Source organism: Streptomyces sp. NPDC102462 (genome assembly GCF_044765425.1).
Taxonomy (GTDB): domain Bacteria; phylum Actinomycetota; class Actinomycetes; order Streptomycetales; family Streptomycetaceae; genus Streptomyces.
This window is the reverse complement of sequence record NZ_JBIWKB010000002.1, coordinates 26,393-232,068: the sequence shown is the minus strand read 5'-3', so window position 1 is coordinate 232,068 and position 205,676 is coordinate 26,393. Positions and strand designations below refer to the sequence as shown.

Here is a 205,676-nt window from a genome sequence, read left to right as displayed (position 1 = left end):
CGCAGTTCCCCGCGCCCCTGAGGTGGGACCGGCTGGGGTCTCTCGACCGGTACCGGTTTCCGAGAGGTGGGTTGTGGTTCGTCGGCGGGTGCGGCTTGTGGGGGCTGTTCGCGCAGTTCCCCGCGCCCCTGAGGTGGGACCGGCTGGGGTCTCTCGACCGGTACCGGTTTCCGAGAGGTGGGTTGCGGTTCGTCGGCGGGTGCGGCTCGTGGGGGCTGTTCGCGCAGTTCCCCGCGCCCCTGAGGTGGGACCGGCTGGGGTCTCTCGACCGGTACCGGTTTCCGAGAGGTGGGTTGTGGTTCGTCGGCGGGTGCGGCTCGTGGGGGGTGTTCGCGCAGTTCCCCGCGCCCCTGAGGTGGGACCGGTTGAGCCCCTTCGACCGGTACCGGTTTCACCGTGTGCCGCTTCGCATATCCCTGCCTGGTAGTGAAGTTGCGGTCCCGTGGCAGCGGACGCAGCAGGGCCGTGTCTTCCTGTTTCGGGTGGACACGGCCCTTGGCTGTGGTCGGGGCGGGGACGCGGGGCGCGTCCCGGCGGGTCAGTTCTGGACGACCATCGTGCTCGCGGCCTTGTCGTGCCAGCCCTGCTGGCGGCCGGACTTGTCCCAGAACGGGGACAGGTACACGATCAGCTGGCCGATGCCGCAGACGAAGCTGCCGACCATCGGGATGATCCAGCGGATGAACGCCGAGCCGAGGCCGGGCTTCTGACCGGTGTCGGCCTTCACCACGCGCAGGCCGACGGCGAGCTTGCCGAGGGTCGCGCCCACCAGACCGGTCATCAGCCACTCGTAGAGCAGACCGGCGATGGCCAGGACGCCGATGACGGCGCCGAAGGTGGCCGCGAAGTCCGAGCCCGCGTCGTTGATGCAGCTGTTGTAGTTCGCCGCGTTCGGGTCGCAGTCCTTCACCGAGCCGAGGGAGCCGGCGACGCCGATGGCGGCGAAGACGAAGTAGATGATGAACAGGATCACGAAGTCGATCACGCGGGCGCCGAACCGGCGGCCCATCGACGCGACGCGCGGTCCCGCGCCACCGCCCGGGTAGCCGGGCTGCTGCGGGTAGCCGTAGCCCTGCTGCGGCGGGATGCCCGGGGCCTGCGGGTAGCCGTAGCCGGGCTGACCGGGCGGGCCCGGCTGCTGCGGGTAGCCGTAACCCTGCTGGGGATCCTGCGGCGAGCCATAGGGGTTTTGGGGCGAGCCGAAACTCATGGCGGGATTTCCTCCGTTGTACTGCGGGGACGACGCGGATGGCGCGGAGGAACGTCAGAGCATGAGCGGTTTGCCCCCCAACACGGACCGCGATACTGCGCCGTTCATCGTTATGGCTCGGACAAGTCCTTGTCCAGCCGCATTCGCCAGGTGTTGTGCAAGTGCAACATCGGCGATCTTGGACGAACCGGAACCCCCGGGAAGCGGGCGGCCCCGGATTGGAACCAGGGGCCGGTCATCCGGGAGGATGGGGGCCATGACCGCCCAGATTCTCGATGGCAAGGCCACCGCAGCCGAGATCAAGTCCGATCTGACCGCCCGTGTGGCGGCGCTCAAGGAGAAGGGCATCACGCCCGGCCTCGGCACGATCCTGGTAGGGGACGACCCCGGCAGCCAGAAGTACGTCGCCGGCAAGCACCGGGACTGCGCCCAGGTGGGCATCGCCTCCATCCAGCGCGAGCTGCCGGGCACGGCGACGCAGGAGGAGATCGAGGCGGTGGTCCGCGAGCTGAACGAGGACCCCGCCTGCACCGGCTACATCGTCCAGCTGCCGCTGCCCAAGGGCATCGACGAGAACCGCGTCCTGGAGCTGATGGACCCGGACAAGGACGCGGACGGACTGCACCCGATGAACCTGGGCCGTCTCGTCCTGAACGAGCCCGCCCCGCTGCCCTGCACCCCCAACGGCGTGCTGACCCTGCTGCGCCGCCACGGCGTGGAGATCAAGGGCGCCGAGGTGGTGGTCGTCGGCCGCGGCGTGACCATCGGCCGTCCGATGCCGCTGCTGCTCACCCGGCGCAGCGAGAACGCCACGGTCACCCAGTGCCACACCGGCACCCGTGATCTGTCGTCCCACCTCCGGCGCGCGGACATCATCGTCGCGGCGGCCGGTTCCGCCCATCTGATCCGTCCCGAGGACGTCAAGCCGGGCGCAGCGGTCCTGGACGTGGGCGTCTCGCGCAGCGCCGACGGCAAGATCGTCGGCGATGTCCACCCCGGTGTCGCCGAGGTCGCCGGGTGGATCTCCCCGAACCCGGGCGGTGTGGGCCCGATGACCCGCGCGCAGCTGCTCGTCAACGTGGTCGAGGCGGCGGAGCGCAGTGCCGGCTGAGAACACCCACCCGGACGCGGAGACGACGGTCCGCGACGCGATCAGCGCGCCCGATGCCGGCGGGCGCCCCAAGCGGGCCACGCGCCGCTTCCCGCTGTTCACCAGGGACACCGCGCGCCCCGAGGGCGGCGGCCGGGCCGCGTCCGGTGATCTGCCGGCGCCGGCCCGCCAGTGGCCGTTGCTCGTCGTGCTGTCCGCCGTCGCCCTTGGCCTGCTGCTGACCGCGCTCGACGTGGTCCGGTACGGGACGCTGCTGATCGGCGCCGCCCTGCTGGCCGGGGCGGTGCTGCGCTGGGTGCTGCCCGGCGTCGGCATGCTCGCCGTGCGCTCGCGTTTCACGGACATCGCCACCTATGGCGTGCTGGGGCTCGCGATCGTCCTGCTGGCAATGATGGCCCAGCCCAGGCCGTGGCTGGAGATCCCGTTCCTGAAGGACACCCTGCACTTCACGCTGAACCAGTAGGCCCGACGCTTCGGAAGGGGCAGGTCCACCGGGCCGGTGCCCTCGTGGGGAGGGCGGCCCGGCGCCTGCACGGGAGGACGGCGGCCCGTCCCCTCCCCCGAGGAGAGACGAGCCGCCGTCGCGTCTCCACCCTCCCGTGCCACGCGTGGCCTGTTCAACGCCTGTCCGGACGCTGTGGCACGGAAGTGACCGTTCCGGTACGGTGCCGGCGCCCTGCGACAAGGAGGGGCCCGCGGGTGTCTCGACGGCCCCCGTGACGTGCGAGGTCACCGGCGCGTGACCAGTGTGCCGATGTCCCGACAAGTTCGGGGATACGTCGGAAAGCACCCGCACAGCCGGGCTAACGTGGCCAATCGCGACGCTCCGGTGGACCGGGTGCCGGGCGGCGTGCAACGGTGCATGCCCAATGGGTCGATGCTCCCGTGCGCCCCCTCCCACGGAACTGCGATCCTTAGGGGACGCATCCCTGTGGGTAGCCAGAACCGGGGACTGGCGACGGGGTGCCACGCGGGGGAAGCGCGGGGGAGACGCCGGGACCACAACAGCACCGACCGGGGGGAAGAGGGGGAGACCCATGCCTCGTTGGAAAGCCTTGCCCGATGAACTCGATCCGCAGATCAAGGAGTTCGCGAGCCAGCTGCGGCGGCTCGTGGACCGCAGCGGGCTGAGCGTCGCGGCGCTGGCCGACCGCACGGGCTACAGCAAGACGTCCTGGGAGCGTTACCTCAACGGACGGCTCCTCGCGCCGAAGGGCGCGATCGTCGCGCTCGCCGAGGTCACCGGCACCAACCCCCTGCACCTGACCACCATGTGGGAGCTGGCCGAACGCGCCTGGAGCCGTTCGGAGATGCGGCACGACATGACCATGGAGGCGATACGCATCTCCCAGGCGCGCGCCGCGCTCGGTGAGTTCGGCGGGCCTCAGCCCGGCGGGAAGGGGAGTGGCCCGGCCCGCAAGGGCGGCGCGACGGCGACTCCGGGGGTGGCGGGCCCCACGGGCGTGTCCCCGACGGTTCCGCCCCAGCCGGCGGCGCCCGACGCCGACGCGCGCGAGGGGGCCGTGCGGACTTCCGGAACGGGCGTCAACTCCTGGAAGCTGGCCGGGTACCAGGGTCCTTCGCGGGCGGGCGGCCGTCCGCCGGCGTCGTCCGCACCGCCCGCTTCCGTTGCCCCCTCTCCCGGCGCGTCCCCTCACTCCGCGTCCCTTGCCGGTGCAGCCCCGAACAGTGCCGGCTGGGCCCCGGGCGCCCCGGGCCCGTACGGGCAGCCCCCGCAGGGGCCGGGCAGCGGCGCCCCCGCGCCCCGGGGAGCGGGCGGCAAGCGGCGGGCGGCCCTGTTCCTGACGGGACTCGTCGGAGTGCTCGTCGTCATCGCGGCCGTCTTCTTCCTGACCGACGGCGGCGGCGAGAAGCAGAACGAGGGCACGGACAAGTCGCCCTCCCCGTCCGCCAGCACCGCGGCCGACCTGCCGCCCGGGGTCAAGTGCGTGGGCAGCGGCTGCACGGGCAAGGACGCCGAGACCATGGGGTGCAGCGGCGACCTGGTGACCACCGCCAAGACCGCCGCCGTCGGCCCCACCACCGTCGAGGTCCGCTACAGCAAGACCTGCGGAGCGGCGTGGGGACGGATCACCGGCGCCGGGCAGGGCGACGAGGTCCGTATCGCCGCCGGCACCACCAGCCGCAGCGGCGCCGTCACCGAGACCGGTGACACCATCGCGTACACGCCGATGGTGGCCGTGCGGACCGCCGAGGAGGCCAAGGCCTGCGCGACCCTGTCCACGGGGCAGACGGGCTGCACGCCGTAGCGACGGCGAGGGCTACGAGGGCGGCGGGCCCGGGCCGCCGGGGATCCGCGGGGCCGGCGACGCACCCGCCGTGAAGAATCGCCGCCGGATGCGCATGGTCCGCGTCATCGTGGGCACGCGAACCGTACCCCCACGGGATCCGGACTCCGGACTCCCCGAGCGGCGGCCGCCCTTGTCCCAGCTCTCCCGGACGGGCGGCCGCCTCTTCCGTGCGGTCTGTGGGGCGGGCCACACGGGGCGGGCAGTCCGGGATACCGGATGCGCGATAGCCTGACCGCTGGATCTCTCTTGACGCCAAGAGATCGATCAACCGAACCGTGATCGATCATCGCGGCGGGCGCCGGTCACAAGCCGGGCGGGATCCCGTACCCCCGGGGCAGGGACGCCCCACCGCCAGCTGTCATACGGAGAACGCCATGACCCGCACTCCCGTGAACGTCACCGTCACCGGCGCGGCCGGCCAGATCGGTTACGCCCTGCTCTTCCGCATCGCCTCCGGCCAGCTGCTCGGCGCGGACGTGCCGGTCAAGCTGCGCCTCCTGGAGATCACCCCGGCGCTGAAGGCGGCCGAGGGCACGGCCATGGAGCTGGACGACTGCGCGTTCCCGCTCCTGCAGGGCATCGACATCACGGACGACCCGAACGTGGCCTTCGACGGCGCGAACGTCGCCCTCCTCGTCGGCGCCCGGCCGCGCACCAAGGGCATGGAACGCGGTGACCTCCTGGAGGCCAACGGCGGCATCTTCAAGCCGCAGGGCAAGGCCATCAACGACCACGCCGCGGACGACATCAAGATCCTCGTCGTCGGCAACCCGGCCAACACCAACGCGCTCATCGCGCAGGCCGCAGCCCCGGACGTGCCGGCCGAGCGGTTCACCGCGATGACCCGCCTCGACCACAACCGCGCGCTGACCCAGCTCGCGAAGAAGACGGGCTCGACGGTCGCCGACATCAAGCGCCTGACCATCTGGGGCAACCACTCCGCCACCCAGTACCCGGACATCTTCCACGCCACCGTCGCCGGCAAGAACGCCGCCGAGGTCGTGAACGACGAGAAGTGGCTGGCCGAGGAGTTCATCCCGACCGTCGCCAAGCGCGGCGCCGCGATCATCGAGGCCCGGGGCGCCTCCTCCGCGGCCTCCGCCGCCAACGCCGCCGTCGACCACATCCACACCTGGGTCAACGGCACCGCCGAGGGCGACTGGACCTCCATGGGCATCCCGTCGGACGGTTCCTACGGCGTCCCGCAGGGCCTGATCTCCTCCTTCCCGGTCACCGCGAAGGACGGCCGCTACGAGATCGTCCAGGGCCTGGAGATCAACGACTTCTCCCGCGCCCGCATCGACGCCTCCGTCAAGGAGCTCCAGGAGGAGCGCGAGGCGGTCCGCGCCCTCGGCCTCGTCTGACCCCGCACACCGACACCCCCGTCGGCACATCCGGGGCGCGCGTGACGGCGGCCCGTACGACCCCCTTGGGGTGGTACGGGCCGCTGCGTGTTCCGGGGTGGGGCCGGTGTCGTTGCGCGGGGCCGGTCAGGACGCGGGGGTGTTCGGCAGTCGCTTCTCGAACCAGTGGCTGGCGTAGACGTGGTCGACGTACGCCGGGATCTCCGTGTACCCGCACGCCCGGTACATCGCCTGCGCCTCGGTGAGCGAACCGTGCGTGTCCAGCCGTACGACACCCAGCCCGCGCGCCCGCGCCTCGTCCTCCAGACCGGCCAGCAGCCGCCGGGCCAGCCCGAGGCGGCGGGCGTCCGGGTGCACCCACACATGCCGGATCTCGCCCACCCCCGGCTCCAGCCGCCGCAGCGCCCCGCACCCCACCGGCCGCCGCTCCTCATAGGCCACCAGGAACGCGCCGGCCTCCCCGGACACCTCCGCGGGGCCCACCAGGTCCGACTTGTCGAAGCCCTCGGGGAAGGGCGCGTCGATGTCGTCGGCGTACGCGTCCAGGCAGGCGCGGGCGTCCGGCGCGGCGCCGTCCACGACCTCGACGGTGATCCCGGCCAGCCGCAGCAGCCGCTGGGCGGTGGCCATGGCACCGGTCAACTCGGCGCGCTGGTCCGGGGTGAGGCCCTGGAGCAGTCCGGCGGCGAGCGCGTCGGCACGCCGGTTCTGCTCCGCTATCTCGACCCGCCCGGCCGGCGTCGGTTCGACGATCCGCAGCCGGTTGTCGTGCGGCGGGACGCCGACGCGGACCATGCCCTGGGCCTCCAGCGCCCGCGCCATCCGGCTCAGATAGCCGGCGTCCAGGCCCAGCCGGGTGCGCAGTTCGCGCAGGGAGATCCCGTCGCCGATCTCGAACAGCAGACGGGCCTCGCCCAGCGGCCGGTCCTGGCCCAGGTAATGGTCGTCCAAGGCGCCGATCCGGCGCGTGAAGTAGCGATTGAACCGGCGGAGAGCCGCCACGTCGTCCACAGCCACTGGCTCCATAGTTCTTTGACTTTAGTCAAAGAACCCCGGGTCGGTCCATGCTCTGCGGCAGGCCGGGCGCCGTGACGAGTGCTTCCGCGGTGCGCCGCAGCGCCGCGTCCGCCGCGCGCCGCAGACCCCCACCGAACGTGATCCGGGTGGCCCCGAGTCCGCCCAGCTCGGCGGGCGAGGGGCCCTGCCCGTCGAGCCACGCGAGCGCATTGAGCGGTCCCTGGATCCCGGACCGCAGCAGCGGGACCATCGCCGCCGGGGCGCCGATCGGATACACGCAGTCGGCGCCCGCGGCGACATACGCCGCGGCCCGCGCGATGGCCGGCCCGGCATCCGTGACACCGTGGAGGAAGGTGTCCACGCGCGCGTTGACGAACAACTCGTCACCGGCGGCCGAACGCACCGCCGCGAGCCGGTCCGCCTGCTCCTGCGGGTCCTTGAGGACGCCCCCGGTGGAGTCCTCAAGGTTGCAGCCCACTACCCCCGCCTCCAGCAGCCGCTCCACCAGCTCCCGCGGCGCGAGCACGTACCCGTCCTCGACGTCCGCCGACACCGGGACCCGCACCGCGCGGGCGATACGGGCCACCGCCGCGAACATCTCGTCCGCCGGGGTCGACCCGTCCGCGTACCCGAGGGACGCGGCGACGGCCGCGCTGGGCGTGGCGAGCGCGGGGAAACCGGCATCCTCCAGCACCCGGGCGCTCTCCGCGTCCCACGGTCCCGGCAGGATCAGCGGTTCGCCCGGCGGGCGCCGCAGATGCAGCGCGCGGAAGATCTCTGCCTTGCTCACGGGCGATACCCCCCGGGCGGAACGCGACGGCTGACCATCACCCGGTTCCAGCTGTTGATCGCCGTGATCACGGCGATCAGATGGGCGAGTTCGGTCTCGTCGAAGTGCTCGGCGGCCCGCTCGTACACCGCGTCCGGCACGAAGCCCTCCGTGAGCACGGTCACCGCCTCGGTGAGCGCGAGAGCGGCCCGCTCCCGCTCGCCGAAGCGGTCCTCGGCCTCCTCCCAGGCGTTGAGCAACTGGATCCGGTCCTCCGACTCGCCGCCGCGCCGGGCCGCCCCGAGGTGCATGTCCAGGCAGAACGCGCAGTGGTTGAGCTGCGAGGCGCGGATCATCACCAGCTCGGCGAGGGCCGGGTCGGCCAGCCCCCGCTTGGCGGCGGCGGACAGCGCGGACAGGGCCGCGCCGACCGCCGGATCGAGCACCTGTGTACGGATCACGCGTACTGCCCCGGCTGGTAGTGGCCCGGCGTCATCCGCGTGCTCACCCCGAACCGGTTCCAGGCGTTGATCACCGTGATCGCGGCGATCAGCTGCGCCAGCTCGGCCTCCTCGAAGAGTTTGGCGGCCTTCTCGTAGACCTCGTCGGGCACGAAGCCCTCGGTGAGCACGGTGATCGCCTCGGTCAGCTCGATCGCCGCCAGCTCCTTCTCCGTGTAGAAGTGCCGCGACTCCTCCCACGCGCTCAGCTGCACGATCCGCTCGACGCTCTCGCCGGCCGCGAGGGCGTCCTTGGTGTGCATGTCGAGGCAGAACGCGCAGTGGTTGATCTGCGAGGCCCGGATCTTCACCAGCTCGTACAGCTTGGGGTCAAGCCCCTGCTTGGCCGCGGTGTCCAGCCGGATCATCGCCTTGTACACGTCCGGGGCGAGCTCGGCCATGCGCAGGCGGGGTGCGATTTCGGGTGCGTACTGAGTGCTTTCCTGTGCGGTCATGTCCTCGACTCTAGAAGCCGGGCAGCCCAGGAGTATGGTCCATTTCCATGGCGGAATCCTGGGCCACTTTGGGCATCGACCTGCATCTGGAACCGACCGGCCCGCACGGCCTGCGGCGCGGCCTCACCGACGCGCTGCGCGACGCCGTCCGCACCGGCCGCCTCGCCCCCGGCACCCGGCTGCCCTCCTCGCGCAGCCTCGCCGCCGACCTCGGCATCGCCCGCAACACCGTCGCCGACGCCTACGCCGACCTGGTCGCCGAGGGCTGGCTCACCGCCCGCCAGGGCTCGGGCACCCGGGTGGCCACGGGGATGGCGTCCCCGGCCGGCCCGGCCGGTGCTGCCGTCCCGGCGGTCGGCCGGCCGCCACGCCGCCGCGCCGTCGACCGGCCCACCCACAACCTCGCCCCCGGCACCCCCGACCTGTCCGCCTTCCCGCGCACCGCATGGCTCAAGGCCGCCCGCCGCGCCCTGGCCACCGCCCCCAACGACGCCCTCGGCTACGGCGACCCCCGCGGCCGGCCCGAACTGCGCACCGCCCTCGCCGGCTACCTCGCCCGCTCCCGCGGCGTCCGCGCCGACCCCGAGAACATCCTGGTGTGCGCCGGGTTCGCGCAAGGCCTGAAGATCCTCACCGCGGTGCTGCGCGCCCGCGGCGTCCACACGGTCGCCGTCGAGTCCTACGGCCTCTTCGTCCACTGGGACCTGCTGGCCGCCGGCCGCCTGACCACACGCCCGCTGCCGTACGACGACCTGGGCACCGATACCCGCGCCCTCGCGGACGCGGGCGCGGGCGCCGTGCTGCTCACGCCCGCCCACCAGTTCCCGATGGGCACGGCCCTGCACCCCGACCGGCGGGCCGCCGCGGTGGACTGGGCGCGGCGCACCGGCGGCCTGGTTCTGGAGGACGACTACGACGGCGAGTTCCGCTACGACCGCCAGCCCGTCGGCGCGCTCCAGGGACTGGCCCCCGACCATGTCGTCCACCTCGGCACCGCCAGCAAGTCCCTCGCCCCCGGCCTGCGGCTCGGCTGGATGGTGCTGCCGCCGTCCCTCGTCGACGAGTGCACCGCGGCCAAGGGCCACAGCGACAGCTGCGGGGTGCTGGACCAGCTCACCCTGGCCGAGTTCATCGCCTCCGGCGCCTACGACCGTCATGTGCGCGCCGCCCGGCTGCGCTACCGGCGCCGCCGCGACACCCTCGTCACCGCCCTCGCCGTCCGCGCCCCCGAGGTCCAGGTCACCGGCATCGCGGCCGGCCTGCACGCCGTCCTGCGTCTGCCGTCCGGCACCGAGCAGTCGGTGGTCCAGGCCGCCGCCTGGCAGGGACTGGCCCTGCACGGCCTGGCCACCTACCGCCACGAACACTCCGTCACCGCGCCCCTCGACGCCCTGGTCGTCGGCTACGGAACCCCACCGGACCACGCCTGGACAACAGCCCTTGAGTCCCTGTGCCGCGTCCTGCCCTGATCTGCGGCCGGTTCCCCACGGGGCGTTGCGGGGTGCGCGGGGCGTGCTGGGGGCGCGACACGGACGACCGACGGCACATCGCGGCGCATTAAGCGGAGCGCTCAGGGCGTTGCCGGGCGGGGGTCCGGAACCGGGGGCTCTCCGAAGCGGGCCAGGGTCAGGGCTCCGGCGACCGCCACCGCGAAGCCCAGCACCGCGAGCCAGGCCAGGCCCTCGCGGGTGCGATCGCCCAGCCACACCACGCCCACCGCGGCCGGGCCGATCGTCTCGCCGATCACCATCCCGGCGGTGGCCGTGGTCACCGAGCCGCGCTGGAGGGCCGAGGTCAGCAGCAGGAACGCGGCCGCCCCGCCGAACAGCAGGGCGTAGGCGGCCGGATCGGTGAACAGGGCCGCCGGCGCCAGGTCATTGATCAGCCGCACCGCCACCTCCACCACCCCGAACCCGAAACCCGCACCCAGCCCGAGCAACAGCGCCCGGCCCCGCCCCCGCAACCGCCCGCCGACCGCGCCCAGCAGCAGCACCGCCATGGCCGCCGCCGGCATCGCATACCGCAACGCCGCCGGGCCGTTCCGGCGTCCCTCCGCCCCGGAGGCCAGCCCCAGCATCGCCAGCCCGGCACACACCACCGCCACCGCGACCCACTCCGCCCGGCTCAGCCGCACCCGCAGCAGCCGCGCCGCGACCACCGCGGTCACCGCCAGACTCGACGCCAGCGCCGCGCCGACCGCATAGATCGGGATGGACCGCAGCGCCGCGATCTGCAGCAGGAACCCGAGACCGTCCAGCCCCAGACCGACCAGATACCGCCACTGCCGCAGCGCCCGCAGCAGCAGCGCCGCGTCCCCGCCCGCACCGGTGCCCGCGGCCCGGCGCGCGGCCATCGCCTGCAACACGGTCGCCGTCCCGAAACAGACCGCCGCGCCCAGGGCGCACACCATTCCGAAGAGCACGAAGCGACTGTAGGGGAGCCGGCAGACCCGGGGCCTGATCCGAGCCCGCCTCTCACCGGACTCTCGCCTCGGAAAACCGGACCGCGGACGGCCGGCGGCGCATCGCGGTCTGTCCGGCGGAGCGCTCAGCGGGCCACAACCGCCCGCAACTGATCGAGCCCCCAGTCCAGGTCCTCCTTCTCGATCACCAGGGGCGGCGCGATCCGGATCGTCGAGCCGTGCGCGTCCTTCACCAGCACGCCACGGTCCATCAGCCGCTCCGCGACCTGCCGTCCCGTCCCGAGCGCCGGCGCCACATCGACCCCCGCCCACAGCCCGCGCCCGCGCACCGCCGTCACCGCGCCGGTGCCGAGCAGCGCGCCCAGCTCACGGTGCAGATGCTCGCCCAGCTCCGCCGCGCGCGCCTGGTACTCGCCCGACCGCAGCATCGCGATCACTTCCAGCGCCACCGCGCAGGCCAGCGGGTTACCGCCGAACGTCGACCCGTGCTGCCCCGGCCGGAACACCCCCAGCACCTCCGCGCCCGACACCACCGCCGACACCGGCACGATCCCGCCGCCCAGCGCCTTCCCCAGCAGATACACATCCGGCACCACCCCCTCGTGCTCGCACGCGAAGGTCCGCCCGGTCCGGCCCAGCCCCGACTGGATCTCATCCGCGATGAACAGCACGTTCCGCTCCCGGGTCAGCTCCCGCACCGCCGGCAGATAACCGGCCGGCGGCACGATCACACCCGCCTCGCCCTGGATCGGCTCCAGCAGCACCCCGACCGTGTTCTCGGTGAGCGCCGCCCGCATCGCGGTCAGGTCCCCGTACGGCACGATCTCGAAGCCCGGCGTGTACGGCCCGAAGTCCGCCCGTGCCTCCGGTTCCGTGGAGAAGCTGATGACCGTCGTCGTACGGCCATGGAAGTTGCCCCCGGCGACCACGATCTTCGCCATCTCCGCGGGCACCCCCTTCACCCGGTAGCCCCACTTGCGGGCCGTCTTCACCGCGGTTTCCACCGCCTCCACCCCGGTGTTCATCGGCAGCACCAGCTCCATGCCGCACAGCTCGGCCAGCTCGGCGCAGAACGCGGCGAACCGGTCGTGGTGGAACGCCCGCGACGTCAGCGTCACCCGGTCCAGCTGCGCCTTGGCCGCCGCCACCAGCCGCGGGTGACCGTGCCCGAAGTTCAGCGCGGAGTAGCCGGCCAGCAGATCGAGGTAGCGCCGGTCCTCGACATCCGTCATCCAGGCCCCGTCCGCGGTGGCCACGACCACCGGCAGCGGGCGGTAGGTGTGCGCACTGTGGGCGTCGGCGGCGGCGATGAGCCGCTCCGTAGCGTTCACGGGAACTCCAGTGGGCCAGAGTGTCGGATTCGTCCCCCTCCCATCCTCGCTCCCGGGCCGCACCGGGAGCCGTCAGCAACATGCGACCACCGCCGCGCGTGCCCGTCCGATGCGCCCGGTAGGCTGACGGCGGGCCGTGACTGGCGCGCTGGGATGGGATGGACCATCGGGGAGCGGCCCAGCCACTTTGAGTGCCGTGCGCCTGGGCCGAGCCGTGAACGCTGTATGTACGCCGTCCGGAGGTCCCCATGCCAGAGCAGCCCCTGTCTCCTCTCTCCTCGTCTCTCTCTTCGTCTCTCTCCGCCGAGTCCACCGCCTTCCGTGCCGCCCTCGATGTCATCCGTGCCGTCGAACCGCGCGTGGCCGACGCCATCGGCCAGGAGGTCGCCGACCAGCGCGAGATGCTGAAGCTGATCGCCTCCGAGAACTACGCCTCCCCGGCCACCCTCCTGGCGATGGGCAACTGGCTCAGCGACAAGTACGCCGAGGGCACCATCGGCCGCCGCTTCTACGCAGGCTGCCGCAATGTCGACACCGTGGAGTCGATCGCCGCGGGGCACGCCAAGGAGCTGTTCGGCGCCCGTCACGCCTATGTCCAGCCGCACTCCGGCATCGACGCCAACCTCGTCGCCTTCTGGGCCGTTCTCGCACAGCGCGTCGAGGCACCCGCCCTGGAGAAGGCCGGCGTCCGCCAGATCAACGACCTCTCCGAGGCGGACTGGGCCGAACTCCGCCAGTCCTTCGGCAACCAGCGCATGCTCGGCATGTCCCTGGACGCCGGTGGTCACCTCACCCATGGCTTCCGCCCGAACATCTCCGGCAAGATGTTCGACCAGCGTTCCTACGGCACCGACCCGGCCACCGGCCTCATCGACTACGAGGCCCTGCGCGCCTCCGCCCGCGAGTTCAAGCCGCTGATCATCGTCGCCGGGTACTCCGCCTACCCCCGTCTCGTGAACTTCCGGATCATGCGGGAGATCGCCGACGAGGTCGGCGCCACGCTCATGGTGGACATGGCCCACTTCGCCGGTCTCGTCGCCGGCAAGGTCCTCACCGGAGACTTCGATCCGGTCCCGCACGCCCAGATCGTCACCACCACCACGCACAAGTCGCTGCGCGGGCCGCGCGGCGGCATGGTCCTGTGCGACGACTCCCTCAAGGACCAGGTCGACCGCGGCTGCCCGATGGTGCTCGGCGGCCCCCTGCCGCATGTCATGGCGGCCAAGGCCGTGGCCCTCGCCGAGGCCCGCCACCCCTCCTTCCGGGACTACGCCCAGCGGATCGTCGACAACTCCCGGGCGCTGGCGGAGGGCCTGATGAGCCGGGGCGCCACCCTGGTCACCGGCGGTAGCGACAACCATCTCAATCTGATCGACGTCGCCGCCTCCTACGGCCTCACCGGCCGCCAGGCCGAGGCCGCACTGCTGGAGTCCGGCATCGTCACCAACCGCAACGCGATCCCGGCCGACCCCAACGGCGCCTGGTACACCTCCGGAATCCGTATCGGTACCCCGGCCCTGACCACGCGTGGCCTGGGCACCGCTGAGATGGACGAGGTCGCCGGCCTCATCGACCGTGTCCTGACCACCGCCGAGCCCGGGACCACGAGCAAGGGCACCCCGTCCAAGGCCCAGCACGTCCTCGACCCGAAGATCGCGGACGAGATCTCGCACCGCGCCTCCGACCTGGTGGCCGGGTTCCCGCTGTACCCGCAGGTCGACCTCGGCTGACCTCCGCCCGAGAACCGGGCTCGGGATTCCCCATGCCCGGTCGGGAGTCGCCTGCCGCCCGGGGACCGATCAAGCTCCCTTCGTGGTTCCTCCCATGGCGGTCCGGCCCGGCGCCGGGCCGCCGGACGGCGGTATCGGGGAGCCGGCGCCGACGACCGGTCCGGGGCCGTGTCCGCGTGCGCTCTCACATGTCCCGCAGTTCCTGCCTGGGTCCCGGCTCCCGGTCACCGCGCCGCAGGGCCGGTGCCAGCCGTGGCACCAGGGACCGCAGCACCAGTGCAAGAGCGGCACCCCCCGCCGCGCCCCGTATCGCCCACCACCAGTCGGTGCCGTCCTCCCCGGTTTCGATCGAGACCGTGGTGGTCGACTCCTCGGTCCGGTCCGCCGTGCCGGGGCTCTCCGACTCCCATGGGCCCGGGAAGATACCGGTGTAGCCCGCCTGCCTGTTCTTGTTGCTCATCACGCCCAACTTCCCCAGCAAGGCGCGCAGTTGGTCGGGGTGTTCGGCGCGGTGCCAGTAGCCGTTCAGTGATTCGGACACATGGGCCGCCGTGTGGATCCAGACCGCCCCCGACTTGGAGTCCGTGGGGAAGACCCGGTCCATGCGCCAGGGCCATATGTCGTGCGCCAGCCAGGTCACATTGATCTGACGGGCGGAGTCCGGCTCTGCCTCGGGCGGCCTCTCGCGCGAACCCCGGTTCTCCGGGCCCAGCAGCCGCTGGAGTTGTCCGTATTCCTCATCCGAGAAGTACCGCGCGGCGGTTTCCCCGCTCTGGGGCGAGGTCACCAGCACACTGGTCGGACCGCCCGCCACCGCGGTCGACGCTCCCCACAACAACAGCCCGAGCAGGACGGCCACCATCCCGCTCAGCGCCGTCAGTTCACGAACCCTGCCTCTCGCCATCCGATCCCCCTACCGGTCAAAGCCCTGCGGCCCGCCCGCGAGCCGTATGTCACTTCTGGTACACCGCCCGAACCGCCGGGGTTCCCCTCCCGCACGCACTATTTCGAGGAACCCGATGCCGGCGGCGCCGAGGAGGCCGCGAAGCCCTCGGACCCGCGCGGTTCGGCCTGCCCGGCGGACAGCCCGGACAGCCCGGACATCGTGACGAGCGACCTCGCGATCCGCACCGCCCTCGCCCGCGACTCCACGCCCTCCAGACGCAGCGTCACCGCCCCGTCCCGCGCTCCGCCCGACCCGGCCCCGCTTTCGGACCCGCCGGGGCCCGTCCCGGCGTCCGCCCCCGCGTGGTGGATCCACAGCAGGGTCGGCCCCGCCGTGCGCACCTGACGCCGATAGCGGTCGCCGTCCGCGTCCACCAGCCAGAACTTCAGCAGGTGCGGCAGCGGGAACCACAGCGCGTAGTCGGGCATGTCCTGCGCCGACGAAGCCGGACGCAGATCGATCCACTCCGGTCGCTCGCGCACGGTCTTGGAGAAGCCGGCATCCAGGCTCGCCGGGAACGCGTCGAGCCGGACGACATGACCCCGCTCACGCCAGCACATGCCGAGCACCGGCCGCCGGCCCGGCCCGCCGGTCACGGTCACCGAGTCCGGCACCCCGAGCGCGCCGGGCACCAGCGGCTCGAACCCGGCCCGCTGCCTCGCCTGCCCGAGGGACAGCGAGCGGCCGCAGCCGGGCACCTCGGAACCGGGGGAGGGCACCGCCGACGGGTCGTAGCGCACCTCGACGCCACCGAAGCCGAACCAGTCGTAGACCGCCGCACGCACCGGGGGCGTGAGCGCGAGCACCGCCAGCAGACCGCACAGCGTCGCCGTCAGCGAACGCCACCGCAGCCGCGTCCAGCGCCGGACCGCGCGCAGCCGCCCCCTCGCACCCGCGGGCTCGGCCACCGGGACCGGCACCCGCTCGGCCAGTATCTGCCCGAGCACCCGCTCGGCCATCGTCTCGGAGCCGGTCGCCCCCGCGGCACCGTCGCCGCCGGGCGCGCCCAGTGACCGGCCCAGTGCCCGCAGCTCCTCCGGCAGCCGGGCGGCGGCGGACCCGCCGGACCGTCCACGGTCCCGCCCGCGTGGGCCCCGGCCGCGCAGGCCCCGGCCCCGGGCGTCCCCGAAGGCTCGCCCGCCTTCGCCGTCGTACGGCTCAGTCACGCTCCTCACCCCCTTCCCGGGGCTCGAATTCCGGCAGCAGCCGGCCCAGCTTCCGCAGGGCGCGGTTCAGCCGGGACTTCACCGTCCCCCGGGGCCAGCCGAGTGTCTGGGCGGTCTCCGGCTCGTCCATCTCCAGGAGATAGCGGTAGGTGACGACCAGGCGGTGCTCCTCGCTGAGCTGGTCCAGGGCGGCCAGGAGGGCCGCGCGGCGCTCCGTGCGGAGCGTGGCGACCGCCGGGTCCGCCGTCTCCGGTATCAGCGGCTCGGCCTCCACGAAGGCCGCCTCCCGGCCGGCGAGCGTGCGCTGCCGCGCCGCCGTCCGCACTGTGTTCCTCGTCTCATTGGCGACGATCGACAGCAGCCAGGGCCTGAACGCCGCGCCGTCCTTGAATCGGCCCAGCGCGCAGTACGCCTTGACGAACGCCTGCTGCACCACGTCCTCCGCGTCCGCACCCGCCCCGAGTGCCGCCGCCGCCCGCAGGGCGATGCCCGTGTGGGCCCGCACCAGCTCCGCGTACGCCTCCGGCTCTCCGGCGCGTACACGTGCGATCACCGCGGCCTCATCGACGATGCGGCCCCCCTCCCGCGTCCTCACGCTCTTGATACACCGCCCAGGACGAATCGGTTCCCACCCGTTTCCGATCGGTTCGGGATCGGGCCGCGACACCTGAGAGAATGGTGAACATGGCTTCAGACAGTCCCCGCGTGCTCTCCGGAATCCAGCCGACCGCAGGCTCGTTCCACCTCGGCAACTACCTCGGCGCCGTTCGTCAGTGGGTGGCCCTGCAGGAGTCCCACGACGCGTTCTACATGGTTGTCGACCTGCACGCGATCACGGTCCCGCAGGACCCGAGGGAACTGCGCGCGAACACCCGGCTCGCCACCGCCCAGCTCCTCGCGGCCGGTCTCGACCCGGAGCGCTGCACGCTCTTCGTCCAGAGCCACGTCCCCGAGCACGCCCAGCTCGCGTGGGTCATGAACTGCCTCACCGGCTTCGGCGAGGCCTCCCGCATGACCCAGTTCAAGGACAAGTCCGCCAGACACGGTGCCGACCGCGCCTCCGTCGGCCTGTTCACCTACCCGATCCTCCAGGTCGCCGACATCCTGCTCTACCAGGCCAACGAGGTCCCGGTCGGCGAGGACCAGCGCCAGCACGTCGAGCTGACCCGTGACCTCGCGACGCGTTTCAACGGCCGTTTCGGCGAGACCTTCACCGTGCCGAAGCCGTACATCCTGAAGGAGACGGCGAAGATCTACGACCTTCAGGAGCCGTCCGTCAAGATGAGCAAGTCGGCCTCCACGCCGAAGGGCCTCATCAACCTCCTCGACGATCCCAAGGCCACCGCCAAGAAGGTCAGGAGCGCGGTCACCGACACCGGCACGGTCGTCCGCTACGACGTCGAGAACAAGCCGGGCGTGAGCAACCTGCTCACGATCTACTCGACGCTCACCGGCACGGGCGTGGCCGAGCTGGAGGCGAAGTACGAGGGCAAGGGGTACGGGGCGCTCAAGACCGACCTCGCCGAGGTCATGGTGGAGTTCGTGACGCCGTTCAGGGAGCGCACCCAGCAGTACCTGGACGACCCCGAGACGCTCGACTCCATCCTCGCCAAGGGCGCGGAGAAGGCGCGCGCCGTCGCCGCGGAGACCCTGGCCCGCGCCTACGACCGGGTGGGCTTCCTGCCCGCGAAGCACTGAGGCGCACCACCGCACACGGGCCTTCGGGCAGAGCGCCGCACATCACTTCGGCTGCGCCTGCCCACGGCACAGCCGTGGCCGTACAGTCGATAGCCGGACGGCTGAGTACGAATCCGGCAACCCAGCCGAGACGACGACAGGAGACGACGTGGGGACCGTAACGATCGGCGTGTCGATCGCGGTCCCGGAGCCTCACGGCAGCCTGCTCCAGGAGCGGCGCGCGGGCTTCGGCGACGCCGCGGCTCACGGCATCCCCACGCACGTCACGCTGCTGCCGCCGACGGAGGTGGACGACTTCGCGCTGCCGTCCGTCGAGGCGCATCTGACGCGGGTCGCCGCGGCCGGCCGGCCGTTCCCGATGCGGCTGTCCGGCACGGGCACGTTCCGGCCGCTGTCGCCGGTGGTCTACGTCCAGGTCGTGCAGGGCGCGGAGTCCTGTTCCTGGCTGCAGAAACGGGTCCGCGACGGGTCGGGGCCGCTGGCCCGCGAACTCCAGTTCCCGTACCACCCGCACGTCACCGTGGCGCACGGCATCGACGACGCGGCGATGGACCGGGCGTTCCGTGAGCTGGCCGGGTTCGAGGCGGAGTGGCCGTGCACCGGGTTCGCGCTCTACGAGCAGGGGGCGGACGGTGTGTGGCGGAAGTTGCGGGAGTTCACCTTCGGGGGGACGGTGGTGCCGCCGCAGGCGGGGCATGCGGCGTGGGGGACCATCGTCCGGCGTTGAGTTTCCTTTGGCTGCGGCCGGATTGTGGCTGGGCTTGGGGGTTGTCGGTCGTGTGCGGGTCGGTGGGGGCTTGTCGCGCAGTTCCCCGCGCCCCTTTCGGGGCTTAGAGCGGTAGGCGGCGGAACAGGGGGCGGGGGGTGTGGCGTAGGGCTGTCATGATGAGGCGGAGCCGGCCCGGGACCCAGAGGGTTTCCGTGCGGCGGCGCAGGCCCAGTTCGATGGCCGTGGCCACGGCTTCCGGTGTGGTCGCCAGGGGCGCCTCGTCGAGGCCGGCCGTCATCCGCGACCGTACGAACCCGGGACGTACGACCATGACGTGCACGCCCGTGCCGTACAGCGCGTCACCGAGGCCCTGGGCGAAGGCGTCCAGGCCGGCCTTGCTGGAGCCGTAGATGAAGTTGGAGCGGCGGGCCCGCTCGCCGGCGACCGAGGAGAGGACCACCAGGGAGCCGTGGCCCTGCGTCTGGAGCGCGGCGGCCGCCACCAGGCCCGCCGAGACCGCGCCCGTGTAGTTGGTCTGCGCGACCCGGACCGCGCTCACCGGTGCCCGCTCGTCGTGCGCCTGGTCGCCGAGGATCCCGAAGGCGAGCAGCACCATGTCGACGTCGCCCTCCGCGAAGACCTTGCCGAGCACCGCCTCGTGCGACTCGGGTTCGAGCGCGTCGAAGGCGACGGTGCGGGCGTCCGCGCCCAGGCCGCGCAGTTCCTCGGCGGCCTTGTCCAGGGCGGGCGACGGACGGCCCGCGAGCCACACGGTGCGGGTGCGGCGGGCGATCAGCCGGCGCGCGGTGGCCAGCGCGATGTCCGACGTACCGCCGAGGACGAGCAGGGACTGGGGGAGGCCGAAGGCGTCCTTCACTACAGCTCCTTGGAGGTTGGGGCTTCTCAGAGGTCCAGGCGGCGGGCGAGGTCCGAGACGAACACCCCGCGCGGGTCCAGTTCCGCGCGCAGCGCCCGGAAGTCGGCGAGCCGGGGGTACATCGGGGCGAGCAGGTCCGGGCGCAGCCGAGAGTCCTTGGCGAGGTAGACGCGTCCGCCGGCGGCGGCGACCTCCTCGTCCAGCTCGTCGAGGAAGGCGCCGAGCCGGGGCAGGTTCGCCGGGATGTCCAGGGCGAGCGTCCAGCCGGGCACCGGGAAGGAGAGCCAGCCGGGGTCCGCCTCGCCGAAGCGCTTGAGTACGGCCAGGAAGGACGGGAACCGGCGCCCGGAGATGCGGCGCACGATCCGGTGCAGGGCGTCCTCGTGGCCGTGTCCGACGACGAACTGGTACTGGACGAAGCCGCCGCGGCCGTAGATCCGGTTCCAGTGGGGCACGCCGTCCAGGGGGTGGAAGAAGGCGGGGATCCGCTGGAGTTCGCCGGTACGCGCGCGTGGCGCCCTGCGGTACCAGATCTCGTTGAACAGCCCCACACCGGCCCGGCTGAGCAGGCCCTCCGGTACGCAGGCCGGGGCGGGCGGGAACTGCCGGGGGCGGAAGGACAGCGGGCGCCGCCACGCGCGCGTGCCCTCGCGCAGCGCCTCCAGGGGCGCGTGGTCGCCGCGGGTGAGCACGGCGCGGCCGGTGGCGGCGCCCCGGGCCAGCAGGTCGATCCAGGCGACCGAGTAGCGGTAGCGGTGGTCGGTGGCCGTCAGGCGGGCCATCAGGTCGTCCAGGTCGGTGGCGCGCTCGGTGTCGACCGACATGTACGAGGTCTCCACCGGCAGCAGCCGCACGGTGGCGGTCAGGATCACCCCGGTCAGGCCCATTCCGCCGGTGGTCGCGTCGAACAGGGGGGTGCCGCGGCCCACCGCGCGGATCTCGCCGTCGGCGGTGAGCAGTTCCAGCGCGAGCACATGGCGCGAGAAGGAGCCGGAGACATGGTGGTTCTTGCCGTGGATGTCGGCGCCGATCGCCCCGCCGACCGTCACCTGGCGGGTGCCGGGCGTCACCGGCACGAACCAGCCGAGCGGCAGCAGCACCTCCATCAGCCGGTGCAGGGAGACGCCCGCGTCGCACAGCACGGTGCCGCCGTCGGCGTCGATGGCGTGGATGCGGTCGAGGCCGGTCATGTCCAGCACGGCGCCGCCGGCGTTCTGCGCCGCGTCCCCGTAGGCCCGGCCAAGGCCCCGGGCGATGCCGCCGCGGGCCCCGCTGCCGCGGACGGCGGCCACGGCCTCCTCGTACGTCCGCGGACGCACCAGCCGGGCGGAGGTGGGGGCGGTGCGGCCCCACCCGGTGACGGAAACCATGGCTCCAGACATGCCGGAGACCGTATCGCCCCAATGTGAGCGATTAATTTAGAAACATCCCATCCCTCCCCGAAATGGGTGATTAATGGGATGTCGCTCAATATTGCCGTAGTTCTGGCGGCGCGGGCGTGAACAGTGAGTCCACATGGACGACATGGACCACCGGATCCTTTCTGCACTCCGCGCCCGCGGTGCCGATCCGCGCGTCGCGTCCGCCGCACGCGGCCTGTCCCTGGCCGGTGAGCACGGCGCGCTGTGGCTCGCGGCGGGTCTCGTCGGAGCCGCCGCGGACGGCGCGCGGCGCGGCTCCTGGCTGCGCGGCACGGCGCTCGTCGCGGGCGCGCACCTCACCAGTTCGGGCGTCAAACGCCTGGTGCGCCGGGGGCGCCCGGGGCACATCGAGCCCCTTGTGCGCACCGTCGGCCGGTACTCCTTCCCGAGTTCGCACGCCGCCTCGGCGACGGCCGCCGCGGTGGCGTTCGGGTCGCTGGGCGCGTACGGGCTGCCGCCGCTGGCCGCCGCCGTGTGCCTGTCCCGCCTGGTGGTGGGCGTCCACTACCCCTCCGACGTCGCCGCCGGAGCGGCCCTGGGGGCGCTCGCGGCGCGGCTCGGGGCGCGCTGGATGACAGGGGGCGGCCGTGACTGAGACCGCGCCCCTCAGGGACGGCATGCACGCCGGGGAAGCCACGCTGCCGGAGCGGCGCAAGCCTCCCGTGCCGTCCGCGCGCCCGCTCAAGGGCACCCTTCTGGGCGGCCTGCTGAGGACCACCCGGCCCAAGCAGTGGGTCAAGAACAGTCTCGTCGCCGCCGCCCCGGCCGCCGCGGGGCAGCTCTTCTCCCGGCATGCGCTGGCCCAGGTGTCGCTCGTCTTCGTCCTGTTCACCGCCTGCGCCGCCGCCGTCTACCTGATCAACGACGCCCGTGACGCCGAGGCCGACCGCGCCCACCCGACCAAGTGCCGCCGCCCGGTCGCCGCGGGACAGGTCCCCGTACCCGTCGCGTACGCCGTGGGAGCCGCCCTGGCGGTGCTCGCGCCGGCCGCCGCGGCCTGGCTGACCGCACCCCCCGTCGCGGCCCTCCTGGCGGCCTACGTCGCGATGCAACTGGCGTACTGCGTCAGCCTCAAGCACGTGCTGGTCGCCGATCTCGCCGTCGTCACCACCGGCTTCGTGATGCGCGCGATGATCGGCGGGCTCGCGCTCGGCATCCCGCTGTCCCGCTGGTTCCTGATCACCACCGGTTTCGGGGCGCTGTTCATGGTGTCGGCCAAGCGTTACTCCGAAGCCCTCCAGATGGCCGGGAAACCGGGCGCCACGCGCGCGTTGCTCACCGAGTACACCACCGGCTACCTCCGCTTCGTCTGGCAGCTGGCCGCGGGGGTCGCCGTCCTCGCGTACTGCATGTGGGCCCTGGAGGAGGGCGGCGCGCCGCACGCGGGCGTGCTGCCCTGGCGGCAGCTGTCGATGGTCGCCTTCATCCTCGCGATCCTCCGCTACGCCGTCTTCGCCGACCGCGGCACCGCGGGCGAACCCGAGGACGTCGTCCTGCGCGACCGGGCGCTGGCCCTGATCGGACTGGCCTGGCTCGCCATGTACGGGCTCGCGGTGGCGAACTGGTGAGCGTCGCCCGGCGCGAACTGCTCGGCTTCGCCGCCGCCGGACTCCTCGCCTACGCCACCGACCTGGCCGTCTTCAGCTGTCTGCGCGGCCCCGCCGGACTCGATCCGGTCACCGCGAAGACCGTGTCCTTCGTCGCGGGCTGTACGGTCGCCTACGTGGGCAACGCGCGCGGCACCTACCGCCACGCGCAGCCGCGGGGCCTGCGCCCGTACGCCGTCTTCGTCGCCGTGAACCTCGCCGGCGCGCTCGTCCAGCTCCTGTGCATCGTCGTCAGCCACTACGGCCTCGGGCTCACCTCGCAGTGCGCCGACACCGTCTCCGGTGCCGGTATCGGCATGGCCCTCGCCACGGTCCTGCGTTTCTGGGGTACCCGGACATTGGTGTTCCCCGCCGAGGGCAGAGTCGGATCATGGACTGGCTGAAGAGGCTCCCCGGAGTAGGACCGCTCGTCACGTGGCTCATGGCCACGCACGCGTGGCAGGCGTACGAGCGCCTGGACCGGGTGAAGTGGACGCGGCTGGCGGCGGCGATGACGTTCATCAGCTTCATCTCGCTGTTCCCGCTGCTGACGGTGGCCGCCGCGATCGCCGCCGCCACGCTGAGCACGGCGCAGCAACAGCAGCTCCAGAAGAAGATCGCCGAGCAGGTCCCCGGCATCTCCGCCCAGTTGGACATCAACGCCCTGGTGCAGAACGCGGGCACCGTCGGCCTCATCGCGGGCGCGGTCCTGCTGTTCACCGGCATCGGCTGGGTCGGCCAGATGCGTGACTGTCTGCGGGCGGTGTGGGAGCGGCCGGACAGCGAGGGCAACCCGATCGTGCGCAAGGCCGTCGACGCGGGCGTCCTCGTCGGCCTCGGTGGCGCGGTGCTCGCGACCATCGTCATCTCGACGGTGGCCTCCGCCCTGGTCGGCTGGATCTCCGACGAGTTGGGCCTGGGCAGGGCGAGCTGGGGCAGTGTGCTGCTGCGCGTCGTCGCGTTCGCCGTCGCCGTGCTCGCCGACTTCCTGCTGCTGCTCTACGTCCTGACCCTGCTGCCCGGGGTCGATCCGCCGCGCCGCCGCCTGGTGGTGGCCGCGCTGATCGGCGCGGTCGGCTTCGAACTCCTCAAGCTGCTGCTCAGCGGCTACATCCAGGGTGTCGCCACGAAGAGCATGTACGGGGCCTTCGGCGTGCCCGTGGCCCTGCTGCTGTGGATCAACTTCACCTCGAAACTGGTGCTGTTCTGCGCCGCCTGGACGGCGACGCAGAGCAAGGAAGCACCGGTCACGGACGGGGCGTCGTCCGACGGCGCACCAGGTCCGGCAGCGGCCAGCGGCGATTGATCAGGAACACCCCGCCGGACAGCAGCACCAGCAGCCCGCCGGTGATGGCCAGCGCGATACCCGCGCCGCCCGAACCGCCCGTGGCGGAGGCGCCGGCCGGCTTCGCCGGGGACCCGCCGTCGGCGGTGCCTCCCGCGGCGCCGCCACCGCCCGCCTCCGCGGCGGACGCCGTGGCGCCCGGCTGCCCGCCGGCCGGTACCGCGCTCTTCGGCGGCACCAGCTCGCCCACCGGCCGCACCTTGCCGGCCGCGGCGAAGCCCCAGTCGAAGAGCTTCGCGGTCTCCTTGTAGACCTCGTTGTGCTCGTTCTTCTGCGGGTTCATGACGGTGACCAGCAGCACCCTGCCGCCGCGTTCCGCGACGCCGGTGAAGGTGGCGCCCGCCTTGGTGGTGTTGCCGTTCTTCACGCCCGCGATCCCGTCGTAGACGGACATGTCGGCGTCGCCGCTCAGCAGCCGGTTGGTGTTCTGGATCTCGAAGGTGCCGCGGACCTTCTTGCCCTTGACCTTCTTGGTCTCGCCCGGGAAATCCGCCCGGACCGTGGAGCAGTACTCGCGGAAGTCCTTCTTCTGGAGTCCGGAGCGGGCGAACAGCGTCAGGTCGTACGCCGACGAGACCTGTCGCGGCGCGTCGTAGCCGTCGGGGCTGACCACCTGCGTGTCGAGGGCCTGCAACTCCTCGGCGTGCGCCTGCATGTCCTTGACGGTGTCCTTGACGCCGCCGTTCATCGCGGACAGCACGTGCACGGCGTCGTTGCCGGAGCGCAGGAAGACGCCGAGCCACAGGTCGCGGATCGTGTAGGTCTCGCCTTCGTGCACCGGGACCACGCTGGAGCCCGCGCCGACGCCCGCCAGGTCGGAGGACGCCACCTTGTGCTCGGTCGACTTGGGGAACTTCGGCAGCACGGTGTCGGCGAACAGCATCTTCAGCGTGCTCGCCGGGGGCAGGCGCCAGTGTGCGTTGTGGGCGGCGAGCACGTCGCCGGTCTCGGCGTCGGCGACGAGCCAGGAGCGCGCGGTCAGTCCCTTGGGCAGCACGGGCGCCCCGGTACCCAGGTCGACCTGGGTACCGGCCTGGCCGAGGCGGGCGCCGCCGACCGTCGACATCTGCGCCGGGGGCGTGGCCGACGGGCGTGGAGCCGCGAGGGCGACCGGCGCCGCGAGAGTAGACGCGAGGGAAAATGCCAAAAATGCGGCAGAACATACCAGAAGGGATCGTCTGGCGATCTTATAAGGTGCGGGCACGGTCGAGAACGTACCTGTCGCGGGCCGTGAAGTCCCGTCGCCCGCCCCACCCCCAACCGGGATCCGGACAGCCGACCGCGATACTGGGCGTATGAAGCTCAGCCGCCCGGTGTCCTGGTTCCTGCTCGCCTTCGGGGTGTGGAGCTGGGTCATCTGGGTCACTTTCGTCAAGAACCTCGTCAAGGACAGCAGCGGACTCGCCTTCGACGACGGGCATCCGACGGCCTATTTCTGGGTGCATCTGCTGCTGGCGGTCGTCTCCTTCGTATGGGGGACGGTCATCGGGGGCATCGAGTTGCGCGGGCTGCGCGCACTGCGCCGGACCTCATAGCCGGACGTCATAACGGAACACTCGCAACGGAAGACCGAGGACACCACACAGTGGTCATCGTCTTAGTGCTCGTCGCCCTGGCCGTGCTGGCCGTCGTGGCCGGGCTGCACTGGTACGTCTGGCGGCGCCTGGTCCGCGACACCACGGCGGCGCCGGGACGCGCCCGCCGGGCCGGTACGGCGGTGTTCGTCGCGGGCCCGGTCCTCTTGGTCGCCGCACTGGTCGCCGAGCGCTCCGGAGCGCCTTTCTGGCTCCAGCGCGCCCTGGCCTGGCCCGGCTTCCTGTGGATGGCGCTGGCGCTCTACCTGCTGCTGGCGGTGGTGGCCGGCGAGGCGGTGCGGCCCCTGCTGCGCCGTCTGACGCGTGGACGCGCACTCCGGCCCGTGCCCGTCCCGGTGGCCGTGCCGGCGGGTACGGCACCGGCCCCGCAAGCGCAGCAGCCGGCGCCGGGGCCCCGACCGGACGCAGGTCCGGAGCCCCGACCGGACACAGGCCCGGAAACCGGCCCGGAGCACGGCCCGCAGGACCCGTCGCGCCGGCTCTTCGTGTCGCGGGTCGTGGGCGGGGTGGCGGCCACGGCCGCCGTGGCGACCGTCGGCTACGGCACCTACGGCGTGCTGCGCGGACCGAGTGTGAAACATGTCACGGTCCCGCTGGCCAAACTCCCGCGTTCCGCACACGGGTTCCGCATCGCCGTCGTCAGCGACATCCACCTCGGGCCGGTCCTCGGCCGGGGCTTCGCGCAGCGGGTCGTCGACACGATCAACGCGACCCAGCCCGATCTGATCGCGGTCGTCGGCGACCTGGTGGACGGCAGCGTCCCCGACCTGGGCCCGGCGGCGGCGCCGCTCGCGCAGCTCTCGGCCCGGCACGGCGCGTACTTCGTCACCGGCAACCACGAGTACTTCTCCGGTGCCGAGCAGTGGGTCGAGGAGGTGCGCCGGCTCGGGCTGCGCCCGCTGGAGAACGCCCGCACCGAACTGCCCGGCTTCGACCTCGCCGGGGTCAACGACGTACAGGGCGAGAGCGAGGGCCAGGGCCCGGACTACGAGAGAGCACTCGCCGACCGTGACCCCGCACGCGCATGTGTGCTCCTCGCCCACCAGCCCGTGCAGATCCATCAGGCCGTACGCCATGGCGTCGACCTCCAGCTCTCCGGCCACACCCATGGCGGGCAGTTGTGGCCCGGCAGTCTGCTCGCGGCGGCGGCCAACCCGACGGTGGCGGGCCTGGAGCGCTACGGCGACACCCAGCTGTACGTCAGCCGCGGCGCGGGCGCGTGGGGGCCGCCCACCCGGGTGGGGGCGCCGTCGGACATCACGGTCGTGCAACTGGCGTCCCGGCACGCCTGAGCGCGGCTGCCGGTGCCGCCGACCCCGCGTGAACGCGGGCGAGAACAGGGAAACACGCAGGTCATGACGGTGCGGAGGAGGTGGCGGCAGCGCGCGGCCCGGGCCCTGTGGGCACCCTGTGAAACCGGGCGGTAACCGTCGTGACGTAAGTTCCGGCACATCTCGCCCGATTGCTCTTCCCCCAGGTGAAACACGTGTGATTAGGTGAGCCGCGCCACGAAGGGGATGTGGCATATATGCAACGCCAGGGGTAGGGCCGCGGAAGGCCCGGGGAGGGCACCACCATGCGATCGGTTCGCATGCGGATTCTCGTGACGCTGCTCGTACTGGCGGTCGTGGGAGTAGGCGGCTGGCAACTGCTGCCGTCGCAAGGGGACAAGAACAAGTCCATCACGGTCGGTACGACGGACGCCGTCACCTCGCTCGACCCGGCAGGCGCCTACGACGCCGGCTCCTGGGCCCTGTTCAGCAACGTCTTCCAGTCGCTGCTGACGTTCGAACCAGGCGGCGTACAGCCCGTGCCGGACGCGGCGCAGAGCTGCGCGTTCAAGGGCAGCGACCTGAAGACGTACCGGTGCACGCTGCGCGACGGGATCGTCTTCCCGAGCGGCCGGGTGCTGACGGCCGAGGACGTCAAGTACTCCTTCGACCGGGTCAAGAAGATCAACTCCGATGTCGGTCCTGCGTCGCTGTTCTCCACCCTGGGCTCGGTGAGCGCCGACAGCGCCACCACCGTCACCTTCCACCTGTCCTCGCCCGACGCCACCTTCCCGTTCAAGGTGGCCACCGGCGCCGGCGCGATCGTCGACAAGGACAAGTACCCGGCGGACAGCCTGCGCACCGGCTCCGGGGCCGACGGCACCGGCCCCTACCGGCTGACCGCGTACACAAAGGACCAGCGGGCCGTCCTCGCGCCGAACACCCACTACAAGGGCAACCTGAACGGCACCGGCAAGCCCATCGAACTGCGGTACTACGCCGACTCGCAGGCCCTCGACAAGGCGTGGCAGGGCAAACAGATCGACGTGGCCACCCGCACCCTGCCGCCGAAGGTCCTGTCCGGGCTCAACCCGAGCGACCCGAACCAGCGCGTCACCGAGTCCGACAGCGCCGAGACCCGCAACCTGTACCTCAACACCCGCGCGGGCTCACCGCTGCACGACGCGCGCGTGCGCCAGGCCATGGCCTGGCTGGTCAACCGCGAAGAACTCGCCGCCACCGTGTACGAGGGCACCGTCGACCCGCTGTACTCGCTGATCCCGACCGGACTGACCGGCCACACCACGTCGTTCTTCGACACCTACCCGAGGCAGAGCACCGCGAAGGCGAAAGAACTGCTCACCGAGGCCGGGGTGACCCTGCCGGTGCGCCTCACCTTCGGCTACGGCAAGGGCCGCGGCGCGGGCGCCGAGGAGTCCGCCGCGCTGAAGAAGCAGCTGGAGGCGGGCGGCCTGTTCAAGGTGGACGTCAAGGGGTACGAGTGGACCGACTTCCAAAAGCGCTGGGCCGCCGGGAAGATGGACGCCTGGGCGGTCGGCTGGGTCGCCGACTACCCCGACCCGGACACCTTCGGCTCCCCGCTGGTCGGCACCGGCTCCACCATGAGCACCGGCTACACCAACAAGGCGGTCGACACCCTCATCCAGGCAAGCCAGCAGTACGCCGACCGCAGCCGGGTCGCCCAGGACTTCCGTGACGTGCAGGCGCACATCGCCACCGACGTGCCGCTGATCCCGCTGTGGCAGCGCAAGGAGTACGTGGTCAGTAACGAGGACGTCGGCGGCGGACAGTACCTCTCGGACGGCACCGGCGTGTTCCGGCTCTGGCAGCTGAACTGGATCTGACCGTCACGGCGCCACGGGCGCCCGGCACGGCAGCGTGACCGTCACGGCCAGCCCCTGACCGGGGGCCGTCCGCACCGCCACCTGTCCGCCGTGCGCCCGCGCCACGCCCTGCACGATCGCCATCCCCAGCCCGCTGCCCGCCCCGCCGCCCGCGCGGAAGAACCGGTCGAAGATGCGTGTCGCGTCCTCCTCGGCCAGCCCCGGACCCTCGTCCGCGACACACAGCCGCACCAGCCCGTCCGCCCGCTCCACACCCAGCCGCACCGGCACACCGGCCGGCGTGTGCGTACGGACGTTGGCCACCAGGTTGCCCAGCACCTGGCGCAGGCCCGACTCGTCCGCGCGCACCAGCACGGAGCCGTCCGCGGCCACGGTCACCGGACGGTCCGGCTGCTGGGCCCGCAGGTCCTGTGCCGCGTCCCGCACCAGCCGGCTCACGTCCACGTTCCGCAGCCGCAGTTCGGGCCGCTGGTCGAGGCGGGCCAGGGTGAGCAGTTCGTCGACCAGCCGCCCCATCCGGTCCACCTCGCCGTTCATCCGGTCCCAGGCCCGCTTGCGCTCTTCCGGCTCGCGCAGCATGCCCCTGTCGTACAGCTGGAGGTAGCCGCGTATCGCCGACAGCGGGGTGCGCAGCTCGTGCGAGGCGTCGGCGACGAAACGGCGCAGCTGGGCCGCGCTGCGCTCGCGCGTGCGGTACGCCGACTCCACCTGGTGGAGCATGGAGTTGAGGGCGAGCCGCAACTGCTCCACCTCCAGGGTGGTCTCCCGGCTGGAGGGCACCCGGCGGGCGAGGTCGCCCTCCGCGATCGCCGAGGACGTCTCCACCATGTCCTCAAGCGGCCGCATCCGGCGCCGCACATTGAACAGGGTCAGACAGGCCAGCAGCGCCAGCAGCAGCGTGCCCATGGCCACATCGAGCCTGAGCGCCTTGGCTATGCCCTTGTGCAGGGCGTCGGTCGAGTTGGCGAGCAGGACGTAGTTGCCGTCGGCGAGCCGGACACCGATCGCCCGGTACGAGGCGTCGGCGACGGTGATCTCGCGCGGCTCGGGCAGGGCGGCGAGCGGGGCCGGGCCGCCGATCGCGTCGGCCAGCGCACGCTGGCTCTCGGTGGGCGGGAACCCGGCGAGGGGCAGCACCCCGCCCCGGGCGTCGACGACCGCGAACAGCGAGTCCGGGCGGGGCCGCTCGCTCATCGGCGGCCGCACGAACCGGTCCCGGACGATCGCCAGCGCGGCCAGCGAGTCGATCTGCCGCAGCGTCAGACGGGAATCGGCGAGCGACCGGCGGGACTTGTCCAGCTTGGCGTCGACCTGCTGGAGCAGATAGTGCCGCATGCCCATCAGGCTCACCGCGGTGGCCGCGGCGATGCCGAGGGCCAGCAGCAGGACATTGGCGAGGGTCAGCTTGCCGCGCAGGGAGCGCATGCCACGGGAGGGACGGCGCCCCCTGCCCAGCGGCCCGAGCCGGGTCCGCTGCGCTTCCCCGCTCCCCGAAGAGGCCTGGGAGAGCCCCGGCTTGCGGCTGCGCCGCGCGAGGACGGCCGGCCACGCGGCGGCCGGCCGGCGGCGCATCACGGCGCCTTCCGCGGGGCGCCCAGCCCGTATCCGACACCGCGCCGGGTGGTGATCACCGGCGGCCCCAGGGCGTCCAGCTTGCGGCGCAGATAGCTGATGTAGGTCTCGACGACGGTCGACTCGGCCGGGGTGTGCTCGTACTGCCAGACATGCCGCAGCAGTTGCTCCTTGGGCACGATCCGGCCGCCGTTGCGCACCAGGAAACGCAGCAGCGCGTACTCGGTGGGGGTCAGCTCGACCGTGCGGCCCGCGCGGCGCACCGAGTACGTCGTCTCGTCCAGCTCCAGATCGCCGTAGCGCAGCGGCGGGCGCTGCGGGATGACGTCGGCGGGCCGGGTGCGGCGCAGCACCGCGCCGATCCGGGCGACCACCTCGTCGATGTTGAACGGTTTGGTGATGTAGTCGTCGCCGAAGCCGAGGGCGCCGACGATCTCCGCGGGCGAGTCCCGTGCGGTGAGGAAGACCAGCGCCAGATCGGGCCGGCCGGCGCGCAGTTCACGGCCCAGTGCGCGGCCGTCCCCGTCGGGCAGCATGACGTCGAGCAGGGCCACGTCGGGCCGGGTGCGCCCGGCCGCGGCGAGCGCCTCCCGGACGGTGCCCGCGATCATCACCTCGAAGCCGTGGTAGCGCAGGGCGATGGCGAGGACGTCCGCGATGCTCGGCTCGTCCTCCACGACCAGCACGGTGCCTGGAGCCGTCGTCATGCCCCCAGTATCGGCGGGACCACTGACAGCCGGGCTCGTTCGCCCTTTGGAGTTCCTTGAGAGTCATGGGCGCGTCGTGTGCACGCGCGGGTGCCGGCGCCAATCCTGTTGCCCAGGACCTGGGGGACCGACCGACCGAAACAGTGAAGGAGCCTTGAACGTGGCGGCATTGGCACGGTGGTGCTTTCGGCACCGGCTGGTGGTCCTGCTGGTGTGGGTGGGGGCGCTCGGCGGGCTGGGCTTTTCGGCCTCGGCGGCGGGCACGGACTACGCGAACGTGTTCTCCCTCCCCAACACGGACTCCAAGCGCGCGTACGACCTGATGGAGCGGGCCTTCCCGGAGACGTCCGGGGACACCGACACACTGGTGTGGAAGGCCGGCACGGGCACGGTCCGGGACCAGGACGTGCGGTCCAGGATCGAGCCCGCACTGGAGAAGATCGCCGGGATGGACGGCGTCGGAGCCGTCTCCGGCCCCTACACCGGGGAGCGGGGCGCCGCGCAGATCAGCCGCGACGGACGGATCGCGTACGCGCAGATCACCTTCACCGAGCGCGCCCAGTCCGTGCCCAAGGAGCTGGTGCAGGACGTCGTCGACACCGCGCAGGGCGCGGAACGCGACGGGCTGCAGGTCGAGTTGGGCGGGCAGGCGATCCAGCGGGTGCAGGAGCCGCCGACCGGGCTCGCCGAGCTGGTCGGGATCATCGCGGCGGCCGTCGTGCTCTTCCTGGCCTTCGGCTCGCTCTTCGGGATGCTGCTGCCCATCGGCGTCGCCGTCTTCGGCGTCGGCACCGGCCTGTTCTCCACCCAGCTGCTCAGCCATGTCACCGACGTCCCCGACCTGGCCCCGCTCCTTGCGACCCTGATCGGGCTGGGCGTCGGCATCGACTACGCGCTCTTCATCGTCACCCGGCACCGGCGCGGCATCCTGCGGGGCACCGATCCCGAGGAGTCCGCGGTCACCGCCCTGAACACCTCTGGCCGCGCGGTGCTGTTCGCGGGCGGCACGGTGTGCATCGCGCTGGCCGGCATGCTGGTGACCAACCTGCGGTTCCTGGACGGCGTGGTGATCGGCACCTCGCTGACGGTCGTGCTGAGCGTGCTCGCCGCGACGACGCTGCTGCCGGCGTTCCTCGGCTTCCTCGGCCCGCGGGTGCTCAGCCGCCGCCAGCGCCGCCGCCTCGCCGAGCGCGGGCCCGAGCCGGAGCGGGCCAGCGGGCTCGCCGCCCGCTGGTCGGGCGGGGTGCAGCGGCGCCCCCGTACGGTCGCCGCGCTCGCGGTGGTCGTCATGGCCGTCCTCGCCCTGCCCGTGCTGTCGCTGCGGCTCGGCGCCACCGACCAGGGCAACGACGAGGCGTCCACGACGACCAGGAAGGCGTACGACCTGCTCGCGGAGGGCTTCGGCCCCGGCTTCAACGGGCCGCTCCAGGTGGTCGCCTCAGGCGGTGACACCAAGGCCCTGGTCGAGGGCATCGAGACGACCCCGGGGGTGGCCCGGGCGGTCGCGCTGCCGCCCGCGCGGGGCGTCACCGTCATCCAGGTCGTGCCGACCACCTCGCCGCAGTCCAAGGAGACGGACGACCTCATCGACATCCTGCGGGACCGGGTGATCCCTCAGGCGGGCGCGCAGGCCCACGTCGGCGGGGTCACCGCGGTCTCCAAGGACTTCGCGTCGGTCACCGGCGACCGGCTTCCGTACTTCGTCGCGACCATCATCGGCCTGGGCTTCCTGCTGCTGCTGATCGCCTTCCGCTCCCTGGTGGTGCCGCTGACGGCCGCGGTGATGAACCTGTTCGCGGCGGCGGCCTCCTTCGGTGTCCTGGTCGCGGTCTTCCAGTGGGGCTGGGGCCTGGACCTGCTGGGCCTCGGCAAGGAGGGCCCGATCAACGCGTTCCTGCCGGTCATCATGCTGTCCCTGCTCTTCGGCCTGTCCATGGACTACCAGGTGTTCCTGGTCAGCCGGATGCACGAGGAATGGGTGCACACCAAGGACAACGCGCGCGCGGTGCGCGTCGGCCTCGCCGAGACCAGCCGGGTGATCAACTCGGCGGCCCTGATCATGGTGTGCGTCTTCCTGGCCTTCGTGCTCAGCGGCGACTCGGGGGCGGCGATGGCGGGCGTGGGGCTCGCCGCCGCGGTCGCCCTGGACGCGTTCATCCTGCGCACGGCCCTGGTACCGGCGGTGATGCATCTGCTGGGCCGGTCGAACTGGTGGCTGCCGCGGTGGCTGGACAAGCGGCTGCCGCACCTGGCGGTGGAGCCGGCCGACGCCGGGCCGCCCGCCGACGAACCGCCCGCGGCCGACGGTCCGGCGTCGGTCGTGCACGGCTTCATCCGCTCCGTCGACGGCGACCCGGTGCGGGGCGCGACCGTGACGCTGATGTCCAAGGGCGGCCGCCAGCTCGACCGTGTCGACTCCCTGGCCGACGGCTCGTACATCGTGGCGGTCCCCGGTCCCGGCACCTATCTCCTCGCGGCGACCTCCGCCTCGCACGGCACCCGCGCACGGCATGTCGTCGTCGACGGTGGCCCGCTCGTGTACGACCTGGAACTGGCGGACGACGAGGTGGACGCGGTCAGCTGACCACCGGCTGCCGCCCGGCCCCGCGCGCGGAGTCCGGACCCCGAGTCCGCTCCCCTCGCGGGGCCGACCACGGCCCTGGTCATGCCGGGCAGGAAGCCGCCGGACTCCTCAGGGTCCGTCGCGCGAGTTCCGGCCGCTTCGAGTAGTCCGTGAACCCGAGGACGTTCCCCCACGGGTCGGCGAACTCCACGGTCCAGCCGGTGGCCACGGCGAACGGCTCGTCGAGCGTCCCGATCCCGGCGTCGGAGAGCGCGCGCGCCGCCACGCGCGCGTTCGGCACCTCCAGCCAGATCCGTGGCGAGGGCCACGGCGGCGGCCGGTGACCGAACCCGTCCTCGGCGCGCAGCAGGATGCCCGGCGTCTCGGCGCCGACGTTCAGCAGCGCGATCCCGCCCTCGTCGAACCGGAACCCGACGGCGAACCCGGCCCGCTCGTAGAACCCGACGGCCTCACCGAGATCCCCGACGGGCACCAGCACGTTGTCAAAACCAAGCAGCTCGTACGACTCTTCGTCTGACATGTCGTCAGATTAGTGCTGCCGCATCGGACCCTAACAGGGACCGGCCCGGGAGACCGCATCGTGATCACTCGATGAGGCGAGGCGGCCGGTATTCCTCCTGGGTACGCTGAACAGACAGGCGAGACTCCGTCGCATGGGAGCAATCATGAGCGCCGCATCCGATCACGAGATCGACGCCGGGCCGGGAAGCCGTTGGCCGATCCCGCCCGCCGAGGGCTGGACCGCGGATGACCTCGACCGGATTCCGGACCTCCCGCCGCACACTGAGTTGATCGACGGGAGTCTCGTCTTCATGAGTCCGCAGACCGCTTTCCACGCACGCTGCATGCGTCTGCTGGAGAACCGTCTCTTGGAGCAGGCCCCGGCCCGGCTCGACGTCCTGCGGGAGATGACGATCAAACTGGACCAGAAGAACCGCCCGGAGCCGGACATCGTGGTGTTCCCGATCGAGGCGAACACCGGCCCCGGTCAGACCTGGTACGACCCGGCGGACATCATCCTCGCCGTCGAAGTCGTCTCCCCCGACTCCCGGGAACGCGATCGCGAGGTCAAGCCGCGTAAGTACGCGCAGGCCGGAGTCCGGCACTTCTGGCGGGTCGAGCAGGACGACGACAAGGGGTTCCCCGTCGTCTACGTCTACGAACTCGACCCCGCCACCAACTCCTACGCCCTCAGCGGGATCTACCACGACCGCCTCAAGCTCACCGTGCCCTTCGACATCGAGATCGATCTGACGGCGATCGATCGGCGCCCCGGCGAGTGACACGGCGCTCGGTGAGCGGGTGTAGCCGACCTGGGCCCTGACCCGCCGCGAAGGCGTCAGGGCCGTACGCCGGGAGCAGCCGAAGACCCCGCTCCCAAGGGGAACGGGGTCTTCGGCGGTGCGGGTGCGGAACGTCAGAAGCGGCGTGTGATCAGGGCTCGCTTTACCTCCTGGATCGCCTTTGTCACCTCGATGCCGCGGGGGCAGGCGTCCGTGCAGTTGAAGGTGGTGCGGCAGCGCCAGACGCCGTCGCGGTCGTTCAGGATCTCCAGCCGCTGCTCGCCGGCCTCGTCACGCGAGTCGAAGATGAAGCGGTGCGCGTTGACGATCGCCGCCGGGCCGAAGTACTGGCCGTCGTTCCAGAACACCGGGCAGGAGGACGTGCACGCGGCGCACAGGATGCACTTCGTGGTGTCGTCGAAGCGGGCGCGGTCCTCGGCGGACTGCAGCCGCTCGCGCGTCGGCTCGTTGGTGTCCTTCGTCACGAGGAAGGGCATCACGTCCCGGTACGCCTGGAAGAACGGCTCCATGTCCACGACCAGGTCCTTGAGGACCGTGAGGCCCTTGATGGGCTCGACCGTGATCGGCTTCTCGGGGTTGATGTCCTTGATCAGCGTCTTGCAGGCGAGGCGGTTCTTGCCGTTGATCCGCATCGCGTCCGAGCCGCAGATGCCGTGCGCGCAGGAGCGGCGGAACGTGAGCGTGCCGTCCACGTCCCACTTGATCTTGTGCAGGCCGTCGAGGACCCGCTCCTTCGGGTCGATCTCCAGCTGGAAGTCCTCCCACGTGGACTCCGCCGAGACCTCCGGGTTGAAGCGGCGGATGCGGAAGGTGACCGTGATGTAGGGAGAGGACGCGGCCTCCGCCTCCACCTTGTCCAGAACAGGGGTTGCCATCAGTACTTACGCTCCATCGGCTGGTAGCGGGTCTGGACGACCGGCTTGTAGTCGAGACGGACGGACTCGGTGCCGTCGTCGCCCACCTCGCGGTACGCCATGGTGTGGCGCATGAAGTTGACGTCGTCGCGGTTCGGGTAGTCCTCGCGGTAGTGACCGCCGCGGGACTCCTTGCGGGCCAGTGCGGACACCGCCATGACCTCGGCGAGATCCAGCAGGTTGCCCAGCTCGACGGCCTCCAGCAGATCCGTGTTGAACCGCTTGCCCTTGTCCTGGATCGCCACGTTCTTGTAGCGCTCGCGCAGCTCCGCGATCTTCTCGACCGCCGTCTTGATGGTCTGCTCGGTGCGGAACACCATGACGTTGGCGTCCATGGTCTCCTGCAGCTCGCGGCGCAGGGTCGCCACCCGCTCGGTGCCCGTGGACGTGCGCAGCCGCTCGATCTGCTCGATGACCAGGGACTCCGGGTTCTCCGGCAGCTCGACGAAGTCGGCCTTCTGGCTGTACTCCGCCGCCGCGATGCCCGCCCGGCGGCCGAACACATTGATGTCCAGCAGAGAGTTGGTGCCCAGGCGGTTGGCGCCGTGCACGGACACACAGGCCACCTCGCCGGCCGCGTACAGACCCGGCACGACGGTGGTGTTGTCCGCCAGGACCTCGCCTTCGACGTTCGTCGGGATGCCGCCCATCGCGTAGTGCGCGGTCGGCTGGATCGGGATCGGGTCGGTGTACGGCTCGATGCCCAGGTAGGTGCGGGCGAACTCCGTGATGTCGGGCAGCTTGGCGTCCAGCTGCTCCGGCGGCAGGTGCGTCAGGTCCAGGTAGACGTGGTCGCCCTCGGGACCGCAGCCGCGGCCCTCGCGGATCTCCGTGTAGATGGAGCGGGAGACGACGTCACGGGAGGCCAGGTCCTTCATCACCGGCGCGTACTTCTCCATGAAGCGCTCGCCGTCCTTGTTGCGCAGGATGCCGCCCTCACCGCGGGCACCCTCGGTGAGCAGGATGCCCATGCGCCAGATGCCGGTCGGGTGGAACTGGAAGAACTCCATGTCCTCCAGCGGCAGACCGCGCCGGTAGACCGCCGCCTGGCCGTCACCGGTCAGGGTGTGCGCGTTCGACGTCACCTTGAAGAACTTGCCGCAGCCGCCGGACGCGTAGATCACGGCCTTCGCCTGGAAGATGTGGAGCTCGCCGGTCGCCAGCTCGTACGCGACCACGCCGGCCGACCTCTTGACGCCGTCGACCTCGGTCATCAACTGGTCGAGGACATAGAACTCGTTGAAGAACTCCACGCCCTCCTTGACGCAGTTCTGGTACAGCGTCTGGAGGATCATGTGGCCGGTACGGTCGGCCGCGTAGCAGGACCGCCGGACCGGGGCCTCGCCGTGGTTGCGGGAGTGGCCGCCGAAGCGGCGCTGGTCGATGGTGCCGTTCGGGGTGCGGTTGAACGGCAGGCCCATCTTCTCCAGGTCGAGGACGGAGTCGATGGCCTCCTTCGCCAGGATCTCCGCGGCGTCCTGGTCGACGAGGTAGTCACCGCCCTTGACCGTGTCGAACGTGTGCCACTCCCAGTTGTCCTCCTCCACGTTGGCGAGCGCGGCGGCCATGCCGCCCTGCGCGGCGCCCGTGTGGGAGCGGGTGGGGTAGAGCTTGGTCAGGACCGCGGTGCGGCTGCGCTTCGTCGCCTCGATGGCCGCGCGCATACCGGCGCCACCGGCGCCGACGATGACGGTGTCGTACTTGTGGATCTTCATCAGTGGAATACCTCGGTCCCGGGCCTAGCGGATGTTCGGGTCGAAGGTGAAGATCACCAGCGTGCCCAGCAGGATGGTGAACACCGTGGCGGTGTAGAGCAGGCCCTTGAGCCACAGCCGGGTGTTCGCGCGTTCCGCGTAGTCGTTGATGATCGTGCGCAGACCGTTCGCACCGTGCAGCATCGCGAGCCACAGCATGGCGAGGTCCCAGACCTGCCAGAACGGGTTGGCCCAGCGGCCGGCCACGAAGGCGAAGCCGATCTTGGAGACGCCGCCGTCCAGGAACAGCTGGATCAGCAGGTGGCCGAGGACCAGGACGACCAGCACGATGCCGGACAGGCGCATGAACAGCCAGGCGGCCATCTCGAAGTTGCCCCGGGTGCTGCGCGGGGTCTTCTTCGTGCGCAGGCGCGGCGCCTCGATGAGCGGCGCGGGGTTGTCGACGCCGTACAGGGTCTCGCCCTCGACGGGGCCGATCCCGGAAGCGGTGGTTTCAGTGGTGGCCATCGGCGTCAGCTCCCGAACAGGACACGAGCGGCGTGGCCGAGGACCGGGTAGACCGAGCCGGCCATCAGGACGACCCAGACGCCGACGACGGTCCACAGCATCTGCTTCTGGTAGCGCGGGCCCTTCGACCAGAAGTCGACGGCGATGACGCGCAGGCCGTTGAGCGCGTGGAAGAGGATGGCGGCGACGAGGCCGTACTCCAGCAGCGCGACGATCGGCGTCTTGTACGTGGCTACGACCTTGTCGTAGTCCTCGGGGGAGACACGCACGAGAGCGGTGTCCAGCACGTGAACGAACAGGAAGAAGAAGATGAGGACGCCGGTGACTCGGTGAGCCACCCAGGACCACATTCCTTCCCGGCCGCGGTACAGCGTTCCAGCCGGCACGGAAGAACCCTCCGGGAGCGGGGACTGAGGGCCGCGCCGGCTTCGGTGTCGGTCGGGCCCGGCCGGGTACGGTCCACCGGCCCCCAGCATCGTAGCGGGGTGCCTGCGGCGCTCAGCGGGGGGTCTTGGCTGTGTGATCAAACTGGCACCGGACGGATGAGGTGGGGTGGGGCGGCCAGGGGGGTGGGGGGTTCTCGCTGGTGCCGGGTGCGGGTGCGTCGTGGCTGGTCGCGCAGTTCCCCGCGCCCCTTCGGGGCGCAGCCGGGGTTTCGAGGATCGGTGGGCGGTCAGCGGGGTGGGGGTTCGGGTGTGGTGCCGGGTGCGGGTTCGTTGTGGCTGGTCGCGCAGTTCCCCGCGCCCCTTTGGGGGCGCCGCCAGGTCAGTTGCTCAGGTGGGTTGTCAGGCGGGCTCTTGCCAGGTGGCGGAGTTGGTCCGCGGTTACCGCGCGTTCCTCGTCGGGGTCGTTCGCCAGGCGGGAGCGGATGCCTTCGAGGGTGCGGTCCAGGGCCTCTTCCGGCGGGGTGCCGCCGAGATGGATGACGAACACGTGTCCGAAGCGGGCCTCGTAGGCGGCGTGCGCTGCGCTGAGGGCCGTGTGGGCCGCGGAGTACGTGTCCTCCGGCAGGGGCGGCAGGGTCTCGCCGGCCAGGGCCTCGGCCAACTCGGTCGGGGTCAGGTCGTACGCCGCCTCGTCCGCCGCGGCCAGCAGGGCGTCCAGGTCGGGATAGGGGCGGTGGGCGGCGACGCGCTGGGCCCAGCGCGGGCTGCGCAGACAGGCGAGAAGTGCCTCGCGGGCCTCGTCGGCGGTCGCGGCGTTGAGTCCCGCCAGTCCACCGGAGGCGGGCGGGACGCGGGTCTGCTCGGGGAGCGCCGGTATGGTCACTCGGTCCAGGGACCCGGACGGGTACGGGAGACGGTGCGCAGGCAGCGTGGGTCCTCGCGTCACATATGGGGCGGCAACGGATGCTGTGAGAGATGTGCGGTCACGTTATCGAGAGTGGTCATGGCGTGTCCGACGGATGCCCGAATTTCACCCGGACGGCAGAGTTTCGGAACCGTTCGTGGACGCACCGCTTCGGCATTGGCCTTAGCTTGGCGGTGTGAGTCAGCACAGGCGCCGCACGCCGGCGCAGCAGGTCAGGCGGCGCGCGACGGTCGTCGGCGCGTTCGTCGGCACCGTCGCCCTCGGTGTCGGACTGGGCGTCTGGGCCGCCGAGGACGGCGGTGGCGCGGCGCGGCCCACCACGACCGCGCGGCAGTCCGCGGGCGACACCGCGGTGGGCACGGCCCCCGGTTCGGCCGGCCCGAGCCGGCCGAGCCCGTCACCCAGCCGTTCCTACCCGCTGTCCCAGGCGCCCCGCACCATTCCCGCCGTGCGCTCGCACACCCTCGAGCGCGGCCCCGGCTGGCAGCCGGCCGGCGGCGAGCGGGTCGTGGTGGGCGCCCCGGCCCTGGCCGACGAGGGCCGCCTGATAGCCGGTGAGCTGGGCCTGACCTACGCGGGCGAGCAGCGCGACCGGCGCGCCGGTGATCTGCGGCTCGAGCTGAACGGCGACAAGGCCGCGAACCCGGAGTCGTACACCATGACCGTGCGCGGCGGCGCCGTGACCATCAGCGGGCCCGCCGACACCGGCGTCTTCTACGGCACCCGCACCCTCAAGCAGGAGGTCCACGGCGGCGGCACCGCCCCGGAGGGCGTCGTGCGCGACGAGCCCGCCAAGCCGCGGCGCGGCTTCATGCTGGACATCGCGCGCAAGCCGTACAGCGAGCAATGGATAGAGGACCGGATCCGCGAGCTGGCGGACCTGAAGTTCAACGAGCTGGGCCTGCACTTCTCCGACGACCAGGGGTTCCGGATCGAGTCCAGGACCCACCCCGAGATCGTCTCCGCGGACCATCTCACCCAGGCGCAGGTCAAGCGGATCGTCGACCTCGCGGCCGGCCGGCACATCGCCGTCGTCCCCGAGATCGACTCGCCAGGACACCTCGGCGCGGTCATCGCCGCCCACCCCGATCTCCAGCTGCGCAACGCGCAGGGCGTCGCCGCGCGCGGTGCCGTCGACATCTCCAAGCCCGCGGCGGCCCGCATCGTCGACGACCTGCTGGGCGAGTTCACCGGTGTGTTCCCGGGCTCGTACTGGCATCTGGGCGGCGACGAGTACCGCGCGCTCGCGGTCTCCGATCCGGCCGGCTCCTACCCGCAGCTGGCCGCCGCCGCCCGGAAGGCGTACGGCTCCGGCGGCACCGTCGCCGACCTGGCGACCGGCTGGCTCAACGCACGCGCCGACACCGTCCGCGCCCACGCCCGCACGATGCGGGCCTGGAACGACGGCTTCTACCGGGGGACCTCCGTGCAGCCCGCCAAGGACCTGGAGGTCGCCTACTGGACGGGCAAGGAGATCGGCGCCCGGCCGCCGGCCGACTACCTGGGCGCGGGACGCAAGGTCGTCAACTACAACGACGAGTTCCTGTACTACGTCCTCGGCCAGCCGCAGACCTTCGTCTACCCCACCGGGCAGCGGATCTACGAACAGTGGAACCCGCGGGTGCTGCGCGGCACCACGGCCGTGCCCGCCCGCTACGACGGGCAGATCCTCGGCGGCTCCTTCGCCGTCTGGGGCGACCTGCCGAACGCGCAGACCCAGGACCAGGTGGCGGCCGGGATCCGGATGCCGCTGCGGGCCACCGCGCAGAAACTGTGGGACCCGAACCCGCCCGCCCTGCCCTGGGCCGGCTTCGAGAAGCTGGCCGACCGGCTGGGCTGACCCGCGCCCCGGGCGTCCGTTTGCGGATACGGCTGCGAACTCCCGTGTGGCTGTGGTGTATTCACCCGGAGCCGAGCCGAACAGCCAGAGCCGAACAGCCAGGGGGGACGGACATGGGCTACTGGGGGTACTTCGTCGTGGGCCGGGCCGCGCGGCCGCTCGCCGAACTCGACGCGCTGGCCGGTGCCGAGGGCCTGACCCGGCGGGCGGCCGGACCCGAGGGCTGGCAGGTGTGGGAGTACCCGGGCCCCGAGGGTGAGATCGGGAGCATGAACGCCCTCGCCGAGCAGACCGGGGCGCCCGCGCTGTTCGGCTACGTGATGGACAGCGCCTGCGTGGTCGTCGAGGCGGCGGCGCCGGACAGCGGCGGCTGGACCACATGTCTGGCCCGCACCGCGATGGCCGCCCGGCTCGGTGCCGACCGGCAGGGCCTCACCCTGGAGGACTACTTCCTCGACCCCCGCGACGCCGCCGAACGCGCGGTCGCCTGGGCCGCCGAGGCCGGGCACACGGTCACCGCGGACGCGGTGTTCGACGTGCTGACCGCCGACCCCGACGGCGTGGCCGAAAAGCTCCTCTTCCGCCTGCTCGACCTGCTGGGCGCGCCACTGCTGTGACACTCCGACGCCCTCCCACGACAAGGTGCTGCGTCCGCTGTGGGGCAGCCTCGTGGACGGCGGCGACTGGGGTGTGCGCCTGGAGCGGGCGCGCGCCGCGCTCGGCCCGCCGGACCCGGCCGCGGACGAGGCCGCGGCGCTCGCCCGCCGGATGCGCGACGCGGCCCCGGCCGAGCGCACCGGAGCCGCCGTACGCGTGTGGGCCGACGCCTGCTCGGTCGCCGCGCTGCGCGTCCACCGGCTGGTCGCCGCCGGACTGCGGCGCCGGGTCGGCGTCCTGGAACTGCTCGCCGAGCACGGGGCGGGCGGGCTGCGGCGGGCGCTGGAGGTGACGACCGAGGGGCGCCGGGTGCTGGGCGCGGTGGTCTCGCGCTGGGCCCGCGGCCGGGCCTGAGCCCGCTCGGCGTCGGGAGCCGGCGGACCGTGCCGCCGGGCCGGTGCTGTGACCGTCGTGCGGGGGAGGTGGGGCGGTCCTGCGCCGGTTGCGGCTGCGGCCCGGATCGGGGTGACGAAAGCCACGCCCGTCTCGCTCTTGAGTATGTGACAGCGCAGCAGGTGACAGCACAGCAGCAGACCAGGCCGCAGGCCGCGGCCAAGCCCGTGCGATGGGCGGCTGACGTCGTGGCGACGATGCGCGAGGGCGCGCGGGTACGGCTCGACTACTCGGCGCAGAGCCTGTGGCGGGTGGACCGGATGATCGACGACATACGCCGCGAAGATGCGCCGTACGCCGCGGTGCAGGACGTACTGCGCGGCTTCGGTGCCTACGCCGGCGAGGTGATCGTCCGGCAGACCGGCGCCGAGTGGTGGGCGAGCGGCGGCGACCACTGGATACGCACGCCCGACGGCCGGCTGTGGGATCCCGTCGACGAGGCGCGGCGCTGCTTCACCGGGCACGGCTCGCTGCGGCTGCTGTGCCGGGACGCGACGCTGTCCGTGCCCTGACCGCGCCCCCGGCGCGGCCGGTGCGGCCCGCGCGGACGCCCGGCGGGGCGCCCGCCGCGGCCGGGCGCGGCCGTGCCCTGTGACACATCTGTGCACCGCGGCGCTGATCATCGTGGGGATGCGGGTCGCCGTGTCACACGATGCCGGCGCGCTGCGCGGACGAGCAGCGGCACGAGCACGGGCACGGCTCGTACGGACGAGGACGGTTCTTGGGCCAGGGAGGGGAACGTCGCCGCCTTGAGGCGTACGACGGCGAGCTGGGCGCGGCCGTCGCGCGGGCCCAGGACGGCGACGAGACCGCCTTCGCCGCGGCCTACCGGATGGTGCAGCCGGGCCTGCTCGGCTATCTCCGCGGCCTCGTCGGCGACGACGCGGAGGACGTGGCCTCCGACGCCTGGCTGGAGATCGCCCGGGACCTGGGCCGGTTCAAGGGCGACGGCGCCGGGTTCCGCGGCTGGACCGCGACCATCGCCCGGCACCGGGCCCTCGACCATCTGCGCAGACAGCGGGTGCGGCCCCGGGCCACCGGACTGGAACAGGACGTACTGGAACTGCCAGGACCGCACAGCACGCACGAGCAGGCGCTGGAGTCCATCTCCACCGAACGCGCCCTCGCCCTGGTCCGGAATCTGCCGCGCGACCAGGCCGAGGCCGTGCTGCTGCGGGTCGTCGTCGGGCTCGACGGCCCGGCCGCCGCGCGCGTCCTCGGCAAGCGTCCCGGCGCCGTGCGCACGGCCGCGTACCGCGGGCTGAAGCGTCTCGCCCGGCAACTGGGCGGCGGGCCGCCGGCGGACGGCGGCGCGCACGACGGTGTGACGGAAGAGGGCCCCGGCACGCTGGGGGATGCGACATGAACCGCGGCCGGGCGCGGCACGTACGGAGTCGGTGGGGCCGGTGGACCGGGCGGGGCCCGGCGGGCCCGCGGCGTGACGGAGCGGACGGCTCCGGTGGAGCGGGCGGACCGGGCGGACCGGGCTAGGACGGGGAACGGACATGGGTGAACGGCACAGCGACGACGGGCCGCCCGGCCGTCGGCGCGCGCGCCCCGGCGGCGCCGTGCCCGGCCCGCGGCCGGCCGATCCGGACCCGGCGCTTCAGGCGCGGTTCGGCACGGCGCTCCGGCCGGACGGCGCCGGCCTCGACCCGGAGGCCGAACGGCGGGCCGTGGCCGCGTTCCGCGCCGCGCGGGACACCGGGGCGCACCGGGCGCGTACCCGGTGCAGGGACGACTGGCGGGCGGGCGGGACACGGCGCGCCCGGTTCTCGGTGAAGGCAACGCTGTCCGTGTTCCTCGCGAGCGTCGCGCTGGGCGGCCTTGCCGTCGCGGCGATCGCCTCGGCCGGTTCCCCGGCGCACCATGGCGACCCCGGCCGCAGCACCCCGCCCCCGACGACGCAGACCCGGGAACGGCCGGGCTCCGGACCGGCCCCGTCCGCGCCCCGGCCCGCCACGAGCCCCGGCGTCACGGGGCCCGCGCCCGCGAGCCCCGCGCCCGCGAGCCCCGCGCCCACGACCCGCACGCCCGCGAGCCCGGCGCCCGCGGACCCGGCGGACACCGGGTCCGCGGCGGCCCGCACCCGCCCGGGCCGCCCGGCCGCGGCCAAGGACACCCTCGCCAACTGCCGTGCGTACGAGCAGGTCACCGACCGGGGCAAGGCGCTGGACGCGACGGCCTGGCAGCGGCTCGTCACGGCCGCGGGCGGAGCGGACAAGGTGGCCGCGTACTGCGCAGCCCACCCCTCCACGGCACCGACGCCGACCGAGGACCCCGCCCCGCACAAGTGACGCGCTACAGGAGGAGCCGCCGCAGAACCTCAAGGAGTGGGTCGACCACCACTCGGTGCCGGACGCGCCGCACATCATGCATGAGCTGGACCCGCCGCGGCACGCACAGCTCCTCCGCCGGGTGTCCAGGCTGCCGGTCAGCTGACCCTCAGTGCCCGTACCTTCCCAGTTCACAGCGGTAGGTGCCGGTGAGACGGCCGGGGCCGCCACCCCCCACAGGAGAGGCCCCGGCCGTCGCGCGGCACGGGCCGCGCGGCGGCCCGTACTTCCTTCAGCGCCATGGGTGCGTTTTCTGTCACACCCGTCCGCGTCACGAGGAGGTTGCATCGTGTACGGACGTGGACGGGAGCGGATTCAGGCCGTAACGTGCCTTTCGCGCCGAGGCGCGGGGGACGCACGACCATCGCAACCACCTGTGACCTCGAACACCGCAACCATCAATTGAGGAACCACGACGGCGAGGACCACGTCCGCGAGAGCGGCGCCGGTTGAGGCGCGAAGTAGGGACACCACGGGTGCTGGGGGACGACGCGGAGTTGACCGCCGCGGTGCGCGCGGCACAGGACGGGGACGAGACCGCGTTCCGGACCGTCTACCGCGCGGTGCATCCGCGGCTGCTGGGATACGTACGGACACTGGTCGGCGATCCGGACGCCGAGGACGTCGCGTCCGAGGCGTGGCTGCAGATAGCCCGCGACCTGGAACGCTTCAGCGGTGACGCGGACCGCTTCCGCGGCTGGGCCGCCCGTATCGCCCGCAACCGCGCCCTCGACCACATACGCATGCGCGGCCGGCGCCCCGTGATCGGCGGCGACGAGACCGAACTGACCGCCCGGGCCGCCGAGTCGGACACCGCGGGCGAGGCCATCGAGGCCCTGGCCACCAACAGCGCCCTGTCCCTGATCGCGCGGCTGCCGCAGGACCAGGCCGAGGCGGTCGTCCTGCGCGTGGTCGTCGGCCTCGACGCCAAGACCGCCGCCGAGACGCTCGGCAAACGCGCGGGCGCCGTCCGCACCGCCGCGCACCGCGGTCTGAAACGGCTCGCCGAACTGCTCGCCGAGGATCCGGAATCAGCGGGCCGGCTCGACGCCCTGCCGAACCAGCGAGAACCGCGCGGCCGCGCGGTGACGTCCGCCACTGTGACGCATATGCGTTCGCGGACGCAGAAGGACATGTGATGGCCGACGAGCAGTACAAGTGGCTGAACCGGGAAACGGCGGAACGTCTGCTGCGCGGTGAACCACTCGAAGCCGTCGACGCGTCCGCCCGCGGACAGGCCGAACGACTCGCCGGGGCACTGGGCGCACTGGCCGTCGAGGCCACCCCGGCCGGGGTCGAACTCCCCGGTGAGGAGGGTGCGCTCGCGGCCTTCCGGAAGGCCCGCGAGGCCGCCGCCGATCAGGCCGCCGCGGCGCACGGCGAGGGTTCGCAGGCGCGACGCACCGGCGCGGCGGCCCGGCCGTCCGACGACGCGGGTCTCATCCGCATCGGCACACGCACGGGCCCCGCCCGCGGCCGTACCCGCCGGGCCCGCCCCGTGCGTCTGGCGCTGGCCGCCGCGCTGGCCGTGGGCACCGTCGGCGGGGTCGCGGTGGCCGCCGGAGCCGGAGTCCTGCCGGTGCCCTTCGGCGGCGACGATCCCGGGCCCGCCGCCTCCGTCACCGCCGCCGGTACGCCCGGACAACCGCTCGCCTCGCCGTCCGCGCAGGCCGCACAGGGCGGTACGTCGGGCCCGCCGGCGCCGAGCGCCCGCGCGGACGGCGCCCCCGCCACCGGCTCCGCGCGCGAGAGCCCCGGCACCGATCCGGACCGGGGCGGCGCCACCGGGTCCGCCGACCCCGCCGGGCGGGCCCCCGGGCCGTGGAAGGGCGCGACCGCGGCCTGCCGCGACCTCCGCGACGGCAAGGAACTCGGTCCCGGCCGCGAGCGCCGCCTGGAGCAGACGGCGGGCGGCCACGCGCGGGTGTGGACGTACTGCAAGGGCGTCCTGGCGAGCACCGAGGGCAGCCAGGGAAATCAGGGCAGCCAGGGCAGCCAGGGTGAGGCGCACGGGAAGTCCGACGACGGCAAGGACGAGCAGTCAGGCCAGGGCGATCAGGACGACCAGGGCGACCGGGCCGGTCGACGCGGCCACGGCGGCCGGGACGACCGCGGCCGTGCCAACGGCGGCAACGGCCGCGCCTCGCACGAGGACCGCGGCAACGACCACCGCCAGGACGGCGGGACCACGTCCGTCCCCTCCGCTTTCGCCCCGCAGCGGCCCGACAGCCCCGCGCAGTCCCCGGACCCCGTGCAGTCCCCGGACCCCGCGCCGAGCCCGACGTACACCGCGCTCTGACGCTGCGAGGCTGTGACCTGCGTCTTCACGGCGCGGCAGCGGTCGCGCGGGCCCGGTGTGACGTTTTCGGCGGCGGTGACGCAGTACAGAGTGGGCCGACTGGTCATCGGCCGTCGCACCGAGCCGGGGTTCCCCCCGTACCCAGGGCTCGTGCACCTTGGCGCGGGCGGGATCCGTTCCCCCGGTCCCGCCCGCGCCCCGTCTCCGGCGAGCGGAACGCCCCGGCGGGCGGCGCCTCACCAGGAGACGACGACCTTGTCGCCCGTCCGCACCTGCGCGAACAGCGCCGCGATCGCCGCCTCGTCGCGCACGTTGACACAGCCGTGCGAGCCGCCCGCGTAACCCCGCGCCGCGAAGTCGTACGAGTAGTGCACCGCTTGACCACCGCTGAAGAACAGGGCGTACGGCATCGGGGAGTCGTAGAGCGTCGACACATGGTGCCGTGACTTCCAGTAGATGCGGAACACACCCTCACGGGTCGGGGTGTACTGCGAGCCGAACCGCACCGCCATCGTCGACACCGTGCGTCCGTCGATCATCCAGCGCAGCGTCCGGCTGGTCTTGTCGATGCACAGCACCCGGCCCGTCAGACAGCGTGGGTCGGGCGCGGCGGCCGGCTGACCGCCCATCAGATACAGGTCCCACCTGCCCGGCCGGTGCGTCATGCCGAGCAGCCGCTGCCAGGTGACCGTGTCCATGCGCCCGGTGCGCGGCAGCCCGCGCTTGCCCTGGAATCCCCTGACCGCCTCCTGAGTCAGGTCGTCGTACGTGCCCGTCGGCCCGTCGGACAGCCAGGCGACCTGACGCAGCCGGGCCTGCAGCGCGCGCACGCCCATGCCGGTGTCGCCGCGGGACCACAGGACGCGGGGCGGCGCGGGCGCCGGCCGGGCCGTCGTCGGACCGCCGCCGGGAGCGGGCCGGTCCGGCGGCCGGGTGTCCGGCAGCCGGATGTGCACCGGCGAGCGGTTCTTCCCGTCCGCGTCCGCGGGCTGCACGGTGCACCCGCAGAGCACGGTGAGCGCGGCGGCCGAGGCGAGCGCGGCGGGCCGCCCGGCGATCCGTTCGATCCACCTGAACCCCATGCCGGGATGTTTCCCCGGGTGACCGCCGCCGAACTAGGAGGCATGGTGGGGAGTAGTCGACGTACCGCGGAGGCACCCCATGACGCGTGAGTCGGAGTCCGGACTGCCCGTCGAGCCGGTGTACGGGCCCGCCGCGTTGGCGGGCTGGGACCCGGCCGAGCGGCTGGGCGAGCCCGGCGCGTACCCCTTCACCCGGGGCGTGTACCCGACGATGTACACCGGGCGTCCCTGGACGATGCGCCAGTACGCGGGCTTCGGCACGGCCGCCGAGTCCAACGCCCGCTACCGGCAGCTGATCGCCCACGGCACCACGGGCCTGTCCGTCGCCTTCGACCTGCCCACCCAGATGGGCCACGACTCCGACGCGCCGATCGCGCACGGCGAGGTCGGCCGGGTCGGCGTGGCGATCGACTCGATCGAGGACATGCGGGTCCTGTTCGGCGGGATCCCGCTCGGCGAGGTGTCCACCTCCATGACGATCAACGCCCCCGCCGCGCCGCTGTTGCTGCTGTACCAGCTGGTCGCCGAGGAACAGGGCGTCCCGGCCGCCCGGCTGGCCGGCACCGTCCAGAACGACGTCCTCAAGGAGTACATCGCGCGGGGCACCTACATCTTCCCGCCGCGGCCGTCGCTGCGGCTGACCGCGGACATCTTCCGCTACTGCCGCGCCGAGCTGCCGCGCTGGAACACCATCTCGGTCTCCGGCTACCACATGGCCGAGGCCGGCGCCTCCCCCGTGCAGGAGATCGCCTTCACACTGGCCGACGCCGTCGCCTACGTACGGGCCGCAGTGGCGGCCGGCATGGACGTCGACGACTTCGCGCCCCGCCTGTCGTTCTTCTTCGTCGCCCGGACCACCCTGCTGGAGGAGGTCGCCAAGTTCCGTGCCGCGCGCCGGATCTGGGCGTGGGTGATGCGGCAGGAGTTCGGGGCGCGCGACCCGCGGTCCATGATGCTGCGGTTCCACACCCAGACCGCGGGGGTGCAGCTGACGGCGCAGCAGCCGGAGGTGAACCTGGTCCGGGTCGCCGTCCAGGCGCTTGCCGCGGTGCTGGGCGGCACCCAGTCGCTGCACACCAACGCCTTCGACGAGGCGATCGCGCTGCCCACGGACACCTCCGCGCGGTTGGCGCTGCGTACCCAGCAGGTACTCGCCCACGAGACGGATGTGACCGCGACCGTGGACCCCTTCGCCGGCTCGTACGCCATCGAGCGCATGACCGACGACCTGGAAGCGGCCGCCGTGGAGCTGATGCGCAAGGTCGAGGACCTGGGTGGCGCGGTCGCGGCGATCGAAGCCGGGTTCCAGAAGCGCGAGATCGAACGCAACGCCTACCGCATCGCCCAGGAGACCGACACCGGCACCCGGACCGTCGTCGGCGTCAACCGGTTCCGGCTCGACGAGGAACAACCCTACGAACCCCTCCGCGTCGACCCCGCGATCGAGACGCGGCAGGCCGAGCGGCTTGCGGCGCTGCGGGCCGGGCGGGACCGGGGCGCGGTGGACTCGGCGCTGGCCGCGCTGCGGAAGGCGGCCGTGGGTGAGGACAACGTCCTGTACCCGATGAAGGAGGCGCTGCGGGCCCGGGCGACGGTCGGCGAGGTGTGCGACGCGCTGCGGGAGGTGTGGGGCACGTACGTCCCGTCGGACGCCTGGTGAGACCCGCCTGATCGGGGGCCGACAAGGGGTCGGGCGGGGATGTAGTACCCCCGTGCGAGACTCCTTTCCATGTTCGGTGTCATCGATCTCCCCACCTATCTGGCAGGGCTCGTCCTGATCGTCCTGCTGCCCGGCCCCAACTCCCTGTACGTGCTCTCGGTGGCCGCCCGCCGCGGGGTCCGGGCGGGGTACACCGCCGCGGCCGGGGTCTGGTGCGGGGACACCGTGCTGATGACGCTGTCCGCCGCGGGCGTCGCCTCGCTGCTGAAGGCGAACGCCGTGCTCTTCGGCATCGTGAAGTACGCGGGCGCCGGCTATCTGACCTGGCTGGCCATGGGGATGCTGCGGGCCGCGTGGGGCATGTGGCGGACCCGGCGGGAACAGACCGCGCCGGAGGCGGCACCGGCTCCGGCCGCCGGGGAGCGGCCGTTCCGCCGCGCCCTGGTCGTCAGCCTCTTCAACCCGAAGGCGATCCTGTTCTTCGTCGCCTTCTTCGTGCAGTTCGTCGACCCGGGCTACGCCTATCCGGCCCTGTCCTTCGTCGTCCTCGGCGCCTTCGCCCAGCTGGCCAGCGTGCTCTACCTCAGCGCGCTGATATTCGGCGGCACGAAGCTGTCGGCCGCCTTCCGCCGCCGCAGACGCCTGTCGGCCACGGCCACCTCAGCAGCGGGCGCCCTGTTCCTTGGCTTCGCAGCAAAACTCTCCCTGGCAACCAACTGAGCGCTCCGCGCGTGGGCCCGTTGCCGCGGGTGGCCCAGCCGTGTGGCTGGCCTCGGGCTACGGTGTCGACCCGGTCCGTGCAGGCGTCGGGGTCTCGCCGGGTCACCCGTCCCGTCGTAGCGGTCGGAGCGGACGGGATGAGCACCGTCGCCCGCCGTGAAGCCGTCCCCGGCAAGCAACTGCTGGCCCCCGCGAGAGTCTTGGCTCGGGCAGGGGGCCCCGTCGCCACGGAAGGTGGTGCCGCCCGCGCCGCACGCCGACGGTCCTGTGGCTGCCCGGGGCCAGGACGCCACCCGCGCACGCTCGGGCCATCGCCCGGGTCGACCGGGCGGGCGAGGCGGACACCGGTGTCGTAGCCGGGTAGGCCGGGGGAGCGGTGGCGGTGGAGCGTCTGCGTTCGCCGTGCGCAGCGTCCAGTGTGGCCCGCGGTTCGCAGCGCCGAGCTTTACGCCGCCCCCGGCCCCGGCGCATGCCCCCGGCCCCGGCGCATGCCCCCGGCCTCGGCGCATGCCCCCGGCCTCGGCGCATGCCCCCGGCCTCGGCGCATGCCCCCGGCCTCGGCGCGTGCCCCCGGCTCCGGCGTGCGCCCCGGCCTCGGCGCGTGCCCTCGGCTCCGGCGTGCGCCCCGGCCTCGGCGTGCGCCCCGGCCCCGGCGCGTGCCCACGGTTGTCGGACCGCGGGTCGTCGGACGGCGTGCGCTGCACTTCTAGGAGGGGGAGGGGGTGGGGATCGTGGGGGCGTTTCGGGGGGTGCTCGCTTTCTTGAGGTGGGGGGCGAGGGGGCGCTCCACGTAGCGGTGGATCAGCCAGGCGAGCCCCAGCATGCCGAGCACCGTGACCGTGAGCGTCGGCCACGGCGGCAGGCCGAGGCCGCGGTGCAGCACCCGGATGACGCACCAGCCCAGGTGCTCATGGACCAGGTAGAAGGGGTACGTCAGCACGCCTGCCGTGGTCAGCCAGGGCCACGAGGCCCACCGTGTCCAGCCCAGCGCGACGGCCGCGACCGCGGCGAAGCCGAGCGTCACCAGCAGCAGGATCACGTACGGGCTGCGGTGGAAGTCGCCGGCGGCGCCCGGACGCCACAGCCCGGTCGTCACGGTCTCCTGGCCGAGCAGCCAGGAGACGCCCACGATGCCCCACAGGGTCGGGTTCCCGCCGCACCGGTGGATCAGATACAGCGCGAGCCCGCCGACGAAGAACGGCGCATGCTCGGGCATCACCAGCTGGGCGGCCAGCGGGTTGCCGGCGCCCTTGCAGATCACCGCGGCCAGCGTCCACACGCAGCAGAACAGCACCACCCGCCGGTAGGTGACGCCCCGCAGCACCACGCACACCGCGAACAGGGCGTAGAAGCGGACCTCGGCCCACAGCGTCCAGCACACGCCCAGCACCCGGGGCACGCCCGTCGGCATCTGGAACATGGTCAGGTTGACCAGGACCTGGTCGAGGCGCAGCGGATGCAGCGCGGCGGGCACGACGAAGGCGGCGCCGGTGACCAGGAGCACGGCCGCCCAGTACGCCGGGTAGAGCCGGGCGATGCGGGACCGGAAGAAGTCGCCCGGGCCGCGGCCCCAGCTGCTCATGCAGATCACGAAGCCGCTGATGACGAAGAAGAACTGCACGCCGAGACAGCCGTACACGGCCGCCGTGGCGAGGTCGGGGAAGACCCGGGCCGGCGACTGCCCCCAGGAGCGGGAGATATCGCCGCCGCGTCCGGCGAAGTGGTACAGGCAGACCATCAGCGCGGCCAGCAGGCGCAGCCCGTCCAGGGCCGGCAGCCGCTCCCGCCGGCCGGCGGGGCCGGGAGCGGGAGCCGGACCCGCGCAGGGGGCGGGGGGAGAGGGAACGGAGGCGAGGGTGGAGGATGTAGCTGCCACGTGCGGCACGCCTACCCTGTGCCGGGGGTCCGTCGCGGGTTCGCGTACGGATGTCCCCAGGACGAAGGAGCGGTCCCCCCGGCAGCTGGGGGAATCACAGAATCACTGCGGTCCGCCGCCCAACGATTCTTCCGCAGTCCCCAGTGCGTTAACCCGCACGTCGTTTTTACTTCCTAGTTTCTCCATCCACCCCCACGCGTCGGCAAACGCGCGGCATGCGGCGGTAAATTCAGTCTTTGCTTGGCAAAACAGGAGAATTATGACGAGGGTCCAGAACAGGCGGGCACCAGCACGCGGAGGGGAGCTGGACGACTGCCTGCGCGCCTGTGCGGTGCACAGCGGCAAACTCGTCGGCAGCCTCGACCGTCGCCGCGCGGAGCTGGCCGAGCAGCTGCGCAAGCTGCTCGTGGTCAACACCACGGTCGGCACGGCCGCCCCCGCACCCGCCCCGGCGGGCGGCGCCACCGCCCTGCTCAAGCGCGCCGTCAAGGGCGCCGCCGCCCCCGCGGGCGGGATCGGCAACGAGCTGCTGGACGCCCTGCTGGCCGTGGCCAACAAGGCGCTCGAATGCGGCTACGACGACGAGCTGAACCTCGCCCTGGTGATCAGCGAGACCGTCCTCGCCCAGCGGAAGAACTCCCGCGCCGGCTGGCGGCTGCGCGCCCGCACCCTGGAGGCGGCCGGCGAGGAGCGCGAGGCCATCGAGGCCTACGAGCGCTACCTGGAGCTGACCACCGAGGACGGGTTCGGCGTGGCGGCCCGGATCGCCGGGATGCGCCGGGCCGGGGAGCGCGAGCGCGCACTGCTCGACCTGCTGAAGCGGCAGTGCCCGCGCGCCACCGAGTACACCCGCGTCCCCGCCACCGACATCTGGGCCGAGGGCCTGGCCCTGCACGCCCTCGGCGACTGGGCCGAGGCCGAGCCCCGGCTGGTCGGCGCCCTGCTCGTGCTCGCCGCCGACGAGGCCCCGGTCGCCGACCGGCAGGAACTGCTCAGCCAGTACCTCGACCTGCGTACCGGCCTGGCCGGCGCCGACCCGACCGCGCTCGGCGAGGCCGTCGCGCTCTACGCCGAGCAGCGCCGCATCCGGATGCGCGGTCCGGTCGCCGATCCGACGATCGGCGGCGTGCAGTGGATCACCCTCGGCGAGTTCCGCAACCTGATCGCCGGCAAGTCCATCTGCCTGATCGCCAACTCCGGCAGGGTCGGCGCCAGTTCGCTGGGCAAGGAGATCGACGACTACGACCTGGTGGTGCGCTTCAACTCGTACAAGATCGACCCGAAGCACACCGGCACCCGGACCGACATCCACGCCACCATCCACAAGCACGGTTTCAACTGGGACAAGCCGGTGACCACCCGGCTGGTCTTCGGCGGCATCTCCGGTGACTGGAAGCACTCCCTGCGCAACCGTCTGGTGCCCGGCGCCCAGCAGTACCTCGGCGACGAGTCGCTGCGCTGGCCGCTGCGCAACATCGGGCACCTCGGCGCCGACGCCTGGTCGGGCATCCCGACCACCGGCTTCAACATGCTGTGGCTGCTGGACTTCCTGGACGTCAGCCCCACTCTCGACCTGATCGGCTTCGACTTCTACGAGAGCGGCGCCTACCGCGTCCAGGAGGCCATGAAGCTCGCGATCACGTCCGTGCACGAGTACACCAGCGAGAAGGCATGGGTCATGCAGCGGGCCCAGAGCGTGACCGACATGAGGATATCCCTGCGATGACCACGACCTCCCCCACCGGCGCCGCCACCGTCAGCCCGGCGGCCTCGGCGTCCGCCCACGCCCTCACCGGCAAGCGGCGCATCGCCTTCGCGAGCTACGTCGACGAGAACTACCTGCCCGGATTCCTCGTCCTGCTGCGCAGCCTCGCCCTGTCCAACCCGGGTGTGTGCGAGGACTTCGTCGTCCTCTACGACGATCTGCGCCCCTCCTCCATCGCCCGGATCCGCGCCCTGCACCCGCGTATCGTGCTGCGCCGGGTCGAGGACGAGCGCTACGACTCCTACGTCAAGGGCGACCAGGACAACTACCTGGTGCGCAAGGCGTACTTCATCCTCGACATCTTCCGGCTGCGCGACTACGACACGGTCATCACCCTGGACACCGACATGGTCGTCCTCGGTGACCTCGGTGAACTGCTCAAGCTGCGCGAGGGCCTGGCCGCCGTACCGCAGTTCTTCTACGGGCAGCACAAGCTCAACTCCGGGCTGCTGGTCATCCAGCGCGAGTACCTGTCCGACGAGTTCTGCGCGAAGATCGACCAGACCGGGCGCAGCGGCGACTACGAGCTGGACAAGCACGACCAGGGCATCCTGAACGCCGTACTCGACGGCGACTTCGTCCGCCTCGACGCCCGCTACAACTTCGTCAAGCGGCGGCTGTCCGGCGATCTGCCGGTGCCCGAGGACACCGCGATCCTGCACTTCACCGGCCGCCACAAGCCGTGGCAGGGCGGCGAGTCCGGGTACGCGCTCGCGGAGGAGCGCTGGCGCGAGTTCGAGATGAGCGACGCGGAGTTCCACGCCGCGTACGTGGCGCTCGGCGGCGCCCACCACGACCTGCTCGTGCACTTCGGCACCCCGCACGTGCGGCGCACCGGCGACGTGGAGATCGCCCGCAAGGTGGCCGCCACCCATATCGCGGCCGGCGAGTACCAGGAGGCCGTGGACATCCTGTCCTCGGTGCGGATACCGCTGGACGCGGCCTGGCCGCACGAGGTGCTGGGCCACGCCCTGATGAGCGTGTCCCGCTACCCGGAGGCGAAGACCCAGCTGCTGATGGCCACGGCCGCCCCCAACCGGGCCGCCACCGCCTACGCCCGGCTCGCCCAGATGGCCTGGGTGCACGGCGACAACACCGAGGCGCTGCGGTACGCCACCGCCGGCCTGTCCGTCGACCCCACCCACCGCTCCAGCCGGCTGTGGGCGCAGCGCGCCGCCGCCGTGCCCCCGCAGGAGCAGGGCGCGCCCGACGACCAGCTCGCGCACGTCGCCTTCTACATGGACCGGCAGGGCAACGCCGGTGACAAGCTGCTGCCGGAGACCGTCCGGCTCGGCTTCGGCCCCGACACCACTTCGCGCCGCTGGCACTCCGTGCACGCCCACCGGCTGTTCGACGCCGCCGCCCTGGAGCGGGTCAACGCCCGGCGCGGACTGGTCATCGGCGGTGGCGGGCTGTTCATCCCGGACACCATGCCCAACGGCAACAGCGCCTGGCAGTGGAACGTCCCGGACGAGCACCTGCGCGCCATCGACGTACCGATCATGGTCTACGCGGTGGGCTTCAACGCCTTCGACGGCCAGTCCTACCGGGCCACCCGGTTCAACGAGAGCCTGCGCCTCCTGGTGGAGAAGGCCGCCTTCTTCGGGCTGCGCAACCACGGCTCCATCGCGAAGGTCCGCGCGCTGCTCCCGCCGGAGCTGCACGACAAGGTGGTCTTCCAGCCCTGTCCGACCACGGTCAGCCGGCAGCTGATCGCCGGCTGGAGCGACCCGCTGTACCGCGACGACACCGTGATGCTGAACGCCGCCTACGACCGGGCCGGGCTGCGTTTCGGACACGACTACGGGCACTTCCTCGGCCAGATGGCGGAGGCGGTCCGGAAGATCGGCGCGCACACCGAGGTCAAGTGCGTCGCGCACTCCCTCGACGACGAGCGGATCGCCTTCGACCTGCGCCGCGAGCACGGGATCTCGCTGCCGGTGATCCCGATGTACGACTTCTCCAACGACGAGATCCGCGAGACCTACGCCAAGGCCCGGCTGGTCATCGGGATGCGCGGGCACGCCGGGATGATCCCCTTCGGGGTCGGCACGCCCATCGTCAGCCTGATCTCGCACCCGAAGATGGCGTACTTCCTCAATGACATCGAGCGCCCCGAGTGGGGTGTCTCGGTGCACGAGCGGGACCTGGGCGCGGTGCTCACCGAGCGCGCCCTGCACATGCTGGACAACCACAGCCGGACCGTCGCCGATGTGCACGACCGGCAGGAACTGCTGTGGAAGGTCACGCAGGAGAACGCGGCCCGGATCCAGCAGATCCTGGCCCGCTGACCCGAAAGGTGTGGGGCGGGGCCCGTCACGGACCCCGCCCCACACCCGAAGAACCCCCACGCGCGGCGCGGGCCGGCCTGATCAGCGGCGTACCACTCGGCGCAGGTTGCGGGCCTTGCGGGCCACGCGGCGCACGGTCGCGTTGCGTGGGATGAACGACAGCTGCGCCGGTACGCCGCCGGGCAGGGCCAGCGAGGTCAGCCGCTTGCGCTTGAAGTAGCGCAGCGTGTGCGGGTTCAGATGCTTCGTCAGATACTCCTCGGCCGCGCCGCGCAGCTCCGGGTAGATCTTCGGCTGCATGGTGAAGCCGACCGCCCGGACGAGTTCGCCGAGCGCCGTCACGTCCATGCCGGGCCGCTGCGCGGTGACCGCGGCCCGGTCCGTCAGATCGGGCAGCAGCGCGTCGACGAGGGTGACCGGGACCCGGTTGCTGTTCTCGAACGGGGACAGCCGGTCCAGCAGGGTGTCCGTGCCCACCCGGGCGGTAGGCAGGCCGTACAGCGCGGACGCGGTCAGCAGCGCCGTGGAGAAGCAGCCGACGACCAGCGCCGGGCGCATCCGCTGGTACAGCACCTCCGCGAGGATCGGCGTGTCCAGGACCGTGAGGTCGGCGCCGAGCCGTTCGGCCTCCCGCTCCAGCGTGCTGGTGAAGCGTGCCGGGGCCGACGGGTGCGGCTTGAACACGACCCGCTGGTGGCCGAGTTCGACCGCGCCCTTCAGCATCCGCACATGAAGGTCCTCCTCCTGCTCCGCGCTGAGGATGCCGAGCGCCGACAGGTACTGGCCGAGCAGCAGCGCGGGCTCCTCGATGTCCGGCAGCCCCTCGCCGCCGCCGGCGAGTTCGGCCAGCACCTTGGTGAACGCGGCCGTCGGCACGATCTGGGCCGGCACGTCGAACTCGGTGAGCAGCAGCGGCCTGAGCCCCGGCACCAGGTCGAGGTGGAGCAGCCGGTCCACCCGGGTGCCGACCAGCGGGTCGATCTTGTTGCGGGTGGGGCCGTAGCTCATCAGGCCGTCCGCGTAGACCGTCACGGGCGCGCCGGTGAACATCTGCGCGAGGCTGAGCGACGGGTTGACCTGGATCGACTCGACGGCGAGTTCGACGTCGTCGTCACCGAGGTCCCAGGCGAGCCGCAGATGGCGTTCCCACAGCGGCAGGTCCTCCGGCCGAGGGGCCCAGCCGCCCGGGTGGAACGGGAAGATCGTCTCGTTGTACGAGATCACGTCGTCGAACCGCTCCCGCAGCCGCTCGAAGCCCGGCATCCGGTCCGGGCCCGGCGTCGTCTCGGGTGTCGCGGCGTTGTTGCAGACCAGCAGGGTGCGCCGGTCGGCGGGGCGGAAGGCGCCGGAGTCCAGGGCGGCGGCCAGCGTGGCGGTGCCGTACAGCGTCGACACCTGGAAGATCTGCGTGGTCACGCGGCGGCCCCCGAGGCGGCGGGGCGGCGGCGCAGCCGGCGCAGCTTCGTGGCGCGCTCCAGGTCCATGGAGTCCAGGGCGTCGTCCAGGACGTCCTGCGGCATGCGCCGCAACGCGGCGGCGCTCAGTGTCTTCAGCTTCTTCGCCACCGCGGGCTCGAACCTTTCGATGGATCCCAGATGATGGGAAATGATGGCGCAGTAGGTGCGAACGGCCTTCGGCAGCAGGGCGTCCGCCTCCGGGTCCCGGGCGGTCTCCTCGATGACCTGATCGAAGGCGCGAATGAAGTCGAGCTGCCGTACGTCACCGATCTGAGTGAGGGAGGAGGCCACCCCGCGCCGGTAGAAGACACCGAGCAGGTTCACCGCGGCGAACGACTCCGCCTCCCGGTGCAGCTTCCAGATCCACGGCCGGTCCTCGGCCGTGCGCAGCCCGTCGGTGAAGTGCAGCAGCCCGCGGTCCACCAGCCGACGGTGGTAGATCCCGGCCCAGGCGTAGGCGTAGTCGACGGACGTGGTCCGGTGGGTGGGCAGGATGGCGTCGCGGGGGCGCATCACCACGCTGCGCCGGCCGTGCGGCACCAGGTGCACCGTACGCGTCCGCCCCGTGCACTGCACATGGTCGGTGCGCAGGAAGTCGCAGCCCAGGTCATCCATGGCGGCGACGAGCCGGGGGTAGTAGCCGGGGGCGAGCCAGTCGTCGCCGTCCAGGAACGTCAGGTACTCGCCGCGGGCCCGGTCGATGCCGGTGTTGCGCGCGGTCGCCAGCCCCCCGTTCTTCTCGTGTCTGACATGTACCGCCCCTGGCAGCTCGCGCTCCGCGCGCGCAAGGATCTCTGGCGTCCCGTCGTTCGAGCAGTCGTCGACGAGAATGAATTCGAAGTCCTCACGGGCGTTCGCACGCAGGCTTCTGAGCGTGTCTGGCGCGTATTGCTGCACGTTGTAGAACGGCACGATGACGGAGAGCTTGACCACACAGTGGACGTTAGGGCGGGGCCCGTCATTCGTCTTGACCGCCACCTTGATATCAGGTGAACGACGTGTGGCGAAGCCGTGAACCGGGGCCTTTTCCCGCTGGTTCCCGGGCTGATTCGCCATCCGTCGATGTGCTGTTAACCGTTTGTTGTATTCGGGTTGGGCGGAACCTAGGAATGCCTTCCTAGCGTCTTCGGCGTGCCAATCAGTGCAACGAAGTCGCTGCGGGTCGCCGTGCTCGCGGATTCCGACACACGGTGGAAGTGGGGCGCCCTCACCGCGAGCCGCATCGCGGGCGGCGGCCTGGCCGAGCCCGTCGAGTCGGGCATCCGGCTCGACGGCTATCTGCTGCGGGGCCGCGCCACCCCCACCGCCCGCCAGCTGCGTGAGGTCGGCGTGCACGCCGACTCGCTGCGCGAGGTGACAGCCGTCGAGTTCCTGCGCGCCATGAACGACGAGTCGTACGACGTCCTCGTCCTCGCCCTCGTGGGCGGCGGCGTCCAGGCCATGCTGCACGGCCTGAAGCGGGTCTGGGAGGACCGCACCGAGCGGCCCGTCGTCGTCACCGGCTACGTCGGCGTCGTCTACGAGAAGCTTGCCGACGGCCTGCTGCTGCGGCACGGCGCGGACCTCGTCCTCGCCAACTCCCGCCAGGACGCGGACCGTTTCCGCGCCGTCTACGAGGGCGTGGGCGCCGACGCCTCCGGCGTGACCGAGGTGGCGCTGCCGTTCCTCGGCGGCGCGCCCTACACCGGCGAGCCCGCGCCCGCCACACAGCCGGAGGGCAGGCCCTACACGGTCGTGTTCGCGGCCCAGCCCTCGGTCCCGGAGAGCCGCAAGGACCGTACGTATCTGCTGGATCGGCTGATCCGGCACGCGCAGGCGTTCCCCGACCGCGAGGTGCTGCTGAAGCTGCGCTCCCGGCCGGGCGAGCACACCACGCACATCGAGGAACTGCCCTACCAGAAGCTGGCGCAGAGCCGCGAGCTGCCCGCCAACCTCCGCCTGGTGTACGGGCACATGGGCGAGGTCCTGGACCGCACCGACCTGCTGGTCACCATCAGCTCGACGGCCGCCCTCGAATCGCTGCACCGCCGCATCCCCACGGTCGTCCTGACCGACCTCGGGGTCCGCGAGGTGCTGGGCAACCACCACTTCGTCGGCTCCGGCTGCCTCGCCTCCTGGGACCAGCTCGACGCCGGTCACCGCCCCGAGCCCGAGCCCGAGTGGGTGGCCCGGCAGGGCGTCGCCGCCGACGGCACGTACGGCACGGCCTTCGACGCCGCACGGCACCGCATCACCCGGCTGCTGGGCCGGCCCGGCGGGCTGCCGCCCCTGAACCCCTACTACACGACCGAGACCGCGCCCGGCTATCTGCCGGGGATCCTCGCCCGCCACCACCTCGGCCCGGACGGCTCCCCGCTGCCCGGCGCGCCCGCCGCCGACAAGGCGCCGGGCCCGGTCCGCCAGATCGTGCGCAGGGCGGCGCGCGGCGCCTACCGCCACGGCGTCCAGCGGGTGGCACCTGTGATCCGACGAATGGGAGAGCTGTGAGCGACCGGATCCCGCGTCAAGGAGGAGAGCCCATGTCCGACACCCGGGCGGGCCAGGGCACTTCGGTGCGCCGGGTGCTCGCCGTGATCCCCGCGCGCGGCGGCTCCAAGGGCGTGCCCGCCAAGAACCTCGCCCCCGTCGGCGGGGTGCCGCTGGTGGCCCGCGCGGTGCACGAGTGCCGGGCCTCCCGGCTGGTCACCGACGTCGTCGTGTCCACCGACGACCAGGCCATCGCGGCGGCCGCCCGGCAGGCCGGCGCCGAGGTCGTGCTGCGGCCCGCCGCCATCGCCGGTGACACCGCCACCTCCGAGGCCGCCGTGCTGCACGCCATGGACGCCCACGAGGCGCTGCACGGCGCCACCGTGGACGTCGTCCTGCTCGTGCAGTGCACCAGCCCGTTCCTGATCCGCGAGGACGTGGACGGGGTCGCGGCGGCCGTCGTCGAGAACGGCGCCGACACCGCGGTCACGGTGGCCCCCTTCCACGGCTTCATCTGGCGGGACGCGGGCGACGACCCGGTCGCGGTGGAACCCACCCGCGAACAGACCGCAGGCGGCGCCACCCGCGTCGCCAACTCCACGGCCACCCAAGGCGGTTACGGCGTCAACCACGACAAGTCGTTCCGCCCGCGCCGCCAGGACCGCCCCCAGGACCTGCTGGAGACCGGCGCCGCCTACGCCATGGCCGCCGCCGGGTTCCGCGAGCACCGGCACCGCTTCTTCGGCCACACCGAGCTGGTCCGCACCGACCCGGCCCGGGTGCTGGAGGTCGACGACCCGCACGACCTCGCCCGCGCCCGGGCCCTGGCCCCGCTGTTCGACGCGGACCGGCCCGGGGCCCTGCCGGCCAAGGAAGACATCGACGCGGTCGTCCTCGACTTCGACGGCACCCAGACCGACGACCGGGTGCTGATCGACGCCGACGGACGGGAGTTCGTCTCCGTGCACCGCGGGGACGGACTCGGCATCGCCGCACTGCGCAAGAGCGGCCTGAAGATGCTGATCCTGTCCACGGAGCAGAACCCGGTCGTCGCCGCCCGGGCCCGGAAGCTGCGGATTCCGGTGCTGCACGGCATCGACCGGAAGGACCTCGCCCTCAAGCAGTGGTGCGAGGAGCAGGGCATCGCGCCCGAGCGCGTGCTCTACGTCGGCAACGACGTCAACGACCTCCCGTGCTTCGCCCTCGTGGGCTGGCCCGTGGCGGTCGCGAGCGCCCACGACGTCGTGCGCGGCGCCGCACGCGCGGTCACCACCGTCCCCGGCGGCGACGGCGCCGTCCGAGAGATCGCCAGCTGGATCCTCGGCCCCTCTCTCGATTCCCTCACCAAGTAAGGACATCCCCTGATGAGCACCAACTCCCGCATCCGCGCCTTCGGTTCGCGTGAGGCCGGCCCCGGCCGCCCCGTCTACATCACCGGCGAGATCGGCATCAACCACAACGGTGACCTCGACAACGCCTTCAAGCTGATCGACGTCGCCGCCGAGGCCGGCTGCGACGCCGTCAAGTTCCAGAAGCGCACCCCGGAGATCTGCACCCCGCGCGACCAGTGGGACATCGAGCGGGACACGCCCTGGGGCCGGATGACCTACATCAACTACCGCCACCGCGTGGAGTTCGGCGAGGACGACTACCGCAAGATCGACGAGTACTGCAAGGAAAAGGGCATCGACTGGTTCGCGTCCCCGTGGGACACCGAGGCCGTCGCCTTCCTCGAGAAGTTCGACGTCCCGGCCCACAAGGTCGCCTCCGCCTCCCTCACGGACGACGAGCTGCTGCGTGCCCTGCGCGCCACCGGCCGCACGGTCATCCTCTCCACCGGCATGTCGACCCCGAAGCAGATCCGGCACGCCGTCGAGGTCCTTGGCAGCGACAACATCCTGCTCTGCCACGCCACCTCCACCTACCCGGCCAAGGCCGAGGAGCTGAACCTGCGCGTGATCAACACGCTGCAGCAGGAGTACCCGAACGTCCCGATCGGCTACTCCGGCCACGAGACCGGCCTGCAGACCACGCTGGCCGCCGTCGCCCTCGGCGCCACGTTCGTCGAGCGCCACATCACCCTGGACCGCGCGATGTGGGGTTCGGACCAGGCCGCCTCGGTGGAGCCGCAGGGCCTGACGCGCCTGGTGCGCGACATCCGGATCATCGAGGCGTCGCTCGGCGACGGCGTCAAGAAGGTCTACGACTCCGAGCTGGGCCCCATGAAGAAGCTGCGCCGGGTCGCCGGCGCCGTGGCCGAGGCGGAGATCGCCGCGGCGGCGGGCGAGCCGGTCACCGTCTGACCCTGCCCGAGCCCGCCTTGGTCCCCTGCCGAACGCCTCACGGGACGGTCGTACGACGATGAACCGACGCGCCGGGAACGCCGGCCCCAGCCTTCGCACCCTCGCCTTCGTGGAGAGCCCGGTACAGCTGCTGAACGTACTGGAGTGGGCGCACACCCATGCCCTGCGCGGAGCGGCCGGGGCGCGGGCGTCCGGCGCGCCGGCGCCGGCGTCCTTCCCGTCCGTACCGCCGCAGGTACGACGCACTCCGCACGGCGACGCGCCGCCGACCGGGTCGGAGCGGACCGGTGTGGTGCCGCCCGGGTCGGAGCCGGTCGGTGTTGTGCCGTCCGGTGTGGTGCCGACCGGGGTGATGCCGTCCGGGTCGGAGTCGATCGGCGCGCTGTCCTCCGGTGTCGTGCCGTCTGGGCCGGTGCCGACTGGTGTGCTGCCGTCCGGGGCGGAGCTGACCCTTGTCGTGCTGTCCCCGACCGACCCGATGACCCGCGGGCAGCTGCGGCGCATGGCGGACCTGGCCCGGGACGAGGGGTACGAGGTGCGCTGGGAGGAGGCGCGGGGCGGTACGACCGCGCCCTTCCAGACCATCGGCGGCCTCGCCGGTGCGCTGCGCCGGGCGGACCGGATCGTCATGGGCGACCCGTTCTCCCGCTACGTACAGCTGCTGCTGACCATCACCAGGGCGCGCGACCTGGTCGTGGTCGACGACGGCACGGCGACGATGGAGTTCGTCGCCCAGCTCGCGCGCGGCGAGCGGCTGGTCCGCTGGCACCGCAAGGGCGGCCGGCCGGGGCCGCGCGACCTGCTGTTCGCCCCGGTCTCCTCCTCGGCCCGGCGCCGGCTGACACCGAGGGCCGGGCGCCGGGTGGAGGTGTTCTCGTCCATGCCGGTCGAGGAGACCCCGGACGGCGTCACGATCACCGCCAACGACTTCGGCTGGACCCGGTCCCGGTTCGGCCCGCCCCGCATCACCAAGGGCGCCGACATGGTCGGGACGTCGCTGGTGGAGACCGGCGTCGTGGACGCCGACCGCTATGTGGAGGCCGTCCGCGGTCTCGCCAAGGCGCACGGCGCCGCCCGCTACTTCGCGCACCGCCGTGAGAGCACGGAGAAGCTGCACCGGCTCGCGACCGAGACCGGCCTGGAGATCGTCCGCCCCGACCTCCCGTTGGAGCTGATCGCCCGCCGCGGTCCGATCGGCCGCACGGTCCTGAGCTTCCCGTCCACGGTCGTCCACACCCTGCCGCTGGCCCTGGCCGGCACCGGCGTCCGCGTCGCCGTCTGCGACATCGACCCGACCTGGCTCACCGACCACGCCTCGCCCCGCGCCCAGGGCTTCCTTTCCGGGGTGACAGACACAGCAAAAGACATCCACCGCCTGTCGACGGTGGCCCTGGCCTAGCCCTTCTGTTCCGGGTCACTCCACGGGCGTGCGATAGGTTGCCCGCCATGGCTGACCTCGGACCCGTTGCCTGGCCACCCGCCCCGATCAGGACCGAGCGGCTGGTGCTCCGCGCGTCCGAGGCCCGGGACCGTGCGGCGTTCATCGAGTTGTTCGCCTCACCGGAGGTGGGTGCCTACATCGGTGGCCCTCGACCGCGTGACGAGCTTGAGCGCGCGGTGCCCGAGGTGCCCGGGCGGCGCCCCGGCCTCTTCGTAACCGAACTCGACGGAGCGATGATCGGCATGATCACGCTCGACCGGCGCGACGCGGAGCGCCCGGGTCACGTCCGTCCGGACGCCGCAGAGGCCGAACTCGGCTACATGTTCCTGCCCACGGCATGGGGACGCGGCTACGCCGCCGAGGCGTGCGCGGCGGCACTCGACTGGTGCGCCCACGTGCTCCCCGGCGAACCGGTGGTGCTCTGCACCCAAACCGCCAACGCCCGCGCGATGCGCCTCGCGGCGAACCTGGGCTTCACCGAGGTGGAACGCTTCGAGGAGTTCAACGCCGAACAGTGGTTCGCAGTGCGGTCCCCACACGGCCGCACTGCTGCGCTCGGCGCCCCGATCGGCGGGCCGAGAGACAACGACCCGGATGCCCCGGCGGCACGCCGATGACACGGCGACCGCCTGTAACGTGTCTGCTGCGACGAAACGGTCGTTGACCGACCGCCCACGCAAGGGCACTGGGCCTGCAACAGCCGTATGCCGCGGGCGTCTTGCGCCACCATCACTCTTTTCGGGGTATTGGGGGAATCCGGACATGTCCAACGGGGATCTCGTCCTGAGTCTGGCCGGGCTGGACACCTTGGCGGCCCAACTGCGGTCGATCAAGAAGCGTATGGACGACACCGGCCAGGTCGACCGCAAGCTGGGTCACGGAGAGCTGGGCTCCAGTGCGGCGTTCGACGCCATGGACGATTTCATGCGCGGCTGGAAGGACGGCCGCAAGGAGATCGACGCCGGCCTCGACGGTGTGGCGAAGATGGCGCAGGAGATCGTCGACAAGATGACCGAGCTGGACGTCGAGCTCAGGAAAGCCCTCCGCAACCACGAAAAGGAGGGCAACCGTGGAAAGTGAGGACTTGGCCGCCGGTCCGTTCGCGGGGCCGGCCCTGGGGACGTCATCGGCATCAACCTCCAGGTCCCCAGTACGTGGTACGAGTTCGATGTCCACCCGGCGACGGTGAACCGTTCGATCCACGAGGCGGTCGCGGCGCGGGTCAGGGAGAAACCGGAGCTGGCCGGGTACCAGGCCGATCTGGTCAGGACCTTGAAGAAGGTGGCCCGCGAAGCCAGGAACAACAACGTCGTCTACTCCGGGTCCATGTGCGAGATCGTCGACGACGAGCCGATGGTGGCCGGCCTCACGGTCAGCGTCAACGAGGCCGTGAACGCGACCACGGGGGAGACCACACCCACCGGTCTCGACACGCTCATGGGTGTGCTGACGCCGATCGCCCCCGGCCGACGGCCCACGGATCCGTGGCGTCGTGTGCGCGAGGTGGATCTGCCTGGGGCGGGCAAGGCGGTACGCACCGAAGGCATCGAGGACATCGAAGTTCCGGACGACAACCGCAGCCATCGCGCGGTGATGATGCAGACCTTCGTACCCTTCCCGAACGGCGGCCCAAAGGTCGCCGTCATCAGCGCCAGCACACCCCAACTCGGCCTTGCCGAGCCGATGCTGGAGCTGTTCGCCCTCATCACCGGCACCTTCCGCTTCGTCTCTCGCGCGGACCTCGACACGGAGGACTGAACTCGATGGCGCGTCCCACCGACTGGTACCACCTCGACCTGCACGACGACCCGACACCCGGGGATCCGCACGAGGTCACACTCCAGGGCCGGCGGTACAAGACCTTCGTCGAGGACGTTTCCACGGTGCTGAAGGGCCTGCGCTCGGCCTCGAAGGACTCCGTCCTCCAGGATGCGGCCGGCAAGGCCATGGACGAGTTCAAGGACCGGATCGGCAGGCTGCCCGGCCAGTTGCAGAAGCTGTACGACTCGTACGACATGGTCGCGGACGCCCTGCTCACCTACGCGGGGAAGCTGGAGCACGCCCAGACGACGGCCGACCACGCGCTCGCCAACGCCCGGACGCTGCGCGGTGACCTCTCCCGGGCACGGTCCCGACTGGCCGGCGCCACCGCGGCGGCGAACCGCGCCAAGTCCGCGCAGGACAAGCTGAGGAATCCCGCGGGCGACGCGCCACCACCGGATGCGGAACAGGTCCGTAAGGCGGCACGCGACGCCCGTCACGCGAACGAGACCCGGGAGGCCACGCAGGGTCAGGTGGACATCCTGAACGCCCAGTTGGCCGAGCTGAAGACGAAGGCGGAGGGCGCCGGCAAGGACCAGGACGAGGCTGCCGAGGAACTGGTCAAGGAGATCCATGCGGCGTCCGACGCCGGGATCCACAACAAGAAGTGGTACGAGAAGGCCGGCGACTGGATCGGGGACGCCTGGACGGTGATCGTGGTCGCCGCCAAGATCTTCGTGGCCGTCGCCGGAATCGTGCTGCTGTTCGTCGGGGGGCCGCTGGTGTGGTTCGTACTGGCGGCGGCCCTGATCGTGCTGGCGGACACCATCGCCGAGTTCGCACGGGGCAAGGCAGGCTGGGGCGATCTGCTCTTCGCCGCGCTGGACTGCATCCCGGTGGTCGGCAAGTTGGCCATGCTGGCGAAGGCAGGCAAGATCATGGCCGGGTTCAAGATGGCGCTGAGGGTCAGGAAGGCGGAGGTCGCCTTTGCCCGCCTGATCAAGGTGTGGCGGATGGGCGAGGACTTCAAGGGCCTTGGCAAGGTCGCCTTCGCGTTCGCCAAGAGCGAGTTGAAGACAACGCTCAAGGACGCCCTGAACGGCGGCTGGGCAGAGATGCGGAGAAACGCGCTGGGCAACCTGACCGGCAATGTCATCGGCGCGGGTGCCGGCTCGCTGGTGAGCAAGGGGCTCGGCAAGCTGCCCAAGCTGATCAACGACAGCAGCCTGACCAACTTGACGCGCAGGCAGTACGCGAACCTCGCCATGACCCTGTCCGGCAAGAACCTGCTGGGCAAGGGGATCATCGGCGGCACCCAGGGCCTCGTGACCAGCGTCACCAGGGCCACCGTCAACACCGCCTTGTTCGGGCAGGAGTTCGACACGACCGGGGCACTGCTGGACACGGTCGGCGGCTACGGCAGCAGCGGCGTCGGGTACCAGCCGGGTATCGCACCCGCCAAGGCCGCCTTCAGCGGCTGAGCTGTCGACGCGCCTCCTCGAACCGGGACATCGCGTTCCTCACCTGCACCCGGAAGTCGATGGCCCCGATGCTGCCGTCCTCCAGAATGTCGATGTGCCCGCTGGGTTCGGTGACGCGCCCGAGATGGGTACGCGCCAATTCCTGCGCGGCCGACCAGAGCGCGTCCGCGACGGCCTCCGGCGTCGACTCGTCGATCTGCGACCAACGATGGCTGGTCGTCAACACCCCGTTCTTCGACTTGAACTTCATGGGCAGCCCGATGTCGGAGGACTTGAACGTGCCGCGGCCCTCCCGCAGCAGCGTTCCCACGCCGTCGAGCAGTTCGTCGAGGGCCGCGAAGAGCACGATTCCCATGCCGCCGCCCGCCTGGCGGGAACTTCTCGTGGTGGCTTTCCCGGAGCTGCCGCTGACATCGAGGTGTCCCAGGAAGGTGCCGTCGCTGACCTCGTCCTGGTCGGTGAGCGGGGTGAACGTGAACTCAGGCATAGGAACCTCGCTTCTGCACGCGGGCCACCTCCCTCGACACCTCAGCCTCAACCGCCCGGGTCGCGATTGCGGCCGCGGACGAGGGGTGGGCCGTCTCCGCAGCGTCCGACGCTACCAGTGCGGCCTGAAGACACTCTCGGCGAGGAGCGAGTGATGCGAGGTTGGGGGTGCGGCCGGGGCGGTCACACGGGGGTGTGGCCCTCCAGGTAGGTGCGTACTGCCTGGGGGAGTGGGGTGTTGGTGGTTTCTGTGAACGGGGTCCAGCGGATGTCTTCCGGTGCGAGGCGGGCGCCGTCCGACGGGGACTCGGTCAGCAGTTGGCACACCACGGCGGACACCGGGTCCTGCGGCTCCAGAGTCTGGGAGCCGTCCACGAGGTAGCCGGTCAGTTCGTAGACGACGCGGGCCGCGGTGGCCTCGGCCGTCTCGGCCGGTTCGGGGGTGCCCGAGGGCAGTCCCCAGCCGTCCGGCCGTCGCACCAGCAGCAGCCGGCCGTCGTAGCCGACGACCGCCTCCACCGTGCCCGCGGCAGCCCGCTCCAGCGTCATGGCTCGACCGTCCCTTCCCCCGGCGCCGTCCCGGCCGCCCGCGGCCGGCGAGAGCCGTACGACCGGGTGCTGCACGCCTACCCGGGCCCACCCGGAGAAACGCATGCGCGGCCGCCCGAAAATAGTAGCCATGGATATAGTAGCCATGTACTCTATCGAGCCATGAGCAAGGGTTCACCGGGCCCCACGCCCGGATTCCTGGTGTGGCGGCTCGCCAACAAGTGGCGCGTCGCGGTCGATCGCGCGGTGGCTCCGCTGGGCCTCACCCACGCCCAGTACTCACTGGTCGCCTCGCTGTACGGCATGCAGCGCGCCGGGGAACGGCCCAGTCAGCGCCGGCTCGCCGACCACACCGGCCTGGAGGCGCTGTACGTCTCGAAGCTCGCGCGCGCCCTGGAATCGGCCGGCCTGATCGAGCGCACCCGCGATCCCCGCGACCCGCGCGCCGTACAACTCGCCCTCACCGAACGGGGCCTGACCGTCACACGGCAGGCCATCGAGGTGGTCCAGGAACTGCTACAGCAGTTGCTCGAACCGCTCGGCGGCCTCGACGCCCCGCGGACACGCGCGTTCACCGACGAGCTGAGGACCCTGCTCGACGCACCTCTCGCCCCACCCGTACCGAACGACGAGAGCAGTCAGGGGACACCACCATGACCACGCCCACCTCCAGCACCGCACCGGCCGCCGACCCCCGGGCCCTCGCCCTGGCCCACTACGCGGCCCGCGGCGTCCTGGAGCACGTCCTGGCCCGGCACGGCATCACCTTCCAGCAGCAGATCGCGCTGCGCGCCGCCGTCACCGCCGACGCGCCGCAGACTCCGGACGCCCTCGTCACCCAGGTCCGGGACCTGCTCAAGGCCGACCCGGACGACATCCGGGCCACCCTGGACGAACTGGTGACCAAGGGGCTGCTCGTCGCGGACGGCGCGCACCTTCGCCCCACGGCCGCGGGGCGCGAGCTGATCCCCGCGGTCAGCGCGGAGACCGCCCCCATCACCGCCCGCATCTGGGGCGGCATCCCCGCCGAGGACCTGACCGCGGCCGGCCGCGTCCTCGCCCTCGTCAAGGACCGCGCCAACACGGAACTGGCGGCGCTGACAGCTTCCGGGTGATGTGCGGTAGCCCGCGAGGGTCAGTGATGAGCTCGGGCGGGGGCGAAGAGAGTGAGCCAAGTCGGGGTGAAAGTTCTCCTGCGGACCGAACCTTCCGCGGGTATTGCGCATCTTCCGGTGCGTAGGCGCGCACTGACCTCGCGCGCCGATTCGTATGCGAGGGGAACCCGAAACTTCATGAACAGCAAGCTGACCGCCGTGGCCCTTGCGGCCGTCGTCGTCGCCGGCACTGCCGCTGCCGCCGTTCCGGCCTCGGCCGCCGCCAAGGCCCAGCCGACCCGCTGCCACACCGCCGACCTGAAGGCCGGCTTTGCCCTGGGGGATGACGCGAAGCCGGAGATGGATCAGACCACCAAGCAGACCCAGGCGTACATCTGGTTCACGAACCAGAGCAAGCGCACCTGCACCCTGTCCGGCTTCGCCGGTGTCGACATGGTCGGTGCTCAGAAGACCGACGGCACGTGGTCGCTGGCGCGCTCCTCCAAGAAGCCCGTGAAGATGACCCTGAAGCAGGGGGACACGGTGGACTTCAGCATCACCCTGCTCCCGGTGGCCAAGTCGACGCCGCAGAAGGAGAAGTTCGTTCCGGCCAAGTTCCTGGTCACCCCGCCGAACGAGACGAAGCACTTCACCCTGAAGTGGCCGTTCGGCGGCCAGATCCTCAAGCAGGACGCCGCCACCCACCCGGCCACCTACCTCAACCCGGTCGGCCTGTAGCAACTGGGCAGCCTCTGAGCCTTCCTTCAGCGCCGCAGGTGGCCACCGCAGGACTCCCGGAAGTCTGCTCCAGGCGGCCCGCGGCGTCCAGGAGCACGTCAGTGCGGCATGCCCACCGAGCCCGCCAACATGGACTCGCGGCGCTGACCACTCTCCGTGATGTGTGCTTGCTCGCGTGGGTCAGTGGCGGGACTGGTCCTTCAAACCCTCAACGAAGGCGGCGAAGGCGGGGGCGGGGAAGGTGAGTACGGCTCTGGTGGGGGTCTTCGAGTCGCGGACGGCTATGTGGGTGTGGCCGTTGAAGACCTCCACACAGGCGTCGCCTTGGCCGCCGCCGGAGTGGGACGACTTCTTCCACGAGGTTAGGGTGCTCATGCCGGTCCTCACAGTGCTCGCGGAGATCAGCGGTGGGGATGTTCCTTCAGGCCCTCGATGAATACCGTGAAGGCGCGGGTGGGGAAGGTGAGGGCGGCTCTGTTGGGGGTCTTGGAGTCGCGCACCGAGGTGTTGAAGGGTGACTGGGCTATCTCCACACAGGCGTTGCCGTCGCCGCCACCGGAGTAGGACGACTTGCGCCAGTGGTCGCGGTTGGTCATGTGTGCCTCACAGTTCCTTCGCCAGTCTGTGGATGAAGTCACGCGACCGGTCGGGGTCGAGTGACACTGGCTCCACTCTACGGAAATGCCTTCGGGTCTCTGCGGCAATGCCACCGCTCGTGAAATCCCGCTGATCTCAACGGAGTTGATCCCGCATGCCCGAGACCTGGGACTACACCCTCTACATCCCCAACGACCTCAGAGCCGTCACGGTGTGCCGCCGTACTCTCCGCCTGATCTTCACCCTGCACGGGCTGATCGGCCTCGTGGACACCGCGGAGCTGCTGGCCGCAGAGCTGGTCTCCAATGCCGTACGGCATACGAAGGGGCCCGCCGCGCTCCGGGTGCGCCGCTCCCCGGAGGGCGTGGTGTGGATCGGCGCCTGGGACACGGACCCCGAGCCGCCACCTCCACCGCAATTGCTCGGCCGCGCCACCGAGTTGGAGCAGGGGCGAGGGCTCCCCCTGGTGACGGCCTGCGCCGACTACTGGGGCTGGCGGCCCTCGGCCCGATTCGGGGAGCGGGGGAAATATGTGTGGTGCGAACTTGCGGTGGCCTGAGCTGGCACAGGGTGAGCACACCGGGCTGGTGGATCCGGGCCCGGTCGGTGTGGCCTGCGTGCAGGCGGAAGCCGTACGAATGCGGGCCCGCCGTACCGGCGGGCGGTGATCGTCGACATGTGTCGTGTCTGCGAGGAGACGAACGCCGGCCTGGGCGCCACCGTCTACCTCGGTCATGAGGAGGCCGCCAGCGGGCCGGGCTGGGCGTACTGGGCGCATCCCGACTGCGCCGAGCTGGTGCCTGCGGGCTTCGCCTCCGTCGCCGTGGCCTGTGCCCGGGCGAGGGCCGTGTACATGCAGTCCCGGATGCAGAAGTCACGGTGAACGCTGCCGTGAACCGCCCTGGTGGGATCGATGTCTGGGGGACGGATCCGGAACCGCCGCCTCGAACCCCAAGCGCGGCCCGTCCAAACGGAGTTGTCCGCGAAATCCCCCGGAAGTGTCCGTGGTCGGTAACAGACGCATCCCCCGGCCGCCGTCCGTCGTCCTGTCATGTGGTCGGAAGGCGGCCAACGGCCGGCGAGTAACTGCGGGAAGGCGGGGCGGGCATGACACGGCACGGCGCGAAGCGGGGCTGGTACGGCAAGGTGCTCGGGGCGGCGCTCGGGGTGACGGTGCTGGCCGCCGGCGCCTCGGTATGGACCGCGCAGGCCGGTGCCGTCGGCAGCCCGTCGCCGCGTGCCACCGCATCGGCCACACCGGGCGGTGACGTCACGCCGGTGGAGGTGAGCATCGCGCACGCCTCGGACAAGGGGGAGCGGGGCGTCAACATCACCATCGACGACGGCCCCGACCCGGTGTGGACCCCTCAAGTGCTCGACCTGCTGCGGGAGTACGGGGTGAAGGCCACGTTCTGCATGGTGGGGACGCAGGCGCAGGCCCACCCGGACCTGGTGAAGAAGGTGGTGGCCGACGGTCACCGGCTGTGCGACCACACGGTGTCGCACGACACCACCATGGACACCAAGTCCCAGGCGTACCAGTCGCAGCAGATCCTCGACGCCGAACGCATGATCACCGAGGCGTCCGGGGGCGTCCGGCCGGTGTACTACCGGGCGCCCGGCGGGGCCTTCACCCCCTACAGCCGCAAACTGGCCGCCTCCCGGGGCATGCGCCCGCTGGGCTGGAACGTGGACACCGAGGACTTCGAGTTGCCGGGCACGGACGCCATCGTCGCCACCGTCGAGCGGGAACTGCCCAACGGGCCGACGCTCCTCTTCCACGACGCGGGCGGCGACCGCTCCCAGACCGTCGAGGCCCTGCGCCGCATCCTCCCCTGGCTCAAGAACCAGGGCCGCACCTTCGGCTTCCCAGTACGCTGAGCCCCAACCCCACGAGCTACGTCCCCCGGTCTGGGGGCTACGTCCCCGGTCTTGGGGCGGGCCCTGCGGGCTACGTCCCCCGGGCCCCGCCGACTGCGCCTCCCGGCGTGGCCGGCAACGCCACCCCCCGGTGTGCGGGCTGCGCCTCCGGGCCTCGCCGGCTACGCCACCCCCGGTGTGCGGGCTGGCCCTCCGGGCCTCGCGGGCTGCGCCCCCGGCCTCGCCGACTGCGCCTCCGGGCCCCGCGGGGCTACGTCCCCGGTCTTGGGGGCTACAACTCCCGGCCTCGCGGGCTACGCTCCCTGGCCCCGCCTGCTACGCCACCCCCAGGCTTGCGGGCTGCGCCCCCGGCCTCGGGGGCTGCGCCCCCCGGCTCCGCCGACTGCGCCTCTCGGTCTCGCGGGCTACGCTCCCCGGCCTCGCCGACTGCGCCTCCCGGCCCCGCCGGCTACGCCCCCTGGTGTGCGGGCTGCGCCTCCCGGCCCTGCGGGCTGCGCCCCCCAGCCCTGCGGACCACGTCCCCCGGCCCCGTCGGCTGCGCCGCCCGGCTACGCCACCCCCGGTTTGCGGGCCAGGATGAAGGCTCGGGGGAGTTTCTGGTCGGCCTCGGGCTCGCGCAGGACGCGGGCGTGGGGCTCCAGTCCCGCCGCCGTGAGCAGACCGCAGACGGTCTCCGGCGTACGCCAGTGACAGTCGAGCGAGATCTCGTGGCCGAAGCGCTCGCTCAGGTGCGTACGGGAGTCGGCGTCGCCGGACTGGAAGCCCAGCAGCACCTGGCCGCCCGGCACCAGCGTGCGGTGGATCTCAGCGAACGCGGTCGGCAGGTGGTCGTCGGGCACATGGATCGTGGAGTAGAGCGCGAGCGCGCCGCCGAGGGTCCCGTCCGGCAGGTCGAGGCGGGTCATGGAGCCGACGTGGAAGCGGAGGCCGGGATGTGCCTCACGGGCCAGCGCGACCATGCGCGGGGAGATGTCGATCCCGAACACCGGCACGCCCAGCGCGTGCAGCCGGGCGGTGACGTGTCCGGGGCCGCTGCCGAGGTCGGCGACCGGGGCGGGGCCGTTCGCCCGCACCAGTTCGGCGAAGGCGGTGAGCAGCGCCACGTCCAGCGGGCTCTCCGAGAGCCCGTCGGGGACGCGGGCCGTGTAGTCCCGGGCGATGGTGTCGTAGGCGGAACGGGTGGCCTGGAGGAAATCCGGGGTGGGATCGGTCACGTCGGCGCAGGCTACCGGCGCCGGCACCCGCCGCGCGGAGGTTTCGGTGGGTGGACGCCCCGACCCCGGGGAGGCCGGACATGGTATCCGTGGAGGGAGCAACCGTTGGGTTCATGATCGACACGGTCGGCGGACGGGCGAGTTTACCCACCTTTGTCGACGGCTATGCGGCCAGTGGTCAGATTTTCTTCGCCTAACGGGCTGAAGTTTTGTTGATCGAGGGGTAGTTGACCGGCCGGTCGGCATACCCTTCAGAGGGTGAACCAACTGATGTCCACAGAGTCCGAGGCCGATCTTCCCGAGGATGCCGTGCTCCCCGGCACGCTGAGCGAGGCGCTCTACGCCGAGCTGGTGGCGTTCCGGCGCGACCTGCACATGCACCCCGAACTCGGCAACCAGGAGTTCCGTACGACCGCGGCGATCAAGGCCCGGCTCGAACAGGTCGGGCTCGAACCCCGCGTCCTGCCCCTCGGAACCGGTCTCGTCTGTGACATCGGCGTGCCGGAGGCAGCCGCCCCCGCCCCCACTCTTGGCTCCGGGCACACCCCCGGCTCCCTCCTCGCCCTGCGCGCCGACATCGACGCCCTGCCCATCCCGGACACCAAGAGCGAGTGCGCCTACCGGTCCACCGTGCCGGACCGCGCCCACGCCTGCGGGCACGACGTGCACACCACCGTGGTGCTGGGCACCGGCCTGGTCCTCGCCGAGCTGCACCGGCAGGGCCTGCTGCCGCGGCCCGTCCGGCTGATCTTCCAGCCCGCCGAGGAGGTGCTGCCCGGCGGCGCCGCCGACGCCGTCGAGTCCGGCGTGCTCGACGGGGTGGGGCGGATCATCGCCGTGCACTGCGACCCGCGGGTGGACGCCGGCCGGATCGGGCTGCGCCAGGGCGCGATCACCAGCGCCTGCGACCGGCTGGAAGTGGCCCTCGACGGGCCCGGTGGACACACCGCCCGGCCGCATCTCACCACCGACCTGGTGACCGCCGCGGCCCGGGTCGCCGTCGACGTGCCCGCGCTGGTGGCCCGGCGGGTGGACAGCCGCGGCGGGCTCGCCGTGACCTGGGGGCGGATCGAGTCGGGGCACGCGCCGAACGTGATCCCGCAGCACGCCGAGCTGTCGGGCACCGTGCGCTGCCTGGACCTCGCGGCCTGGCGGTCGGCCCCGGACGTGGTGCACGCCGCCATCGACGAGGTCGCCACCCTGCACCGGGCGAAGTCGGAGATCACCTATGTGCGCGGGGTGCCGCCCGTCGTCAACGACCCGGCGGTGACCGAACTGCTGCGGGACGCCATGATCGCGCGGCGCGGCGCGGAGTCCGTCGAGGGCACCGAGCAGAGCCTGGGCGGCGAGGACTTCTCCTGGTACCTGGAGCACGTGCCGGGCGCCATGGCCCGGCTCGGTGTGCGGCCGCCCGGGGAGCGCCAGGTGCGCGATCTGCACCAGGGCGACTTCGACGTGGACGAGTACGCCATCGCGGTGGGCGTGGAGCTGTTCACCGCCGCCGCCCTGCTCGACGCGGGACGGTAGCGCCGCGGACCGAAGGGGTGCCGGATCGGTGCCCCTTCGTCCCCTTGTGTCACCCGGGCGTAACCGGTGAAGCGTGGTGGTAACCCGGGGGCGGCACGAATCGATAACGGCCGGGTGCAATCCCGTTCCCCTCCCCTTCTACGCGCGTTACTGTGCGCCGACATCGCCACCAGAGGCGGCACATTGGGGAAGAAGCGGACCGGTGACGGTGCCGTGGGGACAAAGGGGTGCTTGCTGTGCGTCTGATCTCTCGGAGGACGAGGTTCTCCCACGTTGCGGCCACCGTCGCGGTCGTCGCCCTCGCGGCCGCCGGTTGCGGCAAGTCCAGCAGCGATTCCGCCGGCTCGTCCGACGACGGCACGTACTCGGGCAAGGGCATCGGCCTCGCGTACGACATCGGCGGCAAGGGCGACCAGTCGTTCAACGACGCCGCCTACGCCGGTTTCCAGAAGGCGGAGAAGGAATTCAAGATCGGCGGGCGGGACATCGAGCCGCAGGACGGCGAGTCCGACGCGGACAAGGTGCAGCGCCTGGAGACCCTGGCCAAGCAGGGCTACAACCCGATCATCGGCGTCGGCTACTCCTACGCGCCCGCCGTCAAGGAGGTCGCCGCGAAGTACCCGAAGGTCACCTTCGGCATCATCGACGACGAGACCATCAAGGCGAGGAACGTCGCCGACATGGTCTTCCACGAGGAACAGGCGTCGTACCTGGCGGGTGTCGCCGCGGCCAAGACCACCAAGAAGAACCACATCGGTTTCGTCGGCGGCGTGGACATCCCGCTGATCCACAAGTTCGAGGCCGGCTTCATCCAGGGCGCCCAGTCCATCAACCCGAAGATCAAGATCGAGAAGCAGTATCTGACCCAGACCGCGCAGGAGGGCGGCTTCTCCAGCCCCGACAAGGGCAAGGACGCGGCCAACGGCCAGGTCGAGGCCGGCGCGGACGTCATCTACCACGCGGCAGGACTCTCCGGCCAGGGCGTCATCCAGGCCGCCGCCGAGCACAAGGTGTGGGCGATCGGCGTCGACTCCGACCAGTACGGGCAGAGCGCGCTGGCCAAGTACAAGGACTACATCCTCGGATCGGCCCTGAAGAACGTCGGCGGTGCCGTGTACGACCTCGCCAAGTCCGTCGTCGACGGCAAGCCGCTCAGCGGCGAGGTGCGCGGCGACCTCAAGTCGGGCGGGGTGGGCTTCGCGGACAGCAACCCGAAGTACCAGGCGATGAAGGACGTCGTCGCCGCCGTGGACAAGGCCGAGCAGGACATCGTCGACGGCAAGGTGACCGTCAACACCCAGTGATCCGGCGGCGCTGACGCGGCCGGCCCGGCCGCGCGGACATCGCCGCAGCGTGCGCGCCCCTTGCCATCCGCAAGGGGCGCGCCGCTGTGTGTCATTACGGCCCCGGCTGCGGCCACAGCTCGGTAACGGACCGGACAGAAGGGGTTTTCCGTCTGGTCTACGCGCGTTACGCTGCGGCGGAATCAGCGCCTGGTATGGGCGCTTGCACGAAGGAGTCTCGTTCCATGCGCCGGGTGTCCCGTATAGCGGTTGCAGGCGTTGCAACCGCAGCCCTCGCTGTCACCGTTTCCGCCTGCGGCAGCTCGTCCACCTCGTCCAAGGACGGTGGGGAGTCCAAGGGTATCGGTCTGGCGTACGACGTCGGCGGCAAGGGCGACCAGTCGTTCAACGACGCCGCCTACGCCGGCCTGCAGAAGGCCGAGAAGGAGTTCGGCGTCGGCGGGCGGGACATCGAGCCGCAGGACGGCGAGTCCGACGCGGACAAGGTGCAGCGCCTGGAGACGCTGGCCAAGCAGGGTTACAACCCGATCATCGGGGTCGGCTACTCCTACGCGCCTGCCGTGAAGGAGGTCGCCGCGAAGTACCCGAAGGTCACCTTCGGCATCGTCGACGACGAGACCATCAAGGCGAAGAACGTCGCCGACATGGTCTTCCACGAGGAGCAGGCGTCGTACCTGGCGGGCGTGGCCGCGGCCAAGACCACCAAGAAGAACCACATCGGCTTCGTCGGCGGCGTGGACATCCCGCTGATCCACAAGTTCGAGGCCGGGTTCATCCAGGGCGCGCAGTCGGTCAACCCGAAGATCAAGATCGAGAAGCAGTATCTGACGGAGACCGCCCAGGAGGGCGGCTTCTCCAGCCCGGACAAGGGCGAGAACGCCGCGAACGGTCAGATCGACGCCGGTGCCGACGTCGTCTACCACGCGGCGGGGCTGTCCGGCCAGGGCGTCATCAAGGCCGCCGCCGAGCACAAGGTGTGGGCGATCGGCGTCGACTCCGACCAGTACGAGCAGTCCGCGCTCGCCAAGTACAAGGACTACATCCTGACCTCGGCGCTGAAGAACGTCGAGGGTGCGGTGTACGACCTCGCGCAGTCCGTGATCAAGGACAAGAAGCCGCTTACGGGCGAGATCCGCGGCTCCCTGGACAACGGCGGCGTCGGTCTCGCGGACACCAACCCGACCTTCAAGGGCAACGCCGACCTCCAGGCCGCGCTCAAGAAGGCCGAGGACGGCATCAAGAACGGCAGCATCAAGGTCAAGACCTCCTGACCGAGGGTCCCGGCGTTGTCCGGGGCATGGTCAAAAGAGCGCTGTAATGGCAGCGTTACGGCCACGGAACGGGGTGCGGGGAGGATGACCTCTCCGTGCCCCGTTCGCACGGCAGAATGCTCGGAACGGATCGAGTGCAAAAAAGGTCGATCGGTTCCGAGCACTATGTGAAGTAGGGGCGCTACGCGCGTAGAGAGGCCCCTTTCCCGAGGAGAGTGCGCCATCGACGCGTCCAGCAGCCCTCCGCCCACCGCTTCGACGACAGCCGCGGTGCAGCTCGCGGGCATCACGAAACGATTCCCGGGTGTCGTCGCCAACCACGACATCCACCTGACCGTCCGCAAGGGCACCGTGCACGCCCTCGTCGGCGAGAACGGCGCCGGCAAGTCGACCCTGATGAAGATCCTCTACGGCATGCAGAAGCCGGACGAGGGCATCATCTCCGTCGACGGCGAGCAGGTCGCCTTCGGCAGCCCCGCCGACGCCATCGCCCGCGGCATCGGCATGGTCCACCAGCACTTCATGCTGGCGGACAACCTGACCGTCCTGGAGAACGTGGCGCTCGGCAGCGAGAAGCTGTACGGCATCGGCGGCGCCGCCCGCCGGAAGATCAAGGAGATCTCCGACCGGTACGGCCTGGGCGTTCGCCCGGACACGCTGGTGGAGGACCTGGGCGTCGCCGACCGGCAGCGAGTGGAGATCCTCAAGGTCCTCTACCGCGGCGCCAGGACCCTGATCCTCGACGAGCCGACCGCCGTCCTCGTACCGCAGGAGGTCGACGCGCTCTTCGACAACCTGCGGGAACTCAAGGCCGAGGGCCTGTCCGTCATCTTCATCTCGCACAAGCTCGGCGAGGTGCTGTCCGTCGCGGACGACATCACCGTCATCCGGCGCGGTACGACGGTCGGCACCGCGATCCCCGCCGAGACCACCTCGCGCCGGCTCGCCGAGATGATGGTCGGCAGCGAACTGCCCACCCCGGAGACCGCCGAGTCCACCGTCACCGACCGGGTCGTGCTGGAGGTGAAGAACCTCACCGTCTACGCCGCCGGCGCCTCCCTCGGCGCGGAGGCCGAACCCGCAGGCGACGGGCTCACCGCCTTCACGGGCACGGGCGAGGCCAAACGCGTCCTCGACGACGTCTCCTTCACCATCCGCGCCGGCGAGGTCATGGGCATCGCCGGCGTCGAGGGCAACGGGCAGACCGAACTGATCGACGCGCTGATCGGCACCAAGAACGCCGACTCCGGCCAGATCCGCTTCCTGGGCGAGGACATCACCCCCTGGCCCACCCGCAGGCGCCGCGAGTCCGGCGTCGGCTACATCCCCGAGGACCGCCACCGCCAGGGCCTGCTGCTGGAATCCCCGCTGTGGGAGAACCGCATCCTCGGCCATGTCACCGAGAAGCCGAATGCCAAGGGCTTCTGGCTCGACCCCAAGGGCGCCCAGGCCGACACCCGCCGGATCGTCGAGGCGTACGACGTCCGCACCCCCGGCATCGACGTCACCGCGGCCTCGCTGTCCGGCGGCAACCAGCAGAAGCTGATCGTCGGCCGCGAGATGAGCCACGACCCGAAGTTCCTGATCGCCGCCCACCCCACCCGCGGCGTGGACGTCGGCGCCCAGGCGCAGATCTGGGACCGCATCCGCGAGGCCCGCCGCGAGGGCCTGGCCGTGCTGCTGATCTCCGCCGACCTGGACGAGCTGATCGGCCTGTCGGACACCCTGCGGGTGATCTACGACGGCAGGCTGGTCGCGGACGCCGACCCGGCCACCATCACCCCGGAGGACCTGGGCTCGGCCATGACGGGTGCCGCCTCCGGCCACCTCGAACACGCAAGCGCCGGTCCGGAGGACGAGGCCCGATGAAGAAGTTCGACAAGGAGCGGGTGCTCCTCGCGGTGGCCGGACCGGTCATCGCGCTCGTCCTCGCGATCGCGCTCACCTCGATCGTGCTGCTCGCCTCGGGGAAGAACCCGTTCGAGCCGTACCGGCTGATGCTGGAGCAGCTGCCGTACTCGGACATCCAGGTCCTGATCGTCAACCAGGCGTCCCTGTACTACATCGCCGCCCTCGCGGTCGCCCTCGGCTTCCGGATGAACCTGTTCAACATCGGCGTCGACGGCCAGTACCGGCTCGCCGCGGTGATGACCGCCGTCGTCGGCGCGAACATCGCCCTGCCGGGCTTCCTGCAGATACCGCTGCTTCTGCTGGTCGCCATGTGCACCGGCGCCTTCTGGGCCGGCATCGCGGGCGTCCTGAAGGTCACCCGGGGCGTCAGCGAGGTCGTCGCCACGATCATGCTGAACTCCATCGCGACCTCCCTCATCGGCTATGTCACCCTCGCCGACGTCTGGGGTGTCCAGGTCGGCAACAACATGACGACCGGAGTCATGGAGAAGTCCGGCTGGTTCCCGGGCATCGACCTGGGCTCCGACGTCGGCGAGATCTACGGCCTGGTCTTCCTCGCCGTGCTGCTCGGCGTCCTGTACTGGATCGTCCTCAACCGCACCCGGTTCGGCTTCGACCTGCGCGCCACCGGCGCCTCCGAGACCGCCGCCGCGGCCTCCGGCGTCAACGCCAAGCGGATGGTGCTGACCTCCATGCTGATCTCCGGCGCGGTCGCGGGCCTGTCCGGCCTGCCGCTGCTGCTCGGCGACACCCACACCTACAGCCTGAGCTTCCCGGCGGGCCTCGGCTTCACCGCCATCGGCATCGCCCTGCTCGGCCGCAACCACCCCGGAGGCATCGCCCTCGCCGCCCTGCTGTGGGCCTTCCTCGACAAGGCATCGCCCGCCCTCGACTACGCGACCCCGGTGGCGTACGAGAAGGAGATCGCCACGATCATGCAGGGCCTGATCGTCTTCGCGGTCGTCATCTCGTACGAGGCCGTACGCCAGTGGGGCCTGCGCCGCCAGCAGCGCCAGGTCGGCGCCGAACTGGCCGCCGCCGCCCTCAACGTCAAGAAGGAAGAGGTGGCGGCCTGATGAGCACCGCGACCGTCGCGAAGCCGAAGGCGAAGCAGCCCAGCAGAGGCAGCCGCCGCCTGTCGCTCCCGGTACTCCTGCTGGTCATCGCGGGCGTCCTGGTGCTGACCTCGATCGTCCGCCTCATCACCGGCGCGGACGGCATCACCTCGACCGGCCAGATGTCCACCGCCCTGCGCCTCGCCGTGCCGATCGGCCTCGCGGGCCTCGGCGGCCTGTGGGCCGAGCGCTCCGGCGTCGTCAACATCGGCCTCGAAGGCATGATGATCCTCGGCACCTGGTTCGGCGCCTGGGCCGGCTACCAGTGGGGCCCGTGGACCGGTGTGCTCTTCGGCGTGATCGGCGGCGCCCTCGGCGCCGTACTGCACGCCATCGCCACCGTCACCTTCAACGTCAACCACATCGTCTCCGGTGTGGCCCTCAACATCCTCGCCCTCGGCACCACCCGCTATCTGTCGAAGTTCACCTTCGCCGACGCACCGCAGGGCTCCGCCAAGCAGTCCCCGCCGATCAGCTCCCTGGGCAACTTCGACATCCCCGGCCTGTCCGGCTGGCTGGACACCCTCAACCAGAAGCACTGGTTCCTCGTCTCGGACATCGCGGGACTGCTCGGCGGGCTGGTCACCGACCTGTCGCCGCTCACCGTCATCGCGGTGGCGCTGGTGCCGCTCAGCTGGTGGGTGCTGTGGCGCACGGCCTTCGGACTGCGGCTGCGCTCCTGCGGCGAGAACCCGGTGGCCGCCGAATCCCTCGGCGTCAACGTCTACAAGTACAAGTACATCGCGGTGATCATCTCGGGCGGCTTCGCGGGCCTCGGCGGCGCGTTCCTGTCCATCGTCGCCTCGAACGTCTACCTCGACGGCCAGACCGCCGGCCGCGGCTACATCGGCCTCGCCGCGATGATCTTCGGCAACTGGATGCCGGGCGGTCTCGCGCTGGGCGCCGGCCTGTTCGGCTACACCGACAGCCTCAACCTGCGCGGCGGCACGGTGAACGTGCACGCGCTGATCCTGCTCATCGCCGTCCTGCTGGTGTTCGGCGCGGCCTACCTCGCCTGGAAGAAGAGGTACGTACCGGCCGTCGTCACCGCCGTGGTCGCCGCCCTGATGTTCGTCTGGTACGCCACCACCAACGAGGTGCCGCGCCAGCTCGTCACCGCCACCCCCTACCTCGTCACCCTGCTCGTGCTGTCGCTGTCCGCGCAGTCCCTGCGGATGCCGAAGGCGGACGGCCTGCCGTACCGGAAGGGACAGGGCAAGTGACCGGGCCCGCCGCCGTCGACTGGGAGGCCCTGCGCGCCGAGGCGCGGGAGGCCATGACCCACGCGTACGCCCCCTACTCGGGCTACCCCGTCGGGGCGGCGGCCCTGGTCGACGACGGGCGCACGGTCTCCGGCTGCAACGTCGAGAACGCCTCCTACGGTCTCGGCCTGTGCGCCGAGTGCGGCCTTGTCTCCGCACTGCGGCGCACCGGAGGCGGCCGGCTCACGCACTTCACCTGCGTGGACCGCACCGGGGCGCTGCTCGTGCCGTGCGGCCGCTGCCGCCAGCTGCTGTACGAGTTCGGCGGATCCGACCTGCTCCTCGACACCCCCGAGGGCGTCCTGCCGCTGTCCCGGATGCTGCCCCAGGCCTTCGGTCCCGACCACCTCACCAAGTAACTCCCGTGCGGCCCCCTGAGCGAGGTCGAGGGGGCCGCACCCCTGCGCAACTCCGGAAGGAAGGCCATGGCCATGGACGCCGTCTCCGTCATCCGCACCAAGCGGGACCGCGGAGAGCTGACCGACGAGCAGATCGACTGGGTCATCGACGCCTACACCCACGGGGAGGTCGCCGACGAGCAGATGTCCGCGCTCGCCATGGCCATCCTGCTCAACGGCATGAACCGGCGGGAGATCGCCCGCTGGACCGCCGCGATGATCGCCTCCGGTGAGCGCATGGACTTCTCCTCGCTGTCCCGCCCGACCGCCGACAAGCACTCCACCGGCGGCGTCGGCGACAAGATCACGCTGCCGCTCGCGCCCCTGGTGGCGGCCTGCGGGGCCGCCGTGCCGCAGCTGTCAGGGCGCGGCCTCGGCCACACCGGCGGCACCCTCGACAAGCTGGAGTCCATCCCCGGCTGGCGGGCGCTGCTGACCAACGAGGAGATGCTGGACGTCCTCGACACCACCGGCGCCGTGATCTGCGCGGCGGGCGACGGCCTGGCCCCCGCCGACAAGAAGCTGTACGCGCTGCGCGACGTCACCGGCACGGTCGAGGCGATCCCCCTGATCGCCTCCTCGATCATGTCGAAGAAGATCGCCGAGGGCACCGGCTCGCTCGTGCTGGACGTCAAGGTGGGCACCGGCGCCTTCATGAAGACCGTCGAGGACGCCCGCGAGCTGGCCTCGACCATGGTCGGCCTCGGCACCGACCACGGAGTGCGGACCATCGCGCTCCTCACGGACATGGCGACCCCGCTCGGCCGCACGGCCGGCAACGCCCTGGAGGTCCGCGAGTCCGTCGAGGTACTGGCCGGCGGCGGCCCCGCGGACGTGGTGGAGCTGACCCTCGCCCTGGCCCGGGAGATGCTGGCCGCGGCGGGCATCACGGACGCCGACCCGGCCAAGGCCCTGGCCGACGGCTCCGCCATGGACGTCTGGCGCCGGATGATCGCGGCGCAGGGCGGCGACCCCGACGCCCCGCTGCCCACCTCGCGCGAACAGCACGTCGTCACCGCCCCGGCCGGCGGTGTCCTCACCCGCCTCGACGCCTACGACATCGGCGTCGCCGCATGGCGCCTCGGCGCGGGCCGCGCCCGCAAGGAGGACCCGGTGCAGGCGGCGGCGGGCGTCGAACTGCACGCCAAGCCGGGCGACGAGGTGACCGCGGGCCAGCCCCTGCTGACCCTGCACACGGACACCCCGGAGCGGTTCGCGTACGCGCTCCAGGCGGTGGAGGGTTCCTACGACATCGCGGCGCCGGGCACGGCCTTCACGGCGTCCCCCGTAGTGCTGGAACGTATCGCCTGACCTGCGTTTTCCCCATTCGGGTGAACGGGATCGGTGGACCGACACCGCTCCCGTTCACTGTGCTGGGATCGGTGCCGTACCGAGCTGACGCACGACAGGAGATCGCCATGGGGGAACCCGTCGCCAAGCACGATCCGGGTTATGGCTGGGACGACCTGGTGCGGTTGTGGGCGGAAATGGAATGGCCCGAGGGCAGCAAGGTGGAGATCATCGAGGGGATCGTCACCGTGCAGCCTCGTCCCGCGAACCAGCACTGCCTGATCGCGTCACTCATCCAGCGCCGCCTGTACTCCGTGATCCCCGAAGACTGGGGTCTCTTCCAGCGACTGCCCCTTGCCGTACCCGCGCGCACGGGAATGCTCCTCCCGGACATCGTCGTCATCCCGGAGAGGGAGTGCCTGAAAACGGACACCCACGTTCCCGCCGCCCTCGCTGAACTCGTTGGGGAGATCACCGCCACCTCCGACGCCCGCCATGACCGAGTTGCCAAACCCGCCGCCTACGCCACCGCGGGCATCCCTCTCTATCTGCTCGTCGACCGTTGGGCCCCCGGCGGTCCCACCGTGACGCTCTACGGCGAGCCGAAGGACGGGGTCTACCGGGTGCTGAGGGGCCTGAAGTTCGGTGATCCCGTCACGCTGCCGGAGCCGTTCGGCGTCACGATCGACACCGGAGAGTTCCCCGTCGCGCAGTAGCGTCCCTTGGGCGCCGATGAGTTGGGGGTGTTCCGGCGGTCTGACAGTACGTGGATGCCAGGACACCGGCCGTGCTCGTGCTGACCGGCCCCGTCGCCCGGGACGAGGTGACGGGGCTCTGCGACGACCTGCGAGGGCTGTTGGCGGTCACCGGGCCGAGGGTCGTCATCGTGGATGTGGGCGGGCTCGGACCGCCGGGGCTCTGGGCGGTGGAGCTGCTGGCCCGGCTGGAGCTGACCGCCCGCAGGGCCGGCGCGCGGATCCGGCTGCGGGACGCCGGCCCCGCGCTACGCGCCCTCCTCGATCTCGTCGGCCTCCGCTTCCAGCTGGAGCGGCAGCCCGAACAGGGGGAACCAGCGGGCGGTGTCGAGGAAACAGTGCAGACCGGTGATCCGGCCCTCTGACACCTCCAGCACCTGCACCGCCCAGGGGGCGAAACCGCCCTTGTCCGGGTCCGGCTTGTACTGCGCGAAGGCCGGCAGGCCGTTGGCCTCGACCGGCAGCAGGCGGGAACCCGCGCAGGCGGCGCCGAGGGTGGTCATGAAACCGGTCATGTCGGCCGGGCCGGTCAGCCACAGGTCGAACGGCGGCATCGTCATGACGGCGTCCTCGTGCAGCAGGGCGGTGAGCGCCGCCATGTCGTACCCCTCGAACGCCTTCACATAGCGTTCCAGAAGTCTTCGCTGCTCCTCGTCGAGCGGGTCGGAGACGGCCGCGTCCGCGCCCTCGCCCGCCCGCTCGGCGAGCGTCGCGCGGGCCCGCTGCAACGCGCTGTTCACGGACGCCACCGTGGTGCCGAGCAGTTCGGCGACCTCGCTCGCCTTCCAGGCCAGCACCTCGCGCAGGATCAGCACCGCCCGCTGCTTGGGCGGCAGCTGCTGCAGGGCGGCCATGAACGCCAGCCGGACCGATTCCTTGGCGACGGCGGCCTCCGCCGGGTCGTCGACGGTGGGCAGTACACGGGCGTCCGGCATCGGCTCCAGCCAGGTGTTGTCCGGGCGAGGGGTGAGGGCCGCCTGGGCGAGCGGCGAAGCATCGGTCAGGTCCATGGGCCGCGCCCGCTTGTTGCCCGCCGTCAGCATGTCCAGGCAGACGTTCGTCGCGATCCGGTACAGCCAGGAGCGGAGGCTGGAGCGGCCCTCGAACTTCGCGTAGCTCCGCCAGGCGCGGACCAGGGTGTCCTGTACGGCGTCCTCGGCCTCGAAGGAGGATCCGAGCATGCGGTAGCAGTAACCGGTCAGCTCGACCCGGTGCTTCTCCAGTGCGACGTCGAGATCCGTCGTCGCGGTGCTGTCGCTCATCGTCCACCCACCCCTGTGGCCGTTCCTGTTCGCGCGCCGTTGCGCCCCAGCACTTCGGAAGCTACAGCAGCCCACTGACAACGGCCCCCCGAGCCCACAAACGCCCAGCCCAGACCGATTCCCTTCGAAAACCCCGCCCTACTGACAGCCCCCGGGGACCCGGCAACGGGTCGGCAGGGGCAGGGGCAGGGCAACGCGCCGGGAGCCCCCCACACGGCCGGGGCCACCCGCCGGGGCGACAGCCCACTCTCACGCGTGGGGGCTGCCGACTCTCCTGCGGGAGCCCCCGGTGCCGCTGGGCAGCGATGGCCGTGTGGGGCGGCGACCACCGGACGCCCGGGGACCGGCGACCCTCACGTGCCGGGGCCGTTGGTGGTCCGGGGTGAACGGGGCGGGGGTGGGCTCAGCGGGTGGTCGGGAGGGGATTGGGGTGGGGGGTGGTGCGGCGGGCCGCGCGGGAGCCGAAGGCTGTGATGGTCACGACGCCTGCGACCGCGAGCACCCCGACCCCGACCGTCCCGGCCCAGCCGTTCGCGTGGAAGGCGACCGCGCCCACCGTGCTGCCCGCGCTGGAGCCGATGTAGTACGCCGACTGGTACAGCGCCGCGGCCTGCGCCCGGCCGTGCGTCGCCGTCTTGCTGACCGCGGAGGACGCCACCGCGTGCCCCGCGAAGAAGCCCGCCGTGATCAGCACGAGGCCCAGCAGGACCAGGGGGAGCGAGGGCGCCAGGGACAGCAGCAGGCCCGCCGCGGTCGTGCCGCCCGCCAGGTACAGGGCGCCCCGCCGGCCGAGGCGCATGACCAGCCGGCCCGCCGTCGACGCCGACACGGTGCCGACCAGGTACACCAGGAAGATCGAGCCGACGATGCCCTGCGGCAGCCCGAACGGCTCCTCCGTCAGCCGGTAGCCGATCACCGTGTACACGCCGCCGAACACCGTCATGAACAGCGCGCCGATCGCGTACAGACGGCGCAGGAGCGGGTCCGCCAGATGGTCGCGGACCGCACGGGCGAGGACCCGCGGCCGCAGCGAGCCGGGCTTGAAGTGCCGCGGCGTCGGCAGCAGCATCCGGAACGCCACCGCGCAGCCCACCGCGATCACACCGATCACGCCGACCGCGACCCGCCAGCCCCACTCCTGGGCGACCCAGCCGGTGATGACCCGGCCGCTCATCCCGCCGACGCTGTTGCCCGCGACGAACAGCCCGATCGCCGTGACCAGCGCCCGCGGCCGGACCTCCTCGGCCAGGTACGCCGTCGCCGAGGCGGGCAGCCCCGCCAGCGCCGCACCCTGCACCGCCCGCAGCGCCACCAGCACGCCCAGCGAGGGGGCGAACGGGACGAGCACGCCGACCGACACCGCCACCGCCAGCGACGCCGTCATCACCGTACGGCGGCCGAACCGTTCCGACAGGGCGCTCATCGGCAGCACGAACAGCGCCAGGCCGCCGGTCGCGGCGGCCACCGTCCAGCTCGCCTCGCTCGCCGCCACCCCGAACTCGCCGGAGATGAGCGGCAGCAGGGCCTGCGTGGAGTAGAGGAGAGCGAAGGTCGCGACACCGGCGAGGAAGAGGGCGAGGCTCATCCGGCGGTAGCCGGGGCCGCCCGGGGTGAGACGGGAGTCGGAGTCGTCGGCGGCGGGAGCGGGGGAGGACACGGCGGCGGAAGCGGTCGGGACGGCGTCCACGTCGGTGGACGCCCCGGTACTGGCGGGAGACATGCCTCGAAGCTACGGAGCCCGCCGCTGATCCGTCCAATGCATGGAATCGGCATAATCGTTCCCATGGTGCATCAGCAAAGGTCACAGCCTCGTCTGTCACCGTCCAGTGACACAGAAGACATGACCGACATGACGCGGCTGCTCACCCCGCGGCTCGCCTACTTCGCCGCGGTCGCCCGTACCGAGCATGTGACGCGGGCCGCGCTGGAGGCGCAGGTCCCGCAGTCCACCCTGTCCCGGGCCATGGTCCGCCTCGAACAGGACCTCGGCGTCGACCTGTTCGCCCGCCGCGGCCGCACCCTCTCGCTCACCCCGGCCGGCCGCACCTTCCTCGCCTCCGTCGAACGCGCCCTGGCCGAGATCGGGCGGGCCGCCGACGAGGTGCGCGCCGACGCCGACCCGGCCTCCGGCAAGGTCGCCTTCGGCTTTCTGCACACCCTGGGCGCCGAGACGGTCCCCGGGCTCATCCACGCGTTCCGCGCCGACCATCCGCGCGTGCGCTTCAGCCTGGTGCAGAACTACGGCGAGGCCATGCTGGAGGGGTTGCGCGCGGGCGACCTCGACCTCTGTCTGACCTCGCCGGTCCCCGACGCCCCGGACCTGGTGGCGCGCCGCCTGGACGAGCAGAAGCTCCGCCTGGTGGTGCCCGCCGACCACCGTCTCGCGGGACGGCGCCGGATCCGGCTCGCGGAGGCCGCCGACGAGGTCTTCGTCACCCTGGAGCCCGGCTACGGCCTGCGCCGTATCACCGACGCCGTGTGCAAGGAGGCGGGCTTCAAGCCCCGGATCGCCTTCGAGGGGGAGGAGGCGGAGACCCTTCGGGGACTGGTGGCGGCCGGGCTCGGGGTGGCGCTCCTGCCACCGCCCGCGGTCCCGCGCCCGGGCGTGGTGGAACTGACGGTGACGGCCCCGCGCGCGGTACGGGAGATCGGCGTGGCCTGGCTGGACGGCCACCCGGACACCCCACCGGTGGCCGCGTTCAAGAAGTTCCTCCTTTCCAAACGCGGCAACCTACTGCCCTGATCCCACCCACCGTCCCCGGCCGGGACACGTATCGACCGGCGAGCGCATCCACGCCGGCGGCGGCTCACTGCGAGACAGGAGAGGGGAGTCGGCCGGGGTGGGTCAGGGGTGGCGGAGGGAGCGGCCGAAGCCGGTGGCGAGGGGCATGCGGAGGCCGATGGGCGGGGGCGCGGCCAGGGCGTCCTCCACGGGGCGGGACAGCGCGTGCCCGAACAGCGCGCCCATCGCGAAGTCCGCGGTGAGCGCCAGCACTTCGTCCCGGTGCTGGTGCAGCCCGTGCCCGTCGGAGTGCACCTCGAACCGGCACACCTCCCGGTTCGCCTTCTTCGCCCGGGCGGCCAGCCGGAACGACAGCTCCGGGTCGGTCCGCTCGTCGTTCGTGCCGTGCACGATCAGCACCCGCCGCCCCACCAGCTGCCGCACCGGCTCCGGCGGCGCCGCCACGTCGTCCTCGGGCAGCCAAGGAGCGATGGCCGCCACGGAGTTGACCGCATCGTGGCCGCCCGCGCGCAGCGCCGCCCGGCCGCCCATACCGACCCCGACCAGGCACACCGGCACATCGCCGTAGCGGCGTACGACCTCGTCGACCGCCCAGGACGCGTCACCCGCGAGATGCGCCTCGCTGCCGTTCCAGCCGCGGTAGCGGTAGTGCACGGCATGGGTCGCCAGTCCCTCGCCGCGGCCCGCCCGGGCGAGCGTCCGGCCGAGCGCGCGGACGAACGCCGTCGCCCATAAGGGCGACGGTCTGCGGGCGGAGACCTCCTCCCCGCCGGGCAGGACCAGCACCGCCCCGCTCACCGCCGTCGGCTCCCGGCCGACTGCCCTTCCCAGCCTGGCCGTTCGCATCGGCGTCAGTTGCTGTGCCATGGCAGAACAGTGTCAGAAGCAGCGGTGTACGCGACCCTTCCGTGCGGTCACCGTTGCGTATCGACAGCGGCCCGCGACCCGCGATCTACGCGCGTAGGAGTTAGAGTGCGGAAATGACGAGCCAGACTGCACCGACCGGGACCGTCCCGACGCCGGACCAGATCCGCCGGGCCCCCAAGGTCCTGCTGCACGACCACCTCGACGGCGGCCTGCGCCCCGGCACCGTCGTCGACCTCGCCCGGGACACCGGCTACTCCCAACTTCCCGAGACCGACCCCGACAAACTCGGCATCTGGTTCCGTGAGGCCGCCGACTCCGGCTCCCTGGAACGGTATCTGGAGACCTTCTCGCACACCGTGGGCGTGATGCAGACCCGCGACGCGCTGATCCGCGTCGCCCGCGAGTGCGCCGAGGACCTTGCCGTCGACGGCGTCGTCTACGCCGAGGTGCGCTACGCCCCCGAGCAGCACCTGGAGGGCGGGCTGAGCCTGGAAGAGGTGGTCGAGGCCGTCAACGAGGGCTTCCGGCAGGGCGAGGCGCTGGCCCGGGAGAGCGGCCACCGCATCCGGGTCGGCGCCCTGCTCACCGCCATGCGGCACGCCGCCCGCGCCCTGGAGATCGCCGAACTCGCCAACCGCTACCGGGACCTGGGCGTCGTCGGCTTCGACATCGCGGGCGCCGAGGCCGGCTACCCGCCTACCCGGCACCTCGACGCGTTCGAGTACCTCAAGCGCGAGAACAACCACTTCACCATCCACGCCGGCGAGGCATTCGGGCTGCCGTCCATCTGGCAGGCCCTCCAGTGGTGCGGCGCCGACCGGCTCGGACACGGGGTGCGGATCATCGACGACATCGAGGTCGACGAGGACGGCTCGGTGCGGCTCGGACGGCTCGCCTCGTACGTGCGGGACAAGCGCATCCCGCTGGAACTGTGCCCCAGCTCCAACCTGCAGACCGGGGCCGCCGCCTCCTATGCCGAGCACCCGATCGGGCTGCTGCGCCGACTGCACTTCCGGGCCACCGTGAACACGGACAACCGGCTGATGTCGCACACCAGCATGAGCCGGGAATTCGAGCACCTTGTCGAGGCATTCGGTTACACGCTCGACGACATGCAGTGGTTCTCCGTCAATGCGATGAAATCAGCGTTCATTCCTTTCGATGAACGACTGGCCATGATCAATGACGTGGTCAAGCCCGGATACGCGGAGCTGAAATCCGAATGGCTGTTCCGGCAGACCGCTTCCACCAGCGGTTCTGCCGCTCGGGAGGGCTGAATACACCCGCGAGGCGGCACACGGAACACGGGCGGGCTTCACCATCCGTCCGCATTTCGATGTTTGCGGCGGGCAGTGCGCCGTGTTTACGGTCGGGACCGCTGAACCCCGTCATCGCATGCAAGGACGCATTCCCCATGAAGCAGTCTGCTGTCAAGACCCTCGGTGTCGCCGCCCTCGGTGCCGCCTTCGCCGCGGCCGGCGCGGGCGCCGCCGACGCGGCCCCGGCCGTCCCGGACGCCACCCAGGCGCTCGACGGCATCACCCGGACGCTGCCGGCCGAGAACGTCGCCACGGCGCTGCCGGGTGCGGGTGCGGCGCTCGCCCAGGGGCAGTCCGCCGTCGGCGCCGGACTGGCCGCCGCCCAGCCCACCGCCGAGAAGGTGCTCGCCCAGGGCCCGACCGCTCCTGTCGGCGGTCTGCTCGGCGGACTGCCGGTGCAGGGCCTGCCCACGCACGGCCTGCCGGTGAACGGGATCCCGCTCGGCTGAGCCGTACACCACGACGCGCCGTCGGGGCACACCCCCTCCTCCCGGGGTGCGCTCCGACGGCGTTCTTGCGCGCCGACCGCGTCGGGCGGCTACCAGGCGGCCGACCTGGACTTCTCCTCCGAGGGCAGCAGGATCCACAGGGCGAGGTAGAGCAGGAACTGCGGGCCCGGCAGCAGGCAGGAGACCAGGAAGATCACCCGCATCGTCGTCGCGGAGGTGCCGAAGCGCCGTGCCAGCGCTGCGCACACTCCGCCGAGCACGCGGCCATGGGTGGGGCGGGCGAGGGCAGTCATGTCACCACTCCTTCTCTACGTGACACCGGTGGTGTGTGGGCTCGGCTGCCCATCTGACTGCAACCGTACGGAGCGGCGGGCGGCGGGGCGTCGCTCTACGGTGCGATGCCGACCCTGGGAATCGTCGGGGTCCGTCCCTGAGCCGCTTCCTCCTGGTGGAGGGGCGCGCGCCGTACGCGCTCACCCCTGCGGCGGAGCCAGGAGCGGCCCGCGGGAACCACGGCGAGGTGCGCCAGCGCCACACCCACCGTGTTCAGCAGCAGTGAGTCCACGTCCACGACCCGGCCCGGCACCCCGGTCTGCAACAGGGCGATGCCCAGCGACAGCAGGGCGCCCGCCGCCGCCGTACGGATCAGGGAGGCGAGCGGGGAGACGGTGAGCCGGCCGTGCGCCATCGGCAGCAGCACGCCCAGCGGCGCGAGCAGGGTGACCCCCTCGCCGATCCGCCGGGCCGCCTCGGGCCAGCCCAGTGCCAGATCGGCCCGGATACCGGCGAGCGGGTGCAGGTTGGCGGGCATCACCCAGGGGACGTTCAGCGGGCGCAGCATCAGCCAGGCGACGAGCGTGAGATGTGCGACGAGGAGGACACCCCCTGTCACCCGGATGCGGATCGCGGCGCTGCCGCCGATGGAGCCTTGACGCTGCACGCCCCCCTAGACGCGCCCCCGCGCACGATCGGTTCCGGATAGCCCCCGCACGGGCCCGTGAGGCGTGCGACACATCGACGGGACCGATGCCGCATCCCTTGGGCCGGTCGCCCCCCCCGGTGGCCCGTCGGGTGTGTGATACGCCCATGGGGGTCTGTGGGCCCGCCTGGGCGGTGGGCCTGTGGTGGTTCGTCGGGTGTGTGACAAGTCCACGGATCTGGGCGTATCCCTGGGCCGGTGGGCGTGCGGTGGCCATTGGGGTGTGTGACACGCCCACGGGGTCTTTGGGCAGGCCCGGGCTGTGGGCCCGTGGGGTGTGTGACACGCCCAGGCCATGCGCCCGTGGTGGCCCGTCAGGTGTGTGGTCCGCCTATGGGATCTGGCAAGCCCACTGCCCCGGGCCCTACTCCCGCCCCGGCCCTGCCCTGGCAGGGGCCGTCAGCCGTTTGTGACCGTGGTGGACGGCGGCCGGGCGGTGCCCGGGCGGGAACGGACGTCGTCGCCGCACTCGTAGCGGCGCGGAGGCTCGCCGCCCGGCCCGCCCAGCACCACCGAGCCGTCGCCCTCGGCCGCCGTCGAGTCGGAGAACGTGCAGACGATCTGGGCGAGCGCGTACGACGTGAGCTGTTCCGGGGCCGTGCTCAGCCGCAGCGTGTCCTCGGGGTCCTTGGGCCGCGGCCCGCTCACGCTCATGCCGCCGCGCACGTACGTCGCATAGCCCGCGTTCCGCTCGCTGCCGGAGGGCGTGCGGGCGAGCTGGTCCAGCAGCCCCTGCGCCACGTGCACCCGCCGCCGGGCGTCCGCCGTGCCGTCCGGGACGTGCACCGTCCGGTCCACGGTCACCAGCGACGAACCGCACAGCAGGAACACCTGCACGGGCACGCCGCCCTGCGTGGCCAGCGTCGACCGGTCCGCCTCGGACAGCGAACACGGCACCCGCGAGGGCGCGCCGCCGAAGTCCGTCGGCACCTCCGTGGCCCGGATCCCGCAGCCGGCGAGCAGCGCGGCGAGCACGGGGACGGCCAGCAGCCGCCGTACGGTCATCACGCCTCCCCCTTGTCGTCGCCCCGGCCGCCGCTGCCGTCGCCTTCACCGGCGTCGGCGGCAGGACCGGTCTCGTCGGCCGGCTCCGTCAGCTTGGCGGCGTCCCGGGGCAGCCGCAGCGTGAACACCGCGCCGCCCTCGGCCGAGTTGGCGGCGGTGATCTCGCCGCCGTGGATGTGCGCGTTCTCCAGGGCGATGGACAGGCCGAGGCCGCTGCCGTCGGAGCGCGGGCGGGAGGCGCTGGCCTTGTAGAAGCGGTCGAAGACGTGCGGCAGGACGTCCTCGGGAATGCCGGGCCCGTGGTCGCGGACGGCGATGACGATCTGCGAACCCTCTTCGCCGGCCACCCGCACCGAGACCCGCACCGGCGAGCCGCCGTGCTTGAGCGCGTTGCCGATCAGGTTGGCGAGGATCACGTCGAGGCGGCGCGGGTCGAGACGGGCGTGGATGCCGCGCTCGGCATCCAGCTCCACCGCGTCCAGCCAGGCACGGGCGTCGATACAGGCGGTGATCTGGTCGGCGAGGTCCACGTCGTCCAGGACCAGCCGGGCGGTGCCCGCGTCGAAGCGTGTGACCTCCATCAGGTTCTCGACCAGGTCGTTCAGCCGCCGTGTCTCGCTCACCACCAGCCGCACCGCGGGCTCGATCATCGGGTCCATGCTCCCGGCATCCGAGTCCAGCTCCTCCTCCAGCACCTCGGTCACGGCGGTGATGGCGGTCAGCGGCGTGCGCAGCTCGTGGCTCATGTCCGCGACGAAGCGCCGGGACGCCTCGTCGCGGGCGGCCATGTCGGCGACCCGTTTCTCCAGCGCCTCGGCCGCGTTGTTGAACGTCCGGGAGAGATCGGCGAGTTCGTCGGTGCCGGACACCCGCAGCCGGGTGTCGAGCCTGCCCTCGCCGAGCCGCCGGGCGGCCACGCCCAGCCGGTGCACCGGCTTCAGCACGGTCGTCGCGGCGGCCTGCGCGAGCAGCGCGGAGCCGATCAGCGCGAGACCCGTGGCGATGCCCAGCGACCAGGCGAGGGAGTTGAGGTCCTTCGCCTCGGGTTCCAGCGACTTGAGCATGTAACCGGTCGGGCCGCCGCCGATCACCTTCGTGCCGGCCACCAGATACGGGTTGCCGTGCTCGACGACCCGCTGCCAGTACAGGTGGTACGCGGACTTGTTGCCGTCGCCCACCGGCTGCCGTTTGTCCACGGCGGCCCGCAGCGACCGGGGGACGTCCTCCAGCGCGAACCCGCTGAGCCCGCCCGAGGTGCCGTACACCGTACGGCCGCCCGCGTCCTGGCCGACCAGCAGCACGCTGAAGCGCTGGCTGCTGCCCGCCATCTGCCCCGCCGTGCGCTGGAGTTCGTCCTGGGTGGGATGCACGGGCAGCGCGCTCGCCCGGTTCTGCATCTCCTGCTTGAAGTCGCGCAGCGCCGCGTCCTGGGCCCGGGTGAGCACGGCCTCCCGGTTGAGCCAGTAGGCGATGCCCGAGGCGGACACCGCGGCCGTCAGCGCGACCAGCCCGAACACCACCACGAGCCGCAGCCGCAGACTGGTGAAGCGCAGCCGTGACAGGACTCCCTTGCGACCCGCGGCCCAGCCGCGGAACCCCCCTTGCGCCTTCGTCACTGAGGAGCGTCCAGGCGGTAGCCGACACCACGGACGGTTCGGATCAGCGTCGGCGACGACGGTACGTCCTCGACCTTGGCGCGCAGCCGCTGGACGCACGCGTCCACCAGCCGTGAGTCACCGAGGTAGTCGTGTTCCCAGACCAGCCGCAGCAACTGCTGCCGGGACAGCGCCTGACCGGGCCGCCGGCTCAGCTCCAGCAGCAGCCGCAGCTCGGTCGGGGTGAGCTGAAGGTCCTCGCCGTTCTTGGTCACGGTCATCGCCGAGCGGTCGATGACGAGGCTCCCGAACGTCGCCGAGTCGCTGGCCTCCCGCTCCCCGCGACGCAGCACGGCACGGATCCGGGCGTCCAGGACGCGGCCCTGCACCGGCTTGACGACATAGTCGTCGGCGCCCGACTCGAGGCCGACCACCACGTCGATGTCGTCGCTGCGCGCGGTCAGCAGAATGATCGGCAACTGGTCCGTGCGCCGGATGCGCCGGCACACCTCGAACCCGTCGATGCCGGGCAGCATCACATCCAGCACGATCAGGTCCGGTCGCTGTTCGCGCAGCAGCTTCAGACCGTCCTCGCCGGTGGCAGCGGTGGCCACCCGGTGTCCCTGGCGCGTCAGTGAGAGCTCCAGGGCCGTACGGATGGCGTCGTCGTCCTCGATCAGCAACAGGGAAGGCACGGGGCTCATTCTGGCCCATGGAGGGGGTGCCGGACGACCAGTGGGGCCCGCCGGCGCCCGGAAACCCCAAGACCGCCACAGTCTGTGCACGGCCGGTCACGCAACTGTGCCGGGCCCCTGTGACAGGTCTGTGACAGTCGGCGGACACGGCCATGAAGTCACCCGGGCAAGATTTTCGGCACAGGCAAGGAAGCAGGACCGAACACCGAAGTCCACGACAGGGGGCGCGAGATGAACACGCTGCACGGCATGAGCACCAGCGCGGTCGTCACGCGTCTGCACGACGTGAACCGAGGTTCCGAGAAGTCCGGTGCGGAGGGGAGTCCCTCCCACGCGAGCGTGTTCGAGCGTGGGGGAGGCCGGGGGTGCGCCCGCGGCACCGGGCGTCAGCACACCGCGTACATGTCGGTGGTTGACGCGCGTACGGGGGGAAGCGCGACGGGGGCCCACGGGGGAACCGCGTACAGGGAGGACTCGGGGGAGCGCCGCTCGACGACGGAGGCTGCGGACGCCGAAGCGGCGTTCACCGCCTACGTCCAGGAGCGCCGCGCCTCCCTGTACGCAACCGCCTACCACCTGACCGGCGACCGCTTCGAGGCCGAGGACCTGCTGCAGAGCGCGCTGTTCTCGACGTACCGGGCGTGGGACCGGATCAGTGACAAGGCGGCGGTCGGCGGATATCTGCGCCGCACCATGACCAATCTGCACATCAGCGCCTGGCGGCGCCGCAAGCTCAACGAGTACCCGACCGAGGAACTGCCGGAGACGCCCGGCGACACGGACGCGATGCGCGGCACCGAACTGCGCGCCGTGCTGTGGCAGGCGCTGGCCCGGCTGCCCGAACTCCAGCGCACCATGCTGGTCCTGCGCTACTACGAGGGCCGTACGGACCCGGAGATCGCGGACATCCTCGGCATCAGTGTCGGCACGGTCAAGTCCAGCATCTGGCGCTCGCTGCGCCGGCTGCGCGACGACGAGGTCCTCAGCGTCGGCCGTGACGAGGAGAACGCCTTCGGCGAACTGGTCGCCTGAAGGCCGGGGGGAACGGGGAAACACGGGGGCCCGTGAGTCCGGGGGGACCCACGGGTAGCAGGGGGGACAGCGGGGGAACGGCGGGACTGGAGGGCCGGGGGGTCCATCCAGTCCCGCTTCTCCTGTTTCTTCGGCGTGCGGTGACTACGCAGGTGTCTGGGTCTGCGCCGGGGGTGTGTGGTCCTGCGGCGGTGCGGCCGGCCGTACCCGGCGTACGGCCGCGGCGGCCATCCGGACCAGCGCCTCGTCCCGGTCGCAGGCGTGCGCGCCCAGCGACACCTGGCGGGCGACGATCGACCGCTCCGCGCGCATCAGCCGCACCCCGCGGCGCAGCAGGAACGGCACCGACTTGCGGCCCTCCGAGAGGTCCCGCAGAAAGCGCCGCCTGAAGGTGGTGAGCGCACCGCGGCTCAGGCACAACGCGTCTGCCAGCAGGCCCAGTTCACGGCAGCGCGGCACGATCTCCGCCGCGAAGATGCCCTCCGCCACGAACAGCGGGGCACGCCCGATGTGCAGCGCCTCCTCGCCGGTACGGGCGCTCTTCGCGATGTCGTACACCGGTACGGTCGTCGACCCCGTGGCGCACAGCCGGGCGATGGCGTCGACGGCGACGTCCGCGTCCCAGGACCCCGGGTGGTCCCAGTCGATGTCCGAACTCCCCGCCACCAGCGGCAGCGTCGGGTCGTCACCCTCCTTGTAGAAGTCGTCGAGGCGCAGCACGGGCAGCCCGGAACGTGCGGCGACGAGGGACTTGCCGGAACCCGAGGGGCCGCACAGCAGCACCACACGGGCGGAAGACGGGGGATGAATGCTCACGGAACACCAGTTTGACGCATGGCGCCGCCCCTGCCGACCCCGCGGGTCGGCTTTGGAACACACGTCACGCCTCAACTACCCTTCGTGTCGACATGATTACCCCGCGCACCAGAAGGCGGCACCCATGACGGCCCGACACAGCTCCTCCCGGCACCGCACCGCGCAGCGCGCGCTGATCGCCCTCGCGACCGCCTCGGCGGCCCTGGGCGCGGGCGCCGCGACGGCGTCCGCGGCCACCGAACCGGTCGCGGAGGTGCCCCTCCGGCCGACCTCGCTCGGCCACGTCGACCCGCAGACGGGACTGGCGGCCCTCACCGGCTCGGTCGGCTACGTCACCGGCCCGATCGCCGATCTCAAGCCCAACCCGCTGGCGGGCACCGGCGTCGACCCCCTCGACAACGGCGTCGGCACCCAGCTCGCCGACTTCAAGCCGGTGACCTCCAGGGCGCTGACCGCCCCGATCGCCGAGGCGGAGTCGCTGGGCAGCCTGCCCATGGCCGGGCAACTCCTCGGAGCGCTGAGCCGCTGAGGCGCCCGCGGAAGTCCCTGTGGGGAACCGCGTGACCGGCCACGGACGCCCCGCGGCCGGCGAACCACGGCAGTTCCCCGCCGGGACCCCGTCAATGACCGGGATCCGGTGGGCAACCCGCTGGACCTCGTCAGCAACCCCGTCGGGGCCGCGTCAGTACGACGAACCGGCCGCGCCCAGCGCACCCGTCGGGTGCCACACCGTCTTCGTCTCCAAGAACGCCGTCAGCCGCTCGGTTCCCGGCGTCTCGAAGTAATCCACAGGCTGTGGACGAAGGACGCGCTTCAGATTGTCGGCCGCCGCGATCTCCAGTTCCTTCGCCAGCGCCTCGTCCGCGCCCGCGAGGTCGATCGCGTTGACGTCCTGGTGCGCGGCCAGCGGCGCGGCGATCTCCGCCGTACGGCCGGAGAGCACGTTGACGACACCGCCCGGTACGTCCGAGGTGGCCAGCACCTCGGCGAGGGAGAGCGCCGGGAGAGGGGACCTCTCGGAGGCCACCACCACGGCCGTGTTGCCGGTCGCGATCACCGGGGCGAGCACCGACACCAGGCCCAGGAAGGACGACTCCTGCGGGGCCACGACGGCGACCACGCCCGTCGGCTCGGGGGAGGACAGGTTGAAGAACGGGCCCGCGACCGGATTGCCGCCGCCCACCACCTGGGCGATCTTGTCGGTCCAGCCCGCGTACCACACCCAGCGGTCGACGGCCGCGTCCACCACGGCGCTCGCCCTGGCCTTCGACAGGCCCTCGGCGTCGGCGACCTCGCGCACGAACTGCCCTCGCCGGCCCTCCAGCATCTCCGCGACCCGGTAGAGGACCTGGCCCCGGTTGTACGCCGTCGCGCCCGACCAGCCGCCGAACGCCTTGCGGGCGGCGACCACCGCGTCCCTGGCGTCCTTGCGGGAGGAAAGGGGCGCGTTCGCCAGCCACTTGCCCTTCGAGTCGGTCACCTCGTACACCCGGCCGCTCTCGGAACGCGGGAACTTGCCGCCCACGTACAGCTTGTAGGTCTTGAAGACGGACAGTCGTTCGTCAGACATCGAGGTACGCCTCCAGGCCGTGGCGGCCGCCCTCGCGGCCGAAGCCCGACTCCTTGTAGCCGCCGAACGGCGAGGTCGGGTCGAACTTGTTGAACGTGTTGGACCACACGACACCCGCCCGGAGCCGGTTCGCGACCGCCAGGATCCGCGAACCCTTCTCCGTCCAGATGCCCGCCGACAGGCCGTACGGCGTGTTGTTGGCCTTGGCGACGGCCTCCTCCGGGGTGCGGAAGGTGAGGACCGACAGCACCGGGCCGAAGATCTCCTCGCGCGCGATGGTGTGCGCCTGGGTGACGTTCGTGAAGAGCGTCGGGGCGAACCAGTAGCCCGACGAGGGGAGTTCGCAGGCCGGGGACCAGCGCTCGGCGCCCTCCGCCTCGCCCCGCTCGGCCAGCGCGGTGATCCGGGCCAATTGCTCGGCGGAGTTGATCGCGCCGATGTCGGTGTTCTTGTCGAGCGGGTCGCCGAGACGCAGCGTCGACAGGCGGCGCTTCAGGGACTCCAGCAGCTCGTCGTGGATCGACTCCTGCACCAGCAGCCGGCTGCCCGCGCAGCAGACCTGGCCCTGGTTGAAGAAGATACCGGTGACGATGCCCTCGACCGCCTGGTCGACGGGGGCGTCGTCGAAGACGATGTTCGCGCCCTTGCCGCCGAGTTCGAGGGTGAGCTTCTTACGGGTGCCCGCGACCGTGCGGGCGATCTCCTTGCCGACGGACGTGGAGCCGGTGAAGGCCACCTTGTCGACGCCGGGGTGCGCGACGAGGGCCGCGCCGGTGCGGCCGTCGCCGGTGACGATGTTCACGACACCCGCGGGCAGGCCCGCCTGACGGCAGATGTCCGCGAAGAACAGCGCGGACAGCGGGGTCGTCTCGGCGGGCTTGAGCACCACGGTGTTGCCGGTGGCGAGCGCCGGGGCGATCTTCCACGCCAGCATCAGCAGCGGGAAGTTCCAGGGGATGACCTGCCCTGCCACGCCCAGCGGCCTCGGCGACGGACCGAAACCGGCGTGGTCCAGCTTGTCCGCCCAGCCCGCGTAGTAGAAGAAGTGCGCGGCGACCAGGGGGAGGTCCGCGTCGCGCGTCTCCTTGATGGGCTTGCCGTTGTCCAGCGTCTCCAGGACCGCCAGCTCGCGGCTGCGTTCCTGGATGATGCGCGCGATGCGGAAGAGGTACTTGGCGCGCTCGGCACCGGGCAGCGCCGACCACTTCTCGAACGCCTTGCGGGCGGCCCGCACCGCCCGGTCGACGTCCTCGGCGGTGGCCTGGGTGTACTCGCTGAGCACTTCCTCGGTGGAGGGGGAGACCGTCTTGGCGAGGTCCCCGCCCGCGCTCTCGGTGAACTCGCCGTCGATGAAGAGGCCGTACGACGGGGCGATGTCGACGATCGCGCGCGACTCGGGCGCGGGAGCGTACTCGAATGCCATGGGTCAGTCCACCGTTACGTAGTCGGGGCCGGAGTAGCGGCCGGTGGCCAGCTTCTGACGCTGCATCAGCAGATCGTTCAGGAGCGAGGACGCGCCGAAGCGGAACCAGTGGTTGTCCAGCCAGTCGGCACCGGCGGTCTCGTTGACCAGGACGAGGAACTTGATCGCGTCCTTGCTGGTGCGGATGCCGCCGGCGGGCTTCACGCCGACCTGCACACCGGTCTGGGCCCGGAAGTCGCGCACCGCCTCCAGCATCAGCAGGGTGTTGGCCGGGGTCGCGTTCACCGCGACCTTGCCCGTCGACGTCTTGATGAAGTCGGCCCCGGCCAGCATGCCGAGCCAGCTCGCCCGCCGGATGTTGTCGTACGTCGACAACTCGCCCGTCTCGAAGATGACCTTCAGCCGGGCGGACGTCCCGCAGGCCGCCTTCACCGCGACGATCTCGTCGTACACCTTCAGGTACTTCCCGGCGAGGAACGCCCCCCGGTCGATGACCATGTCGATCTCGTCGGCGCCCGCGGTGACGGCCTCGCGGACGTCGGCCAGCTTGACGTCGAGCGCCGCACGGCCGGCCGGGAAGGCGGTGGCGACCGAGGCGACCTTGACGCCGGAGCCGGCGACGGCCTCCTTGGCCACGGCCACCATGTCGGGGTAGACGCAGACGGCCGCGGTCGTCGGGACCGTACGGTCCGTCGGGTCCGGGTGGACCGCCTTGGCGCCGAGCGCCCGGACCTTGCCCGGGGTGTCCGCGCCTTCCAGCGTCGTCAGGTCGACCATCGAGATGGCGAGGTCGATGGCGTACGCCTTCGCGGTGGTCTTGATGGAACGGGTGCCGAGCGAGGCGGCGCGCGCCTCCAGGCCGACCGCGTCGACGCCGGGCAGCCCGTGCAGGAAGCGGCGCAGCGTGCTGTCGGACGCGGTCACGTCGGCGAGAGCCTGCGCTGTGGGAGCAGAGGTGGGCATGGTCACCAGACGAGCATATCTACGCGCGTAGCGGCTGTACAGCCCCCGGAACCGGCCCGCACCCGGGCCGTGGCCCCGCCTCCGCCCCGGTACCGCGGATGAGCGACGCCGGCGGCGTCGGGCAGAATCGGTGCCATGACGACCCCGGACCACCAGCCATCCGAGCCGCAGCCGACGGTGCCCACCGCCAAGGACCGGGTGCACCGGTCGTCCGCGGCGATCGGCGGCGGGGTGGTGATGCTCGCCATCATCCTGTGGCTCGGCTTCGACGCGCTGTTCAACGGGCATGGCCGGACCCCCTGGCTGGCCCTCGCCACCATGATCCTCGTGGTGCCGCTGGTGGTCGCCTTCACCCTGCGCCCGGCCGTGTACGCGGGCGAGGACCGGCTGCGGGTGCGCAACCCGTTCCGGGTGATCACCCTGCCCTGGGGCGAGATCGCCGAGCTGCGCTCCGGCTACTCGAACGAGGTCGTCGCGAAGTCCGGCACCAAGTACCAGCTGTGGGCCGTCCCGGTCTCGCTGCGGGCCCGCAAGAGGGCCGCCCGGCGGCAGGCCCGGTCCGAGGCCGCGACGCGCGACGGCGGTGGCCGGTCCGGCGGGCCGGGCACGGGGGCCTCCGTTGTGGGGCGGGCTGAGGGGGATCAGGTCGTGGAGGATCTGCGGGAGGTGCTGGAGCGGCGGGGGCCGGCGGAGGCTGCGCAGGGTGACGTCGTGGTGCGGTGGGCGTATGAGGTTGTGGTGCCGGCGGTGGCCGGTGCGGTGCTGCTGGTGATCCTGCTCGCGGTGGGGTGACGGCGCTGGCGGCGCGCTTTGCCGTGTGTGGCGGGCTGTGCGGTCGGTGGTGTCGTGGCTGGGCGCGCTCGCGCGGCGGAGCCGCATGTCGATACAGCCCCGGCCTTTTGGGGGCGCGGGCTGCCGTCGGTTGGCTGCGGCTTCGTCGTGGCTGGTCGCGCAGTTCCCCGCGCCCCTTTGGGGCGGGACCCGTCGTGGGTTGGCTGCGGCTTCGTTGTGGTTGGGCGCGCTCGCTCGGCGGAGCCGCATGTTGATACAGCCCGCGCCCCTTTGGGGGGCGGCCCGTCGTGGGTTGGCTGCGGCTTCGTTGTGGTTGGGCGCGCTCGCGCGGCGGAGCCGCATGTTGATACGGCCCCGCGCCCCTTTGGGGGCGCTGTCGAACCGTAGGGGGCCTCTGCGGGTCTGCTTGGGGCAGGGTGCCGGCCGCCCGTGGGGGTGGCCGGCACCGGTGGTGCCGAGAGGTCAGCGGACGTCGACGAATTCGGCCTTGGAGACGGCGGGTGCGGTGTCGGGGGTGCCGGCGTAGGACCAGCGGTAGTCGCCGTCGGCGAACGCGCGGACGGTGGCGGACACCGTGCCGTCGGCGGCGGTGTTGACGGTCTTGAGGGTGGTGTACGTGGTGCAGCCCTTGAGGCGGAACTGCAGCTGCACGGGCCGGCCGGCCGCCGCGGCGGCGTAGGTGCCGGTCGCCCAGTCCGCGTTCTGCACGCCGCCGGTGACCGTGAGGGTCCTGCCCCACTTGACCCGGTCCGGGGCGTCGACGCCGACGTGGGTGTCGCGCCGCAGGTCGAAGCCGGCGGCCTTCTCCAGGAACTCGGCGTCGCCGTCGGCGGCGATCGCGTAGGCGCTGACGCTCCAGGCGCCCGCCAGGGAGCCGTCGGCCGGTGCGCTGCCCGGGGTGAGGGTGAAGGTGAGGGTGCAGGTGCTGGTCGCGGCAGTGGTCGGACCGCAGGCCGCGGTCGCCGGAACCGTGCTGTCCTGGCTGGTGTACGAGCCGTGGTAGAGCGTGGCGTTGATCTGCTCGAAGCCGGACGGGTCGGTCGCGGTGACCTTCACGGTGACGGTTCTCGCGCTCGTGCCGAGGACGACGGGGTCACCGCTGTTGACGACGACGCCGGTGATGTCGGTGTCGCCGAACGTCTCGTCAGCGTGCGCGGCCGGAACGGCGAGGGCGGACAGGGCCACGACGCCGCAGGCGGCGAGGGCGGCAGAGTAAATGCGCATGCGAATTCCTCAAGTCGTACGCCAAGGACCGCCAATTTCCGGTCGGCGGGCCTGAATTGACGCCTGCAGCGTACTGACTTTGTGGAGATTCAGGAACGTTTTTGGCGGCGGAGTGAAGGACATCGCCATTTTTCCGCCGAAGAAGTGCGGGCGAATATCGGGTGCGCCGATTCCATGGAAAACCGAAGGGGAAATTCGACTGGAATTTCAGCGGACCTGGCGACCACCTACGCGTACCGGGCCCCGGCCGCCGCCGCGGCGGAGCCGTCGCCCACGGCTCACGGTCGCCGTACGGCAGCCATGTGAACGAGGGGCAACTTTCCGATGAAGCATGCCGGGTACGGTAAAGACAGGGCAATCGTTGTCAATCGCGTCTCACTACTCTGCGGATGCCGCACGAATGACGATCCGTCGTCGCACCGTGCGGCCTTCCTGACGTCGGGAACCGCAGGGGTGGGGATGGATGGCGGCAAGACAGGGGGGCGCGGCCGTACCCGGCACGCGCTGTCAGATAGACATATCCGCAGACGGAAGTTACCTGTGGCGGCTCACGGCCACGAACGGGCGGGTGATCGCCGTGGCGGCCCTGACGTACCGCAGTTACGAGGAGTGCCGGGCGGCGTTCGAGCAGATGTGCGCCACCGTGGCGGGATTAGCCGGGGGTGTGCACCACACCTCTGAGGGGAACGGCTGGGTCTGGCGGCTGCGGGACCCGGCCGGCGGCGCCCTGGCCGTGTCGTCGCGTGCCTACGAGCGGCACTCGACCTGCCAGGCCGCCTACGAACGCTTCCGGGCGCTCCTGGCCGACCTGGGCTCGGCCGGGATGATCGCGTGGGAGGACGCGCACTGACCCGACCGGCCGTCGGCTTCACAGTTCACCAGCGCACGAGGGAGTCCGGACCCGCCGCACCGGCGGGTCCGGACTCCTTCGTGTCTTCACATCGCCGCGTTCACGTCAAACCCGGAAGTTGCCTGTTAGGGATGCCTCGTTCACCTTTGTGTGCGCAGAAGTCCACTGGGCCTCAGGAGCGTCGGCACATGTGACGACGCGACTGTATGAGCGACCTGTGGCCCCGGCGGACGACCCTCCCAGACGCCTGTACGCCGATCCCGGGGTGGCCGACCGTCTGTTCCGGGGTGTGCTGCGCGGGGGCGGCACCCTGGTGCTCGCCATCATGCTGCTCGTCGGCGGCTTTCTGACGTACCGGGCCTGGCAGGCGCTCTCGGTCGCGAAGTGGGGCTTCATCACCACCGAGACCTGGGAGCCCGAAGGCGGCAACTTCGGCATCGCCGCCGTGCTCGTCGGCACGATCCTCGTCGCGCTCGTCGCCATCGCGTTCGCGGTCCCGATGGCGCTCGGCACCGCGCTGTACATCTCCGAGTACGCCCCGCCGAGAATCCGGCAGACCCTCATCAGCATCGTGGACCTGATGGCCGCCGTGCCCTCGGTGGTCTACGGACTGTGGGGGCTGTTCTTCTTCCAGGGCCATGTCGTCAGCCTGTCCCGCTGGCTCGCCACGTACTTCGGCTGGATCCCCCTCTTCGAGGTCGACGGCGCCGACCCGCGCGACCCGCTCGCCACCGCCACCGTCTACACCTCCTCCACCTTCATCGCCGGCATGGTCGTGTCCCTGATGGTCGCGCCGATCATCTGCTCGGTGATGCGGGAGGTGTTCTCGCAGGCCCCGGTCGGCGAGCGGGAGGGCGCGTACGCGCTCGGCGCGAACCGCTGGGGCATGATCCGCAGCGTCGTCCTGCCCTTCGGCAAGGGCGGCATGATCGGCGGCACCATGCTGGGCCTTGGCCGGGCGCTCGGCGAGACCATCGCCGTCTACCTGATCATCTCGCCGGTGTTCGTGATCCAGCCGCACATCCTGCAGAACGGCACGAGCACGGTCTCCTCGCTGATCGCCCTGCGCTACGGCGAGGCAAGCCCCATCGGCATGTCGGCGCTGATGGCCGCGGGCCTCGCGCTCTTCCTGCTGACCCTCGTCGTCAACTTCGCCGCGTCGTCGATCGTCGCCCGCAGCCGTTCCGGCGCGGCGAGCGACTCCTGAGGAGACCGAGCCCGATGACCGTCACCACCGCACAGAGCCCGCCCGGCGACCAGGGGCCGCAGCCGAACCCGGCGGGGCCGCCCGAGCCGCCGACGGCGGGCACCACCCTGCCCGCGCGCCGCAGGACGCTCACCGAGTCACGCCGCAACCTGTCCACGCTGCGCGCCACCGACGAGTACGCCATGCTCGGCGCCGGCGCCGCGTCCCTCTGCGTCACCTGGCTGATGTTCGACCGGCTGCTGCCCTTCAACGGCGTCCTGGGCTTCATCGTCGTCGCCTACCTGCTCTTCATCGGCCTGTACGCGCTGCTGGTCTCCTTCGACGAGGACGGGCCCGCGGTGCGCGACCGGGTGGCCGCCGCCGTCGTGCAGAGCCTCGGCGTGGTGATGCTCGCCGTGCTGGCGTTCGTGGTCGTCTACACCCTCTACGAAGGCCGCGACGCGCTGCCGCACCTGAACTTCTACACCGAGTCGATGGCCGACGCGGGCCCGATCGAACCGCTCGACGTCGGCGGCATCCTGCACGCGATCGTCGGCACGCTCTGGCAGATCTCCATCGCCCTGCTGATCTGCATCCCGGCCGGGCTGGTGTGCGCGGTCTTCCTGAACGAGGTCCCGGGGACCTTCAGCCGCTTCGTGCGCACCATGGTCGAGGCGATGACGGCCCTGCCGTCCATCGTCGCCGGCCTGTTCATCTACGCGACCTTCATCCTGGCGCTGGGCTTCGACCGCTCCGGCCTCGCCGCCGCGCTGGCGATCTGCGTGATGATGCTGCCGATCGTCATCCGCGCGTCGGACGTGGTGATCCGGCTGGTCCCGGGCACGCTGCGGGAGGCGTCGTACGCCCTCGGCACCTCGCGCTGGCGCACGGTGTGGCACGTCGTGCTGCCCACCTCCCGGTCCGGACTGACCACGGCGATCATCCTGGGCACGGCCCGTGGCGTGGGCGAGACCTCGCCGGTCCTGCTGACCGCCGGTTACACCGCGGAGCTGAACGCCGACCCGCTGCACGGCCCGATGGTGTCGCTGCCGCTCGCGACCTTCGAACTCGTCAAGTCCCCTGAACCCACCTACATCGCCCGCGGCTTCGGCACCGCGGCGGTGCTCCTGGTGCTGGTGCTCGTCCTGTTCGTCATCGCCCGCATCATCGGCGGACGCGGACCGGGCCGGCTGACCCGTCGTCAGGAGCACCGCCGCGTCAGGGCCTCCCGCCGGGACGCGAAGCGCTTCACGGCGTACGGCCCCGCCGACCAGCCGTCAGACAGACCCGCACCGACGAGGAGCACTCCGTGATACCCGCACTTGTCCGTCGTCGTCCGCGCGCTACGCGCGTGTACCAGGCGCTGGCGCTGCTCGTCGCCATGGTCTGCGCGCTGATCGCCGCCCATCCGCCGAACGCCTTCGCGGACACCTACACCAAGATCAGCGGCTCCGGTTCGACCTGGAGCTCCAACGCGATCGAGCAGTGGCGCCGCAACGTCCGCCAGCAGGGCATGACGGTGAACTACTCGGCGGTCGGCTCGTCGGTCGGCCGTCAGCAGTTCAAGAACGGCACCTCCGACTTCGGTGTGTCCGAGATCCCCTACGGTCTCAACGACCTCGGCCAGTCGGACCCGCCGCCCACGCGCAAGTACGCCTACATGCCGATCGTGGCCGGTGGTACGTCGTTCATGTACAACCTGAAGATCGGCGGCCGGCAGGTCACCAACCTCCGGCTGTCGGGCGAGGTTCTGACCAAGATCTTCACCGGCAGGCTGACGATGTGGAACGCGCCGGAGATCAAGGCGGACAACCCCCGGCTGAACCTGCCGGCCCGCCGGATCGTCCCGGTGGTCCGCTCCGACGGCTCCGGTACGACCGCGCAGTTCACGCTGTGGATGTCCAAGGAGTACGGCTCCCTGTGGAACGACTACTGCCGCCGGGCGGGCAAGTCGACGCCGTGCGGTCTGACGTCGTATTTCCCGGTGATCCCCGGCTCCGGCTTCGTCGCCCAGTCCCAGTCGCTCGGCGTGGCGGGCTACGTCAAGCAGTCCCAGGCCGAGGGCGCCATCACCTACGTCGAGTACTCGTACGCCAGGAACGCGGGATTCCCGGTCACCAAGGTCCTCAACCACTCCGGCTACTACGTCGAACCGACCGCCTCCAGCGTGGCGGTCGCCCTGACCAAGGCCGAGATCAACAATGACCCGCGCTCCGCGAACTACCTGACCCAGAAGCTCGACAACGTCTACACCTTCGGGGACAAGCGCACCTACCCGCTCTCCAGCTACAGCTACATGATCATCCCGACCAAGGAGGAGAGCGGCTTCACCAAGGCCAAGGGGAAGACGCTCAGCGCCTTCAACAACTACTTCCTCTGCGAAGGCCAGCAACAGGCCGACCGGCTCGGTTACTCGCCGCTGCCGAAGAACCTGGTGGAAGCCGCCATGGACCAGACGCGGAAGATCCCGGGTGCCGTGCGCGAGAGCATCGACATCAACAAGTGCAACAACCCGACCTTCTCCGGCGGCAAGAACCTCCTGATCCAGAACGCCCCCTACCCGCAGGCGTGTGACAAGAAGGGCTCGGACCAGTGCGCCACCGGAACCGGTGGCGCCAAGACCCCCACGCCGGTCAGCAACGGCGGTTCCGGCGGGTCCGGCTCGGGCGGCGGCTCCGGCTCGGGCGGTTCCGGCTCGACAGGCGGCTCGGGAGGCTCGACGGGCGGCTCAGACGGCTCGGGCGGTACGGGCCCGGGAGGCTCGACGGGCGGCTCCTCCGGCGGCGGTACGGCGGGCAGCACCGGTGGCACGGGCGGCACGGGCGGCGGCACGGCCGTCGACCCCGACACCGGTCAGGTCCTCGGCGACGGCCAGTCCACCGGCGACGCCTCCGTCGCCGCCAGCCCGGTCTCGCTGGGCGCGGACGACGCCCTCGGCCTGCGTACGGCGCTGATGGCGCTGTCGGCCGCGCTGCTCGTCGGCGTCGTCGTCGGGCCACCGGTCGTCGCGCGGGCGATGGCCAACCGGGCGCGCCGCAAGGGCGGTGCGGCATGACCGAGCTGCTGACGGGGCGGCCCCGGCCGCGCATCCTCGTGGCCGTGGGCTGTCTGCTGGCCGGACTCGTGGTGGCGTTGCTGCCGGTGCCGCCGGCGACGACGCCCGCCGTGGCGGCGGACAACGAGAACTCCGCGGTGACGAAGCCGGGGACGAAGGGCAAGTACGACGACTTCTCCGACCTGAAGGTGACCGTCCACCAGACGAAGAACCTGCACTCCCAGAGCGTGCGGGTGAGCTGGAAGGGCGGGGCACCCACGGAGACGGAGGGTTCGTTCAACCGCAACTACCTGCAGATCATGCAGTGCTGGGGCGACGATCCGTCCGGTCCCGACCGGGAGCAGTGCGTCTTCGGCGCGGGCACCACGGTGGGGGCGGGGAGCGGCCGGATCGTGCGCCATGGGACCGGGACAGCCTCGGGCAGCGAGGACGACCCCGAGGAGGACGAGAAGTACACGGGCTCGTTCCCCTTCGTCCCCTTCCGCCCGGCCAACGGCGAGCCGCCCACCACGTCGTCCCACGACTACACCTACTTCGGCCTGCTGGACAGCAACGAGCAGAAGGCCGTACGGACCTTCGCCAACGGCACCGGCGAGACGGAGTTCGAGGTGCAGGACGGGGTGCAGGCGGACTACCTCGGCTGCGGCGTGAACACGGCGCCCTCCGGCAGTACTCCCGCCCCGCGCCCCTGCTGGCTGGTGGTCGTGCCGCGGGGCACCCACGAGCCGAGCGGCAATGTGGTCACCGGCAGTGACAAGCTCGTCTCCTCGCCGCTGTCCGCGACGAACTGGGCGCAGCGGATCGTCTTCCGGCTGGACTTCCAGCCGGTCGACGAGTTCTGCCCGGAGGGCCAGGCCGAGCGGGCCGTACCCGGCTCCGAACTCGCGGACGACGCCGTCTCGTCCTGGGCCCCCAAGCTGTGCACCGCCACGGGGAGCACCTTCACCTTCAACCGCGGGCCCGAGGACGCCGCCAGGAACGAGGTGCTGGGCGCGACCGAGGACGCGCCCGCCATGGGTGTCACCGTCGATCCGGTGCCCCGGACGGGAGAGGGAGCGCGTGTCGTCCATGCGCCGGTCGCGGTGTCCGGGCTCGTGATCGCGTTCTTCGTCGAAGGCCCGTCCGGGATGATGCAGGAAATGAAGCTGACTCCTCGGCTCGTGGCCAAGATGCTCACTCATTCGTATGTGCGTGACGTCCCTTATGCGACCAACTGCAATCCTCAGCCCTGCCCGCCCGGTGAGCCGGCCCCGCCCGAGTACCTCAAAAACAATCCGCTGAACTACACCAAGGACCCAGAATTCCTGGACCTCAATCCGGACTACGCCGACCTGGATTCCCAGACAGAGCCGCTGAGTCTCATGGTTCCGCAGGGCGACTCCGACACCACGCGGGTCATCTGGGACTGGCTCAAGTCGGACAAGGAGGCCAGGGAATTCCTCGCCGGGAAGGCGGACCCCTGGGGCATGGTGGTGAATCGCCACTACAAGGAGCTGGACCTCGCGAGCAACGCGTCCCCGGCCGACTATCCCAAGTCGGATCCGACCGTGGCGACCGCCATCGGCAATGACTTCAACGACTCCGTGGAGTACACGATCCTGGACCTGGACCCCTACACGCTCGACCTGCACGACGGAGCCGTCAAAACCCGACGAGGCAACAACGGCCGCACCATCAACTACGTGGCCAGGAACGGTGAGGTGCCGGCCAAGCTGGCCAACCAGGCCCCGGTGCCGGGCAGGCAATGTGCCATAGCGATCGTCGATGCCGCTTCGGCCGCGCGGTACGGGTTGCAGACCGCGGCGCTGCGCAACGCGGACGGGACATTCGTGAAGCCGTCGGCCGGCACGCTGCAGGCGGGCGTCGGCGCCATGCGGCCGTCGCCGGACAACTCCAGCGTGCTCACGCCGGATCCGGCACGGGCCAAGGGCCAGGCGTATCCGCTGACCGCCGTGACCTACGCCGCGGCCTCGGTGGACCAGGGCGCCAAGGACCGCAAGGCGTACGCCGACTTCATCCGGTACGCCGCCGGACCGGGCCAGACGCAGGGCCGGGCGGTCGGCCAACTTCCCCCCGGCTACGCGCCGTTGTCGGCCAAGCTGCGCAAGCAGGCCGAGACCGCCGCCGACGACCTGGAGCGCGGTGACCCCGGAAGCGGTACCTCGACCGACGAACCGAACGCGAACGGTTCAGGGGGACTCACCGGCGGGGCCGGCAGCGGAGGGACCGACTCCGGCGTGGCCGGCGGCGGGAGCGGCGCGGGCGGGACCGGGTCCGGCGACACCGGCGGGCCGTCGTCCGGGGCAGCCGCCGCGAACGGCTCGGCGCCCCCTTCGTCAGGGCCGCAACAGAATATCGGCCAAGCCAAACCAGGAATAACACCGGGCGACATCCTCGGTGTTATCCGCTGGGTACTTCTGGCCGTGCTCTTTTTGGGTGGAGCATCAGGTCTTGCAGGCCCTGTAATGCTTCGCTATGCGCAACGGCGGACTCCCTAGGAGACACCTAGGAAGCCTTCCCGTAACCTTTCCCTCGTTGGGAATTTGTTGGTCACGGCGCGACATTCTGGAAATGTATGCGGTGGCCGGCCGACGGGTCGGCAGCACGAAAATCCGGATTCAGCTTGAACGTCCAGTCTTCGGAAATCCAGAAACCAAGGGGTTCAGAAGTGAACGTCAAGTCTTACGCCAAGGTCGGTGCCGCCGTCGGTACCGCGGTCCTCGGTCTCGGCATCCTCGCCGCCCCGGCTTCGGCGGACCCGTCCTCGTCGACCGACTACCGCACCCTGGCCGCGGTCGGCTCGGACACCACGCAGTACGTCGTGAACGGCCTCGCCAACGGCACCGCTGTCGTGGACTCCACCGGCGCGAAGATCATCGCGTCCTGGGACGCCGTCACGCCGACCGGTGGCACCGACCCGTACAAGACCAAGGCGGCGGCGGACTGCCAGTACACCCGCGCCCAGACCAACGGCTCCAGCAACGGCATCGCCCGGCTGTCCGAGGACATCACCAACGGCGGCTCCACCTGCATCGACATCGCCCGCTCCTCGCGCGGTCCGAAGGCCAGCGTGCCCGGCACCGACCTCACCTACGTCCCGTTCGCCCGTGACGCGGTCACCTACGCCACGGACCTCGGCAGCACCGTGCCGTCCGACCTGACGGTGGCGCAGCTGAAGAGCATCTACACCAACTGCACCTACACGGACGCGACGGGCGTGCACACGGTGGCGCCGCTGCTGCCGCAGGCCGGCTCGGGCACCCGTCAGTACTGGCTGGACTCCATCGGTGTCACCACTCCGGGTGCCTGCGTCAACGGCAGCGTCCAGGAGCACGACGGCACGGCGATCACCGCCGCCAACCAGCTCATGCCGTACTCGGTCGCGCAGTGGATCGCCCAGGGCAAGGGCCTGTCGGACGTCCCGAACCGTCGTGGCGAGTCGCGTCTGCGGAACATCGCGGGCCAGTCCCCGACCACCGGCTCGGGCTCCTCGATCGCGCTCAACACCAGCTTCATCTTCTCCCGTGACGTCTACAACGTCGTCCAGACGTCCCGGCTGAACGAGCCCGCGATCTCCAGCGCGCTCTCCAAGATCTGCGCCGCGGGCACCGTCATCCAGAACTACGGCTTCGGCACCATCTCCAACTGCAACGCGCGCACCGTCACGGGTGGCCTGAACTCGTGATCGTCGTCTGAACCTCGCGTGACGGCCGGGCACCCTCCAGGTGCCCGGCCCCACGTGCTGTCCCGGTATCCATCAACCGACCGTCCCCCGGGGGGCCATCGCCATGACCTTGCTCCACCCGTTCCGAAGAGCGGCGGCCATCGCGGCCGCCTGTGCCGTGCTCGCCCTGGGCGTTGTGGCCCTGGTGGCGTCCCAGTCCCAGCCCGCCCGGGCGGCGTCCGTGGGCGAGTTCACCATGACGCCCGGCACCGGCAAGCTGAGCGACGCTCAGGGCGTCGGCGGCTCCATCGAGATCCCCGGTGCGTGCCCCGACTTCACGCTCGAAGACCTCAACTTCACCAGCTACCTGAGCCTCTACGTGGTGAAGGCGGACGGCAGTGAGGCGACGGTGCTGAGGGGGATCAGCAACCAGGCCCCCTACGACGGGGCGACCTCCGGCGTTTCGCTGGCCGCCGCGGACAACCCCGGGAGCGTCGTCAACAGCCTGTCGAGCGTCATCACGGGCGACGGCACCTACGAACTGCGCGTACGGTGCGTCGACAACTACGACCAGTCGCCCCCGTCGGACGCGTGGGTGCCCGGCGACCCCTACTGGTCCCAGAAGGTCACCGTGACCGGTGACGACTGGGTGGTCGGCGAAGGGGCTAAGGCCACCAGCGTCGCGCTGATCAGTGATCCCGTCTCCGCCGAGCCCAAGCAGGAGGTGACGTTCACCGCGACGGTCACGCCGGCGGACGCGCCCGGCACCGTGACCTTCCTGGAAGGCGAGAAGTCGCTGGGCGAGGCCACGGTCGCCGATGGGAAGGCCGAGTTCAGGACGGAAGACCTGGACCTGGGGACCCACAACGTCGTCGCCCGGTTCACCCCGGCGGACGCCACCAAGTTCGGGGCCTCCGAATCCACGCCCGCACGGGTGGACGTGCAGCCGGCGAGGGCCGAGATGCTGGACGCCGCATCGGGCGAACGGCTCGCGGGCAATCCCGAACTGAAGCGCGGTCAGACGGTGAAGCTCATCGTCCGCAGGTGCCAGCCGAACACCACCTTCGCCATGGCCATGGAGCGGAACGACACCGGGTTCCCCAGCGCGAAGTCCGACGCGAACGGAGAGGTGACCTGGGCGGAACTCACCGTCCCTGACGACGCGGTGGAAGGCAACAGCGGGTGGAAGCTGAGCCCGACGTGTCAAACCGAAGAAGGTTCGGTCATCTCCGTACCGTTCACCGTGCCCGCCCCCACCGACGAGTCCCCGAGCGGCGACCCGTCGGACGACCCCACCGATGAGCCGACGGACGAGCCGTCCGACGGGCCCACGGGCGACACGGCCGGTACCACCGGCGGCGGCAGCACCACCGGCGGCGACTCCGCTTCCGGCGGCGGCTCCACCTCCGGCGGCACCTCGCCCTCCGGCGGCCTCGCCTCCACCGGCAGCCAGATCGCCCTGTTCTCCGGCGTCGGCGCCGTCGTCCTCACCGCGGCCGGCATCGCCTTCGTACGGTACGGCCGTCGCAACGGGCTGCTGACCTTCGGCGAGCCCCGCTCGTAACGGCAGGCGGACGTACGGGCGGCGGGCCCCCACCCCGCCGCCCGCACCGCCGTTTCTCCCCTCGACACCTCTTCACAGGAGCGCTTCCCGTGACCGTGCTGTCCCCGCCCCCGCCGGCCGAGGCGCCGCCGGCGCCGGCGCCCTCACCCGAGCCCGAGACCGGCTCCGGGCCGCCGCGGGCAGAACGCGCCGGCTTCGCCTTCGCCGGGGCCGCGCTGTGCGTGCTCGCCGCCCTGCTGCTCGGCTTCGCCGCCAACCTCACGATCGTGGGACACCTCCAGCACGCCCGCGACCAGCAGACCGCGTACGACGAGTACCGCCGCCAACTCGCCCTCGGAGTCGCACCGGTGGGCCAGCAGGCGTACGACGGCAAGATGCTCACACCCGGTGCGCCCGTCGCGCTGCTGCGCATCCCGGCCCTGGGCCTGAAGGAAGTGGTCGGGGAGGGCACCACCTCGGGCGTGCTGATGTCGGGCCCCGGCCACCGCCGGGACACCCCGCTGCCGGGACAGGCCGGCACCAGCGTGATCATGGGCCGCCAGTGGGGGTACGGCAGCCCGTTCAACGACCTGCACCGACTGCCCGCGGGCAGCGAGATCGAGGTGACGACGGGCCAGGGCAAGGCCACCTACCGGGTCACGGGCATCCGCCGGGAGGGCGACCCGCTGCCGCCGGTACTCCAGCAGAACGAGGGCCGACTCACGCTCATCACCGCCGAGGGCAGTCCGTACACCCCGTCTGGCACGATCCGCGTCGACGCGACGCTGACGAGCGGCGTCCAGGCCAGCCCGCCGCGCCCGCTGGCCCCCGGCTGGATCGACGACTCCGAGCAGGCCCTCGGCAGCGAGGACGCCGCCTGGCTGCCGGTCTTCCTCTGGTCCCAGGGGCTGCTCCTGGCCGCCCTGCTCACCATGGCCGCCCACCGCGCGTGGGGCCGCTGGCAGACCTGGATCGTCGGCATCCCCGTACTGGCCGCGTTCGGTCTCGCCGTCTCCGGCGCCGCCACCCGCCTGCTGCCCAACCTGCTCTGAACGACGAGGAGTCCAACCATCATGTCCGACATCACGGAGACGACCGACACCCTCGTCGACGCGATCCTCGACCCGACGAAGCGGATGACGGCCGTCAAGGCGCCAAGGCGCGGCGCGGCCACCGCCCAGAGCGACCCGGCCACCCTGGAGGCCGACGCCATCTCGGCCTGGTTCGGCAGCCACAAGGTGCTGGAGCAGGTCTCGCTCACCATGCCCGCCCGCAAGGTCACCGCGCTCATCGGCCCGTCCGGCTGCGGCAAGTCCACGTTCCTGCGGATCCTCAACCGCATGCACGAACTGGTCGGCTCGGCCTCCCTCTCGGGCCGGGTGCTCCTGGACGGCGACGACATCTACGACCGGGGCCGCCGCATCACCCACGCCCGCCGACAGATCGGCATGGTCTTCCAGAAGCCCAACCCGTTCCCGGCGATGTCCATCTACGACAACGTCACCGCCGGCCTGAAGCTGGCCGGCGTCAAGGCGGGCCGCGAGGACAAGGACCGGCTCGTCGAGGAGTGCCTGACCAAGGCCGGCCTGTGGAAGGAGGTCCGCGACCGCCTCCGCCAGCCCGGCGGCGCGCTCTCCGGCGGCCAGCAGCAGCGCCTGTGCATCGCGCGCTCGCTGGCGGTCCGGCCCCGCGTCCTGCTGATGGACGAGCCGTGCTCCGCCCTTGACCCGACCTCGACGCGCCGCATCGAGGAGACGATCCACGAACTGTCCGACGAGGTCACCATCGTGATCGTCACCCACAACATGCAGCAGGCGGCCCGCGTCTCCGACCAGTGCGCCTTCTTCCTCGCCGAACAGGGCACCCCCGGCGTGATCGTCGAACACGGCCCCACGGACGCGATGTTCCACAGCCCCCAGGACCCGCGCACCACGGACTACGTCAACGGCCGCTTCGGGTGAGGCGGAGGCGGTCGCAGCATGGAGGAGTTCTGACATGGACGTCACCCGTCGCGCCCGCCCGGGTGCCGTCGCGGGCCGTGCCGTCGCCGTGGCCGCGGTCGCGTCCTTCGCCCTGGCGGGGTGTGCCGTCTCCGGTGCCGAGGGCAGGCCGTCGGCGGTGGCGCCCGTGAGTGCCCCGGCCACCGCCGCGGTCACCGACCGGGTGCCCACGGCTCCGGCCGAGCCGGCGGCTTCCGGTACGCACACCCGGGCCGCCCCGCCGGGCCCCGCCCGCACACCGGACACCACCGCTCCCGCGGCCCCTCCCGCACCGTCCCCGAGCAGGTCCCCCGCGGTTGCCAAGAGCGTGCTGCCGGACCTGTCCGGCACGGCGCCCGCGTCCGCCTCCGCGCGCCCCGGCGGCGACCCTGCCCCGCCGTCACCGACACCCCCGCCCGAAGCCGGCACCCTCGGCGAGCGCAGCCGGGACGGCTCGACCACGCTGCGGATCGGTTCCTGGTCCGCCGAGGTCGTGCGGGGCGGCCAGGGCGCCGTGGACGCATGTCAGGACGCCGTGCAGTGGACGGGGCCCGACATCGGCACCGAGGACGGCTACGCGCTGCGCACCGCCGTCGTCGTGGGCCACGACTACTGCGGCTTCTCGCGGTTCGCCAGGCTGCCCGTGGGCACGACGGTCACGGCCACCACACCGCGCGGCACCTTCACCTACCGCGTGTACGCCACCTACGTCTCGCCCGGCCGCGGCACCCCCGCCCACGGCCTGTACTGGGGCGACCTCACGCTCCAGTCCTGCGTGGGCGACGACACGGGCTTCAGCTATCTCGTGCGGGTCGAGCCGTAGCCGCCGTCCATGGACCCGGGACCGGTGGCCCCGGCACGGGGACCCGGCACCTCTTGCGTCAGGGTGCGCTCGGCCACACGAGCAGCATGTACGCGCCGCAGTACGCCGAGCCCGCCACCGCCACCGCCAGCACCAGCGTCCGGTACCGGCGCGAGGCCCGGGACAGATGCACCGCGAGCGGCAGCAGCAGCGGGAAGCCGGGCAGCAGGAAACGGGCGCGCGGGAAGTAGACGCCGCCGCTGCACAGGACGATCACCAGCAGCACTCCGGTGAACACCAGCAACGGCACCGGCTGCCGGTCCCACACCGACAGCGCGAACAGCACCACCGAGACCAGCATCGTCAGGCTGACCACGACCAGGAACAGCTCCGGCCGGTGCTGCTGCCCGAACAACTGGCGCAGCCGGTGCAGGGTCTCGTGGCCGCCGTCCAGTTCGTTGTGCCACATCCGCTGCACGGCGAAGTAGCCGTCCCAGCGGCCCAGCCGCAGCCCCACCCAGCCGAGGTACCCGCACCAGCCCAACGGGGCGAGCAGCGCGGCGGCCAGGACCCGGCCCGAGAAGCGGCGGCGCAGCGACAGCAGGGCGGCGACGGAGACCGCCGCCGCCACCGCGATCCCGGTCGGCCGGGTCAGCCCGGCCAGACACGCACCCGCACCGGCCCACAGCCAGCGCTCGTCCAGCACGGCGTACAGGGCCCAGGCGGCGAACACCGTGAACAGCGACTCGGTGTACCCCATCCACTGCACGAGGCCGACCGGCAGCGCTGCCCACAGCGTGGCTAGCAGGATGCCCGCCCGCCGCCCGGCCAGCCGCTCACCGACGGCGTACACGCCCCACGCCGCGACCAGCGAGGCCACCACGGCGATCCCCAGCCCGGCGCTGGCCCGGCTGCCCGGCGTGACCACGGCGACGGCCCGCACCAGCAGCGGATACAGCGGAAAGAACGCCAGGTTGTTGTGGTCGAAGGCGACGCCCAGCTCGTGCGCGTACCCGTGGTCGGCGATCCCCAGGTACCAGCGCGAGTCCCACTCCTTCGCCAGCATCGGCCAGAGCCCGTGCCCGCGCCGGTGCGCCCACACGGCCAGGAACAGCAGCCCCACGACGTGCACGGTGAGGAAGGCGGCCAGCGCGGGCGCCGCGCGCCGCAGCCCGTGCAGCAGCGCGCGGGAGGGGACACCGGCCGGTACGGGCGGCCGCCGGGTACCCGGGATGTGTCCGCTGGGGGCGGTGTCGGGGGCGGTCGAGGACACGCGGCGGCTCCAGTACTCGGCGGGCGGTACCGGTTCACCGTTCCCGCAGAGTGCGCCGGAGTGCGGCGGGTGCGTCAGCCGTGCCCGCGAAATCACCCTTTGGGGTGCACCCGTTCGTCCCGGGCGCACCCCGGAGGCGACCGCAGGCGCCTCAGATGCCGGCGGCCGCGGCCAGGTCCCGCTTGAGGGCGTCGAGTAGGCCGGCCGCGCGGGTGCGGGCGGCCGGCAGCCCGGCGTGCCCGGCGACCGGGACGACGGCCTCCAGATAGCACTTCAGCTTGGGCTCCGTGCCGCTGGGCCGGACCACGACCCGGGCGCCGTCGAGGGTGTAACGCAGCCCGTCGGTGGGCGGCAGCCGGTCCGAGCCGTCGGCCAGGTCCTCGGCCCGGATGACGGCGAGACCGGCCAGTTCGGCCGGCGGATGAGCGCGCAGCCGCCGCATGGCGTCCGAGATGACCGACAGGTCCACCCGTACCGAGAGCTGGTCGGTGGCGTGCAGTCCGTGCTGCACGGCCAGGTCGTCGAGGAGGTCCGGCAGGGTCCGCCCCCGCTCCTTCAGCTCGGAGGCCAGCTCCGTGACGAGCAGCGCGGCGGTGATGCCGTCCTTGTCCCGCACGCCCTGCGGGTCGACGCAGTAGCCGAGGGCCTCCTCGTAGCCGTAGCGCAGCCCCTCCACACGGGCGATCCACTTGAAACCGGTCAGTGTCTCCTCGTACGGCAGCCCGGCCCGCGCGGCGATCCGGCCGAGCAGCGAGGAGGACACGATGGACTCGGCGAAGGTGCCGGTGGCGCCGCGCCGGACCAGGTGCGCGGCGAGCAGCGCGCCGACCTCGTCGCCGCGCAGCATGCGCCACGCCCCGCCGTCCCGTACGGCGACGGCGAGCCGGTCCGCGTCCGGGTCGTTGGCGATGACCAGGTCCGGTTCGCTCGCGCGGGCCTGCGCGAAGGCCAGGTCCATCGCGCCGGGCTCCTCCGGATTGGGGAAGGCGACGGTCGGGAAGTCCGGGTCGGGCTCCGCCTGTTCGGCGACCAGGACCGGTTCCGGGAACCCGGCGCGGGCGAAGGCGGCCAGCAGGACGTCCTTGCCGACCCCGTGCAGGGCCGTGTAGACGGTGCGCGCGGTACGCGGCGAGCCGTCGGCCAGCACGGCGTCGGTACGGGCGAGATAGGCGTCCAGGACGGAGTCGTCGAGGGTGTCCCAGCCCCCGTCCGGACGCGGTACGTCGTCGAGCGAGGCGATCGCGTCGATCTCGGCGGCGATCTCGTGGTCGGCGGGCGGCACGATCTGCGTGCCCTCGCCGAGGTAGACCTTGTAGCCGTTGTCCCGGGGCGGGTTGTGACTCGCGGTGACCTCCACGCCGGCGACGGCACCCAGGTGCCGGATCGCGAAGGCGAGGACCGGGGTGGGCAGGGGCCGCGGCAGCACGGCCGCGCGCAGCCCGGCGCCGGTCAGCACGGCCGCGGTGTCCCGGGCGAAGTCGGCGGACTTGTGCCGGGCGTCGTAGCCGATGACGACGAGCCCGCCGGCCTGCCCCTGCTTCCTGAGGTACGCGGCGAGCCCGGCGGCGGCACGGATGACGACCGCGCGGTTCATCCGCAGCGGCCCGGCGCCCAGTTCGCCGCGCAGCCCGGCGGTGCCGAACCGGAGGGTGCCGCTGAAACGGGCCGCCAGCTCCGCGTGGTCCCCGGCGTCGATGAGCTTGCCGAGTTCCTCGCGGGTGTCCGGGTCGGGGTCCTCGGCCAGCCACGCCCGGGCCCGCGCGAGGAGTTCGTCGTGCACGATCGGTCAACCTCCGTTGTTCTGTGTCCGGTTGATGCTCTCAGCGGGTCGAGCGAAGCCGCAGCCGAACGACAGCACAGCACGGCCCGCCCAGCGCGGCGCCACGGCCTACAGCCGTCCCAGCACCTGGGCCAGCAGCGACCCCATCCGCGTCGCGCTGTCGCGGCCCGCCTGCAGGACCTCCTCGTGGTTGAGGGGTTCACCGGTCATGCCCGCCGCGAGGTTCGTCACCAGCGAGATGCCCAGCACCTCAGCGCCCGCCTCGCGCGCCGCGATGGCCTCCAGCACCGTGGACATCCCCACCAGGTCAGCGCCGATCACCCGGGCCATCCGGATCTCGGCCGGTGTCTCGTAGTGGGGGCCGGGGAACTGCGCGTACACGCCCTCCTCCAGCGTCGGGTCGATCTCCTTGCACAGGGCCCGCAGCCGCGGCGAGTACAGATCGGTCAGGTCGACGAAGTTCGCCCCGACGATCGGGGAGGTCGCCGTCAGGTTGATGTGGTCGCTGATCAGCACCGGCTGCCCGGGCCGCATGCCCTCGCGCAGCCCGCCGCACCCGTTGGTCAGCACCACGGTCTTGCAGCCGGCGGCCACGGCCGTGCGCACCCCGTGCGCCACGGCGGCCACGCCCCGGCCCTCGTAGTAGTGCGTGCGCCCGAGGAAGACCAGCGCGCGCCGGTCCCCGATGGCGTACGAGCGGACCGTGCCGCCGTGTCCCTCGACCGCCGGCGCCGGGAAGCCGGGCAGCTCGGTGACCTGGAACTCGGCGTCGGGGGCGCCCAGGGCGTCGACGGCGGGTGCCCAGCCGGAGCCCATCACGAGGACGACATCGTGGGTCTCGGCGCGGGTGAGAGCGCGCAGGCGCGCGGCGGCCGCGTCGGCGGCGGCGTAGGGGTCGCCGTGGACGTCGTCCGGAAGAAGAGATGCGTTCACGCGGACGAGCGTAGCCGGTTTGGGCCTACGCGCGTAGATGATGGAGGTGACGGGAATGCGATCGTTGTCTTGTCGTTGTGGCTGGTCGCGCCCGCGCGGCGGAGCCGCACATTGATACAGCCCCGCGCCCCTTTGGGGTGCTGTGGGGTTAGCAGGGGCGTTTGCGTAGTTCCATTACGTAGTCGTGGGGGGCGCCTGCTGATTCTGCCGCGTCGGCGATCTCGCCCAGGTAGCGGGCCGACGGCAGGCCGCCCTCGTAGGCGTTGAGCACGTACGTCCAGGCCGGCTCCTCGCCGTCCAGGGTGTGCACCCGGACCCGTAGCCGCCGGTAGATGTCGAGCCCCACGCCCTCCCACCGGTCCATGGACTGCTCGTCCATGGGGGCGATGTCGTACAGGCCGACGAAGACCTGGCACAGCGGGTCCTCGACGATCGTCGCCAGTGCGCCCTCCCAGCCCAGCTGCTCGCCGCCGAAGGTCAGCCGCCAGCCGTTCAGCCAGCCGGTGGCGCGCAGCGGCGAGTGCGGGGCGCGGCGGGACATCAGCCGGGCGTCGAGATTGCCGGCGTATGCGGCATAGAGCGACATGGGTCGAGGGTACGGCAGCCGAAACTTCCGTCTCCCAAGTCCCTGGCACAACCTCCGTGCCGCCCGTTCGCCCCACCGGCCCCACAGATAACGGAACGCACACCACCGTCGCCCCGGGGCAGTACCACCTTGAGGGGTGCGGGACAATGGGGTACGTGACTCGGATCGTGATCATCGGTGGCGGACCCGGCGGATACGAAGCGGCGCTGGTGGCCGCGCAGCTCGGCGCGGAGGTGACCGTCGTCGACTGCGACGGCCTCGGCGGTGCGTCGGTGCTGACCGACTGCGTGCCGTCGAAGACCCTTATCGCCACGGCCGAGGTGATGACCACCTTCGACTCCTCCTACGAGGAGCTGGGGATCATCGTCGCCGACGACACGCCACCCGCGGAGCAGGCCGCCCGCGTGGTCGGCGTCGACCTCGGCAAGGTCAACCGCCGGGTCAAGCGGCTCGCGCTCGCCCAGTCCCACGACATCACCGCCTCCGTCACCCGGGCCGGCGCCCGGGTCATGCGCGGCCGGGGCCGTCTGGAGGGCATGCAGGCGCTGGACGGCTCCCGCAAGATCGTCGTCACGGCCGCCGACGGCAGCGAGGAGACGCTGACCGCCGACGCCGTGCTCATCGCGACCGGCGGTCACCCGCGCGAGCTGCCCGACGCCCGGCCCGACGGCGAACGCATCCTCAACTGGACCCAGGTCTACGACCTCACCGAGCTGCCGGAAGAGCTGATCGTGGTCGGCTCGGGCGTCACCGGCGCCGAGTTCGCCGGCGCCTACCAGGCCCTCGGCTCCAAGGTCACCCTCGTCTCCTCCCGTGACCGCGTGCTGCCCGGCGAGGACCCGGACGCCGCCGCCGTCCTGGAGGACGTCTTCCGCCGCCGCGGCATGAACGTCATGGCCCGCTCCCGCGCCGCCGCCGCCAAGCGGGTCGGCGACGCCGTCGAGGTCACCCTCGCCGACGGGCGGGTCATCACCGGCTCCCACTGTCTGATGGCCGTCGGCGCCATCCCGAACAGCGCCGGACTCGGCCTGGAGGAGGCGGGCGTCAAGCTGCGCGAGTCCGGGCACATCTGGACCGACAAGGTGTCCCGCACCACCGCGCCCGGCGTGTACGCCGCCGGTGACGTCACGGGTGTCTTCGCCCTGGCGTCCGTCGCCGCCATGCAGGGGCGCATCGCCATGTACCACTTCCTCGGCGACGCGGTGGCCCCGCTGAACCTGAAGACGGTCTCCTCCAACGTCTTCACCGACCCGGAGATCGCCACCGTCGGCTACAGCCAGGCCGATGTCGACGCCGGCAAGATCGACGCCCGGGTGGTGAAGCTGCCGCTGCTGCGCAACCCGCGCGCCAAGATGCAGGGCATCCGCGACGGCTTCGTCAAGATCTTCTGCCGCCCCGGCACCGGGATCGTGGTGGGCGGTGTCGTGGTGGCGCCGCGCGCCTCGGAACTGATCCACCCCATCTCGATCGCCGTCGACAACAATCTGACGGTCGAACAGATCGCGAACGCGTTCACCGTGTACCCGTCCCTGTCGGGCTCGATCGCCGAGGTGGCCCGCCAGCTCCACACCCGCAAGGAGACCGGCGAGGGCTGACGCCGCCGGGCCCGACTCCCCGCTGGTCACGGGGAGTTGCCGCGCATGCGCACGGCATAGTCCGGGCGGATTGGCCTTATACCACTCCCGACCCTGCCGTGCGAACAACTTCTGTTATTCGGCGCAAACTGCTGAAAGCAGACGGTCGTTGGGGTTACTGTCAGTTTCGTGTTCGCTGCAGAACGTCGCCAATTGATCCTCGAAATGGTGCGAGCGAACGGAGCCGTGTCGCTCCGTGAACTCGCCCGCGTCGTCCAGACCTCAGAAGTGACCGTACGGCGGGACGTGCGCGCACTGGAGGCAGAAGGACTCCTCGACCGCCGGCACGGCGGTGCGGTACTACCGGGCGGATTCACGCGCGAGTCCGGTTTTCCGCAGAAGTCACACCTCGCGACCGCCGAGAAGACGGCCATCGCCGACCTCGCCGCGGGACTCGTCGAAGAAGGCGAGGCCATCGTCGTCGGCGCCGGGACCACCACGCAGGAGCTGGCCCGCCGGCTCGCCCGGGTGCCCGGACTGACCGTCGTCACCAACTCGCTGCTGGTGGCCCAGGCCCTGGCGCACGCCAACCGCGTGGAGGTCGTGATGACCGGCGGCACCCTGCGCGGCTCCAACTACGCCCTCGTCGGCTCCGGCGCCGAACAGTCGCTCCAAGGGCTCCGGGTGTCCAAGGCATTCCTCTCCGGCAGCGGTCTGACCGCCGAACGGGGGCTGTCCACGTCCAACATGCTCTCCGCGTCCGTCGACCGCGCGCTGGTGCAGGCCGCCGCGGAGGTCGTGGTCCTGGCCGACCACACCAAGCTGGGCACGGACACCATGTTCCAGACGGTGCCGACCGACCTCATCACCCGCCTGGTCACCGACGAGCCCCCGGTCCACGACGACCGCGCCGCCACCGAACTCCAGGCCCTCGCCGACCAAGGGGTGCAGATCGCCGTGGCCGGGGCTGCGGGCAGCCCGGGGGGTGAGCAGATCCCGGCGCGCCAGCAGCGCCGGGACGTGCCACTGCCCGGTCAGCGGCGCGGCCAGGTTCCGGGGCCGGGGCTGCGTACGGCTGCGGTGCTCGGAGCGGATCAGCCTGCGGCGGCTGAGCGGGGGCGTGTGGCGGACTTGCGTAGACGGTGAGTTGCGCTCCGCTGGGTTTGGCCGCGATGTGCCGTGGGTCGTCTGCGGGTTTGTTGTGGCTGGGCTCCGTCGGCTGGTGCGTGATGCGCCGTCTTCCGGCTGCGGCTTTGTTGTGGCTGGGTTGCGTCGGTGGGGCCGGGATGCGCCGTCTTCTGGCTGCGGGTGCGTCGTGGCTGGTCGCGCCCGCGCGGCGGAGCCGCAAATTGATACAGCCCCGCGCCCCTATCGGGGCGTTGTTGGCGGGGCCTTCTAGTGGGTTAGGCCGCGTAGGGTCAGGTGGAGTAGGCGGTCTGCCAGGGTTGGGTCGGTGGGGGACTCTGCTGCTGCCAGGCCGATTGCGTGGGTGAGCTGGAGCAGGTCGCCGATGGTGACATCCGCGCGTACGGCGCCCGACTCCCTGGCCCGGGCGAGCAGCGCGCCGCCCGCCTCACGGATCGGCGTGCCGCAACGGGCCAGCGCCGAACCGGAGTCGGCGGAGTCGGACGACACCGACATCAGCGCCAGCGCCAGACCGCGGTACGCCCCGGCGTGCGCGACCACCTCGCGCAGCCATGTCACCAGCGCCGAGCAGGGCTCCGGGGCGTGCAGCAGTTCGCGTGCGCGGGCGACGAGTTCGCCCACCGCGTCCTCGAAGACGGCGCTCAGCAGGGCGTGCCGATTCGGGAAGTGCCGGTAGAGCGTGCCGATCCCGACCCCGGCGCGCCGGGCCACATCCTCCAGCGAGGCGTCCGTGCCGTGCTCGGCGAACGCCGCGCGGGCCTGCGTCAGCAGCCGCTCGTAGTTGCGGCGGGCGTCGGCCCGCATGGCACGCGGGGCCCCGGCAGTCTCCTGTGCGAACACGCCCGCCATGCCCTCCACCCGCCCTCTTTCCTCACCCCGGACTGCCTCCAGGATGCCATTGCGGAGGGAACAAGGGGCCGGGCCGCCCGCCCGTCACCGACCGCACGGCACCCCACGGGGCACACACCGTGCCCGTGGGGCGTGCGTACGGGGCGGTCGTCAGTCCTTGATCTCGCAGATCAGCGCGCCGGAGGTGAGGGACGCGCCGACCTCCGCGTTCAGGCCCTTGATGGTGCCCGTCTTGTGGGCGTTCAGCGGCTGCTCCATCTTCATGGCTTCGAGGACCACCACCAGGTCGCCCTCCTTGACCTCCTGGCCCTCCTCGACCGCGACCTTCACGATGGTGCCCTGCATCGGGGAGGCGAGGCTGTCGCCGGAGGCCATCGGCCCGGACTTCTTGGCCGCCCGGCGCTTCGGCTTGGCGCCCGCCGCCAGACCCGTACGGGCCAGGCTCATGCCGAGCGAGGCGGGCAGCGACACCTCAAGGCGCTTGCCGCCGACCTCGACGACGACGGTCTCGCGGCCCCCGTCCTCCTCCGCCTCGGTGTCGGCGGGCGTCGCGAACGGTTTGATCTCGTTGACGAACTCGGTCTCGATCCACCGGGTGTGGACCGTGAACGGGTCCGTGTCGCCGGTCAGCTCGGGCGCGAACGCCGGGTCCCTGACCACCACGCGGTGGAACGGGATCGCCGTCGCCATGCCCTCCACCTGGAACTCGTCCAGCGCGCGGGCGGCCCGCTGCAGCGCCTCCCCGCGGGTGCGGCCGGTGACGATCAGCTTGGCGAGCAGCGAGTCCCAGGCGGGGCCGATGACCGAGCCCGCCTCGACACCCGCGTCCAGGCGGACACCGGGGCCGGCCGGCGGGTCGAAGCGGGTGACCGTGCCGGGCGCGGGCAGGAAGCCGCGGCCCGGGTCCTCGCCGTTGATGCGGAACTCGAAGGAGTGGCCGCGCAGCTCCGGGTCGCCGTAGCCCAGTTCCTCGCCGTCGGCGATGCGGAACATCTCCCGTACCAGGTCGATGCCGGCGACCTCCTCGGTGACCGGGTGCTCGACCTGGAGACGGGTGTTGACCTCGAGGAAGGAGATCGTGCCGTCCGCGCCGACCAGGAACTCCACGGTGCCCGCGCCGACATAGCCGGCCTCCTTGAGGATGGCCTTGGAGGCCCGGTACAGCTCGGCGACCTGCGTGTCCGACAGGAAGGGCGCGGGGGCCTCCTCCACCAGCTTCTGGTGCCGGCGCTGCAGCGAGCAGTCACGGGTGGAGACGACGACCACGTTGCCGTGCTGGTCGGCCAGGCACTGCGTCTCCACATGCCGCGGCTTGTCCAGATAGCGCTCGACGAAGCACTCGCCGCGGCCGAAGGAGGCGACCGCCTCGCGCACCGCGGAGTCGTACAGCTCGGGTACCTCGTCCAGGGTCCGGGCGACCTTCAGACCACGCCCGCCGCCACCGAACGCGGCCTTGATCGCGATCGGCAGGCCGTGCTCCTCGGCGAAGGCGACGACCTCGTCGGCGCCGTTCACCGGATCGGGCGTGCCGGCCACCAGCGGGGCGCCCGCACGCTGCGCGATGTGCCGGGCCGCCACCTTGTCGCCCAGGTCACGGATGGCCTGCGGCGGCGGGCCGATCCAGATCAGGCCCGCGTCCAGCACCGCCTGGGCGAACTCGGCGTTCTCGGAGAGGAAGCCGTAACCGGGGTGGACGGCGTCCGCGCCGGACTCGCGCGCCGCGTTCAGGACCTTCTCGATGTCCAGGTAGCTGCCGGCCGGGGTGTCACCGCCCAGGGCGAACGCCTCATCCGCGGCGCGGACATGCAGAGCGTCCCGGTCCGGGTCCGCGTAGACGGCCACGCTCGCGATCCCCGCGTCCCGGCAGGCCCGGGCCACACGGACAGCGATTTCGCCACGGTTGGCGATGAGCACCTTGCGCACGATTGAGGCTCCCTCCTTGAAACAAGCCGAGTTTAGGGACTGCCGACACGGCACTTCGACCCGTCCCCACTGGTGAGCTTGCCCACACGGAGCGTGATACGAGGCCCGCTCGACCCGCGAAAGCCCTTGTCGCACCGCGGTGCGCAGGACTCCACCGGAAAACCCTAGTCCTGTCATGTGGTCAAGGTCTCTGTGAGAGCGTGCTGCGGCGCACTTCGTTTCTTTGTGGAGTCCCTACGAATGGCCCAACGGTTCACTGGCGGCGGCAGAACCCTTGTCCCTTGGTTTACCCGTTAGTAGCGTTCGCGGTGGCCCGAACGTACTTCGGGTAACGGCAGATTTGCTCGGGCGGGTCGAAAGTGGGTGGGCCGGTGGTGCGCAGGCCGGTGGCATGGGTCGTGGCGGTCGTCCTCTTCGGCGAGGCGCTGTCCGTCGCCGCGCTGAACTGGTTCCTGGGGGTGGTCGTCGACCGTCAGGACATGTCCCTGGCCGGCCTCGACCCGGGCACCATGGCGACGTCCTCGAAGATCGGCGGAGTGGTCTTCGGTCTCTACTTCGCGCTGTGCGGCCTGGTCGCCCTGCTCGTCGCGCTGCGCAACCGGGCCCCGTCCGCCCTCGGCCGCGCCCTGCTGATCAGCGTCGCCGTGGTGCACGGGCTGCTGGGGGCCTTCGCCTGGGGGCTGGTGGGCCACAGCGCGTTCCTGCTCATGGTCGTCGTGCTCGCGCTGGTCGTCCTGCTCCTGATGACGTACGACGCCCGGCCCGGTACGGACCCGTCGGTGGGCGGTGACGCGCCGGGTGCCGGCGGGGCCCCGGAAGCCGCGGACGGCCCGGAGGCGGGCGCCGAGGAACGGGGTGCCGGCTCCGGTACTCGGCGGTCCCGCGGAAAGGCGGTGGAGCCGCGGGACGACGTACCCGCGGAGGCCGCGCCGGGCGTCACTCCGACGGTGTCCACAACTCCGTGATGCCGACACCCAGTTCGGCCAGCAGCCTGCGCACCAGGGGCAGGCTGATGCCGATCACGTTGCCGTGGTCGCCGTCGATCCCCTCGATGAACGGGGCCGAGCGGCCGTCGAGGGTGAACGCACCGGCGACGTAGAGGGGTTCGCCCGAGGCGACGTACGCGGCGATCTCGTCGTCCGTCGGCTCGCCGAACCGCACCACGGTGGAGGCGGTCGCCGACACGTACCGCTTGCTCGTCGTGTCCCAGACGCAGTGCCCCGTCTGCAGGGTCCCGGCCCGCCCGCGCATCGACTTCCAGCGGGCGGTGGCCTCCTCGGCATCCGCGGGCTTGCCCAGCGCCCGGCCGTCCAGCTCCAGCACCGAGTCGCAGCCGATCACCAGCGCGCCCTGCGTCTCCGGCCGGGCCGCCACCACGGACGCCTTCGCCTCGGCCAGGGCGAGGGCCAGCTCGGCGGGGGTGGGCGCGGTGACCGCGTCCTCGTCGACGCCGCTGACGATCACCTCGGGGTCAAGACCGGCCTGCCTGAGCAGCCCGAGCCGGGCGGGGGACTGGGAGGCGAGCACGAGCCGACGGCGGGGATGGTCTGTCATGCGATCAGCGTAACGGCGGGTCCGCTCCGCTCGGGTCCGGCCGGGGTCATCTCAGTCCGGCGACGATCATTGCGAGCACCATGCCCAGCGCCATGAGGAGGCCGAGCCGCCGCAACATGGCCTGCGCCTCGCGCAGTTCCTCGGGCGGCTCGTCCTCGGGGTCCGACCACAGCATGCCACTAGCGTGGGGCTGGGGCGGGGTGGGGGGCCTGAGTACGGGTACTCAAGTTGGTGGGCGGTGTCTGTGGCGCCGTGCGCGGTTCCTCGCGCCCCTAGGAGCCTAGGGGAGCGCGGTGTCGTTGGTGCTGTGCGTGGTTCCTCGCGTCCCTTTGGTGTTGGCGGCTTGGGGTAGGTCCTGAAGGGGCGCGGGGAACTGCGCGAGCGGCCACGATGGTGCCGCAGACGACCGACGGCACATCGCGGCCTTCCCAGCGGAGCGCCTAGCTGGGCCAGTAGGTGCGGGGCCAGGTGGCTGGGCCTGGGTGGGGGACGTGGGTGGTGGCGATGCGGGCCGGGTCGGACCACGCGTCCCCGGGGGCCCGCGCGCCGGACGCCGCGGCGGCCGCCGCCGCGGCGCGGACGCGGACCACCGCCAGCGCGGCGGCCAGCTCCTCCGGGGTCGGATTCCCCCGTACGACCTTGATGTTCATGCCGCCTCCCGACGGTTCTAGAGAGGGATGTTGCCGTGCTTCTTCGGAGGCAGGGATTCCCGCTTCGTGCGCAGCTGACGCAGCCCGCGCACGATGTGGCGACGGGTGTCGGACGGCAGGACCACCGCGTCGATGTACCCCCGCTCGGCCGCGACGTACGGGTTGAGCAGGGTGTCCTCGTACTCCTGGATCAGCCGTCCCCGGGTCGCCTCGGCGTTCTCCGCCTCGGCGATGGTGCGGCGGTGCAGGATGTTGACGGCGCCCTGCGCGCCCATGACCGCGATCTGCGCGGTGGGCCAGGCCAGGTTGAGGTCGGCACCGAGGTGCTTGGAGCCCATGACGTCGTAGGCCCCGCCGAACGCCTTGCGGGTGATCACCGTGATCAGCGGAACCGTCGCCTCCGCGTACGCGAAGATCAGCTTGGCGCCGCGCCGGATGATGCCGGTGTGCTCCTGGTCCACGCCGGGAAGGAACCCCGGCACGTCGACGAAGGTGATCACCGGCACGTTGAAGGCGTCGCAGGTGCGCACGAACCGCGCGGCCTTCTCACTGGCGTCGATGTCGAGACAGCCGGCGAACTGCATCGGCTGGTTGGCGACGATCCCGACCGGCCGCCCCTCCACCCGGCCGAACCCGGTGAGGACGTTCGGCGCGAACAGCGGCTGGGTCTCGAAGAACTCGGCGTCGTCCAGGATGTGCTCGATCACCGTGTGCATGTCGTACGGCTGGTTCGCGCTGTCCGGCACCAGTGTGTCCAGCTCGCGGTCCTCGTCCGTGACGGAGAGGTCCGCCTCCTCCGGGTAGGCCGGGGGCTCGCTGAGGTTGTTGGACGGCAGGTACGACAGCAGCTGCTTGACGTACTCGATCGCGTCCTTCTCGTCCCCGGCCATGTGATGGGCGACGCCGGAGGCGGTGTTGTGGGTGCGGGCCCCGCCCAGCTCCTCGAAGCCGACGTCCTCACCGGTGACGGTCTTGATCACGTCCGGGCCGGTGATGAACATGTGCGAGGTCTGGTCGACCATGATCGTGAAGTCGGTGATCGCGGGCGAGTAGACGGCACCGCCGGCGCACGGGCCGAGGACCAGGCTGATCTGCGGGATCACGCCCGAGGCGTGCGTGTTGCGGCGGAAGATCTCACCGTACGCGCCGAGCGAGGCGACCCCCTCCTGGATCCGTGCGCCCCCGGAGTCGTTGATCCCGATGACCGGGCAGCCGGTCTTCAGGGCGAAGTCCATCACCTTGACGATCTTCTGTCCGTAGACCTCGCCCAGCGCGCCGCCGAAGACGGTGAAGTCCTGGGAGAACACGGCGACGGGCCGGCCGTCCACCGTTCCGTACCCGGTGACCACGCCGTCCCCGTACGGCCGGTTCTGTTCGAGGCCGAAGTTCGTGGACCGGTGCCGGGCGAACTCGTCCAGCTCGACGAACGACCCCTCGTCGAGCAGCAGCCGGATCCGCTCACGCGCCGTCAGCTTCCCCTTGGCGTGCTGCTTCTCCACGGCGCGTGCGGAGCCGGCGTGCGTCGCCTCCTGGATACGGCGCCGGAGGTCCGCCAGCTTCCCGGCGGTCGTGTGGATGTCGATCTCGTGACGCTCTTCCGGCTCGGACATCGGGATGCGGCTCCCTGCCTGCTCAAAAAAGGGGGGACGGTTGCTGATCCGCAGCGTAGTGGCGGCCCTATCGGTCGACAGTGCGGTGTTTACCACACCTAGGGTGGCTTGCATGACGCCGCGAGATCCAGCAGACGCGAACGACAACCGGTGGTCCGACCTGGACCGCCCGCCCCTCAACGGCACGGCGCTGCGGCGCGGGCTGGTGCGCGAGGGCGGCCTGTGGACGGAGGTGGAGGTGGTGCGGCGCACCGGCTCCACCAACAACGACCTGGTCGCCCGGGCCGCGGCGGGCGACGTGGCGGAGGGTGCGGTGCTCGTCGCCGAGGAGCAGACGCAGGGGCGGGGCCGGCTGGACCGCCGCTGGACGGCGCCGGCCCGCTCCGGGCTGTTCTTCTCTGTGCTGCTGCGCCCCGCCGAGGTGCCGGTGTCCCGCTGGGGCTGGCTGCCGCTGCTCACGGGCGTCGCGGTGGCCACCGGGCTGGCCCGGGCCGCGGGCGTCGACACGGCGTTGAAGTGGCCCAACGACCTGCTGGTGACCGTGGGCGGCGAGGAGCGCAAGGCCGGCGGGATCCTCGCGGAGCGGGCTGGGGACGACGGCGTGGTCGTGGGCGTCGGCGTCAACGTCACTCTGCGCGAAGCGGAACTCCCGGTGCCGCAGGCCGGGTCGCTGGCGCTGGCCGGGGCCGTGAGCACGGACCGTGACCCGCTGCTGCGGGCGATGCTGCGTGCGCTGGAGGACTGGTACGGACGCTGGCGCTCGGCCGGCGGCGACCCCTCCGTCAGCGGACTGCAGGAGACCTACGCGGCGGGCTGCGCGACCCTCGGCCGCACCGTGCGGGCGGAGCTGCCGGGCGACCGGGCCGTGGTGGGCGAGGCCGTGGCGGTGGACGGCGACGGCCGCCTGGTGATCGCAACCCCGGAAGGCATCCAGGAACCGGTGTCCGCAGCAGACATCATCCACCTACGCCCCACCTGACCCACCGCTCGCCGGTTGCGCCCCGTAAGGGGCGCGGGGAACTGCGCGACCGGCCACGACGGTGCCGCGGACGGCAGACGGCCGATGTCTCCGAAGGGGGGCGCGGGGAACTGCGCGACCGGCCACGACGGTGCCGCGGACGGCAGACGGCCGATGTCCCCGAAGGGGGGCGCGGGGAACTGCGCGACCAGCCACGACGTGCCCGCGGCTGCGTACGGCGCCCAAGACCCCCAGACTGGTTGCGGGGGCAGGGGGGCTGCAAGCCCCCGGTGGGCCCCCGCCACAACCAGGGCCAACCGCACCGACACCGAGCACATCACCCCCGGCCGAACCTAACGGAGTGAGCTGGCGCACACCTGCCGTAGAGTTGAGGCCGGTCGATACGTGACCGCGGCAGATCGGAAGGGCAGCAGGCGTGACCGTCGACGACACGGGCTCCGGCGCGGACGCGGACGGCCGGGTGAACCCTCCCCCAGCGCCGTACGACCAGGGGGACCCCCAAGCCGCCGACCCTGGCGAGGATCCGCTCACCCTGCGCCTGGAAACCCTCATCCTGGGCGCCGAGCGGCGCTACACCCCCTTTCAGGCGGCCCGCAGCGCAGGCGTCTCCATGGAGTTGGCGTCGCGCTTCTGGCGGGCCATGGGCTTCGCCGACATCGGCCAGGCCAAGGCCCTCACGGAGGCCGACGTGCTCGCGCTGCGCCGCCTCGCCGGCCTCGTCGAGGCGGGCCTGCTGAGCGAGGCCATGGCCGTGCAGGTGGCCCGCTCCACCGGGCAGACCACCGCCCGGCTGGCCGAGTGGCAGATCGACTCGTTCCTGGAGGGGCTGACCGAGCCGCCCGAGCCGGGCATGACCCGCACGGAGGTCACGTATCCGCTGGTCGAACTGCTCCTGCCCGAGCTGGAGGAGTTCCTGGTCTACGTCTGGCGGCGCCAGTTGGCCGCGGCCACCGGCCGGGTCGTACAGGCCGGCGACGACGAGGAGATGGTGGACCGGCGGCTGGCGGTCGCCTTCGCCGACCTCGTCGGGTTCACCCGGCTGACCCGTCGGATGGAGGAGGAGGAGCTGGGCGAGCTGGTCGAGGCCTTCGAGACGACCGCCGCCGACCTGGTCGCCGCCCGCGGCGGCCGGCTCATCAAGACCCTCGGCGACGAGGTGCTGTACGCCGCCGACGACGCCGGCACCGCCGCCGAGATCGCGCTGCGCCTCATCGAGACGATGGCGAACGACGAGACGATGCCGGAACTGCGCGTCGGGATGGCGTTCGGCACGGTGACCACCCGGATGGGCGATGTCTTCGGTACGACCGTGAATCTCGCCTCGCGGCTGACGTCGATAGCGCCGCGTGACGCCGTGCTCGTGGACAGCGCGTTCGCCGAGGAGCTGATCCGCACCGGGGAGGCGCCCGCATCGGAGGCGGAGGCGGCCGAGGCCGCGGCGGCCGCCGAGAAGGAGGGCGAGGAGCCGCCGGCGTACCGCTTCGCGCTGCAGCCGATGTGGCAGCGTCCGGTCCGCGGACTCGGGGTGGTCGAGCCCTGGCTGCTCACCCGGCGTGACGGCGCGTCCTGACGGGAACGGCCGGTCACGAACCGCCGGCCAGCGACAGGCCGATGCACAGGTTGAGGATCGGCACGCATACGCCGCCTCCCGGCCGGTCCTGCGTCGGGGACGGAGACGGGGCGGGTGCCGGTGCGGCGGAGGTCCGGCCGGGTGCGGGGGTGGGTGCGGGCGGTGGCGCTGCGCTCGCGGTGGCCGTCGGCGGCGGGGTGGCGCCGGGCACCGCCGGGTCGGCCGTGGCGCCGGGCGCGTCCGCGCGCGGGGGCGTGACGGTGGAGGGTGAGTGTCCCGGAGCCGGTGTGGCGGAGGGGTCCGAGGTGGCCGTGCCCGGGGCGTCGGTGCCGTCCTGTTCGGGGGTCGCCTGGGGCCGGCCGGTCGGGGTGGTGCCGACCGTGGCGGCCGTACGCGTCGACCGGTCGGCGGTGGCGGCCTGACCCGGCCTGGGTTCCGCCTCGGCGGTGCCGGGTCCGCCGACCTGTGACTCGGGGGAGACCCTGACGAGGCTCAGCACACCGACGGCCAGTACGAGACCGACGGCGGCCAGTGCCCTGCGCGGGCGACGCCTACGATGCCGTCCCCGCCGCGCACGAGCCCCCGCCCCACCCTCGCCCCCCACCACCCCAGAGCCTGCCGCCCCCTTGACCGCCGGTACGTCCGCCGAGCCTGGTGTCGTTTCGGCCGCTGGTACGCCTGCCGAGCCTGGTGTCGTTTCGGCCGCCGGTACGCCTGCCGAGCCTGGTGTCGCCTCTGCCGCCGGTGCGTCTGCCGAGCCCGGTGTCGCCTCCGCCGCCGGTTCGTCCCCCGGACCGGCCGGCCCCGGCCCCGGTCTCGCCGAGTCGGCCGCGCCCGCTGCGTCCGCCGGCCCCACGGGATCAGGTACGCCCGCGGCTCCTGTCGGCGCGGACGTGTCGCTGGAGCCCGACGCAGCCGCCGCCCCCGGCGCCTCTGGCGGGCTGCTTGGCTTGCTGGAGTGATCGGAGCCCGGTGCGTCGCTTGGGCGTGCCTGTTCGGCCGGGTCCGTCGAGCCGGGGGTACCCGACGCCGCCGACGCACCCGCCGAGCCCACCGCCGCGGAACCTGGGGGGTCCGCCGAGCCGGGTGGCCCGGCCGCCCCGGTCGGCCCGGATGAGCCCGCCGGCCTCGATGGGCCTGCCGTATCCGGCGGACCTGCCGTTCCCGGCGACCCTGCTGTACCCGATGCCCTTGCTGTTCCCGGCGACCCTGCCGCATCAGATGCGCCCGCCGGGACCGCCGGTCCAGACGAGCCCGCCGTTCCCGATGGGCCTGCTGTTCCCGCCGGACCTGCCGCAGCAGATGTGTCTGCGGGGGCCGCCGGGCCCGAGCCCGACGAGCCCGCCGAACCGGATGCGTCCGCCGTCCCGGGGGCGCCTGCCGGGCCCGCCGACCCTGATGTCCCCGCCGGGCCCGCCGCCCCGGAGGGGACCGCTGAAGTGTGCGTTGTGTCTTGCGCGTCCGGTGTGTTCGGGTGCGCGCCCCTGTGCGTCTGCGTCATCGCGATTCCTCCCCGCTCGCGCCCCCCGATGCGCCATGGCGCAGCGCACGTTATGCGTTCGCTCGGGTGCTCGACGGGGAGTCCGGGGATTGTCACTCGAACGTGGACCTCCGGGTCACCTCTTTCCCCGGCGGGGCCCGGCTGCGATGATCGGGGCGTCAGTGAGTTAACCCGCGTTAACCGGAGGGTGTCATGAGCGAGGAGCGGTTCGGGGAGTTCGTACTGGTGCGGCGGCACGGTCACGTCGCGGAACTGGTACTGGACCGGCCCAAGGCCATGAACGCCGTCTCCACGGACATGGCCCGCTCCATCGCGGCGGCCTGTGCCGCGCTCGCCGCCGACCGGGACGCGCGGGTGGTGGTGCTGACCTCGTCGCACGAGCGCGCGTTCTGCGTGGGGGCCGACCTCAAGGAGCGGAACTCCTTCAGTGACGCGGACCTGGTGCGGCAGCGCCCCGTCGCGCGGGGCGCCTACACCGGCGTACTGGAGCTGCCCATGCCGACGATCGCCGCCGTGCACGGCTACGCGCTGGGCGGCGGCTTCGAACTGGCGTTGTCCTGCGATCTGATCGTGGCCGACGGCACGGCCGTGGTGGGGTTGCCCGAGGTGTCCGTGGGGGTTATCCCGGGCGGGGGCGGCACCCAGCTGCTGCCCCGCCGGGTCGGTGCGGCGCGGGCGGCCGAGCTGATCTTCTCGGCGCGGCGGGTGGCGGCGGCCGAGGCGCGTGAGCTGGGGCTGGTGGACCAGGTGGTGGACGAGGGCCGGGACCGCGAGGAGGCGCTGGCCCTGGCGGGCCGAATCGCCGGCCACTCGCCGGTCGGCCTGCGCGCGGCCAAGCGGGCGCTGCGGCTCGGGCACGGGCTGGATCTGCGGGCCGGGCTGGAGGTCGAGGACGCGGCCTGGCGCTCGGTGGCGTTCTCCGGGGACCGGGCGGAGGGGGTTTCGGCGTTCAACGAAAAGCGCACGCCCCAATGGCCGGGCGAGTAACCCGAGGAAACCCCCGACCGTCGGCCCGCCCCTTCCCCGACTGCCCTGCCGTCCCGGAAGGCACCCACCGCTCCCGCAAAGCCCCCACCGCTCCCGCAAAGCCCCCACCGCTCCCGGAAGGTACCCGTCGCCCCCAGGAGGTATCCGTCGCCTTTCCGGGGCACCTGTTCGGCATAACAATGTCCCCGTTCATACCAAACGTCCCTAACCTGGAGTGATGGGTGAGGACAAGCGGCTGGCGGCCGTCGTGGCGTTGGCCCAGGGGATGGCGGCGGCCCACGCGCCGGCGGAGTCCTGGCAGGCGGCGGCGAGCGGTGCCTGCCGGGCGCTGGACGGCAGCTTCGCCGCGCTGTCGGTGTGGGAGCGCGACCGGGGCCGGCTGCGGGTCCTCGTGAACGTGGGGGAGCGGGCCCCGGACGAGGAGGAGTTCCCGGAGAACGAGACCTACCCGGTGCACCAGTTCCCCGAGATCACCGAGTTCCTGCACGAGCGGTGGGCGCTCGGCGGCGGCCCGCACGCCTGGGTGGAGACCGCCGAGGGGACCGCGGCCGGACGCCCCGGCTACTTCCACCGGCGGGTCACCGCGCTGCGCCGCCGCGGGCGCGGCTGTTGCGTGGTCGCGCCGATCGTGCTGCACGGCCGCGCCTGGGGCGAGCTGTATGTGGCCCGGGGCACGGGGGCGCCGGTCTTCGACCGGGCCGACGCCGGCTTCGCCACCGTGCTGGCGGCGGTCGTCGCCGCCGGGATCGCGCAGACCGAGCGGCTGGAGGAGGCCCGGCGGCTCGCGTTCACCGACGCGCTCACCGGGCTCGCCAACCGCCGGGCCGTCGACATGCGGCTCGACGAGGCCGTCGAGCGGCACCGCGCGGAGGGTGTGGTGGTGAGCCTCGTGGTGTGCGATCTCAATGGGCTCAAGCGGGTCAACGACACCCGTGGGCACGCCGTCGGCGACCGCCTCCTAGAACGCTTCGGCTCGGTGCTCTCGTTGTGCGGGGCGATGGTGCCGGGCGCCCTGGTGGCCCGTCTGGGCGGCGACGAGTTCTGTCTGCTCGCGGTCGGGCCGCCCGCCGACGACGTGGTGAAGGCCGCGGACGAACTGTGCCGTCGTGCCGCGGACTTGGAGCTGGGGGAGGGGGTGGCGTGCGGGGTCGCCTCGACCGCGGACGCGATCGGTCCGGTGCGTTCCGCGCGCCGGCTGTTCCGGCTCGCGGACGCGGCCCAGTACCGGGCCAAGGCGGAGCGCGCCGAGCGGCCGGTCGTCGCGGGGCGGGAGGGTCCGGACGATCCGGTCGTGCGGCTGGCCGACGAGCCGTCGCCCGCGCGGGCCGAGCGGCGCCGCTTCCGCGGGCGCCAGCCGTGAGGCGGCGGCCGTGAGGCGGTGGCGCCGACGGCTCCTCCCGGGCACCCCTCGCGGGCCCTCCTCGGTAAGGGGCGAACCCGGTCCCCACTAGTGACAGTGTGACATTCAATGCGTACGCTCCTGAATATGGATATGCATACTGTGGTGGTGGGGACGTCCGGCGTCACCGCGTCCGACGTCCTCGCCGTGGCACGGGGCGACGCCCGGGTCGAGCTCGCGCCCGAGGCGGTGACGGCCCTCGCGGCGGCCCGGGAGATCGTGGACGCGCTGGCGGCCGAGCCGGATCCGGTCTACGGCGTCAGCACCGGCTTCGGCGCCCTGGCGACCCGGCACATCGGCCCGGAACTCCGCGCCCGACTGCAGCGCAACATCGTCCGCTCGCACGCCGCCGGCATGGGCCCGCGGGTGGAGCGGGAGGTCGTACGGGCCCTGATGTTCCTGCGGCTGCGGACCCTGTGCTCGGGGCACACGGGCGTGCGGCCGGAGGTCGCGCAGACCGTGGCCGACGTGCTGAACGCGCGGATCACCCCGGTCGTCCACGAGTACGGCTCGCTCGGCTGCTCCGGCGACCTGGCCCCGCTCTCGCACTGCGCGCTGACCCTCATGGGCGAGGGCGACGCCGAGGGACCCGACGGGACCGTACGGCCCGCGGGCGACCTGCTCGCCGAGCACGGCATCCGGCCCGTGGAACTGCGCGAGAAGGAGGGGCTGGCCCTCCTCAACGGCACCGACGGCATGCTCGGCATGCTGATCATGGCCCTCGCCGACCTCGACACCCTCTACAAGTCCGCCGACGTCACCGCGGCCCTGTCGCTTGAGGCCCTGCTCGGCACGGACAAGGTGCTCGCGCCCGAACTGCACGCCATCCGGCCGCACCCCGGCCAGGCCGCGAGCGCCGCCAACATGCTCGCCGTGCTCAAGGGCTCCCAGCTGACCGGCCTGCCCCGGGTGGCCGGCGCAGCCCGCAGCGGGGCGGCCGCCATCCCGTACGAGGAGCCGCGCGTCCAGGACGCCTACTCCGTACGCTGCGCCCCGCAGGTCGCGGGCGCCGGGCGGGACACCGTCGCGCACGCGCGTCTCGTCGCCGAGCGGGAACTCGCGGCGGCCGTCGACAATCCGGTGGTCCTGCCCGACGGGCGCGTTGAGTCCAACGGCAACTTCCACGGCGCCCCGGTCGGCTACGTCCTCGACTTCCTCGCCATCGCCGCCGCCGACCTCGCGTCGATCGCCGAGCGCCGTACCGACCGGCTGCTCGACAAGAACCGCAGCCACGGCCTGCCGCCGTTCCTCGCGGACGACCCCGGCGTCGACTCCGGGCTCATGATCGCCCAGTACACCCAGGCGGCTCTGGTCAGCGAGATGAAGCGGCTGGCCGTGCCCGCCTCGGCGGACTCCATCCCGTCCTCCGCCATGCAGGAGGACCATGTGTCCATGGGCTGGTCGGCCGCGCGCAAGCTGCGCACCGCCGTCGACAACCTGAGCCGGGTCATCGCCGTCGAGCTGTACGCGGCGACCCGGGCCCTGGAACTGCGCGAGGGAAGGACACCGGCGCCCGCGTCGCAGGCGGCCGTCGAGGCGGTACGGGCGGCGGGGGTGAGCGGTCCCGGTCCCGACCGGTTCCTGGCGCCCGACCTGGCGGCGGCGGACACGTTCGTGCGCGGCGGGGGGCTCGTCGCCGCGGTGGAGGCGGTCACCGGGCCGCTGCGGTAGCTGCCGCGCGGGGGCCCGGCGTCCGTCCGGGCTCCTGGCGGCACCCCGCGGTGCGGCAGGCGCCGGTCAAAGAAGCGTCAAGCGTGCCTAAAAACCGAGCCGTTCGCGGCGTACGGAGTAGCCCACGAAGCCGGCGCCGAGGGCGAGGAGCACGGTGCCGCCGACGACGTACGGCGTGGTGTCGAAGCTGCCGGTGTCGGCCAACTCGACACCGTCCGCGGTGCCGTCCGCGGCCGGTGCGTCCGCCGCGTCCGTCGCCGACACAGCTCTGGCCTGCTGGGTGATCTGCGCCGCCGGGGACTGCGTTCTCGCCGGGGCGTCCGGTGTCGCGTTCGCGGACGGGACGAACCACAGGGCGCCCAGGAGGGTGCCCGCGGCGGTGGCGGTCAGCAGCGGACGGCGAGCGGATGACACGGAATATCGATCCCCTTGTGACGCTGGCGAATTGGCCGTGCGGAGCGATGTTAGTGAAAGTCGCGGGTCACAGGAAAGTCACGGGAGGTTTCGGCCGTACGCTCCCGCCATGAGCACTCCAGAGACATCACGTTTTGTGCGCCTTCGCGTGGAGCTGGTCCTCGAAGTGGGGAACGCGGACGCTGTGACCAAGGCCGCCGTGCGCCGGGTCGCCGACGATCCGGAGATGCCGGATGCGGAACGCGCCCACGCCGAGGAGGCTGTGACGGAAGACACCGCCGAGGCCCTTGCCTATCTCGTCGATCCGTTCGACCTGGTCAGCAAGGTGCCGGGGGTCGAACTCCAGCAGGCGTCCTGGTCGAGCGAGCGGACCGAGTACGACCCGGATTCGCCGGACTGGGACCTGGACGAGGATGATGTCGGGGGCGACGAAGAAGACGACGGCATCGGCTGAGCGTTCCGGGGGAATTCATGACCCCGGACGGCAACCGCCGTCCGGGGTTTCGTCGTCTCACAGGGCGCACGGACCGAAGCTCGCACCACCCCGCTCCGGCGAACGTGGTGCGCCCCACACATCCGAAGGGTGTGGAACGGGATGAAACGGTCGTAGCGTTGAAGGCTCTTAACAGGGTTCTCGGGGTATTCGCGGATCGGCAACGATGGAGAAACGTGTGATTACGGACAGTAAGCGGCGCAAGGGTCTGCTGACCGCGTCCGCTCTGCTCGGTGGTGTGCTGGTGCTCACGGGGTGCTCCGGCGGCGATGCCAAGGCCGAGGGCGGCAAGGACACCTCGCAGGCGAAGGTCGACGAGGCGGCGGCCAAGAAGACGTCCGTGGCCCAGATCACGATCACACCCAAGGACGGCTCGAACAACGCCTCCATCAACAACTCCGCCGCCGTCACGGTGGCCAAGGGCACCCTGACGAATGTGACGATGACCACGGCCGACGGCACGGACGTCCAGGGCGAGCTGTCCGCCGACCGGACGAGCTGGAAGCCCAGCGCCCAGCTGGAACGCTCCACCACCTACAAGGTGGCCGCCGAGGCGAAGGACTCCGAGGGCCGCATCGCCCACGAGAACGCGTCCTTCACCACGGTCTCCCCGGACAACAGCTTCATAGGCAGCTTCACCCCGGAGGACGGCTCCACCGTCGGCGTCGGCATGCCCGTGTCGATCAACTTCGACAAGGCGATCACCAACAAGGCCGCCGTGCAGAAGGGCATCACCGTCACCTCCAGCAGCGGCCAGGAGGTCGCCTGCCACTGGTTCAACGCCAACCGCATGGACTGCCGCCCGCAGGACTACTGGACCGAGAACTCCACCGTCACCCTGAAGCTCGCCCTCGACGGCGTCGAGGGCGCGAGCGGCGTCTACGGCGTGCAGCAGAAGACGGTCTCCTTCCACATCGGCCGCAACCAGATCTCGTACGTCGACGCGCAGACCAAGCAGATGAAGGTCACGCAGGACGGCAAGACCGTCAAGACCATCCCGATCTCCGCCGGTTCGCCCGACAACAAGACCTACGAAGGCATCATGGTGATGTCCGAGAAGTTCAAGGAGACGCGCATGAACGGCGCGACCGTGGGCTTCACCGACGACGACGGCAAGGGCGAGTACGACATCAAGGACGTGCCGCACGCCATCCGGCTCACCAATTCCGGCACCTTCGTGCACGGCAACTACTGGGGCGCGAAGTCCATCTTCGGCGCGGTCAACACCAGCCACGGCTGCGTCGGCCTGTCCGACACCAAGGGAGCCAACGACCCGAACACGGCGGGCTCGTGGTTCTACAACAACTCGATCATCGGTGACGTCGTGGTCGTCCAGAACACCGGCGACAAGACCGTCGCCCCGGACAACGGCCTCAACGGCTGGAACATGGACTGGGCCCAGTGGAAGGCGGGTTCGGCCGTCTGAGCCGCCACGCGCCGCCCCACCGCTCGACCGATGCCGTCCCCGGCCCCCGGGGGCGGCATCGCTCGTTCCCGGCCCCCCGGTCACCGGCGCCGCGGGGACCGGCACAGCCTTCTCATGCGTCTCTTATCGCGGCCTTATGCAGTCATCAGGGTCCGTCCCTAGCTTGCGGCCCATGTTCTTCACCTACCTGAGGCGCGAACTGCGCCGCCGCAGAAAGGCGGCCCTGGTCGTCGCCTCCGGACTGGCGCTGGGTATCGCGCTCGTCATCGTCGTCACCTCCGTGTCCAACGGCATGGGCAAGGCACAGGACAAGGTCCTCCAGTCGCTCTACGGCCTCGGCACGGACATGACCGTCACCAAGGCCTCGGAACCGAGCACCAGCAGCTCGCAGCGCCCGCGCTTCCAGTTCGACGCCCGCGGCAGCGACGACGACTCGACGCAGAGCAGTGACCGGGTCATGGTGCAGGGCTTCACCACGCTGGCCTCCTCGACCGTCTCCGAGGTCGCCGACCAGCAGGGCGTGTCGAGTGCCGTCGGCGGGCTCAGCCTCAATGTGTTCAAGGTCAGCGGCCAGTTCACCCGCGGCCAGTTCCAGCAGAACCAGCAGGGCGGCGGCATGCCCGGCGGCGAGCCGGGCGGCGGCAGCGGCCAGCCGCAGGGCGAGGTCCGCGGCGGCGGCGCCGACTTCGACATCAACCAGTACACGGTCTACGGCACCGACGTCACCCGGACCGGGCTCGGCCCGCTGACCTCCTCGAAGATCACCAGCGGCCGCACCTTCAAGACCACCGAGACCGACGCCAAGGTGGCGGTGGCCGACTCCGCGTACGCCAAGGAGAAGAAGTACAAGGTCGGCAGCACCGTCACCGTCAAGGGCGTCAAGTACGAGGTGATCGGCATCGCCACCGCCGACAGCGGTGACGCGGCGGCCAACCTGTACATCCCGCTCAAGCAGGCGCAGACACTGGCGGACCAGAAGGACAAGGTCACCACCATCTACGTCAAGGCGGCCGACTCGCAGCAGATCGACGCCGTCAAGAGCGCCATCCAGAAGAACGTCTCGGGCACCACCGTCACCACCTCCGCCGACCTCGCCAAGACCGTCTCCGGTTCGCTGTCCACCGCGTCCAGCCTCGCCACCAGCGTCGGCAAGTGGCTGTCGATCGCGGTGCTCGTGGCCGCGTTCCTGGTGGCCGGTCTGCTCACCTCCTCCGCCGTCTCGCGGCGGGTGCGCGAGTTCGGCACGCTCAAGGCGCTGGGCTGGAAGTCGGGCCGGGTGACCCGGCAGGTGGTCGGCGAGGCCGTCGTCAACGGACTGGTCGGCGGCGCGCTCGGCATCGCGGTCGGCCTCGTGGGCGCCTACGTCGTCACCGCGATCAGCCCGACCCTTGAGGCACAACTCGGCAGCGCCGCCGGCCAGGCGGGCGGCCCGGGCGGCGGGGCCTTCATGGGCGGTCCCGGCCGGCAGACCGCGAAGTCCCTTGAGGTCGCGCTCACCGCGCCGGTCAGCGTCACCACCATCGCCGTGGCGGTCGCCCTGGCCGTCGCCGGCGGACTGATCGCGGGCGCCTTCGGCGGATGGCGGGCGTCCCGGCTGCGTCCCGCGGACGCGCTGCGGCGGGTCGAGTAGGCGCATCGCCGGCCGGCGGTCCGGCCCACCGACCCAACCCCCACCCGTATTCCAGGAGTTGTTCCACCCATGTACGAACTCACCGGCGTCACCAAGCGCTACACGCGCGGCAAGGACACCGTCCACGCTCTCGACGGCGTCGACCTGACCATCGGGGACGGTGACCGGCTGGTCATCCAGGGCCCCACCGGCGGCGGCAAGTCGACGCTGCTGCAGATGCTCGGCGGCCTGGACCGGCCCAGTTCCGGAGAGGTGGTGCTCGACGGCGTCGACCTGGCCAAGCTGCCCGAGGCGCGGCTGACCCGGGTGCGCAGCGAGAGCATCGGCTTCGTCTTCCAGTCCTTCAACCTGATCCCGACGCTCACCGCGCAGGAGAACGTCGAAACGGCGCTCGTCCCGCTCGGCGTGAAGTCGGCGGACCGGCGCGAACGGGCCGCGCAGGCACTGAAGTCGGTCGGGCTCGGCGAGCGGCTCGGACATCTGCCGTCCGAGATGTCCGGCGGCCAGCAGCAGCGCGTCGCCATCGCCCGGGCGCTCGTCAAGCAGCCGAAGGTGCTGCTCGCCGACGAACCCACCGGCAACCTCGACGAGGGCATGCGTGACGAGATCATGGATGTGCTCGAACGCATGTGGAAAGAGCACGGGCTGACGTTCATCATGGTCACCCACGACTCCTCGATCGCCCGCAAGGCCCCGCGTCTCGCGACCCTGCGCAAGGGAAAGATCACCGTGAAGGAGAACACCGGCACCTGATCGGGCGGAGGCCGTATAGCACCGGGCCCAGGTGTTCAACCGCGCGGTTTCGTAACGGTGTTCCGTCCGCGCCGTAACACTTTCCCGGTGCGCTTCTCACCTTTCTCTCATCTCTTGAGTCCGCTGAACACCCCCCGGCATACTGCGTGTTCCGGGGGGTTGACGCGCATGCGTACGGGATGTCCCCCGGCCGGGTGAACGGGGAATTCGCCCGGTACTCCATCTCCCAGGGGGAGTTTTGCGCAGACAAGTGAAAAAAGCGGCGGCGGCCACCGTGGCCACCGCCGCTGCCGTTGCCCTCGCCGCGGGAATGACCAGCCCGGCATCGGCGAAGCCCGAGCAGCAGCGCGCGGCCGGTGCCGCCTCCTCGCTCACGGCCAAGCACCGCGTCACCCTGATCACCGGTGACCGGGTCGCCGTGGACGCCAAGGGCCGCGTCGTCGGCCTTGACCGTGCCAAGGGACGCGAGCACATACCCGTCGAGATCCGCAAGGCCGACGGGCACACCCTGGTCATACCCGCCGACGCGGCACGCCTGGTCGCCTCCGGCACGCTGGACCAGCGGCTGTTCGACGTCACCGAACTCAACAAGGCCGCCACCCGCAAGGCACAGCGCAACGGCCTGAAGGTCATCGTCGGCTACCGCGGCACGGCCACCGCGGCCAAGTCCGACGTCCGTGACGCGGGCACCCTGCGGCACAGCCTGAAGTCCCTCAACGCGGACGCGGTGCAGACCCCGGTCAAGGACACCCCGGAGCTGTGGGACGCCGTCACCAACGGCGACCGAACCGCCTCCGGCATCGCGCATGTCTGGCTGGACGGCGTCCGCAAGGCCAGCCTCGACAAGTCCGTGCCGCAGATCGGCGCCCCCACCGCGTGGGCGGCCGGCTACACCGGCAAGGGCGTCAAGATCGCCGTCCTGGACACCGGGGTCGACGCGACCCACCCGGATCTGAAGAACCAGGTCGTCGAGTCGAAGAACTTCACCCCGGCCGCCGACGCCACCGACCACTTCGGCCACGGCACGCACGTCGCCTCCATCGCGGCCGGCACCGGCGCCAAGTCGGGCGGCACCTACAAGGGCGTCGCCCCCGACGCGAAGATCCTCAACGGCAAGGTGCTGGACGACACCGGCTCCGGTGACGACTCCGGCATCCTCGCCGGCATGGAGTGGGCGGCCCAGCAGGGCGCCGACGTCATCAACCTGAGCCTCGGCGGCTACGACACCCCCGAGATCGACCCGCTTGAGGCGGAGGTCAACAAGCTCTCCGCGGACAAGGGCATCCTGTTCGCCATCGCCGCGGGCAACGAGGGCCCCGAGTCGGTCGGTTCGCCGGGCAGCGCGGACGCCGCGCTCACCGTCGGCGCCGTCGACGACAAGGACGCGCTGGCCGACTTCTCCTCCACCGGGCCGCGCAACGGCGACGGCGCCATCAAGCCCGATGTCACCGCGCCCGGCGTCGACATCACCGCCGCCGCGGCCCCCGGCAGCGTCATCGACGAGGAGGTCGGCGAGAAGCCGCCCGGCTACCTGACCATCTCGGGTACGTCGATGGCCACCCCGCACGTCGCGGGCGCCGCCGCGCTCCTCAAGCAGCAGCACCCCGACTGGGGCTACGCCGAACTGAAGGGCGCCCTGACCGGCTCGACCAAGGGCGGCAAGTACACCCCGTTCCAGCAGGGTTCGGGCCGCATCCAGGTCGACAAGGCCATCAAGCAGTCCGTCATCGCCGAACCGGTGTCGCTGAGCTTCGGCACCCAGCAGTGGCCGCACACCGACGACCAGCCGGTCACCAAGCAGCTGACGTACCGCAACCTCGGCGACAAGGACGTCACGCTCGACCTGACCGCCACCGCCACCAACCCCAAGGGCCAGGCGGCCCCTGCGGGCTTCTTCACGCTCGGCGCGACCAAGGTGACCGTCCCCGCGGGCGGCACGGCCTCCGTCGACCTGACCGCCGACACCCGGCTGGGCGGCACCCTCGACGGCGCCTACTCGGCGTATGTGACCGCCACTGGCGGCGGCCAGAGCGTGCGCACGGCCGCCGCGGTGCAGCGCGAGGTCGAGTCGTACGACGTGACGCTGAAGTTCATCGGGCGGGACGGCAAGCCGGCCCCGTACTACAGCGCCGACCTGACCGGTGTCTCCGGCCTGGCCCAAGGCAAGTGGCTCACCCCGTACGACGCCTCCGGCACGGTGAAGGTGCGCGCGCCCAAGGGCACGTACGTCCTCAACTCCGCGGTCTTCGCCGACCCGGAGGACGCCACCAAGGGGATCGACTGGATCGCGCAGCCGAAGCTGAGCGTCACCAAGAACCAGACGCTCACGCTGGACGCGCGCAAGGCCAAGCCGGTGGACATCACCGTCCCCGCCACCGCCAAGTCCGAGTTCGCCATGCCCGAGTTCGACATCCAGACGAGCGACGGCGTGTACGGCTACGGCTGGTTCCTGGACTCCTACGAGAACTTCCACAGCGCCGGTCTCGGCCCGCAGATCACCGACGGCTCGCTGTACCAGCAGTGGGACGGGCACTGGAGCAAGGGCGCCAAGGAGCAGTACGACATCACCCGCGGCGGCTCCGTCAAGCAGCTCGCCACCGGCTACACCAAGCACTACAAGGCGTCCGAACTGGCCACGGTGAAGGTCGCCATGGGCGCGGCGGCGAGCGGCAAGAAGGGCGTGATCGGCGCGTACGGCTGGCTGCCGGGCGGCACCGGCTCCTCCTCCATCGGCATCCAGCAGTCCCTCCCGGGCACCCGCACCCTGCACCTGTCCGCGCAGGGCGGCGTGCAGTGGCAGTTCGACTTCGAGCAGGACGGCGGCGTCGACCCGGAGGGCTTCCCGATCGGCGAGGCGTACTACACGCTGGGCGGGCCGCAGACCTTCAAGGCCGGCAAGAGCTACTCGAAGACCGTCAACAAGGCGGTGTTCGGGCCGCGCCTGAACACCGAGTTCGGCCTGTTCCGCGAGGGCAACCAGATCTACGGCTCGGTGCCGCTGTTCGCGGACGGCGCCAAGAACGCCGGCTCCTCGAACTTCACCTCGGTGACCACGACCCTGTACCGGGGCAGCACCAAGGTGGGCTCCAACGACGACCCGCTGTTCGGTGAGAAGGCGTTCAAGGTCCCCTCCGGTGACGCCCAGTACAAGCTGACCACCTCGGTGAAGCGGAGCGTCAAGGTCGCCGCCGCCTCCACGCGGATCGACGCGAGCTGGACCTTCCGCTCGAAGAAGCCGACCGGCAGCACGATCGCCAAGCTCCCGGCCTCCACGGTCCGCTTCAACGCCAAGACCGGCCTCGACAGCCGGGTGACGGCCGGCCAGAAGGCCACCTTCCCGGTCACCGTCGAGGGCGCCGCCGCGGGCCGCAACCTGAAGTCCCTCACGGTGTACGTGTCGTACGACTACGGCCAGACCTGGAAGAAGGTCGACGTCAAGCACGGCAAGATCACCGTGAAGAACCCGGCCAAGGGGAAGGCCATCTCCTTCCACGCCAAGATCGCCGACAAGAAGGGCAACAAGTCGACGATCTCCATCTACAACGCGTACTACGCCAAGTAGCCGCCTGGTAACCGCACCCACCAGGGGCATGACGGACCCGGTCCGTCATGCCCCTGCGTGGTGTCACGGCGACGACGGCACGCGGGCGGCGTCCCGGCCCCAACTGGCCAGCAGACGCAGCCCGTCCGCGGACGCTGAACCCGGCTCCGCGTGGTAGGCGACCACCGACTGGTCGCCGTCGCCGGTCACCTTGAACGTCTCGAAATGCAGCGACAGCTCCCCGACCAGCGGATGATGCAGCCGCTTGACGCCATGGGTCTTCTCCTGGACGTCGTGCCGCGCCCACAGCCCCCGGAACTCCGCGCTCTTCACGGACAGCTCGCCGACCAGCGCGGACAGCCGCGGATCGTCGGGATAGCAGCCCGCGTCCATACGCAGGGTGCACACGATGTCGATCGCCTTCTGCTCCCAGTCGACGAACAGATCCCGGTACTCGGGCCGCAGGAACACCAGCCGGGCCCAGTTGCGCTCGCCCGCCGGCAGCTCCGCCCAGTCGCCGAAGACCGCCGCCGCCATCCGGTTCCACGCCAGGATCTCCGAGCGCCGCCCCACCACATACGCCGGTACGCCGTCCATTGTGTCCAGCAGCTGTGTCAGCGCGGGCCGCACCTGCTGGGCCCGCCCCAGCGCCTTCTTCTTGTGCTGCTTCCCCTTGGCGAGGTGCGTCAGATGCGCCTGCTCGGCGTCGTCCAGCCGCAGCGCCCGGGCGATCGCGTCCAGCACCTCGGCCGACACGTTCCGCCCGTTGCCCTGCTCAAGCCGTGTGTAGTACGCCACCGACACCCCGGCCAGCTGGGCCAGCTCCTCGCGGCGCAGCCCGGGCACCCGGCGGTGCCGGCCGAAGTCCGGCAGCCCCACGTCCTGCGGCTTCAGCCGGGCCCTCCTGGTGCGCAGGAACTCGCTCAGCTCGGCGCGCCGGTCCAGCGGACGGCCTGCGGATTCGGGCTGTTCGTCCATGGCCCCAGTATCGGCCGTATTCCATGGTCGTACGTCCCTGTTCCTGACCCCGCCAGTAGTAGGCACGCCGGTCGTAGGCAGAAGCGTGACCTGGGCGGACGTCCACCGGTGCGGCACGCTGGACGTCGTACCCGGCCGGAAGGCAGCCGGGCACCACCCCCCTGCTAGGAGAAACAACGGCATGACCACTGTTGCTGCGTACGCCGCTCCCGCCGCGAAGGCCCCCCTGGAGCGGACCACGATCGAACGGCGCGCGGTCGGTGAGTTCGACGTCCTGATCGACGTCAAGTTCGCCGGTATCTGCCACTCCGACATCCACCAGGCCACCGAGGGCTGGGGCACCGCGATCTTCCCGATGGTGCCCGGCCACGAGATCGCCGGTGTCGTCTCCGAGGTCGGCCCCGGCGTGACCAAGTACGCCGTCGGCGACCGCGTGGGCGTCGGCTGCATGGTCGACTCGTGCCGCGCATGCGACAACTGCAAGGCCGGCCTGGAGCAGTACTGCGTCAAGGGCGCGACCTGGACGTACAACGGCGTCGGCAAGGACGGCGAGCCCACCTACGGTGGCTACTCGCAGAAGATCGTGGTCGACGAGAACTACGTCGTCCGCATCCCCGACGGCCTCGCCCTGGACGTGGCCGCGCCCCTGCTGTGCGCGGGCATCACCACCTACTCCCCGCTCAAGTACTGGAACGTCGGCCCCGGCAAGAAGGTCGCCGTCGTCGGCTTCGGCGGCCTCGGCCACATGGGCGTCAAGATCGCGCACGCGCTGGGCGCGGAGGTCACCGTCCTGTCCCAGTCCCTGCGCAAGCAGGACGACGGCCGCCGGCTGGGCGCCGACCACTACCACGCCACCGGCGACCCGGAGACCTTCCAGAAGCTGAAGGGCACCTTCGACGTCATCCTGAACACCGTCTCCGCGCCGTTCGACTTCGCCCCGTTCCTGGCCCTGCTGCGCACCGGCGGCGCCATGGTGAACGTCGGCCTGCCCGAGGAGCCCGTCGAGATCACGCTGTCCTCGCTGTTCGGCAACCGCCGCTCGGTGACCAGCTCCAACATCGGCGGCATCGCGGAGACCCAGGAGATGCTGGACTTCTGCGCCGAGCACGGCCTGGGCGCCGAGATCGAAGTGATCCGCGCCGACGAGATCAACGAGGCGTACGCGCGCGTCCTGGCCAGCGACGTCCGCTACCGGTTCGTGATCGACACCGCCACCATCTGACCGGCCCGGCCCCGGCCGTGGGGCCCGGGAGCCGGCACCCCGGCGCTGACTTAAGCAAGCCTTGCCTTGGTTTGTGCCGGGGTATGTTGGTGGTGAGGAGGTCCCTACGATGACCGTGAACCTGAACCACACCATCGTCGCAGCGCGGGACAAGCAGGCCTCGGCCAAGTTCCTCGCCGACATCCTCGGACTCCAGGTCAGCCCGGACTTCGGTCCGTTCACGCCCGTCGAGATACCCAACGGCGTGACGCTGGACTTCATGGAGACGCACGACGACACCATCGCCCGGCAGCACTACGCCTTCCTCGTCTCCGAGGAGGACTTCGACACGATATTCGCCCGCATCGAAGACGCCGGACTGACCTTCTGGGCCGACCCGGCACACCAGCGCCCCGGACAGATCAACACCAACGACGGCGGTCGCGGGACGTACTTCGAGGACCCCAGCGGCCACAACCTGGAAATCCTCACCCGGCCGTACGGCAGCGGAGGCTGAGCCGGGAAGAGCGAACCGGGAGACGAAAACCCGGAAGAAAAAGGACGGCGCTGTCACACTCCCTCGCCGGGGCGGTTCATATCGGCAGGAGGGGCCCGCAGGAGGCCCACTCGACCCGACGAGGGAGCAGCCATGACGGCGTCGTCAACGTCACCCATCCTGGTCACGGGCGGAACGGGCACCCTGGGCGGCCATGTCGTACCGCTGCTGCGGGCGGCCGGCCACGAGGTGCGGATCCTCACCCGCAGGCCCCGGCCGTCCGCGGACGGCATCACCCACCTCACCGGCGACCTGCTGGCCGACGAGGGAGTCGAGGCGGCGGTGGCGGGAGCCCGGACGGTGCTGCACCTGGCGGGCGGCCCCAAGGGCGACGACGCGGCGACCCGCGCCCTGGTGCGGGCCGCGTCGGCGGCCGGCGTACGCCACCTCGTCTACATCTCCGTCATCGGCGCCGACCGGGTCCCGCTGGCCTGGGTGCGCTCGAAGCTGGACGCGGAGCGGGCGATCGCCGAGTCCGGCATCCCGTGGACGACACTGCGGGCGGCCCAGTTCCACGACCTGGCCCTCACCATGGTCGAGAAGATGACGAAGCTGCCCGTCCTGCCGGTCCCCGGCGGGCTGCGCCTGCAACCGGTCGACTCCCGCGAGGTGGCGGCCCGGCTGGTGGACCTCACCCTCGGCGCCCCCGCCGGCCTGGTCCCGGACCTGGCGGGCCCCCGCCGCTACGACCTGGCCGCCCTGTCCCGTCCGTACCTCGACCTGCGCGGCCGGCGCCGGCGTCCGACCCTGCCGGTCCGCATCCCCGGGAAGGCGGGGCGCGCCTACCGGGCCGGCGCCAACCTCGCCCTGGAGGGCGCGCAGACCGGCAAGCGCACCTGGGAGGACTTCCTGGCGGAGCGGCTGGGATAGCGAAGTCACCGCCCGCACGGGGCGGTCGGAGCGGTGCGCCGGCGGATCGCCGCGGCCGTCACCGCGTGCGCGGTCGCGTCGCGGACGGGGCAAGCAGCACGCGGCCACGCCGTGCCCGTACCGCCGGTTCCGCGCGTTCACGGGGGCCGCTCGCCGACTGCACCGGGACCATCGCGGTTTGCGGTCCACCGCAGGACAGGACGGCAACTCCGGCCCCGGGGCGGTCAGTTCGGCAAGGACGCCGGGCTGCCGCCGTTCGCCTCGAACCCCGCCACCGCCAGCGCCCGGTACACGGCGAACTCCGCGGCCGGATCGGCGGACAGCGTCCACGGCAGCGCGCCGACATGCCCGTCCACATGCACCAGCTCGTTCATCGCCTCCGCCCAGCGCTCGGCGCGGACCAGGAAGAAGACCAGCAGGTGACGCACATGGGCCAGCATCGGGTCGTCGGGGCGGGCCGCGTGCACCGCGTACAGCGCGCCGTGCATCGCCTTCGTGACGACCTCGCTCTGATAGAAGCCGCTGACCAGGTTCACCTCGGGAAGGTGCTCGAAGACCGCGAACAGGGGCATCGCGGCCAGCAGGGAGCCCTGCGGGGCACGGGCCGCGGCGGCCTCGGCGAACGAGTACGCCAGCTCACGCGAGCCGTGCCACTTCTCGCACCAGTAGTGCAGGGCCGCGAGATGGGCGCCCATGTGGGTCGGGGCGCGGTCCAGGATCTTCAGCCACAACTGCTCGAACTCCTCCCGCGGATACGCCAGTCCGCGGGCCACCGACAGCTCGATGATGTACGGGATCGGGTCGCCGGGCGCCAGCAGGGCCGCCTGCCCGCAGGCGTCCCTGGCCTCCTCCATGATGATCCGGAAGTCGTCCGTGCCCCGCGTGGACGTACGCCACGCCTGCTGCACCAGGAACTCCGCGTGCACCGCGGCGCCGCCCGCGTCCTTGGGCTGCTCGGCCCGCCACACCCGCAGCCACTGGCCGCCCGGCGTCTCGCTGACCCCGCCGGGCCGCTGCTGCAACTCCAGCGCCGCCGCGCCCGCGAAGGCCTGCACGCGCTGCCAGCGCTGCTCGCCCGCCGCCTCGGTGCCGGCCAGCAGCTGGGAGGCCGCCCGGTAGTCCTGGGTGCGCTGCACCAGGTCGAGGACGTCCAGGAGGTCCTGGTCGGGGCCGGGCATCCGGATGTCCAGGTCCTCCTCGCGCACAAAGCCGTAGTTCGCCGGGTCCGCCGCGTCCGGGTGGTCCGGTGAGACGCGCTCGATCACCCCACGCCTGCGCCGCAGGAGCGGGAGCACCACGAAGCTCAGCAGGAGCAGCGCCATCAGGACCCAGAGAATCGCCATACCTCAAGCGAACCAGACCCCTCCGACAATTGGCCAACCCACCCCATTTGACAGCGCCCCGAAGGGGCGCGGGGCTGTATCGATTTGCGGCTCCGCCGCGCGGGCGCGACCAGCCACGACGCTGCCGCAGACAACCGACGGCACAGCGCGGCACATCCCGCGGAGCGCTCCGCGCGCCGCAGGCGATCGCTAGGGAAAACCCTCCGGTTCGGGTGGGGCCAGGCGTGGCCCGGCGGCTGAAGGCGCGGGCGCACTACGCTCGGGAGCCATGAGCGACAGGCACATCAGTCAGCACTTCGAGACCCGTGCGATCCACGCGGGCAACACCGCCGACCCCCTGACCGGCGCGGTCGTCCCGCCGATCTACCAGGTCTCGACCTACAAGCAGGACGGCGTGGGCGGGCTGCGCGGCGGCTACGAGTACAGCCGCAGCGCCAACCCCACCAGGACCGCCCTGGAGGAGAACCTCGCCGCGCTGGAGGGCGGCCGCCGCGGCCTCGCCTTCGCGTCCGGCCTGGCCGCCGAGGACGCCCTGCTGCGTACGCTGCTCACCCCCGGCGACCACGTGGTCATCCCCAACGACGCGTACGGCGGTACCTTCCGCCTCTTCGCGAAGGTCGTCGCCCGCTGGGGGGTGGAATGGTCCGTCGCCGACACCAGCGATCCGGCCGCCGTACGAGCCGCCCTCACCCCGAAGACCAAGGCCGTCTGGGCGGAGACCCCCTCCAACCCGCTGCTCGGCATCACCGACATCGCCGCCGTCGCCCAGATCGCCCACGACGCGGGCGCGCGGCTCGTCGTGGACAACACCTTCGCCACCCCCTACCTCCAGCAGCCGCTCGCGCTCGGCGCCGACGTGGTGGTGCACTCGCTCACCAAGTACATGGGCGGCCACTCGGACGTCGTCGGCGGCGCGCTGATCGTGGCCGACCAGGGACTCGGCGAGGAACTGGCGTTCCACCAGAACGCGATGGGCGCGGTCGCCGGCCCCTTCGACTCCTGGCTGGTGCTGCGCGGCACCAAGACGCTCGCGGTGCGCATGGATCGGCACAGCGAGAACGCCACGAGGATCGCCGACATGCTCGGCCGCCACGCGCGCGTGACGCGCGTCCTGTACCCCGGTCTGCCGGACCACCCCGGTCACGAGGTCGCCGCCAAGCAGATGAGGGCGTTCGGCGGCATGGTCTCCTTCCAGGTCGAGGGCGGCGAGGAGGCGGCCGTCGAGGTCTGCAACCGCGCCAAGGTGTTCACGCTCGGCGAGTCCCTGGGCGGCGTCGAGTCGCTGATCGAGCACCCCGGCCGGATGACGCACGCCTCCGCGGCCGGCTCGGCCCTGGAGGTCCCGGCCGACCTGGTACGCCTCTCCGTGGGCATCGAGAACGTCGACGACCTCCTGGAAGACCTCCAGCAGGCCCTGGGCTGACCGTTGGCCAGCGCCCCGAAGGGGCGCGGGGAACTGCGCGACCAGCCACGATGTCGCCGCAGAAGACCGACGGCACAGCGCGGCACATCCAGCGGAGCGCTCACGCGCCCACGCTCACCAGCCGGTGAGCGGTGGAGTCGTCTGGGACGGCGGCTCCACCCAGGGGCGCGTCGTCGCCGCCCAGACCGTGAAGGCGACGGCCGCCGCCAGCAGGACCAGCCACAGCAGGCGCCGGGCGGCGGTCCTGCGCCGCAGCATGCGGCTGCCCCGCCGCACGGCCTCCGTGTGCAGGTCGGGCGGCACGGTGGGCGGCGGCATCCGCTCCAGGGTCCGCCGTGCGGCGGCCTCCCGCTCGGGCCGGTTCACCCGCGCCTCCCCACGTCCGCCCGCCTCATGACGGCGCCACCTTCGCGACGGCCGCCGCCGTGCCCCTCCGCGGCGGGTGCAGCAGCGTGGTCATCGCCCGTTCGCAGATCGCGCGGACCTGCTCCGCCGACAGGCCGAGCAGGGCCGCCGCCTGTTCCTCGGCGACGCCCTCGTACAACCTCAGGACGAGGATCAGACGCTCCCGCGGGCCGAGCACGGCCACCGGACTCGCGGGATGCGGGCGGGCACGCCCGAAGCCGCCGTACCGGTGCCAGGCCGAGCGCGCGAAACGGGTGGCGAGCTGCTGGCGGGCACGGTCGTAGGGATCGTCGCCGCGCAGCCGGTCCCAGCACGCGTACGTGTGCGCCAGCGCCAGCATCAGCAGGCGCCGCGCGCGTGGATTGTCGTCGGGCGCCTCGGCGGTGAGCAGCGTCGCGGCATGCAGCAACCGCCCTGCCGCGCCCGCGACGAACGCCTCGAACTCCCGGGCCCGGCGGGCGCCCTGGGACGCCTGCCGATCTCGCACCGCGCCTCCCCCTTGGCGGGGTCCCGTCCGGCACGCCGGGATTCGGCACCCGGTCGACCGCGGGACCCCGGTCTCATATGAGGACAGCGACGGCCCAAGGTCAAGACTCCGGCATCAGGAGGTCTGGGAAGTCTCCGGAGCCGGCACGCCGGACGTCGTCATCCGTGCGGACAGCGCACCGTTGAAGCGCGTCAGGAGCGCGCAGAACGTCTCGCGCTCCTCCGGAGCCCAGTCGTGTGTCAGCTCGGCCATCAGCTGACGCCTGGACGAGCGCACCTCCTCCAGCCGGGACGCCCCGCGCGGCGACAGTTGGAGCACCACCGCCCGTCCGTCCTCGGGGTGCGAGGTCCGCTTGACGAGCCCGGTGTCGACCAGCGGAGCCACCTGCCGGGTCACCGTGGACGAGTCGATCCCCATGCTCGCGGCGAGCGCCTTGACGCCCATCGGGCCTTCCTGGTCGAGGCGGTTGAGCAGCAGATACGCGGCGCGGTCCATGGAGTTGCGCACCTGTCCGACGCCACCGAGACGGGTCTGCTCCGCACGGCGGGCGAACACCGCCACCTGGTGCTGGAGCGTGTCGAGAAGACCGGTGTCACCGACGGTCGTCATGTCCATCGACATTTCAGGTGTTGTGGGCATGGCCGGGGGCTCACTTCATGAGGGCTGCTGGGATGGGGGACAGGGTACGCGGCCGGGGGGTGGACCGTACCGGCGCTGCACAAACCGGTCTCGGAGCTTGGTCACACCGGCTGTGCGCGGCTGTGAACTGCGAGACTTGGGCCATGAACCACAGCACGGCCCACTCCCCGCGTCCCGTCACCCTCGACGACGTCCGCGGAGCCCAGAAGATGCTCTCGGGTGTGGCGCGGGTGACCGCGATGGAGGGGAGCAGGTACCTGTCCCGGCTGGTGGGGGCGCCGGTGCAGCTCAAGTGCGAGAACCTGCAGCGGACGGGATCGTTCAAGCTGCGCGGCGCGTACGTGCGGATCGCCGGGCTGCTGCCGGAGGAGCGCGCCGCCGGTGTGGTGGCGGCGAGCGCGGGCAATCACGCCCAGGGCGTCGCGCTGGCCTCGTCGCTGCTCGGCGTGCACGCCACCGTGTTCATGCCGAAGGGGGCCCCGCTGCCGAAGATCAGCGCCACCCGGGAGTACGGGGCGGAGGTGCGCCTGCACGGCCAGGTGGTCGACGAGACGCTGGCCGCGGCGCAGGAGTACGCGGAGCGGACCGGCGCCGTGCTCATCCACCCCTTCGACCACCCCGACGTCATCGCGGGCCAGGGCACGGTCGGTCTTGAGATCCTGGAGCAGTGCCCCGAGGTGGGCACGATCGTCGTCGGCATGGGCGGCGGCGGGCTCGCGGCCGGCATCGCGGTCGCGGTGAAGGCGCTGCGGCCGCAGGTGCGGATCGTCGGGGTGCAGGCGGAGGGCTCGGCCGCGTATCCGCCCTCGCTCGCGGCGGGGCGGCCGGTGGCGATCCAGCACCCGGTGACGATGGCGGACGGCATCAAGGTGGGGCGGCCGGGGGACGTGCCGTTCCGGATCGTCGCCGAGTCGGTGGACGAGGTCCGCACGGTCTCCGAGGACCAGCTGTCGGCGGCGCTGCTGCTGTGCCTGGAGCGGGCCAAGCTGGTCGTCGAGCCGGCCGGGGCGAGCCCGGTCGCCGCGCTGCTGGGCGAGCCCCACGCCTTCGCCGGGCCGGTCGTCGCCGTGCTGTCCGGGGGCAATGTCGACCCGGTGCTGCTCCAGCGGGTGCTGCGGCACGGCATGGCCGCGCAGGGCCGCTACCTGGCCGTACGGCTGCGGCTGACCGACCGGCCGGGCGCCCTCGCGACGCTGTTGGGGGTGTTGTCAGTGGTGGACGCTAACGTGCTCGACGTGAGTCATGTACGGACCGATCCGCGGCTCGGGCTCACGGAGGCGGAGGTGGAGCTGCACCTGGAGACGATGGGGCCGGCGCACTGCGCCGAGGTCGGCCAGGCCCTGCGCGAGTCGGGTTACACCGTCATCGACTGAGGCGGCGCCGACCGCGCGCCGGGACCTGACGCCCGGGTCAGGAACGTCCGTGTCACTCGTTCGGCGAAATCCCATTGAGAGACGCGATACATCGCGTTATGTTGGTCTCGCTTCTCGGCAACACGCTCGCAGCTTCGCTCACCCGTCCTCCAGAACCCGGCAAGCAACTGCTGCAACTCCTGCAACTACTCCTGCAACTCCTACGACGTGGAGACACACATGCCAGGCGCCATCTATGCCGAAGGTCTGGTCAAGACCTTCGGCGACGTAAGGGCACTGGACGGCGTCGACCTCGATGTCCCCGAGGGCACGGTCCTCGGCCTGCTCGGGCCGAACGGCGCCGGCAAGACGACGAGCGTCCGCTGTCTGACGACCCTGCTGCGCCCCGACAGCGGCAAGGCCGTCGTCGCGGGCGTGGACGTCCTCAAGCACCCCGACACCGTGCGTCGCTCCATCGGCCTGTCCGGCCAGTTCGCGGCCGTCGACGAATACCTCACCGGCCGCGAGAACCTGCAGATGGTCGGTCAGCTCTACCAGATGAGGGCGAAGGCCGCCAAGGCCCGCGCCGCCGAACTGCTGGAGCAGTTCCACCTCGCGGAGGCCGCCGACCGGCCCGCGAAGACCTACTCCGGAGGCATGCGCCGCCGGCTCGACCTCGCGGCGGCCCTCGTGGTGTCGCCGCCAGTGATGTTCATGGACGAGCCGACGACCGGCCTCGACCCGCGCAACCGCCAGCAGCTGTGGGAGGTCATCAAGCAACTGGTCTCCGGCGGTACGACGCTGCTGCTCACCACCCAGTACCTCGAAGAGGCCGACCACTTGGCCCACGAGATCGCGGTGGTCGACCACGGCCGGGTCATCGCCAAGGGCACCTCCGACCAGCTCAAGGCCCGCACCGGCGGCGAGCGCGTCGAGGTCGTGGTGCATGAGCGAGAGCACATCACGACCGCCGCGGAGGTGCTGACCGGCTTCGGCAAGGGCGACACCACGGTCGAGGAGCACACCCGCAAGCTCACCGTGCCCGTCACCGGCGGCGCCAAGCTGCTCGCCGAGGTGATCCGCGAACTGGACACCCGCGGCATCGAGATAGACGACATCGGTCTGCGCCGCCCGACCCTCGACGACGTCTTCCTGTCCCTGACGGGACACCTGGCCGAGACCACGGACGGGGCGGACGAGACGGACGGGGCGGACCCCGCGGACGGCGTCCGGACAAGCCGCAAGGACACCCGCAAGGAGACCACGAAGTGAGTGCCGCCACCGACACCCCGCCGACCACAGCGCCCGGCAACCCCTTCGGGCAGTCCGTCCGCGACTCGCTGATCGTCGCCAAGCGCAACCTGATCCGCATGACCAGGATCCCCGAGATGATTCTCTTCGGGCTGATCCAGCCGGTGATGTTCGTGGTCCTGTTCACCTACGTCTTCGGCGGCTCGATGAAGATCGGCGACAGCACCGACCCGGACGTCTACAAGAACTTCCTGATGGCGGGCATCTTCGCCCAGACCGTCACGTTCGCCACCGCGGGCGCGGGTGCCGGCATCGCCGACGACATGCACAAGGGGCTCATCGACCGGTTCCGCTCGTTGCCGATGGCGCGCGGCGCGGTGCTGACCGGGCGTACCGTCGCGGACCTCGTGCAGACCGCCCTGACGCTGGCCGTGCTGGCGATAGTGGCGCTGCTCGTGGGCTGGCGCCCCGGCTTCGCGGACTCGACCAACGTCGCCAAGGTGCTCGCCGGCTTCGGCCTGCTGCTTCTTTTGGGCTACGCCTTCACCTGGATCGGCGCGCTCATCGGACTGTCCGTGCGCACTCCGGAGGCGGCGACCTCGGGCGGTCTGATCTGGCTGTTCCCGGTGACGTTCATCTCGAACGCGTTCGTGGACTCCAGCCAGATGACCCCGTGGCTGCGGCACATCGCCGAGTGGAACCCGTTCAGCGCGATCGTCCAGGCATGCCGTCAGCTCTTCGGCGACCCCGGCGTGTCCGCGTCGGGCGCCTGGCCCATGCAGCACCCGGTGTGGGCGTCGCTGATCTACTCGATACTGATCATCGTCGTCTTCCGCACCCTCGCGGTGCGCAAGTACCGCTCGGCGACCGCCTGACGGGCGGCGGCCGCACGGGGGTCGGCCACCGCCCGGCAGCGCGCGGCCCCCGGCGTCGAGGGACGCCGGGGGCCGGGGACGGCTGGGGTCAGCCCTGGTAGGGCTCGGCCTTGAGGATCTTCACCGAGGCCTTCTTGCCGTTCGGCAGTTCGTACTCCGCGTCCTCGCCCACCTTGTGGCCGATCACGCCGGAACCCAGCGGGGACTGCGGGGAGTACGTCTCGATGTCGGTGCTCGCGTATTCACGGGAGGCGAGCAGGAACGTCAGCGTGTCGTCCTCGTCGCCGTCGAAGGCGATCGTCACCACCATGCCGGGGGCGACGGCGCCGTCCGCCGATACGGGAGCCTCGCCGACCTTGGCGTTCTCCAGGAGCTGGGTCAGCTGGCGCACACGGAGCTCCTGCTTGCCCTGCTCCTCCTTGGCCGCGTGATACCCGCCGTTCTCCCGCAGGTCGCCCTCCTCGCGCGCGGCCGCGATCTTGGCGGCGATCTCCGTGCGCGCAGGACCAGACAGGTACTCCAGCTCGGCCCTGAGCTGGTTGTACGCCTCCTGGGTCAGCCAGGTGACGTTCTCGCTGGTCTGGGTCACAGGTGCTCCTCGTCGGTACTGGGAATACAAAGCATCGCCCTACCCAGAAGAATGTTCCTTCACGGATGGGCGAAACCACGAGCCTAACAATTCAACGGCAGAAGGGGGAGGACATAAGCCGTCAGAATCGTGTCAGTGCAGGTCAGGGCCTATGCGACACGGATGACCTCACTCGGCGTGGCAGCCCAGCAGCTCGGCCGTGCTGCCCCGAGAGGTCGTGCGCAGCGTGACGACCTTGTCGATGCGGGTGGCCGAGCCGGTGAAGCGGAAGTCCGCCCGGCCGACCTCGGCGCCGTCAGCCGCCTGCGAGCGCACCGTGCAGTAGCCGTCGGTCCCGGCGTCCTTGTGGACCTCCAGATGCACCTCGACCGCGTCGTCCGCGGCCTTGAAGGTGATCACCTGCCCGCTGATCTCGCTCTGCGCGACGTAGTGGTAGGCGAAGTAGCCGACCAGCGCGAGCAGGGCCGCGCCGAGCGCCGCGCCGACGATCTTGAGCTTGTGATCGGCGCGCTCGTCCGACGAACGCCCGTACCGGCCCTCGGGCAGCCGCGTGCTCGCCGTGCTCATGCTCGTCCTCTCGGCAGGAACGGGACGGGAGTCCCGACAAGGGCCACGGACCGGACCGTGGAATTATTCGCCCCCCGATTCGGTCACTATAGAAGCCGCCCGCGTGCCACTGGACCGCAACCCCTCTGAGACGTTCCCGCGGCACGGCACTATTGGATTGCACCCGAGGACCCGGGCGCCGACCTACCGAGGATTGAGTCTTGACTGACCAGCTGCGACTGATGGCCGTCCACGCGCACCCCGACGACGAGTCGAGCAAGGGCGCGGCCACCATGGCGAAGTACGTGTCGGAGGGGGTGGACGTGCTGGTCGTGACCTGCACGGGCGGGGAGCGCGGCTCCATCCTCAATCCGAAACTGCAGGGTGACACCTACATCGAGGAGCACATCCACGAGGTACGCAAGAAGGAGATGGACGAGGCCCGCGAGATCCTCGGCGTCAAGCAGGAATGGCTCGGCTTCGTCGACTCCGGGCTGCCCGAGGGCGATCCGCTGCCGCCGCTGCCCGAGGGCTGCTTCGCCCTGGAGGACGTCGACAAGGCGGCCGGCGAGCTGGTGAAGCAGATCCGCTCCTTCCGGCCCCAGGTGATCACCACCTACGACGAGAACGGCGGCTACCCGCACCCCGACCACATCATGACCCACAAGATCACGATGGTGGCCTTCGAGGGCGCGGCGGACGCCGAGAAGTACCCGGAGGCCGAGTTCGGGCCGGTCTTCCAGCCGGTCAAGCTCTACTACAACCAGGGCTTCAACCGTCCGCGCACCGAGGCGCTGCACCAGGCGATGCTGGACCGCGGCCTGGAGTCGCCGTACGGGGACTGGCTCAAGCGCTGGTCGGAGATCGAGCGCGTGGAGCGCACGCTCACCACGCACATTCCGTGCGCCGATTTCTTCGAGATCCGCGACAAGGCGCTGATCGCGCACGCCACGCAGATCGACCCGGACGGCGGCTGGTTCCGGGTGCCGATGGAGCTGCAGAAGGAGGTCTGGCCGACGGAGGAGTACGAGCTGGCGAAGTCCCTCGTCGACACCTCCCTCCCCGAGGACGACCTCTTTGCGGGCATCCGCGACAATGCCTGACATGAGCTTGAGCCTGGCACTGACGCAGTTCGTCCCTCTCGCCAAGGAGGTCGACGAGAACAAGGTCACCCCCGGCGTCCTCGGCTTCATCGTCTTCGCGGTGATGGCCCTGGCGGTCTGGGGTCTGATGAAGTCGATGAACAAGCGCATGCAGAACGTCGACTTCGAGGAGGCCCCGGACCCCAAGGCCCAGTCCGGGACCCCACCGACCGCCCCAAACCCCCGCCACAACTAGCACTCGCCGCGCGGGGCGGGTTCCGTCCGGGTGGGCCTTCCCGGTCCGGTCGGCCCTTGCTCGTCGCACGGTCGTCAGCGGCGGGTCCGCCGCTCACCGCGGGGCCGTTCGTCCGGTCGACGCCACCGCCGGCGTGGTACCGACGGCTCGGCGCCATCGTGCGGTCGGTACCGGCGGCTCGGCGCCATCGTGCGGCTGGCACCGGCGGCTCGGCGCCATCGTGCGGCTGGCACCGGCAGGCCAGACGCCCACCGCTGGGCGGGGTCTGGCCGAGCGGGCGCTCACGGCGCGGCGCCACCGGCAGGCCCCGTGCTCACCGCGAGGACCGGCTCCGCCCCGTCGGCGCCATCGCGCGGCTCGGCACGGGTAGCCGCGCGCTCACCACATGGTCGCCTGCGGCAGGCTCGGGCTCACGCAGAGCTGGTTCGGTCCGGTCGCCGTCATTGTGTGGTTGGCGGCGGGCTTGCGGGCAGCGGGCTTATTGGGGGGCTGGGGTGGGGACGCCCATGATTTCGCGGGCGTGGCGGTTGGGGACCATGCCGAGGCGCCAGGCCTGCCAGCCCGCCTCCAGTTGTACGCCGCGCTCCAGCAGCAGCCCGTACGCCGCCAGATAGCCGGCCAGCTTGGCGTCCCGGTTGGCGTGCGGCGCACGGCCCAGCTGGGCCAGTTCCTCCTGGGCCACCGCCGTGCCGACCTCCACCCCACCGGGGGCGGCATAGGGCAGCAGCGTGCAGCGCAGGAAGCGGGCCCAGTCCTCGCCGCGCCGGTCGCCGTACGAGGTGAACAGGCCGATCGCCTCGTCGCACAGGGCCAGTGCCTGCTGGGTGCGGGCGTTGCCCGCGTCCACGACCGCCAGTTCCAGACAGGTCCACGCCTCGCCGTGGGTGACGCCGATGCGCTGGAAGTCGGCGCGGGCGTCCACCAGGAGCTGGCGGGCGAACCCGGAGTTGCGCAGCGAGCCGGTCCGGGCGGCGCGCTGGTCCCGGGTGACGCGGGCCGAGTGGTGGCGGGCGCAGGCCAGGCCGTAGACGTCCCGCATCCGGGAGAACATCGTCCGCGACCGCTCCAGCTCGCGTACGGCACGGTCCAGGTCGCCCGTCTCCTCCAGGGCCTGCCCGAGGTAGTAGAGCGTCCATGCCTCGCCGCGCGCGTCCTCGTTGTCCCGGTGCCGGACGGCGGCCTGCCGCAGCGCGTCGGCCGCCTGGGCCGCGTCGCCGTCGAGGAGCCGGGCCCGGGCCAGCTGGGTGAGGGCCCACGCCTCGCCGCGGGCGTCCCGGGTGCGGCCGTAACGGTCGAGGGCGGCCTGCAACTCCCGCTCCGCACGCGGTACGTCGCCCATCCGCAGCGCCAGCTGGCCGAGCTGGAAGTGCGCCCATGCCTCGCCGTGCACCGAGCCGCCCTCGCGGTGCAGGACCAGGGACCGTTCCAGCAGGTCCAGGGCCTCCGGCAGCCGGGCCCTGTCGCGCTGGACCGCGGCCAGGGCGTGCATCGTCCACGCCCGGTCGGTGGCCAGTTCGGGCGCCGCCTGGAGGTCCAGCGCCTCCTGGAGCTTGGCGGCGGCCTCCGTGAGGCTGCCCTGGTGGTGCAGCGTGATGCCCAGGGAGCACAGGGCGCGGGCGGCGCCCGCGTCGTGATGGGCCTCCAGATACAGGTCGACGACCGAGCTGAGCGTCGTACGGGCCTTGTCCAGCTCGCCCAGCTGCCGGGCGGCGATGCCGGTGCGCCACTGCACCGAACGGATCAGCAGGCCCTGGTCGACGGCCTGGGCCAGCTCGCTGATCTCACCAAGGCGGTACAGGTCGCCGCGCAGCAGGCAGTAGTCGCACAGCGCGCCGAGCAGGTTCAGCACGGCCGCCTGGTTGACGCCCTCCGCGTGGCGCAGCGCCGCCGTGATGAAGCTGGACTCGTCGTCCAGCCAGCGCAGGGCCTCGTCCAGGGAGGTGAAGCCGTGCGGCCCGAAGCGGTCCGAGCGGGTCGACATGTTCCCGTCGACCAGGCGGAGCACGGAGTCGGCCAGCTCGCCGTAGTTCTCGATCAGCCGCTCCTGCGCCGCCGTGCGCTGCGCCGGGTCCTCCTCGTCCAGGAGCCGGGCGTGGGCGAACGCGCGGACCACGTCGTGCAGCCGGTACCGGCGGCCCCGCACATGGTCGATCAGGCCCGCCCGGGCGAGCGCGGCCAGCCGGCGGGAAGCCTCCGCCTCGTCCGTGCCGAGCAGGGCGGCGGCCGCCGCGGCGCCGAGGGAGGCGCGGCCGGCCAGGGCGAGCCGGCGCAGCAGCCGGCGGTCCGTCTCCGACTGGTCGGTGTAGCGCAGCCACAGGACGCGTTCGACCGGATCCACCGGGCCGTACGCATCGAGGTCCGTGGCCAGCCGGCGCGGTGAGCGCGGGCCGAGCGACGAGCCGGCGATGTGCAGGGCCAGCGGCAGCCCGCCGCACAACTCCCGGACACGGTCCGCGGATTCGGCGTCGTAGGGACCCGAAGCGTCCTGTGCGGCGGCGCCCAGCAGCTCCTCCGCGCCCGCCGCGTCCAGCGGTTCGACCGGCAGGTGGTGCATCCAGGCCGGGAGGTCAGCGGGCAGCCGGAGCGGCTGCTCGGCGGTGATCAGGACCAGGCTGTCGGAGCGCTCGGGGACGAGGGTGCGGATCTGCTCGGGGTCCGAGGCGTCGTCGAGAACGATGGTCACCGGCAGGCCGGTCAGATGCTGGTGGTACAGCTCGCTGAGCCGCTTCAGCTGCTGGTCGGGGGAGGAGCGCTCACGGAACAGCAGTTGTTCGCGGGGTGCCCCGAGCCGGTTGAGCAGGTGCAGCAGGGCGTCGCGGGTCGGCAGCGGCGGCTCCTCCCGGCTGCCTCCGCGCAGATCGACCACGACCGCGCCGCGGAAGTGGTCCCGCAGGTCGTGTGTGGCACGGACCGCGAGCGTGGTGCGGCCCGAGCCCGGCCTGCCGTGCAGTACGACCACCGTCGGCCGGGTCTCCGTGCTCGCCCGGGCCGCCTGCACCCACTGCCTGAGCCGCGCCATCTCCGGCCGGCGCCCGGCGAACGGGCCCTCGGGTTCGGGGAGTTGCCCGAAGGACTCCTTGAGTACGGTGCGCCTGCGGGCCGCCGCGCTCTTGTCCGAGCCGCGCAGTTGCGGGCCCGTCTTCTTCGGGCCCGTGGAGGCGCTGAGCACCCGCTGCTGGTCGAGGAAGGGCCGGATGCCGCGTACCTCCAGTGCCGTCAGCCACTGCAGCCGCAGCTGTTCGGGCCCGCCGGGCTGGCCGGCGGCGCCCGCGCGGTGGTGTGCGGCCGGCAGATGGGAGCCGGCCACCTTCACCACGGTGGCGGCGGCGCCCACGACGCCCACGGCCACGCCCGCGCCGAGCGCCGTGCCCGCCCCGGTGCCCAGCGACAGGTCGGTCACGGCCGCGGCCACCGCGGCAACGCCTGCCACCAGCAGGGGAGTTCCGGCGCCCTCCTTCGCATACCGCTGTCCGAAGGTCAGCCGGCCGGCCTCCGTCTCGTCGAGCGCGTGCGTGTACGCGGCGTACTCCTCGGCGGCCGTCTGCGCCATGGCGTCCAGCGAGCCGCGCGCCCGCGACAGCAGTACCTGCCCGTCGATGCGCCCGCCCGAGCGTCGTACCTCCTCCTCGACGGCCCGCACCACCAGCCGCTCGGCCTCGGCCCGATGGCTGTCCCGCATGTCCCGTCCCCCTTAGGCGGCAACTCCGTTGGCTACGAGTGTCCTTCGCCTGAGGCGTGAGCGCGAGGGGGCGGCGATCACGGAGGGCGGCGAACGTACGGAAGCGGTCGAGCGGGACCGCCGCGACCGTACGCCCTACGGTCCGGATGTCGGAGACATCCCGGCAATGGGACAGGTGAACCGGGCCACGGCCAAGCTCGGTGCGCGGGTCCGCTCCCAGCCGGCGGTCATCGCCGGGGCCCACCGGCCTCGGCAGCGGACGGGCGGGGGTCGCCATCCCTGTGCGGACACTCCCGTGCGGACACTCCCGTGCGGACACTCCCGTGCGGATCAACGAGACCCGCGGCGCGTCCGTGTCGCGGGCGGCCCCAACGGCGCACCGCCGCCCGGATCCCGTGCCGCTCCCCGGGCGGTCGGTGCCGCCGGACAGGGGCAGGGGACTTGGGCGGGGCAGGAGTCCAGTGCCGGGGCAGGAGTCCAGTGCCGGGGCGGGAGCCGGGGGCCGGGGCGGAAGCTGAGGGGCCGGGGCAGGAGTCCAGTGCCGGGGCGGGAGCCGGGGGCCGGGGCAGGAGTCCAGTGCCGGGGCGGGAGCCGGGGGCCGGGGCGGGAGTTCAGGGGCTGGGGTGGAAGCCCAAGGCCGGGGCAGGAGCGGAGGGCCGGGCAGGAGTCCAGTGCCGGGACGGAAGCCGGGGCCGGGGCCGAGCCCAGTGCCGGGGCGGAAGCCCAAGGTCGGGGTTCAGTCAGGTCCGACACACGCACCGGCGGGGCCCGTGGCCGCCGGGGTGCCGGAGCGTTCCCGCGTGCGCCCGGTCGGGCCTTGCGCCGATCGAGGTGGCACGGGCGGGACCCCGGCCGAGGGCCGGGCGTCGGGGCGATCGACGGGAGCCCGTGCGGCAGTATGGGGGTATGCCGAACCGACTGGCTCATGAAACCTCTCCCTACCTGCTCCAGCACGCCGACAACCCGGTCGACTGGTGGCCCTGGTCGGACGGGGCGTTCGAGGAGGCACGGCGGCGGGGGCTGCCGGTGCTGCTCAGCGTCGGCTATTCCAGCTGCCACTGGTGTCACGTCATGGCGCACGAGTCGTTCGAGGACGCGGCGACGGCGGCCTTCATGAACGAGCACTTCGTCAGCGTCAAGGTGGACCGCGAGGAGCGGCCGGACGTGGACGCCGTCTACATGGAGGCCGTGCAGGCGGCCACCGGGCAGGGCGGGTGGCCGATGACCGTGTTCCTCACGCCGGACGCCGAGCCCTTCTACTTCGGCACCTATTTCCCGCCGGCGCCCCGGCACGGGTCGCCCTCGTTCCGGCAGGTGCTCGAAGGGGTCCGGCAGGCATGGGCGGAGCGGCAGGACGAGGTGACCGAGGTCGCCGGGAAGATCGTGCGCGACCTCGCCGGGCGGGAGATCGACTACGGGGGCGCGCGACCGCCCGGCGAGCAGGAGCAGGCGCAGGCCCTGCTCGGGCTGACCCGCGAGTACGACCCGCAGCGCGGCGGATTCGGCGGCGCGCCGAAGTTCCCGCCGTCCATGGTCATCGAGTTCCTGCTCCGGCACCACGCCCGCACCGGTTCCGAGGGCGCCCTGCAGATGGCCCAGGAAACCTGCGAGCGGATGGCGCGGGGCGGGATCTACGACCAGCTCGGCGGCGGGTTCGCCCGGTACTCCGTCGACCGGGACTGGACAGTGCCGCACTTCGAGAAGATGCTCTACGACAACGCCCTGCTGTGCCGGGTCTATGCGCATCTGTGGCGTGCCACCGGTTCCGGGCAGGCCCGCCGGGTCGCCCTGGAGACCGCCGACTTCATGGTCCGCGAACTGCGCACCGCCGAGGGCGGGTTCGCCTCCGCGCTCGACGCCGACAGCGACGACGGCAGCGGGCGGCACGTCGAGGGCGCGTACTACGTGTGGACGCCCGAGCAACTGCGTGACGTGCTCGGGGACGACGCTCCGCTCGCCGCCCAGCACTTCGGGGTGACCGAGGAGGGCACCTTTGAACACGGCCGTTCCGTGCTGCGGCTCCCGCAGGGCGAGGGCGTGGCGGACGCGGAGCGGATCGCCTCGGTGCGGGAGCGGCTGTTCCGGGCACGGCAGGACCGCCCGGCCCCGGGCCGCGACGACAAGGTCGTCGCCGCCTGGAACGGTCTCGCCGTCGCCGCGCTGGCCGAGACCGGCGCCTACTTCGACCGGCCCGACCTGGTCGAGGCCGCGGGCGCCGCGGCCGATCTGCTGGTCCGGGTGCACCTGGACGAGAGCGGCCGGCTGGTCCGCACCAGCCGGGGCGGCCGGGCCGGCGGCAACGCGGGCGTGCTGGAGGACTACGCCGATGTCGCCGAGGGCTTCCTGGCGCTCGCCTCCGTCACCGGCGAGGGAGTCTGGCTCGACTTCGCCGGACTGCTTCTCGACCAGGTGCTCGCCCGCTTCACCGACCCGGACGGCGGCGCGCTCTACGACACCGCGGCCGACGCCGAACGGCTCATCCGCCGCCCGCAGGACCCCACCGACAACGCCACCCCGGCCGGCTGGACCGCCGCCGCCGGCGCCCTGCTGAGCTATGCCGCCCACACCGGTTCCGAGCCCCATCGCACCGCCGCGGAGCGGGCGTTGGGGGTGGTGGCCGCCCTCGGGCCGCGGGTGCCGCGCTTCATCGGCTGGGGGCTCGCCGTCGCGGAGGCCCTGCTCGACGGCCCGCGGGAGATCGCGGTCGTCGGCCCGGACCTGTACGACGAGGCGACACAGACCCTGCACCGCACGGCGCTTCTGGGTGCCGCCCCCGGCGCCGTCGTAGCCGCCGGGGTCGCGGACGGCGACGAGTTCCCGCTCCTCGCCGACCGGCCCCTGGTGGGCGGCGCGCCCGCCGCCTACGTCTGCCGGAACTTCACCTGTGACGCCCCGACGACCGACCCGGAACGGTTGCGCACCGCGCTGAGCACCTGAAACGGCATGCCCCCAGCGGCCGGTACGCGAGAGGCGGGCGAATCGCCGAGGTCAACGGCGGGGGCGACCCGCCGTGGCCGGACCGCGAGCGCGGCGGCAGCAGTTGCGGCGAGGGGGAGGTGACGGGACGTCAGGCCTTTCGGCGCGGGCCGGCGAACTCGTCGAGGGCGCGTTCCACGATGGCTTCCAGCTGTTCGTGGTGGGCGCCCTTCCAGTAGGCGCGCCCGCACTCCCGGCACTGCGCGAAGACGTCGTACGAGCGGTGCGTGCCCCCTTTGAGCTGGTCGGCCACCTCGTCCTTGGTGGCCGCCCGGAGCAGGCCGTTGCAGGCGGTGCAGCGCGTCCAGGGCCGCAGCTCGGGCGCGAACCGGTCCAGGACGTCGCGGAGTTGGTCGCCGGGCCGGGTGCTGTAGACGAAGGCGCCCGCCCACAGTTCGCGGCGGCGCAGCAGACCGCGGTCGCGGCTGAGCATGACCCGTTTTTCGGCCGCGGAGCGTGCGGCCAGCGCCGGGTCGCCGATGTCCGTCGACTCGTAGGCCGTGTCCACGCCGAGCAGCCGCAGCCGCCGGGCGAGGGTGCCCAGGTGCACGTCGAGCAGGAAACGCAGCGGGGCGCCCGGGATCCGCTGGGGCCGCTCCACCGCCCGCACCAGTACCGTCTCACCCGCCGCCGGGACGTGTGACACGGGCACCGGCCGGCCGTCCACCACCAGGGCGCCGACCTCGGTGAGCGGGACGCCCAGGGACTCGACGACATGGCCGAGGGTGGAGACGCCGTCGGTGGCGAGCGCGCAGGCGCCGTGGCGCCGGGCGTGCGGGACGAACAGCCTCAGCAGGGGAGCGACTTCCACCTGGATCTCGGGACCGTTCACCCGGCCAGGATGCCACGGGCCGGGCCGCGGGCCTCAGGGCTTTTCGACGGGCAGGCCGTGCTCCAGGACGTCGAGGGCGCGGTCGATGAGGTCGACGACGTCGTCCCGGTGGTCGTTCTCGGCCCAGTACAGGGAGACCTCCATCAGGCCGCCGACCAGGGACATCGCCCAGACCCGCACCTCCAGGGAGTCGGGGTCGCGGCCGGTGCGCTCGCCGATGGCCCGGCACAGCAGACGGCCGGTGACCGACATGGTCTCCATCGTCCGCGAGCGCACCGCGGGCACCTCGACCATCAGCTTCGTGCGCAGCCGGGTCACCTCGGGGCCGTCGCTGAGGCCCAGGCTCGCGGCCCGCTGCATGACGTACCGCAGGGACTGCGGCCACGGCTCGTCGGCGGGCCGGGCGCGCAGTTCCTCCAGGATGATCGGGTCCCACTCGTCGGTGAGGACGATGTCCTCCTTCGTGGGGAAGTAGCGGAAGACCGTGGACGGCGACACCTCGGCGCGCTCCGCGATCTGCTCGACCGTGGTGGCGTCGTACCCCTGTTCCGAGACCAGCCGGTACGTCGCGGCGCGGATCGCCTCCCGCGTCTTGATCTTCTTCCGTTCCCGCAGACCGAGCTGGGGACGGTCGGCGGGGGCGCAGGTGGCACCGTCCCGTTCGGGCGGCGGGGAGAGCTTGGGGGAGCGTGCGGCCGTCATGGAGGTCATTGTCGGACATCCGCCGGGGGTGTGACCACGGCCGGGATCTCGCCGGCCGCTCCCCGGGCTGCCGCGGCACCCGGCAGGAACGCGGCGGCCAGCAGGGCGGCGGCCAGGGACGCGATGCCGCACACCACCAGGACCAGGCCCATGGCGTGCACGAACGCGCTGTTCGCGGAGGCCGCCAGCTGGGTCGCGCCCGACCGCTCGGCGATCAGGTGGGCGGCGACCACGGACTCCCGGGCGGTGTGGGCCGCCGGCCCGGGCAGCCCGGTGACGTCGAGCCGGTCGCGGAAGGCGCCCGCGAGCAGGCTGCCGAGCAGGGCGATGCCGATCGCCGCGCCGACCTGGCGCAGGGTCATCAGCAGTCCGGAACCTCCCCCACTGCCTCAAGGGCGTGGGGGCACCCCCAGCCGGCCCGTTCGGCGGGCAGTGCGCCGAGGGCGCCGTCCATCGCCGGGACCATCGCGAAGCCGAATCCGAGCCCGGCGACCGACAGCCACAGCGCGGTGAATCCGTAGCCGGAGTCGACGGTGGTGCGGTGCCGAGGAACGCCGCGAAGGCGAGGACGACGAGTCCGGCGCTGACCACGGCCCGCGCGCCGAACCGGGCGACGACCGGCTGGGCGCCCCGGGCGGCGATCAGCAGGCCGCCCATCATCGGCAGCAGCCGCACCCCGGTGCCGAGGGCGTCGTTGCCGAGGACGGCCTGGAGGTAGGGGGGCAGCACGAACAGCAGACCGGACAGGACGAACGTCACGAGGGTCGCGGCGACCGAGTTGACCAGGAAGCCGCGCTGGCCGAGCAGGGACATGTCGAGCATGGGACGGGCCGCGCGGCGCTCGCGCACCACCAGGGCGGCGAGCAGGACGACGGCGGCGGCGACGAGGCCGAGCACCAGCGGGTCGCCCCAGCCGCGCTCCGGTGCCTCGATGATCGCGTAGATGAGGGCGCGGAGGCCGGTGGCGGTGAGCGCCGTGGAGACGGCGTCGACCTTGGGGGAGGCGGGGATGGGGCCCCCTGTTCGAGCGGAGTCGAGAACTTGGGGGAGGGTCTCGGGCAGCAGGAAGAGGCAGGCGGCGATGCCGATGGCGACCATGGGGACGTTGATCAGGAAGACCGAGCCCCACCAGAAGTGGTTGAGCAGCCAGCCGCCGAGGATCGGGCCGAGCGGCATGCCGAGCGCCGAGGCGGCCGAGATGACGCCGACGGCCTTGGCGCGCTCCCCGGGTCCGAACAGCGAGGGCAGCACGGACAGGGCGAGCGGCATGACGAGGGCGCCGCCGACGCCCATCACGGCGCGAGCCGCGATCACCGCGTTCACATCGCCGGCCAGGCTGCCGACGAGCGAGCCCGCGAGGAACACGGCGAGCCCGGCGATCAGCATCAGCCGTCGGCCGAACCGGTCGCCGAGCAGTCCGGCCGGGAGCATCAGCGCGGCGAAGACGACGACATAGGCGTCCGCCATCCTCCCCCAGTGCTAAACGCCTGGGGGGACCCCCAGCTGCTCGCCGGTGGTGGCACCGAGCTGTTCGGCCATGGTGGGCAGCGCCACGTTGAGGATCGTCCATGTCGAAGCCGAGTACCAGCATGCTCGCGACCAGGGCGCCGAGGGCCCACCAGCGGCGCGGGTCAGGGGTCGGGGTGACGCTTTGAGTGACAGTAGCCCTGAAATGAGAGTAGCTGTCAAAAGATGGTTGATGTCAATAGAGGGCAATTTTCGGCGCACACGAAAAGGGCCACGGCTCGCAAGCCGTGGCCCTGTCTGCGGGGGTGCGGGTCTACGCGTGCTGGTAGGCCACCAGGGAGATGCCGACGTAGTGCACGACGAAGGCGGCGAGGGTGAACGAGTGGAACACCTCGTGGAAGCCGAACCAGCGCGGTGACGGGTTCGGCCGCTTGATGCCGTAGATCACGCCGCCCGCGCTGTACAGGATCCCGCCCGCGATCACCAGGACCAGGACCGCGATGCCGCCGCTGCGCAGGAAGTCCGGCAGGAAGAAGACGGCCGCCCAGCCCATGGCGATGTAGCAGGGCGTGTAGAGCCAGCGCGGTGCGCCCACCCAGAAGACGCGGAAGACGATGCCCGCCGCTGCGGCGGCCCAGATCCCCCACAGCAGCCACTGCCCCTTGGCGCCCGGCAGGAGCAGCAGGGTCAGCGGTGTGTAGGTGCCCGCGATGATCAGGAAGATGTTGGCGTGGTCGAGACGGCGCAGGATGCCGTCCATGCGCGGGCTCCAGTTGCCCCGGTGGTACAGCGCGCTCACGCCGAACAGCAGGCAGGCGGTCAGCACGTAGATGCCGCAGGCGACCCGGCCCCGGCTGGAGTCGGCGAGCGCGGTGAGGATCAGGCCCGCCACGAGGACGGCCGGGAACATGCCGAGATGCAGCCAGCCGCGCAGCTTGGGCTTGATCGGATGCGGCAGTGAGAGCGCGGTGGGACCGCGGCCGGCGGCCGGCGGGTCCAGGGGCGCGTCGGGGGCGGGCGCAGTCATGCCCGGCATCGTACCTACGGAACCGTAAGTTGCGTATCAGCGGAGGCTGATGAGCACTTGATAGTGGTCATCCTCTCATGGACTCGCACGAGACAGGACGTAAAGAGACCGCCAGGTGAACGCTACGTGCACGTAAAGAAACGGGCCGGAACCCGCTGATCGTGGCGTTCCTCACGCCGCTCACCTGTGCGGCCCTCTGGACAGATGCGCAGTCGCGTCGGATGATCAAATGAGTGCAGTCGGCACCGGATGAGCGGCTACGAAGCATCCGGGCCGCAGCCCCCATGGGGCCAAAAGAAAAAAATCCCTCATTTAGGAGCAATCGTGGCGCGCGACATCGCGGCTCCCACCGTCATCCCCACCAACCATCAGGAACTGATCTCGTGGGTGAACGAGATCGCCGAACTGACCCAGCCGGACAACGTGGTCTGGTGTGACGGATCCGAGGCCGAGTACGAGCGACTGTGCGGGGAGCTCGTCAGCAGGGGCACCTTCAAGGAACTCGACCCGGTCAAGCGCCCCCACTCCTACTACGCGGCCTCCGACCCGACCGACGTCGCCCGGGTCGAGGACCGGACGTTCATCTGCTCCGCGAAGGAGGAGGACGCCGGTCCGACCAACCACTGGATGGCCCCCGAGCGGATGCGGGACGTCTTCACCGGCGAGAAGGGCCTGTTCCGCGGGGCGATGCGGGGCCGCACCATGTACGTGGTGCCGTTCTGCATGGGCCCGCTGGGATCCAAGCTCTCCGCGCTCGGCGTGGAGATCACCGACTCCGCGTACGTCGCCGTCTCGATGCGCACCATGACGCGCATGGGCCGGGCCGTCCTCGACGAGCTGGGCTCCGACGGCTTCTTCGTGAAGGCCGTGCACTCCGTCGGCGCACCGCTCGGCGAAGGCCAGCAGGACGTCCCCTGGCCGTGCAACCAGACCAAGTACATCTCGCACTTCCCCGAGGACCGCGAGATCTGGTCCTACGGCTCCGGGTACGGCGGCAACGCGCTGCTCGGCAAGAAGTGCTACGCGCTGCGCATCGCCTCCGTCATGGCCCGCGACGAGGGCTGGCTGGCCGAGCACATGCTGATCCTCAAGCTCACCCCGCCCACCGGTGAGGCCAAGTACGTCGCCGCGGCCTTCCCGAGCGCCTGCGGCAAGACGAACCTCGCCATGCTGGAGCCCACGGTCTCCGGCTGGACCGTGGAGACCATCGGCGACGACATCGCGTGGATGCGGTTCGGCGAGGACGGCCGCCTGTACGCGATCAACCCCGAGGCCGGCTTCTTCGGCGTGGCGCCGGGCACCGGCGAGCACACCAACGCCAACGCGATGAAGACACTGTGGGGCAACGCGGTCTTCACCAACGTCGCGCTCACCGACGACGGCGACATCTGGTGGGAGGGCATGACGGAGCAGGCCCCGGCCCATCTGACCGACTGGAAGGGCAACGACTGGACGCCCGGGTCGCAGACCCCGGCGGCCCACCCCAACGCCCGCTTCACCGTCCCCGCCGCGCAGTGCCCGATCATCGCGCCGGAGTGGGAGGACCCGAGGGGCGTGCCGATCTCCGCGATCCTGTTCGGCGGGCGCCGGGCCACCGCGGTGCCGCTGGTGACCGAGTCCTTCGACTGGAACCACGGCGTCTTCCTCGGCGCGAACGTGGCCTCCGAGAAGACGGCCGCCGCCGAGGGCAAGGTCGGTGAGCTGCGCCGTGACCCGTTCGCCATGCTGCCGTTCTGCGGCTACAACATGGGCGACTACATGGCCCACTGGATCGACGTGGCCAAGGACAAGGACCAGTCGAAGCTGCCGAAGATCTACTACGTCAACTGGTTCCGCAAGGACGGCGACGGGCGTTTCGTGTGGCCGGGCTTCGGTGAGAACAGCCGGGTCCTGAAGTGGATCGTGGAGCGCCTTGACGGGAAGGCGGAGGGCGTCGAGACGCCCATCGGCATCCTGCCGTCGAAGGCGGCGCTGGACACCGCCGGCCTCGAACTGACCGACGACCAGCTGGACTTCCTGCTCACCGTCGACCCGGAGGTCTGGCGCGAGGAGGCCGCGCTGGTGCCCGAGCACCTCAACACCTTCGGCGACCACACCCCGCAGGAACTCTGGGACGAGTACCGGGCCCTGGTACGGCGCCTGGGCTGACCCCAGCGGAAACAAGACTCCGCGGCCGGTCCGGGAGAGTGCCCTGACCAGCGATCGTCACGGCCGGCCGCGGTGCCCGGACCGGCGAGGCCCCGCACAACGGCGTACGGGGCCCATGGCCTGCCGGCCCCTCCCGTCAGCCCCGACGGAAGCAACCCGGCAGGCCTTCGCCCCCGGCCGAAGCGATCAGCAGGCTCTCTTACGAGGAACCCCAGGGCTGCCCTGGGAGGAATCGCATCCTAGTGACCGCGGCGCGGAGCGCCGCGGTGTCGTTCGTGCATGCTCAGCCCGCGCAGCAGCCGGGTGCCGTGTCCGGCGGAGCCGGTGCGGCATCACGCCGTGGTGGGTTCACCCGGACAGGTGACGCATGGTGGACGCACGCCGGGCGATCGTACACGTGTGTAGGTTTGGTGATCGTGAAGCTGGTGGTGCAGGTCAAGTTGCTGCCGACGCCTGTGCAGGAGTCGGCGCTGGAGGCGACCCTGCGTGCCTGCAACGAAGCGGCAACCTGGGCGAGCGGCGTGGCGTTCGAGAAGGGTGTGACGAGCACCTTCGCGCTGCGTGAGCACACCTACCGGCAGATCAAGGCCCGCTGGGGGCTGGGGGCGCAGGCCGCCCAGCACGTCATCAAGAAGACCTGCGACGCGTACGCCACGCTGAAGGCCAACCTCAAGGCCGGGAACCTGGGCAGGCCGGGCTCGAAACGCTACCGCAGGGCGGCGGAGAAGCCGGTCGCCTTCCGCCCGGAAGGCGCGCAGCCCTACGACGACCGCATGCTGTCCTGGCAGATCGACCAGCGCCGGATCTCGATCTGGACGACTGCCGGGCGGGTCAAGGGCGTGGCGTTCACCGCCTCACCGGAGCAGATGGCCACCCTGGCCCTGTACCGCAGGGGCGAGTCCGATCTGCTGTGGCGGGACGGCATGTGGTTCCTGAACGCCACCTGCGACGTTCCCGAAGCGCCGCTGAACACCGATCCGGTGGACTTCCTCGGCATCGACCTGGGCATCGTCAACATCGCCACCACCAGCGACGGCGAGATCATGGCCGGACGCGAGCTCAACCGCGTCCGCACCCGGGAACGCACGCTCCGTACCAAGCTGCAGAAGAAGAACACCCCGTCCGCCAAGCGCCGACTGAAGAAACGCAGGCGCAAGGAAGCACGACGGGCAAAGGACATCAACCACAAGATCGCGAAGCATGTGGTGGCCGAGGCAGAACGCACCGGTCGCGGGATCGCCCTGGAGAATCTGACGGGCATCCGTGAGCGGGTACGGCTTGCAAAGCCCCAACGGGCCACCCACTCCAGCTGGGCCTTCGCCCAGCTGGGGCAGTTCATCGCGTACAAGGCCCGCAAGGCGGGGGTGCCCGTCGTGCACGTCGATCCGGCGTACACCTCCCGCACCTGCGCCGAATGCGGACACATCGACAAGGCGAACCGGGTCTCCCAGGCCTGGTTCGCGTGTTGGTCCTGCGGATTCGTTGATCACGCGGACCGGAACGGCTCCTGCAACATCCGTGACAGAGCATGGGAGTTGTGGCGACGCGGGGCGCGGTCAACCGCCCCAGACCCACTTTCCGAACCGGAGCGTGGGACAGGACGCAAACGCAGCACCACAGTCAGTGGCGCCCGTTGTGTAAGCCCGGGACTCTAGTCCTGGGTCGTTGACTTGGAGCGGTCTTCCAAGTAGCGGGTGTGGGATTCCTGGCGGCGGGATTCTGCCTCGCGGAGTGTGGAGGCCAGGCGTTCGGCCTCGTCGTGCAGCAGGGTCAGCTGGCGCTCCAGGTGGCGCTCCGGCGGCTCGGTGCCCGGCGTCAGCCGCGTCCACCACCGGGTGCGCACGAACGTGTCGACCGCCTCGGGGATGTCCTGCCGCACGGCCCGCGACAGCGCGTGCATGCCCTCCGGGTCCTGCGCCAGCACCTCGGTGACCCACCCCGGATCCAGTAGGGCGGTCAGCAGCTCGATGAGTTCGGTCAGCCGTCCGGCCGCCGCGGGCGGCAGGTCGACGTCCGCGAGATAGCCGCGCAGGGTCTCGAAGTCGCCGCGCAGCTCGTCGAGTTGGGCGGTCGGATCCGGGAAGTCCGGCAGCGCGGGCCGCTCCGGCGGGGCGATCAGCGCGCCCGCCCCGTACAGCCCGGCCACCACGACGGGCCAGTACGGTCCCGCCACCCCGGTGAAGGTCAGCGCGAGCCCCACGAGGCCGCCCACGCCGCCCGCGATGTTCTTGCGGGACTCCAGATAGCCGAGGAACCTACTGGTAGCCACGGATCTCCTCGAAGGCTCCGTCGAGCGAGCCCTTGCGGGCGTCGAACAGACGGCCGCCGGTCAGGTCGGCGATGTGCTGCAACTCCGCCCGGTCGGAGTCGCCGAAGAGGATGGGGAAGACCGGGGTCTCGCGTTCGGCCTGGGTCAGACCGCGGTAGAACGCGTCGAACTCCGCCGCCTCGGCGCCGGTGGTGTTCTCGCCGTCCGTCATCAGCACGATCGAGGTGAAGGTTTCGCCGGCGCCGCCCAGGTGCTCGTACGCCTTCTCCAGCGAGGTGTAGACGGCGGTGTCGCCCTGCGCGGACAGCGCGTCGGTGTCCTTGCGGATGGCGTCCAGACCGCTCTTCGGGTCGGACGGGCTGACGACATGGGTGCGCACGCTCTTCACGTCCGAACCGAACGGCATCAGGGTGACCTCCTCGCGCCGGCGGAAGTCCCCGGTGAGACCGGTGAGGGCCCTCTTCAGCCGGTCCAACCGGTCACCCCGCATCGAGCCCGAGGTGTCGAGCACATACACCGTGCGCGAGGGGCGGCGCAGTTCGTTCTCGTACGAGTCGAGCAGCCCGTCGGCGACCGACCGGCTGCCGGGGAACGGCAGTTCGCGCCGTCTGCCGGTGTCGAGGCCCGCGGCCGGTTTGACCGACGGGACGACAGGACGGCGATGGGTGCGCTCGGTGATCAGCCGCTGCACCGCGTCGCCGCGCAGCGCTTCGGCGAGCCGGCGCACGTCCTGGCGGGCGGCGGAGCCGGCGGAGGCGAGCGAGGAGAGCGGGTAGTCGGCGGTGAGCACGCCGTCGGTGGGCCGGATCACGGTGAGTCCCGGGATGCCCTTGAGGACGGACTCGTAGTTGAGCAGCGCGTCGACGTTGCCGCGCCGCGCGTACGCCGACGCCAGCCAGCCCGAGGACCCCGAGGTCAGCTGCTGGCCCTTGAAGAACTCCTTGAGCCTCGGCGTCGCCTTCGCCACGTCCGCGTCGGTCAGCGCGGACTGGGCGCCGGACAGCGCGGAGGCGACCGAGACGAGCGCGGAGAAACCGGAGTTCGACCGGGCCGGGTCGGTCATGCCGTAGGTCAACTTCCCGTCCTGCACGGCCTGTTCGATCCGCGCCCAGGTGACCTGCGCCGGCTTCCAGTGCAGCCGGGTCAGCGCCTCCTGCCGGACGCCGATCGCGACCGGACTCGACATGATCGGCGTCTCGGAGACGACCTTCTTCGCGGCGTCCGGGCGCAGCCGCAGATAGTCGTTGGACGACAGCCACAGCGCGTCGTACGCCCCGTCGGCCCTGCCCTTCGCCACCAGGTCGATCGCGTCGAGGGTGCCCAGATAGGTGGGGCGGACGGTGATGCCGGTGTCCTCGTGTATCCGCTCCAGCACCGGCGCCATGTCCGTGAGTTCGCTGGAGGCGAGGACGCGCAGGGTGCCGGGCCGGGGCGCGTTGCCGCCGTCGGAGGGGTCCTTGTGCTCCTGGGAGGTGCAGGCGGTCAGGAGTGCGGCGGCGGCCGCGAGGACGGCGAGTCGTCGTCTCACGCGAGCCCTCCGTCCAGGGCGCCCTGCCTGCGGCTGCGCTCCAAGTAGGTGCTGGCCTGCCGGAGTTCGGCGGTGAGGCTTTCGACGGTCGTCGCCATCGCCTCGGTGGCCTGCACCTTGTAGGTGTCGATCGCGTCCAGGGTGCGGTAGATCTGCTGGAAGGCGGAGCGCAGGGTCTCGGCGCCGACGGCCGGGTCGGCGGCGATGCGCTGGATCTCGCCGCTCTGCGTGCTCAGCATCTCGGCGTTGCCGCGGATCAGGTCCTCGGTCGTCCCGCGCAGGGCGTTGACCTGCTCGATGACCTTCTTCTGGTTGTCCAGGGCGGAGGCCAGCATCACGGAGATGCGCAGCGCCGAGACGGTCGTGGTGGCCGCCCGTTCGACGCCCTTGATCAGCTCGTCGTTGTTGCGGCGTACGACATCCATGGCGAGGTAGCCCTGCGCGCACACCGCGAGCTGGGTGAGCAGGTCCTGGTGTTTTTGCCGGACCGGGAAGAGCACGTCGGCGCGCAGGCCGTCGGCCCGCTCGGGGTCGCTCGCCGCCACCCCGTCGATGTGCCCCGCGACGGCGCCGTCCAGGGCCTCGGTGAGCACGACGTACTCCTGGAGCTTGCCCATGGTCTCCCACAGCCGCACCCGCTCGGTCTGCAATGCGGCGTTGTCGCGGCGCAGTTCGTCCTGGCCGCCGCGCAGCGAGCCGACGATCTTGTTCAGGGTGCCCTGTGCGGAGGCGTACTTGGCGACGTGGTCGCGCAGCTTGTTGCCGCCGGGCAGCCGGGACAGGAACTTGCGGCCCTTGCTCGCGGGCAGATCGCGCGGGTCGAGGTCGTCGACGACCCGGCGGAGTTCCACGAGCGACCCGGCCACCAGGGACTGGGCGTCGCCGCCCTTGCCGGGCAGGCTGCGGACCGCGCGTTCCAGCATGCGGTTGGACTGGGCGGCGGCGCTGCGCATCTCACCGGCGCCGAGGGCGGTGATCTCGCCGACCTTGCCCGCGAACTCGGGCGAGCGGGTGTCGAGGGCGGCCAGCCCCTCGACGTACGCGGCGGCCTTGCGGGACATGTCCTCCCGGACGCTCGCCTCGACGGGCACCAGGCCGCCGGCCTTCTCCCGGGGCACGGGCGCCACGGCCTCGGGCGGGGTGAGCGTGAGGACGTCGTCGCCGCTGAGCGTCGGCTCATGGCCGCTCGGGCTGATGTGGTTGAAGCTGCTCATAGGTATCCCCCCGGATCAGCCGCGTGCCCGGCGGGCCATCTCGTGCAGCACCTCGGAGGTGGGCACGGGCGCCTGCCGGACACCGGTCAGCTTCTGGTTGAGGTAGGCGGCACGGTCGGCCGTGGCCGCGATGAACTCGGCGGTGTCGCCCTGCGGGCGGAAACCGTGCCTGACGGCGAGCTTGCGCAGTGTCGGGTCGGTGCTGAGCAGGTCCCCGAGCGCGCGGCCCTCGTCGGTGAGCGGCACGACGGTGTGGTCGCTGTTGACGGTGGTGTCGGGGTAGAGGACGACCAGGTCGTCGACCGACTTCTGTTCGCCGAGGAGCGTGGCGACCTGTGACTCGTACACCAGCACCAGCGGATTGCCGGCCCCGCTGATGAAGTCCCGGAACGGGCCGTCCGAGCTGGACTGCTGGGCGCCCTGGACGGAGACCAGCTTGCGCAGCAGGGGTGCGGTGCGGTCGACGTCGGCCGTGCTCGCGGCGACCTTGCCGCCGCCCGCGACGTAGGAGGCCGCGGCCAGGTAGAGGGCGCCGGAGTTGGAGGACTCCGGGTCGGTGCTGGCGATGTAGAGGGTGCCGGTCAGTTCCCCGTGCCGGCCGGCGCCCTTGAGCTGCTGCCAGGTCCGGTCGTGGCGGGCGGCGTCGAGGTAGGCGGCCATCTTCAGGGTGCCGCGGCTCCTGCCGTCGAGCGTGGCCAGCCCGTTCGCGGCGAGCACGTCGGCCGCGCTGCGGTGCGCCACCACGACGAGCGGCGAGTAGAAGGGGCGCGGCAGCGGCTCACGCACCCGGTACTTCTTCGCCAGTTGACCGGCCGGGGCCTGGCTGGACGGGAAGGCGAAGTCGTACCCCTTGAGGTCGAGTCCTTCCATCGCCCAGGACCCCGATGACTCGGTCTTCACGGTGAAGCCCTTGTCGGCGAGGGCCTTCACCACGTCGGGATCGGCGAAGAACTCGGCCTTCTCCGATCCGATCACTCCCTGCACGGTCTTCGTTGCCGTGCCCTTGTCCTCGCCCTGTCGGCCTGCGACGACGGCGGTCACCACGCCGCCGATCAGCAGCACCGCGAGGACTATTCCCGCGATACGTCTCACACGAGGGAGACTGCTCCCGGAATTCAACGTTCCATGGGGAGCGTGGTGAACGGAGGGTGTCGGGCCGATCCCGTTATGCAACAGGAACAGGCCATTCCGTTCGGCGGGGTGAAACGGGGTGAAGCGGGCTGGGGCGCCCGGTCCGCGCGTCGCTGCGGGTGCGCGCGGACCGGGGCCGTCGGGGGACCCGGGTCAGGGGTCAGCGGGCCGCGCTGAGTTCCGGCAGGGCGCTCAGTGCGGCGGCGTGGGCGTCCATGCGCTCGGCGGACAGGATCGCCGCCGTGGTGTCTGCGCGGGACGCGGCGACGACCAGGGCGCGGCCGGCCAGCGCGTGCGCCCGCTGGTGCAGGGCGGCCGGGCGTGGGTCGGTCGCGGCGCCGGACGCGCGGGCCGGCGCGTGCCCGCCCCGCAGCCGGGTCACCTGCTCGGCGAGCCGTGCGGACGCCGTGTCCAGCTCGTCGCAGGGCGCGAGGGCGCGCAGCTCGTCCGTGACGGCGAGCAGTGCCGCGAGGTGTCCGGCGAGCTGGATGTCCAGCTCCTCCTCGCGCGACCGGTGGGGGAAGTCGGAGGGGGTGCCGGCCATCGGGTTGCCGTGCGGGGACCGGGGGGACGGTCCGGTGCGGATCGGTTCGTACATGGGAGATGGCCTCCTGTGCTCTGACAGGAAGCCATCCTAGCTTAGAACTCGTCTAAAGTTGACCCTGATCGCGCAAGCGGGTCGGGCGGCTACCCGGGGTGAGGTGCGGCGGTACGGCTACGGCTGGGCGTAGCCGTCTATGGCTGGGCGTAGCCGTCCAGGAACGAGCCGATCCGGGTCACCGCGTCCCTCAGGTCACCCGCCGACGGCAGCGTCACCACACGGAAGTGGTCCGGTTCCGGCCAGTTGAAGCCGGTGCCCTGGACCACCATGATCTTCTCGCGGCGCAGCAGGTCGAGGACCATCTGCCGGTCGTCCTTGATCTTGAAGACGTTCGGGTCCAGGCGCGGGAAGAGGTAGAGCGCGCCCTTGGGGCGCACGCAGGTGACCCCCGGGATCTGGGTCAGCAGATCGTAGGCGACGTCCATCTGCTCCTTCAGCCGCCCGCCCGGCAGCACCAGTTCGTTGATCGTCTGGCGCCCGCTCAGCGCGGCCACGACGCCGTGCTGGCCCGGCATGTTCGCGCACAGCCGCATGTTCGCCAGGATCGTCAGGCCCTCGATGTAGGAGTCGGCGTGCGCCCGCGGCCCGGAGATCGACATCCAGCCCACCCGGTAGCCCGCCACCCGGTACGCCTTGGACATGCCGTTGAACGTCAGCGTCAGCAGGTCCGGGGCGACCGCGGCCGTCGGGGTGTGCGTGGCACCGTCGTAGAGGATCTTGTCGTAGATCTCGTCCGAGCAGACCAGCAGGTTGTGCCGGCGGGCGATGTCCGTCAGGCCCTTCAGCATCACCTCGTCGTACACCGCGCCCGTCGGGTTGTTCGGGTTGATGATGACGATCGCCTTGGTGCGGTCGGTGACCTTGCGCTCCACGTCGGCGAGGTCGGGCATCCAGTCGGACTGCTCGTCGCAGCGGTAGTGGACGGCGGTGCCGCCCGAGAGCGAGACGGCGGCCGTCCACAGCGGGTAGTCGGGGGCCGGTACCAGGACCTCGTCCCCGTCGTCGAGGAGCCCCTGCATCGCCATCACGATCAGCTCGGAGACGCCGTTGCCGATGTAGACGTGCTCGACGTCGGTCTCGATGCCGATGGTCTGGTTGTGCATCACGACCGCGCGGCGCGCCGCGAGCAGGCCCTTGGCGTCGCCGTAGCCGTGCGCCGACGACACGTTGCGGAGGATGTCCTCCAGGATCTCGGGCGGGCACTCGAAGCCGAACGCCGCCGGGTTGCCGGTGTTCAGCTTGAGGATCCGGTGTCCGGCCGCCTCCAGCCGCATCGCCTCCTCGAGCACCGGGCCCCGGATCTCGTAACAGACGTTGGCGAGCTTGGTCGACTGGATCACCTGCATGTCCGCGAGCTTACGACCCGGTAACGGCCCTTGGATGGTGTTATCCGCCACGTGAGACACCCGACCGCCGACCGACAGACCCACGGCACCCGCGAAACCCCGCCCACCCGGTCACCTTTCTGGCCGCCCCCCACATCCACCAGAACGAGTGACACCATGCGCCTCCGCGCGAGCGACGTGCGCGGCTGCCGGTGCCCCGTGCGCCTTGTCGATGGCTCCCCGGGCGAGGGCCGGGTGCGCGGGTACGGGCCCGGGGGCGCTTCGGTCGACTCGGGGTGGGGGAGTGGGGTCCGACGGGGCGGGGGTGGTGCGGAGCCGAGTCTGCTGGGTGAGGGGGCTCGGGGCGGTGTGGACGCGGAGGTCGTGGCAGGGGTGGTTCGTGGGGGAGGACAGGGGGTGAGTCGGCGGCTGGGTGGATGCCCGGGTGTGCCTGTGCCGTCGGCGGCGGTCGTGCGTGGCCTCCGGCAGGCGCGCGTAGTGAATCGGGCTTGCCGCGGGTGCCGGGGTGAGTGGCCCCGATCGGAGGATGGACGGCAGCCTCGGCGCGGGGTCAACTTGGGGTGGTTTTGGGGGAGTCGGGGATCTGAGGGCGGCGGGTGAGGGTGCGTACGGGTCCTTGCTGTTGACCTTTGTGCGGCTTCAGAATGTGCATGACAAAACTGCGGGCGGCCGGAAGATCTCCGGTCGCTTACGTCTGCAGAGGGGACCCCCACATGAAGAAGCCTCTCCTTGCCGCGCTCGCGACCCTGGTGATCACCGGGGCGGGCACGGCACCGGTGGCCGCGGCGACGGACACCACCGCCCCCGCGAAGGCCGCCGCGCCCGCGATCCAGGCCGTCGACTTCGCCGGCACCGTCGCGCTCAGCAACTGCTCCGGCTCCGTCATCCGCTTCCCGAACTCCGCCGACACCGACCCGGCCCTCGTGCTCACCAACGGCCACTGCCTGGAGACCGGCTTCCCGGCCGCCGGCCAGGTCATCGTCGACCAGGCGTCCAGCCGCACCTTCGGCCTGCTCAACGCCTCGGCCACCCAGGTCGGCACGCTGCGCGCCAGCAAGGTCGCGTACGCGACGATGACCGACACGGACGTCACGATCTACCAACTGACCACCACGTACGCGCAGATCAAGAGCACGTACGGGATCAACGCCCTGACCGTGCAGAACACGCACCCGACCGCCGGCACCGCCATCACGGTCGTCTCCGGCTACTGGAAGCGGACCTACGCCTGCAGCATCGACGGCTTCGTCTACCGCCTGAAGGAGGGCAGCTGGACCTGGAAGGACTCCGTCCGCTACACCTCGGCCTGCAACACCATCGGCGGCACCTCCGGCTCCCCGGTGATCGACAACGCCACCGGCAAGGTCGTCGCCGTCAACAACACCGGCAACGAGGACGGGGCCCGTTGCACCGTGAACAACCCCTGTGAGGTCGACGAGGCCGGCACGGTCACCGTCCGCCAGGGCATCAACTACGCCCAGGAGATCTACCAGATCCCGGCCTGCTTCACGACCGGCAACAAGCTGAACCTGAGTGCGGGTGGCTGCGCCCTGCCCAAGCCGTAGCCCTCCGCTTGGGGCCGGTGATGGTTCGTTGTCGGCTGCGGACGCGTCGTGGCTGGTCGCGCCCGCGCGGCGGAGCCGCATATTGACACAGCCCCGCGCCCCTTCGGGCGCTGTCAGGCGGGGGTCGGGCGGATTGTGCGGTTGGCCGGGGCGTCTGTGCGGCTGCGGCGGCGTCGTGGCTGGTCGCGCCCGCGCGGCGGAGCCGCATGTTGACACAGCCCCGCGCCCCTTCGGGGCGCGGCCCAGCTGGCGGCGCTGTCAGGCTGGGGTTCGGCGGATTGATCGGCCTGCCAGTACGTCCGTGCGGTGGCCGGCCTCGATCACGAAGCGGCCGTTGATCAGGACGTGTGGGATGCCGGTGGGGAGCGTGCGGGGCTGGTCGAAGGTGGATCCCGCCGCGACCGTCTCGGGGTCGAACAGCACCAGGTCGGCGCGGTAGCCCTCGCGGACCAGCCCGCGGTCCGGCAGACGCAGCCGGGCCGCGGGGCGCGAGGTGAGGTGCGCGACGCACTCCTCCAGCGACAGCACCCCCAACTCCCGTACGTAGTGGCCCAGATAGTGCGGGAAGGTGCCGTACGCCCGCGGATGCGGCTTGGCGCCCTGCAGAATGCCGTCCGAACCGCCGGTGTGCGCCCCATGCCGCATGATCGCGCGGACGTTCTCCTCGTGGCCCACGTGCTGGAGGATCGTCGGCCCCAGCCGGTCCTCGACCAGCAGCCTGCGGGCCGTCGTCCAGGGTGTCTCGCCGCGCCGCCGCGCCGACTCCAGGACCGTGCGGCCGACGTGGTCGGAGAGGGCCGGGTCGGTCACCCCGGAGATCTCGATCGTGTCCCACGCGACGGGCACGCCGTGGCAGCCGTCGGAGCCGACGACCTCCAGGTGGTGCCGGATCCGTTCGGCGGTCGCCTCGTCGGTGAGCCGCCCCAGGATCTCCTCCGGGCCGCCCTCGCTCGCCCAGCCGGGCAGCAGCGCCGCGAGCGTCGTACAGCCCGGGGTGTAGGGGTAGGTGTCGAGGCTGATGTCGGCGCCGCCGGCGATCGCGTCGTCCAGGAGAGCCAGCAGCTCGGGCGCGCGGCCCTCGTTCACACCGAAGTTCATGGTGGCGTGCGCGAGGTGCAGGGCGCAGCCCGCCGCACGGGTCAGCTCCACCATCTCCGCGTACGCCGCGAGCGCGCCCGCGCCGTAGGAGCGGTGGTGCGGGCAGTAGTAGCCGCCGTACCCGGCCACCACCCGGCACAGTTCGGTGAGTTCCGCGTCCTCGGCGTACATGCCGGGCGTGTAGGTGAGCCCCGACGACATGCCGACCGCGCCCTGCTCCATGCCCTCGGCGATCAGCTGCCGCATCCGGTCCAGCTCGGCGGGCGTGGCCGGGCGGTCCGCCCAGCCGACGGCGAGCGCGCGCACCGTGCCCTGCGGGATCAGATAGGCGGCGTTGACGGCGATGCCCCGGTCCAGCCGGTCCAGGTACTCGCCGACGGACCGCCAGTCGAAGTCGATGTCGTCGCCGTACCCGTTCCAGCCGGTGATCGCGCGGCGCACCGCGTCGAGCGTGCGGTCGTCGACCGGCGCGTACGACAGCCCGTCCTGCCCGATGACCTCCAGGGTCACACCCTGCGCGGCCTTCGCGCTGTGGTCGGGGTCGCGCAGCAGGGCGAGGTCGCTGTGGGCGTGCATGTCGATGAAGCCGGGGGCGAGCACCAGCCCCTCGGCGTCCAACTCCCGGCGGGCCTTGGGGCGTTGGCAGCCCGCCTGGGCCGCCTCCTGGACGATGGAGACGATCCGGCCGCCGTCCACCACCACATCGGCGCGGTACGAGGGTGCCCCGCTGCCGTCCACGACGTCCGCGTCCCTGATGACCAGCTCTTCCACCGGCTGCCTCCTAGAAGAACGTGCGGATGTAGTCGACGACCGTGCCGTCCGCCTCGGCCAGCGGGATCAGCTGCCACTTGTCGAACGACGTGCACGGGTGGGACAGGCCGAGCCCGATCCAGTCGCCGACCTCCAGGTCCGCCTCCGGTTCGGTACGCAGCCAGGCGTGCTGGTCGGACAGGCCGGTCACCGCGATGCCGCTCGCCGGCCGTTGTGTCCCGTTCCTGCGTACCACCTGGGCGAAGGGCAGGTCGAGGTCGTGGGCCGCGTCCCGCTTGCCCGCGTTGGCGAAGGCCTGCCCGGCGCTGGGGCGGGAGACGATCTGCGCCCACAGCCGGAAGGCGGGCTCCAGGGCGCCCTCCTCGGGGACCCGGTTGAACGGGGTCACCTTGCGGTAGTGACCGTCGTCGTGCGAGACGTAGGCGCCGGAGCGGAGCAGCTTCAGGACGGGCCGGGACAGTGCGGGGAGGCCGGCGAACACATCGGCCACCGCGTCGAACCAGGCGCTGCCGCCCGCGCTGACGACGATCTCCCCGGCGTCCGCGAACCGGCCCGCCGCATCGAAGTCCACGGCGAGCGCGACCAGCCGGTCCAGCCATGCGTGCACCCGCTCCGGGTCGGCCCGCGGCACCTCGCCCTCGTACCCGGCGACACCGACCAGCCGCAGCGTCCCCGCGGCGGCCACCGCGTCCGCGACCGCCGCGCACTCCGCCTCGGTCCGCACGCCGGTGCGGGCGTCCTCGCCGGCGGCCAGCTCGACCACGACGTCCACGGGGCGGGCGGCCCCGCGCAGCGCCGCGTCCATCAGCTCAACGCCGCGCACCGAGTCGACGTAGCAGACGAAGCGGAAGGACGGGTCAGCGGCGAGTTCGGCGGCGATCCAGCGCAGCGCCGCCGCGTCCACCAGCTCGTTGGCGAGGAAGACCCGCTCGACGCCGAACGCCCGCGCCACCCGCACCTGGTGCGGCACCGCAAGGGTGATGCCCCAGGCGCCGTGCGCGAGCTGGCGGTGGAAGAGCTGCGGGGCCATGGAGGTCTTGCCGTGCGGGGCGAAGGCCAGGCCGTGCCGGGCCGCGTACGTCTCCATGAGCTTCAGGTTGTGCTCCAGACGCTCGGCGGACAGCGTGAGCACGGGGGTGGCGAAGCCGTCGGTGAACAGGTTGCGGCGCTGGGCGGCCAGCTCGCCGACGGTCAGCCCCGCGGCGTCCGGCGGGAGACCCTTGAAGCGGTGGTCGACGCGTTCCTCGGCCAGGCGTGCCAGCGCCTCCGTGCTCATGGAACCTCCCTGATCAGGTCTGTTGCTCATGTTGCAACGACCGTTGCGTATATCGCTCACTGCTGTCTAACATCTCGGCCAACGCGGGGTCAACGGAGCCGCCATGACCCGCGTACGCACCGAGGAGCCGCGACGATCGTGACCGACACCGGACCCCGTACGAACCCCGACGTCGTGGACGTCGTCGCGCTCGGCGAGTCCATGGTCACGTTCCTGCCCACCCGCACCGGCCGCCTCGCCGACGTGCCCTCCTTCGACCGAGCCATCGGCGGCGCCGAGTCCAACGTGGCCTGCGTCCTCGCCGCCGCCGGGCACTCCACGCGCTGGGTCAGCCGGGTCGGCGCCGACGGCTTCGGCGACCATCTCGTCCGGGCGATCGGGGCATACGGCGTCGACGTCGCCTCGGTGCGGCGGGATCCGGCGCGCCCCACCGGGATCTACTTCCGCACCGCCGGCGACCGGGCCGGCGACGACCACGAAGTCGCCTACTACCGGGCCGGTTCGGCGGCCTCCGCGATGACCGTCGACGCCGTGGACCTGGCGGCACTGCGGGCCGCGCGCATCCTGCACCTGTCCGGGATCACGGCCGCGCTCTCCGCCGGCTGCCTCGACCTGCTGCGCGCACTGACCGCGCCCCGGCCCGGACGCCGGCCCCTCGTCTCCTTCGACGTGAACTTCCGCCCGGGCCTGTGGCGCGACGCCGCCGCGCCCCGTGTGCTGCTGGACCTCGCCCGCCGCTGCGACCTGGTCTTCGTGGGCACGGACGAGGCGGAAGCGGCCTGGGGCGTCCCACCGGACCCCGACGCGATCCGCGCCCTCCTCCCGGAACCCCGGACCCTGGTGGTGAAGGAGGGCGCACGCGGGGCGACCGTCTTCGACACGGACACGTCCTTCCCGGTCTCGGACACCCGTGCCTCGGTCCCGGTCTCGGACGCTCGCGCCTCGGCCGCCGCTTCGGACACCGGTGCCCCGGTCCCCGCTCCGGACTCGGGCACGCGTACCTCCGTCGCCGCCGGGGACACCCGTGCCACGGCCCCGGCCTCGAAAGCGGACACCCATGCCCCGGTCCCCGCTTCCGACTCGGGCACGCGTACCTCCGTCGCCGCCGGGGACACCCGTGCCCCGGCGCCGGCCTCGAAAGCGGACACCCGTGCCCCGGTCCCCGCTCCGGACTCGGGCACGCGTACCTCTGTTCCCGCCGCGGACACCCGCACCTTCGTGCCCGCTCTGCATGTCGATGTCGTCGCGCCCGTCGGGGCCGGGGACGCCTTCGCCGCCGGGTTTCTTTCGGCGACGCTGCGCGGGCTGCCCGTGCGGGAGCGGATCAGGTCCGGGCATCTCATGGCCGCCGCCGCGCTCACCGTCCCCGGCGACCTCGCCGTGCCCCCCTCCAGGGAGCACGCCGACCGGCTGATCGCCCTGGACGACGCGGCCTGGGGGAGACTTCGACTCGGCCCCGGCTGGACACACGCCGCGGGCCGGGCCGATGAGGAGGTACCCACGCCATGAGCCAGACCGTCGACCGCGCGCTGAGCATCCTGCCGCTGCTCGCCGAGGGCCCCGCCGACCTCGGCCAGGTCGCCGACCGGCTCGGCGTGCACAAGTCCACCGCGCTGCGCCTGCTGCGTACCCTGCACGAACACGGCCTCGTGTACCGCCAGGCCGACCAGCGCTACCGGCTCGGTGCCCGTCTCTTCGCCCTCGCCCAGGAGGCGATGGAGAACCTGGACGTCCGCGAGATCGCCCACCCCCACCTGGTCCGCCTCAACGAGGCCTGCGGACACACCGTCCACCTCGCCGTCTACGAGGAGCACGAGGTGCTGTACATCGACAAGGTGGAGAGCCGCTACCCGGTGCGCATGTACTCGCGGATCGGCAAGCCCGTCGCCATCACCGTCGCCGCCGTCGCCAAACTGCTCCTCGCCGACCTGTCCGACGCCGAGCGCCGCGCCCTCGCGGAACAGCTCGACTACCCCATGTACACGGCCCGTTCCACCCCCAACGCCCCCGCCTTCCTGCGGGAGTTGGACAAGGTCAGGGAACAGGGCTGGGCCACCGACCTCGGCGGCCACGAGGAGTCCATCAACTGCGTCGCCGCCCCCATCCGCGGCGCCGACGGCCGGGTGGTCGCCGCGATGTCCGTCTCCGCGCCGAACGTCGTCGTCACCGCCGACGAACTCCTCACCCTGCTCCCGCAGGTGCGCCGCACCGCCGACGCCATCAGCGGCGAGTACTCCGGCAGAACTCCAGCGAAGGAAACCCCCGCATGACCGAGAAGACCGCGCTCACCCCCGCGACCCACACCACCCCGCCCGCGAAGTTCTCGCACGGGGTCAAGAAGGGCAACATCCTCCAGGTCGCCGGTCAGGTCGGATTCCTCCCCGCCGAGCCGGGCAAGCCGCCCACGTCGGCCGGCCCCACCCTGCGCGAGCAGACCCTCCAGACCCTCGCCAACGTCAAGGCGATCCTGGAGGAGGGCGGCGCCAGTTGGGACGACGTGATGATGATCCGCGTCTACCTCACCGACGTCGCGCACTTCGCCGAGATGAACGACCTCTACAACACCTACTTCGAGGAGCAGGGCCTCACCCAGCCGCCCGCCGCGCGCACCACCGTCTACGTCGGCCTGCCCGCGGGACTCCTCATCGAGATCGACGCGCTCGCCGTCCTCGGCTGACCGCACCCGCACCCCGCATCCGTACCCCGCCGCACGGCGCTCCCCACCCCCGGGGCGCCGCGCCGCGATCTCCCCTGCCCGAAAGCACCGTGTACGCCCCCAGAGGACCCCCGCATGCCCCCCATATCCCTGCCGCTCGCCGCCGCCGCGCCCGCCGCGCCACCCCACACCGGAGGGCTGCTCCTCCTCGTCGACGGCACCACCGGACTGCTCGTCGTCGCCGCCATCGGCATCGCCCTCCTGCTCTTCCTGATCATCAAGGCGCGCCTGCAGCCCTTCGTCGCCCTCCTCGCCGTCTCCATCGCCGTCGGCCTGCTCGCGGGACTGTCGGTCACCGAACTCTTCGGCACCGTGCAGCGTTCCGACGCCGTCTCCACCATCGAATCCGGCATGGGCGGCATCCTCGGCCATGTCGCGATCATCATCGGCCTCGGCACGATGCTCGGCGCGATCCTCGAAGTCAGCGGCGGCGCCGAGGTGCTGGCGTCCCGGCTGCTCGGCCTGTTCGGCGAGCGGCGGGCACCCCTCGCGATGGGGCTGACCGGCCTGATCTTCGGCATCCCCGTCTTCTTCGACGTCGGCATCTTCGTGCTCGCGCCGATCGTGTACGCCGCCGCCAAGCGGTCCGGCAAGTCCATCCTGCTGTACTGCCTGCCGCTGCTCGCCGGCCTGTCCATGACGCACGCGTTCCTGCCGCCGCACCCCGGCCCGGTGGCCGCCGCCGGGCTGCTGCACGTCCAGCTCGGCTGGATCATCCTCATGGGCGTCGTCTGCGGCATCCCCGCCGTGCTCGCCGCGTGGGCCTTCTCCGCCTGGATCGGCCGGCGGATCTTCGTGGCCGTACCGCAGGACATGGTCGAGGCCGCCGAGGAGGCGCGGCGGGCGGTGGTCGAGGAACAGCGGGCGGCCGGTACGCGGGCGCAGGAGGAGCCCGTCCCGCTGGGCACGGTCCTCGCCATCATCGGCACCCCGCTGGTGCTGATCCTCGCCGCCACCTTCTCCTCGATCGCCCTCGATCCCTCCACCACCCGTTCGGTGATCGAGTTCTTCGGCAACCCGTTCGTGGCGCTGACCATCGCGCTGCTGCTCGCGTACTACCTGCTGGGACTGCGCCGTGGCTGGTCCCGCAGGTCCCTGGAGACCGTGTCGACCTCCTCGCTGAAGCCGGTCGGCAACATCCTGCTGGTGGTCGGCGCGGGCGGTGTCTTCGGTGCCGTGCTCAAGGCGAGCGGCGTCGCGCAGGCCCTGTCGGACACCTTCCACGACGTCGGCCTGCCGGTGATCGTGCTCGCCTACCTCATCTCGGTCGTGCTGCGGGTGGCCCAGGGTTCGGCGACCGTCGCGATCGTCACCACGGCCGGCATCGTCGCCCCCCTCCTCGCCGAGGGCGACCACTCGCAGGCCTTCGTCGCGCTCGTCATCATGGCGATCTCGGCCGGCTCCATCTTCGCCTCGCACGTCAACGACGGCGGCTTCTGGATGGTCGCCAAGTACTTCGGCATCAGTGAACGCGACACCCTGAAGACATGGACCGTTCTGGAGTCGGTCCTCTCGCTCGCGGGCTTCGCGGTCGCGGCCGTACTGAGCCTGTTCGTCAGCTGAGTTGAGCGGACCTGAGCCCGGTCGCGTGACCAGGTTGAACGGGGGTGACGGGTGGGCTGACTGGTTCCGGCACAGGAACGTCGTCCATACTGCCCGCGTGGAGCAGCGCATAGGATCGAGCAGCCAGCCCCTTGAGGGCGCCGGATTCGACCCGGCCTTCATTCCCGGGATCACCGCACCCGTGCCGGCGGACCGGCAGGACACCGAGGCGGAGGACGCCGTCGAGACCGAGGAGACGACCTCGGCACGCGACACGGAAGCGCCCGCCGCCAAGGCCGAGGACGGCGCCGAGGCCGCGCAGGACAAGGCGGAGGCCGAGGGCGAGGACGAGCAGGTCGGTGACGAGGGCGAGCAGGACGGCCCGGTCTTCGAGGCCGCCGACCGCCGCGCCCGGATAGTCGCCGACCGCGAGGGCGTCCGGCTCCGCCTCGACGAGGAGTCCTGCGAGTTCCGCTGGGACGAGATCGGCGCGGTCGAGACGGAGGTGCCCCGTTTCGGGAAGCGTTTCACCGTCACGGTGCACACCCCTGACCGCCGCTGGTACCCGATCGAGATCGAGGCGCCGGCCAGGACACGCTTCAAGGAATGGGAGGAGCAACTGGACGCCGTACTCGACGCCTACTTCGAGGACTAGCGACGCCCCTGCCGGGGCCCTGCTCGGCCGCGAAGCGGCCCGGCCCGTCCGACGTTCCTCCACGGTGAGGGACAAGTGCCGTGCGATGAGGTGCGGGCCGGGCCGTCAGGCGACCGCCGTCACCTCCGCGACCCGGGCGAACTCCTCCTCCAGGCGGTCACGCCCGAGGGCCGCGAACTCGCGGTCCAGGTCCGCCGGTGTCACCCCGCGGAGCTCCACCATCGTGCGAGCGGCCCGGACCCAGGGTGCCCACTGCGAGCCGTACTTCACCTGCTCCATGTGGCACCCGGGGACGGGCTGGAGTGTCAGTGGGTGGTGGAGGGGACCGACGACTCCCCACGCGGGTACGTGCCTGGCCCATGCCGCGACGAACCGGCCACCGTGCAGGGCGTGGCAGAGCTGGATGGAGATCCCGGCGCATGGTACGCACACCGGCGGGCTCGTCGTGCGCTCGCCTTCCCGGATCGGGCCGACGCTGTCCCGCAGAAGAAAGAGGTGCGGGCCGTGTGGGTCGGGCGGCATGCGGGAGCAGACCTGGCACATCATGTTGAGCATTGCCCGGCGCTGCCGGTAGGGGTGGACGTTCCGGAGTTGTGGGCTGCCCCGGCGCTGCTTGGGCCGGAGGGCGTACCGGGCCCAGAGCACGCCGAAGCTGTCGCGGTCGTACGGGGTTTCATCCGTGTAGGCGATTCCCGGGGCCATGCGGCGGCGGGTGATCGGGCAGGTCAGGAGTCTTTCCTCGCTCCATCCGGCGATGTAGGGGACGACTCCTGGCGGTGCCGGAGGCAACACGATCGAGAACCTTCCTGTGTCGAGACGAGGGTGACGGCCCGGCACACCGCACGGCATCACGGGGCCGGGTGTGCCGGGCCGGGCCCGTCGGCCCCCGTGGGGGAGAGTCGGGAGCGGGAAGCCGACGGGCGCCTGGAGGCTCCGATCGCTCCCTGGGGCGCGAGCGACCGGAGCCGGTCATCGGGTCAGCGGCCGATACCGGCCACAAGGGCGCCCATGAGGGCGGCAAGGACCAGCGCGTAGAAGAACTGGCCCCACGGACTGTCCGGCCGTATGCGCATCGCTGCCGCTCCTCCCGATGGTGGCGTCGAGTTGAAAGGGAACCGTCTGTGAGGCGGACGGGTCTTGCGCTGGTCCACGGAGATCACCGCTCCGCCTTCGGGGCGCAGTCCGTGTGCCAGTACGCCACCAGCGGAGAAGCGTCACGGCGGGCCAGCATGCCCCGGCGGCACGCCTCAAGGCTCTTGATCGCATTACCGCATGACGGGCACGTTTCACCGGGCGGGGCGTACGTCGTGTATTCCATCTGCCGCGCGTCGCTGCCTACTTCGGCGCGCTGGAGACTTCGCGCGAGTCTGGTTGTAGCTTTGGGCACTGTCGTCAACCCCTTGATGGTTGGTGGCCAAGCCCCCGGACGTTCGCCCGTCGCGGGGGTCCTTACTGTTCGGCACACAGGTTGTGCCGTCTGAAGAGCTTCAGCCGGGCAGGGTGCCTCGGGGAACCGCGAACGGGGAACCCCGCAAGGCATTTGGGGAACCCTGTTGGGGTTCACAGGGCTACCCTGAGGGGGAGATCACTTCCGTCTCACCAGGGGCGCTCATGGATGACCGGACAAGCCGACGCAGCCGGTATGCGCTGACGATCCCTGACACGCTGCTTCACAGCGACGGCATGCGCCGCGCCTGCGCGGCCCGCGACTTCCAAGAGATCTTCCGTCTCGTCAACAGGCGTACGGGTTCTAGTTATGCGGTGATCGCCTCAGCAGTCGGCAAGATGACTAGTGGCCGCGTGAGTGACATCATCCGTGGCGTCCGCAGTATTCGAGGACAAGAAGTGATCGAACGGGTGTGTGATGGATTTGGCATCCCCGGGGAAATGCTGGGCGTTCCTGAACGGCCGTGGGAGCAACCACTTCCCACCGACCCTGCGTCAAAGAGAGATACAGAGCTGGATTGCTCGACCGAGGCTATCGAAAACCCCGACCTGATAACTGTTGCAAGTCTGCGGCAACAGGTTCAGATTCTTGATTCACGGTATGCGACTGAGCCGTCTACTGTGCTGGTTGCCGAAACCGGAAGGCTCCTGGGAAAGCTCACTCAGTGGCTGGGCCGCAGCGCTCCGTACCCTGTAAGCCGAGATTTGCAGGCTGCTGTGGCCGAAACCTCCACCTTTATGGGGCAATTAGTTTGGGATGCTTCGGGGAGAACTGATCACGTCACGGCTCGTACTTACTTTGGCCAGGCGGTCAACGCAGCGCGAGAATTGGGAGATCCCGTGTCGGAAGGGCTGGCGCTGCTTCGTACGTCGTTCGTAGCCCTTTACGGAGAGAAGAATCCTTCCGCAGGACTTGAACTGACCCTGGAAACAGCGGAGAAGGTACAAAAATCCAGCAATATTCTGAGCGGACTTGCGTTCCTGCACTCCGCAGAAGCACACGCCATGCTGCGGCGGCGAATTGAGTGCGAAAGATCACTCCGTGCGGCGGAAAGGTTCCTCGGACGGGCCGAGCCGAGTGATGCGGGATTTTCCATGGTGTCCCCGGGGCAATTCGGCCGCCTTGCCGGTTCGTGTTTTTTGTTTCTCGGTGATGCCCCCAGGGCTGAGGCTCTACTACAAGAAAGCGTCACCGAGGTTCGGGAAAAATCAAAGTCTCAAGCGATCGTCCTTGGGAATCTGGCACTGGCGCGTATCCAACAGAAGAAGGTTGATGAGGCTGTTGGAGCCCTCCACAGGGCGATTGAAGTCGTGGAAGGGAACCGCGGTGGTGGCGGACTGAACCTGATCTTCAAGGCGGGAAAGGAACTGCAATCCTGGAACGACCTTTCAGATGTGCGGGACCTTAACAGTCGACTTTTTGGATTGATCGCAGCTTGAGGGAGGGAATGGCGAGTGAATGCCGATGAAACCCGGAAGGAGAAGCAGAAGATTCGGGAAGGGGTATGGTCGCTGCTTGACAGTAAGAAGGCAGCATTGACCGAAGCAGCCGGACGCATCCCGTATTTCTTTGGTGCGGAATCCGCCGCTCTCCGCCTCGCCGCCCATCCTGCATGGAAGGTGTCTCGTGTCATCAAGGCAGTTCCGGACAAAGCTCAGATGCCAGTGAGAGAGCAGGCTCTCAAAGAAGGAAAGCGGGTTTACATGGCAGCACCAAAACTTGCCGCCGCCAAGCCCTTCTATTTTCTGGATCCCGAAACTCTTACCATTTCTGCCCGTGAAGCCGCCGACAGGCGAACAGCGGCTCAATATGCGATCCCTGTAGACCTTGATGAAATGCCACCCGTTGATCTGGTTGTATGCGGCAGCGTGGCCGTCAACTCGCGCGGGGCTCGACTCGGCAAAGGTGCTGGCTACGCGGATATTGAAGTGGCCCTTCTGCAAGAAGCTGGACTGATGGGGCCAGACGTACTCATCGCAACTACGGTGCATGAGTTGCAAGTGATCGATAGAGAGCTTCCGGAATCTGCCCATGACTTCCGGGTCGACCTGATTATCACGCCGGAGAGAATCATTGAATGCCCGCCCCATGAGCGGCCTCGGGGGATTATCTGGGACTCTCTGAACCCGGAGATGATCGCGGAGATCCCAGCTCTGTCAAATCGAAGGTCTTGAATGGCAGCGCTGATTGTCTCCAACAGATCGCCCGGCCGATCGGCCGCCCTCATGTGCCCTCCCTGTGCCCTGGCCCGTCCGGCCGTCGGCAGTAGAGCGCCCCGCTCGCTTCATGCCCGCCCTTCCCCACGTTGCGGGCGCGCCTGCGTGTCCGCGGACGTTATCAACGACGCGGCCCGACGTCTCATGTCCCGGACCGCCTCGCACGCACGTCGAGCAGCCCCGCGGGTACCAACTGGCGCCGCTCTCGGTGCCGGGCCGCCGCCGCGGGCCCAGGCTCATGACGGCGCCGACCGTCAGGGCGTCAGCGCACCAGACGCACGCGCGTCCGCAGACCTGGTCCTCGCTCAGGTCGCGGATCGGTGGGAGCGGTAGAAGCTGGACTGCCCCCACGGACGTCGGAGTTGTAGCGTGCGGCATGTCGACTCCTTCGCAGTCGGCCACGCCCCGGGAGGCCCGCCGCCTCGCCGGGGCTTCGTCGTGCCTGCCGACGGTAGGAACGGGGGTGTTGCAGCCGCCACAAACTTGCACCATCTTGCACTTCAGTTCTCTGGCGGGCTGTGATGGCTGCTTCGCATTCCAGGGTTGGAAGGCAGACGAAGCACTGGAGGACGAGGTGCGGTCCACCGGCCCGCTCCCCGACTACGAGGCTGTGGTGCGGATCCCCGCACGCATGGCGCACATCCTCAAGGAGGCATGCAATGCCATCGAGCATCCCGACGTCGTTCGATGAACAGCTCGCCGCCGCCCAGCGGTCGGCTGTCCACCTGGAGATGCGGGACGCCTACTACAGCAACCCCCGCTTCGAGGCATGGCTGAAGGGCGAGCGTGTCGACTGGGACGACCGGGCCTCCTGGTGGCGGCCCTTTCACCAGGACATCGCCGACGCTGTCGCCCGCGGCGTCCAGGTGCGGCGGGCCCGGGTCGTGTCCGAGCCGGTCACCGACTACATCCGGTGGGAGCACCACCAGACCCGCGCCAACGTCGAGGCCGGCGAACAGGTGCGGTGGCTGCCCCGTCGTGATACCGCCGATCTGCTGATGCCGGGCTGCGACTTCTGGATCTTCGACGGCCGGGTGATCCGCGTGCACAACTTCTCCGGAACCGGCGACTGGCTCGGCGAGGAGTTCTACGACGACCCCGCCCTGGTCGAACTCAACGGCACAGCCTTCGAACGCGTCTGGGACCGGGCCATCCCGCACGACCAGTACCAGATCCGATAGACCGAGCGCGACAGAACGACCATGCCACCCACATCCCCGTCGTCCAGCGTGCAGGCTGCGCGCGCCGCGCTCGCCGCTCGGCTCCGCGAGATCCGGCTGGACGCGGGGATCACCAAACGGGAGCTTGCCGCCCGGTGTGAGTGGAGCGAAGCGAAGTCCTCGCGGATCGAGAACGCCCGCACGGCGCCCTCCGACGACGACCTTCGCGCCTGGTGCCAAGCCTGCGGCGCCGACGACCAGCGGCTGCTGAGCTGCTTGAGCCCGGTGCGCTGGAGCCGCTTCCACTGGACGTACATGGAGTCGGCCTGCCGGTTCGCGGCGACGAGGTGATGGAGGGGACCGACGACACCCCACGCGGGCACGCGCCTCGCCCACGCCGCCACGAACCGCCCACCCCGCAGGGCGTGGCAGAGCTGGATGGAGATCCCGGCGCACGGCACACACACCGGCGGACTCGTCGTGCGCTCCCCCTCCCGGACCGCCCCACAGGAGTCCCGCAGGAGAAACAGGTGCGGGCCGTGTGGGTCCGGCGGCATGCGGGAGCAGACCTGGCACATCATGTTGAGCATCGCCCTACGCTGCCGGTAGGGGTGGACGTTCCGCAGCTGTGGGCTGCCCCGGCGCCGTTTGGGCCGCAGGGCGTAGCGGGCCCACAGCACGCCGAAACTGTCGCGGTCGTACGGGGTTTCATCCGCGTAGGCGATCCCCGGGGCCACGCGGCGGCGGACGATCGGACACGACAGGAGCCGTTCCTCACTCCATCCGGCGATGTAGGGGACGATGCCTGGTGGTGCCGGAGGCAACACGATCGAGAGCCTTCCTTTGTCGAGACGAGGCCGGCGGGCCCGCCGGCCCCCGCGGGGGAGAGTCGGGAGTGGGAGGCCGGCGGGCGCTGTGGGGCTCCGGTCGCCACCTGGGGCGCCAGCGACCGGAGCCGGTCAAGGGGTCAGCGGCCGATACCGGCCACGAGGGCGGCTAGGACACTGGCGCCAGGAGCACAGGCCGTACCTGTCCGCGGTCACCGGGGCTTCCGTTCGTCTCGGTGGCGGGGACACTGGCAGAGCGGGTACCTGTCCGTGGCCGGTGTCAGCCCCTGGGCGGGCGGGACGACGACCCGTACGTTGTCACGGGTGACCGTCCCGTAGCGGTCCACCTGGTAGACCCGCATGGTCATGTGGCTGAGCGGCGGGCTCGCGTGCGGGGACCGCGCCCCTGCGGTCGTCTGCCGGCGGGTCACCGACGGTTGTCCCTGACGAGTCGGTACAGGCTGCGGCCGACGGTGCAGTTGGCGGCTGTCGCCTCCGTCTCGCAGAGGTCGCATGTGGGCGTGTGGGCGAACAGGCCGCGGTGCGCACGGTCGGCGACGCACTTCCGGCAGGCGCGCGGGAAGCACGTACCCGCGTCAGCCTTCTGCTCGCCGAGGTCGACAGCCGTCTCGATCGTCAGAGGCTCGCCGCACCAGACGCACACGCGGCCGGCCGCGCGGTCCTCGTCCAGACCGAGCAGGGCCGGGAGCGCCAGGACGTCCAGCACTTCCAGCTGGAAATCTACGGCTGTTCTGCTCATCGGGTGCTCTCCAGGGGCAGCGGCACGAGCACACCAGGTCCGAGCCGGGGGCCGCGCAACCGGTTGGGTGTGCATGTTGTTCATGCAGCGATCGTGCCGCCGTGACCTGCTGCGCGGCAGTGTGTGCAAGGGGTGAGCGGCGTTACCGCTTTCGCACACTGTGTGATCGGAGTGGGGGTACGCTCCACACACTGAGTGATCCGGGGGCACGCATGGAACCGAACACACTCCTTGACGCGCTGCTCGACGAGGCAGGAATGTCCCGATTAGGACTCGCCACCCGCGTCAACAACGCGGCAGCAGCACAAGGAACACAGATGCGCTATGACCACAGCTCCGTCATCCGCTGGCTCAAAGGCCAGCGGCCCCGGGGCCGCACTCCCGAGCTGATCGCCGATGTCCTCTCCGGACGGCTCGGCCGGGGCATCAGCCTTGACGACATCGGGATGGGCACCCGATCTACGCCGCACCCAGCAGGGACTCCGCTTGAGGGGTTCATCGGCCGGGCGACCGCACTGTGGCGCGGCGACCACCAGCAGCGCGAGGACGTCCAGCGCACGCCCGTGATCACCGGCCTGCCCGCCGTCGGCCCCGTCTGGGAGTGGGAGAACCCGCCTGACGACGTGGACGTGTCCAGCCGTGGCACCATCCGCGTGGGCCTGCCCGACGTCGAGCATTTGCGGACCGCGCGTCGGCACTACGAGCAGATGTACCGAAAGGCGGGCGGCGTCGGGACTCGGGGCCGTGTCCTGCGGTTCCTGACAGAGGACACGGCGCCGCTGATGCGCGGCACCTATACGGACGCCACCGGCCGCGAGTTGCTCCGGGCCGTCGGCGGGCTCGTCGCCGTTGCCGGGATCTGCGCCTACGACTCCAACGCCCAGGGCCTCGCGCAGCGCTACTACCACCAGGCCCTGAGGCTGGCGAAGGCGAGCGGGGACAGGGCGTTCGGCGGGTACGTGATAGCGCTCCTCGTCAACCACTCCCTCTTCATGGGCGAGTACCGGCAGGCGGTCGCGTTCGCCGAGGCAGGGCTGCGCACTGCCGGACACGCCATCAGTCCGGCCCTCGCCTGCGACCTGCACGCCATGCAGGCGAAGGCGTACGCCCGCATGGGCGACCAGACGGCCGCCCACCGGGCCATGCAACAGGCGGAGATCGCATCCGGGCAGATCCGCCCGGACGAGGAGCCGGACGAGACCGGGTACATCCAGCCCGGCCTGCTGGAGACCGCGATGGCGGACACTCTGATGCGGCTTGGTGACACCGGGCCTGCGCAGCAGTACGCCGCCGAGGCCGTTGCCGTCCAGACCCACGCCCGCGGTCGGGTGCACCGGCTTGCCACCCTCGCCGACTGCGAACTGCGGGCGGGGGAAGTCGACCGTGCCGCCGGCACCGCGATGCAGATGCTCGACACCGTGGCAGGGATGGAGTCGCATCGGCTCTACGACCGGCTCGTCGGCGTACGCCGCAACCTCGCCACCACCCGTAGCGGGTCAACGCGCGAGGTCGTCGACCGGATCGACGAGACTCTTCGCATCCCGCTGTAGCCGACTGTGGTCGGATAGGGCGCGTCCCCGAAGGAGAGGCAGCAGGGTGTCAGTGTGGCGGAACCTCGGCGAGCGAACCGTGTACGAGAGCCGGTGGGTCAAGGTGAACATGGCCGACGTGGAGCTGCCGGACGGCCAGCACCTTGACCACACCGTGATCCGGCTGCGGCCCGTGGCGGTGGCCACGGTCGTGAACGAGGCGGACGAGGTGCTGCTGCTGTGGCGGCACCGGTTCATCACTGGCGCGTGGGGCTGGGAGTTGCCGTCGGGTGGGACCGGTGAGGGCGAGGACCCCGCGGTCGCGGCGGCGCGGGAGTTCGAGGAGGAGACCGGGTGGCGGCCCGGCCCGTTGCGGCTGCTCCTGGCGGTCGACCCGATGCCGGGGATCTCGACGTCGCATCATCGGGTGTACTGGTCGGATCACGCCGAGCAGGTGCGCACCGTGCCGGAGGATGCTCACGAGTCCGCGCGGCGAGAGTGGGTGCCGCTTGCGAAGATGCCCGAGTTGGTCGCCCGTGGTGAAGTGCGGTCGGCCAACGCGGTGGCGGCGCTGCTGATGCTGCACCATTTGCGCCTCGGGTGATCGAGGACATGACGAAATGGCTCCCACGGCCGAAGGCAGCAGGGGCCAGACGATCAGCGAAGAAGGTACTGGGAGGCAGCCTTCAACCCACCGTCTGCCACCCAAGCCACCATGACCGGAGCCTTGCACCACTGGCACAGCGGACGCCCGCCGGAGCCGTACTTGTAACCGTCCGGCCGCCAGGGGCAGACGCGGAGGGGGCGGTGGCCGAAGCCGCCGCCCCCGGATGCCGCGGGGCGTTACGGGAGTGCGTGCACGTGGGGGCCCACCGTGTTTGACCAGGCGTTGCCCGAGGTGGCGTCCCAGTTGGTGGACCAGGTCATCGCTCCCCGCAGGTCGGGGTAGGTCTTCGACGGCTTGAACGAGCCGCAGTTCGTGCCCTTCGTCAGGCAGTCCAGGGCGTTGTTGACCACCGTCGGGGAGACATAGCCGCCGCCCGCCGCGCGCGTCGACGCCGGCAGGCCCAGGCCGACCTGCGACGGCGCGAGACCGCCTTCGAGCTGGATGCAGGCCAGCGCGGTGAGGAAGTCCACCGAGCCCTGGCTGTACACCTTGCCGTCACAGCCGAGCATCGAACCGCTGTTGTAGTACTGCATGTTGACGACCGTGAGGATGTCCTTCACGTTCAGCGCCGTCTGGAAGTACCCGTTCGACGTGGACTGCATGTCGATGGTCTGCGGGGCCATCGTCAGCACCAGCGACGGGCCCGCCTTCGCCGACAGCGAGCGCAGCGCCTGCGTCATGTACGTCGCGTTCAGCCCGTTCTCCAGGTCGATGTCGACGCCGTCGAATCCGTACGTCCGCATCAGCGAGTACACGGAGTCGGCGAAGTTCGCCGCGGACGCCGAGTCGTTCACCGACACGGTGCCCCGCTCGCCGCCGACCGAGACGATGACCTTCTTCCCGGCGGCCTGCTTCGCCTTGATGTCCGCCTTGAACTGGTCGACGGTGTAGCCGCCTAGACCGGCCGAGTCCAGGTTGAAGGTGACCGCGCCCGGCGTCGACGTCGCGTCCGCGAAGGCCACCGCGATGATGTCGTACGCCGACGGCACGTCGGAGATCTTCTGGACCGTCGCCCCGTTGTTGAAGTTCTGCCAGTAGCCGGTCACCGCGTGCCGGGGCACCGTGCCTCCGCCTCCGCCGTTGCTCGTGGCGGTGGTGGCCGTGACCGCGGCCGACTTCGGTGACTCGCCCGCCGAGTTCGTCGCCGTCACCTGGAAGGAGTACGAGGTGGCGGCGGCGAGGCCGGTCACCGTGGCCGACGTGCCGGTCACCGCGGTGACCTTCGTGCCGTTGCGGTAGACGGAGTAGCCCGTCGCGCCGGACACCGCGCCCCAGGACAGGGAGACCGAGGAGGATGTCGTCCCGGAGACGGTGAGGCCGCTCGGGGCGCCCGGCACGGTCGGGGCCGGGTCGCCGCCGCCCCCGCCGTCCGGCCCGTAGACGGACACGTCGTCCGCGACGTACGCGGCCTGGCCGTACCAGCCGTGCGTGTAGACCGCTACGGACGTGGTGCCGGAACCCGTGGTGAACGTCGTCGTCAGCTGCTTCCAGGAGGCCGAGTCGGGCGTCCAGGTGGAGACGTCGGTGGTGCCGGTGCCCGTCACACCCAGGTAGGTGTAGCCGCCCTGCACCCACGCGCTCAGCGTGTACGTCGAGTTGGGCCGTACCGCCACCGTCTGGGTGCAGCGCGCGTTGTCCTGCCCGGCCGGCGTCGCCTTCAGCGCGCCGGTGCCCGAGTGCACCGGCGAGGAGACGGTCGTACCGCTGCCCGCGGAGCAGGTCCAGTTGCTCAGGCCGGACTCGAAACCGGCGTTCTTGACGTTGTTGACGTCCGCCGCGGCTGCGGGTGCGGCGGCGAGTCCCGCCACGGACAGGGCGAGCGCGGCCGTCACGGACCAGGTCCGTATCCGTCGTCTCTTGCGTCCGGGCATGCCTGGTGCGCGGTCCACTGGGGCCTCCGGGTGGGGGAGTGGGCGGGGAGAAGTGGGGGAGAACGGACGGTGGCCACCGCTGGCCTACAAGTTGGTCCAGACCAATCCCGGTGTCAAGAGGTCCAGACCAAAATCCCGTGTGCGCGGGAAGTTTGGTCCAGACCAATCCCGGTGTCAAGAGGTCCAGACCAAAATCCCGTGTGCGCGGGAAGTTCAACCTGTCCCGGTTTGAAGCGAGTTGTGTGAAGACAGATCCCGTTCAGCCGCACAAACGGTGTTCTCCGGTCACAGAGCCGTGGATACAGTGCTCACGTAGTCACGCAGTGAAGTCGTCCCGGCGCACCGGAGTCACCCCGGTGGGCCACCGGATGTGAAGAGCGGGGAGCTGCGCGTGCCAACTGCCATCGCCGTGACCAGCGCCGACATGGCGCTGTCCGCGCAGGACGAACGGACCATGCCCGCCGTCGTGCTGCACGACCTCGACAAGCGGCCGCTCGACCACGCCCTCGCCGAGCTGAACGGGCTCGTCGAGCAGCACGGGCATCTCATCGTCGTCGGCTCGCAGTCCGCCCCCGCGGCGGTGACCCAGCGGCTGCACACCCTCCGCTCGCTCCTGGAGAGCGAGCGGATCGCCCTGTTCCGGCCGGCTCTGCCGCCCCTCGGAATCGCCGTCCTGGCCCGCCAGTTGCGCCAGCTCGCCTCCTGCGACCTCAGCCCGGGCGTGCTCGCCTCCGCGGGCCGGCTGCTCACCCACTACATCCACGCCGGCGCGGTCCTCGGCTCGGTCGCCAAGCTCGACCGGATACCCGTGGGACTGAAGGCGCACGCCAAGTCCTGGGTGCCGGGCAGCCAGTTCGCGGTGGTCGCCCACCCGCAGCCGCGGCTCGTGCGCGTCGGCCCCGAAGCGACCCTGCCAGGACCCGAGTTCAACACCTGGATGCTGGTCGCCAAGGGACAGCTGCAGTCCGAGTGGGTCGGCACGCTCGCCACGTCCTGGGGCGCGCACGGGCTGCGCGAGGCCCCGCTGCCGGCCGAGTCCGCGAACTGGTGGGGGACGGGCCGGATCGTGGAGTTCTGCGGCTATCTCGCCGACCTCTCCGTCCTCTACCAACTGGTCACCTCGGTGCGGCAGAGCACCTGTCACTGGTGCGGCGTCGACGTGATCGGCGATCGCTGCGTCTTCTGCTCCGCCACCCCGCCCGGCCATGAACCACCCGCCCCACGGGCCCTCGAACAACGGACGCCCGCCTGACCGTCAGACACCGAGACACCGAGACACCGGACACCGCGACACCGCTCACCCATACGACTGCGCACGACCGATTCCCCCAATGAGGTTGCACGGTTCATGAACTCCCGTCAGCGCCGCGGCGTGATACTCCTGGTCCTGTCGGTCCTCTGCGCCCTCGGCGCGTTCGCCGGCGTGCTCTCCGTGATCGACGACGTGAAGTCCAAGGTCGGCCCCGAGGTCACCGCGTACCGGCTCAAGTCGAACGTGGCGCCCTACACGCCGCTGACCACCGGCCAGTTCGCGAAGATCCGGATGCCCGAGCGCTGGCTGTCGGCCAACGCCGTCACCGATCTGCGGCAGATCCGCGGCAAGATCGCCGTGACCACCCTGCGCGAGGGCTCCCTGCTGCAGAGCGACATGATCGTCGACCAGCCCGCCCTGCGGCCGGGGGAGCAGGAGGTCGCCATCATGATCGACGCGGCCACCGGCGTGGCCGGCAAGATCACCCCCGGCTCCCGGGTCAACGTCTACGCCACCTTCGAGGGCAAGCAGCAGGGCGACCCCGACCAGTCCAAGATCATCGTGACCAACGCCCGGGTCCTCGACGTCGGCAAGCTGACCTCCCTGGAGCCCGACAACAAGAACCAGCAGCCCACCGACGCCGTCCCGATCACCTTCGCGCTGTCCACCATCGACGCACAGCGCATCACCTACGCCGAGTCGTTCGCCCAGCGGGTCCGGCTCGCCCTGGTGGCACCCGGCAGCGAGACTGCCGTGCCGGACAAGGACCGCACCTACGAACTCGCGACGGACAAGTGAGAGGCGGCCCGCATGCCCACCAGAATCCTCCCGGCCGTCGGTGACCCGGACGCCGTACGCTCCCTCATCACCCTGCTCAGCCAACTGCCGGACGCCGAACCGCTCCCCCCGGTCGGCGACTCCACCCAACTCGTCGACACCCTCGCCCGGCTCGCCGCCGAGTCCGTCGACGAACTGCCCGAGGTCGTCGTCGTCCACGAACGCATCGGGCCCGTACCCGCCCTCGAACTCGTCCGCGAGATCGCTCTGCGCCACCCCGCAGCCGGCGTCATCCTCGTCACCACCGACGCCGGACCCGGCCTGTTCTCCGCCGCCATGGACTCCGGCGCCCGCGGCCTGGTCACCCTCCCGCTGAACTACGACGAACTGGCCAGCCGGGTGCACGCGGTGGCCCAGTGGTCCCAGGGCGTACGCCGCCATCTCGGCCACGGCGCCGATGTGTTCGGCGGTGTCGGCGGCACCGTCGTCACCGTCAGCGGCGCCAAGGGCGGAGTCGGCGCCACCTTCGCCGCCGTCCAACTCGCCCTCGCCGCCCAGGCGTCCGGCCGGTCCACCGCCCTGGTCGACCTCGACCTGCAGACCGGCGACATCGCCTCCTACCTGGACATCCAGTTCCGCCGCTCCGTCGCCGACCTGGCCGCCATCACCGACATCTCGCCGCGCGTCCTCGCCGACGCCGTCTTCCGCCACGACACCGGCCTCGCGCTGCTGCTCGCCCCCGGCGAGGGCGAACGCGGCGAAGAGGTCACCGACCGGGCCGCCCGGCAGATCATCGGTGCCCTGCGCTCCCGCTACGAGGTGGTCGTGGTGGACTGCGGCGCCCAGCTCAGCGGCGCCGGCGCGACCGCCGTGGAGATGGCCGGGACGGCGCTGCTGCTGACCACCCCCGACGTCGTCGCCGTACGGGCCGCCAAGCGGACCGTGCGCATGTGGGACCGGCTGCAGATCCGCAAGGCGGAGGAGACCACCGTCGTCGTCAACCGGCACACCAGGAGTACGGAGATCCAGCCGCAGCTCATCCAGCGCATCACCGGCACGGCGCTGGCCCGTACCACCGTGCCCGCGGGCTTCAAGGAACTCCAGGGCGTCGTGGACGCCGGACGCGTCCACGAACTCGACAGCCGCAGCGCGGTGAAACAGGCGCTGTGGGCGCTCGCCGGTGAACTCGGCCTGGCCGGGGCGCCCGAGGCACCGACGCACCGCGGCCGACCGCGCGGCGACCGGGGCGCGGTGAGCTTCCGGCGCCGGAAGGAGTGACCGCCATGGACCGGCCGGCACGCGACCGGGGACAGGTCAGCATCGAACTCCTCGGCATGACCCCGCTGATCCTGCTGACCCTGGTGCTGATGTGGCAGTGCGTCCTCGTGGGGTACACCTACACGCTCGCGGGGAACGCTGCCGACGAGGCGGTACGGGCCGGGACGGCCGCGGCGCCGGGCGAGCGGCAGGCCGCCTGCGAGCAGGTGGGACTCGGGCAGCTGTCGCAGGCGTGGAAGGGGGATGCCACGGTGACGTGCGGGGGGAGCGGCTATGTGACCGCCGACGTGTCCCTGAAGGTGCCCGTCCTCTTCCCGGGGACCATCGCCTTCCCGGTCACCGTCCACGGCCACGCGGGCGCGGTGGAGGAGGCGAAACACTGACATGCACGACTTCGCTGGCCGCGACTGGAACGGCGACACCGGCCCTTACCCCCAGCCACCCCCTCCGGGCCCCCTCCCAGACGAGGAAGCAGGCACCCGAGGCGGGCGCGAAGGGCTACGCGTCCGGCGCGGGGACGGTGATGCGGATGTGCGGCGCCGGGGTGACGGGGTGCGGGTCCTGGGTGGGGGCGGCGATTCGGGAGTCCGGCGGCTGGGTGGTGGGGGGCGTGTCTGGCGTTTGGGGGGTGGCCTTGCTGTGGGGCGTCGGGGTTCTGGGGTCCGGGTCGGTCGGGGTGCCCCCGAGCGTTCTGTCGGCCCCGGCCTCCGTACCCTGCGTGCTCGGTCCTCCGGGGCTGCGTCCTCGGGCTTGGAAGTCCGGCCCCTGGGTGGTGGGGGGCGTGTCTGGCGTTTGGGGGGTGGCCTTGGCGTGGGGCGTCGGGGTTCTGGGGTCCGGGTCGGTCGGGGTGCCCCCGAGCGTTCTGTCGGCCCCGGCCTCCGTACCCTGCGTGCTCGGTCCTCCGGGG

The 205,676-nt window shown here is 71.5% G+C and carries 186 protein-coding genes, 3 pseudogenes and 1 riboswitch; of the genes and pseudogenes, 110 read left to right on the top strand and 79 right to left on the bottom strand.

What is annotated here, in order from left to right; translation table 11 throughout:
• Positions 1 to 538: 538 nt before the first annotated feature.
• A complete protein-coding gene (locus ACIRFL_RS03235) occupies positions 539 to 1,210 on the bottom strand; it encodes an RDD family protein (RefSeq protein ID WP_404023445.1) in 672 nt (223 codons plus the stop codon).
• A 256-nt stretch (positions 1,211 to 1,466) separates the two neighbouring features.
• Here ACIRFL_RS03235 and ACIRFL_RS03230 point away from each other — a divergent pair, with 256 nt between their 5' ends.
• The 4 genes from ACIRFL_RS03230 to ACIRFL_RS03215 all read left to right on the top strand — a co-directional run bounded on the left by ACIRFL_RS03230 (position 1,467) and on the right by ACIRFL_RS03215 (position 5,997).
• Positions 1,467 to 2,321 (top strand): bifunctional methylenetetrahydrofolate dehydrogenase/methenyltetrahydrofolate cyclohydrolase, encoded by an 855-nt coding sequence (locus tag ACIRFL_RS03230; protein WP_404023443.1) that lies wholly within the window; start codon positions 1,467 to 1,469, stop codon positions 2,319 to 2,321.
• Positions 2,311 to 2,784, top strand: a complete 474-nt coding sequence (locus tag ACIRFL_RS03225) for a DUF3017 domain-containing protein (RefSeq protein ID WP_404023442.1) — start codon at positions 2,311 to 2,313, stop codon at positions 2,782 to 2,784. The genes ACIRFL_RS03230 and ACIRFL_RS03225 overlap by 11 nt, the downstream gene beginning before the upstream one ends.
• A gap of 574 nt (positions 2,785 to 3,358) precedes the next feature.
• The gene (locus ACIRFL_RS03220) at positions 3,359 to 4,591 is read left to right on the top strand and encodes a helix-turn-helix domain-containing protein (protein WP_404023441.1); all 1,233 of its coding nucleotides are present in this window, start codon (positions 3,359 to 3,361) and stop codon (positions 4,589 to 4,591) included.
• Between the two features lie 416 nt (positions 4,592 to 5,007).
• Entirely contained in the window at positions 5,008 to 5,997 is a 990-nt protein-coding gene (locus ACIRFL_RS03215; RefSeq protein WP_404023440.1) for a malate dehydrogenase, read from the top strand.
• Positions 5,998 to 6,123: 126 nt separating this feature from the next.
• Here the strand turns inward: ACIRFL_RS03215 and ACIRFL_RS03210 are convergent, their stop codons facing one another.
• The 4 genes from ACIRFL_RS03210 to ACIRFL_RS03195 are packed head-to-tail and all read right to left on the bottom strand — an operon-like array spanning position 6,124 to position 8,738.
• Positions 6,124 to 7,023: a GNAT family N-acetyltransferase gene (locus tag ACIRFL_RS03210; protein WP_404023438.1), complete on the bottom strand. Its 900-nt coding sequence runs from the start codon at positions 7,021 to 7,023 to the stop codon at positions 6,124 to 6,126.
• Positions 7,024 to 7,039: 16 nt separating this feature from the next.
• On the bottom strand, positions 7,040 to 7,804 hold the full coding sequence (locus tag ACIRFL_RS03205) for an isocitrate lyase/phosphoenolpyruvate mutase family protein (RefSeq protein ID WP_404023437.1): 765 nt from the start codon (positions 7,802 to 7,804) through the stop codon (positions 7,040 to 7,042).
• Entirely contained in the window at positions 7,801 to 8,244 is a 444-nt protein-coding gene (locus tag ACIRFL_RS03200) for a carboxymuconolactone decarboxylase family protein (RefSeq protein WP_404023436.1), read from the bottom strand. Before ACIRFL_RS03200 ends, ACIRFL_RS03205 begins: the two co-directional genes overlap by 4 nt.
• Positions 8,241 to 8,738, bottom strand: a complete 498-nt coding sequence (locus tag ACIRFL_RS03195; RefSeq protein WP_404023435.1) for a carboxymuconolactone decarboxylase family protein — start codon at positions 8,736 to 8,738, stop codon at positions 8,241 to 8,243. Before ACIRFL_RS03195 ends, ACIRFL_RS03200 begins: the two co-directional genes overlap by 4 nt.
• Positions 8,739 to 8,785: 47 nt before the next feature.
• On the opposite strand from ACIRFL_RS03195, the gene ACIRFL_RS03190 reads away from it, so the two are divergent.
• Positions 8,786 to 10,207, top strand: coding sequence for a PLP-dependent aminotransferase family protein (locus ACIRFL_RS03190; protein ID WP_404023434.1), 1,422 nt, complete (start codon positions 8,786 to 8,788; stop codon positions 10,205 to 10,207).
• 101 nt (positions 10,208 to 10,308) lie between these two features.
• Here ACIRFL_RS03190 and ACIRFL_RS03185 read toward each other — a convergent pair whose 3' ends face one another.
• The gene (locus tag ACIRFL_RS03185) at positions 10,309 to 11,148 is read right to left on the bottom strand and encodes a DMT family transporter (protein WP_404023577.1); all 840 of its coding nucleotides are present in this window, start codon (positions 11,146 to 11,148) and stop codon (positions 10,309 to 10,311) included.
• Between the two features lie 137 nt (positions 11,149 to 11,285).
• Positions 11,286 to 12,491 (bottom strand): ornithine--oxo-acid transaminase, encoded by a 1,206-nt coding sequence (gene rocD, locus ACIRFL_RS03180; RefSeq protein WP_404023433.1) that lies wholly within the window; start codon positions 12,489 to 12,491, stop codon positions 11,286 to 11,288.
• A gap of 126 nt (positions 12,492 to 12,617) precedes the next feature.
• Positions 12,618 to 12,706: riboswitch (ZMP/ZTP riboswitch) on the top strand.
• Between the two features lie 33 nt (positions 12,707 to 12,739).
• On the opposite strand from rocD, the gene ACIRFL_RS03175 reads away from it, so the two are divergent.
• The gene (locus ACIRFL_RS03175; protein WP_404023431.1) at positions 12,740 to 14,221 is read left to right on the top strand and encodes a glycine hydroxymethyltransferase; all 1,482 of its coding nucleotides are present in this window, start codon (positions 12,740 to 12,742) and stop codon (positions 14,219 to 14,221) included.
• A 184-nt stretch (positions 14,222 to 14,405) separates the two neighbouring features.
• Here ACIRFL_RS03175 and ACIRFL_RS03170 read toward each other — a convergent pair whose 3' ends face one another.
• The 3 genes from ACIRFL_RS03170 to ACIRFL_RS03160 form a co-directional block, all read right to left on the bottom strand.
• Positions 14,406 to 15,125: a hypothetical protein gene (locus ACIRFL_RS03170; RefSeq protein ID WP_404023429.1), complete on the bottom strand. Its 720-nt coding sequence runs from the start codon at positions 15,123 to 15,125 to the stop codon at positions 14,406 to 14,408.
• 98 nt (positions 15,126 to 15,223) lie between these two features.
• Positions 15,224 to 16,273, bottom strand: coding sequence for a hypothetical protein (locus tag ACIRFL_RS03165; protein ID WP_404023576.1), 1,050 nt, complete (start codon positions 16,271 to 16,273; stop codon positions 15,224 to 15,226).
• Between the two features lie 52 nt (positions 16,274 to 16,325).
• Positions 16,326 to 16,928, bottom strand: a complete 603-nt coding sequence (locus ACIRFL_RS03160; protein ID WP_404023427.1) for an RNA polymerase sigma factor — start codon at positions 16,926 to 16,928, stop codon at positions 16,326 to 16,328.
• Positions 16,929 to 17,017: 89 nt separating this feature from the next.
• Here ACIRFL_RS03160 and trpS point away from each other — a divergent pair, with 89 nt between their 5' ends.
• A complete protein-coding gene (trpS, locus tag ACIRFL_RS03155; RefSeq protein WP_404023426.1) occupies positions 17,018 to 18,031 on the top strand; it encodes a tryptophan--tRNA ligase in 1,014 nt (337 codons plus the stop codon).
• A gap of 148 nt (positions 18,032 to 18,179) precedes the next feature.
• Positions 18,180 to 18,758: a 2'-5' RNA ligase family protein gene (locus ACIRFL_RS03150; RefSeq protein ID WP_404023424.1), complete on the top strand. Its 579-nt coding sequence runs from the start codon at positions 18,180 to 18,182 to the stop codon at positions 18,756 to 18,758.
• A 103-nt stretch (positions 18,759 to 18,861) separates the two neighbouring features.
• Here ACIRFL_RS03150 and ACIRFL_RS03145 read toward each other — a convergent pair whose 3' ends face one another.
• A complete protein-coding gene (locus tag ACIRFL_RS03145; protein WP_404023423.1) occupies positions 18,862 to 19,617 on the bottom strand; it encodes a decaprenylphospho-beta-D-erythro-pentofuranosid-2-ulose 2-reductase in 756 nt (251 codons plus the stop codon).
• 26 nt (positions 19,618 to 19,643) lie between these two features.
• Complete coding sequence (locus ACIRFL_RS03140) at positions 19,644 to 20,999, bottom strand: FAD-binding protein (RefSeq protein ID WP_404023421.1); 1,356 nt, start codon at positions 20,997 to 20,999, stop codon at positions 19,644 to 19,646.
• 133 nt (positions 21,000 to 21,132) lie between these two features.
• Between ACIRFL_RS03140 and ACIRFL_RS03135 the strand changes: the two genes are divergently transcribed.
• The 4 genes from ACIRFL_RS03135 to ACIRFL_RS03120 are packed head-to-tail and all read left to right on the top strand — an operon-like array spanning position 21,133 to position 23,930.
• Complete coding sequence (locus tag ACIRFL_RS03135) at positions 21,133 to 21,633, top strand: phosphatase PAP2 family protein (protein WP_404023420.1); 501 nt, start codon at positions 21,133 to 21,135, stop codon at positions 21,631 to 21,633.
• A complete protein-coding gene (locus ACIRFL_RS03130) occupies positions 21,626 to 22,606 on the top strand; it encodes a decaprenyl-phosphate phosphoribosyltransferase (RefSeq protein ID WP_404023419.1) in 981 nt (326 codons plus the stop codon). Before ACIRFL_RS03135 ends, ACIRFL_RS03130 begins: the two co-directional genes overlap by 8 nt.
• A complete protein-coding gene (locus tag ACIRFL_RS03125) occupies positions 22,603 to 23,028 on the top strand; it encodes a GtrA family protein (protein WP_404023417.1) in 426 nt (141 codons plus the stop codon). Before ACIRFL_RS03130 ends, ACIRFL_RS03125 begins: the two co-directional genes overlap by 4 nt.
• Positions 23,016 to 23,930 carry a YihY/virulence factor BrkB family protein gene (locus ACIRFL_RS03120; protein ID WP_404023416.1) on the top strand — a complete coding sequence of 305 codons (915 nt, stop codon included), beginning with the start codon at positions 23,016 to 23,018 and terminating at the stop codon, positions 23,928 to 23,930. Before ACIRFL_RS03125 ends, ACIRFL_RS03120 begins: the two co-directional genes overlap by 13 nt.
• Here ACIRFL_RS03120 and ACIRFL_RS03115 read toward each other — a convergent pair.
• A complete protein-coding gene (locus tag ACIRFL_RS03115; RefSeq protein WP_404023414.1) occupies positions 23,872 to 25,173 on the bottom strand; it encodes a D-alanyl-D-alanine carboxypeptidase family protein in 1,302 nt (433 codons plus the stop codon). The genes ACIRFL_RS03120 and ACIRFL_RS03115 overlap by 59 nt on opposite strands.
• Positions 25,174 to 25,264: 91 nt before the next feature.
• Between ACIRFL_RS03115 and ACIRFL_RS03110 the strand changes: the two genes are divergently transcribed.
• From ACIRFL_RS03110 to ACIRFL_RS03100, 3 genes are all read left to right on the top strand, one after another.
• The gene (locus ACIRFL_RS03110) at positions 25,265 to 25,504 is read left to right on the top strand and encodes an SCO4848 family membrane protein (protein WP_404023413.1); all 240 of its coding nucleotides are present in this window, start codon (positions 25,265 to 25,267) and stop codon (positions 25,502 to 25,504) included.
• Between the two features lie 50 nt (positions 25,505 to 25,554).
• Complete coding sequence (locus tag ACIRFL_RS03105) at positions 25,555 to 26,856, top strand: metallophosphoesterase (protein ID WP_404023411.1); 1,302 nt, start codon at positions 25,555 to 25,557, stop codon at positions 26,854 to 26,856.
• Between the two features lie 299 nt (positions 26,857 to 27,155).
• Positions 27,156 to 28,700: an ABC transporter substrate-binding protein gene (locus ACIRFL_RS03100; RefSeq protein WP_404023410.1), complete on the top strand. Its 1,545-nt coding sequence runs from the start codon at positions 27,156 to 27,158 to the stop codon at positions 28,698 to 28,700.
• Between the two features lie 3 nt (positions 28,701 to 28,703).
• Here the strand turns inward: ACIRFL_RS03100 and ACIRFL_RS03095 are convergent, their stop codons facing one another.
• Entirely contained in the window at positions 28,704 to 30,125 is a 1,422-nt protein-coding gene (locus tag ACIRFL_RS03095; protein ID WP_404023574.1) for a sensor histidine kinase, read from the bottom strand.
• 146 nt (positions 30,126 to 30,271) lie between these two features.
• Complete coding sequence (locus tag ACIRFL_RS03090; RefSeq protein WP_404023408.1) at positions 30,272 to 30,979, bottom strand: response regulator transcription factor; 708 nt, start codon at positions 30,977 to 30,979, stop codon at positions 30,272 to 30,274.
• Between the two features lie 169 nt (positions 30,980 to 31,148).
• On the opposite strand from ACIRFL_RS03090, the gene ACIRFL_RS03085 reads away from it, so the two are divergent.
• Positions 31,149 to 33,563, top strand: coding sequence for an MMPL family transporter (locus tag ACIRFL_RS03085; RefSeq protein ID WP_404023573.1), 2,415 nt, complete (start codon positions 31,149 to 31,151; stop codon positions 33,561 to 33,563).
• Between the two features lie 79 nt (positions 33,564 to 33,642).
• Here ACIRFL_RS03085 and ACIRFL_RS03080 read toward each other — a convergent pair whose 3' ends face one another.
• Positions 33,643 to 34,083 (bottom strand): VOC family protein, encoded by a 441-nt coding sequence (locus ACIRFL_RS03080; protein WP_404023407.1) that lies wholly within the window; start codon positions 34,081 to 34,083, stop codon positions 33,643 to 33,645.
• A 145-nt stretch (positions 34,084 to 34,228) separates the two neighbouring features.
• On the opposite strand from ACIRFL_RS03080, the gene ACIRFL_RS03075 reads away from it, so the two are divergent.
• On the top strand, positions 34,229 to 34,846 hold the full coding sequence (locus ACIRFL_RS03075) for a Uma2 family endonuclease (RefSeq protein ID WP_404023406.1): 618 nt from the start codon (positions 34,229 to 34,231) through the stop codon (positions 34,844 to 34,846).
• A gap of 134 nt (positions 34,847 to 34,980) precedes the next feature.
• Here ACIRFL_RS03075 and ACIRFL_RS03070 read toward each other — a convergent pair whose 3' ends face one another.
• The 5 genes from ACIRFL_RS03070 to ACIRFL_RS03050 all read right to left on the bottom strand — a co-directional run bounded on the left by ACIRFL_RS03070 (position 34,981) and on the right by ACIRFL_RS03050 (position 39,335).
• Complete coding sequence (locus tag ACIRFL_RS03070) at positions 34,981 to 35,742, bottom strand: succinate dehydrogenase iron-sulfur subunit (RefSeq protein ID WP_404023405.1); 762 nt, start codon at positions 35,740 to 35,742, stop codon at positions 34,981 to 34,983.
• The gene (gene sdhA / locus ACIRFL_RS03065) at positions 35,742 to 37,496 is read right to left on the bottom strand and encodes a succinate dehydrogenase flavoprotein subunit (RefSeq protein WP_404023403.1); all 1,755 of its coding nucleotides are present in this window, start codon (positions 37,494 to 37,496) and stop codon (positions 35,742 to 35,744) included. The genes ACIRFL_RS03070 and sdhA overlap by 1 nt, the downstream gene beginning before the upstream one ends.
• Before the next feature lie 24 nt (positions 37,497 to 37,520).
• Positions 37,521 to 38,003, bottom strand: a complete 483-nt coding sequence (locus ACIRFL_RS03060) for a succinate dehydrogenase hydrophobic membrane anchor subunit (RefSeq protein ID WP_404023401.1) — start codon at positions 38,001 to 38,003, stop codon at positions 37,521 to 37,523.
• A 5-nt stretch (positions 38,004 to 38,008) separates the two neighbouring features.
• Positions 38,009 to 38,389 (bottom strand): succinate dehydrogenase, cytochrome b556 subunit, encoded by a 381-nt coding sequence (gene sdhC, locus ACIRFL_RS03055; protein ID WP_358900077.1) that lies wholly within the window; start codon positions 38,387 to 38,389, stop codon positions 38,009 to 38,011.
• Between the two features lie 379 nt (positions 38,390 to 38,768).
• Positions 38,769 to 39,335 (bottom strand): 2-oxo-4-hydroxy-4-carboxy-5-ureidoimidazoline decarboxylase, encoded by a 567-nt coding sequence (locus tag ACIRFL_RS03050; protein WP_404023400.1) that lies wholly within the window; start codon positions 39,333 to 39,335, stop codon positions 38,769 to 38,771.
• Positions 39,336 to 39,489: 154 nt separating this feature from the next.
• On the opposite strand from ACIRFL_RS03050, the gene ACIRFL_RS03045 reads away from it, so the two are divergent.
• From ACIRFL_RS03045 to ACIRFL_RS03010, 8 genes are all read left to right on the top strand, one after another.
• Positions 39,490 to 41,154, top strand: a complete 1,665-nt coding sequence (locus tag ACIRFL_RS03045) for a glycoside hydrolase family 20 protein (RefSeq protein WP_404023399.1) — start codon at positions 39,490 to 39,492, stop codon at positions 41,152 to 41,154.
• 113 nt (positions 41,155 to 41,267) lie between these two features.
• Positions 41,268 to 41,771 (top strand): hypothetical protein, encoded by a 504-nt coding sequence (locus tag ACIRFL_RS03040; RefSeq protein WP_404023398.1) that lies wholly within the window; start codon positions 41,268 to 41,270, stop codon positions 41,769 to 41,771.
• 25 nt (positions 41,772 to 41,796) lie between these two features.
• Positions 41,797 to 42,165, top strand: a complete 369-nt coding sequence (locus tag ACIRFL_RS03035; protein ID WP_404023397.1) for a hypothetical protein — start codon at positions 41,797 to 41,799, stop codon at positions 42,163 to 42,165.
• A gap of 161 nt (positions 42,166 to 42,326) precedes the next feature.
• The gene (locus tag ACIRFL_RS03030) at positions 42,327 to 42,716 is read left to right on the top strand and encodes a hypothetical protein (protein WP_404023395.1); all 390 of its coding nucleotides are present in this window, start codon (positions 42,327 to 42,329) and stop codon (positions 42,714 to 42,716) included.
• A 209-nt stretch (positions 42,717 to 42,925) separates the two neighbouring features.
• Entirely contained in the window at positions 42,926 to 43,570 is a 645-nt protein-coding gene (locus ACIRFL_RS03025; protein WP_404023393.1) for an RNA polymerase sigma factor, read from the top strand.
• 139 nt (positions 43,571 to 43,709) lie between these two features.
• Positions 43,710 to 44,501: a hypothetical protein gene (locus ACIRFL_RS03020; protein ID WP_404023391.1), complete on the top strand. Its 792-nt coding sequence runs from the start codon at positions 43,710 to 43,712 to the stop codon at positions 44,499 to 44,501.
• 515 nt (positions 44,502 to 45,016) lie between these two features.
• Entirely contained in the window at positions 45,017 to 45,679 is a 663-nt protein-coding gene (locus tag ACIRFL_RS03015; RefSeq protein WP_404023390.1) for an RNA polymerase sigma factor, read from the top strand.
• Positions 45,679 to 46,839 carry a hypothetical protein gene (locus ACIRFL_RS03010; RefSeq protein WP_404023389.1) on the top strand — a complete coding sequence of 387 codons (1,161 nt, stop codon included), beginning with the start codon at positions 45,679 to 45,681 and terminating at the stop codon, positions 46,837 to 46,839. The genes ACIRFL_RS03015 and ACIRFL_RS03010 overlap by 1 nt, the downstream gene beginning before the upstream one ends.
• Positions 46,840 to 47,075: 236 nt before the next feature.
• On the opposite strand, the gene ACIRFL_RS03005 is transcribed toward ACIRFL_RS03010, so the two are convergent.
• Entirely contained in the window at positions 47,076 to 47,921 is an 846-nt protein-coding gene (locus ACIRFL_RS03005) for a L,D-transpeptidase family protein (RefSeq protein WP_404023387.1), read from the bottom strand.
• A 79-nt stretch (positions 47,922 to 48,000) separates the two neighbouring features.
• On the opposite strand from ACIRFL_RS03005, the gene ACIRFL_RS03000 reads away from it, so the two are divergent.
• Positions 48,001 to 49,581, top strand: a complete 1,581-nt coding sequence (locus tag ACIRFL_RS03000; protein ID WP_404023385.1) for a methylmalonyl-CoA mutase — start codon at positions 48,001 to 48,003, stop codon at positions 49,579 to 49,581.
• A gap of 69 nt (positions 49,582 to 49,650) precedes the next feature.
• On the top strand, positions 49,651 to 50,301 hold the full coding sequence (gene leuE, locus ACIRFL_RS02995) for a leucine efflux protein LeuE (protein WP_404023384.1): 651 nt from the start codon (positions 49,651 to 49,653) through the stop codon (positions 50,299 to 50,301).
• A gap of 706 nt (positions 50,302 to 51,007) precedes the next feature.
• On the opposite strand, the gene ACIRFL_RS02990 is transcribed toward leuE, so the two are convergent.
• The gene (locus ACIRFL_RS02990) at positions 51,008 to 52,069 is read right to left on the bottom strand and encodes an acyltransferase family protein (RefSeq protein ID WP_404023571.1); all 1,062 of its coding nucleotides are present in this window, start codon (positions 52,067 to 52,069) and stop codon (positions 51,008 to 51,010) included.
• A 367-nt stretch (positions 52,070 to 52,436) separates the two neighbouring features.
• Between ACIRFL_RS02990 and ACIRFL_RS02985 the strand changes: the two genes are divergently transcribed.
• Positions 52,437 to 53,903: a glycosyltransferase family 29 protein gene (locus ACIRFL_RS02985; protein WP_404023383.1), complete on the top strand. Its 1,467-nt coding sequence runs from the start codon at positions 52,437 to 52,439 to the stop codon at positions 53,901 to 53,903.
• Entirely contained in the window at positions 53,900 to 56,233 is a 2,334-nt protein-coding gene (locus ACIRFL_RS02980; RefSeq protein WP_404023382.1) for a glycosyltransferase, read from the top strand. The genes ACIRFL_RS02985 and ACIRFL_RS02980 overlap by 4 nt, the downstream gene beginning before the upstream one ends.
• A gap of 81 nt (positions 56,234 to 56,314) precedes the next feature.
• Here the strand turns inward: ACIRFL_RS02980 and ACIRFL_RS02975 are convergent, their stop codons facing one another.
• Entirely contained in the window at positions 56,315 to 57,649 is a 1,335-nt protein-coding gene (locus tag ACIRFL_RS02975) for a polysialyltransferase family glycosyltransferase (RefSeq protein ID WP_404023381.1), read from the bottom strand.
• Positions 57,646 to 58,623, bottom strand: a complete 978-nt coding sequence (locus ACIRFL_RS02970) for a glycosyltransferase family 2 protein (RefSeq protein ID WP_404023380.1) — start codon at positions 58,621 to 58,623, stop codon at positions 57,646 to 57,648. Before ACIRFL_RS02970 ends, ACIRFL_RS02975 begins: the two co-directional genes overlap by 4 nt.
• A gap of 198 nt (positions 58,624 to 58,821) precedes the next feature.
• Here ACIRFL_RS02970 and ACIRFL_RS02965 point away from each other — a divergent pair, with 198 nt between their 5' ends.
• The 8 genes from ACIRFL_RS02965 (at position 58,822) to ACIRFL_RS02930 (ending at position 67,142) form a co-directional block, all read left to right on the top strand.
• Positions 58,822 to 60,177 carry a DUF6716 putative glycosyltransferase gene (locus ACIRFL_RS02965; protein ID WP_404023378.1) on the top strand — a complete coding sequence of 452 codons (1,356 nt, stop codon included), beginning with the start codon at positions 58,822 to 58,824 and terminating at the stop codon, positions 60,175 to 60,177.
• Between the two features lie 32 nt (positions 60,178 to 60,209).
• The gene (locus tag ACIRFL_RS02960; RefSeq protein WP_404023377.1) at positions 60,210 to 61,508 is read left to right on the top strand and encodes a cytidylyltransferase domain-containing protein; all 1,299 of its coding nucleotides are present in this window, start codon (positions 60,210 to 60,212) and stop codon (positions 61,506 to 61,508) included.
• Positions 61,509 to 61,520: 12 nt separating this feature from the next.
• Positions 61,521 to 62,459, top strand: coding sequence for an N-acetylneuraminate synthase family protein (locus ACIRFL_RS02955; protein WP_404023375.1), 939 nt, complete (start codon positions 61,521 to 61,523; stop codon positions 62,457 to 62,459).
• 58 nt (positions 62,460 to 62,517) lie between these two features.
• Positions 62,518 to 63,858 carry a hypothetical protein gene (locus ACIRFL_RS02950; protein WP_404023374.1) on the top strand — a complete coding sequence of 447 codons (1,341 nt, stop codon included), beginning with the start codon at positions 62,518 to 62,520 and terminating at the stop codon, positions 63,856 to 63,858.
• Between the two features lie 47 nt (positions 63,859 to 63,905).
• The gene (locus tag ACIRFL_RS02945; RefSeq protein WP_404023372.1) at positions 63,906 to 64,517 is read left to right on the top strand and encodes a GNAT family N-acetyltransferase; all 612 of its coding nucleotides are present in this window, start codon (positions 63,906 to 63,908) and stop codon (positions 64,515 to 64,517) included.
• Between the two features lie 145 nt (positions 64,518 to 64,662).
• Positions 64,663 to 64,980, top strand: coding sequence for a hypothetical protein (locus ACIRFL_RS02940; protein ID WP_404023370.1), 318 nt, complete (start codon positions 64,663 to 64,665; stop codon positions 64,978 to 64,980).
• A gap of 105 nt (positions 64,981 to 65,085) precedes the next feature.
• Positions 65,086 to 65,658 carry a hypothetical protein gene (locus ACIRFL_RS02935; RefSeq protein ID WP_404023368.1) on the top strand — a complete coding sequence of 191 codons (573 nt, stop codon included), beginning with the start codon at positions 65,086 to 65,088 and terminating at the stop codon, positions 65,656 to 65,658.
• Between the two features lie 5 nt (positions 65,659 to 65,663).
• Entirely contained in the window at positions 65,664 to 67,142 is a 1,479-nt protein-coding gene (locus ACIRFL_RS02930; protein ID WP_404023367.1) for a putative T7SS-secreted protein, read from the top strand.
• On the opposite strand, the gene ACIRFL_RS02925 is transcribed toward ACIRFL_RS02930, so the two are convergent.
• Both ACIRFL_RS02925 and ACIRFL_RS02920 read right to left on the bottom strand, forming a co-directional pair.
• Positions 67,132 to 67,629, bottom strand: coding sequence for a hypothetical protein (locus tag ACIRFL_RS02925; protein ID WP_404023365.1), 498 nt, complete (start codon positions 67,627 to 67,629; stop codon positions 67,132 to 67,134). The two genes, ACIRFL_RS02930 and ACIRFL_RS02925, sit on opposite strands and share 11 nt — an antisense overlap.
• A gap of 182 nt (positions 67,630 to 67,811) precedes the next feature.
• Positions 67,812 to 68,177 carry an NUDIX domain-containing protein gene (locus ACIRFL_RS02920; protein WP_404023364.1) on the bottom strand — a complete coding sequence of 122 codons (366 nt, stop codon included), beginning with the start codon at positions 68,175 to 68,177 and terminating at the stop codon, positions 67,812 to 67,814.
• Positions 68,178 to 68,339: 162 nt separating this feature from the next.
• On the opposite strand from ACIRFL_RS02920, the gene ACIRFL_RS02915 reads away from it, so the two are divergent.
• From ACIRFL_RS02915 to ACIRFL_RS02905, 3 genes are all read left to right on the top strand, one after another.
• Positions 68,340 to 68,834, top strand: a complete 495-nt coding sequence (locus ACIRFL_RS02915; protein WP_404023362.1) for a MarR family winged helix-turn-helix transcriptional regulator — start codon at positions 68,340 to 68,342, stop codon at positions 68,832 to 68,834.
• A complete protein-coding gene (locus ACIRFL_RS02910) occupies positions 68,831 to 69,292 on the top strand; it encodes a MarR family transcriptional regulator (RefSeq protein ID WP_404023361.1) in 462 nt (153 codons plus the stop codon). Before ACIRFL_RS02915 ends, ACIRFL_RS02910 begins: the two co-directional genes overlap by 4 nt.
• A 177-nt stretch (positions 69,293 to 69,469) precedes the next feature.
• The gene (locus tag ACIRFL_RS02905) at positions 69,470 to 70,009 is read left to right on the top strand and encodes a DUF4232 domain-containing protein (protein ID WP_404023359.1); all 540 of its coding nucleotides are present in this window, start codon (positions 69,470 to 69,472) and stop codon (positions 70,007 to 70,009) included.
• A 180-nt stretch (positions 70,010 to 70,189) separates the two neighbouring features.
• Here ACIRFL_RS02905 and ACIRFL_RS02900 read toward each other — a convergent pair whose 3' ends face one another.
• The 3 genes and pseudogenes from ACIRFL_RS02900 to ACIRFL_RS02890 form a co-directional block, all read right to left on the bottom strand.
• A complete protein-coding gene (locus ACIRFL_RS02900; RefSeq protein ID WP_404023358.1) occupies positions 70,190 to 70,384 on the bottom strand; it encodes a DUF397 domain-containing protein in 195 nt (64 codons plus the stop codon).
• A gap of 26 nt (positions 70,385 to 70,410) precedes the next feature.
• A complete protein-coding gene (locus ACIRFL_RS02895; RefSeq protein ID WP_404023357.1) occupies positions 70,411 to 70,605 on the bottom strand; it encodes a DUF397 domain-containing protein in 195 nt (64 codons plus the stop codon).
• Between the two features lie 7 nt (positions 70,606 to 70,612).
• Positions 70,613 to 70,699 (bottom strand): annotated as a pseudogene (locus ACIRFL_RS02890) (transcriptional regulator); the annotation flags it as partial.
• A 61-nt stretch (positions 70,700 to 70,760) separates the two neighbouring features.
• On the opposite strand from ACIRFL_RS02890, the gene ACIRFL_RS02885 reads away from it, so the two are divergent.
• From ACIRFL_RS02885 to ACIRFL_RS02875, 3 genes are all read left to right on the top strand, one after another.
• Entirely contained in the window at positions 70,761 to 71,165 is a 405-nt protein-coding gene (locus tag ACIRFL_RS02885) for an ATP-binding protein (RefSeq protein ID WP_404023356.1), read from the top strand.
• 105 nt (positions 71,166 to 71,270) lie between these two features.
• On the top strand, positions 71,271 to 71,489 hold the full coding sequence (locus ACIRFL_RS02880; protein WP_404023355.1) for a hypothetical protein: 219 nt from the start codon (positions 71,271 to 71,273) through the stop codon (positions 71,487 to 71,489).
• Between the two features lie 224 nt (positions 71,490 to 71,713).
• Positions 71,714 to 72,487 (top strand): polysaccharide deacetylase family protein, encoded by a 774-nt coding sequence (locus ACIRFL_RS02875; RefSeq protein ID WP_404023353.1) that lies wholly within the window; start codon positions 71,714 to 71,716, stop codon positions 72,485 to 72,487.
• Between the two features lie 548 nt (positions 72,488 to 73,035).
• Here ACIRFL_RS02875 and ACIRFL_RS02870 read toward each other — a convergent pair.
• A complete protein-coding gene (locus ACIRFL_RS02870) occupies positions 73,036 to 73,701 on the bottom strand; it encodes a class I SAM-dependent methyltransferase (RefSeq protein WP_404023352.1) in 666 nt (221 codons plus the stop codon).
• A gap of 270 nt (positions 73,702 to 73,971) precedes the next feature.
• Between ACIRFL_RS02870 and ACIRFL_RS02865 the strand changes: the two genes are divergently transcribed.
• From ACIRFL_RS02865 to ACIRFL_RS02820, 10 genes are all read left to right on the top strand, one after another.
• Positions 73,972 to 75,228 (top strand): amidohydrolase, encoded by a 1,257-nt coding sequence (locus tag ACIRFL_RS02865; protein WP_404023350.1) that lies wholly within the window; start codon positions 73,972 to 73,974, stop codon positions 75,226 to 75,228.
• 245 nt (positions 75,229 to 75,473) lie between these two features.
• A complete protein-coding gene (locus ACIRFL_RS02860; RefSeq protein ID WP_404023570.1) occupies positions 75,474 to 76,532 on the top strand; it encodes a BMP family protein in 1,059 nt (352 codons plus the stop codon).
• 224 nt (positions 76,533 to 76,756) lie between these two features.
• Positions 76,757 to 77,803 carry a BMP family protein gene (locus ACIRFL_RS02855; protein ID WP_404023348.1) on the top strand — a complete coding sequence of 349 codons (1,047 nt, stop codon included), beginning with the start codon at positions 76,757 to 76,759 and terminating at the stop codon, positions 77,801 to 77,803.
• A 222-nt stretch (positions 77,804 to 78,025) separates the two neighbouring features.
• A complete protein-coding gene (locus ACIRFL_RS02850) occupies positions 78,026 to 79,672 on the top strand; it encodes an ABC transporter ATP-binding protein (protein ID WP_404023568.1) in 1,647 nt (548 codons plus the stop codon).
• Positions 79,669 to 80,790, top strand: a complete 1,122-nt coding sequence (locus tag ACIRFL_RS02845; protein ID WP_404023346.1) for an ABC transporter permease — start codon at positions 79,669 to 79,671, stop codon at positions 80,788 to 80,790. The genes ACIRFL_RS02850 and ACIRFL_RS02845 overlap by 4 nt, the downstream gene beginning before the upstream one ends.
• Positions 80,790 to 82,052: an ABC transporter permease gene (locus ACIRFL_RS02840; protein ID WP_404023344.1), complete on the top strand. Its 1,263-nt coding sequence runs from the start codon at positions 80,790 to 80,792 to the stop codon at positions 82,050 to 82,052. Before ACIRFL_RS02845 ends, ACIRFL_RS02840 begins: the two co-directional genes overlap by 1 nt.
• Positions 82,049 to 82,450 (top strand): cytidine deaminase, encoded by a 402-nt coding sequence (locus ACIRFL_RS02835; protein ID WP_404023343.1) that lies wholly within the window; start codon positions 82,049 to 82,051, stop codon positions 82,448 to 82,450. The genes ACIRFL_RS02840 and ACIRFL_RS02835 overlap by 4 nt, the downstream gene beginning before the upstream one ends.
• Positions 82,451 to 82,516: 66 nt before the next feature.
• Entirely contained in the window at positions 82,517 to 83,800 is a 1,284-nt protein-coding gene (locus tag ACIRFL_RS02830) for a thymidine phosphorylase (RefSeq protein WP_404023342.1), read from the top strand.
• A gap of 107 nt (positions 83,801 to 83,907) precedes the next feature.
• Positions 83,908 to 84,495, top strand: coding sequence for a Uma2 family endonuclease (locus tag ACIRFL_RS02825; RefSeq protein WP_404023341.1), 588 nt, complete (start codon positions 83,908 to 83,910; stop codon positions 84,493 to 84,495).
• Positions 84,496 to 84,566: 71 nt separating this feature from the next.
• Entirely contained in the window at positions 84,567 to 84,899 is a 333-nt protein-coding gene (locus ACIRFL_RS02820; protein WP_404023339.1) for an STAS domain-containing protein, read from the top strand.
• On the opposite strand, the gene ACIRFL_RS02815 is transcribed toward ACIRFL_RS02820, so the two are convergent.
• Together ACIRFL_RS02815 and ACIRFL_RS02810 are read right to left on the bottom strand one after the other, a co-directional pair.
• Entirely contained in the window at positions 84,783 to 85,796 is a 1,014-nt protein-coding gene (locus tag ACIRFL_RS02815; RefSeq protein ID WP_404023338.1) for a sigma-70 family RNA polymerase sigma factor, read from the bottom strand. The genes ACIRFL_RS02820 and ACIRFL_RS02815 overlap by 117 nt on opposite strands.
• A 403-nt stretch (positions 85,797 to 86,199) precedes the next feature.
• Positions 86,200 to 87,516, bottom strand: a complete 1,317-nt coding sequence (locus tag ACIRFL_RS02810; protein ID WP_404023337.1) for an MFS transporter — start codon at positions 87,514 to 87,516, stop codon at positions 86,200 to 86,202.
• 63 nt (positions 87,517 to 87,579) lie between these two features.
• Between ACIRFL_RS02810 and ACIRFL_RS02805 the strand changes: the two genes are divergently transcribed.
• Positions 87,580 to 88,539: a LysR family transcriptional regulator gene (locus ACIRFL_RS02805; RefSeq protein ID WP_404023336.1), complete on the top strand. Its 960-nt coding sequence runs from the start codon at positions 87,580 to 87,582 to the stop codon at positions 88,537 to 88,539.
• Positions 88,540 to 88,641: 102 nt separating this feature from the next.
• Here ACIRFL_RS02805 and ACIRFL_RS02800 read toward each other — a convergent pair whose 3' ends face one another.
• The gene (locus ACIRFL_RS02800; RefSeq protein WP_404023334.1) at positions 88,642 to 89,406 is read right to left on the bottom strand and encodes an alpha/beta hydrolase family protein; all 765 of its coding nucleotides are present in this window, start codon (positions 89,404 to 89,406) and stop codon (positions 88,642 to 88,644) included.
• 113 nt (positions 89,407 to 89,519) lie between these two features.
• Between ACIRFL_RS02800 and ACIRFL_RS02795 the strand changes: the two genes are divergently transcribed.
• Together ACIRFL_RS02795 and ACIRFL_RS02790 are read left to right on the top strand one after the other, a co-directional pair.
• Entirely contained in the window at positions 89,520 to 90,683 is a 1,164-nt protein-coding gene (locus ACIRFL_RS02795; protein WP_404023333.1) for an adenosine deaminase, read from the top strand.
• A gap of 137 nt (positions 90,684 to 90,820) precedes the next feature.
• A complete protein-coding gene (locus ACIRFL_RS02790) occupies positions 90,821 to 91,174 on the top strand; it encodes an ATP-binding protein (RefSeq protein ID WP_404023332.1) in 354 nt (117 codons plus the stop codon).
• Between the two features lie 89 nt (positions 91,175 to 91,263).
• Here the strand turns inward: ACIRFL_RS02790 and ACIRFL_RS02785 are convergent, their stop codons facing one another.
• From ACIRFL_RS02785 to afsQ1, 5 genes are all read right to left on the bottom strand, one after another.
• Positions 91,264 to 91,467 carry a PspC domain-containing protein gene (locus ACIRFL_RS02785; protein WP_404023331.1) on the bottom strand — a complete coding sequence of 68 codons (204 nt, stop codon included), beginning with the start codon at positions 91,465 to 91,467 and terminating at the stop codon, positions 91,264 to 91,266.
• A gap of 95 nt (positions 91,468 to 91,562) precedes the next feature.
• The gene (locus ACIRFL_RS02780; RefSeq protein WP_404023330.1) at positions 91,563 to 92,114 is read right to left on the bottom strand and encodes a VanZ family protein; all 552 of its coding nucleotides are present in this window, start codon (positions 92,112 to 92,114) and stop codon (positions 91,563 to 91,565) included.
• A 438-nt stretch (positions 92,115 to 92,552) separates the two neighbouring features.
• Positions 92,553 to 93,158: a hypothetical protein gene (locus tag ACIRFL_RS02775; protein ID WP_404023329.1), complete on the bottom strand. Its 606-nt coding sequence runs from the start codon at positions 93,156 to 93,158 to the stop codon at positions 92,553 to 92,555.
• The gene (locus ACIRFL_RS02770) at positions 93,158 to 94,774 is read right to left on the bottom strand and encodes an ATP-binding protein (RefSeq protein WP_404023328.1); all 1,617 of its coding nucleotides are present in this window, start codon (positions 94,772 to 94,774) and stop codon (positions 93,158 to 93,160) included. Before ACIRFL_RS02770 ends, ACIRFL_RS02775 begins: the two co-directional genes overlap by 1 nt.
• Entirely contained in the window at positions 94,771 to 95,448 is a 678-nt protein-coding gene (afsQ1, locus tag ACIRFL_RS02765; RefSeq protein WP_121887427.1) for a two-component system response regulator AfsQ1, read from the bottom strand. Before afsQ1 ends, ACIRFL_RS02770 begins: the two co-directional genes overlap by 4 nt.
• A gap of 231 nt (positions 95,449 to 95,679) precedes the next feature.
• Here afsQ1 and ACIRFL_RS02760 point away from each other — a divergent pair, with 231 nt between their 5' ends.
• Positions 95,680 to 96,480 carry a SigE family RNA polymerase sigma factor gene (locus ACIRFL_RS02760; protein ID WP_404023326.1) on the top strand — a complete coding sequence of 267 codons (801 nt, stop codon included), beginning with the start codon at positions 95,680 to 95,682 and terminating at the stop codon, positions 96,478 to 96,480.
• Between the two features lie 144 nt (positions 96,481 to 96,624).
• Here ACIRFL_RS02760 and ACIRFL_RS02755 read toward each other — a convergent pair whose 3' ends face one another.
• A complete protein-coding gene (locus ACIRFL_RS02755) occupies positions 96,625 to 97,263 on the bottom strand; it encodes a uridine kinase (RefSeq protein WP_404023567.1) in 639 nt (212 codons plus the stop codon).
• Between the two features lie 157 nt (positions 97,264 to 97,420).
• On the opposite strand from ACIRFL_RS02755, the gene ACIRFL_RS02750 reads away from it, so the two are divergent.
• On the top strand, positions 97,421 to 97,825 hold the full coding sequence (locus ACIRFL_RS02750) for a hypothetical protein (protein ID WP_404023325.1): 405 nt from the start codon (positions 97,421 to 97,423) through the stop codon (positions 97,823 to 97,825).
• A 153-nt stretch (positions 97,826 to 97,978) separates the two neighbouring features.
• Here the strand turns inward: ACIRFL_RS02750 and ACIRFL_RS02745 are convergent, their stop codons facing one another.
• Genes ACIRFL_RS02745 through deoC form a run of 3 tightly spaced genes read right to left on the bottom strand, consistent with a single transcriptional unit; the run spans position 97,979 to position 101,252 of the window.
• Complete coding sequence (locus tag ACIRFL_RS02745) at positions 97,979 to 98,866, bottom strand: aldehyde dehydrogenase family protein (protein ID WP_404023324.1); 888 nt, start codon at positions 98,864 to 98,866, stop codon at positions 97,979 to 97,981.
• The gene (locus ACIRFL_RS02740; RefSeq protein ID WP_404023323.1) at positions 98,859 to 100,289 is read right to left on the bottom strand and encodes an aldehyde dehydrogenase family protein; all 1,431 of its coding nucleotides are present in this window, start codon (positions 100,287 to 100,289) and stop codon (positions 98,859 to 98,861) included. Before ACIRFL_RS02740 ends, ACIRFL_RS02745 begins: the two co-directional genes overlap by 8 nt.
• A gap of 3 nt (positions 100,290 to 100,292) precedes the next feature.
• Positions 100,293 to 101,252 carry a deoxyribose-phosphate aldolase gene (gene deoC / locus ACIRFL_RS02735; RefSeq protein ID WP_404023566.1) on the bottom strand — a complete coding sequence of 320 codons (960 nt, stop codon included), beginning with the start codon at positions 101,250 to 101,252 and terminating at the stop codon, positions 100,293 to 100,295.
• Positions 101,253 to 101,387: 135 nt separating this feature from the next.
• On the opposite strand from deoC, the gene ACIRFL_RS02730 reads away from it, so the two are divergent.
• Positions 101,388 to 102,044 carry a PH domain-containing protein gene (locus tag ACIRFL_RS02730; protein WP_404023322.1) on the top strand — a complete coding sequence of 219 codons (657 nt, stop codon included), beginning with the start codon at positions 101,388 to 101,390 and terminating at the stop codon, positions 102,042 to 102,044.
• 462 nt (positions 102,045 to 102,506) lie between these two features.
• Here ACIRFL_RS02730 and ACIRFL_RS02725 read toward each other — a convergent pair whose 3' ends face one another.
• On the bottom strand, positions 102,507 to 103,268 hold the full coding sequence (locus ACIRFL_RS02725) for a DUF5707 domain-containing protein (RefSeq protein WP_404023321.1): 762 nt from the start codon (positions 103,266 to 103,268) through the stop codon (positions 102,507 to 102,509).
• A gap of 463 nt (positions 103,269 to 103,731) precedes the next feature.
• Between ACIRFL_RS02725 and ACIRFL_RS02720 the strand changes: the two genes are divergently transcribed.
• The 10 genes from ACIRFL_RS02720 (at position 103,732) to ACIRFL_RS02675 (ending at position 116,368) form a co-directional block, all read left to right on the top strand.
• The gene (locus ACIRFL_RS02720; RefSeq protein WP_404023319.1) at positions 103,732 to 104,118 is read left to right on the top strand and encodes a DUF1508 domain-containing protein; all 387 of its coding nucleotides are present in this window, start codon (positions 103,732 to 103,734) and stop codon (positions 104,116 to 104,118) included.
• A 190-nt stretch (positions 104,119 to 104,308) separates the two neighbouring features.
• Positions 104,309 to 105,325, top strand: coding sequence for a phosphate ABC transporter permease subunit PstC (pstC, locus tag ACIRFL_RS02715; protein ID WP_404023316.1), 1,017 nt, complete (start codon positions 104,309 to 104,311; stop codon positions 105,323 to 105,325).
• A gap of 14 nt (positions 105,326 to 105,339) precedes the next feature.
• Positions 105,340 to 106,617 carry a phosphate ABC transporter permease PstA gene (gene pstA, locus ACIRFL_RS02710; RefSeq protein ID WP_404023315.1) on the top strand — a complete coding sequence of 426 codons (1,278 nt, stop codon included), beginning with the start codon at positions 105,340 to 105,342 and terminating at the stop codon, positions 106,615 to 106,617.
• Complete coding sequence (gene pstS / locus ACIRFL_RS02705; protein WP_404023313.1) at positions 106,614 to 108,359, top strand: phosphate ABC transporter substrate-binding protein PstS; 1,746 nt, start codon at positions 106,614 to 106,616, stop codon at positions 108,357 to 108,359. The genes pstA and pstS overlap by 4 nt, the downstream gene beginning before the upstream one ends.
• The gene (locus ACIRFL_RS02700; protein WP_404023312.1) at positions 108,356 to 110,857 is read left to right on the top strand and encodes a hypothetical protein; all 2,502 of its coding nucleotides are present in this window, start codon (positions 108,356 to 108,358) and stop codon (positions 110,855 to 110,857) included. The genes pstS and ACIRFL_RS02700 overlap by 4 nt, the downstream gene beginning before the upstream one ends.
• A 170-nt stretch (positions 110,858 to 111,027) precedes the next feature.
• Entirely contained in the window at positions 111,028 to 112,044 is a 1,017-nt protein-coding gene (locus tag ACIRFL_RS02695) for a hypothetical protein (RefSeq protein WP_404023310.1), read from the top strand.
• 103 nt (positions 112,045 to 112,147) lie between these two features.
• Positions 112,148 to 113,587 carry an Ig-like domain-containing protein gene (locus tag ACIRFL_RS02690; protein ID WP_404023309.1) on the top strand — a complete coding sequence of 480 codons (1,440 nt, stop codon included), beginning with the start codon at positions 112,148 to 112,150 and terminating at the stop codon, positions 113,585 to 113,587.
• A gap of 89 nt (positions 113,588 to 113,676) precedes the next feature.
• Positions 113,677 to 114,618, top strand: a complete 942-nt coding sequence (locus ACIRFL_RS02685; protein ID WP_404023307.1) for a sortase — start codon at positions 113,677 to 113,679, stop codon at positions 114,616 to 114,618.
• An 84-nt stretch (positions 114,619 to 114,702) separates the two neighbouring features.
• Positions 114,703 to 115,527: a phosphate ABC transporter ATP-binding protein PstB gene (gene pstB / locus ACIRFL_RS02680; RefSeq protein WP_404023565.1), complete on the top strand. Its 825-nt coding sequence runs from the start codon at positions 114,703 to 114,705 to the stop codon at positions 115,525 to 115,527.
• A gap of 34 nt (positions 115,528 to 115,561) precedes the next feature.
• Positions 115,562 to 116,368 (top strand): hypothetical protein, encoded by an 807-nt coding sequence (locus tag ACIRFL_RS02675; protein WP_404023305.1) that lies wholly within the window; start codon positions 115,562 to 115,564, stop codon positions 116,366 to 116,368.
• A gap of 58 nt (positions 116,369 to 116,426) precedes the next feature.
• On the opposite strand, the gene ACIRFL_RS02670 is transcribed toward ACIRFL_RS02675, so the two are convergent.
• From ACIRFL_RS02670 to ACIRFL_RS02655, 4 genes are all read right to left on the bottom strand, one after another.
• On the bottom strand, positions 116,427 to 117,620 hold the full coding sequence (locus ACIRFL_RS02670) for a glycosyltransferase family 39 protein (RefSeq protein ID WP_404023303.1): 1,194 nt from the start codon (positions 117,618 to 117,620) through the stop codon (positions 116,427 to 116,429).
• Positions 117,621 to 117,771: 151 nt separating this feature from the next.
• On the bottom strand, positions 117,772 to 119,400 hold the full coding sequence (locus tag ACIRFL_RS02665; protein ID WP_404023302.1) for a phospho-sugar mutase: 1,629 nt from the start codon (positions 119,398 to 119,400) through the stop codon (positions 117,772 to 117,774).
• A 108-nt stretch (positions 119,401 to 119,508) separates the two neighbouring features.
• Complete coding sequence (locus ACIRFL_RS02660; protein WP_404023300.1) at positions 119,509 to 120,333, bottom strand: purine-nucleoside phosphorylase; 825 nt, start codon at positions 120,331 to 120,333, stop codon at positions 119,509 to 119,511.
• 148 nt (positions 120,334 to 120,481) lie between these two features.
• Positions 120,482 to 120,919, bottom strand: a complete 438-nt coding sequence (locus ACIRFL_RS02655; RefSeq protein WP_388703244.1) for a gamma-glutamylcyclotransferase — start codon at positions 120,917 to 120,919, stop codon at positions 120,482 to 120,484.
• 146 nt (positions 120,920 to 121,065) lie between these two features.
• Between ACIRFL_RS02655 and ACIRFL_RS02650 the strand changes: the two genes are divergently transcribed.
• The gene (locus ACIRFL_RS02650) at positions 121,066 to 122,514 is read left to right on the top strand and encodes an NAD(P)H-quinone dehydrogenase (protein WP_404023298.1); all 1,449 of its coding nucleotides are present in this window, start codon (positions 121,066 to 121,068) and stop codon (positions 122,512 to 122,514) included.
• 204 nt (positions 122,515 to 122,718) lie between these two features.
• On the top strand, positions 122,719 to 123,639 hold the full coding sequence (locus tag ACIRFL_RS02645) for a DeoR/GlpR family DNA-binding transcription regulator (protein WP_404023564.1): 921 nt from the start codon (positions 122,719 to 122,721) through the stop codon (positions 123,637 to 123,639).
• A 249-nt stretch (positions 123,640 to 123,888) separates the two neighbouring features.
• On the opposite strand, the gene ACIRFL_RS02640 is transcribed toward ACIRFL_RS02645, so the two are convergent.
• Complete coding sequence (locus tag ACIRFL_RS02640; RefSeq protein ID WP_404023563.1) at positions 123,889 to 124,488, bottom strand: TetR/AcrR family transcriptional regulator; 600 nt, start codon at positions 124,486 to 124,488, stop codon at positions 123,889 to 123,891.
• Positions 124,489 to 124,638: 150 nt separating this feature from the next.
• On the bottom strand, positions 124,639 to 126,411 hold the full coding sequence (locus ACIRFL_RS02635) for an acetyl/propionyl/methylcrotonyl-CoA carboxylase subunit alpha (RefSeq protein WP_404023296.1): 1,773 nt from the start codon (positions 126,409 to 126,411) through the stop codon (positions 124,639 to 124,641).
• A 386-nt stretch (positions 126,412 to 126,797) separates the two neighbouring features.
• Between ACIRFL_RS02635 and ACIRFL_RS02630 the strand changes: the two genes are divergently transcribed.
• On the top strand, positions 126,798 to 127,376 hold the full coding sequence (locus tag ACIRFL_RS02630) for a hypothetical protein (protein ID WP_404023295.1): 579 nt from the start codon (positions 126,798 to 126,800) through the stop codon (positions 127,374 to 127,376).
• Here the strand turns inward: ACIRFL_RS02630 and ACIRFL_RS02625 are convergent.
• The 4 genes from ACIRFL_RS02625 to ACIRFL_RS02610 form a co-directional block, all read right to left on the bottom strand.
• The gene (locus ACIRFL_RS02625) at positions 127,348 to 127,965 is read right to left on the bottom strand and encodes a Maf family protein (RefSeq protein ID WP_404023294.1); all 618 of its coding nucleotides are present in this window, start codon (positions 127,963 to 127,965) and stop codon (positions 127,348 to 127,350) included. The genes ACIRFL_RS02630 and ACIRFL_RS02625 overlap by 29 nt on opposite strands.
• A gap of 46 nt (positions 127,966 to 128,011) precedes the next feature.
• Positions 128,012 to 128,140, bottom strand: a complete 129-nt coding sequence (mmpB, locus tag ACIRFL_RS02620; RefSeq protein ID WP_404023293.1) for a morphogenic membrane protein MmpB — start codon at positions 128,138 to 128,140, stop codon at positions 128,012 to 128,014.
• Positions 128,141 to 128,405: 265 nt separating this feature from the next.
• Positions 128,406 to 128,615 (bottom strand): acyl-CoA carboxylase epsilon subunit, encoded by a 210-nt coding sequence (locus tag ACIRFL_RS02615; RefSeq protein ID WP_404023291.1) that lies wholly within the window; start codon positions 128,613 to 128,615, stop codon positions 128,406 to 128,408.
• Positions 128,616 to 128,632: 17 nt separating this feature from the next.
• Positions 128,633 to 130,225, bottom strand: a complete 1,593-nt coding sequence (locus ACIRFL_RS02610; protein ID WP_404023289.1) for an acyl-CoA carboxylase subunit beta — start codon at positions 130,223 to 130,225, stop codon at positions 128,633 to 128,635.
• Positions 130,226 to 130,337: 112 nt separating this feature from the next.
• Between ACIRFL_RS02610 and ACIRFL_RS02605 the strand changes: the two genes are divergently transcribed.
• A complete protein-coding gene (locus ACIRFL_RS02605) occupies positions 130,338 to 131,204 on the top strand; it encodes a biotin--[acetyl-CoA-carboxylase] ligase (RefSeq protein ID WP_404023288.1) in 867 nt (288 codons plus the stop codon).
• A gap of 415 nt (positions 131,205 to 131,619) precedes the next feature.
• Complete coding sequence (locus tag ACIRFL_RS02600) at positions 131,620 to 132,774, top strand: adenylate/guanylate cyclase domain-containing protein (protein ID WP_404023287.1); 1,155 nt, start codon at positions 131,620 to 131,622, stop codon at positions 132,772 to 132,774.
• Between the two features lie 13 nt (positions 132,775 to 132,787).
• Here the strand turns inward: ACIRFL_RS02600 and ACIRFL_RS02595 are convergent, their stop codons facing one another.
• The gene (locus ACIRFL_RS02595; RefSeq protein WP_404023286.1) at positions 132,788 to 133,273 is read right to left on the bottom strand and encodes a hypothetical protein; all 486 of its coding nucleotides are present in this window, start codon (positions 133,271 to 133,273) and stop codon (positions 132,788 to 132,790) included.
• 1,194 nt (positions 133,274 to 134,467) lie between these two features.
• Here ACIRFL_RS02595 and ACIRFL_RS02590 point away from each other — a divergent pair.
• The 3 genes from ACIRFL_RS02590 to hutH all read left to right on the top strand — a co-directional run bounded on the left by ACIRFL_RS02590 (position 134,468) and on the right by hutH (position 138,332).
• Positions 134,468 to 135,262 carry an enoyl-CoA hydratase/isomerase family protein gene (locus ACIRFL_RS02590; RefSeq protein ID WP_404023285.1) on the top strand — a complete coding sequence of 265 codons (795 nt, stop codon included), beginning with the start codon at positions 134,468 to 134,470 and terminating at the stop codon, positions 135,260 to 135,262.
• A gap of 217 nt (positions 135,263 to 135,479) precedes the next feature.
• Positions 135,480 to 136,622 carry a diguanylate cyclase domain-containing protein gene (locus tag ACIRFL_RS02585; protein WP_404023284.1) on the top strand — a complete coding sequence of 381 codons (1,143 nt, stop codon included), beginning with the start codon at positions 135,480 to 135,482 and terminating at the stop codon, positions 136,620 to 136,622.
• A 132-nt stretch (positions 136,623 to 136,754) separates the two neighbouring features.
• Positions 136,755 to 138,332, top strand: coding sequence for a histidine ammonia-lyase (gene hutH, locus ACIRFL_RS02580; protein ID WP_404023562.1), 1,578 nt, complete (start codon positions 136,755 to 136,757; stop codon positions 138,330 to 138,332).
• Between the two features lie 87 nt (positions 138,333 to 138,419).
• Here the strand turns inward: hutH and ACIRFL_RS02575 are convergent, their stop codons facing one another.
• The gene (locus tag ACIRFL_RS02575; RefSeq protein WP_404023282.1) at positions 138,420 to 138,746 is read right to left on the bottom strand and encodes an LPXTG cell wall anchor domain-containing protein; all 327 of its coding nucleotides are present in this window, start codon (positions 138,744 to 138,746) and stop codon (positions 138,420 to 138,422) included.
• Between the two features lie 109 nt (positions 138,747 to 138,855).
• On the opposite strand from ACIRFL_RS02575, the gene ACIRFL_RS02570 reads away from it, so the two are divergent.
• The 5 genes from ACIRFL_RS02570 to ACIRFL_RS02550 all read left to right on the top strand — a co-directional run bounded on the left by ACIRFL_RS02570 (position 138,856) and on the right by ACIRFL_RS02550 (position 146,610).
• Positions 138,856 to 139,200 carry a hypothetical protein gene (locus tag ACIRFL_RS02570; RefSeq protein ID WP_404023281.1) on the top strand — a complete coding sequence of 115 codons (345 nt, stop codon included), beginning with the start codon at positions 138,856 to 138,858 and terminating at the stop codon, positions 139,198 to 139,200.
• A gap of 205 nt (positions 139,201 to 139,405) precedes the next feature.
• The gene (locus ACIRFL_RS02565) at positions 139,406 to 140,665 is read left to right on the top strand and encodes an Ig-like domain-containing protein (protein ID WP_404023280.1); all 1,260 of its coding nucleotides are present in this window, start codon (positions 139,406 to 139,408) and stop codon (positions 140,663 to 140,665) included.
• 172 nt (positions 140,666 to 140,837) lie between these two features.
• Positions 140,838 to 142,295, top strand: a complete 1,458-nt coding sequence (locus tag ACIRFL_RS02560) for an ABC transporter permease (protein ID WP_404023279.1) — start codon at positions 140,838 to 140,840, stop codon at positions 142,293 to 142,295.
• 69 nt (positions 142,296 to 142,364) lie between these two features.
• Positions 142,365 to 143,048, top strand: coding sequence for an ABC transporter ATP-binding protein (locus ACIRFL_RS02555; RefSeq protein ID WP_404023277.1), 684 nt, complete (start codon positions 142,365 to 142,367; stop codon positions 143,046 to 143,048).
• Between the two features lie 310 nt (positions 143,049 to 143,358).
• Positions 143,359 to 146,610 (top strand): S8 family peptidase, encoded by a 3,252-nt coding sequence (locus tag ACIRFL_RS02550; protein ID WP_404023276.1) that lies wholly within the window; start codon positions 143,359 to 143,361, stop codon positions 146,608 to 146,610.
• Between the two features lie 63 nt (positions 146,611 to 146,673).
• On the opposite strand, the gene ACIRFL_RS02545 is transcribed toward ACIRFL_RS02550, so the two are convergent.
• Positions 146,674 to 147,567: a helix-turn-helix domain-containing protein gene (locus ACIRFL_RS02545; protein ID WP_404023274.1), complete on the bottom strand. Its 894-nt coding sequence runs from the start codon at positions 147,565 to 147,567 to the stop codon at positions 146,674 to 146,676.
• Positions 147,568 to 147,748: 181 nt separating this feature from the next.
• On the opposite strand from ACIRFL_RS02545, the gene ACIRFL_RS02540 reads away from it, so the two are divergent.
• The 3 genes from ACIRFL_RS02540 (at position 147,749) to ACIRFL_RS02530 (ending at position 150,194) form a co-directional block, all read left to right on the top strand.
• Positions 147,749 to 148,789 carry an NAD(P)-dependent alcohol dehydrogenase gene (locus tag ACIRFL_RS02540; RefSeq protein WP_404023273.1) on the top strand — a complete coding sequence of 347 codons (1,041 nt, stop codon included), beginning with the start codon at positions 147,749 to 147,751 and terminating at the stop codon, positions 148,787 to 148,789.
• A 109-nt stretch (positions 148,790 to 148,898) separates the two neighbouring features.
• A complete protein-coding gene (locus ACIRFL_RS02535) occupies positions 148,899 to 149,285 on the top strand; it encodes a VOC family protein (RefSeq protein WP_404023271.1) in 387 nt (128 codons plus the stop codon).
• A gap of 132 nt (positions 149,286 to 149,417) precedes the next feature.
• Positions 149,418 to 150,194 (top strand): SDR family oxidoreductase, encoded by a 777-nt coding sequence (locus ACIRFL_RS02530; protein ID WP_404023270.1) that lies wholly within the window; start codon positions 149,418 to 149,420, stop codon positions 150,192 to 150,194.
• A 224-nt stretch (positions 150,195 to 150,418) separates the two neighbouring features.
• Here the strand turns inward: ACIRFL_RS02530 and ACIRFL_RS02525 are convergent, their stop codons facing one another.
• Entirely contained in the window at positions 150,419 to 151,537 is a 1,119-nt protein-coding gene (locus ACIRFL_RS02525; protein WP_404023268.1) for a hypothetical protein, read from the bottom strand.
• A gap of 268 nt (positions 151,538 to 151,805) precedes the next feature.
• Here ACIRFL_RS02525 and ACIRFL_RS02520 point away from each other — a divergent pair, with 268 nt between their 5' ends.
• Positions 151,806 to 152,960 carry a cystathionine gamma-synthase gene (locus ACIRFL_RS02520; RefSeq protein ID WP_404023267.1) on the top strand — a complete coding sequence of 385 codons (1,155 nt, stop codon included), beginning with the start codon at positions 151,806 to 151,808 and terminating at the stop codon, positions 152,958 to 152,960.
• A gap of 114 nt (positions 152,961 to 153,074) precedes the next feature.
• On the opposite strand, the gene ACIRFL_RS02515 is transcribed toward ACIRFL_RS02520, so the two are convergent.
• The 3 genes from ACIRFL_RS02515 to ACIRFL_RS02505 form a co-directional block, all read right to left on the bottom strand.
• On the bottom strand, positions 153,075 to 153,326 hold the full coding sequence (locus ACIRFL_RS02515; RefSeq protein WP_404023266.1) for a hypothetical protein: 252 nt from the start codon (positions 153,324 to 153,326) through the stop codon (positions 153,075 to 153,077).
• Positions 153,327 to 153,351: 25 nt separating this feature from the next.
• Complete coding sequence (locus ACIRFL_RS02510) at positions 153,352 to 153,852, bottom strand: sigma factor-like helix-turn-helix DNA-binding protein (protein ID WP_404023264.1); 501 nt, start codon at positions 153,850 to 153,852, stop codon at positions 153,352 to 153,354.
• A gap of 114 nt (positions 153,853 to 153,966) precedes the next feature.
• On the bottom strand, positions 153,967 to 154,473 hold the full coding sequence (locus tag ACIRFL_RS02505; RefSeq protein ID WP_404023561.1) for a MarR family winged helix-turn-helix transcriptional regulator: 507 nt from the start codon (positions 154,471 to 154,473) through the stop codon (positions 153,967 to 153,969).
• A gap of 161 nt (positions 154,474 to 154,634) precedes the next feature.
• On the opposite strand from ACIRFL_RS02505, the gene ilvA reads away from it, so the two are divergent.
• The 3 genes from ilvA to ACIRFL_RS02490 all read left to right on the top strand — a co-directional run bounded on the left by ilvA (position 154,635) and on the right by ACIRFL_RS02490 (position 157,969).
• Complete coding sequence (gene ilvA, locus ACIRFL_RS02500; protein WP_404023262.1) at positions 154,635 to 155,864, top strand: threonine ammonia-lyase; 1,230 nt, start codon at positions 154,635 to 154,637, stop codon at positions 155,862 to 155,864.
• 219 nt (positions 155,865 to 156,083) lie between these two features.
• Positions 156,084 to 157,115 carry an ATP-binding cassette domain-containing protein gene (locus tag ACIRFL_RS02495; RefSeq protein ID WP_404023261.1) on the top strand — a complete coding sequence of 344 codons (1,032 nt, stop codon included), beginning with the start codon at positions 156,084 to 156,086 and terminating at the stop codon, positions 157,113 to 157,115.
• Complete coding sequence (locus ACIRFL_RS02490) at positions 157,112 to 157,969, top strand: ABC transporter permease (protein WP_404023260.1); 858 nt, start codon at positions 157,112 to 157,114, stop codon at positions 157,967 to 157,969. The genes ACIRFL_RS02495 and ACIRFL_RS02490 overlap by 4 nt, the downstream gene beginning before the upstream one ends.
• 88 nt (positions 157,970 to 158,057) lie before the next feature.
• Here ACIRFL_RS02490 and greA read toward each other — a convergent pair whose 3' ends face one another.
• Together greA and ACIRFL_RS02480 are read right to left on the bottom strand one after the other, a co-directional pair.
• On the bottom strand, positions 158,058 to 158,558 hold the full coding sequence (greA, locus tag ACIRFL_RS02485; RefSeq protein ID WP_404023258.1) for a transcription elongation factor GreA: 501 nt from the start codon (positions 158,556 to 158,558) through the stop codon (positions 158,058 to 158,060).
• Positions 158,559 to 158,726: 168 nt separating this feature from the next.
• Complete coding sequence (locus tag ACIRFL_RS02480; RefSeq protein WP_404023256.1) at positions 158,727 to 159,125, bottom strand: DUF4307 domain-containing protein; 399 nt, start codon at positions 159,123 to 159,125, stop codon at positions 158,727 to 158,729.
• Between the two features lie 200 nt (positions 159,126 to 159,325).
• Here ACIRFL_RS02480 and mca point away from each other — a divergent pair, with 200 nt between their 5' ends.
• Positions 159,326 to 160,207 carry a mycothiol conjugate amidase Mca gene (gene mca, locus ACIRFL_RS02475; protein ID WP_404023254.1) on the top strand — a complete coding sequence of 294 codons (882 nt, stop codon included), beginning with the start codon at positions 159,326 to 159,328 and terminating at the stop codon, positions 160,205 to 160,207.
• A gap of 1 nt (position 160,208) precedes the next feature.
• The gene (locus tag ACIRFL_RS02470) at positions 160,209 to 160,442 is read left to right on the top strand and encodes a hypothetical protein (protein WP_404023252.1); all 234 of its coding nucleotides are present in this window, start codon (positions 160,209 to 160,211) and stop codon (positions 160,440 to 160,442) included.
• A 478-nt stretch (positions 160,443 to 160,920) separates the two neighbouring features.
• Here the strand turns inward: ACIRFL_RS02470 and ACIRFL_RS02465 are convergent, their stop codons facing one another.
• The gene (locus ACIRFL_RS02465) at positions 160,921 to 164,121 is read right to left on the bottom strand and encodes a tetratricopeptide repeat protein (RefSeq protein WP_404023250.1); all 3,201 of its coding nucleotides are present in this window, start codon (positions 164,119 to 164,121) and stop codon (positions 160,921 to 160,923) included.
• A gap of 906 nt (positions 164,122 to 165,027) precedes the next feature.
• Between ACIRFL_RS02465 and ACIRFL_RS02460 the strand changes: the two genes are divergently transcribed.
• Positions 165,028 to 167,058: a thioredoxin domain-containing protein gene (locus tag ACIRFL_RS02460; RefSeq protein WP_404023248.1), complete on the top strand. Its 2,031-nt coding sequence runs from the start codon at positions 165,028 to 165,030 to the stop codon at positions 167,056 to 167,058.
• A 130-nt stretch (positions 167,059 to 167,188) separates the two neighbouring features.
• Here ACIRFL_RS02460 and ACIRFL_RS02455 read toward each other — a convergent pair whose 3' ends face one another.
• From ACIRFL_RS02455 to ACIRFL_RS02440, 4 genes and pseudogenes are all read right to left on the bottom strand, one after another.
• Positions 167,189 to 167,929, bottom strand: coding sequence for a Mut7-C RNAse domain-containing protein (locus tag ACIRFL_RS02455; RefSeq protein WP_404023247.1), 741 nt, complete (start codon positions 167,927 to 167,929; stop codon positions 167,189 to 167,191).
• Positions 167,930 to 167,962: 33 nt separating this feature from the next.
• Entirely contained in the window at positions 167,963 to 168,640 is a 678-nt protein-coding gene (locus ACIRFL_RS02450) for a TetR/AcrR family transcriptional regulator (RefSeq protein ID WP_404023246.1), read from the bottom strand.
• Positions 168,637 to 170,222, bottom strand: a pseudogene (locus ACIRFL_RS02445) (MFS transporter). The gene ACIRFL_RS02450 and the pseudogene ACIRFL_RS02445 overlap by 4 nt, the downstream one beginning before the upstream one ends.
• Before the next feature lie 189 nt (positions 170,223 to 170,411).
• Positions 170,412 to 171,125, bottom strand: a complete 714-nt coding sequence (locus ACIRFL_RS02440) for a hemolysin III family protein (protein ID WP_404023245.1) — start codon at positions 171,123 to 171,125, stop codon at positions 170,412 to 170,414.
• A gap of 324 nt (positions 171,126 to 171,449) precedes the next feature.
• Between ACIRFL_RS02440 and ACIRFL_RS02435 the strand changes: the two genes are divergently transcribed.
• Together ACIRFL_RS02435 and ACIRFL_RS02430 are read left to right on the top strand one after the other, a co-directional pair.
• On the top strand, positions 171,450 to 173,273 hold the full coding sequence (locus ACIRFL_RS02435; RefSeq protein ID WP_404023244.1) for a phosphoenolpyruvate carboxykinase (GTP): 1,824 nt from the start codon (positions 171,450 to 171,452) through the stop codon (positions 173,271 to 173,273).
• A gap of 416 nt (positions 173,274 to 173,689) precedes the next feature.
• Positions 173,690 to 174,928 (top strand): RNA-guided endonuclease InsQ/TnpB family protein, encoded by a 1,239-nt coding sequence (locus ACIRFL_RS02430; protein ID WP_404023242.1) that lies wholly within the window; start codon positions 173,690 to 173,692, stop codon positions 174,926 to 174,928.
• Here ACIRFL_RS02430 and ACIRFL_RS02425 read toward each other — a convergent pair.
• The 6 genes from ACIRFL_RS02425 to ACIRFL_RS02400 form a co-directional block, all read right to left on the bottom strand.
• Positions 174,925 to 175,542: a hypothetical protein gene (locus ACIRFL_RS02425; RefSeq protein WP_404023241.1), complete on the bottom strand. Its 618-nt coding sequence runs from the start codon at positions 175,540 to 175,542 to the stop codon at positions 174,925 to 174,927. The genes ACIRFL_RS02430 and ACIRFL_RS02425 overlap by 4 nt on opposite strands.
• On the bottom strand, positions 175,529 to 177,070 hold the full coding sequence (locus ACIRFL_RS02420) for a substrate-binding domain-containing protein (protein ID WP_404023240.1): 1,542 nt from the start codon (positions 177,068 to 177,070) through the stop codon (positions 175,529 to 175,531). Before ACIRFL_RS02420 ends, ACIRFL_RS02425 begins: the two co-directional genes overlap by 14 nt.
• Complete coding sequence (locus ACIRFL_RS02415) at positions 177,067 to 178,284, bottom strand: toxic anion resistance protein (RefSeq protein ID WP_404023238.1); 1,218 nt, start codon at positions 178,282 to 178,284, stop codon at positions 177,067 to 177,069. The genes ACIRFL_RS02420 and ACIRFL_RS02415 overlap by 4 nt, the downstream gene beginning before the upstream one ends.
• A gap of 15 nt (positions 178,285 to 178,299) precedes the next feature.
• Positions 178,300 to 179,376 (bottom strand): hypothetical protein, encoded by a 1,077-nt coding sequence (locus ACIRFL_RS02410; RefSeq protein ID WP_404023236.1) that lies wholly within the window; start codon positions 179,374 to 179,376, stop codon positions 178,300 to 178,302.
• A gap of 199 nt (positions 179,377 to 179,575) precedes the next feature.
• Entirely contained in the window at positions 179,576 to 180,013 is a 438-nt protein-coding gene (locus ACIRFL_RS02405) for a hypothetical protein (protein ID WP_404023234.1), read from the bottom strand.
• Between the two features lie 137 nt (positions 180,014 to 180,150).
• Positions 180,151 to 181,362 (bottom strand): pyridoxal phosphate-dependent aminotransferase, encoded by a 1,212-nt coding sequence (locus ACIRFL_RS02400; RefSeq protein ID WP_404023233.1) that lies wholly within the window; start codon positions 181,360 to 181,362, stop codon positions 180,151 to 180,153.
• Positions 181,363 to 182,075: 713 nt separating this feature from the next.
• Between ACIRFL_RS02400 and ACIRFL_RS02395 the strand changes: the two genes are divergently transcribed.
• A complete protein-coding gene (locus ACIRFL_RS02395; RefSeq protein WP_404023231.1) occupies positions 182,076 to 182,927 on the top strand; it encodes a trypsin-like serine peptidase in 852 nt (283 codons plus the stop codon).
• Between the two features lie 258 nt (positions 182,928 to 183,185).
• On the opposite strand, the gene ACIRFL_RS02390 is transcribed toward ACIRFL_RS02395, so the two are convergent.
• Both ACIRFL_RS02390 and ACIRFL_RS02385 read right to left on the bottom strand, forming a co-directional pair.
• Entirely contained in the window at positions 183,186 to 184,796 is a 1,611-nt protein-coding gene (locus ACIRFL_RS02390) for an amidohydrolase family protein (protein ID WP_404023229.1), read from the bottom strand.
• Between the two features lie 10 nt (positions 184,797 to 184,806).
• Complete coding sequence (locus ACIRFL_RS02385; protein ID WP_404023227.1) at positions 184,807 to 186,072, bottom strand: amino acid deaminase; 1,266 nt, start codon at positions 186,070 to 186,072, stop codon at positions 184,807 to 184,809.
• Between the two features lie 201 nt (positions 186,073 to 186,273).
• On the opposite strand from ACIRFL_RS02385, the gene ACIRFL_RS02380 reads away from it, so the two are divergent.
• From ACIRFL_RS02380 to ACIRFL_RS02360, 5 genes are all read left to right on the top strand, one after another.
• Positions 186,274 to 187,581 (top strand): PfkB family carbohydrate kinase, encoded by a 1,308-nt coding sequence (locus ACIRFL_RS02380; RefSeq protein WP_404023560.1) that lies wholly within the window; start codon positions 186,274 to 186,276, stop codon positions 187,579 to 187,581.
• Entirely contained in the window at positions 187,578 to 188,342 is a 765-nt protein-coding gene (locus ACIRFL_RS02375; protein ID WP_388703370.1) for an IclR family transcriptional regulator, read from the top strand. The genes ACIRFL_RS02380 and ACIRFL_RS02375 overlap by 4 nt, the downstream gene beginning before the upstream one ends.
• Positions 188,339 to 188,749: a RidA family protein gene (locus ACIRFL_RS02370; RefSeq protein ID WP_404023225.1), complete on the top strand. Its 411-nt coding sequence runs from the start codon at positions 188,339 to 188,341 to the stop codon at positions 188,747 to 188,749. Before ACIRFL_RS02375 ends, ACIRFL_RS02370 begins: the two co-directional genes overlap by 4 nt.
• A gap of 114 nt (positions 188,750 to 188,863) precedes the next feature.
• On the top strand, positions 188,864 to 190,351 hold the full coding sequence (locus ACIRFL_RS02365; protein WP_404023224.1) for a GntP family permease: 1,488 nt from the start codon (positions 188,864 to 188,866) through the stop codon (positions 190,349 to 190,351).
• 97 nt (positions 190,352 to 190,448) lie between these two features.
• A complete protein-coding gene (locus ACIRFL_RS02360) occupies positions 190,449 to 190,985 on the top strand; it encodes a hypothetical protein (RefSeq protein WP_404023223.1) in 537 nt (178 codons plus the stop codon).
• A 105-nt stretch (positions 190,986 to 191,090) separates the two neighbouring features.
• Here the strand turns inward: ACIRFL_RS02360 and ACIRFL_RS02355 are convergent, their stop codons facing one another.
• The gene (locus tag ACIRFL_RS02355; RefSeq protein ID WP_404023221.1) at positions 191,091 to 191,777 is read right to left on the bottom strand and encodes a hypothetical protein; all 687 of its coding nucleotides are present in this window, start codon (positions 191,775 to 191,777) and stop codon (positions 191,091 to 191,093) included.
• 819 nt (positions 191,778 to 192,596) lie between these two features.
• Here ACIRFL_RS02355 and ACIRFL_RS02350 point away from each other — a divergent pair.
• The 4 genes and pseudogenes from ACIRFL_RS02350 to ACIRFL_RS02335 form a co-directional block, all read left to right on the top strand.
• Positions 192,597 to 193,871, top strand: a complete 1,275-nt coding sequence (locus tag ACIRFL_RS02350; protein WP_404023220.1) for a transcriptional regulator — start codon at positions 192,597 to 192,599, stop codon at positions 193,869 to 193,871.
• Between the two features lie 15 nt (positions 193,872 to 193,886).
• Positions 193,887 to 194,606 (top strand): 5-formyltetrahydrofolate cyclo-ligase, encoded by a 720-nt coding sequence (locus ACIRFL_RS02345; RefSeq protein WP_404023219.1) that lies wholly within the window; start codon positions 193,887 to 193,889, stop codon positions 194,604 to 194,606.
• A 701-nt stretch (positions 194,607 to 195,307) separates the two neighbouring features.
• Positions 195,308 to 195,829 carry a DUF6879 family protein gene (locus tag ACIRFL_RS02340; RefSeq protein ID WP_404023218.1) on the top strand — a complete coding sequence of 174 codons (522 nt, stop codon included), beginning with the start codon at positions 195,308 to 195,310 and terminating at the stop codon, positions 195,827 to 195,829.
• Between the two features lie 21 nt (positions 195,830 to 195,850).
• Positions 195,851 to 196,069 (top strand): annotated as a pseudogene (locus tag ACIRFL_RS02335) (helix-turn-helix domain-containing protein); the annotation flags it as partial.
• 993 nt (positions 196,070 to 197,062) lie between these two features.
• On the opposite strand, the gene ACIRFL_RS02330 reads toward ACIRFL_RS02335, so the two are convergent.
• Positions 197,063 to 197,395: a hypothetical protein gene (locus ACIRFL_RS02330; RefSeq protein ID WP_404023217.1), complete on the bottom strand. Its 333-nt coding sequence runs from the start codon at positions 197,393 to 197,395 to the stop codon at positions 197,063 to 197,065.
• 212 nt (positions 197,396 to 197,607) lie between these two features.
• On the opposite strand from ACIRFL_RS02330, the gene ACIRFL_RS02325 reads away from it, so the two are divergent.
• On the top strand, positions 197,608 to 198,945 hold the full coding sequence (locus ACIRFL_RS02325; protein ID WP_404023215.1) for a transcriptional regulator: 1,338 nt from the start codon (positions 197,608 to 197,610) through the stop codon (positions 198,943 to 198,945).
• Positions 198,946 to 198,991: 46 nt separating this feature from the next.
• The gene (locus tag ACIRFL_RS02320) at positions 198,992 to 199,528 is read left to right on the top strand and encodes an NUDIX hydrolase (protein WP_404023213.1); all 537 of its coding nucleotides are present in this window, start codon (positions 198,992 to 198,994) and stop codon (positions 199,526 to 199,528) included.
• A 239-nt stretch (positions 199,529 to 199,767) separates the two neighbouring features.
• On the opposite strand, the gene ACIRFL_RS02315 is transcribed toward ACIRFL_RS02320, so the two are convergent.
• Positions 199,768 to 201,462 carry a chitinase gene (locus tag ACIRFL_RS02315; RefSeq protein WP_404023211.1) on the bottom strand — a complete coding sequence of 565 codons (1,695 nt, stop codon included), beginning with the start codon at positions 201,460 to 201,462 and terminating at the stop codon, positions 199,768 to 199,770.
• Between the two features lie 424 nt (positions 201,463 to 201,886).
• Between ACIRFL_RS02315 and ACIRFL_RS02310 the strand changes: the two genes are divergently transcribed.
• The 4 genes from ACIRFL_RS02310 (at position 201,887) to ACIRFL_RS02295 (ending at position 205,152) form a co-directional block, all read left to right on the top strand.
• On the top strand, positions 201,887 to 202,714 hold the full coding sequence (locus ACIRFL_RS02310; RefSeq protein ID WP_404023559.1) for a hypothetical protein: 828 nt from the start codon (positions 201,887 to 201,889) through the stop codon (positions 202,712 to 202,714).
• A gap of 96 nt (positions 202,715 to 202,810) precedes the next feature.
• Positions 202,811 to 203,512, top strand: coding sequence for a Flp pilus assembly protein CpaB (gene cpaB, locus ACIRFL_RS02305; protein WP_404023210.1), 702 nt, complete (start codon positions 202,811 to 202,813; stop codon positions 203,510 to 203,512).
• A 12-nt stretch (positions 203,513 to 203,524) separates the two neighbouring features.
• On the top strand, positions 203,525 to 204,769 hold the full coding sequence (locus ACIRFL_RS02300) for a CpaE family protein (protein ID WP_404023209.1): 1,245 nt from the start codon (positions 203,525 to 203,527) through the stop codon (positions 204,767 to 204,769).
• A 5-nt stretch (positions 204,770 to 204,774) separates the two neighbouring features.
• Positions 204,775 to 205,152, top strand: a complete 378-nt coding sequence (locus ACIRFL_RS02295; protein ID WP_404023207.1) for a TadE/TadG family type IV pilus assembly protein — start codon at positions 204,775 to 204,777, stop codon at positions 205,150 to 205,152.
• Positions 205,153 to 205,676 lie beyond the last annotated feature (524 nt).

Excerpts from the sequence above, each read along its gene's own strand:
- ACIRFL_RS02910 (WP_404023361.1), top strand. The coding sequence starts at position 68,831 with ATGACCACGCCCACCTCCAGCACCGCACCGGCCGCCGACCCCCGGGCC.
- ACIRFL_RS03170 (WP_404023429.1), bottom strand. The coding sequence starts at position 15,125 with ATGGCGAGAGGCAGGGTTCGTGAACTGACGGCGCTGAGCGGGATGGTG.
- ACIRFL_RS02295 (WP_404023207.1), top strand. The coding sequence starts at position 204,775 with ATGGACCGGCCGGCACGCGACCGGGGACAGGTCAGCATCGAACTCCTC.
- ACIRFL_RS02375 (WP_388703370.1), top strand. The coding sequence starts at position 187,578 with ATGAGCCAGACCGTCGACCGCGCGCTGAGCATCCTGCCGCTGCTCGCC.
- ACIRFL_RS02790 (WP_404023332.1), top strand. The coding sequence starts at position 90,821 with ATGAAGCAGTCTGCTGTCAAGACCCTCGGTGTCGCCGCCCTCGGTGCC.
- ACIRFL_RS02405 (WP_404023234.1), bottom strand. The coding sequence starts at position 180,013 with ATGTACGAACCGATCCGCACCGGACCGTCCCCCCGGTCCCCGCACGGC.
- ACIRFL_RS02725 (WP_404023321.1), bottom strand. The coding sequence starts at position 103,268 with ATGCGCATTTACTCTGCCGCCCTCGCCGCCTGCGGCGTCGTGGCCCTG.
- ACIRFL_RS03005 (WP_404023387.1), bottom strand. The coding sequence starts at position 47,921 with ATGGGGTTCAGGTGGATCGAACGGATCGCCGGGCGGCCCGCCGCGCTC.
- ACIRFL_RS02980 (WP_404023382.1), top strand. The coding sequence starts at position 53,900 with ATGACCACGACCTCCCCCACCGGCGCCGCCACCGTCAGCCCGGCGGCC.
- ACIRFL_RS02400 (WP_404023233.1), bottom strand. The coding sequence starts at position 181,362 with ATGCAGGTGATCCAGTCGACCAAGCTCGCCAACGTCTGTTACGAGATC.
- ACIRFL_RS02470 (WP_404023252.1), top strand. The coding sequence starts at position 160,209 with ATGAGCTTGAGCCTGGCACTGACGCAGTTCGTCCCTCTCGCCAAGGAG.
- ACIRFL_RS02740 (WP_404023323.1), bottom strand. The coding sequence starts at position 100,289 with ATGGCATTCGAGTACGCTCCCGCGCCCGAGTCGCGCGCGATCGTCGAC.
- ACIRFL_RS03100 (WP_404023410.1), top strand. The coding sequence starts at position 27,156 with ATGCGGATTCTCGTGACGCTGCTCGTACTGGCGGTCGTGGGAGTAGGC.
- ACIRFL_RS02585 (WP_404023284.1), top strand. The coding sequence starts at position 135,480 with ATGGGTGAGGACAAGCGGCTGGCGGCCGTCGTGGCGTTGGCCCAGGGG.
- ACIRFL_RS02520 (WP_404023267.1), top strand. The coding sequence starts at position 151,806 with ATGAGCGACAGGCACATCAGTCAGCACTTCGAGACCCGTGCGATCCAC.
- ACIRFL_RS02650 (WP_404023298.1), top strand. The coding sequence starts at position 121,066 with ATGGGGTACGTGACTCGGATCGTGATCATCGGTGGCGGACCCGGCGGA.
- ACIRFL_RS02925 (WP_404023365.1), bottom strand. The coding sequence starts at position 67,629 with ATGCCTGAGTTCACGTTCACCCCGCTCACCGACCAGGACGAGGTCAGC.
- ACIRFL_RS03010 (WP_404023389.1), top strand. The coding sequence starts at position 45,679 with ATGGCCGACGAGCAGTACAAGTGGCTGAACCGGGAAACGGCGGAACGT.
- ACIRFL_RS02565 (WP_404023280.1), top strand. The coding sequence starts at position 139,406 with ATGGAGAAACGTGTGATTACGGACAGTAAGCGGCGCAAGGGTCTGCTG.
- ACIRFL_RS03040 (WP_404023398.1), top strand. The coding sequence starts at position 41,268 with ATGGGCTACTGGGGGTACTTCGTCGTGGGCCGGGCCGCGCGGCCGCTC.
- ACIRFL_RS02675 (WP_404023305.1), top strand. The coding sequence starts at position 115,562 with ATGGACGTCACCCGTCGCGCCCGCCCGGGTGCCGTCGCGGGCCGTGCC.
- hutH (WP_404023562.1), top strand. The coding sequence starts at position 136,755 with ATGCATACTGTGGTGGTGGGGACGTCCGGCGTCACCGCGTCCGACGTC.
- ACIRFL_RS03020 (WP_404023391.1), top strand. The coding sequence starts at position 43,710 with ATGGGTGAACGGCACAGCGACGACGGGCCGCCCGGCCGTCGGCGCGCG.
- sdhA (WP_404023403.1), bottom strand. The coding sequence starts at position 37,496 with ATGAAGATCCACAAGTACGACACCGTCATCGTCGGCGCCGGTGGCGCC.
- ACIRFL_RS03070 (WP_404023405.1), bottom strand. The coding sequence starts at position 35,742 with ATGGCAACCCCTGTTCTGGACAAGGTGGAGGCGGAGGCCGCGTCCTCT.
- ACIRFL_RS02505 (WP_404023561.1), bottom strand. The coding sequence starts at position 154,473 with ATGTCGATGGACATGACGACCGTCGGTGACACCGGTCTTCTCGACACG.
- pstB (WP_404023565.1), top strand. The coding sequence starts at position 114,703 with ATGACGGCCGTCAAGGCGCCAAGGCGCGGCGCGGCCACCGCCCAGAGC.
- mmpB (WP_404023293.1), bottom strand. The coding sequence starts at position 128,140 with ATGCTGTGGTCGGACCCCGAGGACGAGCCGCCCGAGGAACTGCGCGAG.
- ACIRFL_RS03175 (WP_404023431.1), top strand. The coding sequence starts at position 12,740 with ATGCCAGAGCAGCCCCTGTCTCCTCTCTCCTCGTCTCTCTCTTCGTCT.
- ACIRFL_RS02690 (WP_404023309.1), top strand. The coding sequence starts at position 112,148 with ATGACCTTGCTCCACCCGTTCCGAAGAGCGGCGGCCATCGCGGCCGCC.
- ACIRFL_RS03080 (WP_404023407.1), bottom strand. The coding sequence starts at position 34,083 with ATGTCAGACGAAGAGTCGTACGAGCTGCTTGGTTTTGACAACGTGCTG.
- ACIRFL_RS02915 (WP_404023362.1), top strand. The coding sequence starts at position 68,340 with ATGAGCAAGGGTTCACCGGGCCCCACGCCCGGATTCCTGGTGTGGCGG.
- ACIRFL_RS02955 (WP_404023375.1), top strand. The coding sequence starts at position 61,521 with ATGAGCACCAACTCCCGCATCCGCGCCTTCGGTTCGCGTGAGGCCGGC.
- ACIRFL_RS03220 (WP_404023441.1), top strand. The coding sequence starts at position 3,359 with ATGCCTCGTTGGAAAGCCTTGCCCGATGAACTCGATCCGCAGATCAAG.
- ACIRFL_RS02555 (WP_404023277.1), top strand. The coding sequence starts at position 142,365 with ATGTACGAACTCACCGGCGTCACCAAGCGCTACACGCGCGGCAAGGAC.
- ACIRFL_RS02900 (WP_404023358.1), bottom strand. The coding sequence starts at position 70,384 with ATGAGCACCCTAACCTCGTGGAAGAAGTCGTCCCACTCCGGCGGCGGC.
- ACIRFL_RS03215 (WP_404023440.1), top strand. The coding sequence starts at position 5,008 with ATGACCCGCACTCCCGTGAACGTCACCGTCACCGGCGCGGCCGGCCAG.
- ACIRFL_RS02640 (WP_404023563.1), bottom strand. The coding sequence starts at position 124,488 with ATGGCGGGCGTGTTCGCACAGGAGACTGCCGGGGCCCCGCGTGCCATG.
- ACIRFL_RS02720 (WP_404023319.1), top strand. The coding sequence starts at position 103,732 with ATGGCGGCAAGACAGGGGGGCGCGGCCGTACCCGGCACGCGCTGTCAG.
- ACIRFL_RS03000 (WP_404023385.1), top strand. The coding sequence starts at position 48,001 with ATGACGCGTGAGTCGGAGTCCGGACTGCCCGTCGAGCCGGTGTACGGG.
- ACIRFL_RS02795 (WP_404023333.1), top strand. The coding sequence starts at position 89,520 with ATGACGAGCCAGACTGCACCGACCGGGACCGTCCCGACGCCGGACCAG.
- ACIRFL_RS02775 (WP_404023329.1), bottom strand. The coding sequence starts at position 93,158 with ATGACCGTACGGCGGCTGCTGGCCGTCCCCGTGCTCGCCGCGCTGCTC.
- ACIRFL_RS02385 (WP_404023227.1), bottom strand. The coding sequence starts at position 186,072 with ATGAGCACGGAGGCGCTGGCACGCCTGGCCGAGGAACGCGTCGACCAC.
- ACIRFL_RS02800 (WP_404023334.1), bottom strand. The coding sequence starts at position 89,406 with ATGGCACAGCAACTGACGCCGATGCGAACGGCCAGGCTGGGAAGGGCA.
- cpaB (WP_404023210.1), top strand. The coding sequence starts at position 202,811 with ATGAACTCCCGTCAGCGCCGCGGCGTGATACTCCTGGTCCTGTCGGTC.
- ACIRFL_RS03110 (WP_404023413.1), top strand. The coding sequence starts at position 25,265 with ATGAAGCTCAGCCGCCCGGTGTCCTGGTTCCTGCTCGCCTTCGGGGTG.
- ACIRFL_RS02945 (WP_404023372.1), top strand. The coding sequence starts at position 63,906 with ATGGCTGACCTCGGACCCGTTGCCTGGCCACCCGCCCCGATCAGGACC.
- ACIRFL_RS02615 (WP_404023291.1), bottom strand. The coding sequence starts at position 128,615 with ATGAACATCAAGGTCGTACGGGGGAATCCGACCCCGGAGGAGCTGGCC.
- ACIRFL_RS02730 (WP_404023322.1), top strand. The coding sequence starts at position 101,388 with ATGACGACCCCGGACCACCAGCCATCCGAGCCGCAGCCGACGGTGCCC.
- ACIRFL_RS02525 (WP_404023268.1), bottom strand. The coding sequence starts at position 151,537 with ATGGCGATTCTCTGGGTCCTGATGGCGCTGCTCCTGCTGAGCTTCGTG.
- ACIRFL_RS02550 (WP_404023276.1), top strand. The coding sequence starts at position 143,359 with ATGACCAGCCCGGCATCGGCGAAGCCCGAGCAGCAGCGCGCGGCCGGT.
- ACIRFL_RS03190 (WP_404023434.1), top strand. The coding sequence starts at position 8,786 with ATGGCGGAATCCTGGGCCACTTTGGGCATCGACCTGCATCTGGAACCG.
- ACIRFL_RS02590 (WP_404023285.1), top strand. The coding sequence starts at position 134,468 with ATGAGCGAGGAGCGGTTCGGGGAGTTCGTACTGGTGCGGCGGCACGGT.
- ACIRFL_RS03230 (WP_404023443.1), top strand. The coding sequence starts at position 1,467 with ATGACCGCCCAGATTCTCGATGGCAAGGCCACCGCAGCCGAGATCAAG.
- ACIRFL_RS03210 (WP_404023438.1), bottom strand. The coding sequence starts at position 7,023 with ATGGAGCCAGTGGCTGTGGACGACGTGGCGGCTCTCCGCCGGTTCAAT.
- ACIRFL_RS02450 (WP_404023246.1), bottom strand. The coding sequence starts at position 168,640 with ATGACCTCCATGACGGCCGCACGCTCCCCCAAGCTCTCCCCGCCGCCC.
- ACIRFL_RS02895 (WP_404023357.1), bottom strand. The coding sequence starts at position 70,605 with ATGACCAACCGCGACCACTGGCGCAAGTCGTCCTACTCCGGTGGCGGC.
- ACIRFL_RS03135 (WP_404023420.1), top strand. The coding sequence starts at position 21,133 with ATGGACGACATGGACCACCGGATCCTTTCTGCACTCCGCGCCCGCGGT.
- ACIRFL_RS02655 (WP_388703244.1), bottom strand. The coding sequence starts at position 120,919 with ATGTCGCTCTATGCCGCATACGCCGGCAATCTCGACGCCCGGCTGATG.
- ACIRFL_RS02805 (WP_404023336.1), top strand. The coding sequence starts at position 87,580 with ATGGTGCATCAGCAAAGGTCACAGCCTCGTCTGTCACCGTCCAGTGAC.
- ACIRFL_RS02540 (WP_404023273.1), top strand. The coding sequence starts at position 147,749 with ATGACCACTGTTGCTGCGTACGCCGCTCCCGCCGCGAAGGCCCCCCTG.
- ACIRFL_RS02530 (WP_404023270.1), top strand. The coding sequence starts at position 149,418 with ATGACGGCGTCGTCAACGTCACCCATCCTGGTCACGGGCGGAACGGGC.
- ACIRFL_RS02625 (WP_404023294.1), bottom strand. The coding sequence starts at position 127,965 with ATGACAGACCATCCCCGCCGTCGGCTCGTGCTCGCCTCCCAGTCCCCC.
- ACIRFL_RS02495 (WP_404023261.1), top strand. The coding sequence starts at position 156,084 with ATGCCAGGCGCCATCTATGCCGAAGGTCTGGTCAAGACCTTCGGCGAC.
- ACIRFL_RS02840 (WP_404023344.1), top strand. The coding sequence starts at position 80,790 with ATGAGCACCGCGACCGTCGCGAAGCCGAAGGCGAAGCAGCCCAGCAGA.
- ACIRFL_RS02905 (WP_404023359.1), top strand. The coding sequence starts at position 69,470 with ATGAACAGCAAGCTGACCGCCGTGGCCCTTGCGGCCGTCGTCGTCGCC.
- ACIRFL_RS02535 (WP_404023271.1), top strand. The coding sequence starts at position 148,899 with ATGACCGTGAACCTGAACCACACCATCGTCGCAGCGCGGGACAAGCAG.
- ACIRFL_RS02310 (WP_404023559.1), top strand. The coding sequence starts at position 201,887 with ATGGCGCTGTCCGCGCAGGACGAACGGACCATGCCCGCCGTCGTGCTG.
- trpS (WP_404023426.1), top strand. The coding sequence starts at position 17,018 with ATGGCTTCAGACAGTCCCCGCGTGCTCTCCGGAATCCAGCCGACCGCA.
- ACIRFL_RS02825 (WP_404023341.1), top strand. The coding sequence starts at position 83,908 with ATGGGGGAACCCGTCGCCAAGCACGATCCGGGTTATGGCTGGGACGAC.
- ACIRFL_RS02545 (WP_404023274.1), bottom strand. The coding sequence starts at position 147,567 with ATGGACGAACAGCCCGAATCCGCAGGCCGTCCGCTGGACCGGCGCGCC.
- ACIRFL_RS02645 (WP_404023564.1), top strand. The coding sequence starts at position 122,719 with ATGGTGCGAGCGAACGGAGCCGTGTCGCTCCGTGAACTCGCCCGCGTC.
- ACIRFL_RS02460 (WP_404023248.1), top strand. The coding sequence starts at position 165,028 with ATGCCGAACCGACTGGCTCATGAAACCTCTCCCTACCTGCTCCAGCAC.
- ACIRFL_RS02950 (WP_404023374.1), top strand. The coding sequence starts at position 62,518 with ATGAACCGACGCGCCGGGAACGCCGGCCCCAGCCTTCGCACCCTCGCC.
- ACIRFL_RS02750 (WP_404023325.1), top strand. The coding sequence starts at position 97,421 with ATGACGGCCCGACACAGCTCCTCCCGGCACCGCACCGCGCAGCGCGCG.
- ACIRFL_RS03140 (WP_404023421.1), bottom strand. The coding sequence starts at position 20,999 with ATGTCTGGAGCCATGGTTTCCGTCACCGGGTGGGGCCGCACCGCCCCC.
- ACIRFL_RS02380 (WP_404023560.1), top strand. The coding sequence starts at position 186,274 with ATGGTCACGTTCCTGCCCACCCGCACCGGCCGCCTCGCCGACGTGCCC.
- ACIRFL_RS02465 (WP_404023250.1), bottom strand. The coding sequence starts at position 164,121 with ATGCGGGACAGCCATCGGGCCGAGGCCGAGCGGCTGGTGGTGCGGGCC.
- ACIRFL_RS02340 (WP_404023218.1), top strand. The coding sequence starts at position 195,308 with ATGCCATCGAGCATCCCGACGTCGTTCGATGAACAGCTCGCCGCCGCC.
- ACIRFL_RS02960 (WP_404023377.1), top strand. The coding sequence starts at position 60,210 with ATGTCCGACACCCGGGCGGGCCAGGGCACTTCGGTGCGCCGGGTGCTC.
- ACIRFL_RS02745 (WP_404023324.1), bottom strand. The coding sequence starts at position 98,866 with ATGTCTGACGAACGACTGTCCGTCTTCAAGACCTACAAGCTGTACGTG.
- ACIRFL_RS02845 (WP_404023346.1), top strand. The coding sequence starts at position 79,669 with ATGAAGAAGTTCGACAAGGAGCGGGTGCTCCTCGCGGTGGCCGGACCG.
- ACIRFL_RS02395 (WP_404023231.1), top strand. The coding sequence starts at position 182,076 with ATGAAGAAGCCTCTCCTTGCCGCGCTCGCGACCCTGGTGATCACCGGG.
- ACIRFL_RS02855 (WP_404023348.1), top strand. The coding sequence starts at position 76,757 with ATGCGCCGGGTGTCCCGTATAGCGGTTGCAGGCGTTGCAACCGCAGCC.
- ACIRFL_RS02325 (WP_404023215.1), top strand. The coding sequence starts at position 197,608 with ATGGAACCGAACACACTCCTTGACGCGCTGCTCGACGAGGCAGGAATG.
- pstA (WP_404023315.1), top strand. The coding sequence starts at position 105,340 with ATGACCGTCACCACCGCACAGAGCCCGCCCGGCGACCAGGGGCCGCAG.
- ACIRFL_RS02785 (WP_404023331.1), bottom strand. The coding sequence starts at position 91,467 with ATGACTGCCCTCGCCCGCCCCACCCATGGCCGCGTGCTCGGCGGAGTG.
- ACIRFL_RS02560 (WP_404023279.1), top strand. The coding sequence starts at position 140,838 with ATGTTCTTCACCTACCTGAGGCGCGAACTGCGCCGCCGCAGAAAGGCG.
- ACIRFL_RS03060 (WP_404023401.1), bottom strand. The coding sequence starts at position 38,003 with ATGGCCACCACTGAAACCACCGCTTCCGGGATCGGCCCCGTCGAGGGC.
- ACIRFL_RS02415 (WP_404023238.1), bottom strand. The coding sequence starts at position 178,284 with ATGAGCAGCTTCAACCACATCAGCCCGAGCGGCCATGAGCCGACGCTC.
- ACIRFL_RS02440 (WP_404023245.1), bottom strand. The coding sequence starts at position 171,125 with ATGACTGCGCCCGCCCCCGACGCGCCCCTGGACCCGCCGGCCGCCGGC.
- ACIRFL_RS02330 (WP_404023217.1), bottom strand. The coding sequence starts at position 197,395 with ATGAGCAGAACAGCCGTAGATTTCCAGCTGGAAGTGCTGGACGTCCTG.
- ACIRFL_RS02920 (WP_404023364.1), bottom strand. The coding sequence starts at position 68,177 with ATGACGCTGGAGCGGGCTGCCGCGGGCACGGTGGAGGCGGTCGTCGGC.
- deoC (WP_404023566.1), bottom strand. The coding sequence starts at position 101,252 with ATGCCCACCTCTGCTCCCACAGCGCAGGCTCTCGCCGACGTGACCGCG.
- ACIRFL_RS02700 (WP_404023312.1), top strand. The coding sequence starts at position 108,356 with ATGACCGAGCTGCTGACGGGGCGGCCCCGGCCGCGCATCCTCGTGGCC.
- ACIRFL_RS03095 (WP_404023574.1), bottom strand. The coding sequence starts at position 30,125 with ATGCGCTCCCTGCGCGGCAAGCTGACCCTCGCCAATGTCCTGCTGCTG.
- ACIRFL_RS03120 (WP_404023416.1), top strand. The coding sequence starts at position 23,016 with ATGGACTGGCTGAAGAGGCTCCCCGGAGTAGGACCGCTCGTCACGTGG.
- ACIRFL_RS02830 (WP_404023342.1), top strand. The coding sequence starts at position 82,517 with ATGGCCATGGACGCCGTCTCCGTCATCCGCACCAAGCGGGACCGCGGA.
- ilvA (WP_404023262.1), top strand. The coding sequence starts at position 154,635 with ATGAACCACAGCACGGCCCACTCCCCGCGTCCCGTCACCCTCGACGAC.
- ACIRFL_RS03075 (WP_404023406.1), top strand. The coding sequence starts at position 34,229 with ATGAGCGCCGCATCCGATCACGAGATCGACGCCGGGCCGGGAAGCCGT.
- ACIRFL_RS02815 (WP_404023338.1), bottom strand. The coding sequence starts at position 85,796 with ATGAGCGACAGCACCGCGACGACGGATCTCGACGTCGCACTGGAGAAG.
- ACIRFL_RS02875 (WP_404023353.1), top strand. The coding sequence starts at position 71,714 with ATGACACGGCACGGCGCGAAGCGGGGCTGGTACGGCAAGGTGCTCGGG.
- ACIRFL_RS03195 (WP_404023435.1), bottom strand. The coding sequence starts at position 8,738 with ATGACCGCACAGGAAAGCACTCAGTACGCACCCGAAATCGCACCCCGC.
- ACIRFL_RS02810 (WP_404023337.1), bottom strand. The coding sequence starts at position 87,516 with ATGTCTCCCGCCAGTACCGGGGCGTCCACCGACGTGGACGCCGTCCCG.
- ACIRFL_RS02930 (WP_404023367.1), top strand. The coding sequence starts at position 65,664 with ATGGCGCGTCCCACCGACTGGTACCACCTCGACCTGCACGACGACCCG.
- ACIRFL_RS03235 (WP_404023445.1), bottom strand. The coding sequence starts at position 1,210 with ATGAGTTTCGGCTCGCCCCAAAACCCCTATGGCTCGCCGCAGGATCCC.
- ACIRFL_RS02300 (WP_404023209.1), top strand. The coding sequence starts at position 203,525 with ATGCCCACCAGAATCCTCCCGGCCGTCGGTGACCCGGACGCCGTACGC.
- ACIRFL_RS02370 (WP_404023225.1), top strand. The coding sequence starts at position 188,339 with ATGACCGAGAAGACCGCGCTCACCCCCGCGACCCACACCACCCCGCCC.
- ACIRFL_RS02985 (WP_404023383.1), top strand. The coding sequence starts at position 52,437 with ATGACGAGGGTCCAGAACAGGCGGGCACCAGCACGCGGAGGGGAGCTG.
- ACIRFL_RS02350 (WP_404023220.1), top strand. The coding sequence starts at position 192,597 with ATGGATGACCGGACAAGCCGACGCAGCCGGTATGCGCTGACGATCCCT.
- ACIRFL_RS02760 (WP_404023326.1), top strand. The coding sequence starts at position 95,680 with ATGAACACGCTGCACGGCATGAGCACCAGCGCGGTCGTCACGCGTCTG.
- ACIRFL_RS02865 (WP_404023350.1), top strand. The coding sequence starts at position 73,972 with ATGTCCACAGAGTCCGAGGCCGATCTTCCCGAGGATGCCGTGCTCCCC.
- ACIRFL_RS02315 (WP_404023211.1), bottom strand. The coding sequence starts at position 201,462 with ATGCCCGGACGCAAGAGACGACGGATACGGACCTGGTCCGTGACGGCC.
- ACIRFL_RS02610 (WP_404023289.1), bottom strand. The coding sequence starts at position 130,225 with ATGTCCGAGCCGGAAGAGCGTCACGAGATCGACATCCACACGACCGCC.
- ACIRFL_RS02940 (WP_404023370.1), top strand. The coding sequence starts at position 64,663 with ATGTCCAACGGGGATCTCGTCCTGAGTCTGGCCGGGCTGGACACCTTG.
- ACIRFL_RS02480 (WP_404023256.1), bottom strand. The coding sequence starts at position 159,125 with ATGAGCACGGCGAGCACGCGGCTGCCCGAGGGCCGGTACGGGCGTTCG.
- ACIRFL_RS02885 (WP_404023356.1), top strand. The coding sequence starts at position 70,761 with ATGCCCGAGACCTGGGACTACACCCTCTACATCCCCAACGACCTCAGA.
- ACIRFL_RS02365 (WP_404023224.1), top strand. The coding sequence starts at position 188,864 with ATGCCCCCCATATCCCTGCCGCTCGCCGCCGCCGCGCCCGCCGCGCCA.
- ACIRFL_RS02570 (WP_404023281.1), top strand. The coding sequence starts at position 138,856 with ATGAGCACTCCAGAGACATCACGTTTTGTGCGCCTTCGCGTGGAGCTG.
- ACIRFL_RS03185 (WP_404023577.1), bottom strand. The coding sequence starts at position 11,148 with ATGGTGTGCGCCCTGGGCGCGGCGGTCTGTTTCGGGACGGCGACCGTG.
- ACIRFL_RS03090 (WP_404023408.1), bottom strand. The coding sequence starts at position 30,979 with ATGACGACGGCTCCAGGCACCGTGCTGGTCGTGGAGGACGAGCCGAGC.
- ACIRFL_RS02605 (WP_404023288.1), top strand. The coding sequence starts at position 130,338 with ATGACGCCGCGAGATCCAGCAGACGCGAACGACAACCGGTGGTCCGAC.
- leuE (WP_404023384.1), top strand. The coding sequence starts at position 49,651 with ATGTTCGGTGTCATCGATCTCCCCACCTATCTGGCAGGGCTCGTCCTG.